A 230,686-nucleotide genomic window follows, 5' to 3' on the forward strand; every position below is an offset into this window, starting at 1 on the left:
CATCGGGCGACTTTCAGGTGTCATGGGCTCTGCGTTTCGATACCCTGACGGCGGTTATGCTGATTGTCGTCAATGGTGTTTCGTCGATGGTGCATGTCTACTCATGCGGATATATGCACCATGATAAATCAGTTCCCCGGTTTATGGCCTATCTGTCGCTATTTACCTTTATGATGTTGATGCTGGTCACGGCTGATAACCTTGTTCAGCTGTTTTTTGGCTGGGAAGGCGTTGGTCTGGCGTCCTATCTTCTGATCGGTTTCTGGTACGAGAAACAGTCGGCCTGCGCCGCCGCCATGAAGGCCTTCATCGTCAACCGTGTTGGCGACTTTGGTTTTGCCCTTGGTATTTTTGGCGTCTACTTCCTGTTTGGATCAGTGGAGTTCAACGCGATTTTTGCTGCTGCACCAGATCATGCCCACAGTACGGTTCGTTTCTTTGGAACGGAATGGCACGCCCTGACCATCATTGGCTTCCTGTTGTTTATTGGTGCCATGGGCAAATCGGCCCAGTTGGGTCTGCATACATGGCTCCCTGATGCCATGGAAGGTCCAACACCAGTTTCGGCCCTGATCCATGCGGCAACGATGGTGACGGCGGGTGTCTTTATGGTCAGCCGTATGTCACCCCTGTTCGAATTGGCTCCTGATGCCTTGGCTATCATTGCTGTTGTGGGTGCAACAACCGCATTCTTTGCGGCGACTGTGGGGTGTGTTCAGAACGATATCAAACGGGTTATTGCCTATTCGACGTGTTCCCAGCTGGGATATATGTTCTTCGCGATTGGTGTTTCCGCTTATCAGGCTGCTATTTTTCACCTGATGACACACGCTTTCTTTAAAGCGCTTCTGTTTTTGGGCGCGGGGTCCGTTATCCATGCCATGTCTGACGAGCAGGACATCCGCAAGATGGGGGGAATCTGGAAGCATATCCCCGTCACGTACGCGATGATGTGGATTGGCTCTCTCGCCTTGGCCGGGATACCGTTCTTTGCCGGCTTCTATTCCAAGGACATGATCCTGGAAACGGCTTTTGCGGCTCACAGTGCCGTTGGTACCTACGCCTTCTGGATGGGGATTGCTGCTGCAGGAATGACCGCTTTCTATTCCTGGCGCTTGCTCATCCTAACGTTCCACGGAAAGCCGCGTGCTGATGACTATGTCATGAGCCATGTTCATGAAAGCCCGGCGATCATGGTGATCCCCCTTCTGGTTCTTTCTGTCGGGGCCGTGTTCTCTGGCTGGATTGGCTATGATCTTTTTGTCGGGGATGCACGTTCCAGCTTCTGGGGGAATGCCATTCTGGTTTTGGAGGGGCATGATACTGTCGGTGCAGCTCACCACGTTCCTTCTTGGGTCAAGCTGATGCCCCTGTATATGAGTGGCGGTGGTATCGTGTTGGCCTACATCCTTTACATGTTTGCTCCCAAGGTACCCGGTGTCATCGCCAAAGCCCTGCGCCCACTGTACCTTTTCCTTCTGAACAAATGGTACTTTGACGAGCTGTTTGACCGCATCTTTGTGCGTCCGGCCTTTGTTCTGGGCCGTGGGTTCTGGAAAGGTGGTGACGGAGCCTTGATCGACGGTGTTGGTCCTGATGGGCTTGCTGCTGCAACACGCAGTATAGCGGCCCGGTTTTCACGGATGCAGTCCGGTTATTTGTATCATTACGCCTTTGCCATGATTCTTGGCGTAGCGGTGTTTGTAACCTGGTATATCATCAGACATGCAGGATAAGCGCCAATGACCGACCTTCCTCTTCTGTCAATCGTCACGTTTCTTCCGCTGGTCGGCGCTGCGTTTGTCTTGTTCGTGCGCGGCAGCGAAAAAGCCGTTGCGCGTAACGCACGTAATGTAGCCCTGCTGACCTCTGTTGCAACCTTTCTGATCTCCCTTGGCTTGTGGGAGGGATTCAACCCGGCCACAGCAGAATTCCAGTTTGTCGAGAAGGTGGAATGGCTGCCCGTATGGGGCATAAGCTACCACATGGGGCTGGATGGTATTTCTCTGTTCTTTGTCTTGCTGTCGACGTTCCTGACCCCTCTTTGCATCCTGTCGGCTTGGGAAGCTGTCGAGAAGCGGGTCAGAGAGTACATGTTGGCCTTCTTGGTTCTGGAAACCCTGATGGTTGGCATGTTCTGTGCCCTTGATTATGTCCTGTTCTACATCTTCTTCGAAGCTGTCCTGATCCCCATGTACATCATGATCGGTGTTTGGGGCGGTCCGCGTCGGGTTTATGCTGCTTTCAAGTTTTTCTTGTACACCTTGGCTGGTTCTGTCCTGATGCTGGTGGCGATTGTCGCCATGCTTTTGGTTGCCGGAACAACCGATATCCCTACCCTTATGGAAACGCATTTTTCGCGGGATATGCAGCTCTGGCTGTGGCTTGCAATGTTTGCCTCCTTTGCGGTCAAGGTGCCGATGTGGCCATTCCACACATGGCTTCCTGATGCGCACGTTGAGGCCCCGACTGCAGGTTCGGTAATTCTTGCCGGTGTCTTGCTGAAGATGGGTGGGTACGGCTTCCTGCGTTTTTCTATCCCGATGCTGCCAGAAGCAACGCAGTATTTCGCACCATTGATGTTCACGCTGTCAGTTGCAGCCATTATTTACACATCATTGGTGGCCTTGGTGCAGGAGGATATGAAGAAGCTGATTGCCTATTCTTCTGTAGCGCATATGGGTTTTGTGACCGTTGGTACCTTTGCGCTGAATCAGCAGGCAATTGAGGGGGCGATCATCCAGATGCTTTCGCATGGGGTTGTCTCCGGTGCTCTCTTTCTGTGTGTTGGCGTTGTTTATGACCGTCTCCATACGCGTGAGATGGCCCGTTATGGTGGCGTGTCTGATGTCATGCCCAAGTATGCGCTGGTTTTCATGTTCTTTACCATGGCGTCTGTCGGCCTGCCGGGTACATCCGGTTTTGTCGGGGAGTTCATGATTCTTCTGGGTGTTTTCCAAACCAGCAGCTGGGTTGGGCTATTTACTGCGACAGGATTGATCCTGGGTGCCACATATGCCTTGCTTCTGTATCGCAGGATTTGCTTTGGAAAGCTCGACAAGGATGACGTGAAGGCCATGTTGGACATGAACCCGCGTGAAGTGGCGATTTTTGTTCCCTTGATCCTTGTTGTGCTGTGGATGGGCATTTATCCATCTTCATTCCTGGAGCCCATGCACGCTTCTGTAATCCACCTTGTTGAAAATTATCATGCTGCCTTGGCAGATGCCGGTTCGGGCACTGCTGTGGCATTTCGCTGAGGCCGGCGACTGGAGAGGTAACTGACACCATGACTGTGATCGCAAACCTTGGGGTCGCCGCCCCTGAACTGATCCTGGCTTGTTCCGGCCTTGCCCTTCTGATGATTGGTGTGTTCCGCCGCGGGGATGCGACAGCGGCAGTGGGCTGGATAGCTGTTCTGGCTCTTTTGGTCACTATGGCGGTTGTATTTGCTGGTGAACCCAGAGTAATGAGTACCTTTAATGGCATGTTTGTCTCTGATGGTTTTTCACGCTACGCAAAGCTTGTGACACTGTTTGCTGCCGCCTTGACGCTAATCCTGACGTTGTCATGGATGGCACGTGAGCAAATGGAGAGATTTGAGGTTCCTGTTGTCATGCTGTTTGCCACGCTTGGCATGCTGATGATGATCTCGGCTAATAATCTGATGTCCCTGTACTTGGGGCTGGAGCTGATGAGCCTTGCATCCTATGTTCTTGCTGCGTTGCGGCGGGATACAGTCAAGTCAACCGAGGCCGGGCTGAAGTACTTTGTGCTGGGCTCTGTGGCTTCGGGCATGTTGCTGTACGGGATGTCGATGGTTTATGGCTTCTCCGGAACAACGTCTTTTGATGTCTTGGCAAAGGTCTTGGGAGAGCATGCTCCGACCGGGGCGATTGTTGGCTTGGTTTTCATGCTGTGTGGCATGGCATTCAAGGTCTCTGCCGTTCCTTTCCATATGTGGACACCCGATGTGTACGAGGGGGCACCAACCCCGGTAACAGCTTTTTTTGCAGCGGCACCCAAAGTTGCCGCAATTGCCTTGTTTATCCGCCTTTTGGTCGGGCCGTTTGCTGACTTGGCTGGTGCTTGGCAGCAAGTGTTGTGGCTTGTGTCTGCCGGTTCGATGATTGTTGGCGCATTTGGTGCTGTAGCCCAGACCAATATAAAAAGGCTGATGGCTTATTCTTCGATTGGCCATATGGGTTATGTGCTGGTGGGTTTGGTAACAGGGACCGAAGTTGGTGTCAGTGCGGCTCTGCTGTATATGGCTCTGTATGTCTTTATGAGCGTTGGCAGTTTTGCGGTTATTCTCTCCATGCGTTCCGGTGGGCAGGCGCTGGAAAAAATAAGCGATCTGTCGGGGCTGCACAAAGCATCACCGGGCTTGGCCGCAGCCTTGGCGATCTTTTTATTCTCTATGGCAGGCATTCCGTTTTTTGCCGGCTTTGTTGCCAAGCTGGGGCTCTTTATCGCAGCCTTGGACGGAGGTCAGTTGGCTTTGGCCATCATTCTGGCGCTGTCCAGTGTCGTTGCGGCCTTCTACTACATACGGGTTATCAAGGTGATGTACTTTGATGAGCCATCGGAGACGTTTGATCCGGTGCCATCATCAAATACGCTGATTCTTTCCGGAACTGCTTTTGTCACGACCTTCTTCCTGGCTTGGCCCGCCCCATTGATTGCCCAGGCTGATCTGGCTGCCAAAGCACTGTTCCCGGGATAATCTGCTGTTGATTTCCATGCCGAATATGATCCGGACACACAGGGACGAGGCGCTACCTAAAGGGTGGCGCCTTGTGTTCCTGCGTGAAACGGATAGTACAAACGAGGAAATAAAGCGCCGACGTAACAGTGATCCAGGAGAGGGGTTTGTCATCGTTGCCGGTTCCCAGACTGCTGGGCGTGGCCGACGTGGCCGTTCATGGGAAAGCCCGGAAGGAAATCTGTTTCTGTCCATCCGCTTACGGCAGTCTGCGCAAGGGGTGGCTGATAGCGCATCATTATCCTTTATTGCAGCATTGGCTCTTTTGGACGCTTTTTCCAGTATGGCCCCAGCACTGGATGTTGCCCTGAAATGGCCAAATGATGTGCTTGTTTCCGGGGCGAAGGTGTCGGGTATCCTTCTGGAAACAGATACGCCATGGATTATTGTGGGGGTTGGGGTGAACGTGTTGCATCGACCGCAGGTTACTCCCACAAACTACCCTGTCACGAGTCTTGCCGAACAAGGCATCTCTTTTTCTGCTCTTGATGTTGCTTCTTTTTTCTGCCATGCCCTGTACGGCAGACTTCGGCAATGGAGAGAGGAAGGGTTTGTTCCCATCCGCCAGGCATGGAAATCCAAGGCATGTGGCTTGGGCGGTAGTATGGTAGCAAATCTTCCGGATGGCTCATCAGTTTGCGGTATTTTTTCTGATCTCGATGCAGACGGTGCCCTTGTGCTGCATAATGAGGCAGGACAGCATCGTATTTTGGCTGCTGATGTCTTCTTCGGTTGATATCTGGCGCAGAATTCTTTGAATTTGGGATCTGTACGGAATGCTTCTGGTTATCGACTCCGGCAATACCAACATTGTTTTTGCTGTTTATGACGGTGAGAAAGCCATGGGAGAATGGCGCTCTTCTACCCGCTCTGACTGTACAGCCGATGAGTACGGGGTCTGGTTGACCCAGCTTATGCAACTGAAGGGGTTAAAGCCCCAAGATATTTCTGCCGCTGTTATGGCATCGGTTGTTCCAGCAAATGTCTTTGCACTGAAGACGCTGTGTCGTACCTATTTCCATACAGAGCCTTTAGTTGTTGGCGAACCCGGGGTCCAGCTTGATCTGCAAATCCTGCTCGATCGACCGGAAGAAGTGGGGGCAGACCGTCTGGTCAATGCCGTGGCGGCGCACACCAGATACAGTGGATCCCTTGTTGTCATTGACTTTGGAACAGCAACCACCTTTGATGTTGTCGATCGCCAGGGAAACTATCACGGCGGCTGTATTTGCCCAGGTATCAACCTGTCTCTGGAAGCATTGCACATGGCGGCCGCCCAACTCCCGCGAGTGGCTGTTGGCCGCCCCTTGTCTGTTATTGGCAAGGCAACTGTTCCTGCCATGAAGTCAGGAGTATACTGGGGCTACATAGGCTTGATCGAAGGCTTGGTCAGCAGGATATCCAAGGAATTTGGCGAACCAATGACGGTTGTTGCGACTGGTGGGCTTGCTCCCCTGTTCGCAGAAGCGACCGATGTTATTCATCATCTTGACAGTGATTTAACCCTGCGAGGGCTTGTCGAGATTTATCGACGCAACATTACGGAAGAAAAATTGAAACGCGCATGACTGCTGTTGATACTGCAACGCTGCCCCGCCTTACAAAAGCCCCGAAAGATCGGCTTGTCTTCGTTCCTTTGGGGGGAACCGGTGAAATAGGTATGAATCTGAATGTCTACGGCTGCCAAGGGCGGTGGTTGGCCGTAGACATGGGCGTTACTTTTGGCGACGACCAAATACCCGGTGTCGATGTTGTCATGCCGGATCATTCTTTTTTGGAAGAGAATGCCGCTGATCTTGCCGGTATCGTGATCACCCATGCACACGAAGATCACATAGGCGCAGTTGCCTATTTGTGGCCCGATTTGCGGTGCCCGGTTTATGCAACGCCGTTTGCTGCGGAATTTCTCAGGCATAAACTGAAGGAAGAGGGCTTGGATGGCGAAGTGCCGGTTCACGTTGTACCCCTTGGCGGGCGGGTAGACATTGGCCCGTTCAATGTTGAGTTTGTGTCGTTTACCCACTCCATTCCTGAACCGAATGGCCTTGTCATTCGTACGGTGCATGGCAATATCTACCATACCGGGGACTGGAAGATGGACCCCGAGCCAATGGTTGGCGGTACGGTTGATTATGAACGGCTTCAGGCCATTGGTGATGAGGGTATTACAGCCTGTATCAGCGACAGCACCAATATTCTGAACAAGGGTCGCTCAGGCTCGGAAGGAGATGTTCGTCGCAGTCTTGTTGATATGCTGGGGCGTTTTGACGGGCGTGTGGCCGTGTGCTGCTTTGCCTCCAACATTGCCCGCGTTGAAAGTATCGTGAAGGCAGCCCGTGCTAACGGACGGCAGGTGTGCCTTGTGGGGCGTTCCCTGTGGCGCATGGTGGATACAGCCCGTTCCACAGGCTATATCGGCGATATTGGCCCGCTTCTTGAGGCTGATGATGCAGCGGATCTGCCGGCACGCCAGGTCTTGTATCTCTGCACAGGATCCCAAGGTGAATCCCGGGCCGCTATGGCGCGTATTGCCTGGGGTCATCATCCTCACGTTACATTGGGACGGGGTGATGTAGTTCTGTTCTCATCTCGGGTTATTCCCGGCAACGAGAAAGCTATTTTCCGTCTACAGAACCGCCTTGTACGCTCCGGGGTCGATGTTCTGACGGATCGGGACGCCTTTATTCATGTGTCCGGCCACCCATCCCAGGATGAGGTCGGTGAACTTTACCGTCTGCTTCGGCCAACGGTTGTTGTGCCCGTTCACGGGGAGCGTCGCCACCTTCAGGTTCATGCGGATTTTGCCCTTGATCATGGGGCACGGAAGGCTGTTGTCCTCGATAATGGACAGGTTCTTGATCTGACATCGTCAGATAATCCTCATGTTTTTGCTTCGGTGCCTGTGGGGCGTCTTACCTTGGAGGGGGATCGCATTGTTCCCATGGACAGCCCGGTGTTGCGGGACCGCAAGAAAATGATGGTCAATGGGGCCGCTGTCATTACTTTGGTCCTTGATCACAAGGGGCAGGTTCTGGCACCACCGCTTGTCACAACGCATGGCCTGTTTACTCCCGATGACGATGACGAGCCACAGGGGATCGGTCTTGCCGATGCGGTAACGGATGCTGTTGGTGACCTCGATCCGCGTGATCGCAGAAATGATGACACGGTTAGGGAAGCGGTCCGACGGGCTGTGCGCCGTGTCATGAATCAAGATCAAGGGCGGAAACCTTTGACTGACGTGCATCTCGTCAGGCTCTAGGATCTGTGCAAGCGGAAGCGGGGGGAGGAGAGATGGCATGATCGGGCGCCTTAACCATGTTGCTCTTGTCGTGCCGGATCTGGAAAAAGCCTCTCGCTTTTATCAGGATACAATGGGTGCCCCTGTTTCTGCGCCGCTTCATTTGCCTGACCACGGGGTGAGTGTTATTTTTGTCGAACTTCCCAATACCCGGGTCGAGCTTTTGCACCCTTTGGGGGATGACAGCCCTATCAGAAGCTTTTTGACTGACCATCCCGGGGGAGGCATGCACCATATGTGTTATGAAGTCCGGGACCTGTTGGCTGCAAGCAGGCATCTGAAAGCACAGGGGATGCGTATTCTTGGAAGTGGTGAACCAAAAACAGGCGCTCACGGGAAGCCAGTTTTGTTTCTCCACCCCAAGGATGCATTTGGTACCTTGATCGAGCTTGAACAGGCCTGATTTCGACGGAGAACAGGACACGGTGAGCTGGTACTGCGACTTGGCTCCGGAGCATCCGGTGCATCACGCTTATCACGAAAGCGAATATGGATTCCCCTTGCGGGATGATAAAGCGTTGCTGGAGCGATTGTCCTTGGAGATCTTTCAGGCTGGCTTGTCATGGGAGTTGATCCTCAAACGCCGCACATCCCTGAGGGAAGCATTTGCCGGTTTTGACCCGCACATCTTGGCCGGCTGGAATGACGAAGCTGTGCCATTTCTTCTTCAAAATCCCGGCATTATACGCAACAGACGGAAAGTAGAGGCTATACTTGGGAATGCTCGCATTCTGATGCGTTTAAAAGCCGAATATGGCAGCTTTGCCAATTGGATAGATGCTCACCACCCCTTGGTTCATAAGGATTGGGTCCGGGTTTTTCGACGAACATTCCGCTTTACCGGGCCGGAAATCGTCAAGGAGTTTCTGATGTCAACGGGGTGGCTCCCTGGCGCACACCACGTGCAATGTCCCGTTTATACTCGCATTCTTGCTGCGAACCCCCCATGGAGAAAAGCCATGGAACATGGATTTTCTTACGACTGATGCCCGCCGAGAGTCCGCAACGCGGCCATAATCTCTCCCAGATCACCGGGAGAAACCTCGCTCCACATATTATGGCCGACAATGCGGACATTAGGTCCGTAGACACAGCGCCCCATACAAGGAGAGCCATTTACCTCTACACAGTCAACAAGAACAGGGTCATTCTCAATGGCGTCTTTCAGGGCAGAGAGGACAAGCTCCGCACCACTTGCTGAACAGCTTTTCTGCATTTCTCCGTAACGGCGGTTCAGGCATACCAGTACTTCTATTGTGGTTGGATCCTCATCATTCATGGTGACGGTATCTCCCTCCTGCCACAGTTATCCAGACTGCAATGTCCTTACGGCGGCATCCCTTTCAAAAAGATACAGCAAGATACGAAGGGCCTCACCACGTGGCGTTGCCAGCTCCGGGTCCATTTCCATGACATGACGGGCATCATCGCGGGCTGTAGCCAGAAGTTCACCGTGTACAGCAAGGTCTGCAGTACGAAATTCCGGCATTCCGCTTTGGCGAAGACCCAGGATTTCTCCACCGCCCCGCAAGCGGAGGTCTTCTTCGGCAATAACAAATCCGTCTTCGGTGGAACGCATAGTCTCAAGGCGCATGCGTGCTGTTTCCGACAAGGGATGGCCATACAACAACAGGCAGACCGATGCCCTGTCCCCCCGTCCGATCCGTCCCCGGAGCTGGTGCAACTGTGCAAGACCAAAGCGTTCTGCTTGCTCGATAATCATTAGTGTGGCAGTGGGAACATTGACACCGACCTCTATCACCGTGGTTGCAACCAGAATGTCATGGCGATCAGAGGCAAATCCCTCCATGACAGCATCCTTGTCCGGGCCCTTCATGCGCCCATGCACCAAGGCAACCCTGTGCCCGAAATGCTCTTGCAGCTGTGCATAGCGTTCTTCTGCCGCAGACAGATCCGAGGTTTCGGATTCTTCCACCAGCGGACACACCCAATAAGCCTTGGCGCCTGTATTCAACACACGCTCAAGCCCGGCAATCACCTCCTCCAGACGGTTTCGTCCTATAATACGTGTGTCGACGGGCTTCCGCCCCGGCGGTTTTCCCTCCAGCCGGGAGACATCCATGTCTCCATAAAGGGTCAGCGTCAGAGTGCGTGGAATGGGGGTAGCCGTCATGACAAGTACATCAGCGGCTTTTCCTTTTCCCGTCAACATCAGGCGCTGTTGCACGCCAAAGCGATGCTGTTCATCAATCACGGCGAGGCCAAGATCGCGGAACACAACATCATCCTGAAACAGGGCGTGGGTGCCGATAATGATATCAATGGCACCATCCTTGAGATCCTGCAGCAGAGCTTCACGCGGTTTTCCCTTGTCGCGGCCTGTCAGGAGGGCAACCCGTATGCCACAGGCCTTGGCCAAGGGAGCCAGGGTTTCAAGATGCTGGCGGGCCAGAATCTCGGTCGGGGCCATCAAGGCAGCCTGAGTGCCACACTCCACGGCATTCAGCATGGCCATAAGGCCGACAACTGTCTTTCCACTTCCGACATCGCCTTGAAGCAACCTCAACATACGATCCGGCGCCTGCATGTCGGCAAATATCTCATCCAAAGCGCATTGCTGGGCCTGGGTCAGCGAAAAGGGCAGGGCGGCTGCAACAGCCCGGCGCAAGCTTCCGTTTCCATGCAGGACACGCCCGGTCCGCTTGCGATTGGCGCGGCGTACAAGCAACAGAGCCAGCTGGTTTGCCAGAAGCTCATCATAAGCAAGCCTCTGTCGCGCCGGTCCGATGGCCGACAGGTCGTCCTCTGTTTGCGGGTGGTGGACAGTGCCCAGCGCATCCTTCCAGTGCGGCCATCCCTTCTGGCTGATCAGGTGGGGATTGATCCACTCCGGCAGTTCTGGCGTACGCTCCAGTGCCGTTCGGGCAACTTTGGTGGCTGTCTTGTTCACAATTCCGGCAGAGAGAGGATACACCGGCTCTACAATGCGGATGCTGTCTGCCTGTGACGGAGGCACCACATGATCCGGGTGGGCCATCTGGCGCTCATCATGAAATACATCCACTTTCCCCGATACGACAACGCGCTGCCCGACGGGGAAGGATTTCTCCAGCCATTCCTTGCGGGGATGAAACCAGGTGATGGATATATAGCCACTCTGGTCCCGACAGCGTATGCGCCAAGGGGCACGGCTTCCCCTTGCCGGTGGAATGTGACTGTCAACAATGAGATCAAGGGTCGCAATGCTGCCGTTGGTCGCCTGCATGATCGTTGGTGATGCCTGGCGGTCAATAATACCGGTCGGGAAATGCCACAGGGCGTCAACAAGGTGCCCGCCACCACCGGTCAATCGATCATAAAGCGGGGCCAGCCGCTTTCCCAGGCCGGGCAGAGAGTCCAGGGGGCAGAACAGGGGATTGAGGATCGACGGGCGCATAGGGGACCGTTATTCTCCGTGTAGCAGAAAATGTTCTTGTTCTGTCCGCAGAATGTCTTTGCGCAACAGGGGAAAGGATCTATACCAGATCCCCTGTTCTTTTCTCATAAAATGCGGGGAAGGTGCACCTATCATGGATGAGCGTCGCAGGAAAATCCTTTACAGGGCTTCCCACCGAGGCATGAAAGAGGCTGATCTTATGATTGGTGGCTTTGTTGCCGCTCGCATCAGTGAGCTGGATGCGCCCCAGCTCGATCGGCTTGAAAGCCTGTTGGATGAGCTGGATATGGACATCATGGACTGGGTGATTGGCCGCAAGCCAGTTCCTTCACAGCATGATCATGATGTTTTCCATATGCTAACCGCCTTCAAACTCTATGACGGATTCGTGTAGACAGTGACTGATTTCTCCTTTGCCCTTCAACGGATAGAAACCCTTGGTACCGGTCATCAGGTAACAGTCCACGGTCTGCCCGAGGGATACGATGCCCTTTTTCTGTCAAACCTTGCACGCGGCAACGCATACAGCGATGTCTTGCACATTTGCCGCGATGATGTGAGGTTGGCAACCCTTGCCGCCGAGGTTCGTTTTTTCGCCCCCGATCTTGATGTTCTGGTCTTCCCGGCCTGGGATTGCGTGCCATATGACCGCGTTTCACCCAGCGCAGACCTTGCCGCACAACGCACGGACACCTTGACCCGCCTGGCCGGGCCACATCCGGGCAAACCGCGTCTGGTTATCACAACCGTTGCTGCCGTCACCCAGCGCGTGCCGGGCAAGCGTGTTTTTAATGGTGCAGTCTTCCGTATTCTGGCCGGTAAACGGCTGAATGTCGATGCCCTGATGGGGTATCTGGCACGCAATGGGTACACCCGCTCCGGACAGGTCATGGAGCCCAGGGAATATGCTGTACGGGGTGGTATTATTGACCTTTACCCTTCCGGCACAGGGGAACCCCTGCGTCTTGATCTGTTCGGGGACGATGTTGATACCATCAGAACTTTTGATCCCCTGACACAGCGCAGTACGGGCAATCTGGATGAGGTTCTCCTCAAGCCCATGTCCGAGGTTATCCTGACCGAAGACAGCATTGCCCGCTTCCGGACCCGGTACCGGGAATTGTTTGGAGCGCCGGGCAAGGATGACCTGTTGTACGAGGCTGTTTCAGCTGGGCGGACCATGCAGGGAATAGAGCATTGGATGCCCCTGTTTCACGATGGGTTGGACACTCTTTTTGCCTATCTCCCCCAAGCTCTCGTGACCTGCGATCACCAGTTTGAACAGGCGTGGGAAGCAAGGACTACACTGATCCGGGAATATTTTGAAGCACGCATCAGCCTGAACAACCTGTCAAACAGCGGGAACGGAACAGTCTATCACCCGATACAGCCAGAATGGCTGTTTATGGAACCGGACGAGTTTCCGCGACTGCTGAAAACAGTGCCGTCGCTTTTGTTCTCACCCTTTGCCGCACCAGATATCGGAAGTGACTGTGTGGATGCTGGCGGACGACCGGGGCGTGATTTTGCCGATGTTCGTGCCCGTCATGGCGAAAATGTCTATGACGCCGTACGAGCACATATTGACCTGGAGCAAGGAAAAGAGAGACGCGTTGTTATTGCCGCCCTGTCCCATGGATCACGAGACCGTCTGTCAGGTGTTTTACGTGATCACGGTGTCAAGAATCTGTCATGTCCTGATGACTGGAAAACAGCCTGTAAACAGACTGTTTCCTCTGTTCCGGTCATTGTCCTAGGCCTTGAGCACGGTTTTTTTGGTCCCGGTTTTGTCTTGGTAGCCGAGCAGGATATTATGGGTGATCGTCTGGCGCGTCCCTCAACCCGCAAGCGACATGGGAAGGCCGATGCCTTTATACGGGATGCTTCAGCCCTGGCAGAGGGGGATCTGGTTGTCCATGCCGAGCACGGCATTGGACGTTACACAGGACTGGAAAATCTGGATATTGGTGGCGCTGCGCACGACTGTCTTTGCCTGGTTTATGATGGTGGTGACAAGCTTTTTGTACCGGTAGAGAACATTGATGTCCTGACCCGCTATGGGTCAGAGCAGGGTGGCGTTTCCTTGGACCGGTTGGGAAGTCCGGCGTGGCAGTCCCGTAAGGCACAGCTGAAACAGCGTATCCGTGACATGGCGGATCAGCTGATACAGGTTGCAGCCCAGCGTCAGCTACGTGACGCTGATGTTCTGACTGTGCCCGAGGGTCTTTTTGACGAATTCTGCGCCCGGTTCCCATACGCAGAAACGGACGACCAGCTAAAAGCCATAGCCGATACCTTGGATGATATGGCCAAGGGACGGCCCATGGACCGTCTGGTGTGTGGTGATGTTGGTTTCGGTAAAACCGAGGTTGCGCTTCGGGCAGCGTTTGTTGCAGCCATGAGCGGTACGCAGGTTGCCGTTGTTGTGCCAACAACACTTCTGGCGCGCCAGCATTACCAGAATTTTATAGAGCGTTTCCGGGACATGCCTGTGCGTATTGCCCAGCTATCGCGTCTTGTTTCAGCAAAGGATGCGGCCCGTGTACGGGAAGAGCTGGAGAAGGGTACACTTGATATCGTAATCGGCACGCATGCCGTTGTTTCCAAGTCTGTCAAGTTCCAGCGCCTTGGCCTCCTTATTGTCGATGAGGAACAGCATTTTGGCGTTGCCCACAAGGAACAGCTGAAGCAGCTCAAGGCCGACGTGCACGTTCTGACCCTGTCTGCAACGCCTATTCCCCGGACATTGCAGCTGGCACTGACAGGCGTTCGTGAGTTGTCGCTGATTGCCACACCACCGGTTGATCGATTGACTGTCCGTACTTTTGTCATGCCGTTTGATGGCGTTGTGATCCGCGAGGCAATCCTGCGTGAACGCTACAGGGGAGGGCAGAGTTTCTTTGTCTGTCCCCGCTTGGCTGACATTGACAGGGCTGTCGAGCACTTAAATGTTCTTGTCCCTGAGGTGCGGACTGTTGTTGCCCATGGGCAGATGTCAGCCAGCCGCCTAGAAGAGGTTATGAAATCTTTTGCTGACGGTGATTATGATGTCCTTGTAGCAACCAATATTATTGAAAGCGGGCTTGATATGCCCCGGGTCAATACCATTATTATTCATCGTGCTGACATGTTCGGACTTTCACAGTTGTATCAGCTGCGCGGTCGCGTGGGGCGCGGAAAGCAGCGTGGTTATGCTTATCTGACCCTGCCGCCTGGCCGCATACTGGCGCCAGCAGCAGAAAAGAGGCTGACCGTCATGCAGACCCTAGATACCCTGGGGGCTGGTTTCTCCCTAGCCTCACATGACATGGATATCCGTGGTGCAGGTAACCTGCTGGGTGACGAGCAATCGGGGCACATCAAGGAAGTTGGGATCGAACTCTACCAGAGTCTTTTGCAGGAAGCTGTGGCTACGGCCAGAAAAGGAGGAGGAAGCCCTGGAGAAGAAAGTTGCGATAGCGGGTGGTCCCCACAAATCAGCCTTGGCATCCCTGTTCTGCTTCCAGAGACCTATATCAAGGATTTGTCGGTACGACTTGGGTTATATCGTCGTATTGGTGAACTACAGACACCGGATGAGATTGAAAACCTGATATCAGAGCTGGTGGACCGTTTCGGTCCCCTGCCATCTGAGGCACGTAATCTCTTGTCTGTCGTCGGCATCCGACAACTTTGCCTGCGTGCTCATATCGAGAAAGTTGATGCAGGTCCAAAGGGCGCTGTGTTGACGCTGCGTGGCAACACCTTCCCCAACCCTGAAGGCTTGGTGCGCTTCATCAGCCAGAATATTGCCTTGGTCAAGGTCAGACCTGATCACAAGATTGTCTACATGCGCCACTGGCCGATACCAGAGGATCGCATGGCCGGTCTTTATCAGCTTATGGAAAACTTGGCCAAGGTGGCCGAAGAGGCCACGGCCTGTTTATAGGCTAAAACAAAACAGACCAAGGCACACATTCTTTGCCTTGGTCTTTATTTTGCTTTACCCGCCGCAAACATTTGACTTGCGTAACGCGCATTCCGGAATTTCCCGGTGTTTCTCCCTAAACTTGGGCCGTCCCGCGAAACAGGACGTCCCTTGCACGCAGAAAGATATGCGCTTGCGGTAGAGTTGTCACGTGTAAAACGCATGGCTATAAAGAAAAGTATGCATTTTTCCGGGATAAAAACGGCTTTTCCTGCTACTATTTTAGCTAGTTTGCGTAACAATAAGATTGTGAAAGATCAGGCATAATGTGGCGTACGGTTTTATATGGTGGTTGCTCACTTATGGTCGCAAGCCTTCTTGCGGCCGCCTCAGCAAAGGAAGTACGTCGATCTTGGACGCTGGATGTTGACCCCGCAGCCTGCCGTTTACAGGCCGACTTATCCTCCGGGGGCAGTGCCAATTATGTTGCAGGTGTTGATGTGCATGGGCAACCCGTCGTTACAGTCGACGGTGATGAAGCACAAACTCTAAATCCTGATCTGACCGGGAAGTATATTGCTATTGAACTGGAAACAAGCCTTGCGCGTCGTCTCTCGCTTACCCCTCTTGCTGAGGCAAAGGGTTATATTGGGACGATAACCATAAAGAACCAAACCATTCTTCTGAATGGAGAGCCATTAAGTTATGGGGGCAAAGATGCTCTTCGTGAGGCGTGTCAGTATAATGAACATCTGTACCACGGGGCATCATCACCTAAGCCGGCCCGTTAAGTATGGAATAACCTGAAAAAATGACTGCGCTCATCATTCTGTGATTGCGTTTGTGATAAAGGGCCGATATATTCCGCCTCCCGTACTGATGTTGTTTCGGTACGGGTGTTTGGCTTCGGAGCGTAGCGCAGCCTGGTAGCGCACTTGACTGGGGGTCAAGGGGTCGTGGGTTCGAATCCCGCCGCTCCGACCATAAAGCCAAAAGTAATAAAGCGTGCTGTAGTAATTGCGCGCACATTTTCTGAAAAATGAAATATGCCCACTGTTGCACATTTACAAATGTGCGTACCGCTTCACGTAATTCCATCTTTTCTTTGGTTCATTGCGGTCCTATAATCAATACGCTCCGTTAACGTCATTGTTTCGGATGCGTTTGGCAGCGCTTTGTTGCAGTGGGGTCGCGTGATTGAGTTTCTAATTTTTGCCCTTGTGCTTACGGTGCCCTTCGATCTAGTCAGGCGTCGCACAGTCCGCCAGCAGCGTCGCTTGGAGGCCGCTTTTCTGCGCGCCCGATCCATGGAGCCGCCGTATGGCCGGTTCTATTGGTTGTGCTGTCACTGAAGGCGCGCTCTCCTCTTTGTTCCAGCCCAGCTCCGAAGCATCAGAAATGCCGGCGAGGTAGCTTTTACACCAAGGTCGTAATGCGTATCGAACCTGTCCGTCCCGTTCGCTTCCGTCAATCTCCGTCAAGGGATAATGCACGTTTAGCTATGGCTGGTGTTTGCCATGCCTTTGATGACAGCTTGGTGCTTGACGGTTTGTCCTTGAGCATTGGAGCGGGTGAGGTTATGTGCCTGCTTGGCGCAAGCGGTTGTGGCAAAACAACAACCCTACGCATTGCTGCAGGTCTCGAGAAACCGTCAAGTGGAGAGGTTTGGATTAATGGGCACACTATGCTGTCCCGTGAGGGACGCATGATCCCACCAGAAAAAAGGGGCGTTGGGTTTTTGTTCCAAGACTATGCCCTGTTTCCTCATCTCAAGGTTCTCGATAACGTTACCTTTGGGCTTCGTCATATCTCCGAACCCGATAGAACACGGTGCGCTCATGAAGCCTTGGAGCACGTGGGCATGGCGTCTTATGCCAGTTCTTGGCCGCATACGTTATCAGGGGGACAGCAACAGCGCATTGCCCTTGCCCGTGCTCTTGCCCCCAATCCGGCCCTTTTATTGCTAGATGAGCCATTTTCGGGCTTGGACCGCTACCTGCGTGACCAAATCCGTGTCGAAACGCTGACGATTCTGAAAGATCGCGGTATTTCGGCTCTGATGGTCACACATGATCCGGAGGAGGCCATGTTTATGGCTGATGTACTCGCCTTGATGGATAAGGGACGGATTATACAGTCAGGGACCCCGGCAGAGCTTTATAATCACCCATCTTCTGCCTTTGTTGCCCGCTTCTTCTGCGACTTTAATCTTGTAAAAGGGCATGTTTTACGGGGTTCTGTTGAAACGCCGTTCGGTCTGGTTGACGCCCCGTACGGGGTAGAGGAGGGCTCCTCTGTCGAGGTATTGATTCGCCCGGAAGCTATCAGGCTTACGTCGGTTGCCGATGGCGAGTACCCCGCTTTCGTTGCCACTGTAACAGATAGCCGGATGCTTGGCAGAACCAGTTTGGTGTATATAAAGGCAGGGCCAGCCGCTTCTGCCAAACGGATAGCTGCGCATGTGCGTACCCCGGGCTCTTTTCTGCCACCGGCAGGGGAGGTGCTGTCCATATCCCTTGATCGATCCCAGACTTTTGTGTTTCCCTCCGTCTGATCATGGCCAAATCAGGGATGTTTCATTGCGGTACCGCAGGCTTTCTGCGATGATCCGCCATGTTGTATTGCCCGATGGTGGGCACGTGTCTCCTGGAGAGTGGTAGTTATGGGTACTTTCAGTATCTGGCACTGGCTGGTTGTGCTGGCCATTGTTGTCGTTTTATTTGGTGGTTCGGGTAAGATTTCACGTTTAATGGGTGACTTTGCCAAGGGAATCAATGCATTCAAGAAGGGACTGGAAGAAGGCAAGTCCGTTCCCGCAGCAGATATGCAGGATGCGACAAGCTCGGATTCAATGCAGATCCAGAAGACTGAAGGGGAGTCAGTTTCACAGGCCGGACATGTCAATCGAGAGAAAAACCATTCTAGTAGCATGTAGTGGGTAAATACTCATGTTTGATCTAGCTTGGTCAGAGATCCTTCTTGTCGGAGTTGTCGCAGCGCTTGTTCTTGGGCCAAGGGAAATCCCTGGTGCCATGCGTGCTTTTGCTCATCTCATGAAAAAATTCCGAGCGGTCAGCCGTGACGTTCGTCGCCACGTAGACGACATGATATACAATGCCGAAATTGCTGACATGCAGGAGAAGGCAAGACAGATGCGTCGGCAGGTTCTTGATCCGGAAGAAAAAAACAGTACATCACCCGGAAAGAAAAGTACTCCTTCCGGGGAAGCAGAGACATAAGATACGCAGGACACGATGTACTCTTCTCCTTCACCAGATGAGTTTCGCATGCCCCTATTAGGGCATCTGATTGAACTGCGGCGCCGTATTTTACTGTGTGGTGCTGTTTTTATCCTGTCTTTTGCCACATGTTACAGCATTGCAGATAACATATATGGCTTCTTGATCCGCCCGTTGGCCGCAGTCATGGCTGAACTGGGAGGCTCGCAACGCATGATCTACACGGCCCTGACAGAAGCGTTTTTTACATACATAAAAGTCGCAATGTTTGGTGCTGTCGTTCTCTCGTTTCCCTTCACCGCTTTTCAGCTTTGGCGCTTTGTTGCTCCGGGTCTTTATCGCCGTGAGAAACGAGCGTTTTTGCCCAGCCTGATTGCTTCGCCTCTACTTTTTGCAGGCGGTGCAGCCCTTGTTTACTATTTTGTCATGCCCGTTGCCTGGCGCTTCCTGCTTGGTTTCCAGACCAGTGTAGAGCAAACCGTGCTGCCGGTGCAGCTTGAGGCCAAGATTGGAGAGTACCTAGATCTGGTCATGAAGCTGATTCTGGCGTTTGGCTTCTGCTTCCAACTTCCCGTTGTTCTTACGCTTTTGGCAAGGGCCGGAATAGTCTCGTCATCAGCTCTGGTCGCAAAAAGGCGTTATGCCATTGTGGCTGTTTTTGTTGTTGCCGGTATTGTTACACCACCCGATGTAATCAGTCAGATTGGCTTGGCCTTGCCCTTGCTGCTGCTTTACGAATGTTCGATCTGGTCAGCGCGCTTGGTTGAAAGGAATGCCGTGAATGACGATGAAAGTGATCCTGATCATTCGGATGCCATGCCAACCGGGAAGGGACCTGATGAGACCGATTTTAATGGCTGAAGTAGCTTAATTCCTGTATCTCTGCCAATTATTCGATACTGAAAACCATGCCTTGAGGTGTGCTGTATGCTTGACCTGAAATGGATCCGCGAAAATCCCGATGATTTTGACCGAGGGTTGCTCCGTCGCGGCAAAGTTACCTTGTCGTCCGATATTCTGGAGGCAGACAGGCAGCTGCGTTCCCTCATGACATCGTTACAGGCTTTGCAGGCACGTCGGAATGAAGCTTCCCGCGAAATAGGAACCATCCGCAAGGCTGGTGGCGATGCGGCGGCTCTCAGCGATGAGGTCGCTGATATCAAGAAGCGCATGACCGATATGGAAGCTGAGCAGCAATCTCTGCAGGCTACCCTTGATGATCTTCTGTACAGCCTGCCTAACCTGCCGGATCCAGATGTGCCCGATGGGCGTGATGAAAATGATAATGTCGAGGTGCGTCGCTGGGGTACGCCTCGTAGCATGGACTTCACACCTCTGGAACACGATGCCGTGGGAACATCTCTCGGGTTGATGGATTTCGAGTCTGCAGCCCGACTGTCTGGTGCTCGTTTCGTCGTACTGAAGGGTGCCTTGTCGCGTTTGTCCCGTGCGCTGGCCCAGTTCATGCTGGATACACATACCACTGAGCATGGCTATACCGAACTGAATACGCCCGTCATGGTTCTGGATAATGCCCTGTATGGAACAGGTCAGCTTCCCAAGTTTGCCGAAGATTTGTTCCGTACAGAACAAGGGCACTGGCTTATTCCGACGGCTGAAGTCACCTTGACCAACATGGTTGCTGATCAGATTGTCGATCCGGCTACGCTGCCCCGAAGAATGACGGCACACACACTGTGCTTCCGTTCCGAGGCTGGTGCAGCCGGCAAGGACACGCGGGGAATGATCCGCCAGCACCAGTTTGAAAAGGTTGAAATGGTGTCCATTACCCGGCCCGAGGATTCAGCTGATGAATTGGAACGGATGACCGGCTGTGCAGAGAAAATTCTTCAGCGCCTTGGCTTGCCGTACCGGGTTGTTCTGCTCTGTGCCGGGGACATGGGGGCGGCCGCCCGCAAAACATATGACCTTGAGGTCTGGCTGCCAGGGCAGGGCCGTTACCGCGAAATCTCTTCGTGCTCGAATGTAGGGGATTTCCAGGCACGACGCATGAAGGCCCGCTATAAGCCGTCTGGTGACAAGGGTACGGAGTTTCTCCACACCCTGAATGGGTCGGGCTTGGCTGTTGGACGCACACTGGTTGCCGTTCTTGAAAACTATCAACAGGCAGACGGGAGTGTTATCGTCCCGGAAGCCTTGCGTCCTTATATGGGCGGCTTGGAGGTTATTTCCACTCATGCATGATTCTGTTTTTGATCTTTGCGGGAAGCGCATTCTTGTTTCAAACGATGATGGTATTCATGGCCTTGGCCTTCAGGTTCTGATCCGCATTGCGCGCTCTTTGTCCGATGATGTCTGGGTGGTTGTTCCTGATCAGGAACAAAGCGGTTCAGCCCATAGTCTGACATTGCACCATCCACTGCGCATCCAGTCTGTATCGACCAATGTATGGACTGTGAATGGAACGCCAACAGATTGTGTGCTGCTTGCCGTTAATCATTTGATGAAGGACAGGATGCCCGACTTGGTTCTGTCTGGCGTAAACCGGGGAGCCAATCTGGGCGAGGATGTGACATATTCAGGAACTGTCGCCGCTGCAATGGAAGGAACACTTCTTGGTATCCCCTCCATAGCTCTGTCACAGGTCTTCAAGGACCCAGAGAATATTCATTGGGCAACGGCCGAAGCGTTTGGCCCCGGAATCATTGGACGTTTGATGGCAAAGGGATGGCCGAAGAATGTCCTGATGAATGTAAACTTTCCTGATACTTCCCCTGCCGGGGTAACGGGTGTCGAAGCCGTACGACAAGGAATACATAAGCTGGGAGATGATCTGGTTGAACGCCTTGATCCACGAGGAAGGCCCTATGTTTGGGTAGGCGCCCAAAGACCTGTCGATCAGCCCGTACCCGGAACAGATGTGGAAGCCATCAGTCGTGGCGCCATAACGGTATCACCGCTGCGTGTTGATTTTACAGATTATCATACACTTGAAGAACTGAGTGCACAGGTTCTCTCATGAGGGATGCGCGTGCTGCCCGTTTGATCATGGATCTTCGGCAGGCTGGTATTACGGATACCCGCCTGCTGAAAGCTATCGAACTGGTACCGCGTAACCTTTTTGTTGATAACGCCTTGGAAACAGAGGCATGGGAAGACCGGGCACTTCCTATCGGCTGTGGGCAAACCATTAGTCAGCCCCTTGTGGTTGCGGCAATGACCCAAGCCCTTGATACAAAAGAAGGGCATAAAGTCTTGGAAATCGGGACAGGTTCCGGGTATCAAGCTGCTGTTCTTGCCCGCCTGTGCCGGCGTGTTTATAGCTTGGAGCGGCACAGGGACCTTTATCTGGCCGCTGAAAAGCGGTTTGTATCTCTTGGGCTTTCAAACGTAACACCTCGTATAGGGGATGGTTGGCGCGGGTGGCCCGAACAAGCTCCTTTTGATCGTATCATTGTGACAGCAGCAGCAGCGGAGGTCCCCAGTGTCTTGGCTGAACAGCTCGCTCCATCGGGAATTCTTGTCATTCCTGTTGGCCCAGAGTTTGGTATCCAGCAACTGTGGCGTTACATGAAAGATCCTGTTACGGGTTGCTTGAGTGGAGAGATTTTGTTCCCTGTTCGTTTCGTCCCCATGCTCCAGGGAATTGGTAATCCTAGCCGCGTTCAAGCTTGACGGTGCCAAAAGGCATTTCTTTAGATTGTCGTGGAGGCATGAGTAGGCGTATTGTTCCTTTTATGAAACGCCCCGGTTCATTGCAAGCATTTTACATTATCTTGCTTCTGCTGCTTCCTGCCATGACAGGCTGCGGCGGTGCCGAGCGTTTCAAGGCACCTTGGGTGTCATCTTCAAGTAAAGAGACAACAGGCCGCCTTGGTCGTACAGATACAGACAAGACGGTTATTGTCTTGCGTGGGGATACCTTGTATTCGCTTTCTCGACGTCACAAGATCCCCGTTCGTGTTCTAATTACTGAAAATGATCTTAAGCCACCTTATGCCCTTATCACCGGACAAAAGCTGCACGTACCAGCCTCCCGGTGGTATACTGTTGCTCCCGGCGAAACCTTGAGCGCAATTGCAAACCGCTATCACGTTGGCGTAGATGATGTGGCGCAGAAAAATAACCTTTCCCCGCCATACATCATTCGCGCCGGGCAGGTTCTTGTCCTTCCACCTGATGTGAAATCCCGGAAATCCACACCGATTCAGGTAGAGAAAGCAGCAGAGCATACACCCAATAGTTCACCTCAGCCCACAAAAAAAGCAGCTATACGCCCTGCTTCTGCAGAGAAAGGTATGTCGCCAGACACAAAAGCATCTTCCCATGGCAAACAAGCTTTTGTATGGCCTGTTCAAGGCAGGATAGTTGGTAGTTTTGGACCTGCGGGCAAGGGCTTCAGGAATGATGGTATCAATATTGCCGCCCCGGCAGGCACGCCTGTTCGTGCTGCAAACAAAGGGACTGTTGCTTATGCCGGAAATGGCATCAAAGGGTTTGGCAATCTTATTCTTGTAAAACACGAGGGAGGCTGGATGACAGCCTACGCTCATAGTTCTGATATTCTGGTACGTCGTGGCGATATTGTGCAGCGGGGGCAGGCCATCGCCCGCATCGGGTCTACAGGCAATGTAAAACATCCGCAGCTGCACTTTGAAATCCGGAGGGGGTCTCAAGCACTCGACCCCCAAGTCTACCTCCCAAAAATGGTCGCAGTCCGATAAGCAGGGACAACTTATTACTTCATCTTACCTTTGATGAGATACGGAGCAAGATATTGCCCTGTATAGCTTTTTCTTGTTTCTGCTATCTTTTCTGGTGTTCCTGCTGCAACGACATGGCCTCCTCCTGAACCGCCCTCTGGACCCATATCGATAATCCAGTCCGCAGTTTTGATGACTTCGAGATTATGTTCGATTACAACAACCGTATTGCCTTGGTTCACCAGTTCCTGCAGAACATGAAGAAGCTTCCTTACATCCTCAAAATGCAGACCTGTTGTTGGTTCATCCAGGATATACAGCGTTCGTCCGGTCGCGCGACGGGAAAGCTCCTTTGACAGCTTGACGCGTTGGGCTTCACCACCGGACAGCGTGGTTGCCTGTTGCCCAATATGGATATACCCCAGCCCAACCCGGGACAGGAGTTTCATTTTGTCACGGATGGATGGAACGGCCTGAAAAAAGTCAACAGCCTCCTCAACAGTCATCTCAAGAACATCTGCTATTGACTTGTTCTTGTAGGTTACTTCCAAGGTCTCACGGTTGTATCGCTTTCCTTTGCATACATCACACGTGACATAGACATCGGGCAGAAAATGCATCTCTATCTTGATCAACCCGTCTCCTTGGCATGCCTCGCATCGTCCCCCCTTGACGTTGAAGCTGAAACGGCCGGGCTTATAGCCACGAGCTTTTGCCTCGGGAAGGTTGGCGAACCAATCGCGAATAGGCGTAAAGGCGCCGGTGTATGTAGCAGGGTTTGATCGGGGAGTTCTTCCAATTGGGGACTGGTCTATATCAACAATCTTATCAATATGAGCTATCCCGTCGATGCTCTCATGAGGGCCGGGTATCTCCCGCGATCCATGAAGAGAACGGGCCAGTGCCTTGTAAAGCGTTTCAATGACAAGAGATGACTTACCTCCTCCGGAAACACCGGTGACGCACGTAAATGTCCCTAGTGGGATTGTTACGTCAATGTTCTGAAGATTGTGGGTTCTAGCCCCTATGATTGTCAGTGCGTTTCCATTGCCGGGGCGACGTGTATCCGGGATCGCGATGGATCTGGTTCCGGAAAGATAGTGCCCTGTCAAACTATCGGGGTGTCTCATTACCTCATCCGGCGTACCGGCAGCAACAACCATTCCGCCGTTCACTCCCGCTCCCGGACCCATATCGACCAGGTAGTCAGCGGTTCGTATGGCATCCTCGTCATGTTCCACGACCAAGACGGTATTACCCAGATCCCTCAGTCGGCGCAGGGTTTCTAGAAGGCGATCATTATCTCTCTGATGAAGACCAATTGATGGTTCATCCAGAACATACAAGACACCAGTCAAGCCTGAACCAATCTGGGAAGCCAATCGAATACGCTGGCTCTCGCCACCGGATAGAGTTCCCGACATCCTGGACAAGGTCAAATACCCAAGCCCAACATTCCCTAGAAATGTGAGACGCTCGACAATTTCCTTCAGGATACGTGCGGCAATCTCCCGGTCCTTTGCCGTCAAGTGCTGATCAAGGCCAGAGAACCAGGCCAGCGATTCAGCAATAGAAAGATCGCTGATAGCAGCAATATCAGACCCATGGACCCGCACAGCCAAGGCTTCAGGCTTAAGGCGGCGTCCACCACATGTTTCGCAAGGAGATGACGCCTGATAACGAGACAGATCATCACGGACCTGCTGGCTCTCTGTTTCCCGCCACCGCCGCTCTATGCTTGGCACAATGCCCTCAAACGGACGCTCCACGCTATAGCGCCGTCGTCCGTCATGATAGGTCATGGCGACAGATGTACGACCGGACCCATACAAAAGCACAGCCCGTGCTGTTTCAGGGATTTTTTGCCAAGGTGTTTTCATGTCTGTGCCACAATGGGCAGCGACACTTTCAAGTGCCTGGGCATAGTAAGGTGATGGCTCTCCGCCAGCGGACCAAGGGACAACAGCTCCTTCTGCCAAGGACAGCAGGGGGTCCGGAACAATCAGCTCGGGATCAAAGTAGAGCTTGATTCCCAAGCCATCACACGCCGGGCAGGCACCAAACGGATTGTTGAAAGAAAAAAGCCTTGGCTCGATCTCATCAATTGTAAAGCCGGAAACCGGGCAGGCAAATTTTGCAGAAAACGTCACTCTCTCGGCACTTTCTGCATCTTCGACCCATACAAGACCGTCTGACAACTGGAGGGCCTGCTCCAGCGAGTCCGCAAGGCGTGTCTCTATCCCTTCGCGGATAACCAGCCGGTCAATGACAACATCGATGTCATGCTTGATTTTCTTGTTCAGGGAAGGGGCTTCATCAATCAGGTACAGGGATCCATCAATTTTTACCCGCTGGTACCCCTTTTTCTGAAGCTCCAGAAGCTCTTTTTTGTACTCGCCCTTGCGTCCTCGTACAATTGGCGCCAGAAGCAGGATCTTCTGTCCTTGGGGCATAGCCAAGATACGATCGACCATTTGGCTGACAGTCTGGGATTCAATTGGCAGACCTGTGGCTGGTGACCAAGGAACGCCGATGCGCGCCCATAAAAGGCGCATATAATCATAGATCTCGGTTACGGTCCCCACTGTTGAACGTGGATTGCGCGAAGTTGTCTTCTGTTCGATAGAGATGGCAGGCGACAAACCTTCAATGGAATCGACATCCGGTTTCTGCATCAATTCAAGGAACTGCCGGGCGTAGGCAGACAGGGATTCCACGTAGCGCCGTTGTCCTTCAGCATAAATCGTATCAAAAGCCAACGATGACTTCCCCGATCCGGACAGCCCGGTGATCACAACAAGCTTGTCACGGGGCAGGGTTACATCAAGATTCTTCAGATTGTGTTCACGGGCTCCGCGGATGCGTATTTCATGCATGATATCAAGAACCTGACAGTCAACCGGGGGATGTTTCTGGACGAAAAAACATTCTTTGTTTCGCATATTTTGTACGGCTGTCAAAAACAAAAAGCGAACATCGGGCCGTCTTTGGGTAAAAGCAGTCTTTTCCTTCTGGTCAGGGGGGGGTAGAGTTCGGCCACGTTACAAACAGGAGTACCCTTGCCATGGCAGGCAGTGTCAACAAAGTGATTCTGGTCGGCAACCTTGGTCGTGACCCCGAGGTTCGGAGCACACAAAACGGCCAGAAGATCGTCAACATGACTGTTGCAACGTCCGAAAGCTGGAAAGATCGCCAGACCGGAGAGCGACGGGAAAAGACAGAATGGCACCGCGTTGTGATTTTTAACCCGAATCTGGGTGAAATTGCAGAGCGTTATCTGCGAAAAGGGTCCAAGGTATACTTGGAGGGGCAGCTGCAAACCCGCAAGTGGACAGACCAGAATGGTCAGGAGCGTTATTCCACAGAGATTGTCCTGCAGGCCTACAGGGGTGAGCTCACCCTGCTCGACAGTCGTTCCGGCGTTGGACAGGGTGGCGATATGCCTGTCATGGAAACAGCAGGCTTTGCCGGGCCCGACAGCGCGCCGACATACGGGGCATCGCCCAGGTTTGGTGGAAGCCCCGAGTCTGGAGGCCAGTCCGGGGGTGGTGGTTGGGATGCGGCACCCCGCAATGATCTGGATGATGAAATTCCGTTCTGATCTTTTGGCACCCCTTCCTGGCTGGTTGATGATATCCGTCGGTGCCTTTTGTGCCGGCCCCGGTTGTCGGTCGGGAGCACCCTGTGCTACAGTCCCCTTCCTGTAGTTTCAGTTCATTGTCCCAATCTGCGGAACGGTAACTTTTGCCCCCTGTAGGGCCGGAACTATTTACCCGTTCGCTGTCTATCGAGTTTGTGCCTTGACCGAAAACGCCATCCCGACACCGTTTGATCGTGACATTGCGCCTGTAACTATCGAAGACGAGATGAAACGCTCGTATCTCGATTATGCAATGAGCGTGATTGTATCCCGTGCCCTGCCAGATGTTCGGGACGGCTTGAAGCCAGTGCACCGTCGTATTCTCTTCGCCATGAAAGAAGGCGGATACGACTATAATCGCCCTTACAAGAAGTCGGCCCGCATCGTCGGGGATGTTATGGGTAAATATCACCCACACGGTGACAGCGCCATCTATGATGCCATGGTGCGTATGGCCCAAGACTTTTCCATGCGTCTTCCCTTGGTCGATGGTCAGGGAAACTTTGGATCGATGGACGGGGATCCCCCGGCTGCCATGCGCTATACCGAGGCACGCATGGCTCGTTCCGCACACTCCCTGCTGGATGACATTGACAAGGAAACTGTCGATTTTCATCCTAACTATGACGAAAGCACATCAGAGCCTTCCGTTCTTCCTGCCCGCTTCCCCAATCTGTTGGTCAACGGAGCCGGGGGCATCGCGGTTGGTATGGCAACCAATATCCCCCCTCATAATCTTGGGGAAATCCTGGATGCCTGCATTGCTCTGATCGATACGCCCGACCTTCCGGACGATGCCATCCTGGATATCGTACCCGGCCCGGATTTTCCGACTGGCGGAAGTATTCTTGGTCGTTCGGGCATCCGTTCCGCCTACATGACCGGGCGTGGCTCGATCGTCATGCGGGCAAAATGCGCGATAGAAGAAACACGGAATGGTCGTGAAGCCATTGTTGTGACCGAGATCCCCTATCAGGTTAACAAAGCCTCGATGATCGAGAAAATGGCCGAGCTGGTCCGTGACAAGAAGATCGAGGGCATTTCGGATCTGCGTGATGAGTCCGACCACCAAGGGGTTCGCGTTGTCATCGAAGTCAAGCGTGATGCCGTTGCTGAAATTGTCCTGAACCAGCTGTACCGGTTTACTCCCCTTCAGACATCGTTCGGGGCCAACATGTTGGCCATCAACGGCGGCCGTCCTGAACTGATGGGTATTCGTGAGATTCTGACGGCCTTTGTCAGGTTCCGGGAAGAAGTTGTGCGTCGTCGTACAATGTTCGAGCTTGGAAAGGCGCGGGACAGGGCGCATGTGTTGGTTGGACTGGGAATAGCCGTTGCCAACCTTGACCCTGTGATCAAGCTGATTCGGGCGGCCTCTGACCCGCAGGTTGCCAAACAAGAGCTGATGTCACGCGACTGGGATGCTGCGGATGTTGCTCCCCTTATTGAACTGATCGCCGATCCTGAGCATGTTGTTGTGGATGGTCGGTACAGGCTTTCCGAAGTTCAGGCAAAATCCATTCTGGACCTTAGACTGCATCGCCTGACTGGGCTGGAGCGTGACAAGATCCACGGAGAGCTGCGGGAAATAGGCGGCCAGATTGAAGAGTATTTATCCATTCTGGGTAGCCGCGAGAGGCTGTACACTATCATCCGGGAGGAACTGGTAGATATTCGTGCGGCTTACGCTACGCCTCGTCGGACAGTTATAGAGGAATCTGAGTTTGAGCATGATATCGAAGACCTGATCCAGAAAGAGGACATGGTCGTCACTATCACCAATACAGGCTATATCAAGCGTGTACCGCTTTCGACCTACCGTGCACAGCGTCGTGGTGGGAAGGGGCGCTCCGGAATGGCAACCAAAGAAGAAGATTTTGTGACCAATCTGTTTGTTGCCAATACCCATACGCCGGTCCTGTTCTTCTCGACCTCGGGCATGGCGTACAAGATGAAAGTGTATCGTCTCCCCGAAGGTAGCCCACAAAGCAAGGGCAAGGCTCTGGTCAATCTTCTGCCCATACAGGAAGGAGAGCGTATTGCTACGGTTATGCCTCTTCCCGAAGATGAGAACCAATGGTCTGATCTGACAGTTATGTTTGCCACGTCAACCGGGAACGTACGCCGTAACAGCTTGTCTGACTTCACCAATGTCAAGTCCAACGGCAAGATAGCCATGAAGCTGGAAGAGGGCGGGGAACGCTTGGTTTCGGTTGTCCCGTGTACAGAACAGCAGGATATTCTTCTGTCCACCCGTCTTGGCAAATGCATTCGCTTCCATGTCGGTGATGTCCGCGTGTTCAGTGGCCGGACCTCGACAGGGGTGCGTGGTATACGCCTTGCCACACAAGACGAAGTCATGTCGATGACAGTCTTGCAGCATGTTGACTTTGAAACAGCTGAGCGTGATGCATACTTGAGAATGGCAGCCCAGATCCGGCGGTCATCCGGAGAAGGTGACGAGGAAGAGTATGTCGTATCCGAGGGTGATGACACGACCATGACTCCGGACAACTTCCAGAGACTGCAGGATGCCGAAGAGTTCATCTTGACCATTACCGAGAATGGGTTTGGAAAGAGAACGTCTGCATATGAATATCGCGTGACAGGCCGGGGCGGACAGGGATTTGCCAATATTGAAATGAAAGAGCGTAACGGGGCTGTCGTTGCCTCGTTCCCAATTGGTACTGATGATCAGATCATGCTTATTTCCGATGGGGGACAGCTGATCCGTATGCCTGTTCACGATGTGCGAATCGCGGGGCGTAAAACGCAAGGCGTTACGCTCTTCCGTACAGCCGCAGAAGAAAAAGTGGTTTCTGTTGCACGGCTGCCGGATGTCGGTGAAGGAAATGGTGATGGAGCACAGGATCAGGACAGTGATGGCATAGCGTCTCTTCCAGATGAGGGATGATCCCTGATGGAAAAGTGCAGAACCGGCGTTTATCCCGGAACATTCGATCCTGTCACTAATGGACACTTGGACATTATCAGCCGGGCTGCCAAGGTTCTGGACCGGTTGATTGTCGGCGTAGCCCAGAATGTTGGAAAAGGGCCCCTTTTTACGCTGGAACAACGCGTCGAGTTGACACGGGAAGCTGTGGACGCTCTAAACCTTGAAGGTACTATCATAGAGATCAGGCCTTTTAACGGTCTTCTCATGAATTTTGCTTTACAGCAGGGGGCGTCAGTTATTGTTCGTGGACTCCGGGCTGTTTCAGATTTTGAATATGAGTTCCAGATGGCGGGCATGAATGCCCGCTTGGATTCACGCGTTGAAACCATCTTTCTGATGGCTTCAGAGGGAAGCCAGTTTATCTCTTCTCGGTTTGTAAAAGAGATCAGCTTCTTGGAAGGAAAGATCGATAGTTTTGTGCCCGCTGTTGTACGCAAAGCCCTGAAAGAACGTTTTGCCGAGGGCGAGCGTCCATGGTAGCCCCGCTAGCTTGGAGGAACCCTGTGCTGATCCGCTCATTTATACTTTTTCTTGCTGGAGTAATGTTTCTTATGACTGTCAATACGGTAGAAGCCCGGGAAACGGCCACGGATCCGGAAAATACCCTGTATATGGATCTGGACTACGGTCGGGTTGTCATCAAGATGCGCCCTGATCTGGCACCAAATCATGTTACAAGAATCAAGGAATTGGTGCGGCAGGGTTACTACGACGGCACCCCCTTTCATCGGGTTATCGACGGTTTCATGGCTCAAGGTGGTGACCCCACGGGAACAGGAACAGGCGGTTCCGGGCAGAACATAAAGGCCGAATTCTCCAAGGAACCTCATGTAAGAGGAACCGTCTCCATGGCTCGTGCAGCAAGCCCGAATTCAGCTGACAGCCAGTTCTTCATTTGTTTTGATAGGTCTTCATTCTTGGACAAGAAGTACACGATCTGGGGGCAGGTTGTTGAGGGCATGGAGTATGTTGACCAAATCAAGAAGGGGGATCAAGCCCTGAACGGTAAGGTTGCCTACCCTGACCGCATTGTAACGATGAAGCTGGCTGCTGACGTTGATTGAAATCGACTTTCTACAAAAAATACCCGATTTCTCCATTTTAGGTGTTGACCACACAGAGGCATACGAATATGTTGCGGGCCTCGTCACTTGTGGCGATGAAAAAACAACACCTTAAGTGCCCGTAGCTCAGTCGGTAGAGCATTCGACTTTTAATCGAATGGCCGAAGGTTCGAATCCTTCCGGGCACACCAAAACAGAAAATCCAGCGCCATTTTTATAGGGTGCTGGATTTTTAGTTGCGAGAGATAACCCTATGAAAATCTAACGGCGCGGGTCCTCGTGAGAAATATCGTACCTGTGCAAGCAGCTATCGATGGTCTGGCTTGTAATTGTTCGCCAAAAGTCTTGTGCCTGCTGCTGCGTAAAGGGACCATATACTTCCAAGAAATGCCCCGATGCTATCGTTGCAAAGGTTGTGTCAGCATATTCCCCCCCGACGACGTAGTAGCTCTTATCATCTAGCTGGGAGTGATTTTCCTCCACGACATAGCGGACCATCGCATTGTCAACCGTACGCCCCGTTATATCGCGCCAGAAAGCATGAGCCTCAGCCTCAGTGTACGGCCCATATTTTTCCAAGCTCTTGCCTGCAGCGATTTTTGAGAATGCGCTATCGGAATACTCTCCCCCGATGACATAAAATCTTTTTTCGGACATAGCTTTCCGTCTTTTGCTAAAAGTGCAGATCCCGTGCCCTGTTATACGCTTCTGTTATAAGGAAGTGAACTCTTCGACAGGTGGCACGAGATGTTTGTTTCTGATATCACACACTTGGCCTTACTGCATTTGGAGTCTTTAATGTCAAAAACTGCTTCCCAAGGCCCAGTGAAGGATGATCTTACACCTATTGACAGGCTTCTTGCTATCATGCAACGCCTGAGGGATCCGGGGCAGGGCTGCCCTTGGGATCTGGAGCAAAACTGGGAGTCCCTGACACGCTATACTCTGGAAGAGGCCTATGAAGTTGTTGATGCGGTAGAGCGTAAAGACGCTGCATCTTTGCGGGATGAGCTTGGAGATCTTCTTCTACAGGTTGTATTCTACAGCCAAATTGCCGCAGAAAATAAAGTTTTCTGCTTCGATGATGTTGCAACAGGATGCGCTGACAAGATGTTGCGACGCCATCCTCATGTTTTTTCGTCGGATAGTCGGATTTCTTCAGCAGCTGAGCAGATGGGCGTATGGGAAGATATAAAAGCAAAGGAGCGCGCGCGCTTGCAGTCTGATAAGGTCGAAGAGAGTGCTTTGGACGGTATTTCTCGGGCACTTCCTGCTGTTACTAAGGCCCTTAAGCTGCAGGGTAGGGCTGCACGGGAGGGTTTTGACTGGACCGATATTCACGATGTGCTTGATAAGATTATGGAAGAAATTGGAGAGGTGAGGGATGAGCTTGATACATCTCCTATGATCCATAGTCGTTTGTCTGATGAAATAGGCGATTTACTCTTTTCTGTTATTAATTTGGCCCGTAAGGTCGATGTTGATCCAGAAACAGCCTTGCGTCAGGCTAATGCAAAATTTGACAGGCGATTCCGACATATGGAGGCTTTGCTTCGCAATGCAGGGAAAACGCCGGAAAATTCAGAGCTTGAGGTTATGGAAGCATTCTGGGCGCAGGTAAAAAGTCAGGAAAAGTAGACACCTTGCAATGATTAGATCTTTTTTCAGTGCAATGTTTCGTTTTGTCCGTCCACCTGTGTGGGCGGCCATCCTTGCTTTTCCTCTTGTATCAAGCTGTTATGTCCCAGATGACTTCCTTATGGAAATTCGCGTCGGAAAGAACGGTGATTACGGAATAATCTATCGAGGTCTTCTTATATGGGCGCCTCTATTCAAGGAGATGAAAGAGGCCAAGTTGAAACCAGAAGATATAGCAGCCAAAGAGCTTGCCATTAAAGAAGATCTAGGCCGTGATACCGGGTTCTCGGAAATAACCTCTGTGGGACTGGGGCGGTTCAGAGTCGTCTATGAAAAGACAGGACGCCTGAGCGGCACGTCCCAAATTAGCTTCCCGAGAAGAGGCGCCGACATTGTTCGTCTTGAAGTTCGTACCAGTGGCATTTTGTATGTTGCATCGGCTCCAACAGCAAAGCCAGGGGCAAAAGAACAGCTGGAAGCTTTAGGCTTAAGGCCAAGCGGGAAGATTCGTGTTATCACAAATTCTGCCGTTATTAAACATAATGCCCAGCACATATCGCATGGCTTTGATGATGGGAGCTTTCGTGACTGGAGCGTATATGACTGGAGTGTAAACGGACCCAACCAACCCGCACCATCAATGCAAATTCAGTTCATGGCACCAACCAAAAAGCCGTGAAGAGCGGCATGGCTTTGTCGCATAATGTTTCATATGCTAATAATGTATTCATAATTTTCATTATGCGACAATTTGGCCCGCACAAAATCCATATCTTTTCCTCTCTTCTGTATAGAAAATTACAATGCCTGCAACCAAAAAACTGTCATCCGCATCCTCAGAATTCTTGCTGGAGTTTCTTGTTAAGCGTCTTGGGCGGCATGGCGACGGTGTTGCGCTCTATAATGGCAAGAACATCTTTATTGACGGTGCATTACCAGGCGAAAGAGTGCTAGCTCAAGTCGAAGGTGAGCGAGGATATGTTCACCGTATCCTGAGCCCTTCTCCAGAGCGCATTCAACCTCCCTGCCCTGTTGCGTCTTCGTGTGGTGGATGCTCCTTGCAACATGCCTCGGTAACTGCCGAACTAACTTGGAAACGGGATCTGGTTGCTGAAGCTCTGGCCAAATCCGGTATAGCCACAAGCGTGGTAGAGCCTGTTGTATCTATTCCATACGGAACACGGCGTAGAGCAACGTTCTCTTGGAAGAAATCAAAATCGCAATTTGTGATGGGGTATAATGCTCGCAGAACCCACTACATTGTTACAACACACGAATGCATGCTGTTGACTAAGGCAATATCTGATGCCCTAGCCGTATTACATGAATCCATAAAAGATTTGGTCCCGCTTGGTAAAGGATCTATTTCTATCTGTGATAGCGATTCCGGCATTGATGTTGTGCTCGACTGGATTGGAATGCCTGACCTTCAAGCCTTGGAGGTTCTTGCCGCCTTGGTCCATGAACATGACTGGGCGCGTTTGTCTCTTAGGATTGGAACCGTTATCGAACCGATAGCGGTACAACGTGAGCCCATCATCTATATGGGTGAAAACCCTGTTCGCTTGCCGCCGGGGGCATTCCTGCAGCCAAGCCGTGAGGGGCAAAAATTATTGGTTGATCTGGTGCTGAAAGAGTTAAATGCGTTAAGCGGCCCCGTATTGGATCTTTTTTGTGGCTTGGGAACATTTGCGCTTCCCCTTGCAGCCAACCTTTACCATCCTGTTACGGCTATCGACTCGGATCAGAAATCCGTGGAATGCTTGGCGGCAACAGGTATGGTTAAAGCTCTTGCCAGAGACTTGTTCCGTAATCCCCTTCTGCCAAACGAACTGGAAGGCTATGAGGCTGTTGTTCTCGATCCCCCTCGCGCCGGAGGGGCCGCACAGGTTCTACAGATAACGCAATGTGCTCCAAAGAAAGGGCCAAAAAAGATTGTTATGGTATCCTGCAACCCCTTCACATGTGCCAGAGATGCGCGCACACTGACTAATGCTGGATTTGTCATTGAGAAAATAATCCCCGTTAATCAGTTCCATCGCAGCATGCACGTTGAATTAGTGGCGGTATTCTCGCGGGTCTGAACGGACACGAGATGCACTGCCTGCTTGTTCAGTAAAAATAAGGACCTTACTGTGGAGGGGGAAAGCTAGCCAGATTGGGCAGCATGATGTGTGACAGGGGCAATGGGAGATGATCCATCTGGCCACAGCAGTAGTTGCTGTCCGTGACCCACAAGATGCGGCGTCCCTTGAGAGACATCTCATGGCTGACAGCTACGACTGCCAGCACGTGGTGGCCCCAGCCGATCTTATCGGGGTTCTGAAGAAATTCCAGCCTGACGTTCTGGTTCTTGATTCCGCATTTTGCGGCGGAAATCCGGAACAAATTGTCCGAACTGTGCGGGCAGACCCTTCTTTTGTCCATCTTTCCATTTTTTATCTGACATCAGCTCCCGTCGCAGAGCAGATCGATGTACTCCTGAAGTCAGGCATAGACGACGCTGTTCATTGGCCAACAAGCCCTGAACTCATTCAGTCGCATATTCGGCCCATGATACGCGTCTCGACCATGCGAGCTGAGTTGCTGCATCGGATACACGTTCTGGAGCATATCGGCAAACGTGCCGTCAATGCCTCGCTGTTTGCGCCAGAGGATATTTCTGTGTCTGCGCCCTCCATCCTTCTGACCGGGGCGGATGATACGCGTGAGAAAATCTTGTCAGCCTTTCCAGATGCGGAAATTCTTGTTGCCAAAGACCTTGCAACAGCCACTCGTATTCTTGAGGATCGCTTCCTTGATGCAATGGTGATGGCGCCATCAGACACAGTGCAGCCTTGGCTTGATCTATGTCTTCAAATGCGAAGAAATGTACGATTGTTCAATCTGCCTGTTCTTTTCATAAACCGCACACCCCATCCTGTAGATCCGCAAACACCTCTTTCCATGGGTGCCAGCAGGGTTATTGATGGTGTCCCTATTATCCAGGACTTACGATTCTCGCTGCACGTCTTAATTCGTCGGCAAAGAATGCGATGGGCATTACGGCGCAGTCTGGGAGAAACTCTGACGACAGGCAGTGATGCCGACAGCAACATGCCGGAAGTATACAGCCGTAGCTTCTTGATGCAGTCATTGGAATCGAGAATCAAAGAAGCTGCAGCATCCAGTCTGCGCAATCGCAGTCATCGTTTTTCCCTTGTTACTTTTGCTTTTGCCGGTTTGGATGCCATGCGGCATGATTTTGGTGAGAAAGCCGAGCATGATTTGCTGAGGCAAATTGGGCAGTGGCTTACTCTTCTTGTCAGAGCCGAAGATATGGTTGCCCGTCTAACGCCCGTTAATTTTGCTGTCATATTGGCTGACACGCCGTTGGATGAAGCCGATGTCGTCATGCAACGTATAGCAGGCGTTATCGGCAACACGGAATTTGCCGTTGAGGACGTGTTCCGCCCTGTCTCGGTATCCCCTTTTGTTGGTGCCTCTGAAGTCCAGAGCGGTGATACTGTGCAATCATTAATGGAACGCGCACGCCCTGTCTTTGACGAAAGGTCTATAATCTGATTCGGTGCTGTGGGGACCTCCATATGATTGTCGAGATTATTTTTGATACGGTATGTCCATGGTGTTACATAGGAAGCCGTCGTCTCTCGAAAGCATTGTCCAACCGTACAGCAACCGACGTCAGGGTGCGGTGGCGTCCCTTTATTCTCAATCCAGAGATCGCAAAGACAGGCATGCTGCGTTCTGCTTACCTGGAACGCAAGTTTGGGAGCCTGGCCCGCGCAAACAGGATCTTGGCTGGGCAGGTTGAGGCCGGCGCAAGAGAAGGTATCCATTTCAATTTCGCTTCTATTGAAACAGCACCCAACTCCACAGCATCTCATCAACTTATGCTGCTGGCAGGATCACACGGAGTTGCCAGTGATTTTCTTGAAGTGATTTTTTCGGCTTATTTCGAAAAAGGCCTTGATATAGGAAATAATGACACTCTTTATGAGCTTGCTACACAGTTCGGTTTGGCATCCGATGATGTGCTGCACAGCTTGCAGGATGAGACCTCACTTGCCACTGTCATGGCAGAAAATGCCGCGACACATCGCATGAATATTACCGGAGTTCCCTGTTTCATATTCAATCATGATTACGCCATCGCCGGAGCGCAGGAGTCAGAAATTCTGGCCCGCATGCTTGACATTGCATCAGAGGGATCCGTTGCTGAGCCCATGACCATGCCAGCCCAGAAAGAGACAGAGACAGATCCCAACCATTTTCTTGTCAGTCGGCCATCATAAAAAAGATCTCGGCAACAGCACGGACGATACGCGTGACAAGAGACGAAAGAAAGTTCAGATCTACGCCAATCTTCTGACCAATCAAGGGAAGAATGATCAGGAGTCCAATCAGGACTCCAAAGCCAATCCGTTCCATTCTCATGAATCGTATTGCCAGGGCTTCGGGCAGAATACCGACAACAACCCTGCCCCCATCAAGGGGCAGGAGGGGAAGCATGTTGAAAACAGCCAGTACAATATTGAAGTAGAAAGAGTTCCAGAGCATCGAAGACCACCACCCTGAACCATCAATAAACCACAGCAACATAAACGATACAAAAGCCAAGACAACATTCATGGCAGGTCCGGCAAGAGCCACCAAGGCCATACCTTGTCGTGGACGGGAAAAATTACCGGCATTAACAGGCACAGGACGCGCCCAGCCGAACAGGAATGGAGATGAGAAAGCAAGCAAAAGCCCGGGCAGAATAACTGTTCCAACAGGATCAATGTGCTTGACGGGATTCAGGGTCAACCGCCCTGCCAAACGGGCTGTGCGGTCACCAAGGGCATCAGCCATCAAACCATGGGCAAGTTCATGAAGAACAACAGCGGACAGAACGGGAATAACCCACACAGATGCCGCGTGGAGGATATTGGCAATCAAGGAAAACATATACTCTTTTATATTTCAGTGACAGCAGGCGTAACGCTGGACATAACCGGAGCAGCAAGTGCCGCCTGCCAACGCAACAAGCTCTCGGGACGTAGCAAAGAGCTTCCCTTAACTACGGCACGCATCTCTTCCATATCGCCGTTGCAGTGAAGAATGGTATCACATCCCGCATTCAAAGAGCGATAGGCCCGGCTCTCATAAGAACCACTCAAGGCATTCATGGAAATGTCATCCGACAGAAGGACGCCTTTAAACCCAATGACCTCCCTTATGGTCGCAAAAGATTTCCCGGAGAGAGACGCCGGGTTCTCGGGGTCAATGGCAGTATAAACAATATGCGCCACCATCCCGACCGGAGCATTTGCCACAGCTTGGAAAGGAACAAAATCAAAGGACTCAAGGGTTTTGAGATCCGAATCAACAACCGGGAGATCAAAATGGGAATCAACCCGGGCACGACCGTGACCGGGAAGATGTTTTACAACGGGCACAACCCCGTTTCTGATAAAAGCGCCGACAGCAACCGAAGCAAGACGGGATACAACATCACATTCCGTGCTAAAGGCACGCAAACCAATGACACCTGATGCATCAGGCTGGGGTATATCCAGAACAGGAGCGCAATTTACGTTGATGCCAACATCAACAAGATCGCGTGACATGCGTGCAATTGTGTCCTGCAACATCCTTTCTGCCCCGGCAGGATCAGATTTCCATGCATCACCAAATGTCCGCATTGCCGGATAAGCCGGCCAGTGCGGCGGCCCCATACGCTGCACTCTCCCTCCCTCCTGATCAATCAAGATGGGAGCATCAGGACGACCAACACAGCGGCGAAGAGCATCTGTCAGTGCGCGTACTTGGTCTGGATCCCCAATATTGCGGGCAAACAGAATAAAGCCGACAGGATTGACAGAGGCAAAGAACTCCTCCTCCTCAGGGGTTAGAATTAACCCTGAACATCCGAATATAACGGCACGACATGTTTCTGAAACGCTCATAGCACTTACCTTCCTACAAAAAGACAACCCACCTTGTGCTTTGACAACTCTGCACACAGCCGGCGCGCATCAGCTTCGCTCGATAGCCCCGTTGCACGCAAACGGTAATAAATACCCTTCTGCCCCAGATCAGCTCGCTCTATGGACATGGACAACGAGGCCAGCTGTTGGGGATGCTTCGCTTTCAAATTTTCCCACGTTTTACGAACAGATGCTTCATCCCGTAACGCGGCAAGCTGCACAGCGTAAGATCCCCCGGTTACCCCCGGGCGGACAGGTGCTGATTTATCCATAAGCTCACGATCGTTTGACGGGGCAACGAGCTTCTTCTCTACAGGAGCCTTCTCACCCATAACAGGCGCGCTCACAGTGGCCGGGGGTGTTTCCACGACAGGCGCTTGCTGTACGGGCGGAACCGGCGTGGGCACATCAGCAACAATTTTTCCTGCCGGAACATCGGGAAGCGGTATCAACTGCTTTGTATTTGCTGCATTCGACTTAATCGCTGACGGAGGTGAGATATCAGGTGTTGTTGCAGGAACAGACGAGCTGTTATTGGCACCGCCAAGAATTGAAGGCATGCGCTCCACCTGTGACGGAGACACAGGCTCAACAGGTTCTGGCAATAGCCTCTCCACACCAGACGAGCGTACCGTACCAGAAGAAAGGCGATCGTAGACAAGCTTGTCCTGGTTTGGAACCTGCAAGCCCCCTGGGTCGGCAGGACGCACCTTATAGGGATTTGTTTCCGCCAAGATGGTCGGCGCCGTTATCCGGCCATCGGTTCCGGATGTATTGCTACGCGCCATATACACTCCGGCAGATCCGACAATCGCAATACCGATAAGAAAAGCCGCCAACAGCAGTCCACGGCCACGCCTTGAATCATCGGTATCCTTTGTAACACCTGTACCAGCAATACGATCCGGCACAACAGAGAAGTAGTCATGCGGCTCACCACGCTGACCAGCAACACGCCCTGCTGCCAGCTTGGCTGCTGCGGCAACGCGTGCAGCATCAACCGGAGGCGCAAGATCAAAATCCTCTGCCGATGAGCCATGACCAGAAGATGGCGTACTATCTCGCTCGAATGTACGGGCGAACATCTCATCAAGAGCGATATCATCTCCTGAAGGATGGCCTCCCCCTCCTGCGGCACGGTGCGGACCAACATTGCGGTCTCCGCCTCTGGGGCCATAGCCTCTGGGATCGGCCATAGCTACATCTCCTCTGCCGGTTCAACACCAATAACAGCCAAACCAGACGCTAACACTGTCATTACACCTTGCACAAGGGCAAGGCGTGCCACAGACAGAGGCTGATTATCCGGATCAAGAAATCTGAGATGTGTGTGTTCACGTCCTTTATTCCACAAGGCGTGAAAGCCTGCGGCGACATCGCCCAGGAAATAGGTAATACGATGCGGCTCTCCGGCCTCGGCCGCACTTTCCACCACGCGAGGCCAACCGCCGATCAAGCGAATAACAGCCATTTCATCAGGATCGGAAAGCTGTGAAAGGTCTGCCTCAGCCAGGGCAGTAGCAGACACGTCAACACCGGAAAAGACCGTTGCAAAGTGGCGCCTGACAGAGCTTGCCCGTGCATGCGCATATTGCACATAGAAAACCGGATTGTCGCGTGATTGTTCCGTCACTTTGGCATAGTCAAAATCCAGCGGCACATCGTTTTTGCGTGACAGCATGATAAAGCGCACAACATCTTTTCCAACACGCTCTATCAGATCGCGCAGGGTTACAAAAGTCCCTGCCCGCTTTGACATTTTGACAGGTTCCCCTTTGTCCATCAGCTTGACCAACTGACAAATCTTGACGTCAAGGGATGCTTTCCCGTCCGACATGGCGTGCACAGCGGCCTGCATTCTCTTGACATACCCGCCGTGATCCGCCCCGAAAACGTCAATCATTTTCAGGAAACCGCGCTGATACTTGTCATAGTGATAGGCAATGTCACCAGCGAAATACGTCCATGATCCATCGCTCTTTTTCAGCGGCCTGTCGACATCATCGCCATAGGTTGTCGAACGGAAGAGTGTCTGCGGGCGGGGTTCCCAGTCATCAGGAGTTTTCCCTTTCGGGGGTTCCAAAACGCCAACGTAAACAAGATCGCGAGCTGCCAAGTCCTTCTCCGCAGCCTCGACACGCCGGGCTTCGACAATGGTCTTCTCGGAAGAAAAGACATCGGGATGAACACCAAGCGCCGCCAAATCACCGCGGATCATCTGCATCATGGATTCGATGCCAAAATCCCGCAGGATAGGCCGCCACTCTGTCTCGGGAACATCGACCCACCGTGTTCCGTCCCGCTCCTTGAGAGCCTGCGCCGTTTCTATCAGATACCCACCACCATACTGTATTTCCTTGGTAGCAAGACGCTGGTCAAACTCCGCCTGATCAACGGCACCGCAAGCAACCAGGTAGCGCCAGTACAACGCAGTCGCCAGAACATCAATCTGGGCACCGGCGTCATTGACATAATATTCCTTGGCAACATTGTAGCCAGCCTTCTTCAACAGATTGGCCAAGGCATCACCAACGCAAGCGCCACGGGCATGTCCGACATGCATGGGACCTGTGGGATTGGCCGAAACATATTCAACGTTAACAGCATGACCACCGCCAATCCGGGAGTCTCCAAAAGCAGTCCCTTCTCGCAGGGCACACCGCAAAACATCGTGCCACAGCGCTGGTTCAATACGGATATTGATGAAGCCGGGACCAGCAATCGATACATGCCCGACAGCTTCTACAGCAGAAAGCCTGTCGGCAATGACAGCAGCCAAATCCAGAGGCTTCATACCGGCCGCTTTAGCCAAAACCATTGCCGCATTGGTGGACACATCACCATGCGATGGATCACGTGGAGGTTCGGCTGTGACAGCATTAAACGACACACCACCAGGAAGCGTACCCTCTGCAGTCAACTTATCAAGAACAGAGACGATACGGTCCCTGAAAACACTGAACACATTCATGGTTTCACCGTAGGATCAAGAAGGCGGCTATGCTCGTCCAGAGCAAATCGGTCAGTCATTCCGGCAATATAGTCAGCAACGCGCCGCGCCGTACGGGGGGTGCTGGCTCCATCACAGCCATGCTGCCAGTCCGGGGGCAGAAGCCCCGGTTCATGTACAAGAACATCGAATAAATCGTGCACCACCTGACGCGCTTTTGACGTCATGCGGTTGACACGAAAATGACGATACATATTAGGAAAAAGAAACCCTTTCAGGGCGCTGTCATGGGCCTGCATCTCTGCAGAAAATGAAATCAGGGAAGCCTTGGCCAAGCGGATATCCTGAACCGCTTTCGGCTTTGCTTCAGCCAAGCGTTGGCGGCTTTCTTGCAAAAGATCCAGAACCATGGAAGTTATCAACCGTCGGCCGGACTCATAAATCAGACGCACAGGCTCCAGATCCGGATACTGGTTTGATGTTGCTGCCAGAATGGGGCCAATCAAAGGTACATCCTGCAAGTCCTGCGGCGTAAAGAGACCGGCCCGCAGTCCATCATCAATATCATGGGCGTTATAGGCAATGTCGTCTGACAAGGCCGCAACCTGAGCCTCGGGGCCGGCAAAAGAATCAAGCTCGAGATCGTGAAGGGCAGCATACTCAAGAATTGCAGCAGGCAACTCCCGCCCCTCACCTCTCCGTTCCGCTTTTGATCCAACAAGAGGACCGTTATGCTTGACGAGCCCTTCCAAAGTCTCCCAGGTCAGATTCAACCCGTCCCAGCGGGGGTAACGCCGCTCCAGCTTTGTCAGGATTCTGAGGGACTGGGCATTGTGATCAAAACCATCCCAAGGCTCCATACAGGCTTTCAGGGCATCCTCACCGGCATGGCCGAATGGCGTATGCCCAAGATCATGGGCTAAAGCCAGAGCCTCTGCCAAATCTTCGTTCAAGCACAACGATCGGGCGATTGATCTGGCGATTTGGGCAACCTCAAGGCTATGCGTCAGGCGGGTCCGGTAGTTTTCCCCCTCATGATAGACAAAGACTTGAGTTTTATACTGCAGACGGCGAAAAGCCCCACAGTGAATAATCCGGTCGCGGTCGCGCTGAAAGGCGTCGCGCTCAACCGCCTGCTCGCCTTCATCGTACAGGCGACCGCGGGAACGCAACGGGTCCGAGGCATAAGGTGCAAGATCAACTGGTTGGAACAAAGTCATGGGGCGAACAGTAACGCGCCGCAAAAGGCAAGGCAACCGGGAACACCCCTTGCGAAGCATATATTCTTCAGCATACATTAAAATGATCCGATGAAGCATGTAAGCAAGGACGGTACATCATGAGTTCGCGTGCGCTGGACCCAGCCGATCTTTCGCTGTCACAGGCCGCTGTGGCGCGTGTTCGTGCGCTTGTCGAAGCAGAAGGCAAACCCGGGCTGATGCTTCGCGTGTCCGTCTCCGGCGGTGGATGTTCCGGATTCCAGTACGGCTTTGATCTGGATGCCGAAACAAGCAGTGATGACCTGGTTCTGGACCAAGATGGTGTCGTGCTGGTTGTTGACGAGGCGTCGCTTGATATCCTCAAGGGGTCCCGTATTGATTTCACCGAAACACTGATGGCCTCGGCCTTTGTGGTGAACAACCCCAACGCAAGCTCTACCTGCGGCTGCGGCACCTCCTTTTCCCTCTGATAGCCGGGAAAGACCGTGCTATACCCGGGCGCTCTGCGGGACAGCCCGGATACTTCAAGGAATAAGGACGTTACCTGTGAAAATTGCCACCTGGAATGTCAATTCTGTCAGGGCTCGCCTTGATAACATCACGGCTTGGCTGACAGAGCGGGCGCCTGACGTTGTTTTTCTGCAGGAAATCAAATGCCAGACGGATGACTTTCCGGGGCATGCATTTACCGAGCTTGGCTACACGTCCCTTGTGTGGGGACAGAAAGCCTATAATGGTGTTGCCATTCTCTCCCGCCTGCCCGTCTCCCATGTTTGCAGCGGCCTGCCCGGGGATGATACAGACCAGCAGGCACGCTACATTGAGGCTGACATAAACGGGAAAGTCCGCGTTGCCAGCCTGTATCTCCCCAATGGAAACCCTGCCCCCGGAGACAAATACGCGTACAAACTGCAGTGGATGGATCACCTGTATAAACGGGCCGAGTCCCTGCTTGGGCTTGGCTGTCCGGTTGTGCTGGGCGGGGACTATAACATCTGCCCTACAGATGATGATGTCTATGCACCTGAAAAATGGGCAGAGGACGCGCTGTGCCGACCAGAAAGCCGGGCACGCTTCAGAAGCTTGCTTCACCTTGGCTACAGGGATGCGTTCAGGGTGGTAAACCGTGAACCCCATCGCTACACATTCTGGGATTATCAGGCCGGTGCATGGCCCAAGGACCATGGCCTGCGTATTGACCACTTTCTGCTGTCTCCACAGGCAACGGATGCCTTGCTTTCCGTTGAAATTGACCGCGCCCCCAGGGGCTGCGAAAAGGCATCAGACCACACGCCTGTCATGTGCGCGTTCGGATTCGGCAATCACGAGTTATAATTGTACACATCTTGCCTTCTGCCATGACCTGACTGTGCAGATATGCTATCATCCACGGTATAGACCTCTGTATGGAGAGGAATGCCGTGAATCAATCACGCTGGACACGACTGATCCGGTTTGCCGAGCCCGGCGTTCCCATAGATCGGGGCGAGCTTGCAGATGCTGTCTCCTCTCTCTGTACGGAAGGGGATGATGCCCTCAGCCCATCGGAAATTGCGATGGCCTATGAAATCTTGGGGCGCCTCTACCCCAGGATAGAATTGGCTGTTCGCCGTCGCTTGGCTGGAACCATTGCCGGGCGGGCCGATGTTCCCGGAAATCTGGCAACACTCATGGCCAGCGATGCAATCGAAATTGCGCACCCCGTGCTTTTGTCCAGCCCTGTTCTGGACGATGAGGGTCTTGAAAACATCATCACCAACCAAAGCAACGCCCATCGCCTGGCCATATGCCAGCGCCCCGAAGTGTCGGTCCGGATCAGCGATGTTCTGCTGACGTTTGACGACGATACAATCTGCTTGGCCCTGGTTCGAAATCCCGGGGCTCGTTTTTCCGAAAACGGGGCATTGAAGCTTCTGGAGCGGGCAGAGCACTTGGCCGCGCTGCGTCTGCCGCTTGTATCCCGACATATCCTGCCTGCCCGCTTGATCGCAGTCATGGTGCACTGGGCTGATGATGCCGTACGGTCTGCCTTGGCAGAAACCTATGGCGACGAACTTCCCCCGGATGTCAAAGATGCCCTGAAGCAAGCCGTGCGGGACGTACGCAAGGAGACAGAAGCATCAGAGACACATACCATCGAGGCATTCCTGTCAAGCGGCGTTGAGGCAATGGTCAGCGCTGTCCGTAATGGCAGGATGCCGCAGGCTGAAGCCGAGGTCGCACGCCTATCACGCCTGCCTGCCTTTGCCGTTTCGCGGGTCCTGTACGGAGCTGATGGGGAGGGACTGGCTGTCCTGTGTCGCTCCCACGGTGTTTCCATGCCCCTTTTCAAGGAACTGTATTCGCGCCTCAATGGAATCGTTCCTTTCGGACATTGCCAACCCTCCAGGCTTTTCTCGTCGGCCCTGGATTTCTTTTCTCGCCTGTCTGCCAAGGAGGCTGATGCCATTCTTGACCGGTGGCGTCGCAATCCCGAGCATGTTCGCACATCCCAGCCCGGTCCGTGCCGGCAGCAAGGATTACCACCGGCCTCGTAGGACGCGCCATGTCATCCCCAGAGCCCGGTTATCCGGACGGTGCAGGTCTGGATCGATCAGATTGCCACCATTTCTCTCCAGTATCGAGAACGTGCGCTCGGCGATCATGGCCTCCAGAAAAACCGCCAACACATCGCGTTGCGGACGCGGGGCATTATGCCGGGCTGCACCAAGTATGGCACGCCCCATCCGGCACAAATCCAAGCTCCATGGGGCAAGCTTTGCCACAGCATCGGGATCACTAAGCTGTCCCGGATCAAGCCTCAAGGCATCCAGAACACAGGACGGAACGGGGCAATGCCCCGCAGCAAGAGAAGCCGGAACCCGAAGCATGGTTCGGGCAACAACAGCGGCCTGCCCAACCTGACGAGCCGCACTGACAACAACCTCGTCATGAACGCCACCAATCCTGCATACGGCTTCTGCCAAAGCACCACCATAGCCGTCACAATACTGTTCCAGGGCGTGTTCCGTTTCGAAAGGAAGGCTCTCTACTTCTGCAGATCGGGCATCCACAATATGGCATAACAAAGAAACGGGAACATTATACGTATGGACCAAGGGTGCTAGGTCTTGCACAACAGGAGACTTGGCAACAACACCGGCCTCCAGATTCCCCAATGTGTCACGCCACCATTGAAAGCGAATCTGCCCAAGAATCTGTTCCGTAACAGCATCCCGTATACGTCCCAGCTCGGCATTAAAGGCATACAAAGCCCAAAAGGCCGGACGGACCCTGTCCGGTACAAACAGGGTTGTCAGGAAACGGACAGGATCATGACGCTTCACATCCTTGGCCACCTGGGAAAACGGCTGATGAATATCCATGTGGGGATGACATCCATAAAGAAGAGCTGATATGTCGCCAGCCGCCGGGTATATAAAAGGAAAGACTGCAAAAAGGAACATTTCCCTGTGACACGGATGGTGACATATGCTGCAAAAACACCATCGGACGAGAATTTTCCGGTCGCCCGCTTTCTTGACTCCTCCTTACGTCGGCGTGTGCTGACCTTTTATCATTATGTACGGAAAGCTGACGATATCGCTGATAACCCTGTCCTGTCGACAAAAGACAAGATCGCCAAGCTTATGGCCTTGGAGGACAACCTGCCAAGGGAAGTCAAAGCTCCGCAGGACCAGGCTCATGCCCGGACGATGATGAAGGCTTTTCTACAGGATGCAAGGGGAACCCATATTGAAACCTTCGATAACCTGATCCGGTACTGCACATATTCAGCGGTTCCTGTTGGTCATTTCCTGCTGGATATACACGAAGAATCGTACCACGACAGACGCCCGGCTGACGCCCTGTGCTGTGCACACCAAATCTTGAATCATGTGCAGGATATACGCCATGACATTCTTGTCCTGCAACGTGTCTACATGCCCGCAACATGGTTGCGTGAGGCTGGACTGAATCCGGCCGATCTTTCCGGTTCGCTTGAGTCTTCGCGCATGCAAAGTGTTCTGGAACGTTGCCTGCAACAGGTGGAAAGCCTGCTCGAGATTGCATCTTTTCTTCCCGCATCAATCCGAAACAGACGTCTGCGGTACCAAGCTTCTGTAGCCTTGGGCATGGCAGAAATCCTGCTCCGCAGGTTGCAAAAGGTATCTCCGCGCCTGAAAATGAACCAAGGAAAGCTTAGCCTGTTTACCGTGCTGTCTGCATGCCTGCTGGCTTTTTTTCCCAACAGATCAGCCCGCAAAGTTCTGCAAGAAAGGTTGTTACAAACTGGCAGCAGCTTCCGGTTTGTCATCAGGCTTCTTCCGTCCCGGAAACGGGATCTTATGACAATATTTTATCTGTTCTGCAGGGCTGTTGATGACTGCGCTGACAGCGATCAGCCACGGGCATACAGACAAGCAGAGCTTGATGACTGGGGGCACTTTCTGTGTAATCCTGGCAATTTCCCATGCCCTGATCCTGTTCTTGCCATTCCACTTGCAGAATCATTGCTCCGTGGCGATCTACCCCGACATGAACTGCAAGCTGTCTTGGCAGGATGCTGCATGGACCTTGATCCAGCGTTCTATCCTCCTCCGGATCAGGCCAGCTTGGACCACTATTGCCAGTGTGTTGCCGGTGCTGTCGGACGGGTTATTCTTTTCATCCTTGGCATGGGCAATACCCCTCTGGTTCAAAACTTTGCAGATCAGGCCGGACGGGCCTTGCAATATACAAATATCCTGCGGGATCTGGATGAAGACACCAGCCGGGGGCGTTTTTATCTTCCCTCCAGTCTTCTGGATGCAGCACGTGAACAGCCGGACCCGGTTGCTTTCTCCAGGCAAGCTTTTGCTCACGCTACAGAACAGCAGTTTGACCGTGCCAGAGGAGCCCTTGAGAAACTGCCCTGGACCACTCGTATACGTATGTGGCCTGCCCTTCTGATGTTGGCAACATATTGGGGCTTGTTCTGTCATATAACAGGGCGAGTACATCCTTCCCGTTTTGCCCGGATCAAGGGAATTCTGGCCGGGTGCTTCCGATGAAAGAATGGCCGACAGTCCATATTATAGGGGGAGGACTGGCCGGCCTGTCTGCGGCACTGGAAGTATGCAGAAACAACGCACGACCCATTGTATACGAGGCCACCTCACAACTTGGTGGGCGCTGCCGGTCTTTTAACGATCCTGCCCTGGGACAGGATATTGACTGTGGGACTCACCTTGTTCTATCCGCAAATCAAACCGTGCGAACACTGATCACACAGTGTAACGCCCAAGACCAATGGATCCAGTATCCTGCCCGCTTTGATTTCTTTGACCTCGCTTCCAACAAAGCATGGTGCCTTCAACCCACTCGCGGGCGGATTCCCTGGTGGTTATGTCATCCGGGACGCCGCGTTGCCGGGGCTTCTTTTCTCGAGCATATAAGGCTTTTGCACCTGCTGAACCGCAGTCTGAATCCGGAGCAGATGGAACACCACATTGGGCACCCTATCTACACGCATCTTGTGCAGCCTCTGGCGCTTGCTGTCACCAATACGCCGGTTCCTGTTGTATCCTGGAACCCCCTCAGGGATGTTCTCCGCAAAACATTTTTCCGTGGTGCGCAGGCCATGGAGCCACTGGTGCCCCGAACAGGTTACACCCGTGACCTGATCCTTCCCCTGATACATACGATTGAAGCGCAAGGTGGCCGGTTCTGCCTTGAAAGCCCGGTTCAGCAGGTATTTCTGTCTGGTTCCATAATGACAGGCTTTCGGACCAGGAATGGCACGCTGACAATTCAAGAATCTGACAAAATCATTCTCGCCGTACCGGCCTGCGCAGCACACAGGTTACTGCCAAACATTCCGGAACTTCCCATGAGCCCGATCATCACAGCCCATTTCCGTATCCCCGAGCATCGGGATCATCAGTTGGTCGGCGTTATCGGTGGGCTGTGCGATTGGATACAGACCAAGGGTTCCCTTGTCAGCGCCAATATTGGCGCATCCCGGATGCTGCTCTCGATCAGTGCGGAGCGTCTTTTATCCCTGCTGTGGGAAGAGGTTAAAGATGTTCTGAGCCTGGCAGGCCATATCCCCCCTGCCCGCCTGATCAAGGAACGCGCTGCAACCCTTATGCTGACACAGGAAACGGACCTCCTGCGTCCGCCAACACAAACCTGTTGGAATAACGTGTGGCTTGCCGGAGACTGGACGGCAACCGGACTCCCCTGTACCTTGGAAGGTGCGGCGGTGTCAGGTATAGCAGCGGCACAAGCAGCGCTGTCGCGTTAGTATATGCCACATCAGGCACATTCCCTTCTTGCTGGGGGCTTTTCTTTTTTTCATGGCCTTCTTATGTTCTGCGCAGGGAAAGTTTGCCCTGCACCGGATACAGTCCGCACCATCATGTTCGAGAGGACCGTTATGACCTTTGAACTTCCGCCCCTGCCCTATGACAAGACCGCGCTGGAGCCACACATGTCGGTCCAGACGTTTGACTTTCACTATGGCAAGCACCACAACGCCTATGTTGTAAACCTGAATAATCTCCTGAAAGACTCACCACTGTCAGGTAAAGCTCTGGAGGAGATTGTCCTGGAATCCTGGAAGACGGGTAATACGCCTGTTTTCAACAATGCCGCCCAGGTCTGGAATCACACATTCTTCTGGCATTGTATGAAGCCCAACGGGGGCGGTGCACCTGTTGGCATCATTGCAGAGAAGATTACCGCCACATTCGGATCTTACGAAAAGTTCCGTGAAGACTTCAAGGCGGCCGCTGTCGGACAGTTTGGTTCGGGCTGGGCTTGGCTGGTTCTGGACAATGGCACCCTGAAGATCGTCAAGACACCAAATGCAGAAACACCGATGGTGCACGGCCAGAATGCACTGCTGACGGTGGATGTCTGGGAGCATGCCTACTACCTCGACTTCCAGAACCGTCGCCCTGATTTTGTTGACACCTTCCTGAACCACTTGGTCAACTGGGAATTTGTCAACGCCAACCTTGCTCGTTCGTGCTGAGAAACACTGCGCAGTGAACCTGCAGATTCATGAAACAGGCGCCGCCTTACCCAAAAGGTGGCGCTTTTTCATTGTCCGGGATATCCAGAACCATACCATCCCACGCCGGCTCCACACCCGCTGGCAATGAGTTCTTAAGAACATCATAGTCCAGTCTGTTGCCCATATGCGTAAACACAGCGCGCCGGGGACGGACGCGTTCAATCCAGCTTAGGGCAAGATCAACATGGGCATGCGTTGGATGCGCCTGATCTGAGAAAACACCGACAATCCAGGTATCAACACCCTCAAGGATAGAAAATGCTTGATCAGAAAGGCGCACAACATCAGTAGAGTAGGCAAAGGATCCAATCCGTACGCCTTGGCTCAGGCTATAGCCATGATCCTGCACAAAGCTGCGAACCAATAGCGGGCCAGCCATAAATTGGTCCTGTAACGGATGACGCTGCAACCAAGGGCGAAAAATCGGTTGCCTTGGTGGAATGCCTTCAAAGGCATAAGCAAAACAAGATTGGATATGCGTAAAGGTTGCATCATCCGCCCATGTGGGAAGCGGTCCACCAATATTTCTGTTAATGCCCCTCAGATCATCAATACCATGCGTATGGTCCGCATGGGCATGAGTATAGAGCACACCGTCCAGACGGGTAACGCCTGCATCCAGCAGCTGACAACGCAAATCAGGCGACGTATCGACCAGAAGGCGGTATCCCTTCTCTTCGATCAAGATAGAGGCCCGTGAACGACGGTTACGGGGATGAGTGGGGTCACACGCCCCCCACCCGGATTCTAAGGAAGGAACACCACTTGAAACACCGCATCCCAGAACCGTTACTTTCACAGCCTATCCCTTTATATCAAACAGATCCCGGATGCTTTACCTTTGAAAAAAGACGGAAAAAATTCTCTGTTGTGATCCGGGCAACCTCATCTTCTGAAATCCCCTTGATCTCGGCCAGTTTGCGCGCCGTCAGGACCGTAAAGGATGGCTCATTGCACTGACCACGCATGGGAACCGGGGCAAGGTAAGGAGAATCCGTTTCAACCAGCATACGATCCAGCGGCAGCGCACGAACTGCTTCCCTCAATGCGTCAGCCTTGCGGAACGTAATAATACCCGACAGGGAAATATAGAGCCCCAGATCAACCGCTATCTTTCCCAATTCATAGGATGAACTGAAGCAATGCAGAACACCCGGGAATGGACCGGCATCCATTTCATGACGCAAAAGCGTTGCAGTATCCTCTTCAGCATCACGGGTATGAATAATAACAGGCAGCCCTGATTGCCGCGCTGCCTTCATATGTAAACGAAAGGCCTTTTTCTGGTCGTCGCGCGGGCTATGCTCGTAATGATAGTCAAGCCCGGTTTCCCCGAAAGCCACGACCTTGGGATGATCGGCAAGACGCAACAACGTCTCTGCATCCTCAAGGCATTCATGGCCGGACTCATGCGGGTGAATGCCCACACTGCACCACACAGAATCAAAACGCTCTGCAACAGCCCGCACACCGTCAAAGCGTGAAAGATGCGTGCAAATCGTCAACAGGGTTGAGACGCCAGCAGAACGGGCACGCGAAACAACGTCGGGCAAGGTGTCCGAAAAGTCCGGGAAATCAAGATGGCAGTGACTGTCAACAAGCATCACGAACGCACAACCTCTTCCTCGGCATAGCGGGGGAAGATACCCTGCGGCGCAGGCAATTCCGATCCTGTAACAAGGGCAAACCGGGGACCAAATGTGTCAAAACCACGCTGCTCCTGCCCCAGACCCAACTGATCAAGAATCCGCCCGGCCCCATCCGGAACAAACGCCTGCATCAGCAAGGCAACCTGACGAATTGACTCTGCCAACACCCAGAGAACGGTTTCCATCCGCTTGGGATCCGTCTTGCGCAAGGACCACGGTGCCTGGTGATCAACATAGGCGTTGGCGGCCCGTACAATAACCCAAATACTCTCCAAAGCCTCATGGAACGCCTGACGATCCAGCTGCTCCCTCAAGACATCAAGCAGGCCATAAGCAGAATCCAGCATGTGGCGGTCGCTGTCTTCCAGAACGCCAACCTCCGGAACCTTTCCGCCGCAGTTCTTGGCAATCATGGACAAAGTTCTCTGCACCAGGTTCCCAAGGTCATTGGCCAGTTCAGTATTCATCCGCCGGACAAAGGCCTGACGCGAAAAAACACCGTCATTGCCGAAAGGAACTTCCCTCAGCAAAAAGTAGCGGGTCTGATCAAGACCGAACGTTCCAACCAGTTCGTAGGGGTCAATGACATTGCCCAGAGACTTGGAAATCTTTTGCCCTTCATTCGTCCACCAGCCATGAGCAAAGATCCTCTTTGGCAGGGGCAGATCGGCTGCCATCAGGAAGGCTGGCCAGTAAACAGCGTGAAAGCGCAGGATATCCTTGCCAACCATATGCAAATCTGCGGGCCAGAACGCCTTGTATCGTTCATGCCCCGTATCCGGATAACCTGTCGCCGTCAGATAATTGGTCAAGGCGTCCAGCCAGACGTACATGATATGCTCGCTGTCGCCCGGAACGGGAACCCCCCACCGGAACGTGGTGCGGGATACCGACAAATCCTGCAACCCGCCTTCAACGAAACTGATCACCTCATTCCGACGGCTTTCCGGCGCAATAAAGTCAGGATGCTCGTCATAAAACCGCAGCAGCTTGTCCTGCCAAGCCGAAAGACGGAAAAAGTAGCTTGGCTCTTCCACCCACTCCACAGGAGCACCTGTTGGAGCCATGCGCGTGCCGTCGGGCGCCGTTTGCAACTCACTTTCTGCATAAAATGCTTCATCACGTACGGCATACCAGCCTGCATATTTTCCAGCATAAATATCGCCCCTGTCGACAAGCCGCTTCCACAACGCAGCACAAGCAGCCTTGTGACGCGGCTCGGTCGTACGAATAAAGTCGTCATGGCTGTATTTCATGACCGACGCAAGATCCCGGAAATTGCGGGAAACCTCATCCGTAAAGGCCTGAGGATCTATCCCTTTTGCATGAGCCGATTTCTCAACCTTTTGCCCGTGTTCATCGGTTCCGGTCAGAAACATCACCCGATACCCGTCCAGCCGCTTGAAGCGGGCCAGCACATCGCATGCCAAGGTGGTATAGGCATGACCGATATGCGGCCGGTCATTCACATAATAAATCGGGGTTGTAACGTAATAAGACCTTGACCCGGTCATCACGGGTATCTCCTGAAAATAGGCCGTCAGCGAACAGAAGAAGCTGTTTGCGGAACGGAACGGACCAGCGCCTGAAGAGACAGTACGGCACTGATAAAAACCTGTTTTCTATCAAGATGCACAGCCTCGGCTCGCTCGAACAAAGCCCTGATCTTTTCCCATACTTCGATCAGTTGATCAAGGGGAGCTGCCGCAAGAACTATCCTTGCAAGAGAGGCATCATCCTGAACAATCACCGGGCATTCCATCTCACGCCCGGCATAGCGGATCGCGCGTCCCAACCACCACAGCATCAAATCAGTTGCGAGGCGAAAGACATCCTCTGTTCGGCTGACCGTATCAGCAAAGGTATACAATGCAGGTAGATCAGGGGGGCCTTCCAATACATTGCGCAGAATCCCCATCAAGGACTGATAATGTTCTACCCCCCCTTGGCTGGCAAGATCGAGGGCTTGGCCAATACTGCCCTCGCCCAGCTGCACAAGGATGCGACGGGACACAACATCCAGAGAGGAGGCCGCATAACGCTCCATCAATTCCTGACACTGCGCTTCAGGAAGCGGACGCATAGGAACATGACGGCAGCGGCTGCGCAACGTCGGCAGTAAACGCCCCGGGCAATGCGACAGCACCAAGAACAGGGTCCGCTGCGGCGGTTCCTCCAGAATTTTCAGCAGCGCATTGGCGCTGTTCCTGTTCATGTCATCGGCTGTATCGATCAGTACAACGCGCCATCCGCCGCGAGAGGATGTCATCGACAACCACTCGCCGAGGGATCGTATGTCATCGACAGGGATATCGCCCTTCAAACGCTTGCGCTTTTCGTCCCACGTCCGCTCCAGAACACGAAAATCACCGTGCGTGTCTTGGGCGATGTGGGAGCAAACCGGATCATCTTCTGAAACAGCAAGGGTGGTTGTCCCGACTACGGCACGATCAGAAAGTACAAACCGGGCAATCCGCATGGCAAGCGTTGCCTTGCCAATGCCGCGCATTCCTGAAAAAAGCCAGGCATGGTGCACGCGCCCCTGGTTCCAAGCTTGTAGAAAAGCCTGCTCGGCATCGCTGTGTCCCACAAAGGCTGTATGCTGACGCGGCGGCAAGAGCAGAGGCAAAGCAGTCATAGCGTAAAAGCCTCACCAAGAGCTCTGGCAATATCCTGATGAACCTGATCAACAGGACGTGTGGCATCAATAACGCGGAAACGCTCCTGATCCTTGGCTGCAAGGGACAGAAATCCTTCGCGCAATCGCACATGAAAAGACAGATCCATGGACTCAAAGCGGTTTTCCGCATCACCACGACGTTCAGCCCTGTTCAGACCGATGGAGGGATCGATATCCAGCAGAAAGGTCAGATCAGGCCGTGTGTCCTCGACAGACACCTGGAACAGGATGTCAAGAAATGCAGGATCCAAACCATGACCCACTCCCTGATAGGCCAGCGTTGAATCATTGAAACGATCACACAAGACCCACTGCCCAGCCATCAAGGCCGGACGTATGGTTTGCAGAACATGATTCCGACGTGCTGCATACAATAAAAGTGTTTCAGACACAGGATCCCAGCGGCTGGCTTCCCCGCGAACCAGGAGAGATCTTATCTCCTCGGCCCCGGGCGCCCCGCCGGGTTCCCGGGTCATGGCAACACCAATCCCCCTCTGGCGCAGAAAATCCGCAAGCAGGCGAATTTGGGTAGACTTTCCGGATCCTTCTCCGCCCTCAAAGGTAATAAACTGTGCAGATGTCATTGCCCGCTCAGCTTCTGACAGAAACAGTCAGCACCGTCTCTCCATCATCTTTATGAGCAGAACCAAACAGCATATGATTGATTGCAGCCCCTATACGACCAAAGAGCCCCAGCTTTTGCACATCAGCGGCTGCGACCAGTGGAATCTCGATCGCCTGCGCCATATCCGTGCCGCTGATACGCAACGTTCCGATAGACTGCCCCTTCTGGACCGGAGCCGGCACCGGACCTGTGAAAACAGCTTTCATCTCCAGGTTTCGTGACGCGCGGCGAGGAAGTGTCAGGCGGACATCCTGGGCAACAGCCAAGGGCACAACCTCTTGCTCGCCCAGCCAGACATCGGCCGATGAAACGGCATCTCCAGCAACAAACAAGGTTCTGTTCTCGAAGTTGGCAAAGCCCCAATCCATCAGGCGATTGGCCTCATCAGCCCGCTCCTGCATACTTTTCAAGCCATTGATAACCAAGATCAACCGACGATCGCCCCGCTGTGCAGAAGCAGTCAGACCATATCCCGCAGCAGATGTATGGCCTGTTTTCAGGCCATCCGCGCCCGTCATGGTATACAGAAGGGGATTGCGGTTCTGCTGCCTGATCTTGTTATGTGTAAATTCCTTCTCCGCATACATTGAATAGTATTCAGGAAAATACCGGATAAGGTACTTGGCCAGAACAGCCAAATCGCGAGGGGTCATCACATGTCCCTCGTCGGGCAGCCCTGTCGAGTTCATGAAATAACTACCCGTAAGGCCAATTTCCTTTGCCTTTTTGTTCATGGCGCTGGCAAAGGCTTCCTCAGTCCCCATCAGGTTCTCGGCAAGTGCTATGCAGGCATCATTGCCAGACTGAATAATCACGCCCCTCAGCAGATCCTCTACCCTTACTTCGGAATTGGGGGCCAGGAACATTGTCGATCCACCGGACGCCGCACCACCCTTGCGCCAAGCGGTCTGGGAAACCCGGAACACATCATCAAAGGAGAGTGACCCTTCCTTCAGCCGCTCAAAAACCATGGCTGTCGTCATCAGCTTGCTCATTGACGAGGGAGGCATCGGAACGTCGCCATTCTTGTCGTACAAAACCGTCCCGGTTTCATAGTCGACGAGGTAGGCCTCGCGTGCCCTGGTATCCACAGGAAAGGCAAAAGCCGAGGGCGCTACAGCGGCAAAACCTGCAACAAGCGCAAGACGAAATGCCAGTCTGTAAACAGATGACAACAAATTCCCTGCTTTCATATTACGCGCAACGCACATAGCTTTTCCCAGATAGTCTGCATTCAGGACAAGGAAACGAAATAAGCAGGTAATGCGGCCACATCAAGGTTAAAGCTTGGCCGGATCACAATACTGTCTCTACTCTGTTAACAGACGCGGTTTGTCAACACCAAGCTTCTTCAGGCGGGGAAGAACTTTTCGAGCCTCATCCTGGCTTGCAAAAGGTCCAAGACGAACCCTGAACATGGTGCGCCCCTTGGACTTCACAGAGCTGATTTCGCCACTATGAACAGAACCCAAACGCTTGCGCAGGGATTCCGCACTGCTGCGGCTTGAGAAAGCCCCCACCTGCACCCACGTTTTGCCGGTTGCAGCCACCTTCGCTGGCTTCTCCGCAGGAACCGGTTTTTTCCTTGCGTCCTGCACAGGAACCATTCCATGCGGCTTTACCGGAGGCGGGACATCACGCTGCAGCTGATGCCCCGTATCGGCAGGAGAATCAAGAAGCTCCGCCTTGACCACATGCGGCCGGGGGACGGCTGCCACCTCGGGCATGGAATCACCGCCACCCGCAATGGCCTTGGCTTTCAGGATACGGCTTTCTTTCTCCAGAATTTCAACTCGTACCCGGGCCATACCTGCATCCTTGAAACCAAGAAGCTGCGCACCCCGGCGTGACATGTCAATCAGCCGATCTCCCACAAACGGCCCACGGTCATTGATACGCACGACAAGGGCCCGGCCATTTTCAAGATTGGTTACTCTTACCAAGGTGGGGAGAGGCAGCGTCTTGTGTGCCGCTGTCAAGGCATTGGGATCAAAAACTTCCCCGTTGGCCGTTTCACGCCCGCCAAATTCCCCTCCATACCACGAGGCGACACCCTCTTGACGGTAACTCCAGTCTTCCGCCGGATAGTACCACTGCCCATTAATCTGGTACGGCTTGCCGATTTTCCAAGCTCCGACGCGCTGCCCCTTGCCAAAGTCTGTTGCAAGACGCGTTTCAGCACACCCCGTAACAAGGCTTGCCCCCATCAGAAGAAAAAATACCCGGACAACAAAGAAGCGCATGCCGCTACGGATCCGTTCCCAAAGGGGCGCCAGACGGTTTTCCTCGAAGGATCGCCGCAGCTTTTTCCCACTATAATAACAATGCTAAAAACCGAGAGGTAGGGTAAAGGGATTGCAACAAAGGCGCAATACATGCCTTATGGATCGCTCGGAATATGTCCCGCTGTATTGCCAGCCCGCAAGGCATCAAGCACAGGCCGTCCGGGATAAGCATCGGGCACCAGCCCGGTCTTGTTCTGGAACGCCCTGACCGCGTTGCGTGTCTTGTATCCCGGCACTCCATCAGGCATTCCTGCATCGTAACCGGCCTTGTTCAGCAAGTTCTGCATATCCGCTATATCAGCGCGCGACAAAGGAGGAGCCAATACCTTGCCCAGCAAGAAAGGCTGTGCACCGACCAACCGGTCTGCAAGGTGTCCAACAGCCACTGCATAAAGAACAGAACGATTCCAGTCCATTATACTGCGGAAATTATCGTATACCAGAAATGCCGGGCCGTTAACTCCTTCCGGTACAATCACACTGCCCTGCATGCCGCCAGGCCCTTTTGGCAAAGGCTGGCCACCGATCTGGGTTACCCCCAGACGTGACCACTCATGCAACGATTTGCTGACAGAGAAATCGGCAAGGTTGAAATTGAATGACTTCGGGAGAGTGACCTGACGGCCCCACGTTTGCCCCCTCTTCCATCCGGTCGCAGCAAGGTAGCGAGCAGCAGAGGCAAAAGCATCCGGCTGGCTTCTCCAGATATCAATACGTCCATCACGATCATGATCGACAGCATGCGCACGGAATGTAGAAGGCATAAACTGAAAATGCCCCATGGCACCGGCCCACGACCCATACATCTGCGCTGGCTCTATGTGGCCCTCTTCCAAGATGGACAGTGCCTGTAAAAGCTGGGCTTTGAAGAAATCTGGCCTCCGCTGGTCCCAAGCCAAGGTTGCCAGTGCCTCAGGGACAAAGAACCCCCCAAAATTCTGCCCGTAATGAGTCTCCATTCCCCAGAACGCAACAATAAACCTAGGCTGAACACCATACGCTTGTTCAATCTGAGCCAAAAGGCGTGCATGTTTTTTCAGAAGCGCTTGGCCTTCCATAACACGCTTCTTGTCAACGGCACTTCCGACGTAGGATCGCAGTGTTCGCACAAATTCCGGCTGCCGACGATCAAGATCCAGAACACTGGCATTTGGCTGCACATTTCGCAAGGAATCCAAAGAACGTCTGCTCAGTCCCCCTGCCTCGGCCTCTGCCACAAAAGAGTCAAGCCACCGTGAAAAATCCTCTTTCTCCTGTGTAGAAAGAGACAGCACCGACGGCGCACCCTTTACCCCAGTATCCTGTTTCTGACTGGCCGCACAGCCGACAAGCACCAAGGCAAACGCAGTAACAAGAACCGCACAACGGGATGAAAGAGGATTGGTCATGCCTGTCTCCAACGACCACCTGACACAGAAACACTTATCTGAGGCAGTTGTTGTCTCATGGAGCATGTAGAACGAGCAATATGGCAAAGAAGCGGTCTGTAAAACAAAATAGAGTCTGGACGAAATGGATAAGGTCGGATAGTTACTGTGCCCTGCTTGCTGAAGGGTCCGATTGTGGGCCCTGAAATGGTAACAGAGACAAAACTACGCCAATTTTTTTGGCGTATTGAGCAGGAAGGGTGGCCGAGCGGTTTAAGGCACCGGTCTTGAAAACCGGCGTGCGGAAACGCACCGTGGGTTCGAATCCCACCCCTTCCGCCATATTCGTTCTCTAACGCATTGATTTATAAGAAGTTTACAGAGCGCCTGTTGCGTTTGACCACACTTTGACCACACTTCTGCCGATAATAATCGGCGCTCTCTGTCAAAAACCAATGGTCCTCACCTCTCGTCGGTCAGCCATCTTTGCATAATAAAAAAGAGCCCCATCAAGAAAACAGACGAGGCTCTTTATTCAGGCATCTCAGGCCAGTAAACAGCCCAGAGCCTCCTGCATTTTTGCCTTGGTGGTTTGCAAGTCCCTGATCCGGGCCTTTTGCTCATCAACAACTTCTACCGGCGCCTTGGCAACAAATGCCTGATTATCCAACCGACCTGCCAGCTTCCTGATTTCAAGGTCCAGCTTGTCCAGCTCCTTTGTCAGACGGGCCTTTTCCGCAGAAAGGTCGATGATACCTTCCAGCGGAATAATGACGGTTATCTCACCAATAACGACCCGTGCTGCTCCGGAGACATCATCTCGGTCCACCAGTTTCACATCCTCAAGACGGGCGAGAGCCTGGATTAATGCCTGATGCGTCTTCAGGCGTTCTTGCGTGGCAAGAGAGGCATCCTTGACGAAGATTGGCAATCTGGCAGAGGGGGGCACGTTCATTTCAGAGCGAACAGACCGTATGGCGGAAATGCAATCCACAACCCAGTCCATTTCCTCACGGGCATCCTGTTGGTCCAAGCCACTCAGACCGGACCATTGGGCCAAGGCCAGCATGCCTGATCGCTCGGCTGTTTCAGCCCACAGGGTTTCTGTAATGAAGGGCATAAAGGGATGGAGAATGACCAAAATCTGGTCCAGAACCCACGCTGTAACCGCACGAATTTCTGCTTGGGTAGCCGGGTCATCCCCATTGAAAATAGGCTTGGCAAACTCCAGATACCAGTCACAGAACGTACCCCACGTGAACTGGTAAGCCGCATTGGCGGCGTCATTGAAACGGTAGGCAGACAAGGCCGCAGAAACTTTTTCCGACGTTTCGGCCAGTTTGCCGACGATCCAGCGTGCCAACGTATGCTTGACGGTGGATGGATCAAAGCCTTCAACGCCATGACATGCGTTCATTTGACAGAAACGTGCGGCGTTCCACAGCTTGGTTGCAAAGTTGCGATATCCTGCTATGCGCTGTTCGCTCATCTTGATATCGCGCCCCTGAGCCGCCATGGCAGCCAAGGTAAAGCGCAGGGCATCCGTTCCATACCGGTCAATCAGGTCCAGGGGGTCCATAACGTTCCCCTTGGACTTGGACATCTTCTGCCCTTTTTCATCACGCACAAGGGCATGGATATAAACGTCACGGAAAGGCACGTCGTCCATGATGTACATGCCGAACATCATCATCCGGGCAACCCAGAAGAAGATGATGTCAAACCCTGTGACCAACACATCACCGGGATAGTACCGAGCCAGTTCAGGGGTCTTTTCGGGCCAGCCCAACGTGGAAAACGGCCACAGGGCTGAACTGAACCACGTGTCAAGAACATCAGGATCGCGCACCAGCTCAACAGGGTGGCCGTAATGATTTTCTGCAGCTGAACGCGCTTCTTCTTCACTCATTTCAACAAAAGGCGTGCCATCCGGACCAAACCAGGCCGGGATCTGGTGGCCCCACCACAGCTGCCTGGACACGCACCATGGCTGAATATTGCGCATCCACTCAAAGAACGTATTTTCCCACTGGCGGGGGGCAAAAACAGTGCGCCCCGTTTCCACAGCCTCAATGGGGCCCTTGGCCAGCTTGGGTGCATCAACAAACCACTGGTCCGTCAACCATGGCTCAATCACAACACCGGATCGGTCACCATACGGGACCGTCATTGGATTTTCCTCGACACGCTCCAGGAGTCCTTGTGCCTCAAGGATCTCAAGAATTTTATCGCGCGCCACAAAACGATCCAACCCATGGAATGCGGCAGGCAAAGTGACCAAAACAGGTGAGTCATCAGGATTCAAGACGGCCTGCGCCTGTCCGTTGACAAAGTGCAAAAGCGGTGTTGGCTCTGCCAGTATACGGGCATCCCGATCAAAAACATTGACGAGGTCCAAGGAGGACCGCTTGCCGACATCAAAGTCGTTGAAATCATGGGCCGGTGTTATCTTGACCGCGCCGGTTCCCTTTTCCGGATCAGCATGCTCATCCGCAATGATGGGGATAAGACGCCCGGTTACCGGCAGACGTATCTGCTTGCCTATCAGATGGGCGTAACGCGTGTCGTCGGGATGAACCGCCACACCGGTATCGCCGAGCATTGTCTCCGGCCTGGTAGTGGCGACCGTGATGAACGTACCATCCATGCCATCAACAGGATAGCGCAGGTACCACATCTTCCCTTTGATCTCGCGCTGCTCTACCTCAAGATCCGAGATGGCTGTATGGAGCTTTGGATCCCAGTTGACCAAGCGCTTGGCACGGTAGATCAAACCATCTTTGTGCAGCTTGACGAAAATGGTGCGTACAGCCTCTGAAAGGCCGGCATCCATGGTAAAGCGCTCACGACTCCAGTCAGGCGAAGCACCAAGGCGGCGCAGCTGTCGTACGATTGTACCGCCGGACTGTTCCTTCCATTCCCAGACTTTCTCCAGAAATCCCTGCCGCCCCAGATCGTGCCGGGAAATACCCTCCTTCTCCAGATTACGCTCGACAACCATCTGTGTAGCAATGCCCGCATGGTCGGTTCCCGGCTGCCAAAGGACATCACGTCCGGTCATCCGATGGTAACGGGTCAGGATGTCTTGAAGGGTAAAGGTCAGGGCATGCCCGATATGCAGGCTTCCTGTCACATTGGGGGGGGGCATCATGATGGTATAGGGCACCCGGCCCGACCCGACATGTGCGCGAAATACTCCGCCCTCTTCCCACTGCTTGTAAAGTTTCTCCTCAACACCAGCCGGATTATAGGTTTTGTCGAGCATATCTCTATTGTTCCACTTCACGTAGTAACACCCGGATGCCCCTAAAACGGGGACGCGCCAACCCTCTTACAGGGGCTGACGCGCACATCCCTTCGATCAAATCGCTTTTTATTGCTTTTCGGTCCCGGAAACCAGCTTTTCAATTTCCTTGCGTACAAGACGCTCGACCATATCGGGCAAATGCTGATCCAGCCAGCTTGCCAACATGGGCTTCAGCATGTCACGCACCATCCCCTCCAGCGTGACGTCACTGTGACCCATACCAATAGCCCTAACCCGGGCAATGGTCGCAAGCTCGGAAAAAGCCGCAGCCGATTGAGCCGCGGCAGGTGGAGACAGCAAGGCACTGCCATCATCAGCTGTCATTGTCGGGGGGGGAGAAACTCTCACGGGCTCTGGTTCCAGTTCACCTTCATCTTCCTCGACAGCCCAAGGTTCCTGCGATGGTGGCAGAGGGGGCGGCTCAGGCGCTGCCCCCAGGACCAAGGGCTCCTCACCATCCTCAACCATGGCAGGAGTCAACTCAAGAACATCGTCACCATCAGCCTCCGGAGCAGATGCCGGCTCGGAAGGTTGAACCGGAGCCGGCTGGGGCGGCTGCTGCATCTCTGCCTCTTCGTCCTCCGACAGGATTTTCCTGATGGAGGCGAGGATATCCTCCATCGATGGTTCCTGACCTTTGCCGTCCATGACGATCTCCAAGCCCCTAACGCGCTTTCCTGCCCGTACGCCCACCGTCCGGGGAACCGATATATCATTGCCGCCTAAGATTTTGCAAACAACAGGATATCGCTGTTTCTATCTGATTGCGGCAAAAAAAATGCTGCCACGACGCGAGCGACAAGGCAACCCTTGGAGCAGAAACAGGAAATCGGGCCAAGAACGCCTTTTTCTGCCATTCCAAGCAGGGCAGCCCTAGCTTGGCTGCGGTATCCCAAGATTGGTCCTGTCAGCCAAAACAGGGGCATCACAGCCTTGTCAGGACCCGAACCATGCTCCTTCCACATCATTATAATGCTCGACGGGGTCATAAATACCAACATCCAGACCAAGAGTTTTGGCATCCAGACGCCCCACAGCAGAGAGGAGAGAATGCGCTGCAACCCGTTCATCCCGCTGGGCCGTAACAAGGCTGACCCTTGCGTTCAGCAGCTCCTGTTCAGCATCCAGAACATCCAGAACAGTTCTTGATCCGACCTGAGCCTCCCTCTGCACACCTTCCAGTGCAACAGTAGCAGCCTCTATCTGAGCTTGGATTGATTCAATCTGCGCCCTTGAGGCAACAAGACTTTCCCAAGCCCGGACAGCAAGCTCACGCGATTTGTCCCTTGCATCATCAACCTGAAGTCGTGCCTGTCCGGCTTTCTGCTTGGCTTCCCTCAAACGGGACCAAGTTCCGCCTGCCTCGTACAGGGGAACATCGACAACAGCCATAACCCTATATCCTTTGGTCCGGGCACCATCAATTGACTGGTCATAGGTTTTGGTCTGATCGGCCTGGAGCTTCACCGCAGGCATCAACTCACCACCCGTGGCATCAACCGTATTCTGGGCCGCCTCCGCAGAAAACTTCGCAGCCAGAACATTGGGATGCATGGCCTGTGACGCTTCCACCGCTTCATCGAGTGAAACAGGCAAGTGTGGAGGTTCGGACGGATACCGCATGTCGTCTGCAGGAAGACCAACCAACCGTTCAAAATTGGCACAGCTTGCTTTAAGCCGGGCTTCAGCATTAATACGATCCGCCGTTGCCTTGGCCAAACGCGCTTCGGATTGACTGACATCAGTACGTGTCAATTCGCCAACCCGGAACCGGTCTTGCGTGGCCTCAAGCTGACGGGCCAGCACTTGTTCATTATTCCGGTTCAGATCGACAACCGCCTGATCCCGCACAACATTAAGATAAGCCTCGGCAACAGATTGCAGAACGGTCTGTTCTGTAAAAGCCAGCTGGGCTCTGGCCGCCCTCACGGTATTCTCAGCCGCTTTTGTGTTGTTGATGGTCCTGAAGCCAGAAAAAATCTCCTGCTCAAGTTTTACCCCAACCGTGCGTGGGTTCGAGCTTTGGTATCCATCGCGGCTTTGACGGGTGTTGGATTGGTCGCGCGCATAACCAGACGTTCCGGAAAGCTGGACACGTGGCCTCCATCCGGACAAAGCCTGCGGCACCTTTTCATCGACAGCACGAACCCGTGCCCGATCGGCCTGCAGCTCCGGATTACCGGCATACGCAGCAGCCAGTGCATCTTCCAGCGACATAGCTTGCGTACAAACGGGAAAAACAAGACTGGGAAAGAATGCGGCAGCAGCAAAAACTGAAAGCGTTTTTTTCATCCGTCGTGTCCACCCGCAACGTCCCGCCAAATACGGGAGCAACAAAACCACCGTGCCCGTAATTTAGACCGGACACGCAAAAATACATAAAGCGGGTAAGACTATAGAGTGTTGGAAGCGTAACGCAACCCACGACTGCTGGCTACGCTACCAAATCTGCAACAGAAACTAGAACTGGAAGCGTCGCGGCGCACGAAACCCGGGGAGCAACGGGATATTCGCATCAAAAAGACGCCGGTGGCCAACAGCATTCCCGGAACGGGTGTACAGCACGGCGGTTCCCTGCCCGCCCTTGTCAAGAACAGCAACCAGACGGCCACCCGGGGCAATCTGTTCCAGCAGGGAATCCGGGATAAACTCAACAGCCCCATTCACCAATATCACGTTATAGGGTGCCTGGGCCGGATACCCGCTGACCAAGGGGGCAGATACGATAGCAGCGTTATCGACACCCAGCGAGGTCAAGGTCGCGCTTGCTCCCTTGACCAGTTCAAGGTCGGATTCAACAGAAACCACTGTCGATACCATACGCGACAAAACAGCCGTCGCATAACCGCTGCCGGTGCCAATCTCAAGGGCCACATCGGACGGATCAATCTCGGCTGCCTGCAAAAGACGGGCCAGAACCATGGGTTCCATCAGAATACGACCGTTCCCTATTTCCAGATCATCGTCAGCATAGGCAACAGAACGCAGATGGCGCGGGGCAAAAGCCTCGCGGGGGACCGCGGCCATTGCCTCGATGACAGCCGGATCGGTCACCCCGTTGGGACGAATCTGGCCTTCGACCATATTGTGGCGGGCAATGGCGTAATCCATGCGGCAACCCCTTGCAAACGTGATGCTTCAATGTGGACAGGTTGTGTGCAGACACAACACTCCCTGTTTATAGCCTTCTGTCGTAGCCTTGACAATGGACACACTCGGATTGGTCCGATCCCGGAAATAATTGGTGCTTCGGGGCTATTTTCTCTGTTGACCGGATGATAGGTCATCGATATAAACCGCTTCCTCAGTTGCAGTTCTGCTTTTTGTACGGGTTTGCAGCGAGTCGCGAGGCTGGGTGGCAGAGTGGTGATGCAGAGGACTGCAAATCCTTGTATACCGGTTCGATTCCGGTCCCGGCCTCCAACGTTTTTGTGTTCCGGCGTAGCTCAGCGGTAGAGCCCCCGACTGTTAATCGGGTTGTCGTAGGTTCGAATCCTACCGCCGGAGCCATATTTCCAAAACATACCCCCTGAAATATGCCGCCTGATCGTCAGACACACGGGTCTTTGTGATGTGTGCAGAAATGCGCCATGTGGTGTATCCTTGCCGGTGCAATTTTTGTTCTTGTTGACCTGCTCTTCCCGAAGGTCGGAAACCATGGGCGTACGCCATCTTGAAAAATTACTGCGTCCAAGTTCACTGGCAGTCATCGGTGCATCCCATGCACAGGGCAGCGTCGGTACCGTTGTTATGCGGAATCTTCTGCACGGGGCTTTCAAGGGACCCGTCTTACCGGTCAATCCAAAGTACACGTCGGTCCAGGGCGTACTGGCCTATCCTGATATTGCATCCATTCCCATTGTGCCGGACCTTGCGATTCTGGCTGTCCCGCCGGAGGAATCCGTTGTCGCACTTGAAAGCCTTGGGCAACGAGGAACCAAGGCAGCGATATCCGTTACGTCCGGACTGGGGCGCGTCTCCGACAACCCGGCACTGACCGGACAGCTGCTGAATATAGCCCTGCGCTACGACATCCGCCTTCTTGGACCCAACAGCCTTGGTCTCCAGGTACCCGCCCTTGGCCTGAATGCCAGCATGGCCCCTCAGGCCGCACATCCGGGAAAAATTGCCTTCGTCTCGCAATCCGGAGCCCTGTGCACAGCCGTTCTGGACTGGGCCTGGCCACGCGGCATTGGCTTCTCTCACTTTATTTCGCTTGGCGGCATGATGAATACAGGATTCGGCGATATCCTGGATTACTTGGGCGGTGATCCCGACACGCGCGCCATCCTCTTGTACATGGAAAGCATTCCCGAACGCCGCAACTTCATGTCCGCCGCCCGCTCGGCCGCGCGCAACAAACCTGTTCTGGTCATAAAAGCAGGGCGTCACCCTGCAGTACAAAGCGCCACGGTCAGCCATACCGGTGCCCTGGCCGGCAATGATGACGTGTATGAAGCGGCCATACGGCGCGCGGGCATGTTGAGGGTTTACGACATCGAGGAACTTTTTTCAGCAACCGAAACGCTTGCCATCATCAACCGCCCGAAAGGACCACGCCTTGCCATTCTGACAAATGGCGGGGGCATAGGCATACTTGCGGTCGATGATCTTCTGGATGAGGGTGGAACGCTGGCAGAGCTATCGGACGAAACCCTGGAAAGCCTGTCAAAAGCATTGAATGCCACGTGGTCGCATGGCAATCCGGTGCAAATCCACGGCGACTCAAACGGAGCCAGGTACGCTGCGGCACTTGGTGCCTTGGCGCAAGCCCGTGAGGTGGATGGCATCCTCGTCATGCACGCCCCCACATGTCAAAGCGACCCCTTGGAAGTTGCCGAAAAGATTGTGGCCACAGCCCGTCAGAACAAGCGCACAAGCGTCATGGCCTGCTGGGTTGGGGACGATCGCGTGGAGAAAGCAAGAGCCCTGTTCCATCAGTCCGGAATACCAAATTTCCAGACCCCGCACCAAGCTGTCAGAGCTTTTTTGCATATGATCAAATACAGGCAGGTCCAAGATCTGCTGATGGAAACCCCGGCAAGCCTGCCAACAGAATTCACGGCCAATACAAAAATGGCACGTCGGATTATCTCTGAAGCCCTGGAAGCTGGACACAGCACCCTCTCCGAACCCGAAGCAAAAGCCCTTTTATCGGCATATGGCATTCCTGTTGTGGAAACACGGGTAGCCCATTCGCCCGAGGAAGTTCGTAGCATCGCGGAAGAAATGGCTGGCCCCTTGGCTCTGAAAATCCTGTCACCGGACATTCACCACAAGAGCGACAAGGGTGGTGTTCGTCTCGGCCTCTTCGGGGCTGATGATACAGAAACAGCCGCCCGGCGTATGCTCGCTCGTATCAAAGATAATTTTCCCGATGCTGAAATACGTGGTTTCACCGTTCAGCGGATGGAAAAAAGGCAAAATGCGCACGAAATTATTATTGGTCTGCACGTTGATCCTGTCTTTGGCCCGGTCATCCTTTTTGGTCATGGCGGAACGGCAACAGAAATTATCAATGATCACGCAATTGCCCTACCACCCTTGAACATGACCCTGGCACGGGATCTGGTAGAGAGAACCAGGGTATCTCGCCTTCTGCAAGGGTTCCGGCATCAGGAGCCAGCCGACATGGAAGCCTTGTGCCTGGCATTGGTGCAGGTTGCCCAGATGGCCATAGATCTTCCGGAAATACAGTGGCTTGATATAAACCCCCTGTTCTGCAACCACCAAGGTGTTATTGCCTTGGATGCCAAGGTGGAGATCGCACCATGGAGAGGGGGATCACTCGTTGATCGCCTGGCGATCAGGCCATACCCCAAGGAGCTGGAAGAGGTTTATACCATGCGCACCGGGCAGGATGTCATCCTGCGTCCCATTCGTCCGGAGGATGAGCCAAATCATCACATTTTTGTATCAAGGCTCGATCCGGAAGATATCCGCTTCCGCTTTTTTGGCGTGATCCAGGAATTGCCACGCAGCCAGATGGCGCGGATGACCCAGATCGACTACGATCGTGAGATGGCTTTCATTGCCGTAGGATACAACGCAGAGGGTCAGAGCGAGACACTGGGCGTGGTTCGGGTTGTCAATGATCCGGACCATGAAGAGGCTGAGTTCTCGATCGTCGTACGCTCCGACCTGAAGGGAACCGGCCTGGGGAACGCCTTGATGAATAAAATGATCCGCTACTGTCGCAGTACGGAAGTACGGAAAATGACCGGGCAGATCCTTATAGAAAACAAAAGGATGCTGGCTTTTGTTGAACAACTTGGTTTCCGGCGTGTACGTAATGTTGATGTTGACGTTGCCGAGGTTGAACTGGATCTTCTGGAAACGCATTGAACTCTTTTATAACGTCCCCCTGATATCCCGTGCCGGAGCCTTCTGTTCATGGTGTTTCCTTCTGTGCCTACCCCCAAAAAAGTCTATGCTGTCATTGTTGCCGCAGGGCGCAGCAACCGCTTTGGCAGCTCTGTTCCCAAGCAATATGCCATGGTCAATGGTCAACCCGTTATTCGGCAATCTGTATGTTCCTTTCTGAATCATCCCGATATTGCTGGCATACAGGTTGTTATTCACCCCGATGATGAAGCCCTGTACCAAGAATCTGTTGGTGATCTTCCCTTGTGTACGCCCGTTTTTGGTGGGCAAGAGCGACAGGACAGTGTCCGGAACGGCCTGGAGGCCCTCTGCAAACATGCTCCTGATTTTGTCCTGATCCACGATGCAGCACGCCCCTTTGCAGGGCGGAATGTGATTGACGCTGTTCTGCAAGCCCTACAGTCCGCTCCCGCCGCAATACCGGGGACGGAGGTCGCAGACACGCTCAAAAGCGTTAATAGCGATTGCGTCGTCCTCCACTCTGTCAGTCGGAAAGGGTTGTGGCGCGCACAAACACCCCAAGGATTTTGCTTCAAGACAATCCTCGACGCACACAGACAGTGTGCCGGTATGTCACTGACAGATGATGCTGCCCTTCTGGAGCACTTGGGCAAAGGCCCGGTACAAATGGTCGCCGGGTCAGCTGAAAACTATAAAATTACCTGGTCAGATGATTTGGACAAAAGCAATCCGCCACCTCGCGTCAACATGGAAACGCGAACGGGTATTGGTTTTGATGTTCATGCCTTCACGACAGGAAACACCCTGACCCTCTGTGGCATCAGCATTCCCTTTTCCAGAAAGCTATCTGGTCATTCTGATGCCGATGTTGCCATGCACGCTCTAACCGATGCCCTGTATGGCTGCATCGGAGCTGGCGACATCGGTGTGCATTTTCCCCCCGGAAACGCACGCTGGAAAGACGCACCGTCACGAATCTTTCTGGAACACGCCTGTAACCTGATCCTCCAACGTGCTGGCCGCATTATCCACATCGACGTTACCATAATCTGTGAAGAGCCAAAGCTCAGTCCCTATCGTCGGGACATGGTCCTGTCCCTTGCACAGATTATGAATATCCCGGAGTCCCGTATCAGCATCAAAGCGACGACGACAGAACGTCTTGGATTTACAGGACGGAAAGAGGGCATAGCCGTACAGGCTATTGCAACCGTGTCCTTGCCCGCGGAATAATACTATTTCTCAAACAGGGAAAAGGGCCGCCGCGACACGGCGGTCCTCGGCCAGCAGCACATTAAAAGTACGGCAAGCAGCCCCGGTATCCATAATGTCGCAGGACGCAAACATCTCGCATAGCATTTGACGCAGAGAATTTGGAAGGAAGGGAGAGCTCCGCCCTCCCCCAATCAGTACAATCTCAATACCGGGCTTATACTCCTGCACGGGCTGGAAGGACTCTACGGTCAAACTTTCCGGTGATGAAACATCCCACAAGCACGAAAAAGTCGGAAACACAAGAACAGGAGAGCTCCAGACAGTACCGGCAATACGAAAGTTACCGTCGCCATAGGCAGATATAATCTGCCTACCTGCGGGAACGACCGGCGTAATGTCCATTGCGCTCTCCATCATCACGCGATCAGACTAGACACTTTCCTTGGTGTCTTCCTTTTCCTTTACAGGCTTGGACGGTTCGGTCTTTGCATTAACAGAAGCCAGCATTTCACGGGCAACCTTGACCTTTACCCCTTCTGCAATCTCAACCTGAAGCTCGGCATCCATAACCTTTGTAACGGTACCAATAATCCCGCCCGACGTCACGACGACATCACCACGGCGCACGTTGGTCAGCATTTCGCGATGAGCCTTCATGCGTTTCTGCTGGGGGCGAATCAGCAAAAAGTAAAAAACAACAAAAATCAGTGCCAGTGGCAAAAGCTGCAGAAGACCAGACTGCATGCCTCCGGCCGCAGCATCAACAGCCTGGGCATGGGCGGGGGAAATCAACATCAGCAATTCTCCTGAAGAACGGGCATCGGATAACATTCCGGGCGGCGAATATACTGCTGCATAACCCCATTGCAAATGCAATCCGTAGCACAAAGGGGAAATTTCATACCTGACAAACGACGGTCACAAACACAATCGCACCATGGCTTCAAAGCTTCATCGCCCATGAAACGAGAGCTGAGGATACAGGCATCCGAAGACAGGTCAATCTCTTGAGATACATAAGAATATTTGGAAGAAAGTTGTTCTATAACAAGGACCTGACCAAGACTTTCAGACGATACACCATAACCTTGGAACGGATTCGCATACAACACGATATCCGTAGAAAAAGACGAAAAAACCACTTCCAACTTTTTGCGAAAGGCGCGCAGGTCCTTACACTTCTTATATAATAAGCCATACCTGAAATGACGGCGCATATTCAGGAAACCCGCCCAAAGCCACCTTGGCCTTAACCCGGTCTTAAGGAACATGACTCCAGCCACTTCCCTTCCCCTTGAACACGTTTTCATCAGAAGAGTGGATATGAGGGAAAAATACCTCAAAAGTCAAACGGAAACTTCCGTGATGACAGGCGCGGCTCCATAAGGGATATTTCACGCTCCGGTTCGTTAGAATCAGGCCAATGCCATGACCAGTAAAAGCATCGTGGCCAGGGCGATGCTCCTGGCTTCTGAACGAGGAATCAAGTCACAGCGGGCCCTGTGCCTTGCCGCAGGACTAAAGCCTGACTTCTTGAGGGATATCAGGTCAGGACGCACAAAATCACCACGCGCTGATAACCTGGCCAAGCTTGGTGAATTTCTTGGCGTTTCGTCCGATTGGCTTCTTCACGGCGAAGTCCCGGGTTGCAATGAGGGAAATAACTCTCATAAATCCAGTACCCTTCCCTCACAAGTCATTGTTCGAGGAGAAGTTTGTCCGGGGAAGTGGGTGAATTTTCCCGAATGGCCACCAGAAAAACACCGGATCTGCCCCCTGCCCCCCGGGAACCCTTGGCCAACTGCATACGGGTTACAGGTTGGTTCGGGGGGCATATACGATATCTTCCAGGCAGGCAGCGTTCTCATATGCGTTCCTGTTGCAGATGTCCCTGTCTCTGTAACAGATGGTATGTGGGTGATTGTACGACGCTTCATGCCGTCCCCAGATCGGTACGAATTGACAGCAAGGCGTCTCAAGGTTCAGAAAGATGGCTCGCACGTACTAACGGTGCCATCACCAGACCCAATATTACCGCCCATTCCCTGGCCTGCTCCTGATGCACCTCATGCATCTGTAATTGCCATTGTTATTGGTGCTTATCAGGCACTGCTGCCCTTGGGATCCTCTACCCCCCCTGCTTTCCATTCGGGATAATCGTCAGGCGTTGGCAGCAGACGAAGTATTCCGTACTTCCAGAGGATAGAGCTGCGCCAGATCGGCGCTCCGAAATAATTATTCTGATCGAACCCGGTATCTGAAACAGACTTTCCATCACAACCCCGGCTTTTTTCGCACATAGAAAAACACCCCATGTTATGCCGTCTCCTGTCCATGCGCATGGACCGGGCGGCGGCAGGTCAATCCTGGCCAGTTTGATTTGCCGGGGGGTGTGCAAGACCCTCTGGGCACCGGGTTACAGCCCGGTGGCCTCTCCGCCCGCCAGCCACATGCTGAAGGCGAAGAACCAGGATCATATTCGCCTCTATTGATGAGATCAAGAACGTCGAAATACATAATTATCTCTATCTATCAAATAGATAGATGGAAAAAACACGCATAGATCTATATACTGCAAGCAACAGATCTTAAAATCCATGCTGCGCGCATCTATAGAAAATTGCCGCTTGAGGTTTTTGTACCACCGGGATAGGAGAGCATCCTCTGGAACAGTGCAGGAAAAGGGATGCTATTTCCATGGCTACACATAACAACACAGCCCGGCACGTTCATATTATCGGCGGTGGACTGGCTGGATGCGAAGCCGCCTGGCAGCTGGCCAATGCCGGTGTTTCAGTTGTTATCCATGAAATGCGTCCACAAACTACAACCAACGCTCACCAAACAGATCAGCTTGCCGAGCTGGTCTGCTCGAACTCTTTTCGCTCTGATGATGCCCTGTACAATGCCGTAGGTCTTTTGCACGAAGAAATGCGGCGCTGCTCATCCCTGATCATGGAAGCAGCAGATCACACAAAAGTACCAGCTGGTGGCGCCTTGGCTGTCGACAGGGAAGCCTTCTCCACATTCATTACCAAACGTGTACAGGCTCATCCGGATATACGTGTCGAGCGTACCGAACTACGTACACTTCCTCCGGAAACGTGGGGCCAAACAATCATTGCAACAGGCCCCCTGACCTCATCACCCTTGGCAGAAGCAATTCGCACCGCCACGGGTGAGGAATCCTTGTCCTTCTTTGATGCCATTGCTCCAATTGTGCATAAGGATTCTATTGATCTATCAAAGGCATGGTTCCAGTCACGCTATGACAAGGGCACCGGAACAGATTATATAAACTGCCCCATGACGCGCGAAGAATATGAAGCATTTCTGGATGCTCTTCTGGCAGCCGAAAAAACAGAATTCAAGTATTGGGAAAAAGACACACCGTATTTTGAAGGCTGCCTGCCCATTGAAGTTATGGCTGAACGCGGACGACAAACGCTTCTTTACGGCCCTATGAAACCCGTTGGACTGACCAACCCCCACACACCCGGACAGAAGCCTTACGCTGTTGTGCAGCTGAGGCAAGATAATGCCTTGGGCACAATCTACAACATCGTCGGTTTCCAGACCAAACTGAAGTACGGAGAACAAAGCCGTGTCTTCAGGATGATACCCGGGCTTGAAAACGCCGAATTCGCACGGCTGGGCGGCATTCATCGAAACACATTCTTGAACAGCCCCCGCCTTCTGGACCATAAACTGCGCCTGAGAAATAGGCCGGACATCCGCTTTGCCGGACAAATTACAGGCTGCGAAGGCTATGTCGAGAGCGCTGCTGTTGGGCTAATGGCAGGGCTTTTTGCCGCTGCCGATGCCTTGGGCAAACACCTTGACTCCCCCCCCATCACAACCGCGATGGGGTCCATGCTTGCCCATATCACCGGGGGCGCTGTTTCAGATACCTATCAGCCCATGAATATCAACTTCGGTCTTTTCCCGGAGCTGACCGATGATCGCGATGCGAGAGGCAAGAAAATCAAGGGACGGGAACGCAAGCCCCTGTATGCACAACGCGCACTGGCCGATCTTGACGCATGGCGGAAAGGTGACCTCTTTTCATAAAGTCTCTACGGCGTCGCAGAGCGAAAAGCTTCGGCAATTTCGTTCCAGAGCATACGGCTCTGGGCTGCTATCAGGAACCCCTGATGGATACTCGGACTATACGGACTGCCATCCATGAACCTGCTAATACCCCCAGCCTCTTCATACAGCAGAACCCCGGCTGCATGATCCCATGGGGCAAGCCTTCGGAAAGCAGCAAACTCTATACGCCCCGAGATCAGCGCCATATAATCATGGGCGGCACTTCCATGACGAATGTTATGAGCAAAGCGCCCCTGAAGGGACTTGGGCGTATTGGCCCCCGGTGATCCCGTGCGTTCCAACAAGGGACGATCATGCGGCTCTAACCGAACCCTGACGCCATTACGGATCACGCCATTGCCACGATACCCACACAGGGTGACATCGTTAACAGGATCGTGCAGCCATCCCGCCATGGTTACACCATCACGGACCAAGGCAACAACCGTTGCAAAAACAGGATTTCCACTAACAAAATTGGCCGTACCATCCAAAGGGTCAACAACCCACACAAGCGGTGCCGTTCCAATAGCCCGTATCAAATCGGGATCGGCATGACAGCCTTCCTCACCAACAACCATAGATTCCGGCATAATTTCCGTCAGCAAGACCGAGAGCCTCTGCTCGGCCAAGATATCAGCTTCCGTTACCAGATCATTAGCTGATGTCTTGCTTTGCACCTGATTTGCGGACAGCGCACGGAAACGGGGCAGGATTTCTGTCTTAGCAGTGTCCCGGATAATATCTGATACGAGGGCCAGAAAAGCATCGTCCATTTCATAGGTATACCCCATAGATCAAGGAGTAACCAGCACAATGGGACCTGCCCGGATGCCCATGTCAATCGGGAAGACTTGTTGTCCTGGTCGCCAAACGTCCAGCATCAGCAGGATCAAGCCGTACGATAAGACGCACTCCCTCTTCATGGTCTTCGCGGCTCAGAACCTCTCCCCTTCGATAGATCCACGCTAGTATTTTTCCATCAGAAGGCGGAACAACAAGCTCTACAGCCACACGTGCCAAGGCAAGACAATCGTCAATACGGCGCAGAACATTGTCCACACCATCCCCGGACAAGGCTGACAAAAGAAGTGCGCCTGTGTCCGGATCAATGGAGGATTCCACAAGAAGATCCGCCTTGTTAAGAACCTCAACAACGCTATCCCCGACAGCGGGATCCAGACCCAGTTCATCACGCAGAACCTTCTCAACATCCAGTTTCTGGGATTCACTGTCTGGATGCGCATAATCGCGGACATGCAGGATCAGGTCAGCCTCAAGAACCTCTTCCAGCGTGGCATGGAACGCAGCGACCAACTCATGCGGAAGATCAGAGACAAAACCAACTGTGTCCGACAAAATCACTGTCCGCCCAGATGGCAACTGCAAAGCCCGCATGGTTGGATCCAGCGTTGCAAACAGCTGGTTTTCTGCCATAACGGCAGCATGGGTCATCTGGTTAAAAAGCGTGGACTTTCCCGCATTTGTATACCCGACAAGGGCAATGATGGGAAAAGGTGTCCTCTTCCGCGCTTTACGATGAAGAGCCCGGGTCCTCTTGACAGACTCAAGATCTTTCTTCAGGCGGACAATACGGTCGCCGATAAGACGACGATCAATCTCGATCTGACTTTCCCCCGGCCCCCCCATAAAACCAAAGCCGCCCCTTTGCCGCTCCAGGTGCGTCCAAGAACGGACAAGGCGCGATTTCTGATACTCCAGATGGGCCAGCTCAACCTGTAACTGACCTTCACGAGTTCGTGCACGGGCACCAAAGATCTCCAGAATAAGTCCAGTACGATCAATGACCTTGGTTCCCCACGCCTTCTCAAGATTTCGCTGCTGAACAGGAGACAGACGCGCATCAACAATGACGATATCCACGTCCAGATCAGCGAGGACAGGGGCAAGACGCTCGACCAATCCCCCCCCTATATAGGTGGCTGGCCTGATGGCACTGACCAAGGCGACCTCGGACAGGACAATATCCAGATCAATAGCCTTGGCGAGGCCAACAGCCTCGGCCAGCCGGGCCTCTGGAGTGCGCACACCACTCGCTGTCTTTTTTAAAAACGGACACAGAACAGCTGATTTACTACGCCAGGAAACAGCAGGATGATCAGAATCCATAGCGTACGAAGCGCAAGACTGGCTCACTCTTGTTCATCTTCAGGCTTAGGCTCGAAAAGCTGCACGGGACCACCCGGCATTACGGTGGAAACAGCGTGCTTGTATATCAGCTGGGTATGGCCATCCCGGCGAAGCAGAAGGCAGAAATTGTCAAAGCAGCTTACAATACCTTGCAACTTCACTCCGTTAACGAGGTAAACAGTAACCGGAACTTTTGCCTTGCGGATATGGTTCAGGAAAACATCCTGTATATTCTGGGATTTTTCGCTGGGCATGACAGTCATGACCTTTCCACTTTTTGTTGCCCCTTCATCAGGGGGGACCGTCCTTCGGTCGGGTCTCCTTCGTTATCATCTATTTTCGTTGCTGGGAACAGCAAGAGTACGCAAGGCATCAAGAAATTCCCCGCAGCTACCATAAATGCCCTGCGGTGCCCACGACAAAAGATCACCAACCAAAGGTCCGTGGTGGTGAAGAAGAAAGGGCGTACAGCCTGATTCCCTGGCACATTGCATATCGATAGCATGATCACCAACAAACCAGATATCCTGTCCGGGTTTCAGGCCCGATCCCTGCAGGGCATGCAAAATGTGTTCAATATTAGGCTTGTCGGCTTTTGCATCACCCGCCCCGGCCACCTGATGGAACAAGCCCCCCCATCCCAAATGCTCTACCTCGATCCGTAACAGATCCCCAGTCTTGTTACTGACAATACCAACCCATACTCCCATGCCGCATATATGTCGCACCAAGGCTTCCGCATGGGGAAGAGGCGTCAGCATATCCAAATGGCATGACCGGAAAGATTCATAAAAGACACTTTCGGCCTCCCTCCATCGCTTTCCAAAAAGGCCGGGGAAACTTTCGCGCAGCGAACGGGAAATGCGTGTCATACCCTCTTCACGGGTCCAAGCATCGTGCTCCATATGGACCAAGGTCATATTCATGGCCTTCAGGATGCACGGCCACGTATCAACCAACGTGTTATCCCAGTCAAAGAGTACAGCCCGCGGCGGGGATACAACAGGCAAAGGATCCATCATGACCTTCATCTCATGGCACAGAGCTGCGAATACTCAGAAATATTCCAAGCGAACAGAGAACATCTTCTCAACCTTCTTGACGGCATCCGCAACAGCAAACAGCACCACCCTGTCACCACCCTGAACAACGGTATTGCCACGGGGCATGATAACCTGTTCTCCTCGTACGACAGCCCCGAGCATAACCCCTGGAGGCAGCTTGAAATCGCGCAAGGATTTGCCCACCAAGGGGGATGTATCGACGGCAACAGCTTCAATGACCTCTCCAAACCCTTCCTGAAGGGAATGGACGGCATGGATCCGCCCCCGACGGACATGAAGCAGAATGCTTGAAACCGTAATACCACGCGGATTGACAACAACATCAACACCCAAAGGCCCCGCCAAACCGCCGTATGTCGTTTTATTGAGCAGAGCGATGGTTCTCTCCGCGCCATAGCGCTTGGCAAGCATAGCCGAAAGAATATTTGTTTCATCATCGTTGGTCAGCGCAATAACGGTTTCAACGCGACTGACACCGGCTTCTTTCAGAATTTCAGGATCCAGGACATCCCCATTGATAACGGTTGCCCGGCTCAGGGTTCTGGCAATGTATTCCGCCCTGTCCTTGTGCAATTCAACCATACGCAAGGATATGTCCGGGTGATCCTGCTCAATCTGCTGGGCCAGAAACAGGGCAATATTCCCGCCACCCAGTATCAGAATGCGGCGGGCCTGCGGTGCTTCTTGGCCAAAGGCGGCCAAGGCGCGACCCACATGCTCGGTCGCCACGACAAAATAGACAATATCCCCTTCAAGCATTTGATCTTCTGCAGAAGGTACAATCGGGCGATCATTGCGGACGATGCCAACAATAACCAGATGCAAATCCGGGAACAGTGCCGAAAGCTGGCGCAAGGGCGTATGCAGAACCGGGGTATCCGGTGTACAACGCACCCCCAGAAGCTGAACCTTGTTGTCAACAAGCGGGATAATGTCTGTCGTTCCCGGCACCTGCAACCGACGGGCAATCGCACGGGCGACCTCAATCTCCGGGCTGATAATCACATCGATAGGCAAATCATTGTGATTAAACAAATTGCCCCACATGGGATCCAGATAGGACTGGCTCCGTACACGGGCAATCTTGGTCGGAACAGAAAACAGGGAATGCGCAACCTGGCAAGCAACCATGTTCACTTCATCAACAGCCGTTACCGCAATCAGCAGACTGGCATCACGGGCACCCGCCTGTTCGAGGATCTCGGGATAAGAGGCGTGACCAACCACGGCCTTTACGTCCAGTGTGTCCTGTATTTTGCGTATCAATTCCGGTCGCTGGTCAACAACGGTAATATCGTTGTCCTTCTCGGCAGCCAGATAATGCGCAATGTTGTGACCCACTTGGCCAGCGCCGCAAATAATAACCTTCATGGTCAACAGTCTCCGCCGTCCTGGACAAGCCAACTGATAAGGGCTACAGGGCCCTTACCTTCTCCTCGCTGGACACCCCGAGATTCTTCAACTTCCGATGAAGAGCAGAACGTTCCATGCCAACGAATTCAGCCGTTCGCGAGATATTGCCGTTAAAACGGGTAACCTGGGCCAGCAGGTACTCCCGCTCAAACATCTCACGGGCGTCACGCAGAGGCAATGACATGATTTCAGCCGATCCTTCAAGCCGTAACAAGACCTCCGGCACAATCAGGCTAATTTCAGCCGGCAACATATCAGCACGAATCACCTCCTCGTTATCTCCGGGAGCCATGATCAACAGCCAATCAATCACATTGCGCAGTTGCCTGACATTGCCTGGCCAATCATAGGATTGCAGCACAGCCATGGCATCATCACCGATACACCTAGGTAGAGCACCAGTGCTACGGGCAGCCTGCTCCATGATAACACGTGACAGAACCGGAATGTCCTCCCGCCTGTCCTGCAGGGCTGGAACATGTATTGGCACAACACTCAGACGATAATACAGATCTTCACGGAATTCGCCTTGCGCAATGGACAGGCGCAAATCACGGGTGGTCGTGGCAATAACCCGAACATCGACCGCTACCTTCTTGGTTCCACCCACGCGTTCGAATGTCTGCTCTTGCAAAACACGGACAATCTTTCCCTGTGTTTCCAATGGCATGTCACCAATCTCATCCAGAAGCAGGGTGCCCCCGTCTGCCTGCTCGAACACGCCAATCTTTCGGGATGCTTGCTCTCCCTCATACCCTCTTTCGGTCCCGAAAAGCTCTATCTCCATTCGGTCCGGGTGCATGGTTGCACAGTTTACGCAGACAAATGGAGCATCTGCACGGCGGGAATGAGCATGTATCAGCCGGGCCACCACTTCCTTGCCGGATCCAGCTTGTCCAACGATCAGAACCCTTGACCCCGATGGAGCAACGCGGGCAATCGCCTGTCGAACATGCATAATAGCCATCGACGTCCCATGCAAATCAGATGGAACAGAAATAGCACTCTTCAGCTGCTGATTTTCCATCCGCAGGCGGGCAGCCTCAAAGGCCCGCTCGACAACCAGCAAAAGCCGGTCTGTCTTGAATGGTTTCTCGATAAAGTCATAGGCACCGTTACGAATGGCAGAAACAGCTGTTTCTATTGTCCCGTGGCCTGAAATCATAACAACGGGAACCAAAGGATAATCACGGCGCAGAACATCAAGAAGCTGGAGACCATCCATTCCGGAGCCTTCCAGCCATATATCGAGGATAATCAACCCCGGAGCCTTATCGGCCACAGACAGCAGAGCTTCGTCGGTGCTGCCGGCACCTCGGGTCACATACCCCTCATCCTCCAGAATTCCTGACAGAACTGTCCGAATATCAGCTTCATCATCAACGATCAGGATATCACGTGCCATGAAACCAACGTGCTGCCTTATGCCTGAAAATCTGAAATGTGCTCCGGATCAAACAGAAACACCATCCTGTACTACAGCAGACTGCACTGCAAACAGCATCGAAATCTGTGCTCCTCCGTCAGAAGCATCTTCAAGTAACAGATCACCACCGTGATCTTCCAGAATTTTTTTGACAATAGCCAAACCAAGCCCCGTTCCTTTGGATCGCGTCGTGACATAGGGCTCAACCAAACGCTCCCGGTTGGCCTTGGGCAACCCACGCCCATTGTCTGTAACCGATGCCCTGATGACGCCACCCTGCTCCCGAAGAGAGACGATTATACAGCCAGGATCCGTTGGATTATCCCGTGATTCAATAGCTTCAACCGCATTCTTTATAATATTTGTCAATGCTTGCCCAACCTGACGCGTGTCACACAAAACAACAACCTCTTCTTCCGGAATATCCAGCACAAAACGAATAGAAGGATAAGCCGTTTGTTGAAGAAAACTATACTGCCTTATGATTTCACAAAGATTTTCATCCTTCATAACAGGATGAGGCATCCGTGCAAAGGCCGAGAATTCATCAACCATCTGTCCTATATCACCCACATGGCGAATAATGGTATCTGTGCACTGCACAAAGACATCCTGCCCCTCTTCTATCTGTTTGAGATAACGCCGTTTCAGGCGCTCTGCAGAGAGCTGTATAGGAGTCAGGGGATTTTTGATTTCATGCGCTATACGACGAGCAATATCCGCCCAGGCTGCAGTCCGCTGTGCCGCTTGCAAAAGCGTAATGTCATCAAAGGTAATGACATTACCAATAACCCTGGAATCAACATACTCGGCGCTGACCCTGACCAAAAAGGTCAAATCCTTTCCCCCACGGCTCAGAACCATTTCGCGCTGGATTGACTGCCCCTCGCACAGAATCTCCTTTTCGGGAAGAAGAGGAGAAAACTCAGGAATAACAATAGAAATATGCTGGCCTTCCAACGAAGAAACAGCCGGAAGATCCAGAAGAGTCTGCGCCGAACGATTGACCAGAGTCACGAAACCATCGGGAGACGTTGATATAACGCCGGCTGAAACCCCCTCCAGAACAGTCTCGGTAAACCGTTTCCGCTCATCCAGGGTTCTGTTCGCCTCCAGAAGTTCTTTCTGCTGGGCTGTGATACGAGCGGTCATCCTGTTAAAGGCACGGGACAAGGCCGCAACTTCATCAGAAGCATCAATCTCCGAAACACGTACGGCCATATCACCAACAGATACACGCTCGCTGGCATTAATCAGTTCCACTATGGGCATGGCCCACCGATTGGCCAAGTTCAAGCCAACCCAAACGGCAGCCAACAGGAGCAAAAGTGATACCACGATGAAAACCAAGGAAAAACGCAACTCAAGCTCAGCCCGACCGGACTGCATCCGTTGGTACTGCTGCACGGCATTGTCTGTATTGTCGATGTGCCGAATGACATCGGTATCAACAAAACGACCAACGTACAGAAATATCTCGGGCAGGGTATCAAGACGCACCAAGGCACGAACCCTGTCTTCATTCTCACCTGTCAGGACCGCAACTTCACCCTGATCTGCTTTCTCCAGCGCCCAGAGGGGAACATCCTCGAACTGAAGGGAAAACGTATACCCCGCCCGCGCACCAACTTTACCGCTGCGCTCAAACAAGACAGCCTCTGTCAATCCACGCACATAAACCTGGGTCTGCAGATAGCGCGACTGGTCATCGGGATTTTGTAGAAGCCTTTCCCAGTTGCGCTGGATATCACCAGCAACAACCAATGCCTGACCAGCTATGGCTTGGCGATGCTCGTCCAGATAAGCCTGCGCAACAGCCTGGCTCTCGGACAGGACCGTCTGAACCCGTTCCCCAAACCAGAACTGAACCCCAAGGTTAAAAAACAGGGCTGAAAAGACAGCGACCAGAATTGTCGGGGTAATCGCTACGGCACCAAAAAGCCCAACCAGACGCAGATGAAGTCTTGATCCTGCTCCTCCGGTTCGGCGTGCAAGCCATAACGCAACGATGCTGCGAATAACCAGCGCTGACAGCACCAGAAGAAGAATAAGGTCAAGATTCAACAAGACGGATAAGGCGTGCCCCCCATCTGGAACCGGTTCCCAGAATCCGGCAAGAACAGCCCATGTTGCCGCACCAAAGACCAAGGCTGCCGCACCAAGAAGAACGGCAAGCCTTCTTGCCACACCCCCCTGGCGCAACCAGGCATAAAAACGCATGACGGAACCATCTTGTACAGGCTGATTCATACAGATCCCCTGACTGGACTGATGGACAAGGCCCTGATTTTCTTGCGCAGTGTATTGCGATTCAGCCCCAGCAAGGCAGCAGCCCGGATTTGGTTACCACCTGTGACATCCAGAGCAAGCGTCAACAAGGGACGCTCGAACTCAGAGAGCAAGCGGTTGTATAAACCGGCTGGGGGCAACCCGTCCTTATGCACGGCAAAGTAGGCTGCCAAACTCCGCTGTACGGCTTCGGCCAGTCCTTCAACCTGAACAGCAGCACGCTCTTCCGCCCCATGGCAGGAAGGCAAGACCGAAGCGCTTTCTTCAGAAGAATCCCTATTGGGCATACCGCTTGCAGCGTCGGACGAAGACAATCCATCTACAGGGCAAGCACGTGAAACCACCGAGATACTATCCTCTCATATCAAGAGACCAACGGAATAAACTTTCTACACCTTCCGGATACGGGCAAGGCTCGGATATCAAGCTGCCAATGGCGCTTTGTCAATAACCTGCTCAAAAAAGAGCGATATGGACAGCAAAGCTTCCCGAACCTCTGTCAAAGCATTAAAGGACTCCCGGAAGGCAGAAGCACCGGGAAGGCCTGCCACCCCCCACGCGACGTGCTTGCGGGCAATACGCAAGCCAACATCCAGACCATAATGGGCAATAATATCGCTATAGTGCTCAAGCAAAAGATCCCGACGCTCGGAAAGAGAAGGGGAAACAACCGGACTCCCGCCCTGTAAGGCACGTGCCAGCTCCCCTGGTAGCCATGGCCTGCCCTGCGCCCCTCGCCCAACCATAATGGCCGCAGCGCCCGATTGAGCCAAAGCGGCCTGTGCAGTGCCCAAGTCAATAATGTCACCATTCACCACGACGGGTAGATCTACTGCCTCGACCACAGGACGAATGGCAGACCAATCAGCCTTTCCCGTGTACATCTGACACCGGGTTCGTCCATGCACTGTGATCATCGCAATACCGCTTTCGCGCGCTATCTGCGCCATACGAACCACGTTCTGCGTCCCGGAATCCCAGCCAAGGCGCATTTTAACCGACACCGGCGTCGCAACTGCGCGGACAACAGCCTCCATGATAGCCCCAGCCAAGGCTTCATCACGCATCAGGGCAGACCCCGCGTGCCCTTTGACAACCTTCTTCACCGGGCACCCCATGTTGATGTCAATCAGGGCAGCCCCCCTGTCTTCGTTCATTCTGGCAGCCTCTGCCATAACCGCAGGCTCATTTCCTGCAAGTTGCACAGCCATAGGGTGCTCACCCTGACAGGCCGTGCTCATACGCAAGGTATCCCGATGAGCACGGATCATCTGGGCGCTGGCAATCATCTCCGAAAAAACAAGGCCAGCCCCGTACCGTTTGACCAGACGCCTGAAAGGCTGATCAGTTACCCCTGACATAGGGGCAAGAAGAACCGGCGACACCGCATCAAGACGGCCAATCCGCAAAGGATCGAGGGTATTGTTCATGAATTCAGGCTTTTTCCGTATTGCCCTGTAATGTACCGACAAGACCCGGCCCAAGATCAGAGCAAAGCTTGGGACACAAACTTGACCCCAGGCCAGGCCAAAGTCAAAAAAAGCCACGCCAACAACACAAGACGCGCAGCGACCCGCCCTCTTGTACCACTGACAAAACGGGCCACAATCAGGGTCATAACCGTTACAAATGTCAGGATACTCAAGATGCTCTTGTGATTGAAATCAAGCAGCGTCCTGTGTCCAAGCCAATTTACAGCAAGTCCTGAACATAAGCCAAGGCCAAGAACAAGCCCACCCTGAAGCAGCATGGCCAAGGACAGCGACTCGCTCTCGGCAACGGAAGGCAGCTTCCGGGTCAACATGTTTGGTGACTTATGCTTTAGTGCCCGCTCCTGCAAAAAGGCCGACAAGGCCGCAACCGCCGCAAATGTAAGAAGAGCGTAAGATAGAATGCCAACAAATACATGCAGAAAAAACCATGCCCCTTCGCCATCCGTCGCAGACACAACAGGAAAGGAAACATGTTTTTCCCCAAACAGAAGGTGGAACAAGGTTGCCGCCCCACCCAGCAATAGAAGGTAGGGGGCCAGAAGAAACAGCAAGCGCCACCCTTGCCGCAAGACCAAGGCCCCAAAAATAAACAAGACCAAGGTCGCCGTAATTGTCACCCAGAGGGAGAAAGAAAATCCCTCGCCAAGGCCATACTGATAAAATTCAACGGCCTGGGCACCTGACCCAAATACAGCAAGCCCTAAAGCTCCCCAGAATGCAGAATCACGCCCTCCCCCATGCCGGAAGACCAGAAGAGCGGCAGGGACAAGGGTAAAAAGAGCCGGAAGTCCATAGAGAGGTATTGCTGACATGGCCGTGATCATACCTGCTTCAGTGCAGAACTCAATCCCGGCAACACGGATAAAGATCTAAAGGAACGTTGACAACTCCTGGCGATGGTCCAGAAGGTTGCGCGCACTCAGCCAAAGATCAAGAGCCCTGCTGGCTTCAACCCACAGCGCCTCTCCTTCTGCAGCCATTGCACGCGCCTGCGCAACATCACCACCCAAGGCAAGATCTTCTATATCCCGCCCCAGTTTCATAAGCCTGGAAAAACCGAAGTTGCTGGCGGCCCCGGCAAGCTTGTGCCCTGAACGCGCAAGCAGATCTGGATCGGACACCCCCAAAGCAACAGAAAGCTCGGATACCGCATTATCCATACTCCGTCGCCCCAGCCCCAGAATAGCCTTGAAGCTTTCCGTACCCAAGGCAGACAGCCTGTCTGCAATGAATCCTTCATCCAGGGAAGGCGAAGCCGTGGATGAAAAAACTCCCCCGGCAGAAACAGTGTCATCTGTGGAACCCGATGACTGTATGGAGCACAACGCCTGTCGGAATGATTCTATGCGTATAGGCTTGGCTACAACACCATTCATGCCAGCAGCCCTGTAGCGCTTCACATCATCTTCAAAGACGTTTGCCGTCAACGCCAGGACAGGAATTTGCGCCCGCACGGGATCATCAAGGGCACGAATGCGACGTACAGCCTCAACGCCATCAATATCAGGAAGACGAATGTCCATGAGCACAAGGTCGAAGCATCCCTGCGATACGGCATCAACGCCATCCTTACCTGTAGAAGCAACGGATACGCGGTGGCCTTCACGCTCCAGAAACATAACCGCAACCCTTTGGTTTACCTCGACATCCTCAACCAAAAGAATATCAAGAGGCTCCCCTCGCCCCGGTTGGGGGGCCATTGTATCCGGACCAGCTGATACATCCATACTGCCCATGACATAGGTTTCCCGTTCTGTAGGCTTCCCTGCCGTCATAAAAGACAAGGGTGCGATACTTTGCTCGTATAACCGGCGAGCTATACCAGTTTCACGGACAATGGTACCGTCTGCGGCGCGTTCACGAACCAGTGAGAGTTCGATTGTGGCCACCCTGACATCATCAATCTGAACGCGTACTGTATGGCGGGTTTCGTCCCATGATGGATCATCAAGAGAATGAATGAGTTGCGGACGATCTTCTTCGGTAACTCTAAAGACAAAATCCCTCAGTCCTGCAGGCTTTGCACCATCACGGAATCCCCAGATTGTCTCCAGTCCTGCTGACCAACGGGTTTTCCCGGTAGCCGAGGATGTTTCATACCATCCCGTTGCCGTACACTCCTCCATATGCCGCAACCGGTCCTGTAGCTCAGAGACAAGGGCCTTTTGTGCGGAAAGATCCATTTGCGCCTTTTTCTCTGCTTCTGTGCTGCGCAATAAGACCTGAAAGAGCTTGGCTCCCTCCTCGTGTACAACCGATATAGAACAGTTTGCTGGCACAACACGCCCATCACGATTACGCAGATGGATCTCGAAACGGCGCGTACCACCCCACTCAACCTCTTCGTCATGCTCCAGATGTCTCAAGGCATGCAGGAAGCGCTCTGCCCACTCTCCCGAAAGAAGGGAAATGGCTGAACGCCCAACAACTTCCGGCGCACTCCAACCGAAGAGAACCTCGGCACCCCCCTCGTAACGAAGAATCCTGGCCTCAGAGTCCAAGGTCAGAACAGCTTCCGGTATATGTTTAAGAAAATTGTCAATACGGATATGCAAACTATTGATTTTAGAGGATGTATCCTTGATACGCTGTTCAAGAATTGCACGCAGGTCAAGAAGGTGTCGCAGCTCCAGTTTTCGACTGCGACGGCTTCGTCTCATGTCACGCGCCGAAAGAGCACCACACACCAGAGCACTTCCCCCCAGCGACAAAGCCAGAAGCGAGGTATCGCGGCCACCGCTCCATCCGGAAACCAAATCATTGACAAGGGAGAGAATAACGCTGGCTCCACACAGGATAACCAAGGCCGGACGAAGCCTCTCCCCTCCCCGACCCAGACCGACCTCCAGAATACCGATGGCAAAGCCAGCAAGGCAGAAGACACTGACAATGGTGTGCAAGATCAGAAGGTGATTATAGGGAAGGAAAAAAGCAGACAGAAAAATTGCCAACACAAGGGCAAAAACAAAAGGAACGATACGATACAAAACGCGGCTGACCACCTGATCGCGGACCAGAAGAAGAAAAAATGCCGGCGCCATGGGCAATAAAGCCAAAGTAAGCCGATCCATAGCCTCCAAGTGGATAAGCAGATGAGGAAAAAACAGGCTGATGTCAGCGAGGTTGATTCCCTGCACCGCAGCAAGAACTGCAAGACCACCAGCATAATGAGAACGACCATAGCGCCCGGATGGTCCAGCCAGCCACAAGGCGAAGCCGAGGCCAAGGCAAAGTCCGGGCACAACAAGTGAAAACAAGGAAAGATCAACGATATACGGGCGCCCCATTGGTACCCTGAATGCCAAAGCAGGAGCAGAATGCACAAGCAGAAGCCCGCCGATGGAACCACAGATCACAAAAAGCAGACGCCTTTTGCTCATGGATGCTTTCCCTCCCGGACAGGCAGCGTAAAACAGCGGTTACGGCAGGCTACAACAAAGTATAGCTGTGCGCGAGCCTGACTATCGGTACCTATCCCTGCCCCCGGCCACTAATTGCTTCCGGGTCAGCCAGAATACCTCCCCGAAACTGCTTTCGGTCTCAACCCACAAGAAGTCAAGATCGGGATACTCCGCCTCAAGAATCTCCCGTCCGGTACCGAACTCGCACAGGATACCGCCTTTTTCAGTCAGATAGTGCGGGCTTTCACGCAAAATCCGGCGAACAAGATCGAGCCCATCTTCACCGGATGCCAAAGCCACAGAGGGCTCGTGCCGAAATTCTGGCGGCAGGGTCTCCATAGAGGAAGCATCAACATACGGCGGGTTCGTCAGTATTACGTCGTATCTTCGTCCTTTTAAGGGAGAGAAGAGATCGCCTTCAAACAGACGAATACGCTCCTCGAAAGCATAGTCTTTTACATTACGCCGGGCGACAGACAAGGCATCAGGAGACAGATCCACCGCATCAATGTCTGCTTCAGGAAAAACATGGGCAGCAAGAATTGCCAGGCAGCCTGAGCCGGTACACAAATCAAGAACATGGACTGGTTCAGTCGGATCATCAACCAAGGCCAGCCCTTCCCCGGAAAAAATGCCCGAAAACAGGATTTCACCAATGTAGGAGCGCGGAACAATCACACGTTCATCAACATAAAAGGGAAAACCCTGAATATAAGCGCGATTAAGAAGATAGGACGCCGGCTTTCTGGTCTTTACCCGGGCCTCTATCAAACCGGCAAGGCGGGTTCTTTCTGGTGTGGCCAGCCTGGCATCAAGATAAGGTTCAAGCTGGTCAACAGGCAGCCGCAGGGCCTCCAGAACCATAAAAACAGCCTCGTCCCACGCTGAAGTGGTTCCGTGGCCATAGCTGAGGTCTGCAGTATTGAACTGGCTGACAGCATGGCGGATAAAATCACGGACTGTCCTGAAATCAGCAACGGCGGTCACGGTGTCGATGCCAGTCATACGATAAAAACTCCCACAAACCCTGAAAATCCAGACAAGAGCACTCTATCTACCAAGGGCGGCAAAGCAATACAATGCGTCCCCGAGCAGTTTACGTCTCTTGCCATATGACAGAAAACAGGATACGGCACAAAAAGACGTATGCACCCGCTCTGGATCAAGAATGATACTCTCTCCCCTTGTCATGTCCGAAATACCCACTGCCCTGGGTGCATTCTTGGCTTCTCTGGAAGGTACCGGCACGGCACAGGCTGCTGTTGAGCGTATTGGCTTTACCTTGGCGTATGTGGATTCCGGGGACAACATCACACTTTCACAATGCCCCGAACAACGTCAGGAAGCCATTGAGCTTGCCCAGTCCTTTGGAATGTCTGTCTCATCACAACCGCCTGAAGATGGCTTTACATGGGATGGACAGGTTCTGAGCGGAAGCATGGAGCCATCTGTTATCATTCACGATGTTGCCCACTGGCAGGTTTGCGCACCTGAACGCCGCCACATTCCTGACTTTGGACTTGGTGCAGGGCCTGAAACAGGGCTTAAAAAGCAGGCAGATCAGTGGATGAGTGTTCATGGCATACAACGTGAAATGGAAGAAGCCATGGCTTCATTACTCGGCATTCTGTGGGAAGTTGAACTGGGACACCCAGCGATCCTGGCGTTCCTGGAACAGAATTGGCTGGAAGGCGGCGCCTCTCTTCACAATCGCCAGCACTTTCTGAAAGTATTCAACCATCTACAGCATTATGGCTTGCTGGATACGACGGGACGCCCGACCAAGATCTTGCGGGCAGCACCGGATACAGAGTTTCTCGACATTTTTATTACTCCAAACGTGTCGTAAGCAAAGCAGTTTCAGAACGCTCTGACCGACCAACAGAAACAGAACCACAGCAACCCTTGCAGAAAATGGCATTTTCCAGTCATCGTGTGTAAGCGGTACCTAGACATCATGTCGGGTATTGCTGTTTTGCCAGTTGGGCAGGCGGGGCAAACCATGTCATTCGCAACGGTTTTCGGTGCCATTCTGGGGTTTGGGTTGTTTGTCGGTGCTATTCTGCTCAGCACCGATAACTTCATGCTGTTTATCGATGTTCCCAGTTTGATCATGGTGGTGGGTGGCACATTCTCCGCGACCTTTGTGTCGTATGAGCCACGCTATGTCATACAGTCCATGCTGAGCCTGCAATCCATTCTCTTCACAAACAAGGTGGGGCAAGGCATCTTGACCCACGAGGTTGGACGGATTATCCGCTGGGGCTACATCATTCAGAAGAACGGATTGGCCGGACTGGAATCAGATTCCGGAAAGGTACGAAAATCCGACCGCTTCCTGGGCTTTGGCATTGATCTTGTAGTTGCCGGTTATACAGGGCCAGAACTCCGCGAGATTCTTGCGGCTACGGTTGAAAGTACATTCCAGAGAAATACGGTACAAGCTGATATCCTGCGTAATATGGGCGGTATTGCCCCCGCTTTCGGCATGATCGGAACCTTGGTCGGATTGATCATCATGCTGGACTCCATGGGGGGTGATCCATCCTCCATCGGTCCGGGTATGGCCGTTGCACTGGTCACAACGCTATACGGTGTCATGTTTGCACGTATGATCTTGTTACCTGCGGCTTCAAAGGTGCAACAACGTGAAGAAATCATACGCTTCCGGAACTACCTTCTTGCAGAGGGGCTTGCCCTTCTGGCAGAACGCAAAAGCCCGCGCTACATTCAGGACAAGATGAACGCCTTCCTGGATCCAGCAGCACACTTCAGCATAGATCGGTCACGCTCCAACGCCTGAGCCAGCACGCCAGAAGGAAGACGACCATCATGATGGGCAATGGCAACAACCAATTTTCCCGTCCCTCACCACCCGCAGACGATGAAAGCTGGATTGCAACTTTTGCCGATATGGCGACCTTGTTGCTGGCTTTCTTTATTCTGCTGGCTGCCATTTCGAAAATCGATGCTGTTGCCTTCGAGCAGGTCAGCGCCGGGATGGCCAAAGGGGTCGGAAAACGGGAAATAAAAACCCCGACCGAGGACCTGAAGCAGCAAGTGCAGAAATCTGTCACCTCTCTTAAAATGCAGGATGTTGTTGCCATTTCGACAGACAGTCAGGGCATTGTCATGGAAATGGGATCCGGGTCGTTCTTTGCCCCGGACAGTGCCGAGCTGGATGAGTCTGCACGGGAAATATTAGCCAAAATCGCTGCAACAATTGGCGCAGAACAATTTAAAAGCTTTCAGATTGAAGTTCAGGGGCATACCGATGACAGCCCAACTGAAACCCCTCAGTACCCATCAAACTGGGAACTGTCCGGTGCCCGTGCCGGAACTGTAGTGCGGTATTTCGAGGAAGCCGGGATTCCCCGGGCACGTATGAAAACAGTGGGAATGGCTGATACGGCGCCCAAGGTTGCAAACCGGGGACCCTACGGCGATGTCCTTCCCCAAAACCAAGCCATAAACCGGCGTGTTGTGGTCCGGGTCTATCCACGGTGATGTCCTGATGATCAGGATAAAATAAGTTCCATTGTATCACGCGCAACCAAGGTCCCGCTCCAGAGCCGTTTGGCCCGCTCCTCAATCTGGGACATGATCAGGTCATCGTGGTCTGGGTCATGATGGAAAAGCGCCATATTTCTGGCACCTGCTTTCTGGCACAGGCGCACGCCTTCCTCCCATGTGGAATGGCCCCAACCGACCTTGGCAGGAAACTCCTCATCTGTGTAAGTTGAATCATAGATAACAAGGTCTGCCCCTTCGATCAGAGACAAGATTACGGAATCAGGCTCACCCGGCTTATGCTCCGTATCCGTCACATAACAAATCGACAGGCCATCAGCTTCTACACGGTATCCTACGGCACCATCTGGGTGATTCAAAGGTGCAGTACGCACCAGAACGCTGTCGGAGAATGCCAGTGGATTACCTGCGTCATAATCTACAAACTCGAGACGAGCCTTGAGAGCCGAAAGGGGGACTGGAAACAAGGGGCTTGCCATTTGGGTCGAAAGAACCTGTTTAATCCCCCCATAATCGTGCAAATGGCCTGCATAAATGCGCATGGAGAAATCGGCACGAAACAAAGGTGCAAAAAATGGAAAGCCGCTGATATGGTCCCAGTGCGTATGAGACAACAGCATGTTGGACTGCGAAATACCCCTGCGGAGCATATCATTGCCCAGACCACGCATGCCTGTTCCCGCATCAAGAATCAGGTGTTGATCGTTGGCCGTGATTTCTACACAGCTGGTATTCCCGCCATAGATCACATGAGAGGGGGAAGAGCACGGAATGCTACCCCGAACGCCCCAGAATTTAACGCGCAGGCTCATGACAGACCTGACCTGACAAAAACAGGCATTCCGGGCACGATCCCAAAAGCCGAGGCTATAGATCCGTTGCGTACAGCAAGCTCCACCAACCCGTTAGAATTGATATACCAGAACGGCACCCCGCTTTCCCCCATCCCGAATGTGCGTTGTCTGCGCAACAGATATCCGCCAACCTCTAAAGTATCTTGATTATCTATCTCCCCACCACGCATACCTGTCATGGCATTACCATAATGGTCAATATAAACCACCTTCTGCCATACGGCTTGCCCCATGCCTGCAGAACACCGAATTATGTCATCAGAACCAACAATAGTGGCGACAAGCGGTGCTCTACATGTGGGACCGGGGGTATATCCGCAGGCCAAGGCCGCCGCCGCGGGAGCAAAAATATCCCGGGCATGAAACGTCGCACTTGCCGTTTCAGGAAACCAATCAAGACTCCAAATCTGTGCTTGCGGATCATCGTCAACAATCCGGCTAAGCAACCCATTATCCGGCCCTACGTACCAGAAACCACGTGAAGACATGACCAATGCCTGGCGACTGGTGCCAACTCCAGGATCGACAACACACAGGAAAACTGCCCCCTTTGGAAAAGGGGATTCACAATAAGACGGTATCAAAGCTGCGGCAAGAACCGGTTCAAAAACAGGAAGATCATGAAACAGATCAATGACAGGAACAGACGGCGCCCTTTGAGCCAGAACAGCCTTGACTTGACCAATATAAGGTCCACTCACCCCAAAATCAGTCAATAATACCAGCACAGCCACCCCCATGGCACGCGCGGATCACCATGATCAGGCAAATTCGGGAATACCGAGAAAAGCGCGAACATCCTCCAACTCAGCAAGCACAGACTCAAGCTCCCGCCTTTGCTCACCGGTCAACCCCTGTGAGATAGATACCTCGTCCTGAGAATCAATATCCTGTCCTGATGTAGGTGTCACACGGCATTCAAGGGCATTCTGTTTCGTACATAGCAATTTCTGCACGCCGCGAATTGTATAGCCTTGATCATAAAGACATGAGCGAATATCCACCAGCAAAGCAATGTCTTCAGGACGATAGTAACGCCGTCCACCACCACGCTTCAAAGGCTTGATCTGGGAAAACTGTGTTTCCCAGAAACGCAGAACGTGCTGGGGGACACCAAGATCCTCCGATACTTCACCAATAGTACGGAATGCATTCTCGGATTTTACGGGTTGTTTTTCTTTTCTAGACTGCACTGTTCTTACATCCTGAACTCGCCTGCACCGACACAGACGCTACAGGCTAAAACACTGGTGTATCCCTACATGACTATACAGATAAGGCACAAAGAAAACATAGCGCCACAAACTCTTTCTGGCGCCAGAACGGAAAAACAAAGAAACAGGGAGCCCGTATTAACGAGCTTTTCCTGCTTTCTTGGCCAAGCCATCATTAATCTGGTCCTTCAGCAACTGCGAAGGCCGGAAAGTCAGAACCCTGCGCGGGAGGATAGGAACTTCCTGCCCGGTCTTGGGATTCCGGCCAATCCTCTGCCCTTTCTGCCGCACAGAAAAGGTGCCGAACGAAGAGATCTTGACAATCTCCCCCTTGGCAAGAGCTTGGGAAATCTCGGCAAGGACCATTTCCAGCAAGTCTGCAGACTCGTTACGGGAAAGTCCCACCTCCTGATAGACAGACTCACTGAGATGGGCCCGTGTAATGGTGCGTTCCGACATGGAGACCTCGCTAAACCAATACCGCACATGACGGTATATGCACCGGGTAACAGCGTCAATATCAAAGACTTGAAGATGTCCAGAACAAGAGACATCCCGCACATATTGTCAACCGCTGGGCTTTACATCCTGACCAGAGCTGAACCCCACGTAAAACCGCCCCCCATAGCCTCCATCAAAACAAGATGACCCGGACGAATACGGCCATCACGCACAGCCACATCCAAGGCCAAGGGAATAGACGCTGCCGATGTATTGGCATGCTGATCAACCGTTACAACGACTTTCTCGGCAGAGACACCAAGCTTACGAGCTGTTGAGTCCAAGATCCGCTGATTAGCCTGATGCGGCACAAGCCAGTCAATAGCTGCAATGTCAAGCTGAACAGAATCCAAAGCTTCCTGCACAACAGAAGACAAATTATTGACGGCATGCCGGAAAACATCTCGCCCCGCCATTCGCAGGGATCCCACTGTTTTTGTAGAAGACGGACCACCATCTACATACAAAAGGTCATGATGCGTTCCATCTGCATGCAGGTGGGTGGTGAGAATGCCACGATCCTTGCAATCCCCCTGTCCTTGCTCAGCTTTCAGGACAACCGCACCTGCACCGTCACCAAATAAAACACAAGTGCCACGATCAGACCAATCCAGAATACGAGAAAAGGTTTCTGCACCAATAACAAGCGCCGTTTTAACCTGACCTGCTTTTATAAAATTATCCGCAACGGCAAGGGCATAAACAAAGCCTGAACATACCGCCTGGACATCAAATGCCGGACCACCGGCACACCCCAAACGGGCCTGAACACGCGTTGCAGTTGAAGGAAAAGTCTTGTCTGGAGTCGCCGTCGCCAGAATAACAAGATCAACGTCAGAACAATGAACGCCGGCAGAATGCAGCGCCCTTTCTGCTGCCGCAAAGGCCAGATCCGACGTCAACTGATCATCAGCTGCGATATGACGCTGCCGAATACCTGTTCTCTCAACAATCCACTCATCAGATGTATCAACGACTGACGCCATCTCGGCGTTGGTCATAACACGCTCGGGAAGAAATGATCCCGTACCACACACAACAGATCGCCAAACCATCACGTTTCCATAATCTTCCCGGAACTGCTGTCCGGCGTGGCAACAAATGTAGCATCGATGCCTTTATCAACTGCATCCGGGCTTACAGCAGCAATATCAGACTGGACATCCTGACAACCCAGCTTGATCTTGTCATTCAAGTTATCTGACACAAGATCAATCGCTACGCCAATCGCATTGGCAAAGCCAACATGATCTGTACCCCCGTGGCTTTTGACGCAAATACCGTTCAAGCCAAGGAACAAGGCCCCGTTATACCGCCGTGGATCCGTTCTCTTCCGAACATGCGCAAGGGCACCACGCGCAAGCAAATAGCCCAAGCGTGACAACAAACTGGATCGGAAAGCTTCTTTCAGGAAAGATCCATACAGCTTTGCCGTCCCTTCTGCGGTCTTCAGGGCAACATTGCCGGTAAACCCATCAGTCACGACGACATCAACGGTGCCCGCACCAATATCATCACCCTCCACAAAACCTTTGAATGCCATGAAATCACCGGGAAAACCCCTCAAAATAGTGGCAGCTTCACGAAGGCTTTCAGTCCCCTTTTGATCTTCCGAACCAATGTTGAGAAGCCCGACCGAAGGTTGCCTAACGTGAATCAAGGTACGGGCAAAAACACTGCCCATCACAGCAAACTGGACCAAATTACGGGCACAGCATTCTGCATTGGCACCAAGATCCAGCATAACGCTTTCGCCACGGCACGTGGGGATCAAGGTCGCTATTGCCGGACGATCGATGCCAGGCAATGTTCGCAAAATGAGCTTGGCCATTGCCATCAGGGCACCGGTATTGCCGGCAGAGACAACGCCAGCGGCTTCACCGTCTTTTACGGCTTTTATGGCTAACCACATGCTTGAATTGCGACCCTGCCGAACAGCAAGAGACGGCTTGTCTCCACTGGCAACAGCATCGGGCGTATGACGGACAGAGCAAAAAGGACGAATATCGTTAGAAAGAAGAGGATCGATTTTTGCGGAATCGCCAAAAACCAAGAAATGAACATGGGGGTAACGCAGGCGCGCTACCTTAATACCCTCGAGAACCATACGGGGGGCCTGGTCGCCCCCCATAGCATCAAGCGCGAGAATGAGCCGACTGCTCAAAACATCACCTCAAACCCTGGTTTCAGCCCACAGATAAACGGCTCAAGCCGCTTCGGAAGCAACAACCTCGCGGCCATCATAATGACCACAGCTTCCACAGACATGATGAGGACGCCTCATCTCGCCGCAGTTAGAGCATTCATTATGGGCACCCGCAGAGACAGAATCGTGAGAACGACGCATGTTGCGACGGGACTTGGAAGTTTTTTTCTTGGGAACGGCCATTTTTCGCTACTTTCAATCCTGTTCGGGCCTGCATGGAAGCCAGCCTTAATATACAAAAAGCACAAAAACCGCAAGCATCATACCACAGGAAAACGCATCCTTAATCCTTGCGGAGTTTACCAAGGGCCGAGAAAGGACTTTCTCTCTCGGGCTCATTCACGCTGACCCCCGGCGGAACAGCCAACAAGGCTCCCTCGGAGCGAGCAAACGGGTTGATTGACAATCCCAAGTACTCGGCCGAGATCTCCCCCAGATCGACCATCCCATTGACAATTGGTTCGGGTGGATCTTCGCCCTCGGGATCAAAAGCTATTTCGGTAGAGTCTGCCCCATCCGGAGAGAAGGCATAGGAAAGACTGAAACGTTCGGTAAGAGAAGTTGCAAACTTCTGCAGGGAGACGCCACAAACCTGTATAATGTCTGCCGAAAATTCACCTTCAGCCCGTATAACGTCGCCAGAGGCAACGGCCTTGAGATGGATCCTCGCCTCAAACGATGAAAGCGTGACCAGTCCAAACCGGGCGGCCAATGCCTGACATTCCTCTGCCGAGGCAGACAGCACAAACCAGCGCCCCCCGGCAGGCAGGCGCTCAACATTGACTGGTCGCGAAAACTCAGGTTCCACACAAAGCTCTGGTACACTTGCCATCAGGCATCAATCCTTGCTCGTTCATCGGTAGATGGCGTCCACCATACCAGTCTGTTGCCCATAACATCATCAAAAGGCTGCTTGGTCATATGCTCAACGATCTGCAGGACACAGACGGCCATGCTCCTGACCTGTTCTGCTGCGGGGCCTGGCGCTGGAGCCGAACGGTATAGATTCCGCAACAGGGCTGCCTCAAGCGTCTGGATATCGCCAGATTCAACAGGGGGCTCATAAGCCGCAACACGACCATAATAAGCTTTTGCCATCCCTTTGATATGTTTGCCAACGCTCAGATCTCCAACGCCCATTTCGCGTAAATTACGGTCCATATCGCGAAACATGGCATCAAATATTTCTTGGGCAAAGGCAGATGATTCTTGGGTTTTCTCAGCTCTGACCCGATGAATCAACAAAAAAACATAAAGCGCTATCATATCAAAGCGGCCGTCCACTGTATCAGGGACACCGCAACATTCAAAAAAGAACGGGGCACGCGCCTGAGACACAGCGGAAACGTACAGGTCTTCGGCAGCACGGCGCCGACGCCGCTGGGACAGGAAAGCTGAAAACATGGTTACGCTCTCTTTTAAAAGCCGGATCAAAGCAGATGCATCTGGTGTAACGTGGCCGCCCCAAGTGGACAATGCCTGAAATATAAAGCACCGTGCATCAGCAACGGGTAGGCTGGACCTGATCCAGGTTTCAGTCTATGTATGGGGCTTGGCGCAGCAGTGTGCAGCCGACCAATGAACGGATACCCATACCTGACGGATATGCCAATGCCAAGGATCGATCATTCATCACTCTCTGCGTTATTGCGTCGCAGCACAGTCACGGCCTTGGCGCTTGTCCTGCCTGCCGTCACGTTGCTCTCTGCCTGTTCTCCGGATATCAAGGCTCACGGCGCGTTGCCAACAGCTGCCCAGATGGAAGATATACAGGAGGGGCGAAGCTCAAAAGCTGATGTTGCTGCCGCGCTGGGCTCTCCTTCGACCACCTCACTCTTCGATGGAGAGGAAACGTGGTACTACATCGGCTCCAAGCAGGAGCAGTTTGCTTTTTACCCGAACGAGGAGCTGGAGCGCTCGGTTATCGCCATACGCTTCGACCGTTCAGAGACAATCCAGAGCATTCAGCGCAATGGCCTGAAAGATGGTACCGATGTGACCTTGGTCGCCCGCGAGACACCAACTGCAGGGAATAAAATGAACATTTTTGAGCAACTTCTTGGCAACATCGGGAAGTTTAACAAAGATTCTACAAGTACATTTGACGGGAAATCAAATATACCCGGCCAATAACAGACAGATAATCCTGGCATAAAAGAAAAGGAGGGAGACGTCTTATAGTCTCCCTCCTTTTGTGATTTATCCCGCGACAATCGCTAGCAACAGTATCGCAACGATATTGGTAATCTTGATCATGGGATTTATTGCGGGGCCGGCTGTATCCTTGTATGGGTCACCGACAGTATCACCGGTAACTGCAGCCTTGTGAGCATCGGAGCCCTTCCCTCCATGATGCCCCTCTTCGATAAACTTTTTCGCATTATCCCATGCGCCACCACCCGACGTCATGGATATTGCCACAAACAACCCCGTCACAATCGTTCCCAGCAACATAGCCCCCAAAGCTGTAAATGCTGGCACAGGCCCACCTATAGCCCAAACTAGGGCGGTAAGAAGAATCGGCGCCAGAACCGGCAGCAGGGAAGGAAAGATCATTTCGCGGATAGCCGCCTTGGTTAACATGTCAACACATGTTCCATACTCTGGCTTGGATGTACCCGCCATAATACCGGGCATCTCGCGGAATTGGCGTCGCACCTCGACCACAACAGCTCCAGCAGCGCGTCCCACAGCCTGCATACCAAGAGCTGCAAACAGGTACGGCAGAAGACCACCAATAAAAAGCCCCACCACCACATAAGGATCGTGCAGCACAAAGGCAATCTCCATATCAGGAAAGTAATACTGGAGATCTTCAGTATACGCGGCAAAAAGCACCAAGGCCGCCAAACCAGCAGAGCCAATAGCATAGCCCTTTGTCACGGCTTTCGTTGTATTTCCAACGGCATCCAAGGCATCTGTGACCTTGCGTACATCCGGCGCAAGGTTAGCCATTTCAGCAATACCACCCGCGTTGTCTGTTACCGGGCCATAAGCATCCAGGGCAACAACCATACCCGCCAAAGCCAGCATCGTTGTTGCTGCAATCGCAATACCGTACAACCCAGCTGCGATATAGGAAACGATAATACCAACGCAAATGCACAAGACAGGCAAGGCTGTCGCTTCCATGGAAACAGCCAGCCCTTGGATGACATTGGTACCATGCCCAGTAACAGATGCATCAGCGACAGAATGGACCGGACGGTGATTGGTTCCCGTATAGTACTCTGTAACCCAAACGATAAGACCTGTTACCGCCAGACCCGTCAGGGCACAGATCACGAGAGGCCCGGGTGCGACCCCTGCAAGCCCAACCCCTTGGCCAAAAGTAGCATCATCGAAAAGCCAGAAGGTAATGGCGACAATCAATATACCCGAGAAAACAGCGGAACCGATGAAGCCCTTGTAAAGGGCATTCATGATATTACCGTCCGCCCCCAGTCGCACCAGATAGGTTGCAAGAACTGACCCTATAATGCACACAGCACCAATCAGCAGCGGATAGAGCATCATGAGTGGTGCCAAGCTTTCGGGAAAGAAGATAGCCCCAAGGAGCATGGTTGCGACCATCGTTACAACGTAAGTTTCAAACAAGTCGGCCGCCATACCGGCACAATCCCCGACATTGTCGCCAACATTATCGGCAATCACAGCCGGATTGCGGGGGTCATCTTCGGGAATGCCAGCCTCGACCTTTCCAACCAGATCAGCACCAACATCAGCTCCCTTTGTAAAAATGCCACCACCAAGCCGGGCGAAGATGGAAATCAAGGAAGCGCCAAAGCTAAGCGCAACCAAGGCTTCCAGCACATTGCGCCGGGGAATATCCATCGTATTCAGGAAGAAGTAATAACCGGCAACTCCGATAAGCCCAAGCCCGACGACCAAGAAACCAGTCACAGCTCCCGAGCGGAAAGCCACGGACAAGGCAGCTTTCATGCCACCACTGCGCGCCGCTTCAGCCGTACGAACATTGGCCCTGACAGAAACATTCATACCGATGAAGCCGGCAATACCGGACAGAACCGCACCAATCACAAAGCCAACAGCAACTGCCAGTCCGAGACGCCATCCCAAGAACAAGCATATTACAGCACCAACAATAGCAATAGTTGTATACTGACGCCGAAGATAGGCCGACGCACCTTCTTGAACGGCATCTGCAATGCGCCTCATATCTTCCGTCCCCACCCCGGTGGCAAGAACAGAGCGCGTAACAAGAATGCCGTACAATATGGCAAGAGATCCACAGGCAAAGATAAAGACATAAGAGGCTGTCATCATTTACCCTCCAGTCCGAAGACGACGGGTGAGCGTGACAGAAGCATGTCCAGACCGCAACAATTGGTTGCTACCCAAGGAAAAGTAAAAGGAAAGAACAAAGCCCTCTATTCCATACCTCAAGGACAGAAGTATGGAGTTAGCGATCAAAAACGGAGATCACCATCACCTCGCGCACAGCACCAGGCCCGGCAATACGATCCGTTATTCCCTGAAGGCGCTGTTTGAGGGCACGAACATCCAAAGTAACACGCGCATGAATTTGCTCGGGAACAACAACATAAAGCATCTGCAAATATGCCGCCTGTAATTTGGACATATGCCGGTTCACAACCTCCTCCTGCCCAGGCTCGACATCCAGACGCAGGGTAATAGTAAAATTCTTCTGAACCTCACGATCACGCACAACCGGCACAACAAAGGGCGGAAGATCAACGAAAACAGGATCAACCTGAGGATGCGCCACAGGTGCTGGAGTCTCTGGTTCCTCGACACGCGCCTCCATCGGGGTGATCATCCCGGTAAAATCGGGAATAACGCCGAATCGGACCAAGCCGACAGCTCCAAGAGCAATAATAACAACCAGAGCAACCACCAACAGCATGAGGCGGAGCATCGACCCTGTCCCCATTTTCATATTGCCGAGATGCCTGACGATACCATCAGAAGTGCTTGAAACCAGTTTTTTTAGGTTGCCATGTCCCCCCGGAAATCCCCGCTACATGGCAACCATTGCCTTCTGTAAAACGACCAATAACACTGAGGGGAACCCCACCCACCTCTGATGGAAGATCAAAGGAAGGGTCAACAGCCATAAGAAGCTCATAATCATCACCGCCAGCCATGACAGCCTCATAGAGCGATGAATTGCTCGTCACACAACAGCGTACTGGCCCAGAAAGAGGGACGTCGGCCAACGCAATGTCAGCCCGCAGACCAGAAAGCTGACACATGTGACCAAGATCCTGAACAAGACCGTCCGATATATCCATCGCCGCCCGTATACCGCCAGACAGAGCAGCCGGCACAGAAAGTCTTGGACGGGGTATACGATACCGATCGACAAGAAAATCTTTCCCTGCCTGATCACAAGACAGCCCCACCACCCCCTGAGCTGACATCAAGCCAAGTGCACCATCGCCGATGGTTCCCGTAACCACGACCAGATCTCCCGGCATGGCAAACCCACGACGCAATGCTGTCCCGGAATCAACGGTACCCATGGCGGTAATAGTAAAACTGGCTGGTCCCGGCGTAGCAACAGTATCCCCTCCCAGTAAGGGGATGCCAAAAAAGGCTACATCGTCTGCCAGACCACGGGCAAAGTCCACCAGCCAATGATCAGGAGTCTCCACTGGAAAGGCACAGGTCAGCAGGAAGCCATAGGGATCTGCCCCCATGGCCGCCAAATCAGATAAATTCACCCTAAGCACTTTGCGTGCAATGGAGCCAGAAGGGTCATCAGGCAAGAAATGAACCCCGGACACCAAGGCATCTACCGTGACAACCAACTCTCGCCCGGCTGGTATATCAATGACAGCAGCATCATCCAGAAGGCCATAGGCTCCGGGACAAGAACGGGCCAAAGGCGCAAACAAATCTGCAATAATCTGGAATTCAGACCGTGCCGTCATTATTGCCGTCAGAACGCGGTTTGTGCACGGCGTTCATCTCCTCGGGACGCAACTGGCGAGCCAACTTGTCCATCATGGCATTGACCATCCCAGGTTCAGATCCATCAAAGAATGAGCGTGCAATATCGACATACTCCGAGATACAGGCCCTCGCAGGCATATCCGGACGGTCAGAAAGCTCGTAAATACCGCAGCGCAGTACAGCACGAAGAAGCGGCTGCAAGCGTGCAGGATCCCAGCTGGCTCCCAAAGAACCATCTATAATGGCATCAAGGCGAGTGGCCGATGCATGAACTCCACGAACCAGAACGGCAAAGATCTCCGCATGTAACTCTATCAAGGGCACAACGTCTTCGGTTTCCAGATCCAGATCTTCTTTAATCACTTCACCACCAATGGCACCGGTCATGAAGTCACTAATGACGGCATCCACGGAGGCGGATGTCAGAATCATCTGATAAGTTGCCTGAATAGCTGCCAGACGGGCTGCACTACGACGAAGAGCGGTATCAGAATTCTTGTGTTTTGTCATGTTTGGTACGAGCTCTCAGAGCCCTATTTCCTTTTTTATCTGCATCATGGACAGGCACGCTGCTGCCGCCTGCCCACCTATATTTTTCTGGTCAAACCGGGCGCGCTCCACGGCTTGTTCCCGGGTGCCACAGGTCAGGATACCGTTTCCAACAGCCAAGGAGTATTCAAGGATCAAGTCTTGAATTCCACGCATTGCCTCTCTGCAAACATGCTCATAGTGGTCGGTCTCACCACGTATGGCGCACCCAAGGACAACGTATCCCGCATAGCGTTCCTCTATGGCACGCAGCTCCATAGCACGGATCGCAAAACGAATGACAGCAGGAAGTTCAAGAATACCGGGGGCAATAATTCGCTTGTATCCTATGCCATGCTCGGTCAGTTCCTGAATGGCCCCCTTCACCAAGTGATCTGTAATATCGTCATAGAAACGCGCTTCAACAATCAAAACGCGTGGCGCTGCAGAAACCATGGCTTCAGTCCCCCATATCTTCATCGATTGGCCGCCACCCACTGACGCGAAGGCCGTACCCATCCAGTCCGATAATATTCTTTTCCGAGTTGGACAACAGGATCATATCCTTCACACCCAGGTCCAGAAGGATCTGCGCCCCGACACCATAATCGACAAGCCTGCCACGATCATTGCCGCCCCTTATTCTCTCCCTGAGATGATCGGTCAATGTCGAGCGGTTTGGCTCTCGCAGCAACACAACAACACCACGATCGTAACGGCCAATCATATCCATTGCAGCCTGCAGCTGCCCTGCCTTGCCGCCGTGGACATCACCCAGTACATCATCCAGAACATGCAGAGCATGCATCCGGACAAGCACCGGCCCTGGAAGGGACAGATCACCTTTTGCAAGCACAATATGTTCAGCGTAGTTCAAAGTATTTGTGTAGACAGACATCGTCCAGTCCCCTCCCCACTTCGAGGTAAACGGGCTTTCAAGGACTTTCTCCACCAGCTTTTCTGTACGACGGCGCCAAGCAATAAGATCAGCAATGGTCGAAATCTTCAGCCCGTGCCTCTGGGAAAATGCCACCAGATCCGGCATCCGGGCCATGCTGCCATCATGGTTCATGATCTCGCAGATAACCCCCGCAGGGTTCAATCCAGCCAAACGGGCAATATCCACCGCAGCTTCAGTATGCCCGGCACGAACGAGAACCCCGCCATCACGGGCCATCAAAGGGAAAACATGCCCGGGGGTCGCAAGATCATTCCTGGTCTTCCCGGGATCAATGGCCACTGCAATCGTCCGGGCCCGGTCCGATGCCGAGATACCGGTCGTAACACCTTCGCGCGCTTCAATTGATACGGTAAAAGCTGTTCCCAAACGTGACTGGTTGTGGCTGTCCATCATCGGCAACTGCAACGTATTACAACGGTCAGCCGTCAGGGCCAGGCAAATAAGGCCACGACCGTGCGTTGCCATAAAGTTCACAGCTTCCGGCGTTGCAAACTGCGCCGGAATAACCAGATCACCCTCGTTCTCACGATCCTCATCGTCAACCAAGATAAACATACGCCCATTGCGGGCTTCTTCGATAATCTCTTGGGCGGGAGACAAACACTCAGAAAAATCAGAAGACACAGACAAAGCTCCGGATCTGGGAAACAGTGCGGTCAGGCCAAGCCAGAACCCGTCAATCTGTCAACATAACGCGCAAGAAGATCAATTTCAAAATTATGCCTGGTACCTATACCGGCCCTTCCCAGCGCTGTCACCTTTCTGGTGTGGGGAATGACCGAAACCTCGAAATCTGCATCAGACACAGCATTGACGGTCAGTGAAACCCCATCCACGGTCACGGATCCCTTGACCGCAACAAAGCGAGACAGCTGCGGTTCAAACTGAAAAACTATCCGGACCGCATCATGGTCGGGGAGCAGGCTGGTCACCGTTGCAACTCCATCAACATGGCCCGAAACAATATGCCCCCCGAATTCATCCCCCATACGCATGGCCCTCTCCAGATTGACCGGCGTCCCGGGAGTCCATTCACCCAAAGTCGTGACGGCCAATGTTTCGGGAGACACATCAGCAGCAAACCATCCGTCACCCTTGTCAACAACAGTCAGGCAACAGCCATTACAGGCAATAGAGGCACCAAAAGGAATATCCCCGGTCGGATAGGATGTCGAAAAAAAGAACCGGGTCCCCTGGTTCCTTTCAATATGCTTGACCGCCCCCAAGTCTGTGACAATGCCGGTGAACATTCAGGCTAACTCCTTGCCAACACGTCGGTCCGCAGAAGCATTCTCAGCCTCCAAGACCGTAACAGTATCACTGCCACAGGGATAAGAATATTTGTACAGAAACCTATTTACTCCTGAAAGGCGGGATAGCGCCAATGCACCAACGCCGTCGATACCATCGGCACCAATAACTATTGGGGCATGAAACCAGACAACACGGTCAATCAGACCAGCCTTCAGAAATGAAGCGGCTACAGCCCCCCCACCTTCCAGAAAAACACGTGTAAAACCACGTGATCCCAGCTCGTTGGCAACATGAAAAGGCTCAAGATAATCCAGACAAAGAACCTCAGCCCCACGATGCCGGAGGGAGGCAACACGCATCGAGTCAGAAGATGACGATGTTATAACCAGAACCGGCGCTTCCCGCGATGAAGATAGAAGCTGCGCGTGATCGGGCAACCGCAGGCGCCCATCAAGCACAATGCGCACAACCGGGCGCCGGTCAAAACCAGGAAGACGGCAGCGCAAATCAGGATCATCAGCCAAAACTGTACCTGAACCAACCAAGACCGCATCATGCTCTGCCCGCATACAATGGACAAGATGCCTTGCCTGCTCTCCCGTGATCCAGCGGCTTTCACCGGAAGCTGTCGCTATTTTCCCATCCATACTGGTTGCCAGCTTCAACGTAAAAAGCGGGCGACTACGCTTTATACGAGAGAAGAATCCCTGGTTCAGATCAATTGCGGCATCAGAGAGAAGGCCAGTCAACACCCCTACCCCGCCCATGCGGAGCATATCGAGGCCGCGACCACTCACACGCGGATCCGGATCAGAGGATGCCACAACACACCGGGCAATTCCGGCTTCAATCAGAGCCGTGGCACAAGGAGGAGTCTGTCCAAAGTGACTACAAGGCTCCAAGGTCACGTAAGCTGTAGAACCGCGTGCCCGGTCTCCTGCCTGCAAAAGGGCAACGGTTTCAGCATGAGGCCTGCCGCCGGGTTTCGTCCACCCCCGCCCCACAACAACACCCTGAGGCGAAACAAGAACGCAGCCAACAGCAGGATTGGGCCACGTATTACCCAACCCCCTCCTTGCCAAGCCAAGAGCCAGCTCCATAAAGCCAAGATCGGCGTCAGAGAAATCCCCGTATACGGTGCCTGCATCCACAATCAGTGTTCCGCTGTTGGCTCGGCACCACCAAGGGTTTCAACGAATTCCTCAAAATCACGGGCTTCGCGGAAATCCTTGTAAACAGAAGCGTAACGCACATAGGCGACAGGATCCAATGCTTGAAGAGCTTCCATAACCATTTCACCAATTGTGGCCGAAGGAATCTCCGTATCGCCTGAACTTTCAAGCCGCCGCTGAATGCCATTGACGACACGCTCCAAACGCTCTTCGTCAACACGGCGTTTACGACAAGCAATGTGGATAGACCGGGACAGCTTGTCCCGGTCAAAGGAAACGCGCTGTCCGTTATTCTTGATAACAATCAAATCACGCAGCTGCACTCTCTCGAAGGTCGTAAACCGGGACGAGCATGCCAAACAGAAACGACGACGACGAATGGCTGAATTATCCTCTGTCGGTCGCGAATCTTTAACCTGCGTATCATCATTGCCACAAAACGGACAGCGCATAGTAATCCCCTGCGATACTTCACATTCTCGCCGGAGCTTACAACATTTTATCCCCATGAGGATAGATGGGGAACTGGCGGCACAACGCGCCGACTTCGGCCCGCACAGCCGCTTCGACCACGCCATTGTCCTCTCGGCTGGCAGACAATCCATCCAGGACCCGAATAATCAGACGACCAACAGTCCGGAATTCCTGTTCACCAAAACCGCGTGTAGTTCCAGCTGGCGTACCCAAGCGAATACCGGATGTTACCGTCGGCTTCTCCGGATCAAATGGAATGCCGTTCTTATTACAGGTAATGCCGGCGCGCTCCAGAGAAGCTTCCGTGATATTACCCGTCAAACCCTTGGGACGCAGGTCCACAAGCATCAAATGCGTATCGGTGCCACCCGTTACAATATCAAGCCCTCCCTTGACGAGTTCATCGGCAAGGGCACGGGCATTGGTGACAATCTGGGCCGCATAGTCACGGAACTCCGGACGCAACGCCTCTCCAAAAGCAACGGCCTTGGCTGCAATAATATGCATCAGCGGCCCACCCTGAAGACCAGGGAACACGGCTGTATTGATTTTTTTTGCCAACTCCGGATTGTTGGTCATGATCATACCACCACGCGGGCCTCGCAAGGTCTTGTGCGTTGTGGTCGTGACGATGTCAGCAAACGGTACAGGGCTGGGATGAACACCACCAGCTACCAACCCTGCAAAGTGAGCCATATCCACGAGAAGCAAAGCCCCAACCTTGTCGGCAATAGCCCGGAAACGGGCAAAGTCAATATGACGCGGAATAGCAGAACCACCCGCGATAATTAACTTTGGTTTATGTTCCGTTGCCAAACGGTCCACCTGGTCATAGTCGACGCCAGAGTCTTCGCGCCGCACGCCGTACTGGATGGCATTGAACCACTTGCCGGACTGGGCCGGAGGAGCACCATGAGTAAGATGACCGCCAGCAGCCAAGCTCATACCCAGTATGGTATCGCCAGGCTGAAGAAGGGCCTGGAACACAGCACCGTTTGCCTGGGCTCCGGAATGTGGTTGGACGTTGACAAACTCAACACCAAAAAGATTCTTGGCCCGTTCTATTGCCAAGGATTCCGCAACGTCCACGCACTCACAGCCACCGTAGTACCGTTTCCCTGGATATCCTTCCGCATACTTGTTCGTCAGCACCGATCCTGCGGCCTGTAGCACAGCCCTGGAAACAATATTCTCTGACGCAATCAGCTCTATCTGATCCTGCTGGCGACGCAGCTCTGCGGATAATGAGGCCATTACCTCAGGATCGGCAGCAGAGATATCCTGCGTAAAGTAGGCGGGAGAAACGGCGTAGGTCATCAACAAGCATCCTCTGTGACAGGGCATTATGCACCCGGGCCAAAAACAACTGATAGAACAGCAGGCGTCAGCTTATCTTCTCAATACGAGCACAATGGCGCCCACCCTCAAATGCGGTACTCATAAATACACTCAAACAATCAATTGCTGTCTCCACGCCGGTTGTGCGCCCCCCCAGCACAATGACATTGGCATCGTTGTGCTGGCGCGCCAACCGTGCGCCAAGGGCATCATGCACAAGTGCAGCGCGAACGTGACGATAACGATTGGCCGCCATGGAAATACCAATACCGGACCCACACAGCAAAATCCCAACATCAGCAGCACCTGCCGCCAAGGATTCCGCCATTTTCCCAGCGTAATCAGGGTAGTCTACAGAATCAGGGCTGTTCGTTCCAAGATCGAGAAGAGCACAGCCCGCCGAAACCAAGTGTCCAACCAAGGCTTTCTTGAGATCAAGCGCTGCATGATCATTGGCAATAGCCACAGATTTTGGCGTCATTTACAGAACTGCCGCAATAAGAAGAACGGATGGTAATCTTATATACACGTTTGTTTACCTGCGCCATTCAAAAGAGGCAGAGACAATACATTCACGGTTTCTTTGAGCGATTCAGGACCCAAAGCAGCCGGCGCAGGGCTGCCTTTTGCATAAGGGTCGTCGGCAAGGCAGCCGGACAAATAACCTTTACTTCCGTATTTGTGGGCACATGTATCGCAGAAACTTGTGCTGAATTCCCAAGAATTCTTATTTCAAACAGCACCTCATCTGATGATGGCGCAGCCATGCATGCCTTCCCCACAACAAGCTCTACACGAGACAACCTGCCAAACCGCACGCAAGTGGTGTGGTTTTCTGCACTCATATATTTTGGCATTAGGGACGATTCCAAGCCCACATCGCAACTATACAGCACGTCGAGTGGTTGTCAGCGACTTTGTGTATGGCGTCCCCACGGGGATTCGAACCCCGGTCGCCGCCGTGAAAGGGCGGTGTCCTAGGCCTCTAGACGATGGGGACGCAGGCTCAGGAAGGCGCACGTTGTAATTCTTGTTTCCCAACCCCGTCAAGATCTTTTTCTTCAAAAGAATATACTCTCTCAACAGAACACAAGCTCCCCTTCCTCTGCGGGCCTGAAATAGGCATCGACCTCAGCAGGAGAAATGCTGTCGATATTTTTCGGTACCCAGACAGGGTTCCTGTCCTTGTCAATCAGAGCTGCCCGTACACCTTCAAGGAAATCATGTCCCAACGCCATTCTTGGCGCCAACCTATATTCCAAGGACATCGCCGTATCAAAATCCAGCTCTGCACCGCTCTGCATCTGGTTAAACGTAACAAGAAGTGACAGCGGGGATTTCCTGAGCAACTCTTCACGTTGCTGACACGCCCACCGCGTTCCCTCTGCCGCCAGATCCTTAAGGATCATCGCCACGGAGCACCCAGAAAAACACCGCCGTATTTCCTCTTGCAAAGCTTGCAATGGCGCCGGCCCCGCGTCTTCAGAAAACTGGTTCAGAACGCCATCTATTGTGTCAAGGACGCGTGATGCATCGCAGCCTTCAAGAGCACAGGCCAACGCATCAAGAAAATCATCCCGACGATTGCTGGGCATGAAATGCGTAGCGGCACCGGTAAATACCGTGTCAGCCGCTGCCATCCTGGCACCTGTCAAAGCCAGATATAAACCGGTACGACCCGGCATACGCGGCAGGAAGAAAGTTCCCCCGACATCGGGAAAGAGGCCAATTCCGGTCTCGGGCATGGCAAAAACAGTACGCTCCGTTGCAATGCGACGCGTTCCATGTACAGACAAACCAACACCGCCCCCCATGGTGATGCCATCCATAAAAGCCAGAAACGGTTTTGGATAAACCTTTATCAAGCGGTTCAGGCGATATTCAGAAGAAAAAAACTGCCGCAGCGCTATGACATCGCCACATCGACCCGCATCAGCCATGGCACGGATATCACCACCGGCACAAAAAGCACGATTCCCTGCCCCCTCGATCAAAACAGCCTTGATTGCATCATCGTGCATCCACGCCTGGAGCTGCTGCGTAAGAAGAATAACCTGCTCCAGAGACAGGGCATTCAACGCCTCCGGCCTGTTCAACAAAACCAGACCCAAGCCATTTCGGGCAGAAAATACAACCTCATCAGAGACTGCATGAATCTCGGAGATACACACCATAACCCCCCCCCCTCGAACCCACAAAGAACACGAACAATCTGAATTCCTGGAGAGCATACACTACAGCAAGACTAACCGCCTCAGGAGTACATAATGCCTATCCCCCAACACCACCGCAGTATACTCATTCACTCAAACAAAGGCACTCCCCCAAGGAATGGGACACATAAAACGTTCACGCTTCTTTATTTCTGATATTGGCGAACATGACTGTCCTGGGCCATTATTGCGGCGCTCACTCTGCATCACCAAAGGTCTCCCCCCGTCATGACTGCTGCCTCTTTGTCCGGATCCTTCCCTCGCCTGCGCATGCGCCGCAACCGTCAACACGAATGGTCCCGGCGCCTGATGGCTGAGAAGAGCGTAACAGTCAATGACCTGATATGGCCTGTTTTTATTGTTGAAGGCAAGGAAAGGCAGGAACCCGTTGCATCAATGCCTGGCGTCTTTCGCTATAGCACCGACTGCTTGGTTGACGTATCACGCGAGGCTTACTCTCTTGGCATTCCAGCACTTGCTCTTTTTCCATGTATTGAAGACCCGTTGAAGAACAGTACGGCAACCGAAGCCCATAATCCCGATAACCTAGTCAACCGCACCATCCGTACACTGAAGGCCGCATGCCCCGAACTAGGGATTATATGCGATGTCGCTTTGGATCCCTATACAGATACAGGGCACGATGGCTTGGTCCATAATGGGCATGTTATCAATGATGAAACTGTTGCTGTCCTGGTACAACAAGCCCTGCAACAGGCTAAATCAGGGGCTGATGCTGTCGCGCCTTCTGACATGATGGATGGCCGGGTGGGCGCTGTGCGCGATGCCTTGGATTCGGCTGGATTCAGCAACGTACAAATCATCGCCTATGCGGCCAAATATGCTTCAGCGTTCTATGGCCCTTTCAGAGATGCAATAGGTTCTGCCCAGTCCCTCAAAAGTGGAAATAAGAAAAGCTACCAGATGGACCCATCCAACAGTGACGAAGCCATGCGGGAGGTTGCCTTGGACATTCAGGAAGGGGCCGACGCCATCATTATAAAACCGGGGATGCCTTATCTTGATATCCTGTCCAAAGTAAAAAATTCTTTCAAGATACCAACTTGGGCCTATCAGGTAAGTGGGGAATACGCCATGCTACAGGCTGCGTCCCAGAACGGGTGGCTGGACCGTGACCGCGCGATGATGGAAAGTTTGCTGTGCTTCAAGAGGGCCGGAGCCGATGCCATCATGACCTACTACGCCCTTGAAGCAGCCAGAAAAATCGTCAAGGCCCGTTAAACTCAGGCACCGACGACTGTATCCAGAACATCTTCTTCCTGACTTGCCGTAGCGCTGCGACTGCTGTCCGTAAGGCGCAAGCCGGCACCACGGGCCTTGTCAGACACATCAAGGGCTGCCCCACCACAGTCCGACGACATACGACGACAATGCCCCTCCAAGAACGCCCCGGGCTCTATAGCCAAGCTTTCATGGGTTACATCACCAACCATGCGCGAGGTCGAAGCCAGAAAAACATTCCGGGCATGGATTTGCCCCATCAGCTGGCCATGCAGACGTACCGTTTCGGCCCTTACATGGCCCGACACCGTCCCGCTGACCCCAATTGTCAACGTTTGGCAGTCGATATCACCTTCAACAGCCCCATCAATTTGCATCTCACCCGTTCCGACAAAATTGCCCGTTACAGACAGATCGCCGGCAACAATAGAAGGTACTGAGGCGGAACCTTTTGAACGGTGATCGCCGCGAGTCTTGCTATCCTTTGAAAACATGTGCACCCGCCCTGATAAACTTCTGGGGATTGCGCGGAACATCGTTGACAAGAACTTCATAGTGCAAATGAGCACCAGTTGAACGACCGCTGTTCCCCAACAGCCCGACAACAACAGACCGGTCAACCCGGTCGCCCTTTTTCACAACGATCTTCGACAAATGGCCGTAACGTGTTTTCAAGCCGTTACCATGCTCGACCTCGACCATGCGACCATAGCGCCCGCGCCAACCGGCAAACGCAACCGTGCCTTGGCCTGTTGCATAAACCGAAGACCTCCAAGGAGCGCGAATATCGAGCCCTTGATGCACAGCCTTGACACCATTGATCGGATCCGAGCGAACACCGAATGGACTACTAAGGCTCCACTTGACTTTGACCGGGAATCCCAGGGGCAAGGTATCGACAAGGCCCTGATACGCATTCCAGCGCTCGACATGCGTGTTCAACGAGACCAGAGAATTCTTCAGCTCCTGAGTATCTGTATCAGCCGGATCGAATGGCACAAATGGACCGCCCTGCCCACTATTGTTACGGGGCAATGACATCAGCTTGTTGATATCAATACCTGTACCCGCCATGGCCTCATGCAGCTCCTCGGCACGATCCCCTGCAATGCCCGAGAACCGACGAAGTAAAGCAACTTGGTTCTCGGCCATTTCGGCCATACGATATTCAAGATCATCAACCCGGCCACGGAGAACTTCACTCTCAGAGACGGCATCGTCTCGTTCACGTTCTGTCTGGCGGAGCTGAATCTCCACATCTTCCAGCGAGAAAACAGAAGATGGCACATGATCTGGCAACGAAGCCAGACTCTGTTCTACAGCACCCAACGCTTCACGGAGCGAGTCATATTCCCGACGGACATCATCCAGCTCCCGTCCCTTCTTGCCTGCTGACTTGGTAGTTTCGCCCGCAAGCTGAACAGCACGGCCATGGCTCCGGTCAAGACCAGCGGCCACATCCATAAGCCTCCGTCTCTGGTCAGCAATTTCGTCGAGCAAGGCATGATGGGCAGCCTTGGAATACTGTATCTCCTGGTGACGCTGTTCCAGCTCGTCACTATAGACGCGCACACCCCACGTCGCGTAAACAGACCACCCCAAAGCAGTGACCGATAGAAGGACAGAGGCCGCTTGGAATGCTGTCGTCAGCCGGAATGAACGCAGCGATCGCCCTTCTTGGCACAAGACAAGGCGCCGCTCGGGAAACACGCGCTCCACCGCCCGCAACAGTTTTGCCTGCTTGTACTTTCTTGGGTCGTAGAGCGACATGGTCTTCCTGAGCAAGATGGGTCTGGCATAGAAACTCTACGCATACTGTCGAAAAAATTCAGCAGATGGTACCTTCACCTCATAACCACCACGAAAAGAACCTTTTCCACATAATGAAAGCTACATTTGGTTGCCGCCATAACGCAAGAAAAACAGTTACATTATCTCTGTCTTTACCTGATACGGCAAAAATATGGACCTGCATCTCTCCATGAAACAAGAGCCCACAACCGAAGAACAGCACCAAGCACGCAAACCTTCCTGCCTTGTCTTGATAATTGCTACGTGGTTTGGCAGCGGCTTGTCACCTGTCATGCCGGGAACAGCGGGATCAATGGCCGCGCTCCCCTTTGCCGCAATCATCATGTGGCCATGCGGACCAGAGATTGGTCGCTGGTTACTGTTTGGCGCGGCATCAGGGCTTTTTCTTGCTGGCTGGTACTACAGCAATATTTATATGCGTGCAGCGTCGCAACATGATCCAAAAGAGGTTGTTGTTGACGAGGTTGTGGGGCAATGGCTTGTCCTGTGCGCTGTACCAGCAACCCCAATCAATTGGCTTCTGTCTTTTATCCTCTTCCGGATTACGGATATTGTGAAACCCTTCCCTATTTCTTACATCGACAAACATGTCAAAGGAGGCTTGGGTGTCATGCTGGATGACATTGCAGCATCTCTATATGCCATCATCGTCGCACTGCTCTGCCTGAACTACGAGATCATCATAAAGTGAAAAGGGTATAATGCATGTTCTCAGATCAAATGATAGCCGAGGCAGAACGTACACTGGATATGTGTCGTGATAAAGATGTACGATTGGTTACGGCTGAATCCTGCACTGGTGGGCTGATTGCAGCGTGTCTCACCGCTATTCCGGGCAGCTCTGATATTCTTGAGGCGGGGTTTGTGGCCTATGCCAATGTAGCAAAAGAAACAATGCTGGGAGTGCCTCCTTCATTGATCAGGATCAAGGGAGCCGTCAGCGAAGATGTTGCCCTGGCAATGGCACGAGGCGCACTCCGGGCTTCATCCGCAGATCTGGCTGTTGCCGTAACGGGTATCGCTGGCCCTGGCGGCGGAAGCCCGGACAAACCTGTCGGGCTGGTCCACATTGCTGTCGCAACAAGCTTGGGGGGCATAGCGCATAGCGCAGACATCATCAAGGGAACACGCCACGAAGTCAGGGAAGAAACAGTTCTTCGCGCACTCAGGCTTATAAGAACAACTATAAGCCAATAGGCTATAGTTTATTAAAATTCATTTCATCAATGGCAGAATGAATAAATCTATTGTGAGGAAAGAAAAAGCCAAGAAAACGTATAAAAACCATGCTACAGCCCTGAGATAGAAAATCTATCGCTGAGAGTTTTCTGATCCATAAAGAATTTCAGCGCGTGCCTCAAACGCGGAAACCATCTTCGCAACAGCCTCACCAAAAAGAAAACCTATGATCTTTTGCAGGAGGGGAGAGCGAAACTCAAAATCGACATAAAAATCGATCCAAGTTCCATGGTCATCTGGATCTTCGACAAAAATCCAATGCGTGTTCATATGCTTGAAGGGTCCTTCCGAATAGGAAACATCTACACGATCGGGAGATGTCAGCTCAACCTTGGACGTGAACCGCTCCTTCACCATCTTGAAGCCAATAACCAAGTCCGCCCAGAACACATCTCCTTCCCGCCTGTTAATTCTGGCAGCAAGGCACCAAGGCAAGAACTCAGGGTACTTCTCGACATCCGCAACCAAGGCAAAAAGCTGCTCTTTTGTATACGGCAGCTTTCTCTTTTCAGCATGTGTCGGCATATCTCAGCAACTGTCTTTCACAGAACGAGGTGACAACGCCGCTGCCCGGAGTTGCTCATCCCTGGCACGCCGCAGGGCATAAAAGTCACGATCTGCATGATACGAAGAGCGCGTGAGCGGAGAAGAAGCAACCAGCAAAAAGCCTTTTGCACGTCCCATACGGGCGTAATCCTCAAACTCGTCCAGGGGAACAAAGCGTTCCACCTTCGCATGGCGGGGTGTCGGCTGAAGATACTGGCCAATGGTCATAAAATCAACATCAGCGGCACGCAGATCATCCATGAGGTTCAGAACCTCCTGTCGATCCTCACCAAGACCAACCATAATGCCTGATTTTGTGAAAATAGACGGATCAAGCTCCTTGACACGGGACAGAAGCTGCAAAGACCCAAAGTAACGCGCACCGGGCCTTATAGCATTATACAGCCGTGGCACTGTTTCAAGGTTGTGGTTGAAAACATCCGGCTTGGCCTCGACAACAACTTCCAAGGCACCCTGCTTGTGACGAAAGTCGGGCGTCAACACTTCAATTGTGGAAAAGGGAGCCGTATCACGAATAGCCCGGATAACCTTGGCAAAATGGGCAGCACCCCCGTCTTCCAGATCATCACGGTCAACCGAGGTAATCACAACATGGTTCAGACCCATGCTTGCAACAGCATCCGCAACATTCTGCGGCTCGTTGGGATCAAGCCGGTTTGGCTTGCCCGTTTTTACATTACAGAAACGGCATGCACGCGTGCAGATTTCGCCCATGATCATCATGGTCGCGTGCTTCTTCTTCCAACACTCCCCTATATTGGGGCACGCTGCTTCCTCACACACCGTAACCAAAGACTTGGATCGCATAAGCGCACGGGTTTCTTCAAACTCCTGTGACGTTGGAGCTTTGACACGAATCCAGTCCGGCTTGCGCAAAGGTGCTGCTTCCTTGTCGTGAAAAGATTCCATTGTGCTCATGCGATCCTCGTTTGTTCACGGATTACCGTGAATACAGCACCAAGCTATCAGAAGTGAATAGCCCGACCCCATGCATCCAGGACAGATTCATGCATCATCTCGGAAAGGGTCGGATGCGGGAATACAGTATGCATCAGATCTGCTTCTGTGGTTTCCAGCGTTTTGGCAATACCAAAGCCTTGGATCATCTCTGTCACCTCGGCCCCGATCATGTGAGCACCCAACAACTCGCCCGTTTTGGCGTCAAACACCGTTTTGACAAGCCCTTCCGGCTCTCCCATGGCGATCGCCTTGCCGTTACCAACAAATGGGAACCGACCAACCTTGACCTCGTGACCGGCTTCTTTTGCCTTGGCTTCGGTAAGGCCCACAGAAGCGACCTGAGGATGGCAATACGTACATCCAGGTATCGTGGAGCGATTGATGGGATGAACATCCTTCACGCCTGCAATCTTCTCGACACACACGATGCCTTCATGGCTGGCCTTGTGCGCAAGCCACGGACCAAAAGTGATATCGCCAATAGCATAAACGCCGGCCTCACCTGTCCGACACCATTCATCAACTTGGACGATGCCACGTTCAACCTTTACAGCCGTCCCCTCCAGCCCAATATTTTCGATATTGGCCTGAATACCGACGGCAAGAATCACGCGGTCCACCACAAGATCCTGGCTCTTGCCATCTTTCTCGACAGTCACAACAGCATTCGTTGCCGAGGTCTTGATGCCCTTTACCGAGGCCTTGGTCATGATCTTCATGCCCTGTTTCTCAAGGGACTTCTGCAGAAGCCCTGATATTTCAGCGTCTTCAGCCGGAACGATTCGGTCCATCACCTCGACAACAGTAACATCAGCACCAAACGCATTAAAGAAACTGGCGAATTCAATGCCTATAGCACCAGACCCAACTACCAGAAGAGACTTGGGCATTGTATCAGGGACCAAGGCATTCTTGTAGGTCCACACAATCTTGCCATCGGGCTCGATGCCCGGCAACGTACGCGCTCTGGCCCCTGTTGCCAGGATAATGTGGGGGGCAAACAAGCTGGCGATAACCTTGCCGTTGTTTTCGACAGAAACCTTGCCTTTTCCGGCAAGGCGGCCGAAACCATCAAAAACTTGGACCTTGTTTTTCTTGAGCAAATGTTTAACGCCAGAGGAAAGCTGGGAAGCAACCCCTCTCGACCGCTTCACAATGGCCTGCAGATCAAACGTAGCCCCTTGCACCGCAAGGCCGTATTCCTTGGCGTGCCGGAAAGTACGATAAACATCAGCAGAGCGCAAAAGTGCTTTGGTAGGGATACAGCCCCAGTTCAGGCAAATACCACCCAGATGTTCACGCTCGACAACAGCTGTTTTAAGGCCCAGCTGGGCGGCCCTGATGGCCGCCACATAACCGCCGGGACCACCCCCGACAACCACAACGTCAAAGGACGTATCGGACATTACATTTCTCCGTTTCGGTCAGATCAGGGCAATCACAGCATAAGCTGGACAGGGTCTTCCAAGAGCGGCTTCAAGGCCGCGAGGAACTGGGCCCCAACTGCTCCATCAACAGACCGGTGATCAACAGAAAGGGTCACGGTCATCATCGTTCGCACGGCAACAGCCCCGTCACGAACAACAACGCGCTCTTCACCCGCGCCAACAGCCAAGATGCAGCTTTGTGGCGGGTTTATAATGGCAGAGAATGACTTGATGCCATACATCCCCAAATTGGAAATGCTGAATCCGCCACCTTGGAATTCTTCAGGGCGCAGCTTGCCATCCCTTGCCTTCTTCGCAAGAGCCTTCATCTCCGTAGAGATTGTTGCCAGCCCCTTACGGTCTGCATTGCGGATAACCGGTGTAATAAGACCGCCCTCTGTCGCCACCGCAACGGAGATATCAATCTCATCAAACCGCAAAATGGCTTCATCCGTCCACATGGCATTGGCAGCCGGCACTTTCTGGAGGGCCAGTGCACATGCCTTGATGACAAAATCATTGACAGACAGCTTGTGCCCCGCATCGGGAACATTGTTAAGCTGTTTGCGCAGGGCCATCAGGGCATCCAGCTCCACATCAACGGTCAGATAGAAATGAGGAACTGTCTGCTTGGCTTCCGACAGACGTCGGGCAATGGTCTTGCGGATCCCGGTATTGGGTTCAGCTGTATAAGCCTGCCATGGCATGGGCTGCAACTGCGGAGACGAAGATGCTTTAGGGGCCGGAGCAACCGGAGCAGAAGAAGCAGGAGCCACGCGCGCTGTCACGCCGGATGCCAAGACTTCCTGAATATCATGGCGCACAATGCGACCACGTGGACCGCTTCCTTTGAGCACGGAAAGGTCCAACCCGGCTTCTTTTGCCAAACGACGCGCCAAGGGACTAGCGAATACACGCGTAGCCCCACCGGATGCAGAAGCCGACCGAGACACCGAAACCGAAGAGGCCGGAGAAGATGACACAGCGGCAGGAGCTGCAGTCTTTGCTTCAACCTTAGGCGAAGAAGCCGTCATCAGCGCATCAAGAGCGGCATGATCGTCACCTTCTTCCAGCAAAAGAGCGATCGGCTCATTCACCGCAACGCCCTGCGTGCCCGCAGGAATCAAGACACGCGCCAGAATACCCTCGTCGACAGCCTCAAATTCCATGGTTGCCTTGTCCGTTTCGATCTCGGCAATCACATCACCAGCTGAAATTGCATCACCTTCTTTTTTCAGCCACTTGGCCAGCGTGCCTTCCGTCATGGTCGGAGACAGGGCCGGCATCAGAATCTTTTGAGCCATAACAATATTCCCCTCACCGAATCAGGACTTGTAGCAAACAGACTTGGCCACATCGACAATCTGGGCAACATCTGGCAACGCCAGCTTTTCCAGATTTGCCGCATATGGCATCGGCACATCGGCGCCGGTCACACGGCGAACAGGGGCATCCAGCCAGTCAAACGCCAGCTCGGTCACAACAGCCGAAATTTCCGATCCTATGCCTGCGACAGGCCATCCCTCTTCGACAGATACAATTCGATTGGTTTTCTTGACCGATTCCAGGATCGTAGCAACATCAAGAGGACGGATAGACCTCAGATTGATCACTTCCGCCGAAATTCCCTGCGCAGCAAGAACATCGGCAGCTTCCAGCGCGACACCAACCATTCTGGAATAGGCTGTCAGCGTGACGTCTGTACCAACCCGCTCGACTTTGGCCTTCCCGATCGGAATGACGAAATCAGGATCATCGGGAACATCAAAAGACTGCCCGTAAAGAATCTCGTTCTCCAGGAACACAACGGGGTTCGGATCACGAATGGCAGCCTTGAGAAGGCCCTTTGCATCAGCAGCAGACCAAGGCGCTACTACTTTCAATCCCGGCACATGGGCATACCAGGATGCGTAGCATTGGGAATGCTGGGCACCAACGCGAGCCGCAGCACCGTTAGGACCGCGAAACACAATGGGGCAACCAAGCTGCCCGCCGGCCATGTACAGGGTCTTCGCTGCAGAATTGATGATGTGGTCAATCGCCTGCATGGAGAAGTTGAACGTCATGAACTCGACAATTGGACGCAAGCCTTTGAAAGCTGCACCCGTTGCAAGCCCGGCAAAGCCCATCTCCGTAATCGGCGTATCAATAACCCGGCGGGGACCAAATTCATCCAGAAGCCCCTGGGATACCTTGTATGCACCCTGATACTGGGCAACTTCCTCACCCATCAGAAATACATTGTCATCACGACGCATTTCTTCGGCCATAGCATCGCGCAGGGCCTCACGAACCGTCTGGCGAATAAATCGTCCGGAAGTCTTTTCGCTTGCCATTGGCGGGGAATAAGCCGTGGTTGTCGGCACAGCCGGCTCAAACACTTCGCCATCGCTGGACGAACCAGCCATCTGAACAGGACGGGGCGCAGATGCAGCCTGAGACGGTGAAGAAGCCTCTGCCACACGGGGGGTAATCTGTGGCGCCTGGCTTACCTGAACCGTATCGGCGCTTTCGCCTTCCTCAAGCAAAAGAGCAATCGGTGTATTCACCGCCACACCTTCTGTTCCCTCAGGAATGAGGATCTTGCCCAGAGTTCCCTCGTCAGCAGATTCAAACTCCATGGTTGCCTTGTCCGTTTCGATCTCGGCAATCACATCGCCGGACGCAACAACATCCCCTTCCTTCTTGAGCCACTTTGCCAGCTTTCCCTCTGTCATTGTCGGCGACAGGGCGGGCATCAGAACGGTAATCGACATAATAGAACTTCCTCCGCTCGCTCAGGCGCCAACCAGAATATCGGTATACAATTCCGAAGGATCCGGCTCGGGGCTGCTTTGCGAGAACTCCGCCGCCTCGGTAACGATCTGCTTGACCTCCCGGTCAAGTTCTTTCAGGCCCGCCTCATCAATGGCACCCATTTCAAGAAGCTGAACCTTGAGCAAGTCAATCGGGTCACGCTCGGTGCGCATCTTGGTCACTTCGTCTTTGCTCCGGTATTTTCCCGGATCCGACATGGAGTGACCACGGTAACGATACGTCTTGGCTTCAAGGATATAAGGCCCCTTGCCCGAGCGTGCATGGCCCGCAGCACGCAGGGCAGCATCGCGTACAGCAAGGACATCCATACCATCAACAGCCTCACCCGGTATGCCATAGGCATAACCACGCTGGAACAACTCGGTCGAGGCAGAGGCACGTTCAACACTGGTGCCCATACCATACTTGTTGTTCTCGATGACATAGACTACCGGCAGCTTCCACAAAGCAGCCATATTGAAGCTTTCATATACCTGACCTTGGTTGACAGCCCCATCGCCCATGTAGGCAAAGTTAACGCCATTGTCGCCCTTGTACTGGTGAGCAAAAGCAAGACCTGTCCCGATTGGGATCTGTGCCCCAACGATACCGTGACCGCCGTAAAACCCCTTTTCTTCGGAGAACATATGCATGGAGCCGCCCTTGCCACGGGAATATCCCCCTTCACGGCCGGTCAGCTCTGCCATTACTCCACGCGCATCCATGCCACACGCCAACATATGACCATGATCACGATAACTGGTTACAACCGTATCAACTCCTTCAAGCGCTGCGGCCTGCATGCCAACAACAACGGCCTCTTGGCCGATGTAAAGATGACAGAAACCACCGATCAGACCCATGCCATACAGCTGGCCGGCTTTCTCTTCAAAGCGGCGTATCAAAAGCATGTCGCGATAGTAGGTCTTCAACTGAGCAAGGTCCGGCGCATCGGAGCGCAGTTTACGGCGAGATGTGGATGCCATGATCCCTCCGGATTTGGGGGCAAACGAGACGCGGTCCCGACAAAAAGCACGACGAGCCGTGGCTCTGCACCGGCTGCCGGGAACCTCTGTTTATTTCCGGCAAAGGTATCCAAAGATCACGCAGTTGCAAGCACGAATCTACAACCAACCCTCTGTTTTGCAACGCACAACGAGATTTAAACCATTTACCAGTTAATCATTTGTATAGAATGTATATCGCAACTGATCATCAAGGAATGAAGGAATTTTATATCGCGTTATGATTCTAAAACGAATTTATTGTCCGATAAAAATACCCTTATAATAACAATATGCTAGATAGGCCAGCACAGAAGGGGCCAATCCCTCCCGGAAAATTGTAATAAAGCTCCCCTATCAATTGGCTTCAAGTGCCTATCCGGACATAAAAAAGCCGGGGAGCATCATACTCCCCAGCCAGAAAAGCAGGACTTCAAAGAAAGGACGAATCCTCAGGCGCTGCCCAATTCCTCGGAACGAGGCCTCTCGGAATAAATGACCAAGGGCTTGGCTCTCAACTCAGCAGCTTCTTTGTTGACCACGACCTCCTCAATACCTTCATTGCCCGGAAGATCAAACATCGTATCAAGCAGGATACCTTCCATGATCGAACGCAAGCCACGCGCCCCGGTCTTCCGAGCGATTGCCTTCTGCGCAATCGTGGAAAGAGCATCTTCCTGGAAGGTCAAGTGAGCATTTTCCATCTCAAAAAGCTTCTGGTACTGCTTGACCAATGCATTCTTTGGCTCTGTCAGAATCTGAATCAAAGCAGCCTCGTCCAGATCGTCCAGCGTAGCAATGACCGGCAAACGCCCGACAAACTCTGGTATAAGGCCGTACTTCAGCAAATCTTCTGGCTCAATCTCACGCAACAGCTCGCCGGTTTTTCTTTGCTCGGGATCACGGACATCCGCACCGAAACCAATCGATGTTCCCTTGCCCCTCTGGCTGATAATACGATCCAGACCGGCAAAAGCGCCACCGCAGATAAAGAGTATGTTCGTTGTATCAACCTGCAAAAATTCTTGCTGAGGGTGCTTGCGACCACCTTGGGGAGGTACCGATGCAACAGTACCTTCCATAATCTTCAGCAAGGCTTGCTGAACACCCTCACCGGAAACATCACGGGTTATCGAGGGATTATCAGACTTTCGACTGATCTTGTCGATTTCATCAATATAAACAATGCCCCTCTGCGCACGCTCGACATTATAGTCAGCAGCTTGCAACAGCTTGAGGATAATGTTTTCCACATCCTCCCCAACATATCCGGCTTCCGTCAGCGTCGTGGCATCGGCCATGGTAAAGGGAACATCAAGAATACGAGCCAGCGTCTGAGCCAGAAGGGTCTTGCCACAACCAGTCGGGCCAATCAGCAAAATATTGGACTTGGCAATCTCGATATCATTGCCTTTCCCAACAACTGACAGTCTCTTGTAGTGATTGTGCACAGCGACGGACAGAACGCGTTTCGCATGCGCCTGCCCTATAACATAATCATCCAAAACCTTCATGATGTCACGCGGCGAAGGAACGCCATCACGGGTCTTCACCATGTGAGTTTTATGCTCTTCACGGATAATATCCATGCAAAGCTCAATACACTCATCGCAAATGAAAACGGTTGGACCGGCAATAAGCTTGCGTACTTCGTGCTGGCTTTTCCCGCAGAACGAGCAGTACAAGGTATTTTTTGAATCGCCGCCCGGGGACTTGCTCATTGTATCTCCACTCCATGCGGCAAGAAGCGCCGGATCGGGAAACGACCCTGATCTCACCGCGAAGACTATACTCGGCCAACAGGCCCTTGCTCCAAGCTCTTATGTTAGCCGTTACAGCAAGGCACGCACAATCTCAAAATGCCTGCTACCGGAAAAACCAACGGCTTGGGAACGACCACACCCCTCACCCGGAAAACGGACAAGGAACCCTTATTGTTCCGATATAATATGTATACCGGAACAATAAGGGACACTCAAAACCAATCTGCAACAAACGCCTCAGTCACCAGGTTTTGATCCTGTATCAACAGATTTTGGGCGCTCCTGTACGACCTCATCAATCAGCCCAAATTCCTTGGCTTCCTCCGCTGGCATAAACTTGTCGCGCTCCATCGCCTGCTCAATTTCCTCAATTGGCTTACCGGTATGCTTTGCATACATGGAATTCAGGCGAGAACGAAGACTCAGGATCTCCCTAGCATGAATTTCTATATCAGTGGCCTGCCCCTGAAATCCGCCCGATGGCTGATGGATCATGATCCTTGAATTTGGCAGGGAGAACCGCTTGCCCTTTGCACCAGCCGTCAACAACAGTGACCCCATGGAAGCAGCCTGACCGATACACAGCGTGGCTACATCACAGCGGATATACTGCATGGTGTCGTACATGGCCAGACCGGACGTCACCACACCACCAGGTGAGTTGATATAAAAGGCAATATCCTTGGAGGGATTCTCAGACTCAAGAAACAAAAGCTGCGCACAAACCAGACTGGACACAACATCATTGACCGGCCCGGTCAGGAAGATAATGCGTTCTTTCAGCAAACGGGAATAAATATCATAGCTGCGCTCTCCACGGTTGGTCTGCTCGACAACCATCGGCACCAGCGTGTTCATATAAACGTCAAAAGGATCCCGCTCGCGCATCATTCTACTCTTCCTTGCTCATTACACGGAAACACCTGCCGGTGGCCACTGTAGGCTACTGACTGGGCAATGAAAAGTCCTGTTATACGGCAGAGGGCAGCAGACAACCAATTAAAAAGGCGCCCAGTCCAGACAGGGCGCCTTCTCTTGGTATAACAAAAGCAGGGCTACTTACTCAGCAGCAGCGCCGGATTTCTTGGATACCTTCTTTCTTGCAGCTTTCTTTGGGGCCGCAGAAGCTTCTCCGGTCTCCATCAGCCCAGCAGGCGACATTTTCTGGTCCGTGCACGTAACCTTTCCAAGGATAAGGTCAACAACTTTATCCTCATAAATAGGCGCCCTCAACTGATCCAGTGCCTGCTTATTACTCTGGAAGTACTGGAAAACAGCACGCTCCTGACCGGGATAGCGCATGGCCTCACGCATCACGGCATGGTTAAGGTCTTCCTGGGTAACTTGAACCTCGCCACGACGCCCGGTATCGGCCAGCAAAAGCCCCAAGCGCACGCGACGCTCGGCTATTGCGGTATATTCAGCACGCAGATCATTTTCAGACTTGCCCTTGTCTTCCTCTTCCAAGGCATCGTTCTTCATCGCAGCCTCAATTTCGGGCCAGATCCCTGAAAATTCAGCGTCGATCATGCCTTGAGGGACCGGGAAGCTGACCATCTCGGACAGCTTGTCCAGAAGCTCACGCTTCATGCGTCCGCGCACCAAATTGTCATAATCCGACTGGATCTGCTCACGCACAGCGGTACGCAAAGCCGCCATGTCATCGAATCCAGCAGACTTCGCGAACGCATCATCAAGCTCGGGCACCTTGGCTTGCTTGAGAGCCTTCACATTGACCTCAAACGCAGCCTCTTTACCGGCAAGATCCTTGGCATGGTAGGACTCGGGGAAGGTTACGGTCACCGTAACGCTGTCACCGGGCTTGGCACCGACAAGCTGATCCTCAAAGCCGGGGATGAAAGATCCCGATCCAAGCTCCAGGTCATAAGACTCACCCTTGCCGCCGGGGAACTCTTCGCCATCGATACGTCCAACGAAATCAATCTCAAGGATATCGCCAGTTTTAGCCTTACGCGCTTCCTCGACAACCTCATTCACCTTGCGGCTTTGCGCAATACGGGCCAAGGCTTCCTCAACCTCGGCATCCTCGAATTCCACAACAGGCTTGACCAGCTGAACGGCCGCAAAGTCTGTCTCACCGATTTCAGGGAGAGCCTCGAATTCCATGGTGAATTCAAGATCCTTGCCCTCATCGAAGGACACAACCTCAATCTTGGGCTGCGCTGCCGGTGTCAGCTTCTTTTGCTCCAAGGTCGAACGCACACCGCCCTGGACGGCATCTTCCAGAACTTCACCCATGATAGAGGCCGCATAGCGCTTGCGAACAATGGACATCGGCACTTTCCCCGGACGAAAGCCGGCGATAGAAACCCGGGTCGCAACCTCCTTGAGACGGCTTTCAACCTTGTTGCCAATGTCTCCGGCCGGAACGACAATCTTGAAAGCATGCTTCAGACCGTCAGCATTCGTTTGAGTAACCTGCATGGAATATCCCGAAGTTCTTGGGTACCGAACGGACCGCGACAATCTTGGCCCTGCTTCCCCTTATGACAAACCGAAAACCCTTTTTTACCCGGGTCCTGTCCTTGCCCGGATATACAGGCACAGTGACAATCCTCGCGGATAATGTGGTGCGGGCGGAGGGACTTGAACCCCCACGACACAAGGCCACCGGAACCTAAATCCGGCGCGTATACCAATTTCGCCACGCCCGCCAGCGCTGCCACACCTTATCTACAGCCAAGCTCAACTTTGCGGTCAACAAAGCAGTTTTTGCCACTGCCTGCACCACGCAGAACACCGGCTGCCGACCAAGATCGGCTGCACGAAGCCACACACATAGACAATTCAAGATACAAATGGCAACAAAAGAATGCATGAACAGCCGACTCAGTGAGCAAACAGCCTACCCCTTCAGCCACCCTTTAAGGGCTGAAGACAGGGCTGCGGTCCCCCGAGAGCTATAGCCCTCGTGGTTTTTCTCGATATCCTGTAACCGGTAAAGGTAGTTGACCATAAGTCCGGCAGACTGCCTGATACCCCGCCCGGAGCGGTCCCCCATCCAGTTCAGGCGTTCAATGCGGGCACCATTGCTCAGATGGAAATGGGCCACAGGATCAATGGCTACAGGAACATTTCCTTTTTCGGGAAAACGGCGGGCAGAAACCAGATAAATCGTGGCAAGACGCAAAAGAATGGGACGCATAACATCAGCTGTGTCCTTGTCACTTTGCCACAGCTCCGCAGACAAAAGACGACCGAATAATCCCAATGCAGGAGGACGGGCTCCATTTCCCTTGCGCCGAACCAAGGCTGTAACAGCCTTGGTTTCAGTAGGAAGAAGAAGGTCATCGCCGTCTTTCTCCACCTGCTGCTCTAACCAGACGCGAAAACCGGGAAGAGGCGAAAGCGTGGCAAAAGCCTTGAGGGAAGGAAACTCGGCTGACAGCGTGGATACAACCTTCTTGATCAGGAAATTCCCGAAACTGATACCGGAAAGCCCCTTCTGGGCGTTGGAAATAGAATAGAAGACGGCCGTATCAGCCAAGGCGGGATCCCCCACCGGGGCATTAACATCCAGCAGATCGTGAATATTATCTGCTATCCCATTGAGAAGTGCGACCTGAACAAAGATAAGGGGCTCATCCGGCATCCGGGGATGAAAAAAACCGTACAGTCTACGGTCAGAGTCCAGACGATTTTTCAAATCATCCCAGCTTCTGATTTCATGAACTGCTTCATAAGAAATAATTTTCTCAAGGACTGCTGCTGGGCTGGCGTCCCATGTGATGCGGCGCAATTCCAGAAAACCTATATCAAACCAACCTGTCAGAATTTCCATCAGGTCACGCTCAAGACCATCAAGCTCAGGATGCCCGGAACGAAACTTGAGCAGCTCTGCCCTCATATCAACAAGAAACTTCACACCATCAGGCAATATATTGAATTGCTTCAATAAACTTATCCTGGGTGGCTGCAGAGCCTGATAGACATGAAAGGCAGCCTGCTCACGCTCGGTGTCATCCGCACCTTCAAGTTCTGCAATGGCTCTGTCCACGGCATCACGATCAGGGCTGAACTCTGTTGCCATAAGGGTCAGAAAGCGTCGCCGCCCCAGCTCACTCAAACCAAGATACACATGCCCCAAGGCCGCAGCACGGGTACGAGCTGAAACATCCCCACCACGCGCATCCAGACACGCCTGCATCTGCTCGCGCAGGTGCAAAAGCTGCTCATCCGGTAGATCCGGATCGAGATGAGCCAGCGCTCCCCCTCCTTGGGGAGCAACAAATTCCCGCCACAGGGTACCCAAACGATCCAGCAAACCAGGAACCTGATGCCGCGCCATTATCCATCTCCTCCGGGGCAGACCCCGGGTACATTGGGTCACGTCAATTGTGCAAGAATATGCGGCAAGGCCAAAGAAATATCCTCTGCTACCATTCCCTTTCCAAGATGACGCCCTGCCTCGGCATGCAGCCATACCCCGGCACATGCAGCGGAAAATCCGTCCATACCACCGGCAAGGTTGGCTGCGATAATACCGGCAAGAACATCACCACTTCCAGCCGTCGCCAACCATGGAACCGCATGCGTTGTGACCGCAGCCATACCGTCAGGGGCTGCAATAATGGTGTCGGCTCCCTTCAGCACCATGAAGACTCCCAAATCCCTGGCAGCCTGACGCGCTTTCACCAGACGGGGTAAAGTCCCCATTTCTGGAAATAAACGCCCGAATTCGCCTTCATGAGGCGTCATGACAATGGGCGCAGCAGCCGTACGCACAATTGCGCGTAGCTCATCGACTCGTCCCGCGAAAGTATTGATGGCATCCGCATCGAGAACAATGGCCAGTCGCCGAGATACAATGTCTCTGATCATCTCTGGCAATAACGGAACACGACCCAGTCCGGGTCCAATAACAACGGCATTGGCACAGATATTCTGCGGTAAGGTCAGAAACCCATCGTTATCATCTTGAGGAACAACGATAAGTCCTGGATCAAGGGCACACAGGAAAGCAGTATCCCGTGGGGCCACAACTGTGACAAGGCCCGCCCCTGCCCGACGGGCAGCCATAGCGGCCAAACGGGCGGCCCCACTCATGTGCACACCCGAAAAGACAATTACGTGACCACGGGAGTATTTGTGGTCTCTCCAGTTCAGGACAGGCAAAGACCACAGACGAGGATCATTGACAAAGGTTCGGGGCGAAACACGCTCCAGTACCAAGGCTGGTATACCAATATCAGCGACCGTCAAGCGACCAATGTAATCCCTGCCCGGGTACAGCACATGCCCAGGCTTGGGGCGGAAGAATGCAACGGTTGCCACGCAAACAGGCGCAGGGCCATCAAGAGAGCCATCGTGCCCATTGATACCAGACGGAATATCCACCGCCAGACAGGGAATCGAATCCTTGTTGATTTTAGCGACAACAGCCGCAGCATCCCCATCCAGAGGACGATCCAGACCTGCCCCGAACAAGGCATCCACAACCATGGCAGCCCCGTCCACACTATGCGAGGACAATTGCTCCACAGGCCCTTTCCAGCGCTGTGCATTGATTGCGGCATCACCCTTCAAGGCATCGGACTTGCAGGACAAGGCCACACGGACAGGCCAGCCACGCCGCGTCAGCATGCGGGCCGCTACAAAGCCATCGCCGCCATTGTTGCCAGGACCACACAGCACCACAACTCGCTTTTTCCGGCCACACAGGCGAACAACCTCGCGGGCAACCGAAAAACCAGCAGCTTCCATCAGATACAAAGATGAAACCCCGGCTTCCACGGCCAGACGATCGGCTTCTCTCATCTCCATGGGATTCAGCAGGGCTGCTTCCAATTGGCTGGAAGAAGCGGAAAACGACACCACAGAGCGCTTCTCTGCTTCATCCATGTCCGATCCCCCCTTTTCTTCCGCCCACTACCTTTCTATAAAGCCGGGAGAAGGGTCACGGCTACAGGAGAGTTTTCCGTGAAGGTCCTCGTTCTGGGTGCCGGCGTGGTTGGAACCTGTACAGCCTGGTGGCTTTCACAGGATGGGCACGAAGTGCATGTACTGGACCGACAGCCCGCCGTTGCGCGGGAAACCAGCTTTGCCAACGGCGGACAGGTTTCGGTCAGCCATGCAACCCCGTGGGCTTCCTTCCATACCCTGCGCAAGGCGGTCGGATGGCTGGGGAACAAGGATGCTCCGTTGGTCATGCCCTTGCTGCGCTATGATCCCGCCCTGTGGCGATGGATCCTGCGTTTTCTCGCCAACTGCCCCAGACAAGCCGTTGAAAACAATACACGCAAAACCGTGCATCTTGCCCTTTACAGTCGAGAGACTCTCAGGCAGATGCGCGAAAATCTTTCGCTTGAATACTCTTGCCTTTCCAAGGGGATATTGCATATTTTTCGTAATCAACGTGAATATGATTTCCAGTGTCGATCTGCGGAAGTCATGACATCGGCAGGTTTGCCACAGCATGTTGTCAACAGACATAACCTGACAGACATTGAGCCTGCCCTGACCGCCAAAGCCCATGAACTGGTCGGCGGGATCTACAGCCCGGATGATGAAAGTGGCGATGCCCGCACCTTCACAGAATCCTTGGCCGCTATTGCGCAGCAAAACGGTGCAACCTTTCATACCGGAGTTCAGATTAATCACCTCTTGTATGACGGCCCAGCCATTTCTGGTGTTTCAACAAACATGGGAACCTACAAGGCCGATGCCTTTGTCATTGCCCTCGGCAGCTATAGCCCAAAGCTGCTGGCTCCCTTGGGAATTCACCTGCCTGTGTACCCGGCCAAGGGTTATTCCATCACAGTGCCATTGGCCGATCATGCACCGGGTGCGCCCTCTGTTTCGGTGACCGATGATGAAAACAAAATGGTTTTCTCACGCTTGGGGAATCGGTTACGCGCGGCAGGCACGGCCCAAATGACCGGATGGGATACCAAGCTGGACCAGAAACGGGCCGATGTCATTCGCAAACACGCGATGTCCTTGTTTCCAGATGCAGGAAACTATGCAGCCAGCGAGATCTGGTGCGGCCTACGCCCGAAAACGCCGGACTCCGTGCCGTACATATGCCAGACACCTTACCGTGGCCTCTTTCTCAACACGGGCCACGGCACGCTGGGCTGGACCATGTCTGCTGGATCAGGACGCCTGATGGCAGATCTTGTATCCGGACGAACACCAGACATTGACCCCACCGGCTACGGGCTGGAAAAGCGTGTATACTAGACGGCATCCCCTATCCGGCTGTAATCACCACGGAAATAGAGAAGCGGCAGCTTTGCGTCATCGCTTTCAAGATGTTCGACCTGACCAATAACAATCTTGTGGTCTCCGCCATCAACAACCTGAACAACCTTACACTCCAAGCACGCCACACATCCCTCTATAAGAGGAATGCCCGTTACACCGCGACGCTGCGAAATACCTTGCCACTTGTCACCGCTGCGGCGGGCAAAAGCAACCGAAACAGCTTTTTGGTCCTGTGAGAGAATATTCACGCCAAAGTGACCGTCCAGAAACGCGTCAAGGCAAGATGTCTTTTTGTCCAAGCAGAATAATACAAGAGGGGGCGACAACGACAGCGAACTAAAGGCGCTGATCGTGACGCCAATGGCAACACCATCCTTCCCCAGAGTGGTCATGACTGTCACACCGGTCGGGAAGCATCCAAGAGTCTTACGAAAGCTATGATCGTCAGGCAGCATAAACCCTCACCTGTCTGGCCTGTTTCAGGCGGTACACACCAGTGTGCCCCAGTACTACGAAATTGTATAACCTACAAACAAGGATTTTCCCGCATGACATGACCGGACATGGCACAATCATGACAGAATTGCCAACAGGGGCAGCAAATTCCCGACCTGTGTTGCAGTTTCTGTCCCGGTTGGCTAAAACCAGAGGGTCTGGTTCCTTTGGTCAGGAAGCGGCCGCACGGAATCCGCATGGGACAGAGGGCACATGCTCGTAATCATAGGCACGGTTATCGTTATTGCCTGCGTCATCGGTGGTTATGCCATGGGTGGTGGCCACTTGGACGTTCTTTGGCAACCGCTGGAGTTCCTGATTATTTTCGGGGCAGCCGGTGGCAGCATGGTAATCGGAAGCCCGACAAGCGTGCTGAAGGGAATCGGGCACGCCATGGGTCCTATGATGAAGGGGCCACGCCACCATAAGGACAGCTATCTTGAAGTGCTGAGTATGCTCTACTCGGTATTTCGCCTTGCCAAGACCAAAGGCGATCTGGCACTCGAAAGCCACGTGGAACGACCGGAAGAAAGCCCGTTGTTCCAGAAATTTCCCAACTTTTCCGCTGATCATCATACACTGGTGTTTCTATGTGATTATCTACGTCTCCTGACACTGGGCACGAACAATGCCCACGAGGTAGAGACCATCATCACAGAGGAAATAGAGGCCCACCACCACGAGCATCACTTGGTCGTAAAGGCCGTGGGCGACATGGCCGATGGTATGCCTGCATTGGGCATCGTCGCCGCCGTGCTTGGCGTCATCCATACCATGGGATCGATTACAGAACCGCCAGAAGTTCTTGGGCACCTGATTGGCGCTGCCCTGGTCGGAACGTTCTCTGGAGTTCTGCTGTCCTATGGCTTTTTCGCTCCGTTCTCGCGGGCAATTGATGCCGCGTACACATCAGAGACGGAATATCTGAACTGCATCAAGGCGGGCCTCCTCGCACACATGCAGGGCTATGCTCCACAGGTTTCCATCGAATTTGCCCGGAAAATTGTCCCCCCTCATGTACGTCCAACGTTCCAGGAACTGGAAGAAACGGTCACCAACCTTTCGCACGACTGATGTAAAACCAGGGAAATCCGGTCCGGAATGAAAGGCAGCGCGGGATAAATGGCCGAGGAAGAAGGCAAAAATGCAATAATCATCAAGCGGATCAAGAAGGGTGGTCACGCGGCCCATGGTGGTGCCTGGAAAGTGGCCTACGCCGACTTTGTGACCGCGATGATGGCCTTCTTTCTTCTTCTGTGGCTCCTTAATTCTGTAACGGAAGAACAGCTGCAAGGGATTTCAAACTACTTTGCACCCACGGCTGTTTCGCAAAGCCCAAGCGGAGCAGGTGGTATGCTCGGTGGCTTGGTTGTTGGCGAAGGGGCATCCCAGTCCAATTCAGCTCCACCTGCGACTAATATCAACCTTCCCCCTTCTACAGTCGGCTCTGGCGGACAGGATTTTACCGATCCACAGGAAGGGCGTTCTGAAAAAGATCAGGACAGCTCTGCAGAGCAGAAACAACAACAAAGCAAGGAAGAAGATGCCCGCAGACAACGCGAGCAACTACAGCTTGACACCATCTCACGCGAAATCAGGCAAGCCCTGAATGCGTTGCCACAAATGAAGGCTCTGCAAGACAGCCTGATCATTGACAACACTCCCGAGGGGTTGCGCATCCAACTAATTGACCAGGACAGGCTTCCTATGTTCCCGGCCGGGTCCAGTGCCCTGTATGAGCATACCCAGAAACTGCTCCTTCTGGTCAGCCGCGTTGTCAAACTGATGCCACAGAAGATTGCAGTCTCCGGCCATGCCGACTCGGGGGGCTTCACAGACCCGTCCGGCTATGGAAGCTGGGAGCTCTCAGCCGACAGGGCCTTGGCGGCCCGGCGTGTCCTGTTACAGGGTGGCGTGCCAGATGACCGGTTTGCCCGGATCGCAGGCGTTGGCCCCAATGATCCCTTGGAACCATCCAATCCGGATAGCCCGCGCAACCGGCGGATCAGCATTGTTCTCCTCCGTGATGATTCTGCTATCCCAGCCGACAGCGGCAATCCGGGTTCACCGGGCAGCGGCCCCCTGCCCAGTATCCTCGATACCCGATGAAACAAGGGGATGCCCCTTTTCTGGGGGGACTCCTGGTCCGGAAGGCTGTGTTTACAGGGAACACGCTTCACCATCATAGTGGCGGCAGGACAACATCGGTAATGAACGATGGAAAACTCTCCGGTACGGCGACCGCACTTCTTTTTCACAACCGCCCCCATGCCGTGCCCCTATATGGAAGGACGGATGGAGCGGAAGATTGTGACCGAGCTTGCCGGACCGGATGCCGGGGCTTTGCACGATACGCTGTCACGATCCGGCTTTCGCCGGAGCCACTCCATCGCCTATGCCCCCGCATGCCCCAGTTGCGCGGCCTGCACACCGGTGCGGGTTGTGGTCCGTAACTTTGCAAAAAACCGCAGCTTTCGTCGCACCTGGAACAGCAATGCAGATCTTTATGGGCGGATGGTGCCACCAAGAGCAACAGCCGAACAATACCGGCTTTTCAGCGCCTACCAAGCGTGCCGTCACAGCGGCAGTGATATGGCCTTGATGAGCTTCTACGACTACAGAGCCATGGTTGAAGACAGTCCGATCGAAACGCACTTGGTTGAGTTCCGTGATCACCAAGGAAAGCTGACAGCGGTCTGCCTTATGGACAAGATGGACGACGGCGTTTCCGGGGTTTACAGCTTCTTCGACACCTCCAGGAGCCGGAGGGGACTTGGTACCTTCATCATCCTGTGGATGATCGAGACGGCCCGGACCCTTGAACTGCCCTATGTCTATCTGGGTTACTGGATCGCAGAAAGCCCGAAAATGAGCTACAAGAAACGGTTCACCCCGCTCGAAGTTTTTACGGGGAATGGATGGCATCTTCTGGATGAGAAAACGGGGGCACCGCGTCCGCCCGTTCTCCAGCCTTTCTCGCCCTAAAAACGATTGCTGCGGGGGAAGCCTGTCGGAGGCAGCTTGCCCTGCCCGGCACGCGCCCCCCGCCACGGCACCAAGTTCATCTCGGTGCGAATACGCTCCCCGGAACGGAATGTCAAACCATCCTCGGCACTGAAAACCTTGACGTCCGAGGTTCCACCATCCTTGTATTTCTGGAGAATAACACCCCGCCCCTTTGCCATCAGGGGAACCTCCTCTATCGAGAAGACCAATAGCTTCCTGTTCTGCCCGATGATTGCAACCGTATCGCCATCCGCCGGCATGCAGAATGCGGCTATTTCGCCTTCTCCCGGGACAAGAATCTGCTTACCGGCACGAGTCTGGGCAACAACATCACCTTCCGCAACACGGAAACCACGCCCACCGGAAGAAGCCAGAAGAAGCTCTCTCCCCGCCTCGTGAACCATAAGAGCGGCCACTTCTGCATCATTGGGCAGATCAACCATCAACCGCAGCGGTTCGCCGAAACCACGTCCCCGTGGTATCCGATCGGCTGCCAGGGTATAAAACCGCCCCGTGGTGGCAAAGATCAGAATTTTGTCTGTTGTGTAGGCATGCAGGGCAATCCAGAGCTGATCACCCTCCTTGAACCGGGTCTCCGTTACATCTTCCGCATGGCCCTTCAGGGCACGGATCCAACCTTTCTCCGACAACAGAAGTGTAACAGGCTCCCTCTCAATCACCGCCTCAATCGGAACAACCACAGCAGACGGTGGCCCTGCAATCTCTGTCTTTCTGGTTCCAAGGCGGGTCTTCTGACCAAATTTTTTTTTCGTCTCTGTCAGCTGCCGTGAAATTTCAGCCCACCGTAGGGAAGGATCAGCCAGCAATGCTTCCAGGCCGGCTTTTTCTGAAGACAGACGGTCATACTCGCTGCGGATTTCAACTTCCTCAAGCCGCCGCAAGGACCGCAGCCGCATATTCAGAATGGCTTCAGCCTGCATATCCGACAGACCAAAAGCCTTCATCAAAGCTGCTTTTGCCTCATCTTCCTCACGAATGATACGGATGACTTCATCCAGGTTAAGATAGGCAATCAGATAGCCTGCCAAGATCTCCAGCCTGTGGTCAATCTTCCCCAGGCGGTAGCGCGACCTCCGCTCCAGCACTTCGATCCGGTGTTCCAGAAAAGCCTCAAGAACATCCTTCAAGGGCATCACGCGGGGCGTTCCATCCGCAGACAGAACATTCATGTTAAGGCTGAAACGTATTTCCAGATCTGTCTGTCGGAACAGGTGCTCCATCAACAGTTCCGGGTCAACCGTCCGGTTACGAGGCTCCAGAACAACGCGCACGTCCTCGGCAGACTCATCGCGGATATCAGCCAGAAGGGGCAGCTTTTTTGCGTTCAGAAGCTCCGCTATCTTCTCGATCACCCTTGATTTCTGGACCTGATAGGGAATCTCGGTGACGATAATCTGGAACAAGCCGTGCGAGAGTTTCTCTATCTCCCAGCGGGCGCGCAAACGGAACGTTCCGCGCCCGGTTGCATAAGCTTCGCGCACAGAGTCCGGACTGTCTACCAGAACACCACCAGTGGGGAAATCAGGTCCCTTGATGCAGGTCAGCAATCCATCCACGGACAGATCCGGCTTCTTGATCAGCGCCAAAAGAGCATCACACAACTCCCCGATATTATGAGGGGGAATATTGGTTGCCATACCGACGGCAATGCCAGAAGACCCATTGGCCAAGACATTGGGGAAGGCTGCCGGCATGACTACCGGCTCTGACTCCTCCCCATCATAGGTCTCGCGGAAATCGACAGCATCTTCGTCCAGCCCATCCATCAAGGCCGTTGCCACCTCTGTCAGACGGGATTCGGTATAACGCATGGCCGCAGCGCCATCGCCGTCGATGTTACCAAAGTTGCCTTGTCCCTCCACCAATGGGTACCGGGCAGCAAACTCCTGGGCCAGACGCACCAAGGCATCATAAACGGCACCATCACCGTGAGGATGGTATTTACCGATGACATCCCCGACCACGCGGGCACACTTCTTGAAACCACCGGCGGGATCCAGTTTGAGAAGCCGCATGGCGTACAACAAGCGGCGATGGACCGGCTTCAATCCATCCCGCACATCGGGAAGTGAACGGGACACAATGGTCGAAAGAGCATAAGCGAGATAGCGCTCCGACAGTGCTTCGGCCAATGGCTGGTGACGTATGATCTCGGCAGATTTTGACGCGCTCATGCAAAAAACCCCGAAGGAAAAGCCGCTACAGATGGCAGGACAGCAAAGGCCGCACTATACCTTGCCATCCCCCCTGCAGGTCAAGGCCGGGACAAGAAGCGCTGTGCAAGGCGCTGGCGAACAGACGGTAGACACGCGCGGGAAGGAACAAGGAGATGCTTCTCCAAGAAATATCCTGTCAGGTTTAATCCCTGAAGCAGGTCTGATGGATCGGCATCTTCGTCCGGATCGACCAGAAACGACGGCAAGGCCAGAAGGCGATCACGATAAGGCTCCCCGGCCGACGCACTGACAGCACGGCCTGTTTTGGGAGAAACATAAATCAGATTGCTGGTAGAACCCGTCGCAGCACAACAGGACAAATCTAGTCCATACCCCAAGCCAGCCAGAACCTTGACTTCCCACCGCACGTAAACATCTATGCGCCTGCATTCCCGCAGGGCTGCAAGAAGAGCCAACAGCGCTGCCCAGATATCGGGATACGGATGTCTTTCAGGCACGACCGTATCCAGAACAGCACAGGCCGATGCCAAAGCTTCCAAGGCGATTGGCTGATCAAAAAAATGCGGGGCTATGCTTTCAAGAAGCTCGACCTCGAATATTCCCAGCTGCTCCCCCAGACGCGCCTTCCAGGACAGCTGCACAATATTGCTTGGCTGGAGAACCCCCACCCCCCCTTTCCGGACCAGACGGGATGACATGACAAGACCATTCCACCGCCCATGCATAGCCGTCAGGACAGAAAGGCGAACGCGCCCCTCACCAACAGGATGGATAGACAGAACGACCCCGATATCCTGCCACGCCACAGCCATGTCAACATCCTCTGCTATGCGCCTTAGACGTTATAGTCCAGCCCCCAGGCATTGTAACGCGACGGATCTTCAGCCCACTGTTCGCGTACAGTCACATGCAGGAAAAGATGTATCCGACGTTCCAGAAGGGACTCCAGTTCCTTGCGGGCACTGGCACCGATTGAACGGATCTTGCTCCCCCCCTTACCAAGAACAATCATGCGCTGGCTGTCACGCATCACATAAATTGTCTGATCAATACGCACAGAGCCATCCGGACGCTCATCCCAGCGTTCTGTCTCCACTGTAATGCTGTAGGGCAACTCCTCGTGCAGATTCAGGAAGACCTTCTCCCGCGTCAATTCGGCAGCCAAAAGGCGTTGCGGCACATCCGACACCTCATCTTCGGGGAACATCCATGGTCCCTCAGGGGCAGATTCCACCAAACAGGCCAGAAGATCGGCGATGCCATCACCTGATTTTGCCGAAATCATGAAAACGCGCTCAAAAATCCCCTCGTTGAACAGGCTTTCGGTTAACGCCAGAAGCTTTGAACGCTCAACAAGATCGATTTTGTTGAGAACCAGAATAACGCCTGTGCTTGATGCAGACTTCAACGTGTCGATGATCACACGGGTATCATCATCAATGCCCCGCGCGGCATCAATGGTCAGCATCAGGCGATCCGCATCAGCCGCACCACCCCATGCAGCCGCAACCATGGCACGCTCCAACCGACGCTTGGCTGTACGAAAAATACCCGGTGTATCAATGAATACAATCTGGGCATTTCCCGACATGGCAACCCCGCGAACCCGCGTGCGCGTTGTCTGGACCTTCGGGGATACAATGCTGACTTTGGTACCAACAAACGCATTGACCAACGTTGACTTGCCTGCATTGGGCGCCCCGAGAACAGCCACAAAAGCACAGCGGGTCGGCTCAGAAACTGTCATTAACCTAATTTCTCCAGAAGAATACGGGCCGCCATTTGCGCGGCAATCCGCTTGGATGGGCCGGATGCCACTGCAGGCGGCACACCTTGCACCATGACCCGGATTGTAAATAAGGGATTATGATCCGGTCCATCAGCGGCAACGGTTTCATAAACCGGAAGAGGAAGGCCCCTCTTCTGCGCCCATTCCTGAAGGCCTGTCTTGGGGTCCTTGGGCGGCTCTGTCACCTTGTCCATCAGCGGTATCCAGAAACGCCGGATAAAACCAGAAGCCGCATCCAGCCCGCCATCCAGATAGATCGCCCCGATAACGGCCTCACAGGCATCTGCAAGAAGAGCGGGATTAGTTCTTCCTCCCAAATCCTCATCACCCTTGGCAAGGATCAGAAAGTCCCCAAGATTGAGCGCTGACGCCACATCGGCCAAGGCTTCCCGGCGGACAAGGGCAGCATGGCGGCGCGCCAGAGCCCCCTCGTTCTCAGCAGGAAAACGATGATACAGCATGTCCGCAACGACCAGCCCAAGAACGCGGTCTCCAAGAAACTCCAGGCGTTCATTGGTTCCGGCATTATGGCCCCTGGAAAGACCCCGGCTGCGATGGGTCATCGCAAGTTCAAGTAAACCCTCATCGCGAAACGCATAGTCCAGCGCCACAGCCAGACCGATAAACAGACTACACAAAGCAGATTCCTGTAACTATTACGACACGTTGTCACCAGAAGATGATGCCCTGAGATCACGGAAGAGACGCCCCCAGCGGGTCGCTACAGGCCACTTCCAGAATTCCCAGAAACGGGCGGTCCCATTTGTTGAAAAGAAGAGCATTTCGGCTCGTCCAACCAAATTCTCGGAAGGAACGAAACCGACATCTGCACGACTATCCGCCGAACGGTCACGGTTATCGCCCATCATGAAGTAATGCCCTTCGGGCACAACATATTCCGGGGTATCATCATACCTAGCCGCATCACTGGCCTCCAGTATCGGATAATGCGTTCCGTTAGGCAAGCTCTCGATGTACCGTGCTGATCGCATAACATGACCGTCTGTATCAATATAAACGTAGTCTTCCACCCTCTCACGCATCATCATCGTACCGTTTATATAAAGACGCCCCCCACGCATCTGAATGCGGTCACCTGGTAACCCGATGACACGCTTGATGTAATCAACGGAGACATCACGGGGGTACTTGAATACAGCAATATCGCCACGCTTTGGCTCTGAGAACAACACACGACCGGAAAATAAAGGGGGCGCCAGCGGCATCGAAAACTGACTGTATCCATAAGAATATTTTGAAACAAAAAGGTAATCCCCAACCAGAAGATTGGGAATCATGGATCCTGAAGGGATATTGAAGGGCTCGAAGGCAACCGTTCTTACAAGGAGAGCAACAAAGACAGCGGCGGCAACTGTTCTGACAGTCTCTCCCGTCCCCCCAGCTTTTCTGTGCGGCATCAGACTATAACTTCCTTTTGGATGAAAGGACAAAGGCGCAGAGCAGACAGGCTGTCTCTGGCCGAGGAGTGAAACCGGCCAAGGGTTATCCTGTCAAGCCAAGATATTAACGGGGAAAACTTGGCTCTGCCATTGCGGTTTCAAGCAACACAAAAGCCGATGCATAGGGATACTCGTCTGCCATGCTGAGATAAACGCGAACTATCCTGCCTTCCGGCGTAATATTCTGAAGGTAACAGGCAGCCCCGTCATGGAGCACCATACCGGGCACACCTTGCTCCGAAATAATGACCTCCAAGGAACGAAATAAAACCCCATATCGCCCAACCCCTGTCCCCAAAGCCTTTGCAAGAGCCTCTTTTGCAGCAAAACGCTTTGCCAAGGTACCGGAATAAACAGCAGGATCCGCACTGCGCTGCGCCGCAAGCGCCTGCTCGGCTGGGGTGAAAATACGGTCAAGGAAACGGGAGCCATAACGCAAAACAGCTCTTTCTATCCTGCGAATATCTACCATGTCATGACCAATACCGATAATCATGACGAGGCCCTGCGCGCTGTCTCCATACAATCCCGCATACGCTTTACAGCTGCTTCAAGTCCGGTAAAGATGGCTTCCCCAATCAGGAAATGACCGATATTCAGCTCGGACACCGTAGGAATAGCGGCGATCGGACCAACGGTCCCGTAACTCAGACCATGACCGGCATGACACTCAAGCCCCAAGGCATCTGCGCAAAGCGCCGCCTTTTTTATAAGCTGCAATTCATGCTCTCGTTCTTCACCATTCGCCTCACAATAGCGGCCCGTATGCAGCTCAACAACACGTGCGCCAACACTCCGGGCAGCTTGTATCTGTTCAACATCAGGTGCAACAAACAAGGATACCCGGATACCCGCCGCTGAAAGTTCTGCAACACAGGGGAGCAAGGTGTCAAACAGGGCCACAACATCAAGCCCACCCTCTGTTGTTCTTTCCTCACGCCGCTCTGGCACAAGGCAGCATGCGGCAGGCTGACAGCGCAGCGCTATGTCAACCATTTCGGGCACGGCTGCGATTTCAAGATTGAGAGGAAGGGCAATTTGCTCCTTCAGACGAAAAATATCGTCGTCACGAATATGACGCCGGTCCTCCCGCAAATGGGCTGTAATACCATCAGCACCCACACGTGCTACAGCATGTGCCGCAGCGACAGGATCCGGATGCATACCACCGCGCGCATTACGCAACGTGGCAACGTGATCGATATTCACACCAAGACGAAGAATGGACACAGGCTTATCTCAAGGTATACAATAGGCGAACATTGATGGTGCTGTTCATCACACACCATAGACAGGAAAGCAAGACAAAGAAAATACGTAAACATACATATTGTTAAAAAAGAATTCAGACACAGCAATGACACAAGCTGTGACCTGATCGCAACACTCACAAGAAATACAATACTATTATCAGTGAAGTGCTTGCATAGAACGCACTAAACACTATCATGGTGCTCTATTTTCTGCCTTGGCATTTTGGGAGGACCGTGGAATGCGCGTTATTCATGCGCTTGTAGCAGCTGGCATCGCCGCAGCTTTACCTTCTGCTTCGCAGGCACAATGGTATGTCGGCGCTGATGCCGGAATGGGCTTCAACCAGAAAGCTGACGTTGAAAAGAACGGCACCAACCTGGAAACAAGCTATAAGTGGGGTCCTGCCGTACTTGGGCATGTAGGATATTCCTTCGGCCACCTCAAGCTGGAGGGCGAGCTGGGGTGGCGGCGCAATAGCGTCAAGGATGTACTCCACACCAATGGTAGCGGCCATACCAGCGCCTATAGCACCATGATCAACGGCGTTGTCGACTTTGTACCGGAAGGCAAGTTCCATCCCTTCGTCGGGGTCGGGATCGGGGCTGCCAAGATTGATACCAGCATGGTTCGCTCCGGAGGCACCGACCGCTACAAGGGCGATAGCTGGAAGTTTGCCTACCAGGCATTCGGGGGCGCAGCCTACGATGTCAGCCATAACTGGGCCATCAGTGCACAGTATCGCTACTTCGGCACCATGGACTACGAAGTCAAGACTCCCGCAGGCGCAAAATTGGATGCCGAGTATAACAATCACGCGGTGCTCGTTGGCCTGAGCTATAGTTTTGGCAAGGCATCTGCCATGCCACCGGCACCAACAGCAGCCGATCCCGCTGCCATGCACAAGAACTACATTGTTTTCTTTGACTTCAACAAGTCAGAGCTGACAAAAGAAGCGACAGCCATCCTCAATCAGGCCGCTGCCGCCATCAAGAAGGGCCACATGGCACGCGTATCCGTAACAGGCCACACGGATCTTTCCGGCAGTGCGGACTATAACATGAAACTGTCCAAGCGCCGCGCGGAAGCCGTGAAGCATTATCTGGTTCGTCAGGGTCTCAAGTCTTCGGAAATTTCCGTCGTGGCAAAGGGTGAGTCCAATCCCTTGGTGCCCACGGCCGATGGTGTTCGCGAGCCGCAGAACCGTCGGGCAGAGATTGTCATTCCTTAAATACGGCTTGTTTATGCATAGCAAGGCCCCGTTTTTCGGGGCCTTCGCTTTTGTCAAAATGCATTCCAATACTTGAAAAAAGCACATGAATGTGCACTATCCAGGTACACGGTCTATTTGCTGACACTCGTGGAAAGAGGTATGAGCGCGCGTCTTCTTCAGAGATCCATCCTTGCCTTGACCCTGCTTGTATTTGTATGCCTTGCGCAACAAGCCCTTGCTGCTTGGAGCTGCGTACCCTACGCACGATCAATATCCGATATTCATCTACAGGGCGACGCGTGGCGATGGTGGGATGCCTCAGTCGGTGTTTATCAGCGGGGCAAGAAACCTACCGTCGGATCCGTTCTGGTGTTTAAAAGAAGTCCCATCATGCGGCGTGGGCATGTTGCTGTTGTGCGCTCTGTTGAAGGAACACGGAAGATCCTTGTTGATCATGCCAACTGGAGCCGTAGCGGCCGTATCGAGACGCAGGTTGCCGTTGTTGACATTTCACCCGGTAATGACTGGAGCCAGACAAGAGTCTGGCACTCGCCATCAAGGACTTTGGGCTCCACAATCTACCAAACCGCAGGCTTTATCTATCCAGAACATGCCAGCAGCGCGTCGCTGGACAAAAAGCCTGGAAACGCACATCCCCTTTGATCTTCGACAAGATGCAGAGCTATGGAGCACCAACAAGACGGTCCCGTCACGGTCCATGTCGATAGTGAGCCTGAAGACAGAAAAGTCGAACAGCTGCGTGCAAACCTGAGGTCATTCAATCAAGCCTGTATTGGCCCATATGATGCACATCACCTTTTGGTGACAGCAAAGTCTCTGAACGGGGAAATGATCGGCGGCATCCATGGGTATATACAATTTAGCTGGCTGCACGTCCACTTGCTCTGGGTTGCCCCTGCATGGCGCAGGCAGGGCATAGGGTCGCGCCTGTTGTCTGGTATCGAGAAAAAAGCCCAGTCTATGGGAATATCAAGATCCAGGTTGTCAACGGCTGATTTTCAGGATGGACTACACCTCTACACAAAGCATGGGTATACAATATTCGCCACCCTACCCTTCTCTTCTACCGGCGGAGAGGATCAGCACATAGAATACCTGATGCAGAAACAATTCTCATGACAGAGCAAAAAACCTAATTGCCACCGAGAGAAGCATCCAGCTCGTCAATACGGGTTAGAGCCAAGTCATTCAAGCACGTCAGACGCATCAAATCGTCGGCTTTCCCGGTTTCAGGATCCAGCGCATTCCAAGCGCACTCGGCCTCGCGGTATCGATTCCAAGCTGACTGGGCATTCTGCAAGGCCTCGTGAATCGAGGCCGGCACGGTACGCATAACGCGCCGCATCATCCCATCCAAGGCAGACTCCGTCCGCTTGAGCTCATCCTTGGCGCACGAAACAAGTTCTGCCTCCAACTCTGTCGTCTCACAGTTAACAGCCGACTTCGCAGCTGCACATGGCACCGCAACAGCCAAGCAGACAAGAAGACATGCAACCGACCAAGCTGGGAAAGTCATCCCTGATCCACCTGCCACATAACGGGTTCCTGCCATGATAGCGACATCAAGCTCACACGCTCAAGTAGATTGCACAATGATTACACAGAAAAACACCGGTTACACCGCCATTTCATCTCGCTCATCGGCCATGGCAATCACAGGAGGTTCTTGGGCACCTACCACAGGCGGAATTTGGTTACCCACACTCTTCTTTTCAATCCACCGCATAATAACAGCCGACAAGAACGGAATGGCCTGAACAGCAACGGTTGCTGCAAAAACATCCTGCTCCATAATATCAAGCGGATTCATGATAAAAAGAACAGATGCCGCAACAAGCAGAGAGCACCCAAGAATGCTTTCACCAAAAACCGGACTGTCACGAAAGCGGGACTGGCTCTGCACAGATCCCTGAGCGCTGTTCCGCCCCTTTTCCGTACGAATAAAGGGCAAGTTGTCCTTAACGAGACCGGTATATACGGCACGCCCGACAACAAGCTGCAAGCTCATAGCGGCGATAGCGGCTCCAAAAATTTCTGGCACAGCCGCTCTTACACGCTTTCTGTAAAGAAGAAAGCAATGAAGGATATTAATCGCAAAACTGGTCAGGATAGGAATCGTCAAGGACATCATGGGAAGAACCATACCGACAAAAACGATCATCGGAACCCAGACCAAATTCAGCATGGCCACCATGACGCCAAGCGCATCAGAAAGCCAAAAGATCCATCCTGCTATAAACTGCCGCCGCTGTTGCGGGGTCAGTGTCTCGGAATTCGGCATCATATGCCGACGATGCTTCTTGATAATCTGTACAGCACCATACGCCCAGCGATGGCGCTGTTTTTTGAAGGCATCAAAGGTATCAGGCAACATTCCCCAGCCGTATCGCCGATTTGTGTATGCCGCTTCGTACCCGGCTTCAAACAAACGGAGACCCAGCTCGGTATCTTCAACAATGGTGTCTGTGGACCAGCCTCCGACCTCGTCAAAAGCCGTACGCCGCACCATCAACATTGTTCCATGCGCAACAATAGCGTTATCCTCATTACGCTGTACCATGCCGATATCAAAAAAACCGGCATACTCCCAATTCATCATCGACTTGAAGAGACTTTCATGGGCATCCCGGTGATCTTGTGGAGCCTGTACCAAGGCAATTTCAGGGTCCTTGAAACAAGGACAAAGATCTCTGAGCCAATGCGGATGAACAGCATAATCAGCATCAATAACTGCAATAACGGAGGCATCGGGTGCTGTAAAGGAATAGGCCATGGTCATGGCACCGGCCTTGTATCCAATAACACGCGGCAAGTAAATAAACTTGAAAATTTCACGGCCCAGTTGGCGATTCAAACATGCGCAATGATCCGCAACCGGCCTCCAATACTCAGATTCCGTTGTGTTGTTCATGATTACCAGAACCTCAAAATCTGGATAATCAAGGTCGGCACACGTAGTCAGGGTATGCATCAGCAAGGCCGGATTCTCGCGATAAGCCGGCACATGAATAGAAACCTTGGGGCAGAACGCATCATCGCCATGCACCTGACCTGCACGAACGAGCCGTTTTGGCTTTAAACCTAGAAGAACCTCGCTGATCTCGTTAACTTTTGCCAATGTCATGATGGCAAGGGGAATAACCATAAGCACCCCCATAAACCACATGATCCCCGTTCCAAAGTTCATGTAGTTCGTGAAAGGATAGGCCCCGGCCAGAGCAATACCAGCCGCAAATCCATTGGCTGCCAAAGCATAAATAAGAGCGTGCAAAAGGGTTGGCTTCTGGCGACGCAAGCCAAGTATCGTAAGGCATGCGCCAATGATCAAGGCGATCACAGCAACCCGGTCATACCGAACCTCAAAACGCCCCTCCAGAGGAAACTTCAGGTTCCGGGCGGAATCAAAAATGCCCCAATACGCCCCGACTGAACCTTCATTGACTTTCCAAGGCTGATCAAAAGCCTCGATGATGTTGTACTCCACACCGCGCCGATGCGCTTCACGAATAAAGCCACGAATAACTTCGGCCTGCACATGACGCCCCGTATCGGCAGCCTTGAAGTTATAACCTTGGCTGGGCCAACCAAATTCGGCAACGATAATGCGTTTGCCAGGGTAGGCTTGCTTCAAGGCATCCAGCCTCTCATACGCAACCTTGACAGCCTGATCCCAAGGCACTCCTTCCCAGTACGGGAGCAAATGCGCCGCGATAAAGTCAACCTCGCGGACAAGCTGCGGATACTTCAGCCACACATCCCATGTTTCCCCGGTCGAAACAGGAACATTCACGCGTCCCCGTGTCTCCCGAAGATAGGCTATGAGCTCGTCAATTGTAATTTCAGCCCGCAGCAGGGCCTCGTTGCCAATATACAGCGAGCGTACATTCCAGTTGCCCGTGGTGAGCCGTATGGCCCGCTCTATCTCGGCCCGGTCTTCGACCAGATCACCGGACAACCATGCCGCTGTTGTAACGTACATGGCATAATTGCGTGCAATCTCGGGAACATTCTCCAACCCGAGACGAGACGAATACAGGCGTACATTCCGCGTATAATGGGATAGCAGTTCCAGATCCTGATTGATGCGGTCTATGCTGACAGATGTTCCTGCAACAGGATCATCTCCCGGACGAAACGGGCTGAAAGACAGGGAATCGATCGGCATGTCAAATCCCTGCTCACCAACGATATCGGGAGGCACAACGGTAACGTTGGCCCCTTGCCAAACAAGGAAGTGTACGAAAGCTGCAACCAGGACGGCAAAGAAAACACGCACCACAGTCCCTTACCCTGAAAAAGCCCCGAAACCAACACGAAGGTTCCGGGGCACTGAAAGCCGAGCACTACTAAAAGAGCACAGTACAGCGTAGCCGGACCGGGCAAAGATCAAACTTAAAGAGGGCTGTTCCAGCAACGGTCAACCCGGGCGGCCATATCCTCCGCATTCAGGGCTCCCGCAGATGCATCAGAAATCACACAACGGAAAGATGGCCCAATATGACTCTCCTTGCAACCAAACAACCGATAAAAATTCATGAATCGGTTGGCCTGATCCACATCATCCCTGGATAAAAGACTTAAGACCCTTTTGCCAATCCATGCGCACTCTCCAGACACAGCGGGAGACGGTGCTTTTTTTGCCGCACGCTGGGACTGCGCTCCCTTTGCCCCATCCTTGCCAGAAGCTGCAACCTGTACCGACGAAGCAGGCACAGCACCATCCCTTGAATCATCCGCATTACGGGCAAGACCAAGGCCGGGAAAACCAAGGGCACAAACAACAACACACACGGCAAAAGCGCACAGGGATTTTTTCATATTTCTGAATTCCTGAACAAGGCAACACCCACTCACACCAGAGGACCAAACGAACATCCCCGCACCGAAGCAGGCGAGGCTGCATGGTAGTCTAAATCCCCAAAAACTCAATACACTATAAATCTCTGTTCCTAATAGGTTTTCCTGTTTCACAACAGAAGCGACACAAAACTGTCAGAGCACTCCCTGCAAACCGGGAAGCACGTCAGACAATGAATCCCCATACCAAGCAGATCGGAAACCATTATGCCCGGCATATCTCTGATGAGAGAGAAAAACGCATAACCAGATATAAATCAGCCTGAACGAGGAGAGGTTGATTATTCGCCGCAAGATAGAATAGATTTCTGCATACAATTAAAAACTATTCGGCTTTGGACGCGCGGATTTCCAAGCGTTACAGGGACGATAAAACGAGGGATGAAATGACCTACAACCCCGGCCCCGAGGTCTGCGCTGGCGGACTGGATCGTGAATACACACTTGAAGATCGCTATAACCGTACGGAAGGGCGCGTTTGGCTGACAGGAACCCAGGCCCTGGTGCGCCTGGTTCTGATGCAAAAAAGACGGGATCTACAGGCCGGCCTGCAAACCGAGGGCTTTATCTCGGGGTATCGCGGCAGCCCATTGGGAGGATACGACCAGGCACTCTGGCAAGCCCGCAATCTGCTTTTGGCCTCAGGCATCCATTTCCAGCCTGCAGTCAACGAAGAACTAGCAGCCACCGCCATTCTTGGAACGCAGCAGGTTGAAAGCAGTGGTGAAAGCCGGGTCAAGGGCGTCTTTTCCCTGTGGTATGGCAAAGGCCCCGGCCTTGACCGGTCCGGCGATGCCATAAGGATAGGATCAGCATATGGCTCATCCCCAAACGGGGGTGTTCTTCTGGTGGTCGGAGATGACCACGGTGCTGTCAGCTCATCCATGCCTTTCCAGTCCGAACAGGCATTTGCCTCATGGAACGTACCGGTCCTTCACCCGGCCAATATAGCAGACTACCTGGAATTTGGCCTGTACGGGTGGGCCCTCTCCCGCTTCAGCGGGACCTGGGTTGGCTTCAAGGCTATTTCCGAAACTGTGGAAAGCGCCTGCTCCATTGAGCTTAGTCCACACAGTCTGCATATCTGCAATCCAGATGATTTTATCGCGCCTCCCGGAGGACTGCACTACCGCTGGCCCGACATGCCAGGCCCCGGCCTGGAAGAAAGACAGTTTGCCAAAAAAGAAGCGGTTCTGGCCTTTGCACGGGCCAATCCTGCCCTGAACCAGTACCTCGGCAATCAGGACCAAGCCGTGTTTGGCATTATCGCAACCGGCAAGGCATTTACGGATCTGAAAGAATCCCTGATGCGCCTGGGACTGGGAATGGTCGATCTTCAACAGCGCGGCATTCGTATTCTGTACCCGGGCCTGACATGGCCACTGGAGCCAGAATCAATACGGCGCTTTGCTCATGGCTTGCGTGAAATTCTTGTTGTTGAAGAAAAGCATAGCTTTGTCGAAGAACAGGTTAAATCAATCCTGTACGGGAACAGAAATGCCCCCCTGATCACAGGAAAAACGGATGGTGCGGGGCAAAACCTTCTCCCCTCATCGGGTGAGTTAAGGCCATCGCGCATTGCTCCGATCCTTGTCCAACGACTTGGCCCTTACGTTCCCGATCTCCTTGAACAGCTTAACAGCAAACTTGCCGCAATCGTTCCGCCGCCAGGCTCGGGCCAATCACCGTCCGAGATCCGTCGAATTCCATACTTTTGCTCTGGCTGCCCGCACAGCTCCTCGACACTGATCCCAGAAGGCGCAAAAGCCTTTGCCGGAATTGGTTGTCACTTCATGGCCAGCTGGATGGACCGGAACACCGGCGGCCTGACCCAGATGGGAGGAGAAGGTGCGAACTGGGTAGGACAAGCTCCGTTCAGCCTGCGCACTCACGTCTTCCAGAATATTGGCGATGGTACCTTTTTTCACTCCGGCAGCTTGGCCCTCAGACAGGCTGTTGCCGCAGGAACAACCCTGACCTACAAAATTCTGTTCAATGATGCTGTTGCCATGACCGGGGGGCAACCTCACGATGGCAATCTAACCGTTGACCAGATCACGCGACTGGTTCATGCCGAAGGCGTGCGGCGCATTGCGGTTGTCACAGATGATCCGGATAAATATCCACGCACCCTGAACTTTGCACCAGGCGTCACCATCCATCATCGCCGCGATATCAACCAGGTACAGCGGGAACTTGCGACACACCGGGGCGTAAGTGTACTGGTCTATGATCAGATGTGTGCGGCAGAAAAACGACGCAAGCGCAAACGGGGGCTTCTGGCCGACCCACCAAGACGACTGATGATCAACGAAGCCGTCTGCGAAGGGTGTGGCGACTGCGGCATGCAATCCAATTGCCTGTCCCTGCAACCTGTAGAAACACCTGCCGGGCGCAAAAGGCAGATCGACCAATCATCCTGTAACAAGGATTTTCTGTGCGTCGATGGATTCTGCCCCAGCTTTGTCAGTATCCGCAGCGCTGAACTGCGCAAACCCAGGGGCGTGGATGATACACCGGATCTGGCCGCAAGGCTGGCAAACCTGCCGATACCCCACCGCCCCTCTGTCCTTGAGAAACCATGGGAAATTCTGGTCACTGGCGTCGGGGGAACAGGCGTTGTAACCATAGGGGCGTTGCTGTGCATGGCAGCTCATCTTGAAGGCAAGGGAGCCAGCGTTCTGGACTTTATGGGCTTTGCGCAAAAGGGGGGGAGCGTTCTCAGCCATGTGCGCATTGCCTCGATACCCGATGCCCTGAATCAGGCACGTATAGACAGGGAGCAAGCCGATGTCCTGCTGGCCTGTGACATGGTTGTGGCAACCAGTCCGGACTCTCTGGGAACCCTGTGTCCCGGGTACAGCCAGGTTATTTGCAATACCTTGGAAATCCAGACCGGATCTTTCACGCGTGATCCGGATTTCAGCGTACAGGGCGACCGTCTTCTGTCCATACTTGAGGCCTGTGTCGGGGCCGATCACGTGCAGCGGCTCAACGCAGGCCAGTTAGCGACAGCACTGACAGGTGACAGCATCATGGCCAATATTTTCCTGCTTGGCTTTGCCGTCCAGAAGGGCCTTGTCCCCGTCAGCCTGGAAGCCTTGGACCGGGCCATCGCGCTTAATGGCGTTGCGATAGATGCCAACCGCCGCGCCTTGGCGTGGGGTCGCCTGGCGGCGGTTGATCCAGACTATGTCCAGTCCATGGCCAACCGGGGAAGAGAACCTCAACAGGATACAGATGACCTGGATACGGTCATAGCTAACGCAACGCGATACCTGACCGATTGGCAGAACGAACAATGGGCAGAAGAGTATTGTTCTTTTGTGAAGCAGGTCGAAGAGAAGGAAGCACGAATTTCAGGCAAGAGGGATCTGACACTGGCTACGGCCCGCAACCTGGCAAAACTGATGAGCTACAAAGATGAGTATGAGGTTGCCAGGCTCTATACGGACCACACATTCCGTGAACGCATTCGCCAGACATTCGGAGACAGCGCCAGAGTATCCGTTCACTTGGCCCCTCCACTCCTGGCTTGGCTGAAACGTCCGGACAGCAAGCCGCGCAAATACGAATTCGGGCCATGGATTTTTGCTGTTTTTAACATCCTTGCCCGCCTCAAGATGCTGCGCGGGTCCTGGCTTGATCCTTTTGGCTACACCAAGGAACGTAGGACAGAAAGATCCCTGATTTCTGAGTACCGTCATCATATCCGTGAGGTCTGTACCTCTCTGCATCCTGACGCCCTTCACCTTGCCGTAAAAATAGCCTCCGTTCCGGAGCAGATACGGGGTTTTGGGCACATCAAGGAAAAAAGCATTGAAAAAGCACGGGAACAGTGGCGATCCCTGATCTGGAAGATCCGGGAAACAGATCAAGGACGATAAGGCAATAACGAAACACCCCAGGGATGTTCGAAGGCCCTTCCAGATGCCTCCTCGAGATCTGGAAGGGCATTAATGCACGGAAATAATGGCCTGTCCCGTATCAAGGATTGCAAAAACTTTGTTAGCCTGCTACACCTCGGCGGCTTGGCAGTGATTGCCAAGGAATTCTTTGCGATTGTGCGCAGATGTGCATACCGCTTCAAAGCGGCGGCCGTCGATATGCCTTGAATTCCCTCTCCTCCCGCTGGTTGCGTGCCCCAGGGGCGCCTTTTTATGTGGCCATTCCCCCTTCTGCCATGAGCATGCGGACAGGGCGCGGCCTGTTTTGAAAGAATTCCGTCGACCATGACCCCATTTTCTGATCTTGGCCTTGACCCGCGACTGCTGAAAGCGCTGGAAGAAGAAGGCTACTCCATACCAACTCCCATTCAGGGAAAAGCCATTCCTCCTGCCTTGGAAGGACGTGATGTTCTGGGCCTTGCGCAAACGGGAACCGGAAAAACTGCTGCCTTTACCCTGCCTATCCTGCATCGCCTGGCTTGCAACCCTATGCGCCCTGCCCCGCGAACAGCCCGGGCACTGATCTTGACCCCAACACGTGAACTGGCCGTGCAGATCGGGGACTCCCTAGCCGCCTATTCGCGCTTCATGCGCCTGAAACGGGCCGTCGTGTTCGGTGGCGTTGGCATGGGCCCCCAAGTACGCTTCATGGCCAATGGCGTTGATGTTCTTGTTGCAACTCCCGGCCGCCTGCTTGACCACGTCAACCAAGGGACAATTCGCCTGAACGGAACGGAAATTGTTGTGCTGGACGAGGCGGACCGCATGCTTGACATGGGCTTCATCCATGATGTCAAGCGCCTGTTCCGGGGACTGCCGCCCAATCGCCAAACACTGCTGTTCTCGGCTACAATGCCGCGCGCTGTCGAAGAACTGACCACGGATTACCTGCGCGAGAGCGTACGCGTTGAAGTGGCACCACAGTCCACGACAGCGGAAAGAATAGAACAGCGCGTCCTGTTCGTGCATCGCGGCGACAAGCGCGATCTTCTTACAGATCTGCTCAACAGCAACGAAGTCAGCCGGGCTATTGTCTTTACACGGACCAAACACGGTGCCAACCGGGTTGTCGAGCATCTGAGCGAACAGGGCATCAGAGCCGATGCCTTGCACGGGGACAAATCCCAAGGTGCACGCCAGAAAGCGCTGAACGGCTTCCGCAAGGGTATTGTTCGTGCGCTGGTCGCAACCGATATTGCAGCCCGCGGCATCGATGTTGATGGAATAACCCACGTCATCAACTATGAACTGCCGAACGAACCGGAAAGCTATGTACACCGGATCGGACGCACAGCCCGTGCAGGCGCTGGCGGCATTGCCTTGTCCTTCTGTGACAACGAGGAAATTGCCTATCTGCGGTCTATCGAAAAGGCTATCCGGATGCAGGTTCCGATGGAACTGGAGCACGCATTCCACAATACAGACATAGCGAGCCTTTATGCCAGCGGACGCTACGTTGCCCCCCCCAAGCGCGGGGGTGGCGGTGGTCGCCCGGGCGGCGGGCGCCATCAAGGAAAACCGGGTGGTGAACGTACACGCCCCGGACGCGACCGCGATGACCGTAGCGCCTCTTTCTCTGGTCGCACACGGAATGACGGGCAGCATTTCTCGTCACGCCGGAATGATCCTGCGCAAGGAGAAGGTGGAAGGAGGCCCCCGCGCGAAGGACAGCAGGCGCAGGACGGACACCGCGCTGGCAAACCCTTCCGGCAGGGCGAAAGACGCAGCTTCCATGCAGATGACCGCTCTGGCGGCGAACGGCGCGGCCCTGACCGCGAGTTCGGCCAGAAGCGAGGATTTGGCGGGCGCAGCAACATGGAGCGTCGCTTCCAGAACCGCAAACCGGCCTGATCATTGAATACAGGGGAGAAGACCGGCAATCCCGGGCTTCTCCTCCTCCATCTTATTCAGACAGAGTCGAATGCTCTTCACGCAGAACAATTTTTCCCAATCGCCGCCCTGAAGACATGTCTATGACGTGCAGGCGATCAGCTCCGCCGCCACCAACACGGACGAGAAGTACGGACTCTTCAAGAATAGCCTGTACAAGAACCGCATCTGGCCCCTCATCCAGACTGACTGTTCCGAAACCAGGCCCTGAGGTCGCAGGGATTTGCAACAGCTCTCCAGCTTTCTCATCGTGCTGCTCCTGTTTTCCAACCCCGGCAAACAACCCGTAAGCCAGCAGGGCAACACCTAACAGAATGAACAGGCCCATTGCTAGGACCAAGGCTTTCAATGCCCTCATAATACTGCTATCTCCAATCATAATTTATGCAAACCCATTGCAGAGCCCAACCGTGACCCAACCACCACGCCACCCCAATTCCCCCGAACCTTCTTCGTATGAAGATGAAGATACGTGCAGCGAAGATCTTGAATCAGGCCCGACAACACTTCTTGTAGCACTGGAAGACGCGGGAGAACGGCTGGACCGCTGGCTGGCTGCATCGCATCTGGACCTGTCGCGCTCCCGGATTAAGTCACTGATTCTGCAAGGACAGATTCAGGTAAACGGCCAGACCATAACGGACCCATCCCTGCGGGTCAAACATGATCAGTCCGTGACCGTGGCAATACCAGAGACTGCACCTGCCATTCCCGTTCCACAGGATATTCCCCTGGCCATAGCATTTGAGGATGACCATCTGGTTGTAATCAACAAAGCCGCAGGAATGGTCGTGCACCCCGGCGCTGGCGTACCAGACGGTACGCTGGTCAACGCCCTGCTGCACCATTCCGGGGAAAGCCTGTCCGGAATCAGTGGCATACGCCGCCCCGGTATTGTACACCGTCTGGACAAGGATACATCCGGCCTCATCGTTGTCGCAAAACACGACCAAGCCCATCATCATCTGGCCAGGCAGTTCTCTTCACGAACCATCGAGCGTACATACCGCGCCATTGTATGGGGCGTCCCAACACCAGCATCAGGTGACATTACCGGCAATATCGGGCGCAGCGGGCACAACCGGCAGAAGATGACTATTGTCCGGCAGGGGGGGAAACCAGCCCTGACACACTATCGGACTCTGACACGTCTGTGCAATGAACGGGCGGCTCTGGTGGAATGCCGCTTGGCCACAGGGCGAACACACCAAATCAGAGTTCATATGAATGCAGTTGGCCACCCCCTGATAGGCGATCCTGTCTATGGGTCACCGCGCTGTATAGGAAAAGATGACGAGAATGCACGGGCAGCTGTTGCCAACTTTCGTCGACAAGCCCTGCATGCCAGAACCTTGGGCTTCGAACACCCGGTAACCGGGGTCTTCATGCGCTTTGAAGCCATACTTCCAGCGGATATGCAGGCATTACTGGTAGCCTTGGGGAGTGGCGCAAACTTCTTTTGAAGTTGCCCACTGCATTTGGAGTCACGATTCAAAAGAGCCAGACCGGCAGAACACACGTAACAGCATCGCAACAAGGCTGCATTATTCTGTCAAAGAATACACGCAATTATATATTGTATACATAATATATAATACGTTTCATAACAAACAAAGAACGAAATTATTACGCACCCATACGTTTTTCATTCCTTTCCATTCTTGACCTGTCATATCCACAATTATTCTTGTCGTTGTGGTGCATTATCCCCATGCTACAATGACTGCGTGCGCACTCGGTAAACGAACAGCGCCATGCAACGCCGTTTTCCCACGGTGCCACAGGGAGCCCAAGATGACCGGCAAGATAATCACCGTCGCACAACAGAAGGGCGGATCCGGGAAGACCACCCTGACAGCCCAGCTTGCCGTCGCATGGCGGCAGAAAGGGCGCAAAGTTGCACTGGTGGATATTGATCCTCAGGGGAGCCTTTCAGCGTGGCACAGCGCACGTGAAGCATCAAACGCGGCAGGGGACTTTACTCTGCTTGCCGTACCTGGCTGGCGCTTGGGCAGCGAGCTGGAAACGCTGTGCCAGACACACGATATTGTCCTGATAGATAGCCCTCCCCATGCAGAATCCGAGGTCCGTATCGTGATCCGAAACGCATCTCTGGTTATTCTGCCCGTACAACCCAGCCCCATGGATCTGTGGGCTATTGAGCCTACCATTGACATTGCAGCCCGCGAGAAAACCCCGGTTCTTCTGGTCCTGAATCGCGTCCCACCAAAAGGCCAGCTGTCCGACAAAATAGCAGACATCCTGAACCGCCTTCCAGTCGTTGTATCGAAGAACCGCTTGGGCAACCGCGTTGCCTTTGCCTCGTCAATGATGGAAGGCAAGGGCGTGATGGAAACAGCCCGACGCAGCCTTGCCGCCCGTGAAATATCGGCTCTGGCCCGGGAAATTTTGTCCCACCTCTCCGCTTCATCCAAAAAAGTATAGCTGAAATAATGGAGTACCAATGTCAGAGTCGTATCCGTCCAAGGTTGAAATACTGGAGAAAGAGCCTCTTCTACGCGCATACAGCAAGGTCAACCGCTACCACTTGCGTCACGAGTTGTTTTCCGGAAAGACAGGGCCTGTTCTGGTCCGCGATGTCATTGAACACAAACATGCTGTCGCTGTTCTTCTCTACGATCCACAGGCTGACGCTGTTGTACTGATCGAGCAATTCCGGGCTCCTCCCCATATTGCCGGCATCAGAAACCCTTGGCTTCTGGAAGTTGTCGCCGGCGTCATTGAGGAAGGGGAGACGCTGGAAAACGTATGCCTGCGTGAATGTGCAGAAGAAACGGGCCTTGAGCCAAAAGGACTCTTTCATATCCAGACATGGTTCACAACGCCGGGTATTTGCACGGAAACCGTCAGCCTTTGGTGCGGTGCTGTGGATTCAACGGAGGCGGGAGGCATACACGGCTTGGCCAATGAAGGCGAAGATATACGGGTCGTTGTGCACCCTGTTGCATCAATACAGAATATGCTGCGCGATAGCACAATCAGCAACGGCACCACACTCATCGCCTTACAGTGGCTGCTGCTGAATCACCAAGCTACGCGCGACAAACTGGCAAGAGCGCAATAGACATAGCCTCGTTATGAGCACACACCCGGAAAAACAGGTCGATGGAAGAAAACGCACCAAGGCTTGTTACGACATGCAGCAGCGGGGTAACGGCATATGCGATCACCATGGCCGCATACTTGCCCGGAAACAAAGACTCTGCCCTATACGACGGATCATGGACAGAACGGGGCAACAACGCGGATAATGCCCTTCCCGTCCACACAGGACCGTTTCCCCTGACAAATCAGCATACAACCTGACGAGGAAGCGGGCTTTCCCGACGCAAGCCAAAAGCACCCGTTGCAACGCACGACCCATCCGGAAAGCGCCACAGCGTGGCATCGTGCGGATCCTGCTCATCATCCACGGAAGCCACCATACCGCCGAAACCAACGGCTATCTCCTCAGCCAAGGCCGCAACGGAGTCTGGCTCCACCAAGCTGCGCCAAGCATTTCCAAAGCGATTCTCCATGGTCAAGGAAAACAGGTTCCACGCATGACTTGCTGTTGGAGTAGCAGACATACAAACCCTCCCTCATAAACAGGCGCTTGGATCACCATAAATCTACACGTAACGCAACGGTACACCCGGCAACATCTCTATCATGCAGCGCACAATTACGATACAGAGCATTTATAACCGTTCCCTTCCAGACAGATGGAGCCTTCACTCCATAATCCGACAGCTGCGATATTGGCATTATTTTGTGCGGTGCACAACAAGAAATAACAGGGCAACGGCGATCAGGGCCTAAAAATGGCTATATCAGGGCATTGCCCCACGATTTTTCTGATTAAAAGGCTTTCCAAGCGATCAGGAATAGGCAGCAGACTACATGCCGAGGAACAAAAAAGGGCCCCCAAGAGGCCCATCCGGATGCCAAACTGTACATCACTCCCCTCGGCCGCCCATTACGGGCGGCCGCGCCCTGTAACTGTATTATTTCCCTGCATTACGCAGCTCGGCAAAAACCGGGCTGGCTTCCATCACCTCATCAACCAACTTCATCGTCTGGAGGTGATTCTGGTAGGAATCCCGCAGACGATCCTGTGCCTTGCGGAATTGCTCCACAACATCACGGAGCACACTTTCAGCTTCTCCCAGACGGCTTTTAACGTGCGAGGCATCAGCGTGCATACGCTCTACTTGGCTGATAATGCCCACATTGGCCTCCTCAATGCTGCGACAAGCCTTCAAAATACGGAACGAGTCATGTGTGACGATCTTGGCCATGGCCTTAACCCCTCGAAAAGAGCAGAAAAGTTCTCCCCCATGGCTTGGCAGCGGGTGGCCGTTCCTCTTCAGCTGGCCCTCTGCTTCCCTCACATTGCACGTCCCCTCTACAGCGCACCAGACAGGCAAAAGGCCCGCAGAACATAAGGACTATGCGTATTCAGCCCGGCCCTGGTACGAAGGAACCGGCGAACATGATCCAAGATTGATTTGCTAACGATGAATATAAAAAAAAATAGACACCCTCCATGCCTTGGAGCGGTGTCTATCTGTCTTGGCGCGCCCTGGAGGATTCGAACCTCCGACCGGCCGCTTAGAAGGCGGCTGCTCTATCCAGCTGAGCTAAGGACGCCCGGTCAGCCAACCTTGCCAAATGCAAAGTTATCCGCATAGGACTTTGGCTTTATATTGCGTTCTCTTGGCTCATCCACCCGCACAACAAAGCCATTCCTGCGGGCATAGGCGATAGCGGAGTCGCGATCATCAAAGCGCAGGCGAACCTGCTTTCGTGTATCGGACGATCCACTCCACCCCATAAGAGCATCGTGAACAACGGGAGCCTCTGACTCAAACTCCAGAATCCAGCCCCGGCTGTTACCGTAACCGGATTGCATTGCATTTTTTGCTGGTCTGTAGATTCGGGCGTTTATCGGCATAACAACCTCACAAACACTGAAACCGTGAACCAAGATCCCGCACCATACGGGCCTTGTTGGTCGGGGCGAGAGGATTCGAACCCCCGGCATCTTGCTCCCAAAGCAAGCACTCTACCAGACTGAGCTACGCCCCGACCTGCCAAGGCAGGCCGGGAAACTAAGGCGAATCGTCCAACAGTGCAAGAACTATCTCCATGCTTTGGGCCGACAACTGACGGAAAGAAAAGAAAACCACCCGACAGGCCCCAAAAGGCAACGTTCCGGCCTAGTCTTTCGTCATCCCGTTGCACCAGTCTGCAAAACCAAAGGGTACACCTGTTCTTGAAACAAACAGCGAAAACAGTCCCTAATTTTCCCGTACAGACGCTTCCGGGTGTACGGGAGCAAGCTTGAAGAGATCATGCGAAAGCTTGTCGCCAACACGGATACCCAACCGCGAACACGTGCCCCCGGCAAGCTCAAGAACGGCAAAAACGGGCACCGAAGGGCCACGGGGAACAAGGGAGCCTGGCTCGGCCATATCCTCAATCCAGAGGATATGGCCTCCCCGATCAGTAAAAACCATATCCAGGGGAACAAGTGTATTCTTCATCCACATACGAACAACACGCCCCGGCGAGAAATCAAACAGCATCCCCCGTGAAGGGGCAAGTTCACGACGAAACATCAAACCGATAGCTTGGCGTGCTGGCGTATCGGCAACCTGCACATCGAACCGGTGCCTCTGGTTCCCGCTTGAAACATACAAGGGAACATAGGGCATCTCTGGATCTCCCCCTGACTGAACACCATCTCCTGAAACACCTGTGGCATGGCATATATCTGCAATCAACATGCTGATAAAACAGAACAAGATCAGCCCATAACGGCGCAAAACCATCCGCCTCGCGGCGCCCCATGATCCAGATCGGAAATACAAACTCGACAACCAAGACCTCCTACTGAAGCAACGGCAATCATTGCCCTTGGTCGAGACGCTTCTTGGGGACCCAAGAGGTTACACTCACTGGCTTTCCTTTATGGGAACGCAGAACCTTGGGACGCACAACCTGATCCAGGGCGGGCGCCCCCCCCCTTTCGTCATGACCGGCTGGTGATGCGCTACGCCCATAATAAGCCACCATGGACTCAAGTGAAATCTCACACCTCTTGCCTATGGCAACAGCATCCTGGAAAGGTGGCTGGGCCATGATCATCCGGGCCAGATAATCGGCACCATGGGACCCGAAACGCCGCCATATGCTGCTCAGGAAGTGCTGAATATCATCCGGCAATGGGTGCGGAGCCAAGGAAGGACGCCCTCCCTCAAAAATACGCCAGCTTGTTGGCTCAACAGGCCCCAGAACCGTTGCCAGGAAAAGGCAGGGGATCAGCCTCTGCCCGCGGGAGAGCACGCCGTAATAGGCTTGGGACAGGTACAGAAGACGCTGCATCTTCTGGGGTTGGAGATACTCCCCGTCCTCCAGGGCTCGATCCAGGAACCAGAAGGCAACATCAAAAACACTGTCACATGCGGGGGGTTTCTGAGACAAGGATGACATAAGACCCCGTTTAACCACTCAGTATCAACAACGCAGGAGGATCCGGAAGTGCCGCACACGGGCACGGCTCCATGAGCATCGCGCCCGCAAAACAACGGACCCGTACCTGTGCTGCAGCAAGAACAATCCCTCTAACGAAAGAGGGTAGCTGATAAGGCAAATGTCACGCAACCGTATCAAGAAGGGTGCGGTCCTGCTCCCCCTCGGAATCCAGCAACGATGCACTTGCCTTATAGGCCGTTTCGGCAGTCTTCAGAGAAAGAATGCTGGAGGTCAGGTCAACATTGGGCGCCGCCTGCGCAACCCCGCCAGCACCCGGAGTCGCAACAAAAGCCGGTGTCACCGGACGCACACCAGCAACAACACCAGATCTAGGCTGACTGGTAAAAACAGCTTCCTGGGCAACATAACCATCGTAGCTTTTCCCGGGCTCTGGCATCGCCGCGCCACTGCGGATATTAACAATATTGGTCGCTTCAACTGCGGCTTTTATGCTGGCCGCTTTCATCCCCGATGCCGCAATACTGCTGATGTCCGACATAGACCAACCCCCAAAAGACAACGCCAAGCCAGTACGCTGGCGCACCACATCATATGCATGACCATGAACATTGCGGTATGGGGAAAAGGGACCAGCCTTCAGTCCTAGAAAAGACGGCTGTAATTGGCTCCAACATGCTGCTGAACGCCACCGGATGACAGGACCTTCACGACTGTGTCGTAGAAAAAAGCCCCATCTTTGGTCGAAACCTTCTGCACCTGCGTATCGTTACGGGAACGCCAGGAAACAAGAAAACCCGATACCGCAGACGTCGTCAGAACACCACCAAAATGAACACCGGACCAGCGCCCAGACCCATCAGACTCCTGCTGTGCAGGCTGGCGACCCTGCAGATCATCCCACGTATCAGCAAAATGAAGAGACTCATCCTCTGGACCGACACCCCGGCCTTGCTGCAGACTGGCAACTTGGCTGAAGCTTTGCGCCGAAGAAACAGGGTAGCCGCCGGCAAGCCTCGACGAAGACGAGACCGGGAGAGCTTGTTGCCCTTGTCCAACTTTGGCGACCATACCAGAGAGATCCTTACGTTCTGCACAAAATGCCCCCGCCCCACCGGGAGGAAGCAAATAAAAATCCCATAGACACACGCGGAAGAAGCAGCCGAGGCACAGGGGAATCGGCACGCCCTGTACACGCTATGTTCTGAGTTCATTCTACATCAAACAAATAATCTGTCAAATTCTCTTGCTGGCACAAGGCTACACCACCTTAATACCATTATTCACGACTGATCGTCAGAATGGGGCATAGAGAACAGAGGCAAAGAATGACCAAAGGTAGATCACGGCGAAAAGGGCCGCCAATCCGATAAAGTCTGCCGCGTAGTGCTGAAATCGCATCTTTCACACCATGTTCACTTTTTGTTCTTATAAATCTGCATATAACAGACCTACCCGTCAAGCTCTGGTGAGCATGGTTGTCGTAACGTCATTTTTCTGCTTTAAACTGGAATATGAGCACACAGCATACATGGCCTGATCTCAGGCTGTCTGTCGCACCGATGATGGACTGGACGGATCGTCACGACCGGGTCTTTTTGCGCGGGATTACGAAGTACACCCGTCTGTACACGGAAATGGTCGTGACAGGAGCCATTTTGCATGGAGACAAACACAGGTTCCTGGACTTTGATCCGCAAGAACACCCCGTGGCCCTTCAGCTTGGCGGCTCTGACCCCGCTGATCTGGCTCGGTGTACAAAAATTGCCGATCAATGGGGGTATGACGAAATCAACCTGAATGTCGGCTGCCCCTCGGATCGGGTTTCATCCGGGCGCTTCGGGGCTTGCCTGATGGCAACCCCGCTTCTGGTCAGGGATTGCCTGAATGCCATGCAAGAAGAAACAGACAAGCCCGTTACGGTCAAGCACCGCATAGGGATTGACCGGACCGACAGCTATGACGAACTGTGCCGCTTCATTGAAACGGTTGCCAGCGGAACATGCCGTACGTTTATCATTCATGCCAGAAAAGCGTGGCTGAATGGTCTTTCGCCGAAACAGAACCGGGAAATCCCTCCGCTGCGGTATGACGTCGTACATCGTATCAAGAAAGAGTTCCCTGAACTCCAGATCGTCTTGAACGGTGGGCTGGGATCCATTGACGAATGCCGCCCCCATCTGGGCGTTGTGGATGGCTGTATGATAGGCCGTGCCGCTTATCAAACGCCGTGGATCCTGTCAGAGGCAGATTCGCTTCTTACCGGCGACACCGCCTTGCAAAGACCTGATCGTATACAGGTGTTGGAGCAGTTCACCCCTCATATCAAAAAACACTTGGCGCGCGGCGTTCCGCTCCACCACATGACCCGGCACGTTCTGGGGCTCTTTCATGGCATGCACGGCGCGCGCACATGGCGCCGCTATCTGAGCGAAAATGCATCAAGCCGTGAGGCAGGGCTGGATGTCTGGGAACGTTCCATAGAGATTATACGCACATCAACTGAAGATGCCGTATCGGAAGCCATCTGACACACTGAATCTTTCAGTGAACAAGACGTGGATTTGCCGACCGAAAGGTGCTCGCTTCTGCCAGTAGCCAGTTCCGGAATGCCATAACCCCTGGTGCCGACGCCGTATCCGGGTTTGAAAGCAAGCACCACGGGCGACCACTACTGACAGAGACATCGAACGGACGCACCAGCGTACCTGTTCGTAGCTCGGAGGCTACAAAGGCACCCCTGGCCAAAGCCACGCCAAGGCCATGCAGGGCAGCATCCATTACAAGCGCCCCATGGTCCATATACTGCTCCCTTGCTCCGCAAAAACCATGCATCCCAACGGCGCGCAACCAAGAACTCCAACCCGCCGCATCAAGCTCACGGGCAGAGCTGTCGTGCAGGATCGTCTGCATCGACAGATTGGCCGGGGCCTTCAAAGACATACGCAGAACCGGAGCACAGACGGGAAAAAGTTGATCCTCAAACAAACGGCCAACACCTTGGCCATCCGGATCTGCCAAGAATACAGCAAGATCAGCATGAGCACTCTCACTGGGTTCCCCCTTCATATCTGGCTGAACCTGAACAGGTATGTCCGGATGACAGGAGAAAAACCCCTCCAGCCGTGGCGCAAGCCACTTGGCGGCGAACGGTGACGCAACAGAAACGGTCACAGGGCTGTCAGGTCGGGGGCGCGCATCATTGACAGCCATCGTAAGGCGATCAAATGCATCGGTCAGCCCCGGCAAAAGCCGGCGTCCAACCGGGGTCAACTCGACAGCCCTGTGATGACGCTGGAACAGCGATGCTCCGAAATGATCCTCAAGGCTACGGATCTGATGACTAACGGCTGCGGGCGTAACAGCAAGCTCCTCGGCGGCACCGACAAAGCTGGAATGACGAGCAGCCGCTTCAAAGGCCCGCAACGCATTCAACGATGGCAGGTCCCGCTTCACCGCGCCCCCCCCGAGATAGATTTTCTATCTCTTCCAGCAGACAGACTGCCAATGCCAGCCTGATAATTCACGGTTTTTTCCTGTCCAGCCCCAAGACCAACGGTAGCAAAAATAACAGGAACCCGGCAAATCGGGAACACAGACAACCGCCACAATTCCACAGGGACAACTAAAGCCCCTGATATTCCAGAGCTTCTTGACACAGGCCACATGCAACAGGCGCAGGATTTTTACTTCAGAAGAGAGGTCAGCTTCATGGCCAGCCCCTTGGATCCCTCTACTTTGATCTTGCCCATGGCAAACGCAACCATAGGATCCATATTCCCATCCATCAGCTTCAACAAGTTATCTGATGAAATCCGTATGGATGTATCAGCTGGACCATCCTCCCGGCTGACAACGGCAGGCGAAGATGTCGCGTCAATACGCAAAACCCCTTCATCCTTCAACTCGAATTTGACAACAGCACCCAGCGTACCAATTGTCCCAAGCAGGGAACCAACACGCTCTTCAACATCATCAATGGACATGCCCGTCCCCCATACAATAAAGAGCCCGCCCGCTACATACGGCGCGAACCACGCCTTGCGGCTTGATATCCAAATGACGACAAGAGGCCAGGAAGATCAGGCATCATCGCCGCACAACGCTTCTGCAAAGATGTCCTCGCCTTTATGGCTTTTCCCATCCCATCAAGGTTACGGTGCAAGAAGTCCCACGTTTTTTCGCATCCGTCACTTGGGTCATCAAGCCAGTACAGAAGCGTAGCCGTATAAATACCCGATATGGAAGCACGCTTGGTATACCAGTTGAAATCATGGGAGGAATCGCCTGCAGCACGCCAGACAGCATCGGCCGTACGAGCTGTTGCCGCCACTGCACGCGGCATATTGGAGGGCAAGGCATAAAGCAGCAACCCCCTGCGCACAGCCTCCCGAAAACTGCTCCATCGTTCAAGACGCATGCGGATAGCACGATGAAGCTTGTCCTGCACCCGGGACTTGTCCTCACATACCCCCTGCATGTCCTCAATCATCAAACGGTCCGCCAAGGACGCAAAATGATCAACGGCATCAATAACGCCCCGCGGAAATAAATACCCCGGCGCATCAGGAGGCAAACCGCAATCGCGCGCCGCCCGCTCCAAGGCAAGATCACTCCACCCATCAAACGGAACATGGGCCAAGGCTGCAAGGACAAGCCTGTCCTGCCGGGAGCGCCTCTCACCCCCGGCACTTTCTTCCTGCGGGTTTGCCCCGGCTTTACCAGCATGCCCTGCCATCACAACCCCTCGATCAAGACCATTAATGCGCTATTATTCATCAGGAGCAGACACTTTCCTGAGCTCTTCCACAAAGCCAAAGGTCGCCATGTTTTTCATTCTCATGGGATAAAGAATCCCATCCAGATGGTCAATTTCGTGCTGAACAACCCTGGCATGAAAACCTTCCACCAACTCATCCAGCCTGTTGCCGGAAAGGTCAAATCCCCTGTACCGGACGCTCTTCCAACGAGGCACTGTCCCAGCAAGTCCGGGAAGAGACAGGCAAGCCTCCACACCCTCTACACATTCGCTGCCGACCGGCTCAAGCTCGGGATTGATCAACACGGTCAATGGAACACCTGCGCTACCCGAACGCTTTTCCGGGACATGAAATATAATGATTCTCAGAGGAATATGAACCTGGGGAGCAGCCAGCCCCACGCCGCCGGCATCCTCCATGGTCTCAATCATGGACTCAACAATCCGAGCGACCTCTTCGCTCTTTGGGTCTTCAACGGCACGCGCCGGCGTCTGCAAGACAGGGTGACCCATGCGGGCTATTTTCAGTATTGGCATGCCCTACTCTTTGAACTTCCCTGCCTTTTCACCGACAGACACACCATATCATGATGCGCAGTGGGGTACTGCAGAATTCTGCCCTATTATTTTGTTTTCCCGCGCACAATAGCATGCTAGAACACCGTGTAGGAACACCTTGTCACAAGCAAGTGTTCCTGTTTCTTTTTCCCTGTCCTACAGGGTAAAACACATGATTTCCTGCGGAAGGAGGTGACGTCAAGTGCAGGTTCTGGTTCGTGACAACAACGTCGATCAGGCTCTCAAGGCTCTGAAGAAAAAGATGCAGCGCGAAGGAGTTTTCCGTGAAATGAAGCTCCGGCGCAGTTTTGAGAAGCGTTCCGAGAGGAAGGCCCGCGAAAAGGCTGAGGCCATCCGCCGTACGCGGAAGCTGGAGCGCAAGCGCCTCGAGCGCGACGGCTTCTAAGCCCAAGGTCGATCCGTTTGTCCCAAACGGCCTCCTTGAGTACCCGAAACCCCGCTTGAACAGTGTTCCGGCGGGGTTTTCCGTGCCTGCAAAGCAAGACGCAAACCCTCGCGCCCCTACATATGGAATAAACAAGGTGGGGTAGATTTATAAACGCCTTGCAGCTACAATGCGGTCGTCCTGCACAAATGGTTTGCACGCGGAGAGAGTGTTGTCCATCTGTACCGCGGGATACATCAGGGGTGCCAAGGAGAGCGCAATGATATTCCGAGTATCCGTAACCAGTCTTGTAGCTGGTCTTCTTTTTGTGTCCGGGTCGGTCATGGCCCAAGATCTTGCCGCTGGCGAGAAAATCGCCAAGAGTCGCTGTGCAGCCTGCCATAACTTTGATAAGGGCGGTGCACACAAGGTTGGCCCTAACCTGTTTGGCATAACAACCCGGGGGCCTGCAAAAGCTGCAGGCTATGCCTATTCAACAGGTCTGACTGATGCCGCAACAAAAGGCTTTGCGTGGGACAAGACCGAGCTCGATACCTATCTCACGGATCCTTCCAAATTTCTGGAACAAAAAACCGGGGATGCCAAGGTTCGCTCCAAGATGACCTTCAAGCTGCCCAAAGCCGATGAGCGGGCTGCTGTGATCATGTATCTGGAAAGCCTCAAGTAGGACTATCTCGTAACACGCCCCAAGCCCCCCACCATCGGGGGGCTTTTTGTTGCCACAAACAGATTACAAATCATTTTCGGGGACAGCTGGTTCAAGTCCCGCCGAGCGATCTCTCTCGGAAGCGTACTTATGCTTCTCGCGGTGATCATCTCCCAGAAAGCTATAGACGACAGGAAGAACAAAAAGCGTAAAGAGAGTCCCGATCAAGAGACCGGAAACAATCACAACACCAATAGAATGGCGGCTTCCTGCACCGGCACCGGAAGCAAGTGTCAAAGGGAAAGCACCCGCAACCATGGCCGCCGTGGTCATCAAAATAGGGCGCAACCGTAAAGATGCAGCATGCGCAACAGCTTCCCTACGGTCTTTCCCTCCATAGATCTGCTCTTCACGGGCAACCTCACAAATGAGAATGCCATGCTTCGTGATAAGCCCGATCAATGTAATCAGGCCAACCTGGGTGTAAATATTCAGTGAAACCAGTCCAATAGCCAAAGGCGCCATGGCCCCGACCATGGCCAGCGGAACCGTCACCATGATAACCAAAGGATCCCTGAAGCTTTCGTACTGGGCGGCAAGAACAAGGTAAATAATGACAAGTGCAAACGCGAACGTTAGCATAAGGGCGCTACCCTCAGTCACAAACTGGCGTGTCGGGCCAGCATAATCAAAGGTATAGCCGGAAGGCAACAGGCGCTGGGCCGTATCGCGAAGAAAACTGACGATATCACCCATAGCCGCACCGGGCATGGGTACAGCTTGGAAAGTGGCAGAGTTCAACTGATTAAACTGCCTGAGTACGTTGGGCTCCGTCACAATTTCTGTACGCACAAGGCTGGATAACGGGATCAACTGGCCAGATGCACCACGCACATACACTGTTCCAATAGCGGCGGGATCAAGACGGAACTGTCGCTCTGACTTAGGAATGACTTTATAGGCCTTGCCCTCTATATCAATGCGGTTGACATAATTGCCACCATAAACACCACCCAAGGCCATACCGATATCCTGCATGGATACACCATAAAGCCCTGCCCGATCACGATCCACCGTTACCTTGACTTCGGGTCTGTCATACTGAAGGTCAAACTTCTGGAAGATAAAATAACCACTTTTACGTGCTGCATCGCCGAACTCCTGCAACACACCCATCAGGGCATTATAGTCTGCCGTTGTTGATATGACAAACTGCACCGGCATTCCTCCAAAACCAGGCAAAGGTGGCAAGGAAAACGCAGATCCTCTCAAACCAACAACCTGCTTCAGATTCCGGCCAACCTCCTCAACAACCTGCTTCTCGGAACGCTGACGCTCACCCCAAGGTTTGAGTATAACGCCGGCAAAACCATCAGACACAGCCTCTGCGCCAACAATGAAGAAATAGGTATCTTTCTCTCGAACAGAATCAAAAATCTCACCAACCTGTTCAGCATAGACATCCATATACTCCGGATTGGCATCCGTAGGACCTGTCAGCTCAACCAAGGCAATACCCTGATCCTCAGGCGGGGCAAGCTCGGAACTTGCCAGCTTGAACAAAAAGGGAAGGCTGAGAAGAACAACCGTCGCCACAATCAAGACATAACGCCAATGACGGATAGACTCCGAAAGCAAGTGCTCATAACGCGCTGAAAGACGGGAAAACCAAGCATCAACCACCTGCGCAATCCGGCTGCCATCATGGGCCTTCAGCAAATGAGCGCACATCATTGGCGACAGTGTCAGCGCAATAACACCAGACACCAAGACAGACCCTGCCAATGTCAACGCGAACTCCTTGAACAGGGCACCCGTCAATCCCCCCAGAAATGCCATTGGCGCGTAAACAGCTGCCAATGTAATCGTCATGGAAATAACGGGCACCGCAATCTCACGAGCACCGACAATGGCAGCATGAAAAGGTGATTTGCCCTCCTCTATGTGCCGATGCACGTTCTCCACCACAACAATGGCGTCATCCACAACCAACCCAATAGCCAGAACAAATGCCAGAAGCGTCATCAGATTGATGGAAAAATCCATTGCCAGCATCAGCGTACAGACGCCGATCAGAGACAGGGGAATGGTCACAATCGGTATGACAACCGAACGCGGAGATCCCATAAACACAAAGATAACGCAGATAACAATGATCACAGCCTCAACAAGGGTCTTCAGAACCTCTCGTATGGACTCCTGTATAAAAATTGTTGAATCGTAATTCACATCAAGGTGAATGGAGGCTGGAAGATTCTCCCGTATACGCGGCAAAGCCGCACGGACATCCCGAACGACTGTCAAAGGATTGGCATCTGGCGTAGCATCAATTGATACAAACAGCGCCTTCTGGCCATTGGACAGAACAGTCACGTCTGACTGTTCTGGACCAATCGTGACCTTGGCGAGGTCTGCCAAACGTACAACACCACTATCTGTCGTTTTGATAACCAGGTTTTCGACAGCATTCACATCGCTGACGCTGGTTTCGGCGCGGATGGTCATGGAATCAGTATATCCACGCAGGGAACCGGCTGCGACTTGCAGGTTATTGCGCTTCAGAACATCGTAAACTTGCTCGGCCGTCAGTTGGTTCAGCGCCATCAACTGAGGATTCAACCAAATCCGAACCGATATCTTCTGGGCACCCAGCAAGGTAACCGATGCAACGCCTGGAATAATAGACAACTGCGGCCTGACAACCCGGCTGACATAATCGGTAATCTGGGCACGATTCAGTACAGTGCTGGAAAACGCCATATACAGGCTGGACACACCGGAGCCAGCCTTCTTCTTGACAACTGGCTCCTCTGCTTCGGAAGGAAGCTCGGAACGTGCGGCCGAGACTTGGGCCATGGCTTCGGTCATTGCTGCATTCGGGTCATGGTTCAGGCGGATATACGCTGTTACAAGGCTGGAACCAGCAGAACTGCTGGACGTGATGTAATCAACCCCATCAACACGAGCCAAGGCAGCCTGAATAGGATCACCGATGAAACCTTGCATCAGGCGGGCATCAGCACCCGGGTATACAGTCGTGACCTCGATGACCGTATTGGACAGCTCCGGATACTGCCTCACCTGCATACTGTCCAAGGAACGAATGCCAAGAAGAAGAATAATGAAGCTGACCACGATTGATAAAACAGGCCTGCGAAGAAAAATATCGGTGAACCGCATGGTGGCCTCCAATCAATCCAAGCCCAGAACGGGCGGAGAGGACAGGCGGCCATCATCAACAATCTTGATCCGCGCCCCACGAGAAAGTTTAAACCCACCAACGGCAACAACACGGTCGCCGGCCTTGATCCCTTCCAAAATCCGGACGCGGCCGTCACGACGCTCCCCTATACGCACAACGGTTGGAACAGAGCGAAGAACCCCGCTTCCATCATCTTCAACTTTATAGACTGTTTCTCCGTACAGAGAGTACGTCACGGCTGTAAGCGGCAGCGTAACCACAGCCTCGCTCTGACCACGGGATATTTCAATTCTTGCAAACATGCCCGGGCGCAGCTTCCGGTCAACATTGGCAAAACTTGCCTGTATACGAACTAAACCACTACCATCAACAGATGGCTCCATGGCGCTGAGTATTCCCTCAAATACTTGACCTGGATAAGCGACAACTGATGCATGCACGGCCTGACCAATCTTCAACAAGGGCAGAATATCTTGTTCCACACCTGCATTCAGACGCATTGCTGAAAGATTCTGTAGATTTACAAGGGCATCACCGGGCTGGACATACTGCCCAAGATCTGGACGCACAAGCCCGAGATCACCATCAAAGGGGGCACGTATAACCTTGCGCTCAATTGTGGCTCGCAGGGACTCAGCATCTGCCGTAACGGAATTGAGATTGGCCTCTGCCTCATCAAGATTGGCCTGAGAGGCCGCATCCACTTTGCGCAGACTCCGCAAACGCTGAACCGTGAGCCGCTGTAGCGTAACCTTGGCTTCTGCCGATCGTAGATTCGCTTTCTCAACGTCTGCATCCAGCTCAACCAAGGTATCATCGGCCTTGACAGAGGCCCCCGAAGAAACCCTGATAGCCTTCACAAGACCGCCAACCGCACTGGAAACCAGAACACCCTGCTCTGCCTCCAGGGTACCAATGGCTGGAATGTTTTGATCCCAATGGTCTTCGGTCGCAACTGTTACAGCTACGGCATGCTCCGGCTCCGGTAGGTTTGCCAGAAATCTGGCAATCGCTATCTCCCGGAAAAGGCCAAACCCTATAACCAACGCCAAAGCCAGACCTACCCCAATCGTGATCAAGACAGGCTTGCGCGCAACCGATTCCAGCTTAAACAAATTCATCCCCAAATCATCGGAAGAGAGAAGGATCTGAGACCCGGCCCAGATTGTAGCACCTAAACATATAAAGAATGATCAATTATGCTGTTCCTTTCTTGGGCAGACACAGAACAGCATAAGCACAGTTGATGCTACGTCTTCTGAATCAACTCTATTTTATACCCATCAGGATCTTCGATGAATGCGATCAACGTCTTGCCATGCTTCATCGGACCTGGCTCACGTGTGATACGCACACCCTCGGCTCTCAGGGATTCACAGGTTGCATAAACATCCTGGACACCCAAGGCAAGGTGGCCAAAACCAGTCCCAATCTCATACGGCTCAGTCTGATCCCAATTGTGGGTTAACTCCAGGACAGTATGGTCATCTTCTTCGCCGTAGCCAACGAACACCAGCGTAAAGCGCCCTTCAGGATAATCACGACGACGCAGCAGCTGCATACCAAGGTGGCGAGTATAAAAATCAACCGAGGCTTCCAGATTCAGGATACGGATCATAGTATGCAGAAATTGAAACGTCATACTCCGTCTCCCCTTGAAAATTACGGAACAGGATGCTGAACACCAGAAAACTCCAAGACGGCAGCAGCGGCACGATCCGCAGGATCACCATCTCCACCGGCCAAGTAGCGCAAGGATTGGGCAAATTCAAGGCGCTGCGCTTCTCTTTGCGGCGAATCATATAAAAGAGCCTGAACAACAGGCGCAATACGCTCTGATACACACTTCTCCTGCAGAAGCTCGGGCACAATCTCGCAATCACGTACAATATTGATCAAATTAACAAAGCGAAGCCGGGTCAGGCGCCTGAAGATCCACGCTGTCAGGGGAGCAACGCGATAGATAACACAATGCGGAACGTTGGCCATTGCCAACTCCAGCGTCACCGTACCCGAGGCAGCAACAGCCGCAGTTGAAGCTGCAAATGCGGCATAGCGATCCTGCTCCCCCCGTACAAGTACAACCCTTGCCGGCCAATCCGTTACAGCCTCTGCAACCATGGCCGAAACGGTTGCCACCGTTGGCACAACAACAACCAGATCGGGGCTTTTGGCCACCAAGGACGTTACAACATCCTTCAGAATAGGCAACAGACGCGACGTTTCGCTATGGCGGCTGCCAGGCAAAACACAAAGCAAAGGACTATTCGGGTCTATATTATGCCGTGCACGAAAAAGATCACCATCTCCCTTGTCCGCCCCGCTTCCAACAACAGGATGCCCAACGTGACAGCACTCCAAGCCATAAGGGCGGAACCAAGCAGGTTCATTGGGAAGAAGACACAAAAGCGCTTGTACCGTACGGGCAACTGTTTTGGCACGAGTTTCTTTCCACGCCCATACCATGGGAGCAACATAATGAATACGCCGCACAGACGGAGATGCTTTGGCAACCGAGCGCTGCAAACGGCCCGTAAACCCCCATGAGTCAACTGTAATCAGCGCAACAGGTGACTCTTGCACGATGCGATCTGTGAGACTGCGAATGATAGCAAGAACACGCGGGATACGGGGAATAACCTCGACCAGCCCCATAACGGCCAACTCAGACTGATCAACAAGACTTTCCAGCCCCTCGGCAGCCATACTTTCACCGCCAACCCCCATAAAACGAATACGTCCCCCCGTCGCCTGCTTCAGGGCAGCCATCAGGCGCGCGCCCAAGACATCGCCCGAAGGTTCGCCGGTGACAATAAAAAACAGGGGGATATCAGACGTCATGCCAGCACGTGCCCTGCTTCATCAACCCCAACAACAAATAATCCCAGCCGATCTGCTTCAGAAATGGCTTCACTACGATGAACAAGCAGGCCAGCTCCGCTCTGAACGGCCACACCGCGCAAACCGGCAGCAAAGGCAGCCCGAACGGTTTCCGGACCAATTGTAGGGAGATCTGTACGCTGCTCCTGGCCGGGTTTACGCATTTTGACAAGAATGCCTCCGTTCCCGTCCCTGCGCAAATCCAAGCAACGGGACAGCATCACATCTGTCCCTTCGACCGCCTCGACAGCCAACACAATGCCTTGCTGAACCACGACACCTTGTCCGACATCAAGAAGACCAAGGCCCCGCGCCACCTCAGCTCCCCTTATGATATCCTGCCGGGCTTGGTTATCAGGAGAATAACGGCCTAGAACCCCGCGTGGCATCACGACATCACGCAACACATCATCGATGCCGATAACCCTGAACCCCTCTGCTTCAAACTCGGCAATCACAGCCCGAAGCAAACCGTCATCGCCCAGTGCCCGTAGACCAATCCGGGCAAAAAGCCGGGCAGCACGCCAATCCGGACACAAGTCAAAAAACCCCGGACGCCGAACTGCGCCAATCATCACAACATCTGTAACGCCAGCCTTTTTCAGTGCCGCAAAACCCTCTGCGGCTGCCCCCAAGCGAACCCACGCATGAGGATGGGTGCCAACCCAAGACGGCTCAGCATAACCCTTGAGAGCCAGTACAAAATAGGGGCGGCCACCCTGACGGCACACATCTGCTGCTTGGGCAGGGAGATCACCGCTTCCCGCTACAATCCCCAGAACCACAGTATACTCACCCATGGTCCATCGGCCGACAAAACGACCGGGAGGAATCTGTATCCAGGAAACGGACAACAACCTGAACAGGCTCGCAATCCGGCCAACGAGAGCGGACATCCTCTATGCGTTCAGACAATACCCCTGTGCTGTCACCAGCCTGAAATAATATCTTGAACGCACTTCTCAGGCTATGAATATCAGCTCGCCCAAAACCCCGACGTTTGAGACCAACAAGATTCAGGCCTTCCAAACGGGCACGATTTCCCATAACCGTCCCATAGGGAATAATGTCACCTTCCACACCTGATAACCCACCAACCATGGCATGGCATCCTATGCGGACAAACTGATGAACGGCAGCGCCACCACCAATAACGGCAAAATCATCGATCTCGACATGTCCACCCAACAGCACGTGATTCATAACCAGAACACCACGGCCAATCCGGCAATCGTGAGCCACGTGGCATCCCACAGCCAACATGACCTGATCACCAACAGAAGTCAGCATTCCCCCACCTTCTGTGCCAATGTTCACGGTTACATGTTCACGGACAAGGCAATCGCGCCCAATCTCAAGCCGGGACGGCTCACCCTTGTACTTGAGATCCTGGGGAGCCAGCCCTATTGAAGCAAAGGGAAAAATACGGGTACCGGACCCGATGCTGGTTCTTCCACCGATAACAACGTGCGAAGAGACAGAAACACCCTCCCCCAGTTCGACATCGGGACCTATGACAGAAAACGCTCCAACAGAAACGCCCTCTGCAAGGCGGGCAGCAGGATCAATGATTGCGGTGGGGTGTATCAAGGGCATAGTGGCATCAACTATCCATAATCATGGCCGCATATGTTGCCTCGGCAACAACGGTATTGCCAACACGTCCCTCCGCCCGGAACTTCCACACATTCTTGCGGGCATGCTCCTTGAAGACATGCAGTTCCAGACGATCACCGGGAACAACAGGCCGGCGGAACTTTGCATTCTCCACACTCATGAAGTACACCAGCTTGCCCTCTGCGGCCTCGCCCAAGGTAGCAACAACAAGAACAGCCGATGTCTGGGCCATGGCTTCAACAATCAGCACGCCGGGCATAACGGGACGCCCGGGAAAATGCCCCTGAAAAAACGGCTCGTTAACCGAAACATTCTTCACACCGACAGCCGAAAGCCCAAGACATACATTCTCAAGACAATCCACCATCAACATGGGGTAACGGTGCGGGATCATCTCCATGATCCGTTCCACATCGATCCGCTCAAAATCAACGGACGACGCTGGCATCTCTTTGGCTAAATTATTTGTCATCTCTATCTGCCCATCTATCTCAAAAACACGGCGCTAGGAGGACCGACGGGAAATCAACTTGCCCAAAGCAGCAACCTCGCGCCAGAACTCCTTGATCGGCCTGGCGGGATACCCCATCACCACCGTGCGCGCATCAACATCGCGCATCACGCCAGACTGCGCCGCAATCTGAGCACCGTCACCAATCACCAGATGACCGGCAATGCCACCCTGACCACCAATAACAACACCTTTGCCAAGCTTTGTGCTGCCCGATATTCCAACTTGGGAAACGATGACAGAACCAGCCCCTACCTCAACGTTATGGGCAATCTGGACAAGATTATCAATCCGGCAACCAGACCCAATAACCGTATCGGGGCCAGAGCCACGGTCAATTGTTGCATTCGCACCAATTTCCACATCGTCCCCAATAACAACACGACCCAGCTGGGGAACCTTCAAATGCCCGGCTGCACCCATCGCAAAGCCAAAACCATCCTGACCAATACGGCAGCCCGGATAGATAATAACCTTGTCCCCCGCAACCGTGTGCGTAACGGACGCATTGGCGCCAACCACGCATCCCCTGCCCAGAACAACCCCCGTACCAATAACAGCATTGGGCCCGATGACTGTCCCCGCTCCAATAGAAACACGAGCACCAACAACAGCGCCGGCTTCAATAACAACGCCGTCGCCGAGGCTGGCTGAAGAATCAAGGACAGCTGACGGGTGGACACTCGGCCCTAGGTGGGAACCAGGGTAAAAAAGCGAGGCTATCTTGGCATAAGCCCGATATGGATCATTGCTGAATAACAGGGCAACCCCCGGAGGCGCTGCATCACGGTGCGATGGGTGCACAACACAGGCCGCCGCCTTGGTAGAGCGAAACTGAGGCAAATAAGCCCGGTTATCCAGAAAAGAAAGATGACCGGCCCCGGCCGTTGACAAAGGGGCAACATCATGTATCACCAGCTCCTTGCTCTGGTCAGAGATCTCTGCATCTGCGGCCGCAGCAAGATCAACCAGACGAAAAGGGCCAGCCTTGTTGAAGAAACGTGGGTCAGCCAACGAACTACCTCTCTCCTTCCAGCATCCCGCCGTCTTCTTCCCGATCCGCCAGCATCGAAGGATCCAACATTGAAAGACGCGGAAGATCTCTGTTCAAACGCTCCAGAACTTCATCTGTAATATCAACCCGTGGGTCAAAAAGAAAAACTTGGGACCGGTAAAAAATAACGCCCATGCCCTTTTCCTGCGCCACACCATGCACAATCTTTATTAAGGCAGACTGCACCTCAGCCATCGCCTTGGCAAAAGCACGCTCCAAAGCAGCACGCTTGGCCTGAACCTGCTTCTGGAAACGCGTCACACGCGCCTGGAACGCTTGTTGGCGGCGAGCAAACTCCTCCGGAGAAAGCGTGGTACGAAGTTTCAAGAGGGACTCATCCTCAGCCCTCAGTTTCTTCTCCTGCTTTGCAGTTTCACCTTGATAGACCTCTTGGTACCTGTCCCGGTCAGCAAAAACCATACGAGCCGCCGAGGACTCCGCCATGATCTTTTGCTGATCCAGAACACCGAAAGCATACTCCTCACGCCCTGCATAAGCCAAAGAGACCTGAAGCAGCAAGGCAAAGCAGGAAAGAGAAACCCGGACAAAATACCGCAAACACATCAGAAACGGGTTCCGAAGTTAAAGCGGAAGAACTCTGTCTTATCATAATTTTCTTTTACCAGCGCTTGGGCAAGATCGATACTGACTGGCCCCATCGGAGATTTCCAGACCAACCCCACACCAGCAGAAACGCGCGCCTTACTGGATTTATTGATCTCAGATGCAAGCACACCGTCTGGTTCGCCTGAAATACCATAGTCGATGAATGACTTGGCAGATATGCCTAACTCCTCAGGCAAACCAAGAGGAAAACGAAGCTCTGTCGTACCGGCAGCAATCCACTTGGCACCAAAGGAGTCACCCGTCAACTTATCACGGGGACCTGCACCTCCGTACTTGAAGCCACGCAGATTGTCACCGCCCAAGTAGTAATTTCTTACGAAACGAACATCCTGCCCAAGTCCTTCAACAGCACCAATCATACCCTGCTGCATCAAAACAGTATCGTCGGTAACCGAAATATACTGCTGCGCGTCGAGCGCACCCCTGACAAACTTTTCGCTGCCGCCAGCACCGGCAACATCCGTACTCAGACGCACGATATAGCCTTCCTTCGGCTCTATCACATTGTCGCGACGGTCATAGGAAAGGGTCTGCCCGACCATGGACAAAACGCTCTTTCCTTCATTAATCCGACTGGCAGATCCGGATTGACGAGCCCCACGCAAATAACGCGAAGCCGTGGCCTTGACCTTGGTAATTTCAGTTTCACTGATCGTGTAGCGAAGCCCTTGGCGCCAGTGTTCGTCGTAATCAAATCCCAAGCGTAAACCAACACCCATTTCCTTGATGTCATAAGATGACTCGCGCTGCCGATCACGCTCACGAACAAAGACATCAAAGCCAGCAGCCAAAGGACGGTCGAGGAAGTAAGGTTCTGTGAAACCAAGTTCAACTTCCTGCTTGCGCTCGGCAGCCGTTAACGAGAGCCGAACATCTTGTCCCTTGCCGAGCAGGTTACGCTCACTTAGGGATGTATTGAACAGGGCGCCATCACTACTGGACCATCCGACGCCAAACATCAGGCTTCCAGTTGAACGTTCGCGTACGTCAACCTTGACCGTTGTTTGGTCCGGCGCAGTCTCGGAAGGAACATTGGTCACTTCAACTTTTTCAAAAAAGCCAAGATTGCGGATCTTCTCGCGGGAACGCCGCAAACGCGCCGAATTAAAGGCATCGCCTTCAACAAGCTGCATCTCACGACGCACAACACTGTCAAGAGTCCGCATGTTGCCTGAGATATCGATACGATCAACGTAGACCCGCGGACCTTCCTGAATCTCGTAAACAATATCGATAACACGGGATTTGCGGTCACGTTTCACGCGTGGGCGCACATCAACAAAGGCATATCCCAAAGCACCAACAGCATCAGTCAGCGCCTGAACGGTTTCCTCGACATAATCCGCATTATACCAATCGCCCTGCTGCCCGACGATCACAGAAGACAAATCAACAGCATCCATATCCGGAAGCGCAATCTCTATCTTTTGCTCTCCGAACGTATAGCGCTCACCTTCATCGATCGTAAAGGTCATGAAAAAACCGGAACGATCGGGGGTCAACTCTGCAACTGAAGAAATGACCCGGAAATCAGAGTATCCCTGACGCAGATAGAACCGACGCAGCAGTTCGCGGTCATAGTTCATACGATCGGGATCGTATGTATCGGAAGAAGACAGGAAACGATACCAACGCTCTTCCTTGGTCGCAATCATCTCCTTCAGAAGATCATCAGAGTATTTCTTGTTTCCGACAAAATTAATCCTCTGAACGTATGTGGACGGTCCCTCATTGACCTCAAAGACCAAGTCAACGCGATTTTGCTCAAGCTCTATGACCTTGGGTTCGACTGTAACAGCAAAACGCCCGCTGCGCCGATAGACATCCAGAACGCGCTTCACATCTTCCTGAACCTTGGTTCTGGTATAAACGTGGCGGGGCCGCAGCTGCAATTCTGCCTGAAGCTTCTTCTCATCAATCCGTCTGTTACCTTCGAAAACAACGCGATTAATGATCGGATTTTCCACAACCTTCACAAGAAGGGCAGAACCACTACGAGTGATTGAAACATCGGCAAAAAGACCAGTTGCAAACAAACTCTTCAAAGACCCATCAAGACTGTCGGACCCCAGTTTGTCACCGGGACGAAGCGTCATATAGGCCTTGACTGTTTCAGCCTCAATTCTCTGATTCCCCTCGACCCGGATCTCAGAAAGGGCAACAGCAGCAGAATCCTGAATCGAAGCAGGGCGGGCATGGGCCTCGGACAGGACCAAACCGGGAGAAAAAGCGAAAGCAAGTGCCCCGACAGCTGTCAGCGTCAGCACAGGAGCCACAAGGGCGGGATAAGAACGACCAGACAAGGAAACCCCCGCACAGGAGAATGACAAAAGCAGGACAAAACAAAAATAGCCGGAGTGCTACCCCGCGATCAATCGCAGAATATCATTCCAAGTCGTGAAGATCATTAGCCCGAAGAGAAGGATAAGTCCAATCCTCAAACCAATCTCCTGAGCTTTCTCTCCCAAGGGACGACCACAAACAGCCTCCCACGCGTAAAGAACAAGGTGCCCCCCATCAAGTGCAGGGACAGGAAACAGGTTAATCAGACCCAAATTAACGGACAAGACAGCGACAAACATAATCATGCTGAGAAACCCGAGCTGCGCCGCATTGCCGGAATACTCAGCGATACGCACAGGGCCACCAAGATCCTCTACGCCCCTGGTTCCGACAACAATCTGACCAAGGGCTGCCAGTGTACTGACACTCACAGACCATGTCCGGTTCACAGCCTCAACAACAGAATCAAGCGGCCCCAGACGCTCAATACGGAACGCTGAACCAGAGGAGTACACACCCAAAACAGGAATTTTCTGTGTCTTCCCAAATCCATCGGGCATCTCCCGCCATTCTGGGACAGTATGGAGAAGCAGATACTGCCCATTGCGCAGAACCGTTACACGCATGGGAGCCGCACCGTAAACAGGCACCAGCATACGAAGATCCTCGAACTGACGAACAGCCCGCCCCTCTATGGCAACAATTTCGTCTCCAGGCTGGATACCAGCCGCAGCCGCCGGACTTCCTTCGCTGACACGATCAACCACAGCCGGCGTAAATGGTTTGCCGACAAACATGAAAACCAGAAAAAATACAACAAGGGCAAACAGGAAATTTGCTGCAGGACCCGCAAAAACAATAGCTGCTCTTTGCCATACCCGTTTAGCTGCAAAAGAACGCTCACGATCTTCAACTGCCACATCGGCAGCAACCGAACTGGAGGCATCGGCATCGCCCAGAAACCGGACATAGCCCCCTAATGGAATCAGCGATATTTTCCAGCGTGTTCCGCGCGCATCGTCAAGCCCGATGATTTCAGGACCGAAGCCAATGGAAAAGACCTCCACATGCACACCATTCCAGCGGGCAACAAGAAAGTGCCCAAGCTCATGGACAAAAACCACGACGGTCAGCGTCAGAAGGAACGGAACGAGGTAGGTGGAAAAAAATGAAAGAACATCCATGACGCAACGTATCCGTATCCTTCAGGAATTTATGAAGACCGCAATAACACCATCAACCGGGACCAGAAGCCACTCCGGATAATCGGGTCCGACACATCTGCACTGCAATCTCGCGGGCCTGACGGTCAACGTCCAGAACATCAGAAAGATGCTCTGGCTCCGGGCAGCCCGAAAAACGGGCCAGCGTTTCCTCGACCGCAGCGGCAATATCGGTAAAGCGCAAGGAACCATCAAGAAAACGGGCAACCGCAATCTCGTTGGCTGCATTAAGAACAGTCGGAGCACCACCACCCTGACACAGGGCAAGACGAGCAAGACGAAGAGCAGGAAAACGGTTCTCGTCAGGAGGCTCAAATGTCAGGGAACCCAAGGTACGCCAGTCCAGTCTGTCCGTCCGGGCCTCCATACGGCCAGGCCATCCAAGAGCAAAGGCAATCGGGATACGCATATCCGGCGCACCCATCTGCGCAAGGATAGATCCATCCTTATAAGATACCATAGAATGAATAACAGACTGCGGATGCACAACAATATCGATACAGTCTTCATTGACACCAAACAGGTGGCTGGCCTCAATCAGCTCCAGCCCCTTGTTCATCATCGAGGCAGAATCAACTGAAATCTTCGCCCCCATAGACCAAACAGGGTGAGAAACAGCCTCATCCGGAGTTACATCGCGCATCTGCTCGAGGGAGAATTGGCGGAAAGGACCACCAGAAGCCGTCAGCGTCAATTTTTCAACCTGATCCGCCACGGACTGGTCAAGAACCTGGAAAATAGCAGAGTGTTCTGAATCAACCGGCAAAAGAGTCGCACCGCAACGTACCACCTCAGACATAACAAGGCGACCAGCACAAACAAGCGATTCCTTGTTGGCCAAGGCAACAACAGTTCCTTGCCGAACAGCAGCCAAGGTCGGGGCAAGACCAGCAGCCCCCACAACAGACGACATGATCCAGTCAGCAGGCTTGGACGCAGCATCAACAACAGCATCCAATCCCGCAGCAACCTCAACACCTGTACCAGCCACCGCCATTTTAAGGTCAGAATAAAGAGCCGGATCCGCAGTCACGACAATTTCAGGATGAAAGGCACGAGCCTGCCGCGCCAAAAGATCAATGTTACGATTACCAACCAAGGCAACGACATGCCACTTTTCCGGCTTGGCAGACAGCAAATCAAGGGTGCTTGTACCAACTGAACCCGTCGAGCCAAGAATAGAGACACGACGGACATCAGCAGGCTCTGCACGGTGAACCGGGTATCGCATCACCAAGATCCCAAGCCTCCACCCAAGGCGAGAACAACCAAGACAACAACGGGTGCCGCCGCAACAAGACCATCAAGACGATCCAGGATACCACCGTGCCCCGGTATAATCCCACTGCTGTCCTTGACCCTGAAGCGTCTTTTCACAGAAGACTCAAAAAGATCGCCAACTTGGGCCACAACGGCAAGAAGAGCAGCAAGAACCGACGCAAACAGCCAGCCCGCCATATCCAGCATGAATGGCAATGCAGCACCCGTTACAGAAGCACACACCGCACCACCCAACAAACCAGCCCAAGTCTTGTTGGGGCTGATCCGCGGAGCAAGCTTGGGGCCGCCGATGGCGCGCCCAAAAACGTAAGCCCCCGTATCGGTTGCCCACACAACAAACAAGAGCCACATGAGCGTCCAGACATCCGTCTCGCCACGCAGCCAAGAAAGAGCAAGGCACGGAAGGCCAATATAAAGCACACCCATGGCAAGCCAACCTGACCGGCTGAATGCAGCAACGATCAGCGTCCCGATCCATACAAGCCCCAAGGCAACAAAGGACGAATGAGATACCAACAGGGCAGACACAAACGTAGTTCCGGCAGCAAGCATCCCGCAACCACCAAAACGCCCCCTGCACATCCTGTCCCACTCCCAGACCATCAAGGCAGACGCAAGAGCAACAGCGGATGAAAAGGCAATATCACCAAACCAGACAGCCAAAAGAACAACAGGAGCAAGAAACAACGCCGAACAGACTCTGGCTCCTAACACGGATACCCCCACACATAATAAAACAGTCAGCCCGTCAAGGCACCAAAGCGTCGATCACGACCCGCAAAAGCCTGTAAACATTTCGCAAGTTCAGCCTTGTTGAAGTCAGGCCACAAGACATCTGTAAAAACAAGCTCTGTATAGGCACACTGCCACAGAAGAAAATTACTAATCCTTTGCTCACCGCTAGTCCGAATCAAAAGATCAGGATCGGGCAGGCCGGGAATCATCAAAGAAGAGGAAAACAGATCCTCGGAAATTGAACCTGCATCCAGCAATCCATCCCGGACCATTCCGGCTAACTTCTGAACCGCCGAAACAATCTCTGCCCGGCTGCCGTAGTTAATTGCAATTACAAGATCAAGCAAACTGTTACCGGCAGTCTTTTCTTCTGCATCGGCCATCAAGGCAGCAATGTCGTCTGCCAACCCACAGCGATCACCCATAAATCTCAGGCGCACATCTTCAGAGTTCAGACGTGACACCTCAGACTGTAAATAAAGACGAAGCAGCCCCATCAAGGCAGACACCTCGGACTGCGGTCGCTTCCAGTTCTCAGATGAAAAACCATACAAGGTCAGTTGATTAATACCGAGAGAGGGCGCAGCTTCGACCACAGCCCTTACAGCATCGGCACCACGTTTGTGGCCGGCCACCCGGGGCAGTCCTCTTTTCTGCGCCCAGCGACCATTACCATCCATGATGATTGCCACATGCAAGGTTATGCACCCTTCAGCTTGTTAGAAAGCTAGTAAAACAGATGTTACACAACAACACTACACCTGCATGATTTCTTTCTGCTTGTGATCAAGAACCTCATCCAGGGACTTGATTGTATCATCAGTCATTTTCTGTATTTCAGCGGTATAAGTATGAAGCTCATCCTGTGAGATCAGCCCATCCTTCTCCATTTTCTTCAGGTTGTCATTCCCGTCACGGCGGACATTACGCACGGCAATCCGTGTTGTCTCTGCATACTTGGCGGCAACCTTTGTCAGTTCCTGGCGCCGCTCCTCTGTCAAGGGAGGGACCGGAATGCGAATGGTCTGACCATCCGCCATTGGGTTAAGTCCAAGACCGGCATCACGAATAGCCTTCTCAGCTGCCTTGACCATTCCCTTGTCCCAAACGCTGACCGTCAACATCCTGGGCTCAGGAGAACCAACCGTACCCACTTGGTTCAATGGCATGCTCTGGCCATAAGCCTCAACCTGCACAGGATCAAGAAGGCTGATGTGCGCACGCCCTGTACGCAAACCGGCAAACTCTTTTCTCATCACCTCGACAGCCTGCTCCATACGGTGCCGGATATCTTTCTTCAACGAGGCATAGTCACCAGCCACGATCAATTCTCCTCGGAAATAACAGTATAGCGCCCCTCACCACGCATAACAGCGGCAAAAGCACCATTCCCATGCATGTTAAAAACAACAACAGGCAAGCGGTTTTCACGCGCCAACGCAATAGCCGACGCATCCATGACACGCAAATCCTTGGTCAGAACCTCTGTGTAGCTCAGAGTCTCATAACGCTTGGCATTACAGTCTTTCCTTGGATCAGCAGAATAGACACCGTCAACTTGGGTAGCTTTCAGCAAAGCGTCACAATTAACCTCAACAGCACGCAAGGCAGCGCCTGTATCTGTTGTAAAAAAAGGGTTACCTGTACCTGCCGCAAAAATGACGACACGCCCCTTTTCCATGTGACGCACAGCCTTGCGCCGAATATAAGGCTCGCAAACAGCAGACATGGGAATAGCGGACTGGACCCGGGTATCAACGCCCATCTGCTCCAGCGCATTCTGCACGGCCAGTGCATTCATGACCGTGGCAAGCATTCCCATATAGTCAGCACTGGCCCGGTCCATTCCTTGCGCTGCACCAGAAACACCGCGGAATATATTACCACCGCCAATCACCAGGCAAACCTGCACACCGCCTTGCACAACAGACCGTACATCACGGGCAATAGCCTCTATAACAGCACGGTCCATGCCGTATTCACGATCCCCCATCAATCCTTCGCCAGATAGCTTGAGCATAACACGGCGACAGGTTGACAGGACAAACATGATTAGAACTCCAGAAGGCACAGCGGGGGAAAGAATGACACGAAGATATCAAGACCCAAGCGGGAGGCGGCAACACTCGCAAGATTGCACAACGTTGCTGCCTCCCACATCAACACAAGCAATACAGACCCAAGAAAAGATCAAGCATGCCCCGCCGCAGCTGCAACCTCAGCAGCGAAGTCGGATTCTTGCTTCTCGATCCCCTCACCCAGAGCAAACCGCACAAAGCCTTTCAGCACCACAGGCTTCCCGAGTTCCTTGGACAGATCGGCAACGACGGCAGAAATTCTGCTCTCACCATCGATAACAAAAATCTGCTCGACCAAGCATACTTCCTCGTAAAACTTCCGCAGCCTACCATCAACCATCTTGGAAATGATGTCCTCGGACTTTCCGGAGGCACGGGCCTGATCGGCCAATACATCACGCTCCCGGTCCAAAGCAGCTGTGTCCACCAGATCCTTGTCAAGATACTGCGGATTGGCAGCCGCGACGTGCATAGCGATCTGCTTGCCAACTTCCTCAAGACGGGTCACATCACCTTCGGATTCCAGCGCAACAAGAACACCGATCTTGCCAAGGCCGGGCTTGACTGCCGTATGGACATAGGAGGCGACAACACCGGAAGACACCGACAGCGCCTGATAGCGGCGCAGGTTCATATTTTCACCGATGGACGCAATGGCTGCAGTCACCTCATCAGCAACACTGCGACCGGATCCCGGGAAAGCCGCAGCCTTCAAGGCATCAACATCGCCATCCACACCAAGGGCCACCTGGGCAATACCCTGAGCGAGGGACTGGAACTGATCATTCCGGGCCACAAAGTCTGTTTCGGCATTGAGCTCCACAACTGCGGCACGTGCGCTGATGGCAGCAACAGCGACCAGCCCCTCGGCTGCCACACGCCCTGCTTTCTTGGCAGCCGCAGCAAGACCCTTCTTCCTCAACCAATCAACCGCGGCCTCAAGATCCCCACCGGTCTCGGACAGCGCTTTCTTGCAATCCATCATGCCCGCGCCGGATGTTTCACGCAGTTCTTTTACCAGTGCAGCAGTAATTTCAGCCATTAGTGTAACACCTTCTTCTTCAGGACACCGAGACCGACCAACAACAGAGAAAAAATAGCCGGACAGCCCGATAGTTCAGTTATCTCGAAGAGCCTCACGCGCAGTGGGGCTCTCAGGAAAACGGCGGCAACTGCTGTCGCCGCCGCACCTCTTCAACCGCGAACGCCTCAGGCCTCTGCCTGGGCGCTGTCACTCTCGGCGACAAGGACCGGCTCAACAGGAGCCATTTCCGATGCGCCAACATCAACACCAGCAGCTGTCATCTCTGCCTGGATACCCGAAAGAACAGATCCCGCGATCAGATCGCAATACGTGGTGATGGCACGAATGGCATCATCATTGCCTGGAACAGGGAAATCAACACCTTCCGGGCTGGCATTGGAGTCAACGATGGCAACCACGGGAATGCCGAGCTTGCGGGCTTCAGCAACGGCTAGATCTTCTTTTGTCACATCGACAATGAAGAGAATGTTGGGCAGGCCGCCCATATCCTTGATCCCGCCCAAGGCACGATCAAGCTTTTCCATCTCGCGGGTCAGGCTGAGCTGCTCGCGCTTGGTGAAGCTGTTGACAGCGCCGCTCTCGAACATCCCCTCCAACTCACGCAGACGATTGATGGAATTGGATATTGTCTTCCAATTGGTCAGCATCCCGCCAAGCCAGCGGTGATTGACGTAGTACTGTCCGCAGCGACGAGCTGTTTCAGCAACGATATCCTGCGCTTGACGTTTGGTGCCAACGAACAGCACACGACCACCTGAAGACGTGACTTCACGCACTTTCTCCATGGCGCGCTGCAACATCGGAACGGTCTGCTGCAGATCAATGATGTGCACTCCGTCACGAACCCCGTACAGGTAGGGCTTCATGCGGGGATTCCAGCGACGGGTGTTGTGACCGAAGTGGCAGCCAGCTTCGACCAGTTGGCGCAGTGTAAATGTCGGAAGAGCCATTATTTCCTCTTTTCCGGTTGATACCTCCACAGGGCAAGTGGCCGAATAAACGGCACCGGATGGACCATAGTCCCCTTGGAAGAGGACCTCGGGCCCGTGCACCCGTGTGTGTAGTTTTGCACAAGGCTGGTTGTTTATCGCGCCAGACCATGAATTGCAAGCCTGGATATCAGACTTGGGCAGCGCAAGCCTAGATTTCCCGCACCTCCAAGACTCCGGGAACATCCTTCAGGGCACCAATAGTATGGCCGGACAAGGCAAACCCTTGACGAAGAGGCATCTCAACCTCCTGAAATCGCGTTCTGGCCACCAGAACAACCCGGCCGTGCCCCTTGGCGTCAGCATCAATTATCTGACGCACCTTGCAAAGGCAGGATGGAACATCAAAAACAATCATGATTTTCTTGGTTGCCCTGGAAACGGCATTATCCAGGCTTTCAACGTGCTGGACGGACAACCTGACCTGATCGCCATCCAGCCGGGCATCAACACTCAGGAGGAGCGGCTTGCCGGAGTCCAGAAGATCCCGGCTGGATGATAGAATCTCGGAAAAAAACATGGCTTCGTACCCGCCACCCGCATCCGACAGGCTGACAAAGGCATAGCGGGAACCATTACGCCCGGTTTTTTCCTTACGCCCCCCGACAATGGCAGCCATACGTACCGGCGTTTGCCCTCCATTCCGCAAATACATCACTAGGTCAGAAGAAGGAACAGCATCAAGCCGCTCCAAGGTTGTCTTGTAGGCATCCAAGGGATGCGCCGACAGGAAAAAGCCGATGGCGGCCCGCTCTTCATTCAGAATATCTGTCCTGGACCACTCTTCGCCTGTAGGCAAATCAAAGCGTGGAACCGTATCTGCAGGACCAAACAGGCTGACCTGGGACGAGGCACGAGCCTCTGCAGCTGCTTGGGCATGCCTCAAGAGAAGCTCTATACCGGCAAAAAGCCGCGCACGGGACGGCTCCAGGCAATCAAAAGCCCCTGCCCTGACCAAACTCTCAAGCAGCCTCTTGTTGATAGCGCGGCTGTCCACACGCCCGGCAAAATCCTGTACGGAACGAAAAGCACCGCGACTTCTGCGTTCCGTCACCAACCCCTGCATGGCAGCCTCGCCCACATTGCGGACCGCAGCCAGTGCATAACGTACCGCCCCCTGTGGGCTTGCATCGCCAAATTCAACACTGAACTGAACATCAGAGGCATTGATATCAGGCGGTAGAAGCGGAATACCCAAACGTTGCAGCTCCCCCCTGAAAGAGGCCAGCTTGTCTGTATTATGCATATCATACGTCATGATCGCAGCCATGAATTCAACGGGATAGTTGGCTTTCATGTACGCTGTCTGATAGGCTACATAGGCATAGGCTGCGGCATGGGACTTGTTGAACCCATAACCGGCAAACTTGGCGATGGTATCGAAAATACCGGAAGCCTGACCGGAGGCAATGCCACGCTCCGCGCAGCCCTGCACAAACATGGCGCGCTGCTGGTCCATTTCCTCCTTGATCTTTTTCCCCATGGCCCGACGCAACAAGTCCGCAGTACCAAGGGAATAGCCTGCCAGAACCTGAGCTGCCTGCATGACCTGCTCTTGGTAGATCATGATCCCGTACGTTTCCTTCAGGATCGGCTCCAGGCTGGGATGCATATAGTCAATTGGCTCGGTACCCTGCTTGCGGGCAATGTAAGAAGGAATATTATCCATCGGACCCGGTCGATACAGGGCAACAACCGCGATAATGTCTTCCAGGCAGTCAGGTTTCATCCGCGTCAGGACATCCCGCATTCCTTGGGATTCCAGCTGGAACACGCCTGCTGCCTCTCCACGACCAAGCATGTCATAGGTTTTCGGATCATCCAGAGGCAGGGAAGACAGATCGATCTGTATCCCTCTCTCCCGCAACAGGTTGACAGCCTTCTGCAGTACAGTCAGCGTTTTCAGGCCAAGAAAGTCAAACTTCACAAGCCCTGCGGATTCAACCCACTTCATATTGAACTGGGTCACCGGCATGTCTGACCCGGGATCGCGGTACATCGGAACCAGCTGGTCCAAAGGACGATCGCCAATCACCACGCCGGCCGCATGGGTTGATGCGTGGGAATAAAGCCCCTCCAGGCGCTGACCAATAGACAGCAGCTGGGCAACCTGGGGATCACTGTCACGCAGCGCCTGTAACTGCGGTTCCTGAACAATGGCTTCCTGCAAGCTGACAGGGTTGGCCGGATTGTTGGGCACCAGCTTGCAGATACGGTCAACATAACCCAGGGGCATTTCCAGAACACGACCAACAGACCGCAACACAGCCCTGGCCTGCAACTTTCCAAAAGTTATAATTTGTGCAACACGGTCACGTCCGTATGTCTTCTGCACATAGTCAATGACTTCCCCTCGCCGCTCCTGACAAAAATCGATATCGAAGTCCGGCATTGAAACGCGCTCCGGATTCAGGAACCGCTCAAAGAGAAGCTGGAAGCGCAGGGGATCAAGGTCGGTGATGGTCAGCGCCCATGCGACCAAGGAACCAGCACCGGAACCACGCCCCGGACCAACGGGTACGTCGTTGTCTTTCGCCCACTGGATGAAATCAGCAACAATGATAAAGTAACCGGGAAAGCCCATCTGGATGATCACATCCAGTTCGAACGCAAGCCTTTGATAGTAGGGTGCAGCGACCTTCTCTTTCTCATCCTCTGTCATGCCCGGCATGTAAACATGAACAGGCAGGCGCCTTTCCAACCCTTCGCGGGCCATCTGGCGTAACACATCTTCTTCTGAACTGTCCACGGCACGCGCTGAACGCGGCAGGATTGGCTTGCGCTTCTCCACCATCACTGCACAGCGGCGGGCAATCGTCAGGGTATTATCAATGGCCTCCGGCAGATCCTGAAAAAGCTCCCGCATTTCAGCGGCCGATTTCAGATAATGCTCCGGCGTCAACCGCCGCCGCTCGGTCGCAGAAACCGTCAGCTTTTGCGACATACAAATCAGGACATCATGAGCCTCGAATAACTCGCGATCCGGGAAATAACAATCGTTCGTAGCGACAAGAGGAAGCCCGTGCTTGTAAGCAAGATCGAGAAAAACAGGCTCGGTTCTGTTTTCTTCCGGGGTATCATGGCGCTGTATTTCCATATACAGCCGCCCGGGGAAAACCGATCCAAGCCACTGCAACTCAGCCTCAGCAGGCTGTGAGCCACCATTCAGTATCCGATAACCAACCGGCCCGGAAACCCCACCCGTCAGACACAACAATCCTTCACTTCGAGATTCCAGATCAGGGCGGCGTATCTTTGGTATCTCACCACTCTCTGCCGCCATAAATGCATGAGAAATCAGCGCAATAAGATTGCTGTAACCAACAGCATTCTGACACAACAGAACAAGATCATCAAATTGGTCTGGCACCATATCCGGCCGACCCCGTGGGGGGTCAGTATCCCCGCCGCGTTCCACGGCAACCTGGCATCCGATAATCGGTTGCACACCATCTGCGGCCAAGGTTACCGAAAACTCCAGCCCACCGAACAGGTTGCGGGTATCAGTAATGGCAACAGCCGGCATACCGCGTTCGCGACATGTCTTGCCAAGCGTCTTGATCGGTATCGCCCCTTCGGACATTGAATAGGGCGTGTGAAGGCGGAGGTGAACAAAGGCATTCTGCATAGTCCGCCCAAGATGCCAGAACACGTCAAAAATCACCAGACCTGACGGAGGTCTGGACAGAGCCGAGGCCACACACACAATTTCCCATAAATAAATTGCGGAAAAAGGATGATGGTATTAGCGTACATTCATTATTTCTCGACATAATGATGAAATGACTGACAGGGTTTGCGAGGCATAGATGCTTGTTTTCTGGATGGAATTTGCTCTGGTTCTGGGTGCAATCCTGATCGGTATCCGGCGGGGCGGAGTCTCCTTGGGGTTGATCGGCGGCTTGGGGGTTGCCGTTCTGTGCTTCGGATTTGGCGCTGTTCCAGCCAAACCACCTGTGACCGTCATGCTGATCATTCTTGCCGTTGTTACGGCATCAGCAACCCTGCAGGCCGCCGGTGGACTGGACTGGCTGGTCCAACAGGCTGAACGGCTGCTCAGGGCTCACCCGAAGCATGTCACACTTATTGCCCCTTTTTGCTCGTTTGCCTTGACGGTCTGCGTTGGCAGTGGGCATGCCATCTATTCGCTACTGCCCGTTATTGCTGACGTCTCCCTGAGAACGGGGGTAAGGCCGGAGCGTCCCATGGCTATATCCAGTGTTGCATCGCAAATGGGCATTACCGCCAGTCCGGTTGCCGCAGCTGTAACCACTTTTCTTGCGATTACCCATGACGCACCCGGGGCCATAGGACTTGTCGATCTGCTGATCGTGACTGTCCCCGCAGGACTGTTCGGCCTTGGACTCGCCTGCCTGTGGAGCCTCAATCGTGGTTTGGACCTGAATAAGGATCCGGAGTATCAGGCACGGCTGACCGACACTGAATTCAGGGAACGCCTTGGAACCAGCATAACAACTCTCGACAAAACACTACCAGCTTCCGCGAAAATATCTGTTGTCCTCTTCTTCAGCGGGATTCTGACCATCGTCATGCTGGCCCTGAATCCGCAATGGGTTCCTGTAGCCAACGGCAAAGCGGTACCCATGACAACCATCGTACAGATTGTCATGTTGGCCTACGGGGCCTTGATCATGCTTTACAGTAACGTCAAGGCTACTGATATTGCCCGAAGCGGGGTCTTTAATGCGGGAATGATTGCCGTCGTGTCCATATTTGGCATTGCGTGGATGAGCGACACCTTTGTAAGTGACAACGAAGAGCTGCTTATCAACACAGTCCGCCAAATGGTGGAGTATGCCCCCCTGACCTTTGCTTTTGCCTTGTTCGCCGTTTCCATGTTCGTAAAAAGCCAAGCAGCAACACTGGCGATCATGATTCCCTTTGGCCTGACCTTGGGCGTGCCCATGCCTGTTCTGGTTGGCGTCATTCCCGCATGTTACGCTTATTTCTTTTTTGCGTTCTACCCCAGTGATTTGGCCGCCATCAACATGGATCGTACCGGCACCACCCGTGTTGGAAAGTATCTTCTCAACCACAGTTTCATGATGCCGGGACTGATCGGTGTATGGGGGGCCACCCTTGCTGGGTGGATACTAGCTTCCCTTACACTCTAGAAAGAGCTCCAGCACCTCACGGATTCTAAGAGCAGGATGCCATATTGGGATCCGGTGAGGCATCAGGATACAAAGTTACAACAGACTGAGCACGTGAAACAAACACCAGACGGAACGCCTGCCCTCCGGCATCGGTCAAGCAGGCTACGTTGTCTTTTTTACCCTGTACACGAGGCAGAACGTGCTTTAGTGCCATAGTTCCTTCTTTCAGAATGTCCCGCGCATGCTGCCCAAGCCCATAGCCCTTGGGACATGCACGACCAACAGAGCCATCAGGACGAATATAAGAAACGCCCACCGTATACACAGGCGGCTTTATATCCTGCTTGGAACACTGTGTTGCTCCGTCAGCAAGGCCAGCCCACCCCGCTTTTTGAGCTTGAAGATAGCGCCCTTCAAAATGGAAACCACCCAAAGTACGGGAACCCGGCTCACCACAGAAAACATGGGTGAATCCATTCTGGCGGAACCATACGTCTGTCAGTTCATTCACAAATCCAGCCACGTCAGCATGGCGGGTCAGAATGGTACCATCGAGCGCGGTGTACAAGGCATTGGCTTCCTCAGGAAAAACCGAAAGAAGCGTAACAGCAAAGTTTTCCGCCCTTGGTTTCGAACCCCAGTTGCCACACAAGGCCAGAACCCCACGATCAAAGGCATCCAGCTCTGGGGCCAAAGGAGCAGGATCATTCACAGAATCAGTCTGCTCATCAAAGAACGGTAGAAAGTCAGACCGCCCAAAAACCGCTGTACGCATCTGGCCACAATCAGCACGAACCCACCGGTCTTTGGGCGATGCACTATTAATCCGGACCTGGATCCACGCATCTTCACCCTGTTCGTAAGAATTGGCCGGATACTCACGGGAAGGAACCAAGCGCACATTATCAGGATTGGACAAGGTCTTCTTGCTGACATAGGCCTCGCATGGACCGGATGCTGTCAGAACACCCGAGGGGGCAGCAACAGACTGACAAGAAAAGACACACCACAAACAGAAAACCAGAAACGATACTGGCGATACACGGTTCATATGGATCCTCACAGGAATAAAATCCGATACAATAACCCGTCACCAATAGATTATTATCAAATTATAATCTATCTATAATTATTATAGGGAGCAAATAGACGTCTGGCTGCGCACTGTAATAGTCCGATCCATACGCGCGGCCAGATCAGTGTTATGTGTGGCAATCAAGGCTGAAAGCCTCTCTTCACGTACCAACGTCAACAGCTGGGAAAAAACCTTCTCTGCGGTCTCCGGATCAAGGTTCCCCGTTGGCTCGTCGGCCAGAAGCAATGCCGGGGCATTAGCCAACGCCCTGCAAATCGCAACACGCTGCTGCTCACCACCTGATAACTGCCCTGGTCGATGCTGGGCACGCACTTGCAACCCCATGGACGTCAGAAGATCCATAGCCCGAACGCGAGCCCGTTGACGCGATGCTCCGGCTATCATCTGGGGAATAATAATATTCTCGACAGCTGAAAATTCCGGAAGAAGGTGATGATACTGATACACAAACCCCAAGTGCCGACGCCTTAACGCCGTACGCCTGTCATCATCAAGCCCGTCGGTATTCAAACCACCAATGGAAACAACGCCTTGATCGGGGCGCTCCAGAAGACCGGCGATCTGCAACAGTGTCGACTTTCCTGCACCTGATGGTCCGACCAGAGCAACGATCTCACCTGCCGCAACTTCAAGATTGATATCAGACAGCACGTCCAGACGCTCCCCGCCCTGCACAAAACAGCGCGACACCCCAGACAGCGCAAGTGCTGGCTTTTGCTTGTCCAGATTCTCACTCATAGCGCAGGGCCTCTACAGGATCCAAGCGGGCTGCCCGCCAACTGGGATAGAGCGTCGCACCAAGAGACAAGGCAATCGCCATGGCCGTAACACGGATAACTTCCGACCATTCCATCTTTGCCGGCATTTTTGAAAGGAAGTAAACTTCAGCAGAGAAAAGGTCTGTTCCTGTCAAAGATTGCAGTCCCTGACGAATGGATTCTATGTTTTCACAGAACAAAACACCAAGAACCAATCCAGATACCGTACCGCACATGCCAACACTGGCCCCCGCCAGAAAAAATATTCTCATGACTGAACCACGCGTCGCGCCCATCGTTCGCAATATCGCAATATCGCGCCCTTTGTCTTTGACCAGCATGATCAGACCAGAAATAATGTTGAAGGCCGCAACAACGATAATAAGGGTCAGAATAAGAAACATTACGTTTCTCTCGACCTGCAAGGCGTTAAACAGGCTGGCATTGCTGCGGGTCCAGTCGGCAACATAGTAGCCACGCCCAAGGGTCTGATAGACTTCATCAATAATCGTATCCAGATTATCCGGATCAACCGTCATGATCTCGATCTGGCTGACCTGCTCCGGCATCTGGAAATAAGCCTGCGCAGCAGCCATTGGCATATAAATGAAGGCGCTGTCATACTCGTGCATGCCAACATCAAAGATCGCTGCAATACGATAGGCACGCATACGCGGCACTGTCCCGAATGCAGTAACGGCACCCTTGGGAGAAACAAGGGTTAAACTATCACCAACCTCCACACCGAAATGGCGCGCCATACGTGACCCAATCACAATCACGCTGGACTCATCAAAATGATCCAGATTCCCGTCAATCAGGCTTCCGGACAAAACCGGCCGCTTGCCGAGATCAGCCTGCGTCATGCCACGCACCATAGCCCCCCTGCTCGCCCCCTTGGCGCTAACCATAACCTGCCCCTCTACAACCGGGCTGGCCAAAGTCACGCCAGAAAGAGTGCGCAAACGCTCTACATACGAACTGTACGCATCAAGATTTCCGTGGGAGGACGTGATAACAACATGACCGTTCAGACCAAGAATGCGCCCCAGCAACTCGTGCCGGAAACCATTCATGACGGCCATGACGATAATCAAGGTTGCAACGCCAAGGGCAATACCAAGCAGGGAGAAGCCGGCGATGACAGAGACGAAACCCTCTTTCCGCCGCGCTCTCAGGTAACGCAGGGCAACCATTCGCTCGAAGGCATCAAAGATCATACTGCAAACCTATCACCTGCATGGCGTCACAACAGACAGCGGCTGCGCTTCAGACAGACGTCAAATGTGACAGCACGGACTCTACAGACACATCCCTCTTTTCGCCGATACGGCGGCATTTCAGCTCGACATAACCGGCAGCAACGCCTTTGGGACCGATGGTCACGTGCCACGGCAAACCAATTAGGTCAGCCGTGGCAAACTTGGCACCGGCACGTTCATCGGCCCGATCATCATACAACACATCGACCCCGGCATTCCGCAAGTCAGCGTACAGACCATCGGCCACAGCATCAACAGAAGGATCACCGGGCTTGATATTGATCAGGGCAACACGGAAAGGCGCAACACTCTCTGGCCAGATGATGCCATTTTCATCGTGGCTGGCTTCTATGATAGCACCGACAAGGCGGGAAACACCGATACCATAGGACCCCATGTGCAGAACAATATCTTGCCCATCCGGCCCGGCAACCCGGCACCCCATGGGGGCGGAATACTTGGTACCAAAGTAGAAGATATGCCCGACCTCTATGCCACGTGCCGAAACCAGGTTCTCACCCAAGCCGGCTTCCAGCGCCGGGTCATGCATTTCATCTGTTGCAGCATAAGGACCTGTCCAGCTGTCGACCAAAGGCTGGAGATCACCATCAAAGTCAACCGTATCCGGGATCGGCATATTCAATAGATCCCTGTGCACAAAAACACCGCTTTCGCCTGTATTGGCCAAAATCAGGAATTCATGACTGAGATTGCCGCCAATTGGCCCCGTAGCGGCCCGCATGGGTATAGCGCGAACACCCAGCCGGGCGAATGTCTTTAGGTAGGCAACAAACATGCGGTTATAGGCACGGCGGGCAGCCGCTTCATCAAGATCGAAAGAATAGGCATCTTTCATCAGGAATTCACGGCCGCGCATGACGCCGAAACGCGGACGAACCTCGTCACGGAACTTCCACTGGATTTGATACAGGGTTTTCGGCAAATCCTTGTAGGAACGGACCATGGAGCGGAAAACATCCGTGATCACTTCCTCATGCGTTGGACCATACAGCATTTCCCGATCATGGCGATCAACAATGCGCAGCATTTCGCGCCCATAGTCGTCATAGCGGCCAGATTCCCGCCACACATCCGCCGTCTGTATGGTTGGCATCAGCATCTCGACCGCACCAGCACGATCCTGTTCCTCGCGAACAATCTGTTCCACTTTCCGCAAAACACGATGCCCCAAAGGAAGCCAGTTATATATCCCGGCAGCGTGCTGACGAATCAACCCGGCGCGCAACATCAAACGATGGGAAATGATCTGGGCTTCTGCAGGAGTTTCCTTGAGGACAGGAAGAAAATAGCGAGACAGACGCATAAGCGGAGAATTCCTGAGGACAAGACGGTAAACAAGGTCATTTGGCTGACTTTATGACAGGGGTATGTGCTTTTTCCAATGACGTTTTGCATAAATAAAGGGACTTTTAACGTCATAACTCCAAAGCGGTAACGCGGAACGGGACAGTTAAAGTAGAAAGAACACGCACAGGTTCCTGAAAATCAGGCAAAACATCCGGCAGATCACGCCCAAAAGGACCTGCATCCTTTTCTTTAAGGCCTTGTTATAGAAAAAGAACACATGAGAGGAAGCGTTTGTCCGCAATAAACTTGCCATAACCCTTGGTGTTTTCTGTTGCCATTTTGCGGCAGGCCCGGCAGGATCCGCGCACCTCCACGCCCTTCTGAGACAAGGTCATGTCCCGCATCTCTCCTGAATTTATTCGCCTTGCGTGCCTGTATGGGGCCATTTTTATCGTCAATGGCATTCAGCTGCCCTTCTGGCCCGTCTGGCTTGAGAGCCGGGGCATGGGGCCGTGGGAAATCGGTATCCTGTCCGGCGCCCTTTACTGGGCCAAAGCTGTCACCAACCCAACAATCGGCACAATCATAGACACACGCGGCAATCGTATTGGCATGATGCGGTTCTTGGCTGCCACCTCCTTGATTATCTCGCTCTTCTACTTGGGCTTTGATGGTTTCTGGGGACTGTTGATCATCGGTATACTGGGCGGATCCCTGTTTTCTGGAATTACGCCAGTTGCAGAAACAATCAGCATGGGGCATGCCACGCGCGGCAAGATCGACTATGGCCGCGTTCGCCTTTGGGGATCAATCAGCTTTATGGTTGCGGCCTATCTAGTTGGGAAGATACTGGATTATACTCCCAATAACGAAATTATCCTCTGGCTGTTCTTGGGTGGCCTTGGCATTACCCTTGCCGCAACGTGGTTCTCCCCCGACTCGCCCAGCACCAACAGCAATACGGAGCGGGAGCCATGGAGCGGCCTTCTGAGGGACCGCCGCTTCCTTGTCTTCCTTGTTTTCGCTGCGTGTGCGCAGGGAAGCCATGCTGTTTACTATGCTTTCGGCACACTGCACTGGACAAGCCAAGGCGTGGAAAGCGGGGTGATCGGTGGGCTGTGGGCCGTAGGCGTCTTGGCCGAGATTGTCCTTTTTGCTGCATCCGCACGCTTTGTACGCCGGATGGACCCTGCCATTTTGATGGTATCTGCCGGTATTGCCGGGGTTATTCGCTGGCCACTGATGGCCTTTACGACGGCACTGCCCGTTCTCGTCCTGCTGCAAGTGCTCCATGCCTTTACCTTTGGCGCCGCGCACTTGGCAGCAATGCACTATATTACCGCAAACACGCGATCAGGATTGATTGCTCGCGCACAGACCGTGTACTCGGCCGTTGCTGTTGGGCTGGGGTCCGGGATTCTTATGATTGTCGCCGGACGACTCTATGAACTCCTGGAGGGATGGGCTTATTTGGCAATGGCTGGCTTGTCGGCTTTCGCGCTTGTCTCTGCAGCATTTCTTGCCTTCACACGGCATCAGCCAGAGACCATGGAACAAAAGAAACAAGAACTTAGGGAAGAAGCTGCCTAAGCAAATTGCCCGATGAAAAAAGCCCCCAGATCGGGGGCTTTTTTATTTCTATGCTAGGTACAATCAAGCGGCACTCTCATCCCTGGACGATGAAGACTTCCCACCCGAGCTAACGTAGGCAACAGAGGCATGCTCGGCACAGTATGGCTTATTCGGAAGTGATGGTGCACCACAGAAATGGAAACCAGGCTCACGGGGATCACCAATAGGCCAACGGCATGTATGAACAGATAGATCAACAACCGAGCGAATCTTGGGATCCGTCTCTTTTTTCCTGGAAGCAGGAGCATCTTGGCGCGGCTTCTGCTCCCTTTTTATAGGGGAAGGTCGCCCTTGCAAACCCAACCGGTGCGCTTTACCAACGACGGCGTTCTTGGACACGCCCAACCGCTTGCCAATTTCCCCCGTTGTCAGACCCTCAGCCCAAAGAGCCTTCAGCTCCTCGATCCGTTCATCAGTCCAGACCATATACCCCTTGCTCCCAAATAACCGATGACAAGCAGCCGTCAATTCTCTGAACAACAGCCGAGGCTCTCATTGTAGCAGCAAATGAAGGCCAGATAATCCCGAAAAAAAAGGCCGCACACGAAGCACGGCCCAAGTTTAGGGAGGAAACGTCCAAGAAAGACAACATAGCCTCACAAAAAGGAGGGACACGCCATGTTGCATCGCGGATACATCTCACGCCAAGCGTTTCATGTAAAGTCGAAAAAATCCGAACACAGAAAGAAAGACATAAAGAAACACGAACTTAGGGGATCCTGCAATTATCAGTACCATCATAAGCTTTTTAATTCCCGATAAGCACTGCATGAGAGCGAATCCAAATCGCAAAAATACGATACTATAGGGAGAATAGAGCTCGGTATAAAGCAATCAAAAGAACAAGGGCCAAACCCACAGAAACCAATATGTCTGAAATATTCCAATTTCCGTCCCCTTCCCTGCTCATAGCTGACGCGGAAAACCTTACATGGCAAAATTTTCACAGATCTAACATAAATGGAATTCCATGACGTGCTTGAGTGGACTGAAAAAATGAGCGTAGGCTCCGAGGCTCTGGATGAAGACCACAAGCGCCTCATAAGCATGCTGAAAGAACTGAATACGGCTCTGAAAGCAGGGAGCCCAGCAGAAACAATACGGGACATTATGGTCGAGCTGGCTGCCTACACAGATTACCATTTTGCTGCTGAAGAGAGAGTGCTGCGCATGGCCCGCTATGAAGGGCTGGACGAGCACATAGAGGCTCACAACAAGTGGCGTGAACGTCTTTCTGAACTACAAACAACCTTGGAAGGCAAGGCAGATCGCCGTTCAGCTCTTAAACTGTCTGACTTTTTGTCTGATTGGCTGATACGCCACATTCTGGGTGATGACCAGAAATTCAAGCCTGCAATCGAGGCCTTGGTCAATCGACGGAAGGCGGGCTCTGGAAATGATGGAAATCAATCCACCCCGGAATCATGATTATAAAAGCACTTCATCAATCAAGGGATGCCATCCGTTACGGTCTTCCACCTCAATAACCCACAAATCATCGTCATAGCCCCGTTGACGCGCAATATAGGCATCAGCTTCCTGCTCGGTAACGGCTCGCTCACCCGTGCCACGCATCCAGGCAGGACGACCATCAGGAAGGCGGACCTGTGACAGAACCCAGCACCCGCTTCCCAACGTGTTCACTTTGACCAGAACAGCACCGGCATCCGGATCACCGGATACGACAACCGCAGCAAAAACGCCCCGGGATTGACAGTGACGCAGCAAAGCTTGGACCCGTATACGGGTCCGAAGGCGAACATCCCTGTCCATCAAGCCGTGCGTAAAATCAGATGATACCCAAACGCTGTTTCAACCACGTCGGACATGTCACCAACGGACAACGCAAAGACAGCCTTGTCAAATTCCGGAACCATCATACCGGGAGAGAAGGACCCAAGATCACCACCCTCTTCTGACGAAGGGCACTCTGAAACAATTCTGGCAGCCTCCGCGAACTGCACATCTCCACTGCGGATCTTGTCGCGCAAACGGACTACTGCTTCCAGGGCAGCGGCTTTTGATCTTTTTGAGGCTGTATCCGGGGCATCTGCGTGCATTAACAAAATATGGGAAGCGCGAACAGATGTGCTCATGTGAATCAAGACCTCTCTATTGCAAGAAGGGGAAGAGACAACACATCCAAGCCCATGTCAAGATAAGGGGGCAACGGGACCTCAGTCTTGAACACAGGCCCGACAAGATATCTTGACAATAACAAAAAGCCCCACCGGATGAACCGGCAGGGCCACGAAAGATGGGCGTTATCATCTCGCACAAGACAACAACCCCAAGCCACAATACGGGATTAGTGCAAGTGCGCTGCCATTCGCGCGATCTCATCCTTCAGGCGCAACTTCCTGCGCTTTATATCACTGACAAATTCGGGATCCGGGACCGGCCTTCGGCTCTCCACCTGCAGGACAGCTTCAAGTTCCGCATGCTTCATCCGGAGGGACTCAACCCGGGCATCGACACTCATCGTAGCTTCTCCCTTTTCCTGCTGGTAAGAAACACGCTAGATTTTACGCCTGCCCGGCCACAAAGACCATAGAAATTCACAACGCCTTGTTACACCAAAAGTTTTTATCACTTTCTCTTGAACTGCCCATTCAACAGATTCCCGGAGATCAAAATGACGGACAAACCTCGCATGGTGGTTGGCATCAGTGGTGCTACCGGGGTCATATACGGTGTCAAACTGCTGCATATGTTGAAAACTATCGGCATAGAGACCCATCTGGTCATGAGCCGGACGGCTGAAATTACACTGGCATACGAATCGAGCCTGAAAGTTACGGACGTTCAAAATCTGGCAACCGTGCACTACCGAATTGATGACCTGGCAGCGGCTGTATCGTCAGGCTCCTTCCGAACCATGGGAATGATCGTTGCGCCCTGCTCAGCCCGTTGCCTAGCAGAAATCGCCACGTGCGCCGGAAACAACCTGCTGACAAGAGCAGCGGATGTCACCCTCAAGGAACGACGGCGCCTGGTTCTGATGCTCCGCGAAACCCCCCTGCACCTTGGGCACATCCGTAACATGGCCACTGTGACCGAGATGGGTGGGATTATCGCGCCCCCCGCCCCGGCTTTCTACACAAGACCGCAGAGTCTGGAAGATATGGTGGAGCAGAGCGTAGGTCGTGTCCTGGATCTTTTTGACCTCGACATAGGAACGATCCCACGCTGGGGAAAAGATGTAGGACCGGAGCCACGCTCTACAATGCCGCAGACGACACCTTGAGAAGAGGCGCGGATCCGCCCGTATATATTCCCAATGCCTTTGCAGTACACACAAGGACATCATCGGCAGCAAGTAACCGAGCTCCGGTTGTCACATCTTCCAATGGAACGGATGTAACAGTCCCATTCTTCCAGGCCACCATACGACCCCAAGCCCCCTCTGCGACAAGATCGACCGCCGCGGTGCCGAAAGCAGAAGCAATAAGGCGATCACGGGCGGAAGGGATACCGCCACGCTGCAAATGGCCCAAGACGATGGGGCGAGTTTCAATGCCGGCCATACCGGCAATCCGGTCGGCAAGATAATGCCCTATGCCACCATAGCGCTTTTCCCCGCCGGAGTAGGTTATAATGGCACTCTGACCGTCTTCACGTCGCACACCCTCGGCAACAACGATGACGACGTGGCTTCTCCCGGTGTCCAGAACAGCACGGATCTTGCGCGATACCTCTTCCAGGGTATAAGGCAACTCAGGGACTAGGATAATATCAGCACCACCGGCGATCCCTGCTGTCATGGCTATATAGCCGGCGTCACGTCCCATAACCTCCAGAATCATGGCGCGGTGATGGGATGCTGCTGTGGAGTGCAGCCGGTCCAATGCTTCTGTAGCAACATCTACAGCTGTGGCAAAGCCAACAGCATAGTCTGTACCGTGCACATCGTTATCGATTGTTTTCGGGATTCCGACCATCCCCAGCCCGGCACGACGACAGAGTTCCGACGTAATGCGCATGGACCCATCGCCACCCACCACAACAACGGCATCCAGCCCGAGCATTCTTGCACCCTCGGCAAACTCTGGCGAGAAATCGCGGTATGATCCATCCGACATCGGGAATTGCAGGGGATCTCCTTTGCTGGTAGTGCCCAGAAAGGTACCACCAGACCTCAGGCAGGATGCATCCATGGCACCGCCACCAAGCTCGATATACTGCAAAGGACGCGTAATCAGGCCCGAAGTTCCATCAAGAATGCCGTATACCTTCCAGCCGTACATTTCATGCGCTGCACAAGCAACGGCACGCACCACAGCGTTGAGACCGGCACAATCACCGCCGCTTGTCATAATGCCGATTGCACGATTGACAGACATAATACACCTACCTCTTAACTCTATCGGTATACTACACAAAAGCAGCCATACCCCTTTCACAAATTTTCTGCTAGTATCAAATTAATCCAGCATTTTATGGTGTCCTGCCGACGATGATTGATGATGAAGAGAGGGAACAGGTTCTGTCCCGCCTCGCCGAGCTCCGGGTTGAGCATCGCGATCTTGACGAAATTATAAGTCGACTTGGCGATGATGGCCAGAGCAATCAGCTTCAGATTGTTCGCCTGAAGAAACGGAAGCTTCTTCTCAAGGATGAGATATCCCGGGTGGAAAGTATCTTGGTACCCGACATCATTGCCTGAGCAGAATTTTTTATGCCCTCTTGGTGCCGCGCAGCGCCATACGCACCCTCAGTCCTGAATCTGTCTCCCGCAGGATTGCCTCCGGCTCATCCCCCGGAAAGACGGGGTGCATACCCGAGCAAACCCGCAAGGGAAAATGACTACCTCCGCGTGGAACATCCATTCCGTCAAGCCTTGCTTCAATGGCGGCAATGGCCCGTGATGCTTCCGGCTCACGAGCCGGAAAGGAAAGGAGCCCAAGCCCAGCACCGCCAACTGTCGTCACCACATCCGTTTCCTGAACAAGATCGGATACAGACTGGGCCATGGCCTCCATCGCCAAGTGCAAACCATCCAGCCCATAGTTTTCATGAATCCAGTCATGGTTCTCAAGCCAGAAAAGCGCAAAAACCCCACCAACATGGCTCTCGGGTGGCAATGACAAGATATGCTCCATAGCCCTGTGCAGGGCACGCATGTTGTCAATGCCCGTCCATGGGTCCTGAAAGATCCTTGTCTCCAGCCACTCCTGACGTCTGCGCCCTTTCTCGAGGTCTCCACGCAGAACGGCGATTTCCGCGACAGCACGCTCCAGAGCATCACGGGCAGAAGGATGGACATGGGCAAGATCAATACCCAAAACATCCACGGGATCTATAACCGGTGAATGGGGTCCCCCTCCCTCTTCGTAGGCCAGAAGGGGATTTTTCCCGTGCCGGAAATGACGGCCACCGCCTGCACCTTTCCTCCAATGCGAAGGATCGACGGATCCCGTCCCTTTAACTCCAGCCATACACGCCCCCGCACCATACCGAAGATGTCCCCATTCTATCAGTAAAAAGCCCTTGGTTCAGCACCGACACGCTTTCCCGACAACACCGACAGAATTTATCCTGCCGCATTCGCTTGCAAGCTCCTGTTACCTCCCTATAATGCCGCCTCTTCCCGGCTGAAAGCCCCGCACAGATGCAAAGAGGCCATGATGAACGGCACACAGGGTACTCCTCTCTCGAATCCGGTTGCAGGGATTATCATGGGAAGCCAGTCCGACTGGGAAACCATGCGCCATGCAGCTGACCTGTTGCAGGATCTTGGTATTGCCGCAGAGACGCGGATTGTGTCAGCCCACCGAACGCCAGACAGGCTCTATCATTACGCAACGTCGGCCCGGAACCGTGGCCTGCGTGTGATTATTGCAGGAGCAGGTGGAGCCGCCCATCTTCCCGGTATGTGCGCTGCATTGACCCCGCTGCCTGTTTTCGGGGTCCCCATTGAAAGCAAAAACCTCAAGGGAATGGACAGCCTGCTTTCGATTGTACAAATGCCGGCCGGTATTCCGGTCGGGACATTGGCTATCGGGAAGGCCGGTGCCATCAACGCGGCTCTTCTGGCCGCATCTGTCCTTGCCCTCAATGATCCGACCATAGCAAGCGCCCTGGACACATTCCGGGAGCGTCAAAGCTCTGCGGTACAAGAGCATCCGACCAACCAGGAAACCTGACATGCCCCCGATACCATCGACCACGGCAAGAGAAAGAGATAGCACCCCTCCTGTCCCTCCTGGCTCTGTCATTGGTATCCTTGGAGGTGGTCAACTGGGGCGCATGCTGTCCCTGGCAGCAGCCCGCATGGGGTATACATGCCACATCTATACACCGGATCATGACAGCCCGGCTTCGATGGTCAGCGCTAAAACCACGGTTGCTCCGTGGGACAGCCGGGATCACCTGGCCGCATTTGCGGACCGGGTTGATGTCATTACCCTAGAATTTGAAAATATACCCCTTGATTGCCTTGACTTTCTGTCCCAACGCACACGGGTCCATCCTGCCCGTCCTGTCCTTGAAACCGCACAGGACAGAATAAAGGAGAAGACGTTCTTTTCCGCTTTTGCCCGAACTGCGCCGTGGGCGCCTGTCTTTTCTGAAAATGATCTGATGCATGCCGTTGAGGTAACAGGAACCCCGGCCATCCTTAAAACCAACCGCCTGGGTTACGACGGGAAGGGACAGGTCCGGATTGAAACACAAGCTGACCTGCTCAAGGCGTGGGATGCATTGAAAACAGACTGCGCCATCCTTGAAGGCTTTGTCGCATTCAGGGGAGAGGCATCCATCCTGATTGCACGGGGCAGAAATGGAGAAACCGCCTCGTGGGAGCTTGCCTGGAACGAGCATCGTAACCATATTCTCGATACGTCTTCTGTCCCCGCACCCGTGTCCCCAGCCGTTGCCGACGAAGCCCTGCGCATTGCATGTGAGGCCGCGAACAGGCTGGATCTGACAGGCTTGCTGGCTCTTGAATTTTTTATAGCGCATGACGACAGAGTTCTGGTCAATGAAATGGCACCTCGCCCCCATAACTCCGGACACTGGACTATGGACGGCAGCTACACGGACCAGTTTGAGCAGGCCATACGTGCCGTATGCGGTCTCCCCTTGGGAGATACGCGCAGACGCTGCGCCGTTACGATGAAGAATCTGCTTGGCCACGATGTGACCAACTGGCCGATGATTCTTGAAAACCCCCTCGCCCGCCTCCACCTTTATGGAAAGGCGTCGCCACGTCCCGGTCGCAAGATGGGACACATCAATTTTCTGGAAGGATGAGAACGTGCCCGCAACAACCAGGTCTGGACGTATGGCCCTGCAAGGGGGATGCAGGTTGTGATAGAGGAGTTGCTGAGAGAATGGGGGTATCTGGCCATTCTTGTTGTAACCTTTCTGGAAGGTGAGAGCATTGTCATTCTTGCCGGTGCAGCAGCCCAACAAGGAATCATGAACGCGGAGCTGGTTGCCCTGACCGCCTTGTGCGGTAGCTTCCTCGGGGATCAATTCTACTATACGATAGGCCGTTATTACGGTACGCCACTCCTGGACCGGCGACCATCTCTGCGCGGCAAGACAGAATGGGCTTTTCGGCTTGTACGCAAACATGAAACTCTTTTCATTCTCAGTTTCCGCTTCATCTATGGCGTAAGAAACGTCAGTCCGTTTGTTATTGCCATGGCCGGTATCCCCCGCATCCGCTTCATGTGCCTGAACTTCATTGCCGCATTGATATGGGCCATAGCTTTCACGTCGATTGGCTATTTCTCCAGCAAAGCTCTTGAGCGGTTTTTCGGGGAACACCAGATGAAGGTTCTGATCGGCCTTGCAGCGGTTGCCCTTGTCTTTGGGGTGTGTTCATTCCTGCGTGGCTTGATCAACAAAAAGAAAGCTCAAGCTTCCACGGATGTAGTCGAAGAGCCGGAACTGACGGAAACAGACGGCTCCAACACACCACGGACAGGATGAAACAATGTTTTCCAGCGATGAAAAACAAACCTGTCCACGTGAGGGGTGGAACGCGGAAACAGATCATGGCGATCTTCTCAAACTTGTATCCCAGTTGGATGATGCACTTGGCCGCTCCGATACAGCACGCTTTACCCACCCATCGGAATCTATCGTTGATCGATTGATCTCACACATGCGCGAAGAGGGAAGCGCACTGCTGTACCAGTCATACCAAGCAGCACGTGAATATCAAAAAATCAACAGAGCCATAGAATTACAGGGACTGACTATCCTTTCCATACTGGAGCGCAACACATTACCCGGGGTTCTTCGACAATGCGCCGATGGATTCCGGAATATTATCGAGAAAGAAATCTCGGTAAGCAAACCACTTCATAAAGAAGTAGAGCCAAAACAAGTCGCAATGCCTCGAAAATTCTTGACACGAAAAAACCTTAAGGCGAATTATGTTCCATGTGTTTTGTTTTATATAATACAAAAAACAGTGGGGAGGGAACAACGTGGGACGTATTTTATCAGCTGGTGTGATCTTTTCTGTCATCACCTTGTGTTTGCACGGGAATGGTTGGGCTTCGGAAGTCAAATACGTTGCGAGCACAGCCATTGTTGAACACCCTGCCTTAAATGCCATACGGGATGGTTTAAGGGATGGGCTTCGCAATAAGGGCTATGATGACAGCACACTGAAGTTTACATTCGAAAGTGCACAGGGAAGCCCGGCTACTGCGGCCCAGATTGCGCGCAAGCTTGCCGGTGCAGGGCCTGACGTTATTGTCCCCATTACCACACCATCAGCACAGGCTGTTGTCGCCTCTTCCAACCATATTCCCGTTGTATTCTCGGCCATATCAGACCCTGTGGGCGCTAATCTTGTCCAAGACATGGATAAACCCAGCGCCACCGTAACAGGGATTGCTGATATCCCTGATTTTGGGAAAAGCTTGGCGATGGTGAAGGCCATTGTTCCTTCTATGCAGACAATCGGCATACCCCACAATCCAGGTGAACCCAATGTTGTTGATGCCCTTGCAAGAATACGGGCCGCGGCAAACGTAACAGGCATCAAGATCATCGCTACGACAGCGCACCGGTCATCTGATGTACAGTCAGCCGCGCAGGCGTTAGTTGGAAAAGTGGACGCAATCTACATACCACTCGACAATACCGTTGTATCTGCTTTGGAAAGTGTTCTGAAAGTCGGTATTGACAATCATATACCTGTTTTCGCCACCGATACCCACTCTGTCGAGCGTGGATCGGTTGCAGCACTGGGATATGACCAGTACGATATCGGCCTCCAAACAGCTGATATTGTTGATAAGATTCTGAAGGGGGCAAGGGTTTCTGACATTCCGATCGCAATGCCCCGACTTGTACAGCTTTATGTCAATGTAAAAGCTGCTGAACAGATGGGGGTCAAAATCCCTGAGGACATCCTCAAACAGGCTGCTCATGTTGTACGTTAGGAAACTGTCTATCATTTCTTATCCAGATCAATCGTCACCTGAAGAAACGATAGCGCACGTTGAAATTAAAAATATAAGCGAATACTATAACTCCGAGACAGTGGAGTAATTACTAACCTCATTAATTATTAATGTTACAATAAGGGATATTTAATTACATGTCCTTGATATCATTTCTCGGATCTGTGGAGATCGGACTTGTATACGGCCTAGTTGCCCTCGGCGTTTACTTATCATTCAGGGTCCTCAACTTTCCTGACCTGACGGTTGATGGAAGTTTCACGTTGGGCGCTGCTGTTTCTGCAGCCTTGATTGTTCAGGAAGTTGATCCCTACCTTTCGTGCCTTGCTGCTGTTGCCGCAGGTGCCTTGGCTGGCAGCGCAACTGCTTTTCTTAACATTCGCTTCGGTATCCTGCACCTTCTGGCCAGCATTCTGGTCATGACGGCGCTATATACTATTAACTTGAGAATTATGGGGCGCCCGAATATTGCATTAATTATGGAGCCAACCGTCCTTGATCCCCTCGAGAATCTCCGGATTGCTCCGCATTGGATAAAAGTTATGGCTGCAGGTGGTGTAGCCATAGGGGCCGCTGTATGTCTTGCGCGCTTTCTGAACAGCTGCATTGGCATTGCCATGCGCGCAGTCGGCAGTAACGAACGCATGGCGCGGGCAAATGGTATTTCCTGCTCTCGCAAGATATATATGGGTATGGCCATGTCCAATGGATTAGTGGCAATGGCAGGTGCACTATTTGCCCAAATGAATGGCTTTGCCGATTCAACAATGGGGCTTGGAACTATTATTATCGGCCTTGCCGCCGTTATTATTGGGGAAAATCTTTTTCCATCCCGGATCATTCTTGCATCAACTCTAGCATGCTTGGTTGGATCCGTACTCTACCGTATTTCAATCGGAATTGCCCTGCACGCTGACTTCATTGGCCTTACAGCGTCAGACCTTAACCTGATTACTGCCATATTGGTTGGCTTAGCGTTAATTCTTCCCAGACTGAGAAGAGAGTCCGCTGCACGAAGAGCAAGGATACATCAAACCTCCTCAGCTCCAAGCACTTCGCTGTAAGGGAAACAAGACATGATACGCTGCCACAACCTGTGCCTGACATTTAACCACGGTCTTCCAAGTCAGAAAAAGGCATTGGATTACTTATCACTTGATATCCCTGAAGGAGAGTTTGTCACTGTCATTGGATCAAATGGCGCCGGAAAATCGACTCTTCTGAATACATTAGCCGGAGACCATCTTCCCGATCACGGCCACATAACCATTGATGAGCATGACGTTACAACCTGGCCCACACATCAACGTGCCAGCCTTGTGGCCAGGGTTTTCCAAGATCCGGTCGCCGGAACCTGCGGAGACATGACCCTGGAAGAAAACTTGGCGCTTGCCAATGGTCGCGGTGTTTCAGGAACGTTCAGAAAAGCTTTGGATAAAGACCTCAGGGATCGTTTCCGGGAAGCACTGCATCGCCTTGGTCTGGGTCTTGAGAACAGACTTGCAACCCCAATGGAATCACTATCCGGTGGACAGCGCCAATCTGTCAGCTTGTTAATGGCCACACTGCGCCCATCAAAAATTCTGTTGCTGGATGAGCATACGGCAGCCTTGGATCCCCAAACGGCTTCCATGGTCATGGCATTGTCGGATCGTGTCATCCGTGAACATAATCTGACGGCATTAATGGTCACACATTCCATGCGTCACGCACTGGACTACGGAACACGCACTATCATGCTGCATGAAGGACGCATTGTTCTGGACATAACCGGGGATGAACGGCACAGCATGACAATTCACAATCTCCTCGACATGTTCGCAAAGGTTCGTGGTGAAGAATTGGATGATGACAAACTCTTGCTTGAATAAACCTATTTTATAGGAGATCGCAGATCAGGCACCCCTGCGACTGCCATTTTCCAGATTTTCCTTCAAGATTTCGAGTTCAAGCCACTGCTCCTCTGCGCGCTCAAGGAATGCTTTCTTTGTCTCAAGACGCTCAGCCGTTTTTGCAAAAGCTGACGGATCCGCAGCATAGAAATTGGAGCAAGACAGTTTTGCTTCCAGTGCCGCAATCTCTTTCCGTGCTTGCTCTATCTCATTTGGCAGTTCCTTCAAAAGCCGAGCTTGGGCGTATGACAACTTTGTCAGCACACGCGGTACCTCTGAACGCTCGCGACTTACATCCTTTTTCGCAGATGTAATCGGTAGCGCGTCATCAACCTGCTTTCTCTGGCGTTCGTAGTCAGAGTATCCACCGGGGTATTCGCGGATAACCCCCTCACCCTCGAAGACAAGACTGGATGTTACGATACGATCGAGAAAATCACGGTCATGGCTGACCAACAACAGCGTCCCGTCATAGGATGACAGCGCATCCTGCAGCAAATCCAGCGTATCAATATCCAAGTCATTTGTCGGCTCATCAAGGACCAGCAAGTTGGATGGAGCCGCCAGTGTCTTGGCCAGAATCAGCCTGTTACGCTCTCCCCCTGACAAGCTTCCAACCGGACTTCGCGCCTGGCTCTCACTGAACAGGAAATCGCGCATATAGCCAACAACATGACGCATGGTTCCACGAACATTGACAGAATCACCACCGGTATCCGCCAACGTATCCCACACCGTCTTTTCCGGGTCGAGGAGGCTTCGTGTCTGATCAAGGAAAACCGGAGACAAAGCAGTTCCTAACCGGACAGAGCCGGAATCCGGAGCAAGCTCGCCGAGAAGCATTTTCAACAGGGTCGACTTTCCAGCCCCGTTCGGACCGATGATACCAATCCGGTCACCACGCAAGACACGCACCGAAAGCGGCTTGATGACGCACCGCCCTGAGAAAGTCTTTTCTATATCAACAGCCTCGATAACCAGCTTCCCGGAGAGAGCACCGCTATCAATTCCCATCGCCACACGTCCGGCTTGTGAAATCATGCCGGCGCGTTCCTGACGCATATCGTAGAGACGCTGTACACGCCCCATATTCCGCGTTCTTCTGGCTTTAACACCCTGGCGCAGCCACTCTGTTTCCTTGGCAATCAGCTTGTCAAACTTGGCTCTCTCAACGGTTTCCTGTTCCAAAATGGTTTCGGCCCATTCCTCAAAAGCAGAAAAACCTCTGTCCAGTCGCCGGACAATACCACGGTCAAGCCATAGCGTAACGTTTGTCAGGTTATTCAAAAAAGCGCGATCATGAGAAATAACAATGAAGCCACTGCGACAGGAACGCAGCTTTGATTCCAGCCATTGAATGGTGGGGAGATCCAAGTGGTTGGTAGGCTCATCCAGCAGCATAATGTCTGGATCACAAACCAGAAGACGGGCAATGGCTGCCCGACGCTTCTCTCCGCCGGAAAGTAGGCACGGGTCAGCATCAGGATCCAGGCCAAGCTCATCCAGAAGAGGCTTGACCCGATGCAGGACATGGTCCTGATCCCCCTCGAAGCCACCTGCAACATAATCATATACAGAATGGAATCCCGACACATCCGGCTCTTGAGGCAACCAGGACAGCCGGGTCCCGGGCTGCACAAAAACATCGCCATTTTCAGGCTCAACCTGACCGGCAATAATCTTCAGCAGGGTTGACTTTCCTGCCCCATTCCGCCCGACCAAGCAGATACGGTCGCCACGCCCGACGGCCATGTCAACGCCATCAAACAGGGGAAGGCCACCGAACCCGAGCCGGACATCTCGAAGGGAAAGAAGGGGGGGAAGCGCCACGCGGTACAATCCTGATACAAAGAATAAATACATTATAAACAATTAACGCCAGTACCCGATCCGGCATAGACCTGTGGGGTGTAACAGAAATGCCTGATTTGTTCAATCTTCGGCCCGTATATGCTTGCATACGAAAAACACAGACATCATCATGGGTCACGATTCGTTGACTCTCGGGAGATCATGCACCCCATGGACATTCTGGTCCTGGCGGCCCTTCTTGGTATTGTTGAGGGCCTGACAGAGTTTCTGCCCATTTCATCAACCGGGCATCTGGTGTTGCTGGTGGATGTCCTTGGCTTTCCAGCCCCCCCGGGCAAGACGTTCGAGGTCGCCATCCAGATCGGGGCCATCATGGCGGTCTGCGTTGCATACCGCGTACGCCTGTGGCGGGCTGTCCGAGGCTTTACACAAGACGCTACAGAACAGGCTTTCGTGCGCAATTTGGTGATTGCATTCTTACCTGCCATGCTGGTTGGGGCCATGGCTTACCCTCTGATCAGGCAGGCACTGGACAGCCCGACAGTTATTGCCTGCATGCTTGTAGCGGGCGGCATAGCCATGCTGGTCATTGAACGCCGCAGCATCACACCAACTCTTGCGACCATCGAAAATATGCAAGCTGGTACCGCACTACGCATAGGGGTCTTCCAGTGCATTGCCATGATACCCGGCGTGTCCCGTTCCGGAGCAACAATCATGGGCGCTTTGCTGGTTGGTGTTGAACGTCGCATAGCCGCAGAGTTTTCTTTCTTCCTTGCTATTCCAACCATGATGGGCGCCACGACTTACAGCCTTTACAAGAACTGGAACCTTCTTGAAATGGCTTCTCTGGAACTGCTCATGATTGCAACGATTGCAGCCTTTGTTACGGCTCTCCTCGTTATCAGGGCAGCGCTGGCGCTAATTGGCCGGCACGGCTTCTCCCCGTTTGCTTGGTATCGCATTGTTCTTGGCGTCGCTATTTTAGGCTTCCTTCAATCTGGCTTTTAGCCATGACCCCGCATTTCCTGAAACAGGAACCAGTGAGAACATACCACCTTTTTCGCATAGCATACGAGCGATTGTAGTTGTCATGACCACACCCGAAACTATACGCCAGTATCTGTTCTCGACCCTGCCATTCTCGTCAGAAGCAGACTGCATCCTTCTGGGGTTTGCCCTCTTTCTTCTGTCCCTGCTTGTCTTGCGTCATGAAACAAGGAGCTGGAACGCTCTTTTCCTGCCAAGTCTTCTGGCAATTACGCTTGCTGCAATTGATATTGCTTTGGGAAAGCCCTTGATCGAGCCGATACGGGTTCTGTTCCTGACCTGCTTGCTTCCGTTTGTACTAATTGCAGTTTTCCGACTGAGATGGGTACGCTAAGGCAGTGGTCCTTCCGAGCTTCTGAACAAGCTGGGACACAGCACAGTATGAACGCTAATCCGTATTATAACATATAAATACAACCATAATAAACATGGTCTTGTATTTAAAAAGTACAAAGAGAGATTCAAAAATAAAGACTGAATAAATAGAACCTGCAAAAACAGATCAACCGTAGCATAATAAGCCCCGATTGCATCGTGAGAGCAGAAAGACAGGTGTGTCTTGTTGCCTCTGCCTTGATGCAAAAACGGAGCTTGGTGTCTGACATTATGATCAAAAGTTCAGAAGAAAATACCCAGCAGGTTGCTGAAGCGGTAAGCGCCGCACTCTATAGCCGGGATCATACATCCCATATGCTTGGCATTGTTGTTGAAACTGTAAGCCCGGGATCTGCGCGGTTGAGCATGACCGTACGGCAGGACATGGTCAATGGCCACGGCATTCTGCACGGTGGCCTTTGCTTTACGCTGGCCGACACATGCCTTGCCCATGCCTGCCACTCCAAGAATATCCGCGCTGTGACGCATTCGTGCACAATAACCTACACGGCACCAGGACACCTGGGTGACGAGCTGATCGCAGAAGGGCAGGAAATCTGGACAAAGGAACGGAACAGCATGATCGATGTAACAGTCTCCCGGCGGAGTGACGGTGCTGTGATTGCGCTTCTTCGGGGGAACGTGCGGTACATAGGTGGCGTTGTCACGGAACAACCTCCCCAATAGGAGCATGACACACACTGTCGACAGAGGAGTCCTACTTGTTTTGGTGACGCCGTCACAGCAGACCAAGACCAAGCATTATGCCCACAGACGGCTTAAAGAAAGCGCCACACCATGATAACCTGTCATCCATCAAAGCCGCTTTATCTGCTGGATCCGATGGAATGGGCCGATCCCGAGCAATTATCTGCACTCCAGCTACAACGCCTGCGTCACACACTCTATAATGCATGGGACAGGATTCTCCCTTTCCAGAAAGCCTGTCAAAGAGCCGCCATACACCCTGATGATCTACAAACACTTCCCGATTTGGCGCATTTTCCTTTCATATCTAAAAACGATCTACGTCTCCATTATCCGAATGGCCTGTTTGCCGTACCCATGGAACGTATTCTTCGCCTGCATACCTCATCAGGGCAAACCGGTACACCAACCATCACCGGATATACACGGACTGATCTGGAAATATGGACACGCCTTATGGCACGGTCCCTCAGAACAGCAGGCGTACGTCAGGGCATGCGTGTACAGGTTTCCTTTGGGTACGGGCCATTTACGGGTGGCCTAGGGGCGCACTATGGTGCCGAAGCACTGGGGTGCACGGTTATTCCCGCTTCAGGCGGGAACACACGGCGACAGATACACTTCATACAAGATCTGAAACCTGACATTATCATGGCTACCCCAAGCTACATGCTTGTTATCGCCGACGAGATGGAACGGCAAGGCATCAATCCCCGGAAAAGCTCCATGAAAATGGGTATCTTGGGGGCGGAACCATGGACAGAAGAAATGCGCTGCGCAATAGAGGAGCGTTTCGACCTGAAGGCCATTGACATATACGGCCTCTCGGAAATCATGGGACCCGGCGTAGCGATAGAAAGCCCGAACAGCAGGGGCAGCCTACACATATGGGAAGACTATTTTTATCCGGAAATCATCGATCCGGATACGGGGGCCGTCTTGCCCGACGGGAGTTTTGGTGAACTGGTACTGACCACGCTAACCCGGGAAGCCATGCCACTGATACGCTATCGTACGCATGACCTGACCCGTCTTCTTCCCGGCACCGGGCGAGGCTTGAGGCGTATGGAACGGACAGCAGGCCGTTCCGATGCCATGCTCACAATACAGGGGGTCAAGGTGCTCCCCACGCAAGTCGAGGCCATTATTCTGCGTGACCCTCGACTAGCTCCTGTTTATCAGCTTGTTATACGTCGCAAAGGGCACAAAGATTATTTGGAGATAAAGACAGAGTTACGCTCCGGCCTTCATGATAAGGACGTGCAAACTGCGGCCAGAACCGATCTGGCCCATTGCATAAAGCGCACTCTGGGGGTACCCGCAAAAATTACAATTGCCCACGAGAACACGATCGAGCGCTCCTCCGGGAAGGCAAGGCGCATTATTGACCTAAGACCTACACAACACTGAAAGAAAAAGGCCGGACTCCACACATCCGGCCTTCAGCCCTCATACATGCATGACGTACATTAGTTCAGCGCGCTGACAACCTCTTCTGTTACCTTTTTGGCATCACCAAAAAGCATCATCGTGTTATCGCGGAAGAAGAGATCGTTCTCGACCCCAGCATAGCCCGAAGCCATGGAGCGCTTGACGAACAGGACGGTCCGCGCTTTCTCCACATCCAGAATAGGCATGCCATAGATCGGGCTGGATGGATCCGTATGCGCCGCCGGATTGGTAACATCGTTGGCACCAATCACATAGGCAACATCGGCTGTCTGGAAATCATTGTTAATGGTCTCCAGCTCAAAAACCTCATCGTAGGGGACATTGGCTTCGGCGAGCAGCACATTCATATGCCCCGGCATACGACCCGCGACAGGATGAATGGCATACTTGACCTCAACTCCCTCTGCCTTCAAGGCATCGGCCATTTCACGAAGGGCATGCTGGGCCTGAGCAACCGCCATTCCATAGCCCGGAACGATGATAACCTTGGAAGCATTTTTCATGATGAACGCCGCATCATCTGCTGAACCCGCCTTGACGGCACGATCTGTGCCGGAACCAGCAGCAGCCCCTTGCGCAGCCTCACCGCCAAAACCACCCAGGATCACATTGAAGATAGAGCGGTTCATGCCCTTGCACATGATATAGGACAGAATAGCCCCGGAAGCCCCCACCAGGGCCCCGGCAATAATCAGCAAGGCATTGCCAAGGGTAAAGCCTATACCACAGGCCGCCCATCCAGAGTAGGAGTTCAGCATGGAGATAACGACAGGCATATCAGCCCCGCCAATGGGCAGGATCAACAAAAACCCCAGGACAAAAGCCATGATCATCAGCAGAAAGAAGATGCTGTGGCTTTCAGACAAGGCAAACACAATAATCAGGAAAACAAGCGCTCCGCCCAGCAAAGCGTTCAGTTTATGCTGCATCGGAAACTGTAGGGGCTTCCCGGCAATCAGCCCCTGAAGCTTGCCAAAGGCAATAACGGAACCCGAAAATGTTATAGCCCCGATCACAACCCCCAGGCTCATCTCGACAAGCGACCCTGCCTGAATACGACCGACCGTACCGATCCCATAGCTCTCCGGCGACAGAAGCGCCGCCGTAGCAACCAGAACGGCTGCCATACCAACCAGGGAATGGAAGGCAGCGACCAGCTGCGGCAAGGCCGTCATCTTGACTTTCAGAGCAACAACTGTTCCGACAGCACCACCAATGACGATAGCCAGAACAATCAGTCCATAACTATGAACTGCAGGAGAAATCAGCGTTGTCAACACGGCAATCGCCATGCCGGCCATCCCGAGCTGATTTCCCTGCCGGGCACTGACCGGGCTGGAGAGTCCACGCAAAGCCAAAATAAAACAGATAGCCGCCACCCCATAGGCCATCATGGTCAAACCTGTCACATTCATCATGGCGTGGCGCTCCCTATTTATCCTTTTTACGGAACATCTGAAGCATTCTCTGCGTCACGATGAACCCACCAAAAATATTGACTGCAGCCAGCATGACCGCAAAGAACCCCAGAACACCCGATGCGGACATATCCAAAGGACCGGCAGCAATCAACGCCCCGACGATAATGACGGAACTGATGGCATTGGTGACGCCCATCAAAGGGGAATGCAGGGCCGGTGTCACAGACCAAACCACATAAAATCCGACAAAACAGGCCAGAACAAAAATGATCATCAGGTACCAGAAATCATGACCCTGCCCTGCTGCAGCCGCATGGGCGGCCGAAGATGCCTGAGTAGCAAGCAGGGATGCTTTTTCAGCCAAATCGGCGGCCGAAGAAGACAGGGCCTTGGCTGCTTCCTGAATAGATTGGGTATCCATTGTCTCCCTTCCTTTTGTCAAACAGCGGTCAGCTGCGGGTGCACCACTGCACCATTGCGGGTGACACATGTCCCCTTGACCAAGGCCTCATCCGGATTGATTTCCAGTTTCTTCGCCTCGCGGTCGGTCAGAAACTGAATGAAGTTGAACAGATTGCGCGAGAAAAGGGCAGAGCTGTCGCCCGCCAGCCGACTGGCAACATCACGATTGCCAACAATCTTGACCCCGTTATGAAGAACCGTCTGACCGGGGACTGTCAGGGCACAGTTCCCCCCTTGCTCTGCGGCCAGATCAACGATGACCGAACCCGGCTTCATGTCTCCCACCTGATCCGCAGAGATGAGAACAGGTGCCTTACGCCCGGGAACCAGGGCCGTGGTAATCGCAATGTCGGCCTTGCGCAGGAAATCGCCGACAACCTTCTTCTGGCGCTCAAAATATTCCGGCGGCATTTCCTTGGCATAGCCTCCGGCTGTTTCCGCCTCTTTTTCCATCGCCTCATCGACGACAACAAACTTGCCACCCAAGGACTCAACCTGCTCACGCGTAGCTGGGCGTACATCGGTAGCATGGACAATTGCCCCAAGCCGTTTCGCTGTTGCGACAGCCTGAAGGCCGGCAACACCGGCGCCAAAAACCAGAACGCGGGCCGGAGCCACAGTACCTGCCGCCGTCATCATCATCGGGAAAGCACGGCCATATTCAGCCGCAGCATCAATCACAGCCCGATAGCCAGCCAGATTGTTTTGCGATGACAGAATATCCATCGATTGCGCACGTGTGATGCGGGGCATCAGTTCCATTGCAAACGCATCAACGCCACGCTCAGCCAAAGCCTTGATCAAGGCTGGCTCTGACAGGGCATTCAGATGACAAAACAGACGGCTGCCCCTTGGCAGAAGAGCAACCTCGTCAAACCCGTCACCTGCCATCATCGGGCGCGAGACTTTCAGGACAATATCAGCGTCAGAAAGCGTGGAGGCCGCATCGGCACCAATTTCAGCACCAGCCTCGGCATACTGGGCATCTGCAACAGACGAATGAAGCCCAGCGCCCGTTTCAACAGAAACCCTGTATCCAAGGCCGATCAGCTTTTTCACAGTTTCCGGAGTAGCCGCCACCCGGAGTTCTCCGTCACGCCGCTCCTTCGGTATGGCAATTTTCATCAGCTCTTCCTCACATCAAAAACAGACCAGCAACGGCGCACCGCAAGGCAATCACAATGCCCCGAAACAGGAAGCCTTGTGAAGTCAAAACACGGACCGGAAAGGCCGGCGCAGACCCGCAGCCGGCGGCCAACATATAGCTGTGAATGCCGTGATTGAAACAAGAAAAAGAATGAGCACAAACAGAAGCCCAGACCGCTGTGCAGATCTGGGCCAACCGAAACCTACAAAACAGCAAACGCACTAATCGGTCGCAACCGATTTATCAACGCTGAAACTTTCACCACAACCGCAACGGCCTGTTTCGTTGGGATTGTCAAAAACAAACCCCGATGAAAATTTGTCGACGCGATAATCCATCGTGGCGCCAAGAACAAACATCAAGGCCATGGGGTCCACCAGAATGGTTACCCCCTTGTCCTCGATCACTTCTTCGAAAGGCTTCTTCTCTTCCGCATACTCAACAACATAAGACATGCCGGAGCAGCCACGGGTCTTGATCCCAACCCGCAGACCGATCATAGGCTTCTCGGAGCGGGCCACAAGGTCCCGCACCCTCTGCGCAGCAGCATCTGTCAGCTGCAGGATCTTCTTGCCGGGTTCAGCAAACATCGTCTGTCTCTCCACACAAGCAGGCTTCAGAACATATCCAGGGCAACACGGGCCACTTCGGTCATCCGGTCGGGAGTCCAGGGTGGATCCCACGTCAGCGACACCGACACGCGGCCAACGCCCTCTACCCGTGCAACCGCGTGAGCGACCTCCTCGGGCATCTCCCCGGCGACAGGACAAGCCGGAGCCGTCAACGTCATGACAATCCGTGTATCTCCGGTATCTCCGATCTCAAGGGTATAGATCAAACCCAGATCGTAAATATTCACGGGGATTTCCGGGTCGTGAACCGTTCTCAACGCGGCAATAACCTCGTCCTCGCTGGCAACCGGTGTTCCAGGCTCCAGAGGTGTTCCAATCTCGATGGCCTCTCCATCTTCAGCCGGAGGAGGAGGATCATACGCATACATAGGCGGTCTCATGGTCATGGCAGGCGCCCTATTCAAAAAGATCGCGTGCCAAACGCAATGCCTTGATAAAGGCATCAATATCGGCACGGTTTGTGTAAAGTCCGAAGCTGGCCCGTGTTGTGGATGAAACGCCAAGGCGCGCCATCAAGGGCTGGGCACAGTGATGCCCTGCCCGCACGCATACACCCTGCCGATCCAGAACGGTTGCCAGATCATGGGGATGGGCCCATGTGGTGGAAAAAGCCACAAGACCAGCTTTCCCTGCCGTGGTGCCATGGACAGTCAGCCCCCCCAGATCAGACAGGGCTTCCATCGTAAAGGACAGAAGATCCATTTCGTGATCAAGGACAGCCCCTCTGTCTATTCCTGCGACATAATCAATCGCGGCACCAAGACCAATGGCCTGAACAATGGGCGGTGTTCCGGCCTCAAACTTCGCAGGCAGGGACGCCCACTCACTTTTCTCGAACGTGACCGAGGAAATCATGTCTCCCCCGCCCATCCATGGCGGCATTCTGTCAAGAAGCGTCTCCCGCCCCCACAAAACTCCAACACCGGTCGGCCCGTATAGCTTATGCGCAGAGAAGACGTAGAAATCGCAGCCCAGCTCCTGAACGTCGACACCCTGATGCACCACACCCTGGCATCCATCCACCAGCACAACGGCACCAACCGCATGGGCCCGGCTGCATATGTCGCGGACAGGCAGGACAGTCCCCAGCACATTGGACACATGGGCAACGGCAACCAAACGGGTACGAGGGGTCAGAAGATCAGAGAAGGCATCAAGATCCAGGGAACCGTCGTCGCAGACAGGTGCCACCTTCAGAACCAGCCCCAACTGATCACGCAGCATCTGCCACGGTACAATATTGGAGTGGTGTTCCAGCTCGGTCAGAACAATCTCGTCTCCGGGTTTCAGAAAGGCACGACCATAGCTGTTGGCAACCAGGTTAATCGCCTCTGTCGCACCACGGGTCAGGACAATCTCCCGTTCCGAAGCTGCATTCAGAAACCCCTGAACCTTGCGACGCGCGGCCTCATAAGCCAGCGTAGAACGCTCGGACAGCCAATAGGCGCCACGGTGGACATTGGCATACTCTTCCTCATAAGCCCGCCGCATGACATCGAGAACCACAGCCGGCTTCTGGGCAGAAGCCCCCGTATCCAGATAGGCAAGGGGCTTGCCATGCACCGTACGGGACAAAATAGGAAAATCAGCCCTGATGGCCTCAACATCAAAAGGCCGTACAATCGCACTTGTTGGGGTTACAGCCACCGTCATTGGCTTCGTGCCCCCAACCACGCATGAATGTGCTTCAGAATGGCTGCCTGCAGTGCTGGATGACGGACCATAACAGCAGCCTCGTCCAAGAAGCCCTCAATCAGAAGTGAACGCGCCACATCATCCGGAATACCCCGGGCACGCAGATAAAAGAGTGCGTCCTCGTCCAGTGCACCTGCTGCCGCACCATGGCTGCATTTGACATCATCAGCGTAAATCATCAGTTCCGGCTTGGTATCCACTTCGGCGCCACGCGACAACATCAATGCCTTGTGCAACTGCTGGCCATCGGTCTGCTGTGCATCACGACGAACCAGTACACGCCCCTGAAAAACACCACGCCCATTGCTGTCCAGGACACCCTTCCAGACCTGGTTCGAGGTACAGCCGGCCACAGCATGATCCATAAAGGTTGTTGTATCAACGTGCTGATCATGCCCCACAGCATAGACCCCGTTGACCAGGGCACTGGCACCTTGGCCTGCAAGCTCGACGCAGAGATCGGAGCGGGACAGGCGTGCCCCTGTCAGAACAGAGAAGCTGTCAAGGGAGGCTGATTCGGCCAAGGTAGACTGTCCGGCCATAAACCATGTGCTGGCACCGTTCATGTTCTGGAGCACCACATGATCCAGGGAAGAGCCTTCGGCCATCCGTATTTCACGAACCCAATTGGCAAAGACAGGGTGCTCGTCCGCAGAGACATGGCTCTCTGCCATGACAAGACGGGCATTCCGCCCAAGATCCAGCACAAGACGGGGCTGCACGCTGCGTGCCTGTCTTTCACCGGTGTAAATGGCTACCACATGAACAGACACATCAATAACGACGTTGTCCGGCACTCTGACGAACAGGCCATCAGCCAGCACACTGGTATTCAGCGCCGCAAAGGGATGTTCGTGATAGGGCAGAAGTTGCCCCAGAAGCCCCTCCAAGGCTGCCGGCTCCTGTGCCATAACCTGCCCCAGGGGACGCAGGTCAAGCCCATCAGGGCGCTCACATGCTGACAAAAGATTAACCGAACGGGTCAGGGCTTCGTCGTAGCAGCCATTCACCAGAACAACGGTCCAGGCTTGTTCAAGAGCCAAGGCATGGTTCGTGATAACAGAATCCACGCTCTCAACAGCCCCGCCACGTATCAAGGCCCAGTCAAGACGGGTCAGGTCACGAACCTGCGTGTACTTCCACCGTTCACTCCGGCGCCCGGGAAGCCCTTGCTTCTCGTAAGCCTCCATACCAAGGCGACGCAAGTCAGACAACCAGGCAGCCTGACCCGGCACATCCACGTCATGGTCACACCCGAACAAAGGCAGTGCGGCATTCTTCATCATGACAGAACCTTCCGTTCAAGCCGCAGCATCACGATATCCGGCATAGCCATTTGCCTCCAGATCCTCCGCCAGCTCCGGACCACCGGTGCGAACGACCTTGCCGCCGACAAAGACATGGACCACATCAGGCACGATATAGCGCAGGAGCCGTTGATAATGGGTAATCACCAGGAAAGAACGCTGGTTCCCCCGCAGGGCGTTGATCCCTTCGGACACGATCTTCAGTGCATCAATATCCAGACCGGAGTCCGTTTCATCCAGAATGGCAAACCGGGGATCAAGCACCGACATTTGCAGGATCTCGGCCCGCTTTTTCTCACCACCAGAGAAACCGACGTTGACAGGGCGCTTGAGCATGTCATCGCTGACACCAAGTTCGCGCGCCTTGTCCTTGACCAACTTCAGGAACGCCACAGGGTCGATCTCGGGTTCCCCGCGTGTCTTGCGACAGGCATTCAGCGCAGCCTTGAGAAAGGTTGACATGGCCACACCCGGAATTTCCACCGGATACTGGAATGACAGAAACACCCCGGCACGGGCGCGCTCGTCTGCCGAAAGTTCCAGAAGGTTTTGGCCATCAAACAGCACCTCGCCTTGTGTGACATCGTATCCATCACGCCCGGCAATGATGTTGGACAGGGTGGACTTGCCAGTTCCATTGGGCCCCATCAGGGCATGAACCGTGCCCGGCTCAATGACCAGATCAACACCCTTTAGAATTTCCCGCCCGTCAACAGAGGCATGAAGATTACGAATTTCAATCAGTGACATCTTGTTATTCCTTCTGTCGCAGGCTCAACCAACGCTGCCTTCAAGCGAAATGGAAACCAGCTTCTGGGCCTCGACGGCAAACTCCATCGGCAGGGTCTGCAAAACTTCCTTGCAGAACCCATTGACGATCAGACCAACCGCTTCTTCCGGATTAAGCCCGCGCTGCAGACAGTAAAACATTTGCTCCTCGGAGATACGGCTTGCCGTTGCTTCATGTTCAGTCCGGGCCGAGGGATTGCGGTTCTCGATATAGGGAATGGTATGCGCACCGCACTGATCGCCGATCAGAAGACTGTCACACTGCGTAAAATTCCGCGCCCCTTCTGCACCCGGCATAATGCGCACCAGTCCACGATAGGTCTGATCCGACTTGCCTGCAGCAATACCCTTGGCAATGATCTTGGACGTCGTGTTACGGCCAATATGGATCATCTTTGTGCCCGTATCGGCCTGCTGAAAATTATTGGTGATGGCAACCGAATAAAACTCCCCTGACGAATTATCGCCCTGGAGAATACAGGAGGGATACTTCCACGTTACGGCCGACCCGGTTTCAACCTGGGTCCACATAACCTTGGCATTCCGCCCGCGACAGGCTGCACGCTTGGTCACAAAGTTGTAGATCCCACCCCGTCCTTCGGCATCACCGGGGTACCAGTTCTGAACCGTGGAATACTTGATCTCGGCATCATCCAGGATAACAAGCTCAACCACCGCAGCGTGCAGCTGGTTCTCGTCACGCTGCGGGGCCGTACAGCCTTCCAGATAGGAAACGTACGCCCCTTCATCGGCGATAATCAGGGTCCGCTCGAACTGCCCGGTATTCTTTTCGTTGATACGGAAATAGGTCGACAGCTCCATCGGGCACCGCAGCCCCTTTGGGATGTACACAAAGGAGCCATCCGTAAAGACCGCCGAGTTCAGACAGGCATAGAAGTTGTCAGCCACCGGCACGACAGATCCAAGGTACTGCCGCACCAAGTCCGGGAACCGTTGGACTGCCTCGGAAATGGAGCAGAAAATAACACCCATGTCCTCCAGGCGCTTTTTATAGGTTGTTGCAACGGATACCGAATCAAAGACGGCATCAACGGCAACACCGGCCAGGACTTCCTGCTCTTTCAGCGGAATGCCAAGCTTCTCGTATGTCTTCAGAAGCTCCGGGTCCACTTCATCCAGACTGGCTGGACCCACTTTCTGACGGGGCGCCGCATAGTAATAGGCATCCTGGAAATCCGGGGTTGGATAATTCAGGTTTGCCCAGTCAGGCTCCTCCATCGTCAGCCACAAGCGGTAGGCCTTAAGGCGCCATTCCAGCAGCCATTCCGGCTCCCCCTTCTTTGCGGAAATGAAGCGGACAATATCCTCGTTCAAGCCTTTAGGAGCCCGATCGCTTTCGATATCGGTTTCAAAACCGTATCGGTAATGTTCCAGTTCCTTTACGGTTCTGGCTGTGCTGTCTGTTGCCGCCATGCTCCGTCCTGCTCCCTTTGAAACTCTGTGCTGCTCAGGCCACGGTCACGGTCCGGGGCACAAACGGCAGCGGATCTGATGCCATATCGGCCAGGGTCACGTCTGAAAGCGCACGGTATACAGCGCCATTCACCCGATTCCAATGGCCGTTCATCGGACACAGGTTCCCGATCCCGCATCCATCCGGCGATTCGTCTACACATGATGTCAGGGCAATAGGACCCTCGACAGCCTGCACGATATCGGCAACCGTGATCTGCTCGGCTCCACGCCCCAGACCATAGCCGCCGGACACACCCCGGGCCGAAACAACCAGCCCTTCCCGTGTCAAGGTCTTTAAAATCTTGGCGACCGTCGGCATGGGAATGCCGGTCTCACCGGCAACCTGTTGAGCAGAGTGCCGCCCACCAACTTTTACCATGTATACCAACAGAACAACGGCATAGTCGGTCAACTTGTTAATGCGAAGCATACAAACACCCCTGACATTTGCCTACCATCAGCCACGGAAACAGGACCTTTTCAGTCCTTCTTTAATAAGACTGAAAAGGTCCTGTTTCAAGAGCAAGTTTACCTTGCTGACACAAGAAAAAGACCTATAGGGTGCAGGTTGCACATATATAAGTTGGGTAGGACACGCCATGACACGCGGTTACATTGCGCCCCTGACTGCAGCTCTCCTGCTGTCGATGATGATCCATCAAGCTCATTGCGCTCAACCCCTTGAAGGAACTCCGTGGCTTGGCGCTGCGTTTTCAGGCGACAAAAGCAATCTGGAAGCCTTTGCCAAGAATGGCGGGAAATTCATTCGCCTTTACGGTGAGGAAGATGCGTGGGTTCTGGATGAAGCCGCCAAACTGGGGCTGAAAGTGATTATGGGGGTATGGCTTGAGCATCCACGCCGGGGCTTCAATCTTGACGACCCAAAAGCTGTAGAAGAACAAAACGCCAAGATCCGCGATTTTGTAACCCAACACCGCGATCACCCGGCTCTTCTCGCATGGGGCATTGGCAATGAAGTCGAGCTTCTTCAAAGCGATCCCAGACCGGCATGGCGGCTTGTAAACAAAACAGCAGCCATGGTCAAGGCCATAGACCAGGAACACCCCACCATCATGATTGTAGCCAACATGGGGGATGACCGCCTGAGAATCTTGGCAGATCATAGCCAGCATGCCGATATTATTGGCATCAACACCTATGGTGACGGATTGTATGGACTTCCGGATCGCTTGCAAAAGGCAGGTATCCGCAAACCCGTTGCCATCACCGAATTTGGCCCCTTGGGACAGTGGGATGCAACCAGGAAGGCATGGGGTGCTCCGCTGGAGCTGACAGGCAGCCAGAAGGCCAAATTTTTCAGGGATGCAATGGCCTTCATAAAGGAAAGCCCGCAACTTGTCGGTGGATTTGCTTTCGTGTGGGGAGCCAAACAGGAACAAACCGAAACATGGCACGGCCTTCTACTCAAAGACGGCAGCCTGACCCCAATGACCGACGCCCTGATTGAGTCCTGGGGGAAGACCGTGACGAACAAGGCCCCGGAAATACGCCATGCCCGTATCAATACTGATGTACACCATTCCGGTGACGATATCATTGCCCACGTTGATGCCATTGACCCGGAAGGACAGGCCCTTGTCACGGAATGGATTGTAAGAAAGGAATCAACGGATCTGAGAAAGGGTGGAGATATTGAATCGATTCCGGAACAGATACCTGTGCACATCCGACACAACAGCGTACAGCAATTGACGTTTATCAGTCCGGCACCCGGGGCCTATCGCCTCTTCATTACGGTACGGGATCCATCCGGGAAGGCCGATACAGCAAACCTACCGTTTCTGGTTTCCGACCATGAAACAAACTGAAGGTAGTTTTTGTACATATAGCCTTGGCCACAAGGCCCTGCCGCGCAATTGACGCGGCAGGGCAACAGCATGACGATATACGGGCGATTCTCTTACGGGAACACTGTCATGCAGCTGGCCACCGCACAGGACCAAACCATTCTCCAGGAATCAGACATTGCTCCCGTGGTCCGATCCCCTCTTCTGCCGGAGCATTTGAGAACAGGTCATTGGTACTGCGATATCCATCACGGCATGTTCCTGATCCTGCTGACTCGTGGGGCCCATGCGGCCAACCATGAGAACGAGAAACTGACACACTACTTCGTTGATACCATCACCATCTATTGGCTTGTTCACTGCCTGATGGAAGAGGAAGACATGGCCGGCGCTCTGATGAAGGGTATAGCCGATCCATCCGTTGTGCGTCAGCACTGCCGTGCCCATACGGCCCTGACGCAATGGTGGGATAACCGGGTCTTTTCACCGCTGAAAATCTCCGCCGCAAGCTGTAAAAGCATAGCCAGGACAATGACGGAGTTTCTGGAGCAGGTTGTCCATCACATCAACGAAATGGACCAGAGCACTTATGGAAAAACATCCCCATCGACTGAAGAAAGTCTAATACAGGCGATGGAAGCTCTCTCGCGCACCCATCTGCCACTGTCACCACAAATGGCTGGATGCCAGCAGGTCGCCGAATGCCTGGCACCACGCATGTCAACCTTTGTACGGCCCGACTCACTCAGCCCCTTGGCGATGGAGCAGGTCAAGTCGTTCTTTCTCGCACCACGCCGGGAACCTCTCCTTGACGAGGAACACGGGGGATTCCGGGATCTGTTTTTTGCTCACTATGGAGCCGGACGACGGAACAATAGCAACACCGAAATGCCCGTCGCCCGATTTTAGAGCAATCCCTAAGTGATATCAGGGGGCGATTTCAAAGACCCCGTCAACTTCCACAGCAGCACCCAGCGGCAGGGATGGACACCCAACGGCAGCGCGGGCATGACGTCCTGCATCACCAAATACCTGGACCATCAAATCAGAAGCCCCGTTGATCACCTTGGGATGGTCGGTAAAGTCAGGTGTGCACGCAACAAAACCACCCAGGCGAACCACACGCTGAACCCGGTCAAGATTACCACCACACGCTGCCTTCAACTGCGTCAGCAGATTAAGCGCACACTGACGTGCTGCAGCGGCACCATCGTCCACGCTGACCTCGCGCCCCAGAAGACCGGTTGTCATCAGGCTTCCATCACGCATGGGAAGCTGCCCGGAAATCACGACCTGCGTCCCAAGAACAACCCACGGCACATAATTGGCAACGGGGGCCACAGCAGGGGGCAGAACAAGCCCTAGCTTCTCCAGACACGCATCAATACGACCATTTTGCATCACACATGCTCCTGAATTCTTACAACAGAACAAACATCACCTAGGGAAGATTATTACGGATAAATTCCCGCTCTACACACAATACGGGGATGCCCAAAGACGTGTGTGTGTGATAAACCCTGGCCACATATTCGGCAATCCAAAAGGGAACTGGCGCCACGCCTGTCGTCCCTATCCAGATTCAAGGGGATATCTGTGAGCAAGCTCTCTCTTCCGAAAGACAAAATAAAAATTGTGCTTCTGGAGAATATCCACAGCAGCGCCGTCACCTACCTTACCGCTCAAGGCTATACAACGGTGGAATGTCATGGGGGCGCCCTGGATGGAGCTGAGCTTCAACAAGCCATTGCCGATGCTCACATGGTCGGAATTCGCTCACGTACAAAACTGACATCTGATGTTCTGGCTGCAGCCAACAAACTTATTGCCGTCGGGTGCTTCTGCATCGGAACCAATCAGGTCAATCTGGATGCAGCGCGGACCATGGGGATACCGGTCTTCAACGCACCCTACTCCAATACACGCTCCGTTGCCGAGCTGGTTCTGGGGGAAATCATCATGCTGGCACGGCGTATCCCGGAAAAGAACTGGAACACCCACGGCGGAAGCTGGCTGAAAAGCACAGACGGGGCCTGTGAAGTCAGGGGAAAGACCTTGGGCATCATCGGTTATGGCCATATCGGCACCCAGCTGTCTATCCTGGCTGAGAATATTGGGCTGCGGGTCCTGTTCTATGACATCGTTGAAAAGCTGGCGCTTGGCAATGCCTGCTCGTGCGCCAGCCTGGATGAGATGCTGGCTGCATCCGATTTCGTCAGCCTGCATGTTCCATCAACCCCCGAAACCAGAAACATGATTGGCGCGGAGCAACTGGCCGTGATGAAGCCCGGTGCAGCACTGATCAATGCGGCCCGGGGGCAGGTTGTAGACATTGATGCTTTAGCCAACGCCCTGAGAAAAAAACATCTTTCCGGTGCAGCCATTGACGTGTTTCCACAGGAACCTGCTGATTCAAAGGAAGAATTCATCAGTCCTCTTCGCGGTCTGCACAACGTTATCCTGACCCCTCACATCGGAGGCTCCACCCTGGAAGCACAGGTCAATATCGGCACCGAGGTTGCAGAGAAGCTGGTCAAGTACTCTGATAACGGTTCAACTTTAGGCGCTGTCAACTTCCCCGAAGTACAGCTCCCCATGCATCAGGGTGGATCACGCTTTATGCATATACACAAGAATGTCCCGGGGGTTTTGGCCCGAATCAACGAAGTTCTCTCGGCACACACAGTCAATATTACAGGCCAATATTTACAAACATCATCCAATATTGGCTATGTTGTTGTTGACGTCGACACCCGGGAAGGAGACATGGACGCCATCCGCGCGGCGCTGGAAACAATTCCCGGCACAATACGAACACGCTTCCTGCTGTGACATAAAGAAAGGAGGCAGGGGCAATACCCCTGCCTCCGGTTCAAGGAATAACTAGGGCAACAGGTAGAGTGGATCGGACAATACAAGATTAGGCGCACCTTCGGGTGCCCCTTCGCAAAGGTTTATCATCATATCCGCCAAGGCATCACCATCAACATCAACATGAATTTTGATGTTGCGCCCTGCAATCATACCCCCCAACTGATTGACCTCTCCACACTCCTCGTACCAAACCCCATTGGGATGAGGAAGCGTTCCGCCAAAACGCAACGGTTGGAATCCATCGGCAAAACGGTCTCCATCAATGGCCGAAAGATCAACGCGATCTCCCTCTGCGCTGTTGAAGTCAACAATGTAGTCGGGCGTATCTACCAGCGAATCCTCAAAGGAAATATAGACAAATGTATCGGCACCTTTATCGCCAATCAGAAGATCCCTGCCACCATTCCCCTGCAGGGTGTCATTCCCGTCCCCACCGGCAAGCCAGTTGAGAGAGCTGTTTCCGATCAAACGATCGTCGCCTGATCCCCCCACGACAATCTCTATATTCTTGATCGTATCTTCGGGAACACCCCCGACAAAGGCCACACTTTCCATCCCCTTCTCGGCCAAGGTCAGATGTACCGGCTGCATCTTGTCAAGGAAGTCAACCGTATCCATACCGGCACCGCCGTCAATGTAGTCGCGTCCGCCAGCACCATGGAAGGTGTTACCCTCGTCGTCCCCGATCAGACGATCATCACCGGAACCACCAATGATCTGCTCGATATTCCGTATCGTATCCTCCGGCTCTCCCCCAACGTAAACTGTGACTTCGTGCTTCCCATTGAGGGTAACGTGAACCGGCAAATCCTTGTCCAGATAATCTGCGCAATCCGTACTGTCACCACCATCAATGTAGTCTTTCCCCGGCCCTCCCCGGAATACATTCAGGCCATCATCACCAATCAGCCTGTCATCACCCGAACCCCCGATGACATTTTCAATATTGATGAGAACATCTTCGGCTACACCGCCGACAAAAACATTGGCAGGCAAGGATCGTTTCAAGGTAACAACAACAGAATCAAGCTTGTCAGAATAATCCGCCGTATCCTGACAACCAGAGCCATCCAGGATATCGCGACCACCTCTTCCACGAAAAATGTTACCTTCATCGTTTCCTATGAAAAGATCATTTTGATTTGTCCCGACGATCGACAGCTTTGGGTCCATGTCGTATGGTTTCATGATCAAGACCTCCCACTTTATTCATTTCATATTTCATATCAATAGTATCATAAAATTATCAATGTATTCGATATATAGTATTATATCGCCCCCATGCATTAACATGAGGGCGACTTTCTTATAATTATCATTGCGCTGCAGAACCGTGTACCCTCTCTTCCAAGCAACACACCATACTGCCAGAAAACATCAGGAAAAGAGCTCCACATCAGAGCTGATATGCCCCCCGGAAGGACTCACTTCAACAACACTTAATGGAGCAGAACCGGTTATAAAATCTTCCACCGGATCCGGCTCTGTAACGAGATCTTGGGCACTGACAGGCACCGTAGACTCCTCAATAGGGTTCACGCTACCAGACCCATAGGGTTTGTACGCAGGCGGAGTAAGAGCAGCGGTGGCATCAGAAGACCCCGGGAGCAAAACCTTGGGCGTTTCTTCAGAGAATAACCCCAAGAGCGTAACCGTAAAATCAGGGACGGTATCACCATTGGTATCTGCAAGAACAAGAGCCGGGTTCCCCGGACTACCCGGCACACACCACACAGCATGTGCTTTCGGACCATCTGAAGAGAAATGGAGAAGAGACGCGACTGGTGTCAGACCGAAATCCAAGACGTCGCCTTCAGCGATACTGAAGTCAAGGATTGTATCCCCACCATCAAGCGAAGCATTATAAACGAAACGATCAGAACCTGATCCTCCGGTCAGGATATCCTGACCCTCTCCACCAAAAAGGACATCATCACCAGCCCCACCAACGATGACATTGTTAAGGGAATCCCCTTTTATGACATCATTCCCGGCCCCTGACTTTATTCCTTCAATATTACGAACAATGTCATCCGAGAAGCCATCAACAAAAACTGTGCTGTCCTGTGATCCGGATAGCTCTACATACAGAGACTTCTTGCTCTCCGAAAGATCAAGAAAATCAAACCCGGCGAGACCATCGACAAGATCCCGCCCCGGCGTTGCCACAAGCATATCATCACCATCCGTGCCAAGGACTTCATGCCTTAACACCACATTGATTTTTCCTTGCCGGGCTGACATTTCCCACACTCCGATCGTAATATCCGGTTCCAGGTCACCATTGACATCTGCAACAACTTTTCCTGCTCCCCACCCCACATCCATATCACCCTGATACCAGATAGAATGAACACGCGGGACATCACCCGAGAACGCAAGAGGCTGGAAGCCCTCACGCATCACGTTCCCATCAAAGTCTGAAAGATCAATCCGATCTCCAGACAAGCTGTTCAGATCTGCGATAAAGTCCTGATACTGCGGACTGGAATCAGAGACGTGGCGATAAACAAAGATATCGGCCCCGGCTCCCCCCATCAGCAAATCACCTTGGCCGGCACCTTCAATAAGATCGTCGCCACCATTTCCGATCAAGACATTGACACCGTCATCACCACGCAACTCATCAGCCAAGGACGTACCGACAACACCCTCGATGTTGCGCAAAACATCCTGACAGATGCCGTCAACATAGACGTATGCATCGTTTTTCCCGGCAAGCGAAACGCGTATACCCGCAGAGGATCTGGAGTAATCGACTACATCGACCCCACCATGCCCATCAATCACTTCTGCTGCAGGCGCATCTATAAAAAGGTTAGCCTCGCCGTTACCAGTACGGTCAGCGGCCAAAGACTCTTCTTGATCAGGGAGCTGCACATCTACCTCTGTTGTGGGGATAGCAGAGGGAAGCTGAACCAGTTCGGACGATTCCTGCTCTGAATAATCAACAAGATCTGTTCCATCCAAGCCATCAATCAATTCTGGTCCAGGTTCGGCACGGATCGTGTCATCTCCGGAGCTCCCAATACGATGCGTCAGGGCTTCAGAAGGAAGCACACGCGTACTATCACCGGCAAGAAGGCGCTTTGTTGGAAAGAAACACTCAGAAACACGGAAGACAGCGCTGTTCCCCAGGAAACTGTCTTGTTCCACCCTGCGAGTCATTGACCCCCCCTACACAAGTTGCTGGAAGCAAAAGCGCGCGAAGGGTAGCTTGCCTGCCCCTAATATTCAAGCACAGGTAGTTTATGTTAAAAAATACAATCAATAGGGGCGTTGTCAAGCATACAAGCCCACTGTAGAACAACAATATTCCCCAGATGGATCACACCCTGAGCTCCTGGAGGCAGGCATCGCTCAGAAAAACATCGGCCTTAATGTGCTGCCCGATGAACCTGAAGAGTATGATTATGATTGAGAGGTCCGTGCCCGTGCCCAAATCCGGGTGCCGTTTCAATGGCAACACGCACATAATCACGGGCACGCGTCACAGAAGCCAAAGGCGAAAGCCCTTGAGCAAGACCCGTAGCAACAGCAGAAGCCAGCGTACACCCTGTCCCGTGCGTGTGACGGGTCAACATTCTCTCACCTTGGAAACGATCCACGCCATCGGCATGAATCAGCAAGTCAACCAACAGATCACCATCCAGATGCCCACCCTTCAACAGAACAGCCGAAGAACCAAGCGCACGCAGGGCATCTATCGCATGAACCATGGAAGACTCATCGAGGATATCCTGACCAACCAAGGCCCCCGCCTCGGGAAGATTGGGCGTGATCAAGAATGATTTCGGGATGAGTATCTCTTTCATGGCCTGAACCGCATCGGGTTCAAGCAGGGCATGTCCCCCTTTTGCGTACATGACCGGGTCAAGAACAACCGGCACATCCGCTGCAAAGTCGTCAAGCGCCTGCGAGACAGCACGAATGATGCCTGTTGTTGCCAACATCCCGATCTTGATACAGTCAGCCCCAATATCTTCCATGACGACTGCAATCTGGTCGCGTACAAAAGACTCTGGGACAGGGTGTATACCAAACACACCCTTTGTATTCTGGGCCGTCAATGCTGTAATCGCCGTTGCGGCAAAACCACCCAGACATGTCACTGTCTTGATATCAGCCTGAATACCGGCACCACCGCCAGAATCAGAGCCGGCAATAATCAACACACGCCCACGGGATAAAGAGACCATCATAACACGCCTCCATCCGCACTGGACTCAATAGCCCGGCATAAATCCAGCGCGACATCTTCGACCAAGCCGGCATCCTCTGCCTCCACCATAACGCGGATCAAAGGCTCTGTACCGGATTTCCGTAAAAGAACGCGCCCGGTCACGCCCAGCCGCTTTTCCCAGTGACCAACACAGCCTTTTACCGTATCGGAAGCCAAAGCATGATCTGCCTGGCTACGGCCAGCGACACGCACATTCCGCAACACTTGGGGATATGGGTGAAAAACACGCAGCAGCTCACTCGCACTACGACCAGACTGCACAAGCTCTGCCAAAACCTGCAGAGCCGCAACAAGCCCATCACCCGTTGTTGCATGATCGCCCAGAATGATGTGACCAGACTGCTCGCCGCCAAGCGCAAGACCGCTGGCACGCATCTGTTCCATCACATAGCGATCCCCGACTGCAGTCCGAAGCAACTGGATGCGCTCTGACCGCAGAAATGCCTCCAGCCCCAGGTTGGACATCACGGTCGCAACAACGGTGTCGCCCGGCAACTCATCCCTGTTTCGGAGAGCGCGGGCAATCAGGCCCAGAATCTGGTCGCCATCAACCAAATGTCCGTGCTCATCACACAACACCAAGCGATCGGCATCGCCATCAAGAGCAATACCAATATCAGCCCCATGGCTGATAACGGCAGCCTGCATGGCATCTGGATGCTGAGAGCCGCATCGATCATTGATATTGACCCCGTTCGGATCAACGCCAAGGGGAATCACCTCTGCCCCCAGTTCCCACAGAACAGAGGGCGCTGTGCGATAGGCAGCCCCATTGGCACAGTCCACAACAACCTTCAACCCGTCAAGACGAAGCCCCCGGGGGAATGTCTGCTTGACGGATTCAATATACCGGCCACCGGCATCATCCAGACGCCTGGCCCGACCCAGGCCTGTTGGCGAGGACAAGGTTACGGCTTGATGCTCCGGTGCATCCAGCTCCTGCATCAGGGTTTCGATCGAAGCCTCGACCTCATCGGACAGTTTGTAACCATCGGGCCCGAACAGCTTGATCCCATTATCCTGGTAAGGATTATGGGACGCAGAAATCATTACGCCCAGATCAGCGCGCAGCGACCGGGTCAGCATGGCAACTGCCGGCGTTGGCATTGGTCCCACCAACAGAACATCCATCCCCACCGAGATAAAACCGGCAGTCAGGGCAGGTTCGAGCATATAGCCTGACAGCCGGGTATCCTTGCCAATAACAACAGCATGTCGATGAGGACCACGGGTAAAAATACGCCCGGCAGCCATTCCGACCCGCAACGCAGTTTCGGCCGTCATGGGTTCTACATTGGCTGTCCCACGTATACCGTCTGTACCGAAGTACTTTCTTGTTCCCATAAACTGCCTCGGTCTCTCTATTGTGCGGCAGAGCGCACAGCTTGCCATACATTACGCGCTTGCACTGTTGCAGCCACATCATGCGCACGCACAATATTGATGCCCTGCTCCCACCCAAGGGTCGCAAGAGCCAATGAACCGGGAAGCCGCTGAAGAGGATCAGCAACACCCGCAACCTGACCAATAAAACTCTTGCGTGACACACCCAGGGCCACAGGACAGCCCAGCCCGCGATACAGACCAAGATGCCCCAGAATATCTGCATTATGTGATGCCAGCTTGCCAAAGCCTATACC

Annotated in this window: 222 protein-coding genes and 9 tRNA genes (2 of these 231 cut by a window edge); 84 read left to right on the forward strand and 147 right to left on the reverse strand. The window is 53.3% G+C overall.

All coding sequences use genetic code 11. From position 1 onward, the window contains the following. The 8 genes in view from nuoL to HEQ72_RS01305 are tightly spaced (at most 40 nt apart) and all read left to right on the forward strand, a layout consistent with a single transcriptional unit that may run on beyond the window. On the forward strand, positions 1–1,736 hold the 3' portion of the coding sequence (gene nuoL, locus HEQ72_RS01270) for an NADH-quinone oxidoreductase subunit L (protein ID WP_168022361.1). Its footprint begins 196 nt before the window's first position; the window shows 1,736 of its 1,932 coding nt (coding positions 197–1,932); its start codon lies beyond the left edge, outside the window; its stop codon occupies positions 1,734–1,736. 6 nt (positions 1,737–1,742) lie between these two features. Further along, on the forward strand, positions 1,743–3,260 hold the full coding sequence (locus tag HEQ72_RS01275) for an NADH-quinone oxidoreductase subunit M (RefSeq protein ID WP_168018931.1): 1,518 nt from the start codon (positions 1,743–1,745) through the stop codon (positions 3,258–3,260). 29 nt (positions 3,261–3,289) lie between these two features. Then, on the forward strand, positions 3,290–4,726 hold the full coding sequence (nuoN, locus tag HEQ72_RS01280) for an NADH-quinone oxidoreductase subunit NuoN (RefSeq protein ID WP_168018930.1): 1,437 nt from the start codon (positions 3,290–3,292) through the stop codon (positions 4,724–4,726). Positions 4,727–4,742: 16 nt separating this feature from the next. Beyond that, on the forward strand, positions 4,743–5,501 hold the full coding sequence (locus tag HEQ72_RS01285) for a biotin--[acetyl-CoA-carboxylase] ligase (RefSeq protein ID WP_245183076.1): 759 nt from the start codon (positions 4,743–4,745) through the stop codon (positions 5,499–5,501). A 40-nt stretch (positions 5,502–5,541) separates the two neighbouring features. After that, positions 5,542–6,333, forward strand: a complete 792-nt coding sequence (locus tag HEQ72_RS01290; protein ID WP_168022362.1) for a type III pantothenate kinase — start codon at positions 5,542–5,544, stop codon at positions 6,331–6,333. Further along, positions 6,330–8,027 carry a ribonuclease J gene (locus HEQ72_RS01295; protein WP_168018927.1) on the forward strand — a complete coding sequence of 566 codons (1,698 nt, stop codon included), beginning with the start codon at positions 6,330–6,332 and terminating at the stop codon, positions 8,025–8,027. The genes HEQ72_RS01290 and HEQ72_RS01295 overlap by 4 nt, the downstream gene beginning before the upstream one ends. A 37-nt stretch (positions 8,028–8,064) precedes the next feature. Further along, the gene (gene mce, locus HEQ72_RS01300) at positions 8,065–8,469 is read left to right on the forward strand and encodes a methylmalonyl-CoA epimerase (protein ID WP_168018926.1); all 405 of its coding nucleotides are present in this window, start codon (positions 8,065–8,067) and stop codon (positions 8,467–8,469) included. Between the two features lie 22 nt (positions 8,470–8,491). Further along, positions 8,492–9,052 (forward strand): DNA-3-methyladenine glycosylase I, encoded by a 561-nt coding sequence (locus HEQ72_RS01305; protein WP_168018925.1) that lies wholly within the window; start codon positions 8,492–8,494, stop codon positions 9,050–9,052. On the opposite strand, the gene HEQ72_RS01310 is transcribed toward HEQ72_RS01305, so the two are convergent. After that, entirely contained in the window at positions 9,043–9,345 is a 303-nt protein-coding gene (locus HEQ72_RS01310) for a (2Fe-2S) ferredoxin domain-containing protein (RefSeq protein ID WP_168018924.1), read from the reverse strand. The genes HEQ72_RS01305 and HEQ72_RS01310 overlap by 10 nt on opposite strands. Positions 9,346–9,372: 27 nt before the next feature. Continuing rightward, positions 9,373–11,463 carry an ATP-dependent DNA helicase RecG gene (recG, locus tag HEQ72_RS01315; RefSeq protein ID WP_168022363.1) on the reverse strand — a complete coding sequence of 697 codons (2,091 nt, stop codon included), beginning with the start codon at positions 11,461–11,463 and terminating at the stop codon, positions 9,373–9,375. A 133-nt stretch (positions 11,464–11,596) separates the two neighbouring features. Between recG and HEQ72_RS01320 the strand changes: the two genes are divergently transcribed. From HEQ72_RS01320 to HEQ72_RS01375, 12 genes are all read left to right on the forward strand, one after another. Then, the gene (locus HEQ72_RS01320; RefSeq protein ID WP_168022364.1) at positions 11,597–11,857 is read left to right on the forward strand and encodes a succinate dehydrogenase assembly factor 2; all 261 of its coding nucleotides are present in this window, start codon (positions 11,597–11,599) and stop codon (positions 11,855–11,857) included. A 3-nt stretch (positions 11,858–11,860) separates the two neighbouring features. Beyond that, positions 11,861–15,391, forward strand: coding sequence for a transcription-repair coupling factor (gene mfd, locus HEQ72_RS01325; protein WP_322099459.1), 3,531 nt, complete (start codon positions 11,861–11,863; stop codon positions 15,389–15,391). Positions 15,392–15,732: 341 nt separating this feature from the next. Then, on the forward strand, positions 15,733–16,161 hold the full coding sequence (locus HEQ72_RS01330; protein WP_168018921.1) for a hypothetical protein: 429 nt from the start codon (positions 15,733–15,735) through the stop codon (positions 16,159–16,161). Positions 16,162–16,277: 116 nt separating this feature from the next. Then, positions 16,278–16,354, forward strand: a tRNA-Pro gene (locus HEQ72_RS01335). Between the two features lie 448 nt (positions 16,355–16,802). Beyond that, positions 16,803–17,924 carry an ABC transporter ATP-binding protein gene (locus tag HEQ72_RS01340; protein ID WP_245184046.1) on the forward strand — a complete coding sequence of 374 codons (1,122 nt, stop codon included), beginning with the start codon at positions 16,803–16,805 and terminating at the stop codon, positions 17,922–17,924. Positions 17,925–18,032: 108 nt separating this feature from the next. Next, a complete protein-coding gene (locus HEQ72_RS01345; RefSeq protein ID WP_168018920.1) occupies positions 18,033–18,305 on the forward strand; it encodes a twin-arginine translocase TatA/TatE family subunit in 273 nt (90 codons plus the stop codon). 13 nt (positions 18,306–18,318) lie between these two features. After that, positions 18,319–18,609, forward strand: a complete 291-nt coding sequence (gene tatB / locus HEQ72_RS01350; protein ID WP_168018919.1) for a Sec-independent protein translocase protein TatB — start codon at positions 18,319–18,321, stop codon at positions 18,607–18,609. A gap of 48 nt (positions 18,610–18,657) precedes the next feature. Beyond that, positions 18,658–19,470 carry a twin-arginine translocase subunit TatC gene (gene tatC / locus HEQ72_RS01355; RefSeq protein WP_168018918.1) on the forward strand — a complete coding sequence of 271 codons (813 nt, stop codon included), beginning with the start codon at positions 18,658–18,660 and terminating at the stop codon, positions 19,468–19,470. Positions 19,471–19,536: 66 nt separating this feature from the next. Further along, a complete protein-coding gene (serS, locus tag HEQ72_RS01360; RefSeq protein WP_168018917.1) occupies positions 19,537–20,814 on the forward strand; it encodes a serine--tRNA ligase in 1,278 nt (425 codons plus the stop codon). Then, a complete protein-coding gene (gene surE / locus HEQ72_RS01365) occupies positions 20,807–21,592 on the forward strand; it encodes a 5'/3'-nucleotidase SurE (protein ID WP_168018916.1) in 786 nt (261 codons plus the stop codon). The genes serS and surE overlap by 8 nt, the downstream gene beginning before the upstream one ends. Next, positions 21,589–22,245 carry a protein-L-isoaspartate(D-aspartate) O-methyltransferase gene (locus tag HEQ72_RS01370; protein WP_168022365.1) on the forward strand — a complete coding sequence of 219 codons (657 nt, stop codon included), beginning with the start codon at positions 21,589–21,591 and terminating at the stop codon, positions 22,243–22,245. Before surE ends, HEQ72_RS01370 begins: the two co-directional genes overlap by 4 nt. Before the next feature lie 38 nt (positions 22,246–22,283). Next, positions 22,284–23,294, forward strand: a complete 1,011-nt coding sequence (locus tag HEQ72_RS01375) for a M23 family metallopeptidase (protein ID WP_168022366.1) — start codon at positions 22,284–22,286, stop codon at positions 23,292–23,294. 14 nt (positions 23,295–23,308) lie between these two features. Here the strand turns inward: HEQ72_RS01375 and uvrA are convergent, their stop codons facing one another. After that, positions 23,309–26,149 carry an excinuclease ABC subunit UvrA gene (uvrA, locus tag HEQ72_RS01380; RefSeq protein ID WP_168018913.1) on the reverse strand — a complete coding sequence of 947 codons (2,841 nt, stop codon included), beginning with the start codon at positions 26,147–26,149 and terminating at the stop codon, positions 23,309–23,311. A gap of 188 nt (positions 26,150–26,337) precedes the next feature. Here uvrA and ssb point away from each other — a divergent pair, with 188 nt between their 5' ends. The 5 genes from ssb to HEQ72_RS01405 all read left to right on the forward strand — a co-directional run bounded on the left by ssb (position 26,338) and on the right by HEQ72_RS01405 (position 31,124). Beyond that, the gene (gene ssb, locus HEQ72_RS01385) at positions 26,338–26,874 is read left to right on the forward strand and encodes a single-stranded DNA-binding protein (RefSeq protein ID WP_168022367.1); all 537 of its coding nucleotides are present in this window, start codon (positions 26,338–26,340) and stop codon (positions 26,872–26,874) included. 265 nt (positions 26,875–27,139) lie between these two features. Continuing rightward, positions 27,140–29,827 carry a DNA gyrase subunit A gene (gene gyrA, locus HEQ72_RS01390; protein ID WP_245184081.1) on the forward strand — a complete coding sequence of 896 codons (2,688 nt, stop codon included), beginning with the start codon at positions 27,140–27,142 and terminating at the stop codon, positions 29,825–29,827. Positions 29,828–29,833: 6 nt separating this feature from the next. Next, on the forward strand, positions 29,834–30,349 hold the full coding sequence (coaD, locus tag HEQ72_RS01395) for a pantetheine-phosphate adenylyltransferase (RefSeq protein WP_168022369.1): 516 nt from the start codon (positions 29,834–29,836) through the stop codon (positions 30,347–30,349). A 71-nt stretch (positions 30,350–30,420) separates the two neighbouring features. Continuing rightward, positions 30,421–30,933, forward strand: coding sequence for a peptidylprolyl isomerase (locus tag HEQ72_RS01400; protein WP_245184047.1), 513 nt, complete (start codon positions 30,421–30,423; stop codon positions 30,931–30,933). 115 nt (positions 30,934–31,048) lie between these two features. After that, a tRNA-Lys gene (locus tag HEQ72_RS01405) sits at positions 31,049–31,124 on the forward strand. Between the two features lie 70 nt (positions 31,125–31,194). Here the strand turns inward: HEQ72_RS01405 and HEQ72_RS01410 are convergent. Beyond that, positions 31,195–31,590: a DUF4170 domain-containing protein gene (locus HEQ72_RS01410; RefSeq protein ID WP_168022371.1), complete on the reverse strand. Its 396-nt coding sequence runs from the start codon at positions 31,588–31,590 to the stop codon at positions 31,195–31,197. Positions 31,591–31,680: 90 nt separating this feature from the next. On the opposite strand from HEQ72_RS01410, the gene mazG reads away from it, so the two are divergent. The 5 genes from mazG to HEQ72_RS01435 all read left to right on the forward strand — a co-directional run bounded on the left by mazG (position 31,681) and on the right by HEQ72_RS01435 (position 36,866). Continuing rightward, complete coding sequence (mazG, locus tag HEQ72_RS01415; RefSeq protein WP_322099163.1) at positions 31,681–32,571, forward strand: nucleoside triphosphate pyrophosphohydrolase; 891 nt, start codon at positions 31,681–31,683, stop codon at positions 32,569–32,571. 121 nt (positions 32,572–32,692) lie between these two features. Beyond that, positions 32,693–33,250 carry a hypothetical protein gene (locus HEQ72_RS01420; protein ID WP_168018907.1) on the forward strand — a complete coding sequence of 186 codons (558 nt, stop codon included), beginning with the start codon at positions 32,693–32,695 and terminating at the stop codon, positions 33,248–33,250. A gap of 124 nt (positions 33,251–33,374) precedes the next feature. Then, the gene (locus HEQ72_RS01425; protein ID WP_168022372.1) at positions 33,375–34,655 is read left to right on the forward strand and encodes a class I SAM-dependent RNA methyltransferase; all 1,281 of its coding nucleotides are present in this window, start codon (positions 33,375–33,377) and stop codon (positions 34,653–34,655) included. Between the two features lie 109 nt (positions 34,656–34,764). Continuing rightward, the gene (locus HEQ72_RS01430) at positions 34,765–36,135 is read left to right on the forward strand and encodes a diguanylate cyclase domain-containing protein (RefSeq protein ID WP_168018905.1); all 1,371 of its coding nucleotides are present in this window, start codon (positions 34,765–34,767) and stop codon (positions 36,133–36,135) included. A gap of 23 nt (positions 36,136–36,158) precedes the next feature. After that, on the forward strand, positions 36,159–36,866 hold the full coding sequence (locus tag HEQ72_RS01435) for a DsbA family oxidoreductase (RefSeq protein WP_168018904.1): 708 nt from the start codon (positions 36,159–36,161) through the stop codon (positions 36,864–36,866). Here the strand turns inward: HEQ72_RS01435 and HEQ72_RS01440 are convergent. The 5 genes from HEQ72_RS01440 to HEQ72_RS01460 are packed head-to-tail and all read right to left on the reverse strand — an operon-like array spanning position 36,850 to position 42,713. Beyond that, the gene (locus tag HEQ72_RS01440; RefSeq protein ID WP_209315579.1) at positions 36,850–37,521 is read right to left on the reverse strand and encodes a site-2 protease family protein; all 672 of its coding nucleotides are present in this window, start codon (positions 37,519–37,521) and stop codon (positions 36,850–36,852) included. The two genes, HEQ72_RS01435 and HEQ72_RS01440, sit on opposite strands and share 17 nt — an antisense overlap. Positions 37,522–37,529: 8 nt before the next feature. Then, a complete protein-coding gene (nagZ, locus tag HEQ72_RS01445) occupies positions 37,530–38,522 on the reverse strand; it encodes a beta-N-acetylhexosaminidase (protein WP_168022373.1) in 993 nt (330 codons plus the stop codon). Positions 38,523–38,527: 5 nt separating this feature from the next. Beyond that, positions 38,528–39,739, reverse strand: coding sequence for an SPOR domain-containing protein (locus HEQ72_RS01450; protein ID WP_168022374.1), 1,212 nt, complete (start codon positions 39,737–39,739; stop codon positions 38,528–38,530). A 2-nt stretch (positions 39,740–39,741) separates the two neighbouring features. Then, positions 39,742–41,514 (reverse strand): arginine--tRNA ligase, encoded by a 1,773-nt coding sequence (argS, locus tag HEQ72_RS01455; protein WP_168022375.1) that lies wholly within the window; start codon positions 41,512–41,514, stop codon positions 39,742–39,744. Further along, positions 41,511–42,713 carry a deoxyguanosinetriphosphate triphosphohydrolase gene (locus HEQ72_RS01460; protein WP_168022376.1) on the reverse strand — a complete coding sequence of 401 codons (1,203 nt, stop codon included), beginning with the start codon at positions 42,711–42,713 and terminating at the stop codon, positions 41,511–41,513. The genes argS and HEQ72_RS01460 overlap by 4 nt, the downstream gene beginning before the upstream one ends. 119 nt (positions 42,714–42,832) lie before the next feature. Here HEQ72_RS01460 and erpA point away from each other — a divergent pair, with 119 nt between their 5' ends. The 3 genes from erpA (at position 42,833) to HEQ72_RS01475 (ending at position 45,250) form a co-directional block, all read left to right on the forward strand. Further along, complete coding sequence (erpA, locus tag HEQ72_RS01465) at positions 42,833–43,183, forward strand: iron-sulfur cluster insertion protein ErpA (protein WP_168018898.1); 351 nt, start codon at positions 42,833–42,835, stop codon at positions 43,181–43,183. Positions 43,184–43,259: 76 nt separating this feature from the next. Further along, positions 43,260–44,048, forward strand: a complete 789-nt coding sequence (locus tag HEQ72_RS01470; protein WP_168022377.1) for an exodeoxyribonuclease III — start codon at positions 43,260–43,262, stop codon at positions 44,046–44,048. 86 nt (positions 44,049–44,134) lie between these two features. Then, positions 44,135–45,250, forward strand: coding sequence for a DUF2336 domain-containing protein (locus HEQ72_RS01475; protein WP_168018896.1), 1,116 nt, complete (start codon positions 44,135–44,137; stop codon positions 45,248–45,250). On the opposite strand, the gene HEQ72_RS01480 is transcribed toward HEQ72_RS01475, so the two are convergent. Beyond that, entirely contained in the window at positions 45,233–46,078 is an 846-nt protein-coding gene (locus tag HEQ72_RS01480) for a phytoene/squalene synthase family protein (RefSeq protein WP_168018895.1), read from the reverse strand. The two genes, HEQ72_RS01475 and HEQ72_RS01480, sit on opposite strands and share 18 nt — an antisense overlap. 96 nt (positions 46,079–46,174) lie before the next feature. On the opposite strand from HEQ72_RS01480, the gene HEQ72_RS01485 reads away from it, so the two are divergent. From HEQ72_RS01485 to HEQ72_RS01495, 3 genes are all read left to right on the forward strand, one after another. After that, complete coding sequence (locus HEQ72_RS01485) at positions 46,175–47,746, forward strand: squalene/phytoene synthase family protein (RefSeq protein ID WP_245184083.1); 1,572 nt, start codon at positions 46,175–46,177, stop codon at positions 47,744–47,746. Then, the gene (gene hpnE / locus HEQ72_RS01490) at positions 47,743–48,981 is read left to right on the forward strand and encodes a hydroxysqualene dehydroxylase HpnE (RefSeq protein ID WP_168022379.1); all 1,239 of its coding nucleotides are present in this window, start codon (positions 47,743–47,745) and stop codon (positions 48,979–48,981) included. Before HEQ72_RS01485 ends, hpnE begins: the two co-directional genes overlap by 4 nt. Positions 48,982–49,113: 132 nt before the next feature. Next, positions 49,114–49,713 (forward strand): superoxide dismutase, encoded by a 600-nt coding sequence (locus tag HEQ72_RS01495; RefSeq protein ID WP_168018892.1) that lies wholly within the window; start codon positions 49,114–49,116, stop codon positions 49,711–49,713. 46 nt (positions 49,714–49,759) lie between these two features. Here HEQ72_RS01495 and HEQ72_RS01500 read toward each other — a convergent pair whose 3' ends face one another. From HEQ72_RS01500 to HEQ72_RS01535, 8 genes are all read right to left on the reverse strand, one after another. Beyond that, positions 49,760–50,554, reverse strand: a complete 795-nt coding sequence (locus HEQ72_RS01500; RefSeq protein WP_168022380.1) for an MBL fold metallo-hydrolase — start codon at positions 50,552–50,554, stop codon at positions 49,760–49,762. A 16-nt stretch (positions 50,555–50,570) separates the two neighbouring features. Beyond that, positions 50,571–51,359, reverse strand: a complete 789-nt coding sequence (locus HEQ72_RS01505; protein ID WP_168022505.1) for a TatD family hydrolase — start codon at positions 51,357–51,359, stop codon at positions 50,571–50,573. Further along, complete coding sequence (gene metG / locus HEQ72_RS01510; protein ID WP_168022381.1) at positions 51,359–52,918, reverse strand: methionine--tRNA ligase; 1,560 nt, start codon at positions 52,916–52,918, stop codon at positions 51,359–51,361. Before metG ends, HEQ72_RS01505 begins: the two co-directional genes overlap by 1 nt. Positions 52,919–52,944: 26 nt before the next feature. Then, complete coding sequence (locus HEQ72_RS01515; RefSeq protein WP_168022382.1) at positions 52,945–54,042, reverse strand: DNA polymerase III subunit delta'; 1,098 nt, start codon at positions 54,040–54,042, stop codon at positions 52,945–52,947. Then, on the reverse strand, positions 54,039–54,668 hold the full coding sequence (gene tmk / locus HEQ72_RS01520) for a dTMP kinase (protein WP_168022383.1): 630 nt from the start codon (positions 54,666–54,668) through the stop codon (positions 54,039–54,041). Before tmk ends, HEQ72_RS01515 begins: the two co-directional genes overlap by 4 nt. A gap of 7 nt (positions 54,669–54,675) precedes the next feature. Then, positions 54,676–55,884 (reverse strand): D-alanyl-D-alanine carboxypeptidase family protein, encoded by a 1,209-nt coding sequence (locus tag HEQ72_RS01525; protein WP_245183046.1) that lies wholly within the window; start codon positions 55,882–55,884, stop codon positions 54,676–54,678. A gap of 135 nt (positions 55,885–56,019) precedes the next feature. Beyond that, complete coding sequence (locus tag HEQ72_RS01530) at positions 56,020–56,952, reverse strand: septal ring lytic transglycosylase RlpA family protein (RefSeq protein WP_168018884.1); 933 nt, start codon at positions 56,950–56,952, stop codon at positions 56,020–56,022. A 137-nt stretch (positions 56,953–57,089) separates the two neighbouring features. Then, positions 57,090–58,382 carry a lytic murein transglycosylase gene (locus tag HEQ72_RS01535; protein ID WP_168022384.1) on the reverse strand — a complete coding sequence of 431 codons (1,293 nt, stop codon included), beginning with the start codon at positions 58,380–58,382 and terminating at the stop codon, positions 57,090–57,092. 233 nt (positions 58,383–58,615) lie between these two features. Here HEQ72_RS01535 and HEQ72_RS01540 point away from each other — a divergent pair. Further along, positions 58,616–58,703: transfer RNA gene (locus tag HEQ72_RS01540), tRNA-Ser, on the forward strand. 202 nt (positions 58,704–58,905) lie between these two features. Here the strand turns inward: HEQ72_RS01540 and HEQ72_RS01545 are convergent. The 4 genes from HEQ72_RS01545 to HEQ72_RS01560 all read right to left on the reverse strand — a co-directional run bounded on the left by HEQ72_RS01545 (position 58,906) and on the right by HEQ72_RS01560 (position 64,779). Continuing rightward, entirely contained in the window at positions 58,906–61,626 is a 2,721-nt protein-coding gene (locus HEQ72_RS01545) for a valine--tRNA ligase (protein ID WP_168018882.1), read from the reverse strand. A gap of 108 nt (positions 61,627–61,734) precedes the next feature. Next, positions 61,735–62,316 carry a DUF2497 domain-containing protein gene (locus HEQ72_RS01550; RefSeq protein WP_245183045.1) on the reverse strand — a complete coding sequence of 194 codons (582 nt, stop codon included), beginning with the start codon at positions 62,314–62,316 and terminating at the stop codon, positions 61,735–61,737. A 288-nt stretch (positions 62,317–62,604) separates the two neighbouring features. Further along, positions 62,605–63,960, reverse strand: a complete 1,356-nt coding sequence (locus tag HEQ72_RS01555; RefSeq protein ID WP_168022385.1) for a TolC family outer membrane protein — start codon at positions 63,958–63,960, stop codon at positions 62,605–62,607. 168 nt (positions 63,961–64,128) lie between these two features. After that, entirely contained in the window at positions 64,129–64,779 is a 651-nt protein-coding gene (locus tag HEQ72_RS01560) for a protein-L-isoaspartate O-methyltransferase family protein (protein ID WP_168022386.1), read from the reverse strand. Positions 64,780–65,017: 238 nt separating this feature from the next. On the opposite strand from HEQ72_RS01560, the gene HEQ72_RS01565 reads away from it, so the two are divergent. The 4 genes from HEQ72_RS01565 to HEQ72_RS01580 all read left to right on the forward strand — a co-directional run bounded on the left by HEQ72_RS01565 (position 65,018) and on the right by HEQ72_RS01580 (position 69,246). Beyond that, a tRNA-Cys gene (locus HEQ72_RS01565) sits at positions 65,018–65,091 on the forward strand. A 12-nt stretch (positions 65,092–65,103) separates the two neighbouring features. Further along, positions 65,104–65,178: transfer RNA gene (locus HEQ72_RS01570), tRNA-Asn, on the forward strand. A gap of 147 nt (positions 65,179–65,325) precedes the next feature. Then, positions 65,326–68,013: a bifunctional acetate--CoA ligase family protein/GNAT family N-acetyltransferase gene (locus tag HEQ72_RS01575; protein ID WP_168022387.1), complete on the forward strand. Its 2,688-nt coding sequence runs from the start codon at positions 65,326–65,328 to the stop codon at positions 68,011–68,013. Positions 68,014–68,061: 48 nt separating this feature from the next. Continuing rightward, complete coding sequence (locus HEQ72_RS01580) at positions 68,062–69,246, forward strand: bifunctional 2-C-methyl-D-erythritol 4-phosphate cytidylyltransferase/2-C-methyl-D-erythritol 2,4-cyclodiphosphate synthase (protein ID WP_168022388.1); 1,185 nt, start codon at positions 68,062–68,064, stop codon at positions 69,244–69,246. Between the two features lie 9 nt (positions 69,247–69,255). On the opposite strand, the gene HEQ72_RS01585 is transcribed toward HEQ72_RS01580, so the two are convergent. The 4 genes from HEQ72_RS01585 to HEQ72_RS01600 form a co-directional block, all read right to left on the reverse strand. After that, a complete protein-coding gene (locus tag HEQ72_RS01585; RefSeq protein ID WP_245183044.1) occupies positions 69,256–69,630 on the reverse strand; it encodes an Mth938-like domain-containing protein in 375 nt (124 codons plus the stop codon). A 27-nt stretch (positions 69,631–69,657) separates the two neighbouring features. Next, a complete protein-coding gene (gene yajC, locus HEQ72_RS01590) occupies positions 69,658–70,023 on the reverse strand; it encodes a preprotein translocase subunit YajC (protein ID WP_168022389.1) in 366 nt (121 codons plus the stop codon). Next, positions 70,023–70,511: a hypothetical protein gene (locus tag HEQ72_RS01595; RefSeq protein WP_168022390.1), complete on the reverse strand. Its 489-nt coding sequence runs from the start codon at positions 70,509–70,511 to the stop codon at positions 70,023–70,025. Before HEQ72_RS01595 ends, yajC begins: the two co-directional genes overlap by 1 nt. A gap of 132 nt (positions 70,512–70,643) precedes the next feature. After that, positions 70,644–70,817: a hypothetical protein gene (locus tag HEQ72_RS01600; RefSeq protein ID WP_168018874.1), complete on the reverse strand. Its 174-nt coding sequence runs from the start codon at positions 70,815–70,817 to the stop codon at positions 70,644–70,646. Between HEQ72_RS01600 and HEQ72_RS11785 the strand changes: the two genes are divergently transcribed. Further along, complete coding sequence (locus HEQ72_RS11785; RefSeq protein ID WP_416046649.1) at positions 70,762–71,385, forward strand: hypothetical protein; 624 nt, start codon at positions 70,762–70,764, stop codon at positions 71,383–71,385. The genes HEQ72_RS01600 and HEQ72_RS11785 overlap by 56 nt on opposite strands. On the opposite strand, the gene HEQ72_RS01605 is transcribed toward HEQ72_RS11785, so the two are convergent. After that, a complete protein-coding gene (locus HEQ72_RS01605) occupies positions 71,331–71,543 on the reverse strand; it encodes a hypothetical protein (protein WP_168018873.1) in 213 nt (70 codons plus the stop codon). The genes HEQ72_RS11785 and HEQ72_RS01605 overlap by 55 nt on opposite strands. Before the next feature lie 382 nt (positions 71,544–71,925). Here HEQ72_RS01605 and trmFO point away from each other — a divergent pair, with 382 nt between their 5' ends. Then, positions 71,926–73,299: a methylenetetrahydrofolate--tRNA-(uracil(54)-C(5))-methyltransferase (FADH(2)-oxidizing) TrmFO gene (trmFO, locus tag HEQ72_RS01610; protein ID WP_168018872.1), complete on the forward strand. Its 1,374-nt coding sequence runs from the start codon at positions 71,926–71,928 to the stop codon at positions 73,297–73,299. Between the two features lie 5 nt (positions 73,300–73,304). Here trmFO and HEQ72_RS01615 read toward each other — a convergent pair whose 3' ends face one another. From HEQ72_RS01615 to prmB, 12 genes are all read right to left on the reverse strand, one after another. Then, complete coding sequence (locus tag HEQ72_RS01615; protein WP_168022391.1) at positions 73,305–74,114, reverse strand: inositol monophosphatase family protein; 810 nt, start codon at positions 74,112–74,114, stop codon at positions 73,305–73,307. 46 nt (positions 74,115–74,160) lie between these two features. Continuing rightward, complete coding sequence (gene hflX / locus HEQ72_RS01620; RefSeq protein ID WP_168019241.1) at positions 74,161–75,450, reverse strand: GTPase HflX; 1,290 nt, start codon at positions 75,448–75,450, stop codon at positions 74,161–74,163. Between the two features lie 23 nt (positions 75,451–75,473). Next, complete coding sequence (gene hfq, locus HEQ72_RS01625; RefSeq protein ID WP_168019239.1) at positions 75,474–75,725, reverse strand: RNA chaperone Hfq; 252 nt, start codon at positions 75,723–75,725, stop codon at positions 75,474–75,476. Positions 75,726–75,800: 75 nt separating this feature from the next. Further along, positions 75,801–76,493 carry an HAD family hydrolase gene (locus HEQ72_RS01630; RefSeq protein ID WP_245183043.1) on the reverse strand — a complete coding sequence of 231 codons (693 nt, stop codon included), beginning with the start codon at positions 76,491–76,493 and terminating at the stop codon, positions 75,801–75,803. A gap of 33 nt (positions 76,494–76,526) precedes the next feature. Next, complete coding sequence (gene trkA, locus HEQ72_RS01635) at positions 76,527–77,906, reverse strand: Trk system potassium transporter TrkA (protein WP_168022392.1); 1,380 nt, start codon at positions 77,904–77,906, stop codon at positions 76,527–76,529. Positions 77,907–77,949: 43 nt separating this feature from the next. Further along, positions 77,950–79,353, reverse strand: coding sequence for a sigma-54-dependent transcriptional regulator (locus tag HEQ72_RS01640; protein ID WP_168018868.1), 1,404 nt, complete (start codon positions 79,351–79,353; stop codon positions 77,950–77,952). A gap of 48 nt (positions 79,354–79,401) precedes the next feature. Continuing rightward, positions 79,402–81,624: a sensor histidine kinase NtrY-like gene (locus tag HEQ72_RS01645; RefSeq protein ID WP_168018867.1), complete on the reverse strand. Its 2,223-nt coding sequence runs from the start codon at positions 81,622–81,624 to the stop codon at positions 79,402–79,404. Beyond that, positions 81,621–82,007: a helix-turn-helix domain-containing protein gene (locus tag HEQ72_RS01650; protein ID WP_415877243.1), complete on the reverse strand. Its 387-nt coding sequence runs from the start codon at positions 82,005–82,007 to the stop codon at positions 81,621–81,623. Before HEQ72_RS01650 ends, HEQ72_RS01645 begins: the two co-directional genes overlap by 4 nt. 78 nt (positions 82,008–82,085) lie before the next feature. Then, entirely contained in the window at positions 82,086–83,093 is a 1,008-nt protein-coding gene (gene dusB, locus HEQ72_RS01655; protein WP_168018866.1) for a tRNA dihydrouridine synthase DusB, read from the reverse strand. Positions 83,094–83,149: 56 nt separating this feature from the next. Continuing rightward, positions 83,150–83,968, reverse strand: coding sequence for a cytochrome c biogenesis protein CcsA (gene ccsA, locus HEQ72_RS01660; RefSeq protein ID WP_168018865.1), 819 nt, complete (start codon positions 83,966–83,968; stop codon positions 83,150–83,152). Positions 83,969–84,025: 57 nt separating this feature from the next. Then, entirely contained in the window at positions 84,026–86,536 is a 2,511-nt protein-coding gene (locus HEQ72_RS01665) for a response regulator (protein WP_168018864.1), read from the reverse strand. 81 nt (positions 86,537–86,617) lie between these two features. Beyond that, a complete protein-coding gene (prmB, locus tag HEQ72_RS01670; RefSeq protein WP_209315578.1) occupies positions 86,618–87,562 on the reverse strand; it encodes a 50S ribosomal protein L3 N(5)-glutamine methyltransferase in 945 nt (314 codons plus the stop codon). A gap of 163 nt (positions 87,563–87,725) precedes the next feature. Here prmB and HEQ72_RS01675 point away from each other — a divergent pair, with 163 nt between their 5' ends. The 3 genes from HEQ72_RS01675 (at position 87,726) to HEQ72_RS01685 (ending at position 90,064) form a co-directional block, all read left to right on the forward strand. Beyond that, a complete protein-coding gene (locus HEQ72_RS01675) occupies positions 87,726–88,406 on the forward strand; it encodes a hypothetical protein (RefSeq protein ID WP_168022393.1) in 681 nt (226 codons plus the stop codon). A 153-nt stretch (positions 88,407–88,559) separates the two neighbouring features. Continuing rightward, positions 88,560–89,360 carry a motility protein A gene (locus HEQ72_RS01680; RefSeq protein ID WP_066135509.1) on the forward strand — a complete coding sequence of 267 codons (801 nt, stop codon included), beginning with the start codon at positions 88,560–88,562 and terminating at the stop codon, positions 89,358–89,360. 29 nt (positions 89,361–89,389) lie between these two features. Beyond that, entirely contained in the window at positions 89,390–90,064 is a 675-nt protein-coding gene (locus HEQ72_RS01685) for a flagellar motor protein MotB (RefSeq protein WP_168018862.1), read from the forward strand. Between the two features lie 11 nt (positions 90,065–90,075). On the opposite strand, the gene HEQ72_RS01690 is transcribed toward HEQ72_RS01685, so the two are convergent. From HEQ72_RS01690 to HEQ72_RS01730, 9 genes are all read right to left on the reverse strand, one after another. Next, positions 90,076–90,900: an MBL fold metallo-hydrolase gene (locus HEQ72_RS01690; protein ID WP_066135505.1), complete on the reverse strand. Its 825-nt coding sequence runs from the start codon at positions 90,898–90,900 to the stop codon at positions 90,076–90,078. After that, positions 90,897–91,682, reverse strand: a complete 786-nt coding sequence (locus HEQ72_RS01695; RefSeq protein WP_209316154.1) for an S-adenosyl-l-methionine hydroxide adenosyltransferase family protein — start codon at positions 91,680–91,682, stop codon at positions 90,897–90,899. Before HEQ72_RS01695 ends, HEQ72_RS01690 begins: the two co-directional genes overlap by 4 nt. 21 nt (positions 91,683–91,703) lie before the next feature. After that, positions 91,704–92,135: a MerR family transcriptional regulator gene (locus HEQ72_RS01700; RefSeq protein ID WP_168022395.1), complete on the reverse strand. Its 432-nt coding sequence runs from the start codon at positions 92,133–92,135 to the stop codon at positions 91,704–91,706. 159 nt (positions 92,136–92,294) lie between these two features. Beyond that, a complete protein-coding gene (locus tag HEQ72_RS01705) occupies positions 92,295–92,615 on the reverse strand; it encodes an integration host factor subunit alpha (protein WP_066135498.1) in 321 nt (106 codons plus the stop codon). Between the two features lie 122 nt (positions 92,616–92,737). Continuing rightward, the gene (locus HEQ72_RS01710) at positions 92,738–93,712 is read right to left on the reverse strand and encodes a beta-ketoacyl-ACP synthase III (RefSeq protein WP_168018860.1); all 975 of its coding nucleotides are present in this window, start codon (positions 93,710–93,712) and stop codon (positions 92,738–92,740) included. Further along, positions 93,712–94,821, reverse strand: coding sequence for a phosphate acyltransferase PlsX (gene plsX / locus HEQ72_RS01715; protein ID WP_168022396.1), 1,110 nt, complete (start codon positions 94,819–94,821; stop codon positions 93,712–93,714). The genes HEQ72_RS01710 and plsX overlap by 1 nt, the downstream gene beginning before the upstream one ends. 42 nt (positions 94,822–94,863) lie before the next feature. Continuing rightward, positions 94,864–95,046 (reverse strand): 50S ribosomal protein L32, encoded by a 183-nt coding sequence (gene rpmF, locus HEQ72_RS01720; RefSeq protein WP_082811943.1) that lies wholly within the window; start codon positions 95,044–95,046, stop codon positions 94,864–94,866. A gap of 100 nt (positions 95,047–95,146) precedes the next feature. Further along, complete coding sequence (locus tag HEQ72_RS01725; protein ID WP_168018858.1) at positions 95,147–95,695, reverse strand: YceD family protein; 549 nt, start codon at positions 95,693–95,695, stop codon at positions 95,147–95,149. Continuing rightward, entirely contained in the window at positions 95,695–96,267 is a 573-nt protein-coding gene (locus HEQ72_RS01730) for a ubiquinol-cytochrome C chaperone family protein (RefSeq protein ID WP_168022397.1), read from the reverse strand. Before HEQ72_RS01730 ends, HEQ72_RS01725 begins: the two co-directional genes overlap by 1 nt. A gap of 207 nt (positions 96,268–96,474) precedes the next feature. Between HEQ72_RS01730 and HEQ72_RS01735 the strand changes: the two genes are divergently transcribed. Further along, positions 96,475–96,996: an outer membrane protein assembly factor BamE gene (locus HEQ72_RS01735; protein ID WP_168018856.1), complete on the forward strand. Its 522-nt coding sequence runs from the start codon at positions 96,475–96,477 to the stop codon at positions 96,994–96,996. 66 nt (positions 96,997–97,062) lie between these two features. Here the strand turns inward: HEQ72_RS01735 and HEQ72_RS01740 are convergent, their stop codons facing one another. The 14 genes from HEQ72_RS01740 to HEQ72_RS01800 all read right to left on the reverse strand — a co-directional run bounded on the left by HEQ72_RS01740 (position 97,063) and on the right by HEQ72_RS01800 (position 108,704). Beyond that, positions 97,063–99,147, reverse strand: coding sequence for a sodium-translocating pyrophosphatase (locus HEQ72_RS01740; RefSeq protein WP_168019233.1), 2,085 nt, complete (start codon positions 99,145–99,147; stop codon positions 97,063–97,065). Positions 99,148–99,286: 139 nt separating this feature from the next. Further along, positions 99,287–99,763 (reverse strand): hypothetical protein, encoded by a 477-nt coding sequence (locus HEQ72_RS01745; protein WP_168018855.1) that lies wholly within the window; start codon positions 99,761–99,763, stop codon positions 99,287–99,289. 46 nt (positions 99,764–99,809) lie between these two features. Next, positions 99,810–100,781: a thiamine-phosphate kinase gene (gene thiL / locus HEQ72_RS01750; protein WP_168018854.1), complete on the reverse strand. Its 972-nt coding sequence runs from the start codon at positions 100,779–100,781 to the stop codon at positions 99,810–99,812. After that, a complete protein-coding gene (gene nusB, locus HEQ72_RS01755; protein WP_168018852.1) occupies positions 100,765–101,313 on the reverse strand; it encodes a transcription antitermination factor NusB in 549 nt (182 codons plus the stop codon). The genes thiL and nusB overlap by 17 nt, the downstream gene beginning before the upstream one ends. Before the next feature lie 15 nt (positions 101,314–101,328). Further along, positions 101,329–101,811 carry a 6,7-dimethyl-8-ribityllumazine synthase gene (ribH, locus tag HEQ72_RS01760; RefSeq protein WP_245184048.1) on the reverse strand — a complete coding sequence of 161 codons (483 nt, stop codon included), beginning with the start codon at positions 101,809–101,811 and terminating at the stop codon, positions 101,329–101,331. Then, positions 101,792–102,916 (reverse strand): 3,4-dihydroxy-2-butanone-4-phosphate synthase, encoded by a 1,125-nt coding sequence (gene ribB, locus HEQ72_RS01765; RefSeq protein WP_168022398.1) that lies wholly within the window; start codon positions 102,914–102,916, stop codon positions 101,792–101,794. The genes ribH and ribB overlap by 20 nt, the downstream gene beginning before the upstream one ends. Positions 102,917–102,948: 32 nt before the next feature. After that, positions 102,949–103,542: a riboflavin synthase gene (locus HEQ72_RS01770; protein WP_168018846.1), complete on the reverse strand. Its 594-nt coding sequence runs from the start codon at positions 103,540–103,542 to the stop codon at positions 102,949–102,951. Then, positions 103,543–104,697, reverse strand: coding sequence for a bifunctional diaminohydroxyphosphoribosylaminopyrimidine deaminase/5-amino-6-(5-phosphoribosylamino)uracil reductase RibD (gene ribD, locus HEQ72_RS01775; RefSeq protein ID WP_322099161.1), 1,155 nt, complete (start codon positions 104,695–104,697; stop codon positions 103,543–103,545). 2 nt (positions 104,698–104,699) lie between these two features. Next, on the reverse strand, positions 104,700–105,170 hold the full coding sequence (gene nrdR, locus HEQ72_RS01780) for a transcriptional regulator NrdR (RefSeq protein WP_168018845.1): 471 nt from the start codon (positions 105,168–105,170) through the stop codon (positions 104,700–104,702). 37 nt (positions 105,171–105,207) lie between these two features. Then, positions 105,208–106,509 carry a serine hydroxymethyltransferase gene (glyA, locus tag HEQ72_RS01785; protein ID WP_168022399.1) on the reverse strand — a complete coding sequence of 434 codons (1,302 nt, stop codon included), beginning with the start codon at positions 106,507–106,509 and terminating at the stop codon, positions 105,208–105,210. A gap of 67 nt (positions 106,510–106,576) precedes the next feature. Further along, the gene (gene rpiB / locus HEQ72_RS01790) at positions 106,577–107,011 is read right to left on the reverse strand and encodes a ribose 5-phosphate isomerase B (protein ID WP_168018843.1); all 435 of its coding nucleotides are present in this window, start codon (positions 107,009–107,011) and stop codon (positions 106,577–106,579) included. Between the two features lie 91 nt (positions 107,012–107,102). After that, positions 107,103–107,387, reverse strand: a complete 285-nt coding sequence (locus tag HEQ72_RS11790) for a DUF6898 family protein (protein ID WP_416046648.1) — start codon at positions 107,385–107,387, stop codon at positions 107,103–107,105. Positions 107,388–107,454: 67 nt separating this feature from the next. Continuing rightward, a tRNA-Glu gene (locus HEQ72_RS01795) sits at positions 107,455–107,530 on the reverse strand. Positions 107,531–107,609: 79 nt separating this feature from the next. Beyond that, positions 107,610–108,704 (reverse strand): enoyl-CoA hydratase/isomerase family protein, encoded by a 1,095-nt coding sequence (locus tag HEQ72_RS01800; RefSeq protein ID WP_168022400.1) that lies wholly within the window; start codon positions 108,702–108,704, stop codon positions 107,610–107,612. A 267-nt stretch (positions 108,705–108,971) separates the two neighbouring features. Here HEQ72_RS01800 and hemB point away from each other — a divergent pair, with 267 nt between their 5' ends. After that, the gene (hemB, locus tag HEQ72_RS01805; RefSeq protein ID WP_245183040.1) at positions 108,972–109,985 is read left to right on the forward strand and encodes a porphobilinogen synthase; all 1,014 of its coding nucleotides are present in this window, start codon (positions 108,972–108,974) and stop codon (positions 109,983–109,985) included. Positions 109,986–109,987: 2 nt separating this feature from the next. Here hemB and HEQ72_RS01810 read toward each other — a convergent pair whose 3' ends face one another. After that, positions 109,988–110,479 (reverse strand): bactofilin family protein, encoded by a 492-nt coding sequence (locus tag HEQ72_RS01810; protein ID WP_168018841.1) that lies wholly within the window; start codon positions 110,477–110,479, stop codon positions 109,988–109,990. Further along, positions 110,463–111,755, reverse strand: a complete 1,293-nt coding sequence (locus HEQ72_RS11340; protein ID WP_168018840.1) for a peptidoglycan DD-metalloendopeptidase family protein — start codon at positions 111,753–111,755, stop codon at positions 110,463–110,465. Before HEQ72_RS11340 ends, HEQ72_RS01810 begins: the two co-directional genes overlap by 17 nt. A gap of 211 nt (positions 111,756–111,966) precedes the next feature. Here HEQ72_RS11340 and HEQ72_RS01820 point away from each other — a divergent pair, with 211 nt between their 5' ends. Further along, positions 111,967–112,488, forward strand: a complete 522-nt coding sequence (locus tag HEQ72_RS01820) for a phosphatidylglycerophosphatase A (protein ID WP_168018838.1) — start codon at positions 111,967–111,969, stop codon at positions 112,486–112,488. A 14-nt stretch (positions 112,489–112,502) separates the two neighbouring features. Further along, positions 112,503–112,994 (forward strand): CinA family protein, encoded by a 492-nt coding sequence (locus HEQ72_RS01825; protein WP_066135465.1) that lies wholly within the window; start codon positions 112,503–112,505, stop codon positions 112,992–112,994. Positions 112,995–113,108: 114 nt separating this feature from the next. Here HEQ72_RS01825 and HEQ72_RS01830 read toward each other — a convergent pair whose 3' ends face one another. From HEQ72_RS01830 to HEQ72_RS01885, 12 genes are all read right to left on the reverse strand, one after another. After that, entirely contained in the window at positions 113,109–113,561 is a 453-nt protein-coding gene (locus HEQ72_RS01830; RefSeq protein ID WP_168022401.1) for a type II toxin-antitoxin system RatA family toxin, read from the reverse strand. Positions 113,562–113,564: 3 nt separating this feature from the next. Beyond that, positions 113,565–114,521 carry a lipoyl synthase gene (gene lipA, locus HEQ72_RS01835; protein ID WP_168022402.1) on the reverse strand — a complete coding sequence of 319 codons (957 nt, stop codon included), beginning with the start codon at positions 114,519–114,521 and terminating at the stop codon, positions 113,565–113,567. A 47-nt stretch (positions 114,522–114,568) separates the two neighbouring features. Further along, positions 114,569–115,969: a dihydrolipoyl dehydrogenase gene (gene lpdA, locus HEQ72_RS01840; RefSeq protein ID WP_168018832.1), complete on the reverse strand. Its 1,401-nt coding sequence runs from the start codon at positions 115,967–115,969 to the stop codon at positions 114,569–114,571. Between the two features lie 32 nt (positions 115,970–116,001). Then, entirely contained in the window at positions 116,002–117,294 is a 1,293-nt protein-coding gene (locus HEQ72_RS01845; protein WP_168018830.1) for a pyruvate dehydrogenase complex dihydrolipoamide acetyltransferase, read from the reverse strand. Positions 117,295–117,315: 21 nt separating this feature from the next. Further along, positions 117,316–118,746, reverse strand: coding sequence for a pyruvate dehydrogenase complex E1 component subunit beta (locus HEQ72_RS01850; protein ID WP_168018828.1), 1,431 nt, complete (start codon positions 118,744–118,746; stop codon positions 117,316–117,318). Positions 118,747–118,767: 21 nt separating this feature from the next. Beyond that, positions 118,768–119,772 carry a pyruvate dehydrogenase (acetyl-transferring) E1 component subunit alpha gene (pdhA, locus tag HEQ72_RS01855; RefSeq protein WP_168018826.1) on the reverse strand — a complete coding sequence of 335 codons (1,005 nt, stop codon included), beginning with the start codon at positions 119,770–119,772 and terminating at the stop codon, positions 118,768–118,770. Between the two features lie 470 nt (positions 119,773–120,242). Beyond that, positions 120,243–121,511, reverse strand: coding sequence for an ATP-dependent Clp protease ATP-binding subunit ClpX (clpX, locus tag HEQ72_RS01860; RefSeq protein WP_168018824.1), 1,269 nt, complete (start codon positions 121,509–121,511; stop codon positions 120,243–120,245). A 279-nt stretch (positions 121,512–121,790) separates the two neighbouring features. Further along, positions 121,791–122,441: an ATP-dependent Clp endopeptidase proteolytic subunit ClpP gene (clpP, locus tag HEQ72_RS01865; protein ID WP_168022506.1), complete on the reverse strand. Its 651-nt coding sequence runs from the start codon at positions 122,439–122,441 to the stop codon at positions 121,791–121,793. 171 nt (positions 122,442–122,612) lie between these two features. Further along, entirely contained in the window at positions 122,613–123,998 is a 1,386-nt protein-coding gene (gene tig, locus HEQ72_RS01870; protein WP_168018822.1) for a trigger factor, read from the reverse strand. A gap of 144 nt (positions 123,999–124,142) precedes the next feature. After that, a tRNA-Leu gene (locus tag HEQ72_RS01875) sits at positions 124,143–124,228 on the reverse strand. Positions 124,229–124,419: 191 nt separating this feature from the next. Further along, the gene (locus HEQ72_RS01880; protein WP_168022403.1) at positions 124,420–125,862 is read right to left on the reverse strand and encodes a malonyl-CoA decarboxylase; all 1,443 of its coding nucleotides are present in this window, start codon (positions 125,860–125,862) and stop codon (positions 124,420–124,422) included. Between the two features lie 38 nt (positions 125,863–125,900). Beyond that, complete coding sequence (locus HEQ72_RS01885; protein ID WP_168022404.1) at positions 125,901–127,415, reverse strand: NAD(P)H-hydrate dehydratase; 1,515 nt, start codon at positions 127,413–127,415, stop codon at positions 125,901–125,903. Between HEQ72_RS01885 and HEQ72_RS01890 the strand changes: the two genes are divergently transcribed. Continuing rightward, positions 127,362–128,756: a D-amino acid dehydrogenase gene (locus tag HEQ72_RS01890; protein ID WP_209315577.1), complete on the forward strand. Its 1,395-nt coding sequence runs from the start codon at positions 127,362–127,364 to the stop codon at positions 128,754–128,756. The two genes, HEQ72_RS01885 and HEQ72_RS01890, sit on opposite strands and share 54 nt — an antisense overlap. Here HEQ72_RS01890 and HEQ72_RS01895 read toward each other — a convergent pair. After that, positions 128,753–129,235, reverse strand: coding sequence for a flavin reductase family protein (locus HEQ72_RS01895; RefSeq protein ID WP_168022405.1), 483 nt, complete (start codon positions 129,233–129,235; stop codon positions 128,753–128,755). The two genes, HEQ72_RS01890 and HEQ72_RS01895, sit on opposite strands and share 4 nt — an antisense overlap. A 253-nt stretch (positions 129,236–129,488) precedes the next feature. Between HEQ72_RS01895 and motA the strand changes: the two genes are divergently transcribed. The 3 genes from motA (at position 129,489) to HEQ72_RS01910 (ending at position 132,260) form a co-directional block, all read left to right on the forward strand. After that, complete coding sequence (gene motA, locus HEQ72_RS01900) at positions 129,489–130,349, forward strand: flagellar motor stator protein MotA (RefSeq protein WP_066135441.1); 861 nt, start codon at positions 129,489–129,491, stop codon at positions 130,347–130,349. Positions 130,350–130,397: 48 nt separating this feature from the next. Further along, on the forward strand, positions 130,398–131,384 hold the full coding sequence (locus HEQ72_RS01905) for a flagellar motor protein MotB (protein WP_168018815.1): 987 nt from the start codon (positions 130,398–130,400) through the stop codon (positions 131,382–131,384). 108 nt (positions 131,385–131,492) lie between these two features. Beyond that, entirely contained in the window at positions 131,493–132,260 is a 768-nt protein-coding gene (locus HEQ72_RS01910; RefSeq protein WP_168018813.1) for an arginyltransferase, read from the forward strand. On the opposite strand, the gene parC is transcribed toward HEQ72_RS01910, so the two are convergent. From parC to HEQ72_RS01945, 7 genes are all read right to left on the reverse strand, one after another. Further along, on the reverse strand, positions 132,257–134,476 hold the full coding sequence (parC, locus tag HEQ72_RS01915) for a DNA topoisomerase IV subunit A (protein WP_168022406.1): 2,220 nt from the start codon (positions 134,474–134,476) through the stop codon (positions 132,257–132,259). The genes HEQ72_RS01910 and parC overlap by 4 nt on opposite strands. Before the next feature lie 80 nt (positions 134,477–134,556). Beyond that, entirely contained in the window at positions 134,557–135,291 is a 735-nt protein-coding gene (recO, locus tag HEQ72_RS01920; RefSeq protein WP_168022407.1) for a DNA repair protein RecO, read from the reverse strand. A 23-nt stretch (positions 135,292–135,314) separates the two neighbouring features. Next, a complete protein-coding gene (era, locus tag HEQ72_RS01925) occupies positions 135,315–136,226 on the reverse strand; it encodes a GTPase Era (RefSeq protein WP_168018807.1) in 912 nt (303 codons plus the stop codon). Beyond that, a complete protein-coding gene (gene rnc / locus HEQ72_RS01930; RefSeq protein ID WP_245184050.1) occupies positions 136,226–136,906 on the reverse strand; it encodes a ribonuclease III in 681 nt (226 codons plus the stop codon). The genes era and rnc overlap by 1 nt, the downstream gene beginning before the upstream one ends. Positions 136,907–136,924: 18 nt before the next feature. Then, positions 136,925–137,686: a signal peptidase I gene (lepB, locus tag HEQ72_RS01935; protein WP_168018805.1), complete on the reverse strand. Its 762-nt coding sequence runs from the start codon at positions 137,684–137,686 to the stop codon at positions 136,925–136,927. A 106-nt stretch (positions 137,687–137,792) separates the two neighbouring features. Further along, positions 137,793–138,224: a holo-ACP synthase gene (gene acpS / locus HEQ72_RS01940; RefSeq protein WP_168018803.1), complete on the reverse strand. Its 432-nt coding sequence runs from the start codon at positions 138,222–138,224 to the stop codon at positions 137,793–137,795. Further along, positions 138,221–138,958, reverse strand: coding sequence for a pyridoxine 5'-phosphate synthase (locus tag HEQ72_RS01945; RefSeq protein WP_168018801.1), 738 nt, complete (start codon positions 138,956–138,958; stop codon positions 138,221–138,223). The genes acpS and HEQ72_RS01945 overlap by 4 nt, the downstream gene beginning before the upstream one ends. 262 nt (positions 138,959–139,220) lie before the next feature. On the opposite strand from HEQ72_RS01945, the gene HEQ72_RS01950 reads away from it, so the two are divergent. The 3 genes from HEQ72_RS01950 to HEQ72_RS01960 all read left to right on the forward strand — a co-directional run bounded on the left by HEQ72_RS01950 (position 139,221) and on the right by HEQ72_RS01960 (position 141,332). After that, positions 139,221–140,210, forward strand: a complete 990-nt coding sequence (locus HEQ72_RS01950) for an OmpA family protein (RefSeq protein WP_168018799.1) — start codon at positions 139,221–139,223, stop codon at positions 140,208–140,210. 141 nt (positions 140,211–140,351) lie between these two features. After that, on the forward strand, positions 140,352–140,855 hold the full coding sequence (locus HEQ72_RS01955) for a CHAP domain-containing protein (RefSeq protein WP_168022408.1): 504 nt from the start codon (positions 140,352–140,354) through the stop codon (positions 140,853–140,855). Between the two features lie 21 nt (positions 140,856–140,876). Beyond that, the gene (locus tag HEQ72_RS01960) at positions 140,877–141,332 is read left to right on the forward strand and encodes a GNAT family N-acetyltransferase (protein WP_066135419.1); all 456 of its coding nucleotides are present in this window, start codon (positions 140,877–140,879) and stop codon (positions 141,330–141,332) included. A 13-nt stretch (positions 141,333–141,345) separates the two neighbouring features. On the opposite strand, the gene HEQ72_RS01965 is transcribed toward HEQ72_RS01960, so the two are convergent. The 3 genes from HEQ72_RS01965 to HEQ72_RS01975 all read right to left on the reverse strand — a co-directional run bounded on the left by HEQ72_RS01965 (position 141,346) and on the right by HEQ72_RS01975 (position 145,031). Next, on the reverse strand, positions 141,346–141,729 hold the full coding sequence (locus HEQ72_RS01965) for a lysozyme inhibitor LprI family protein (RefSeq protein ID WP_168018797.1): 384 nt from the start codon (positions 141,727–141,729) through the stop codon (positions 141,346–141,348). Positions 141,730–141,828: 99 nt separating this feature from the next. Beyond that, complete coding sequence (locus tag HEQ72_RS11680; RefSeq protein ID WP_168018795.1) at positions 141,829–144,492, reverse strand: glycosyltransferase family 2 protein; 2,664 nt, start codon at positions 144,490–144,492, stop codon at positions 141,829–141,831. Between the two features lie 113 nt (positions 144,493–144,605). After that, positions 144,606–145,031, reverse strand: a complete 426-nt coding sequence (locus HEQ72_RS01975) for a hypothetical protein (protein ID WP_168022409.1) — start codon at positions 145,029–145,031, stop codon at positions 144,606–144,608. A gap of 425 nt (positions 145,032–145,456) precedes the next feature. Between HEQ72_RS01975 and HEQ72_RS01980 the strand changes: the two genes are divergently transcribed. Both HEQ72_RS01980 and HEQ72_RS01985 read left to right on the forward strand, forming a co-directional pair. Next, on the forward strand, positions 145,457–148,957 hold the full coding sequence (locus tag HEQ72_RS01980; RefSeq protein ID WP_168022410.1) for an indolepyruvate ferredoxin oxidoreductase family protein: 3,501 nt from the start codon (positions 145,457–145,459) through the stop codon (positions 148,955–148,957). A 345-nt stretch (positions 148,958–149,302) separates the two neighbouring features. Continuing rightward, positions 149,303–150,868 carry a DEAD/DEAH box helicase gene (locus HEQ72_RS01985; protein WP_168022411.1) on the forward strand — a complete coding sequence of 522 codons (1,566 nt, stop codon included), beginning with the start codon at positions 149,303–149,305 and terminating at the stop codon, positions 150,866–150,868. 52 nt (positions 150,869–150,920) lie between these two features. Here the strand turns inward: HEQ72_RS01985 and HEQ72_RS01990 are convergent, their stop codons facing one another. Then, positions 150,921–151,265, reverse strand: coding sequence for a hypothetical protein (locus HEQ72_RS01990; RefSeq protein WP_168018790.1), 345 nt, complete (start codon positions 151,263–151,265; stop codon positions 150,921–150,923). A 52-nt stretch (positions 151,266–151,317) separates the two neighbouring features. On the opposite strand from HEQ72_RS01990, the gene HEQ72_RS01995 reads away from it, so the two are divergent. From HEQ72_RS01995 to HEQ72_RS02005, 3 genes are all read left to right on the forward strand, one after another. Beyond that, the gene (locus HEQ72_RS01995; protein WP_322099160.1) at positions 151,318–152,370 is read left to right on the forward strand and encodes an RluA family pseudouridine synthase; all 1,053 of its coding nucleotides are present in this window, start codon (positions 151,318–151,320) and stop codon (positions 152,368–152,370) included. A 331-nt stretch (positions 152,371–152,701) separates the two neighbouring features. After that, a complete protein-coding gene (gene parA, locus HEQ72_RS02000; RefSeq protein ID WP_168018788.1) occupies positions 152,702–153,352 on the forward strand; it encodes a ParA family partition ATPase in 651 nt (216 codons plus the stop codon). A gap of 19 nt (positions 153,353–153,371) precedes the next feature. Next, positions 153,372–153,992 (forward strand): NUDIX domain-containing protein, encoded by a 621-nt coding sequence (locus HEQ72_RS02005; protein WP_168018787.1) that lies wholly within the window; start codon positions 153,372–153,374, stop codon positions 153,990–153,992. 226 nt (positions 153,993–154,218) lie between these two features. Here the strand turns inward: HEQ72_RS02005 and HEQ72_RS02010 are convergent, their stop codons facing one another. The 9 genes from HEQ72_RS02010 to HEQ72_RS02050 form a co-directional block, all read right to left on the reverse strand. Beyond that, positions 154,219–154,497, reverse strand: coding sequence for a hypothetical protein (locus tag HEQ72_RS02010; protein WP_168018786.1), 279 nt, complete (start codon positions 154,495–154,497; stop codon positions 154,219–154,221). A gap of 417 nt (positions 154,498–154,914) precedes the next feature. Further along, positions 154,915–155,208: a hypothetical protein gene (locus HEQ72_RS02015; RefSeq protein ID WP_168018784.1), complete on the reverse strand. Its 294-nt coding sequence runs from the start codon at positions 155,206–155,208 to the stop codon at positions 154,915–154,917. A gap of 275 nt (positions 155,209–155,483) precedes the next feature. Next, a tRNA-Arg gene (locus HEQ72_RS02020) sits at positions 155,484–155,560 on the reverse strand. Between the two features lie 4 nt (positions 155,561–155,564). Continuing rightward, positions 155,565–155,864, reverse strand: a complete 300-nt coding sequence (locus HEQ72_RS02025; RefSeq protein ID WP_209315576.1) for an ETC complex I subunit — start codon at positions 155,862–155,864, stop codon at positions 155,565–155,567. Between the two features lie 57 nt (positions 155,865–155,921). Further along, a tRNA-Pro gene (locus HEQ72_RS02030) sits at positions 155,922–155,998 on the reverse strand. Positions 155,999–156,210: 212 nt separating this feature from the next. After that, a complete protein-coding gene (locus HEQ72_RS02035) occupies positions 156,211–156,627 on the reverse strand; it encodes a DUF192 domain-containing protein (RefSeq protein ID WP_168022412.1) in 417 nt (138 codons plus the stop codon). A 193-nt stretch (positions 156,628–156,820) separates the two neighbouring features. Beyond that, complete coding sequence (locus HEQ72_RS02040) at positions 156,821–157,405, reverse strand: Panacea domain-containing protein (protein ID WP_168018782.1); 585 nt, start codon at positions 157,403–157,405, stop codon at positions 156,821–156,823. Between the two features lie 163 nt (positions 157,406–157,568). Continuing rightward, on the reverse strand, positions 157,569–157,946 hold the full coding sequence (locus HEQ72_RS02045) for a hypothetical protein (RefSeq protein WP_168022413.1): 378 nt from the start codon (positions 157,944–157,946) through the stop codon (positions 157,569–157,571). A 104-nt stretch (positions 157,947–158,050) separates the two neighbouring features. Next, positions 158,051–158,476, reverse strand: a complete 426-nt coding sequence (locus HEQ72_RS02050; protein WP_168018780.1) for a hypothetical protein — start codon at positions 158,474–158,476, stop codon at positions 158,051–158,053. Between the two features lie 443 nt (positions 158,477–158,919). Here HEQ72_RS02050 and dusA point away from each other — a divergent pair, with 443 nt between their 5' ends. Further along, a complete protein-coding gene (gene dusA, locus HEQ72_RS02055; RefSeq protein WP_168018779.1) occupies positions 158,920–159,936 on the forward strand; it encodes a tRNA dihydrouridine(20/20a) synthase DusA in 1,017 nt (338 codons plus the stop codon). Positions 159,937–159,949: 13 nt separating this feature from the next. On the opposite strand, the gene HEQ72_RS02060 is transcribed toward dusA, so the two are convergent. From HEQ72_RS02060 to def, 4 genes are all read right to left on the reverse strand, one after another. Continuing rightward, on the reverse strand, positions 159,950–160,861 hold the full coding sequence (locus tag HEQ72_RS02060; protein WP_168018778.1) for a LysR family transcriptional regulator: 912 nt from the start codon (positions 160,859–160,861) through the stop codon (positions 159,950–159,952). A 230-nt stretch (positions 160,862–161,091) separates the two neighbouring features. Then, the gene (locus tag HEQ72_RS02065; RefSeq protein ID WP_168018777.1) at positions 161,092–161,391 is read right to left on the reverse strand and encodes an SCP2 sterol-binding domain-containing protein; all 300 of its coding nucleotides are present in this window, start codon (positions 161,389–161,391) and stop codon (positions 161,092–161,094) included. 32 nt (positions 161,392–161,423) lie between these two features. Continuing rightward, complete coding sequence (locus HEQ72_RS02070) at positions 161,424–162,143, reverse strand: COQ9 family protein (protein ID WP_168018776.1); 720 nt, start codon at positions 162,141–162,143, stop codon at positions 161,424–161,426. 33 nt (positions 162,144–162,176) lie between these two features. Continuing rightward, positions 162,177–162,701: a peptide deformylase gene (gene def / locus HEQ72_RS02075; RefSeq protein WP_168022414.1), complete on the reverse strand. Its 525-nt coding sequence runs from the start codon at positions 162,699–162,701 to the stop codon at positions 162,177–162,179. Between the two features lie 223 nt (positions 162,702–162,924). Here def and rpsU point away from each other — a divergent pair, with 223 nt between their 5' ends. Beyond that, positions 162,925–163,128, forward strand: coding sequence for a 30S ribosomal protein S21 (gene rpsU, locus HEQ72_RS02080; protein WP_066135377.1), 204 nt, complete (start codon positions 162,925–162,927; stop codon positions 163,126–163,128). Between the two features lie 259 nt (positions 163,129–163,387). After that, a complete protein-coding gene (locus tag HEQ72_RS02085; protein WP_168018773.1) occupies positions 163,388–163,795 on the forward strand; it encodes a c-type cytochrome in 408 nt (135 codons plus the stop codon). Positions 163,796–163,858: 63 nt separating this feature from the next. On the opposite strand, the gene HEQ72_RS02090 is transcribed toward HEQ72_RS02085, so the two are convergent. The 19 genes from HEQ72_RS02090 to dnaE form a co-directional block, all read right to left on the reverse strand. Continuing rightward, a complete protein-coding gene (locus tag HEQ72_RS02090; RefSeq protein WP_168022415.1) occupies positions 163,859–166,954 on the reverse strand; it encodes an efflux RND transporter permease subunit in 3,096 nt (1,031 codons plus the stop codon). A 12-nt stretch (positions 166,955–166,966) separates the two neighbouring features. Next, entirely contained in the window at positions 166,967–168,097 is a 1,131-nt protein-coding gene (locus tag HEQ72_RS02095) for an efflux RND transporter periplasmic adaptor subunit (protein WP_168018771.1), read from the reverse strand. 128 nt (positions 168,098–168,225) lie between these two features. Next, a complete protein-coding gene (gene gloA, locus HEQ72_RS02100; RefSeq protein ID WP_168018770.1) occupies positions 168,226–168,618 on the reverse strand; it encodes a lactoylglutathione lyase in 393 nt (130 codons plus the stop codon). A gap of 20 nt (positions 168,619–168,638) precedes the next feature. Beyond that, positions 168,639–169,817 carry a lipid-A-disaccharide synthase gene (gene lpxB, locus HEQ72_RS02105; RefSeq protein WP_168018769.1) on the reverse strand — a complete coding sequence of 393 codons (1,179 nt, stop codon included), beginning with the start codon at positions 169,815–169,817 and terminating at the stop codon, positions 168,639–168,641. After that, a complete protein-coding gene (locus HEQ72_RS02110; RefSeq protein WP_168018768.1) occupies positions 169,814–170,656 on the reverse strand; it encodes an LpxI family protein in 843 nt (280 codons plus the stop codon). Before HEQ72_RS02110 ends, lpxB begins: the two co-directional genes overlap by 4 nt. Beyond that, positions 170,649–171,452 (reverse strand): acyl-ACP--UDP-N-acetylglucosamine O-acyltransferase, encoded by an 804-nt coding sequence (gene lpxA / locus HEQ72_RS02115; RefSeq protein ID WP_168018767.1) that lies wholly within the window; start codon positions 171,450–171,452, stop codon positions 170,649–170,651. The genes HEQ72_RS02110 and lpxA overlap by 8 nt, the downstream gene beginning before the upstream one ends. Positions 171,453–171,459: 7 nt before the next feature. After that, positions 171,460–171,921, reverse strand: a complete 462-nt coding sequence (gene fabZ, locus HEQ72_RS02120; protein ID WP_168018766.1) for a 3-hydroxyacyl-ACP dehydratase FabZ — start codon at positions 171,919–171,921, stop codon at positions 171,460–171,462. A 57-nt stretch (positions 171,922–171,978) separates the two neighbouring features. Beyond that, positions 171,979–172,998: a UDP-3-O-(3-hydroxymyristoyl)glucosamine N-acyltransferase gene (lpxD, locus tag HEQ72_RS02125; protein WP_168018765.1), complete on the reverse strand. Its 1,020-nt coding sequence runs from the start codon at positions 172,996–172,998 to the stop codon at positions 171,979–171,981. 4 nt (positions 172,999–173,002) lie between these two features. Then, positions 173,003–173,602, reverse strand: a complete 600-nt coding sequence (locus tag HEQ72_RS02130; RefSeq protein WP_168018764.1) for an OmpH family outer membrane protein — start codon at positions 173,600–173,602, stop codon at positions 173,003–173,005. Next, on the reverse strand, positions 173,602–175,968 hold the full coding sequence (gene bamA / locus HEQ72_RS02135; RefSeq protein ID WP_245183037.1) for an outer membrane protein assembly factor BamA: 2,367 nt from the start codon (positions 175,966–175,968) through the stop codon (positions 173,602–173,604). The genes HEQ72_RS02130 and bamA overlap by 1 nt, the downstream gene beginning before the upstream one ends. Before the next feature lie 57 nt (positions 175,969–176,025). Beyond that, entirely contained in the window at positions 176,026–177,132 is a 1,107-nt protein-coding gene (gene rseP / locus HEQ72_RS02140; protein WP_168022416.1) for an RIP metalloprotease RseP, read from the reverse strand. A 52-nt stretch (positions 177,133–177,184) separates the two neighbouring features. Beyond that, positions 177,185–178,402 (reverse strand): 1-deoxy-D-xylulose-5-phosphate reductoisomerase, encoded by a 1,218-nt coding sequence (locus tag HEQ72_RS02145; RefSeq protein ID WP_168022417.1) that lies wholly within the window; start codon positions 178,400–178,402, stop codon positions 177,185–177,187. Continuing rightward, positions 178,402–179,166, reverse strand: a complete 765-nt coding sequence (locus HEQ72_RS02150; protein ID WP_168022418.1) for a phosphatidate cytidylyltransferase — start codon at positions 179,164–179,166, stop codon at positions 178,402–178,404. Before HEQ72_RS02150 ends, HEQ72_RS02145 begins: the two co-directional genes overlap by 1 nt. A 26-nt stretch (positions 179,167–179,192) precedes the next feature. Further along, on the reverse strand, positions 179,193–179,885 hold the full coding sequence (locus HEQ72_RS02155) for an isoprenyl transferase (RefSeq protein WP_272487505.1): 693 nt from the start codon (positions 179,883–179,885) through the stop codon (positions 179,193–179,195). Between the two features lie 57 nt (positions 179,886–179,942). After that, complete coding sequence (gene frr / locus HEQ72_RS02160) at positions 179,943–180,464, reverse strand: ribosome recycling factor (protein WP_245183067.1); 522 nt, start codon at positions 180,462–180,464, stop codon at positions 179,943–179,945. Positions 180,465–180,511: 47 nt separating this feature from the next. Next, positions 180,512–181,237 (reverse strand): UMP kinase, encoded by a 726-nt coding sequence (gene pyrH / locus HEQ72_RS02165; RefSeq protein ID WP_168018760.1) that lies wholly within the window; start codon positions 181,235–181,237, stop codon positions 180,512–180,514. A gap of 140 nt (positions 181,238–181,377) precedes the next feature. Beyond that, the gene (tsf, locus tag HEQ72_RS02170; protein ID WP_168022419.1) at positions 181,378–182,307 is read right to left on the reverse strand and encodes a translation elongation factor Ts; all 930 of its coding nucleotides are present in this window, start codon (positions 182,305–182,307) and stop codon (positions 181,378–181,380) included. A gap of 167 nt (positions 182,308–182,474) precedes the next feature. Further along, the gene (gene rpsB, locus HEQ72_RS02175) at positions 182,475–183,260 is read right to left on the reverse strand and encodes a 30S ribosomal protein S2 (protein WP_168018758.1); all 786 of its coding nucleotides are present in this window, start codon (positions 183,258–183,260) and stop codon (positions 182,475–182,477) included. Between the two features lie 190 nt (positions 183,261–183,450). Then, positions 183,451–186,927 (reverse strand): DNA polymerase III subunit alpha, encoded by a 3,477-nt coding sequence (gene dnaE / locus HEQ72_RS02180; protein ID WP_168022508.1) that lies wholly within the window; start codon positions 186,925–186,927, stop codon positions 183,451–183,453. 181 nt (positions 186,928–187,108) lie between these two features. On the opposite strand from dnaE, the gene HEQ72_RS02185 reads away from it, so the two are divergent. Then, entirely contained in the window at positions 187,109–188,434 is a 1,326-nt protein-coding gene (locus HEQ72_RS02185; RefSeq protein ID WP_168022420.1) for an anaerobic C4-dicarboxylate transporter, read from the forward strand. A gap of 25 nt (positions 188,435–188,459) precedes the next feature. Here HEQ72_RS02185 and HEQ72_RS02190 read toward each other — a convergent pair whose 3' ends face one another. The 4 genes from HEQ72_RS02190 to proS all read right to left on the reverse strand — a co-directional run bounded on the left by HEQ72_RS02190 (position 188,460) and on the right by proS (position 192,856). Beyond that, positions 188,460–189,467, reverse strand: coding sequence for an EndoU domain-containing protein (locus tag HEQ72_RS02190; protein ID WP_168018756.1), 1,008 nt, complete (start codon positions 189,465–189,467; stop codon positions 188,460–188,462). Between the two features lie 81 nt (positions 189,468–189,548). Then, the gene (locus HEQ72_RS02195; protein ID WP_168018755.1) at positions 189,549–190,250 is read right to left on the reverse strand and encodes an ABC transporter ATP-binding protein; all 702 of its coding nucleotides are present in this window, start codon (positions 190,248–190,250) and stop codon (positions 189,549–189,551) included. Beyond that, a complete protein-coding gene (locus tag HEQ72_RS02200; protein WP_168022421.1) occupies positions 190,243–191,490 on the reverse strand; it encodes a lipoprotein-releasing ABC transporter permease subunit in 1,248 nt (415 codons plus the stop codon). Before HEQ72_RS02200 ends, HEQ72_RS02195 begins: the two co-directional genes overlap by 8 nt. A gap of 49 nt (positions 191,491–191,539) precedes the next feature. Further along, positions 191,540–192,856, reverse strand: a complete 1,317-nt coding sequence (gene proS / locus HEQ72_RS02205; RefSeq protein ID WP_168022422.1) for a proline--tRNA ligase — start codon at positions 192,854–192,856, stop codon at positions 191,540–191,542. 377 nt (positions 192,857–193,233) lie between these two features. On the opposite strand from proS, the gene HEQ72_RS02210 reads away from it, so the two are divergent. Then, positions 193,234–194,430 carry a 3-phenylpropionate MFS transporter gene (locus tag HEQ72_RS02210; RefSeq protein ID WP_168022423.1) on the forward strand — a complete coding sequence of 399 codons (1,197 nt, stop codon included), beginning with the start codon at positions 193,234–193,236 and terminating at the stop codon, positions 194,428–194,430. A gap of 63 nt (positions 194,431–194,493) precedes the next feature. On the opposite strand, the gene HEQ72_RS02215 is transcribed toward HEQ72_RS02210, so the two are convergent. Then, entirely contained in the window at positions 194,494–194,898 is a 405-nt protein-coding gene (locus HEQ72_RS02215; RefSeq protein ID WP_168022424.1) for a GcrA family cell cycle regulator, read from the reverse strand. 534 nt (positions 194,899–195,432) lie between these two features. Between HEQ72_RS02215 and HEQ72_RS02220 the strand changes: the two genes are divergently transcribed. Further along, complete coding sequence (locus HEQ72_RS02220) at positions 195,433–195,900, forward strand: bacteriohemerythrin (protein WP_168018747.1); 468 nt, start codon at positions 195,433–195,435, stop codon at positions 195,898–195,900. Here HEQ72_RS02220 and HEQ72_RS02225 read toward each other — a convergent pair whose 3' ends face one another. The 3 genes from HEQ72_RS02225 to HEQ72_RS02235 form a co-directional block, all read right to left on the reverse strand. Then, a complete protein-coding gene (locus tag HEQ72_RS02225; RefSeq protein ID WP_168022425.1) occupies positions 195,901–196,245 on the reverse strand; it encodes a DUF1491 family protein in 345 nt (114 codons plus the stop codon). Beyond that, positions 196,245–196,568, reverse strand: a complete 324-nt coding sequence (locus HEQ72_RS02230) for a peptidylprolyl isomerase (RefSeq protein WP_168018744.1) — start codon at positions 196,566–196,568, stop codon at positions 196,245–196,247. Before HEQ72_RS02230 ends, HEQ72_RS02225 begins: the two co-directional genes overlap by 1 nt. A 212-nt stretch (positions 196,569–196,780) precedes the next feature. After that, positions 196,781–196,954 carry a YdcH family protein gene (locus HEQ72_RS02235; protein ID WP_082811929.1) on the reverse strand — a complete coding sequence of 58 codons (174 nt, stop codon included), beginning with the start codon at positions 196,952–196,954 and terminating at the stop codon, positions 196,781–196,783. 153 nt (positions 196,955–197,107) lie between these two features. Here HEQ72_RS02235 and HEQ72_RS02240 point away from each other — a divergent pair, with 153 nt between their 5' ends. Continuing rightward, positions 197,108–197,719 carry a UbiX family flavin prenyltransferase gene (locus HEQ72_RS02240; RefSeq protein WP_168018742.1) on the forward strand — a complete coding sequence of 204 codons (612 nt, stop codon included), beginning with the start codon at positions 197,108–197,110 and terminating at the stop codon, positions 197,717–197,719. On the opposite strand, the gene HEQ72_RS02245 is transcribed toward HEQ72_RS02240, so the two are convergent. Further along, complete coding sequence (locus HEQ72_RS02245; RefSeq protein ID WP_168022426.1) at positions 197,694–198,815, reverse strand: ATP-dependent 6-phosphofructokinase; 1,122 nt, start codon at positions 198,813–198,815, stop codon at positions 197,694–197,696. The two genes, HEQ72_RS02240 and HEQ72_RS02245, sit on opposite strands and share 26 nt — an antisense overlap. A gap of 113 nt (positions 198,816–198,928) precedes the next feature. Here HEQ72_RS02245 and HEQ72_RS02250 point away from each other — a divergent pair, with 113 nt between their 5' ends. Continuing rightward, on the forward strand, positions 198,929–199,138 hold the full coding sequence (locus HEQ72_RS02250) for a YdcH family protein (protein WP_168018738.1): 210 nt from the start codon (positions 198,929–198,931) through the stop codon (positions 199,136–199,138). Between the two features lie 10 nt (positions 199,139–199,148). Here the strand turns inward: HEQ72_RS02250 and HEQ72_RS02255 are convergent, their stop codons facing one another. After that, positions 199,149–199,910: a diguanylate cyclase domain-containing protein gene (locus tag HEQ72_RS02255; RefSeq protein WP_168022427.1), complete on the reverse strand. Its 762-nt coding sequence runs from the start codon at positions 199,908–199,910 to the stop codon at positions 199,149–199,151. A gap of 186 nt (positions 199,911–200,096) precedes the next feature. On the opposite strand from HEQ72_RS02255, the gene purE reads away from it, so the two are divergent. The 7 genes from purE to HEQ72_RS02290 all read left to right on the forward strand — a co-directional run bounded on the left by purE (position 200,097) and on the right by HEQ72_RS02290 (position 205,774). Beyond that, positions 200,097–200,618 carry a 5-(carboxyamino)imidazole ribonucleotide mutase gene (gene purE, locus HEQ72_RS02260; protein WP_168022428.1) on the forward strand — a complete coding sequence of 174 codons (522 nt, stop codon included), beginning with the start codon at positions 200,097–200,099 and terminating at the stop codon, positions 200,616–200,618. 1 nt (position 200,619) lies between these two features. Beyond that, entirely contained in the window at positions 200,620–201,726 is a 1,107-nt protein-coding gene (locus HEQ72_RS02265; RefSeq protein ID WP_168022429.1) for a 5-(carboxyamino)imidazole ribonucleotide synthase, read from the forward strand. Between the two features lie 48 nt (positions 201,727–201,774). Next, positions 201,775–202,413 (forward strand): DedA family protein, encoded by a 639-nt coding sequence (locus HEQ72_RS02270; RefSeq protein ID WP_272487506.1) that lies wholly within the window; start codon positions 201,775–201,777, stop codon positions 202,411–202,413. A 4-nt stretch (positions 202,414–202,417) separates the two neighbouring features. Beyond that, on the forward strand, positions 202,418–203,026 hold the full coding sequence (locus tag HEQ72_RS02275; protein WP_168018728.1) for a hypothetical protein: 609 nt from the start codon (positions 202,418–202,420) through the stop codon (positions 203,024–203,026). After that, positions 202,917–203,882, forward strand: coding sequence for an ABC transporter substrate-binding protein (locus tag HEQ72_RS02280; RefSeq protein WP_209315574.1), 966 nt, complete (start codon positions 202,917–202,919; stop codon positions 203,880–203,882). Before HEQ72_RS02275 ends, HEQ72_RS02280 begins: the two co-directional genes overlap by 110 nt. A gap of 158 nt (positions 203,883–204,040) precedes the next feature. After that, on the forward strand, positions 204,041–204,967 hold the full coding sequence (locus tag HEQ72_RS02285; RefSeq protein WP_168018726.1) for an ABC transporter permease: 927 nt from the start codon (positions 204,041–204,043) through the stop codon (positions 204,965–204,967). Between the two features lie 12 nt (positions 204,968–204,979). Next, on the forward strand, positions 204,980–205,774 hold the full coding sequence (locus tag HEQ72_RS02290) for an ABC transporter ATP-binding protein (RefSeq protein ID WP_168022430.1): 795 nt from the start codon (positions 204,980–204,982) through the stop codon (positions 205,772–205,774). A 24-nt stretch (positions 205,775–205,798) separates the two neighbouring features. Here the strand turns inward: HEQ72_RS02290 and HEQ72_RS02295 are convergent, their stop codons facing one another. Next, positions 205,799–207,625 carry an ABC-F family ATP-binding cassette domain-containing protein gene (locus HEQ72_RS02295; protein ID WP_322099159.1) on the reverse strand — a complete coding sequence of 609 codons (1,827 nt, stop codon included), beginning with the start codon at positions 207,623–207,625 and terminating at the stop codon, positions 205,799–205,801. A gap of 192 nt (positions 207,626–207,817) precedes the next feature. On the opposite strand from HEQ72_RS02295, the gene HEQ72_RS02300 reads away from it, so the two are divergent. From HEQ72_RS02300 to HEQ72_RS02315, 4 genes are all read left to right on the forward strand, one after another. Further along, the gene (locus tag HEQ72_RS02300; protein ID WP_168022431.1) at positions 207,818–208,618 is read left to right on the forward strand and encodes an undecaprenyl-diphosphate phosphatase; all 801 of its coding nucleotides are present in this window, start codon (positions 207,818–207,820) and stop codon (positions 208,616–208,618) included. An 82-nt stretch (positions 208,619–208,700) separates the two neighbouring features. After that, positions 208,701–208,991, forward strand: coding sequence for a hypothetical protein (locus tag HEQ72_RS02305; RefSeq protein WP_168018718.1), 291 nt, complete (start codon positions 208,701–208,703; stop codon positions 208,989–208,991). A gap of 260 nt (positions 208,992–209,251) precedes the next feature. Next, positions 209,252–209,719, forward strand: a complete 468-nt coding sequence (locus HEQ72_RS02310) for a hotdog fold thioesterase (RefSeq protein WP_322099460.1) — start codon at positions 209,252–209,254, stop codon at positions 209,717–209,719. Between the two features lie 111 nt (positions 209,720–209,830). Beyond that, on the forward strand, positions 209,831–211,150 hold the full coding sequence (locus tag HEQ72_RS02315) for a phenylacetate--CoA ligase family protein (protein ID WP_168022432.1): 1,320 nt from the start codon (positions 209,831–209,833) through the stop codon (positions 211,148–211,150). A 59-nt stretch (positions 211,151–211,209) separates the two neighbouring features. On the opposite strand, the gene HEQ72_RS02320 is transcribed toward HEQ72_RS02315, so the two are convergent. From HEQ72_RS02320 to HEQ72_RS02365, 10 genes are all read right to left on the reverse strand, one after another. Further along, positions 211,210–212,607: an NAD(P)(+) transhydrogenase (Re/Si-specific) subunit beta gene (locus HEQ72_RS02320; RefSeq protein ID WP_168019205.1), complete on the reverse strand. Its 1,398-nt coding sequence runs from the start codon at positions 212,605–212,607 to the stop codon at positions 211,210–211,212. A 16-nt stretch (positions 212,608–212,623) separates the two neighbouring features. Then, positions 212,624–213,034: an NAD(P) transhydrogenase subunit alpha gene (locus HEQ72_RS02325; RefSeq protein ID WP_168018714.1), complete on the reverse strand. Its 411-nt coding sequence runs from the start codon at positions 213,032–213,034 to the stop codon at positions 212,624–212,626. Positions 213,035–213,051: 17 nt separating this feature from the next. Next, positions 213,052–214,200, reverse strand: a complete 1,149-nt coding sequence (locus HEQ72_RS02330; protein ID WP_168022433.1) for a Re/Si-specific NAD(P)(+) transhydrogenase subunit alpha — start codon at positions 214,198–214,200, stop codon at positions 213,052–213,054. 243 nt (positions 214,201–214,443) lie between these two features. Next, the gene (locus HEQ72_RS02335; RefSeq protein ID WP_168018710.1) at positions 214,444–214,812 is read right to left on the reverse strand and encodes a HesB/IscA family protein; all 369 of its coding nucleotides are present in this window, start codon (positions 214,810–214,812) and stop codon (positions 214,444–214,446) included. Positions 214,813–214,838: 26 nt separating this feature from the next. After that, positions 214,839–215,222, reverse strand: a complete 384-nt coding sequence (locus tag HEQ72_RS02340) for an SUF system Fe-S cluster assembly protein (RefSeq protein ID WP_168018708.1) — start codon at positions 215,220–215,222, stop codon at positions 214,839–214,841. Positions 215,223–215,250: 28 nt separating this feature from the next. After that, the gene (locus tag HEQ72_RS02345) at positions 215,251–216,507 is read right to left on the reverse strand and encodes an aminotransferase class V-fold PLP-dependent enzyme (RefSeq protein ID WP_168022434.1); all 1,257 of its coding nucleotides are present in this window, start codon (positions 216,505–216,507) and stop codon (positions 215,251–215,253) included. Next, positions 216,504–217,835, reverse strand: a complete 1,332-nt coding sequence (gene sufD / locus HEQ72_RS02350; RefSeq protein WP_168018704.1) for a Fe-S cluster assembly protein SufD — start codon at positions 217,833–217,835, stop codon at positions 216,504–216,506. The genes HEQ72_RS02345 and sufD overlap by 4 nt, the downstream gene beginning before the upstream one ends. Positions 217,836–217,850: 15 nt before the next feature. Continuing rightward, a complete protein-coding gene (sufC, locus tag HEQ72_RS02355) occupies positions 217,851–218,606 on the reverse strand; it encodes a Fe-S cluster assembly ATPase SufC (RefSeq protein WP_168018702.1) in 756 nt (251 codons plus the stop codon). A 24-nt stretch (positions 218,607–218,630) separates the two neighbouring features. Next, a complete protein-coding gene (gene sufB, locus HEQ72_RS02360) occupies positions 218,631–220,079 on the reverse strand; it encodes a Fe-S cluster assembly protein SufB (protein WP_168022435.1) in 1,449 nt (482 codons plus the stop codon). 34 nt (positions 220,080–220,113) lie between these two features. Beyond that, positions 220,114–220,551: an SUF system Fe-S cluster assembly regulator gene (locus tag HEQ72_RS02365; RefSeq protein ID WP_168018698.1), complete on the reverse strand. Its 438-nt coding sequence runs from the start codon at positions 220,549–220,551 to the stop codon at positions 220,114–220,116. A gap of 169 nt (positions 220,552–220,720) precedes the next feature. Between HEQ72_RS02365 and HEQ72_RS02370 the strand changes: the two genes are divergently transcribed. After that, positions 220,721–221,950: a glycoside hydrolase family 2 TIM barrel-domain containing protein gene (locus tag HEQ72_RS02370; protein WP_209316155.1), complete on the forward strand. Its 1,230-nt coding sequence runs from the start codon at positions 220,721–220,723 to the stop codon at positions 221,948–221,950. 108 nt (positions 221,951–222,058) lie between these two features. After that, positions 222,059–222,838 (forward strand): hypothetical protein, encoded by a 780-nt coding sequence (locus HEQ72_RS02375; RefSeq protein ID WP_168018694.1) that lies wholly within the window; start codon positions 222,059–222,061, stop codon positions 222,836–222,838. An 18-nt stretch (positions 222,839–222,856) separates the two neighbouring features. Here the strand turns inward: HEQ72_RS02375 and HEQ72_RS02380 are convergent, their stop codons facing one another. Continuing rightward, positions 222,857–223,330, reverse strand: coding sequence for a RidA family protein (locus HEQ72_RS02380; protein WP_168019204.1), 474 nt, complete (start codon positions 223,328–223,330; stop codon positions 222,857–222,859). Positions 223,331–223,525: 195 nt separating this feature from the next. Here HEQ72_RS02380 and serA point away from each other — a divergent pair, with 195 nt between their 5' ends. Then, a complete protein-coding gene (serA, locus tag HEQ72_RS02385) occupies positions 223,526–224,761 on the forward strand; it encodes a phosphoglycerate dehydrogenase (protein ID WP_168022436.1) in 1,236 nt (411 codons plus the stop codon). Between the two features lie 51 nt (positions 224,762–224,812). On the opposite strand, the gene HEQ72_RS02390 is transcribed toward serA, so the two are convergent. From HEQ72_RS02390 to folP, 5 genes are all read right to left on the reverse strand, one after another. Then, positions 224,813–225,991 carry a M10 family metallopeptidase C-terminal domain-containing protein gene (locus HEQ72_RS02390; protein WP_168022437.1) on the reverse strand — a complete coding sequence of 393 codons (1,179 nt, stop codon included), beginning with the start codon at positions 225,989–225,991 and terminating at the stop codon, positions 224,813–224,815. Between the two features lie 189 nt (positions 225,992–226,180). Beyond that, a complete protein-coding gene (locus HEQ72_RS02395; RefSeq protein ID WP_168022438.1) occupies positions 226,181–227,971 on the reverse strand; it encodes a M10 family metallopeptidase C-terminal domain-containing protein in 1,791 nt (596 codons plus the stop codon). A gap of 209 nt (positions 227,972–228,180) precedes the next feature. Continuing rightward, positions 228,181–229,002, reverse strand: a complete 822-nt coding sequence (gene thiD / locus HEQ72_RS02400) for a bifunctional hydroxymethylpyrimidine kinase/phosphomethylpyrimidine kinase (protein WP_168019203.1) — start codon at positions 229,000–229,002, stop codon at positions 228,181–228,183. Beyond that, the gene (gene glmM, locus HEQ72_RS02405) at positions 229,002–230,390 is read right to left on the reverse strand and encodes a phosphoglucosamine mutase (RefSeq protein ID WP_168018686.1); all 1,389 of its coding nucleotides are present in this window, start codon (positions 230,388–230,390) and stop codon (positions 229,002–229,004) included. Before glmM ends, thiD begins: the two co-directional genes overlap by 1 nt. Before the next feature lie 17 nt (positions 230,391–230,407). Then, a protein-coding gene (gene folP / locus HEQ72_RS02410) for a dihydropteroate synthase (RefSeq protein WP_245184051.1) crosses the window boundary here: on the reverse strand, positions 230,408–230,686 show its final stretch. The gene runs 849 nt beyond the window's last position; 279 of the gene's 1,128 nt are visible here — the last part of the coding sequence; its start codon lies off the right edge, out of view — the gene reads right to left on this strand; it ends in the stop codon at positions 230,408–230,410.

It is taken from the genome of Haematospirillum sp. 15-248, from assembly GCF_012102665.1.
Lineage (GTDB): Bacteria > Pseudomonadota > Alphaproteobacteria > Rhodospirillales > Rhodospirillaceae > Haematospirillum.

Coding starts and splice junctions, on each gene's coding strand:
- def (WP_168022414.1), bottom strand. CDS start 162,701: ATGCCAATACTGAAAATAGCCCGCATGGGTCACCCTGTCTTGCAGACG.
- HEQ72_RS02285 (WP_168018726.1), top strand. CDS start 204,041: ATGTCCTTGATATCATTTCTCGGATCTGTGGAGATCGGACTTGTATAC.
- HEQ72_RS11790 (WP_416046648.1), bottom strand. CDS start 107,387: ATGCCAAAATATATGAGTGCAGAAAACCACACCACTTGCGTGCGGTTT.
- HEQ72_RS01675 (WP_168022393.1), top strand. CDS start 87,726: ATGATACTCTCTCCCCTTGTCATGTCCGAAATACCCACTGCCCTGGGT.
- HEQ72_RS01545 (WP_168018882.1), bottom strand. CDS start 61,626: ATGCTCGACAAAACCTATAATCCGGCTGGTGTTGAGGAGAAACTTTAC.
- tig (WP_168018822.1), bottom strand. CDS start 123,998: ATGCAGGTTACTCAAACGAATGCTGACGGTCTGAAGCATGCTTTCAAG.
- HEQ72_RS01435 (WP_168018904.1), top strand. CDS start 36,159: ATGATTGTCGAGATTATTTTTGATACGGTATGTCCATGGTGTTACATA.
- HEQ72_RS01480 (WP_168018895.1), bottom strand. CDS start 46,078: ATGGATATTCATCAGCCGTTTTCCCAGGTGGCCAAGGATGTGAAGCGT.
- HEQ72_RS02200 (WP_168022421.1), bottom strand. CDS start 191,490: ATGATCTTTGATGCCTTCGAGCGAATGGTTGCCCTGCGTTACCTGAGA.
- HEQ72_RS02240 (WP_168018742.1), top strand. CDS start 197,108: ATGACGGACAAACCTCGCATGGTGGTTGGCATCAGTGGTGCTACCGGG.
- HEQ72_RS01965 (WP_168018797.1), bottom strand. CDS start 141,729: ATGACTTTCCCAGCTTGGTCGGTTGCATGTCTTCTTGTCTGCTTGGCT.
- HEQ72_RS01850 (WP_168018828.1), bottom strand. CDS start 118,746: ATGTCGATTACCGTTCTGATGCCCGCCCTGTCGCCGACAATGACAGAG.
- HEQ72_RS02095 (WP_168018771.1), bottom strand. CDS start 168,097: ATGAATTTGTTTAAGCTGGAATCGGTTGCGCGCAAGCCTGTCTTGATC.
- motA (WP_066135441.1), top strand. CDS start 129,489: ATGCTCGTAATCATAGGCACGGTTATCGTTATTGCCTGCGTCATCGGT.
- HEQ72_RS01345 (WP_168018920.1), top strand. CDS start 18,033: ATGGGTACTTTCAGTATCTGGCACTGGCTGGTTGTGCTGGCCATTGTT.
- HEQ72_RS02010 (WP_168018786.1), bottom strand. CDS start 154,497: ATGTCTGCTACTCCAACAGCAAGTCATGCGTGGAACCTGTTTTCCTTG.
- HEQ72_RS02300 (WP_168022431.1), top strand. CDS start 207,818: ATGGACATTCTGGTCCTGGCGGCCCTTCTTGGTATTGTTGAGGGCCTG.
- trmFO (WP_168018872.1), top strand. CDS start 71,926: ATGGCTACACATAACAACACAGCCCGGCACGTTCATATTATCGGCGGT.
- HEQ72_RS01695 (WP_209316154.1), bottom strand. CDS start 91,682: ATGGGGGTGGCTGTGCTGGTATTATTGACTGATTTTGGGGTGAGTGGA.
- HEQ72_RS01330 (WP_168018921.1), top strand. CDS start 15,733: ATGGTCGCAAGCCTTCTTGCGGCCGCCTCAGCAAAGGAAGTACGTCGA.
- HEQ72_RS01985 (WP_168022411.1), top strand. CDS start 149,303: ATGACCCCATTTTCTGATCTTGGCCTTGACCCGCGACTGCTGAAAGCG.
- HEQ72_RS02110 (WP_168018768.1), bottom strand. CDS start 170,656: ATGGGTGAGTATACTGTGGTTCTGGGGATTGTAGCGGGAAGCGGTGAT.
- hflX (WP_168019241.1), bottom strand. CDS start 75,450: ATGGATTCTGATCATCCTGCTGTTTCCTGGCGTAGTAAATCAGCTGTT.
- HEQ72_RS02270 (WP_272487506.1), top strand. CDS start 201,775: ATGCAGGTTGTGATAGAGGAGTTGCTGAGAGAATGGGGGTATCTGGCC.
- HEQ72_RS01340 (WP_245184046.1), top strand. CDS start 16,803: ATGCGTATCGAACCTGTCCGTCCCGTTCGCTTCCGTCAATCTCCGTCA.
- rpmF (WP_082811943.1), bottom strand. CDS start 95,046: ATGGCCGTTCCCAAGAAAAAAACTTCCAAGTCCCGTCGCAACATGCGT.
- HEQ72_RS02255 (WP_168022427.1), bottom strand. CDS start 199,910: ATGGCTGGAGTTAAAGGGACGGGATCCGTCGATCCTTCGCATTGGAGG.
- HEQ72_RS01605 (WP_168018873.1), bottom strand. CDS start 71,543: ATGGGGTGTTTTTCTATGTGCGAAAAAAGCCGGGGTTGTGATGGAAAG.
- HEQ72_RS02380 (WP_168019204.1), bottom strand. CDS start 223,330: ATGCAAAATGGTCGTATTGATGCGTGTCTGGAGAAGCTAGGGCTTGTT.
- rpiB (WP_168018843.1), bottom strand. CDS start 107,011: ATGACGCCAAAATCTGTGGCTATTGCCAATGATCATGCAGCGCTTGAT.
- nusB (WP_168018852.1), bottom strand. CDS start 101,313: ATGACAAAACACAAGAATTCTGATACCGCTCTTCGTCGTAGTGCAGCC.
- HEQ72_RS02245 (WP_168022426.1), bottom strand. CDS start 198,815: ATGTCTGTCAATCGTGCAATCGGCATTATGACAAGCGGCGGTGATTGT.
- HEQ72_RS02290 (WP_168022430.1), top strand. CDS start 204,980: ATGATACGCTGCCACAACCTGTGCCTGACATTTAACCACGGTCTTCCA.
- HEQ72_RS01375 (WP_168022366.1), top strand. CDS start 22,284: ATGAGTAGGCGTATTGTTCCTTTTATGAAACGCCCCGGTTCATTGCAA.
- HEQ72_RS02320 (WP_168019205.1), bottom strand. CDS start 212,607: ATGAATGTGACAGGTTTGACCATGATGGCCTATGGGGTGGCGGCTATC.
- HEQ72_RS02395 (WP_168022438.1), bottom strand. CDS start 227,971: ATGACTCGCAGGGTGGAACAAGACAGTTTCCTGGGGAACAGCGCTGTC.
- gloA (WP_168018770.1), bottom strand. CDS start 168,618: ATGACGTTTCAATTTCTGCATACTATGATCCGTATCCTGAATCTGGAA.
- HEQ72_RS02220 (WP_168018747.1), top strand. CDS start 195,433: ATGGAATTCCATGACGTGCTTGAGTGGACTGAAAAAATGAGCGTAGGC.
- HEQ72_RS02315 (WP_168022432.1), top strand. CDS start 209,831: ATGATAACCTGTCATCCATCAAAGCCGCTTTATCTGCTGGATCCGATG.
- prmB (WP_209315578.1), bottom strand. CDS start 87,562: ATGACTGGCATCGACACCGTGACCGCCGTTGCTGATTTCAGGACAGTC.
- HEQ72_RS02050 (WP_168018780.1), bottom strand. CDS start 158,476: ATGGTCGCCAAAGTTGGACAAGGGCAACAAGCTCTCCCGGTCTCGTCT.
- HEQ72_RS02090 (WP_168022415.1), bottom strand. CDS start 166,954: ATGCGGTTCACCGATATTTTTCTTCGCAGGCCTGTTTTATCAATCGTG.
- HEQ72_RS02390 (WP_168022437.1), bottom strand. CDS start 225,991: ATGAAACCATACGACATGGACCCAAAGCTGTCGATCGTCGGGACAAAT.
- surE (WP_168018916.1), top strand. CDS start 20,807: ATGCATGATTCTGTTTTTGATCTTTGCGGGAAGCGCATTCTTGTTTCA.
- HEQ72_RS01830 (WP_168022401.1), bottom strand. CDS start 113,561: ATGCCGACACATGCTGAAAAGAGAAAGCTGCCGTATACAAAAGAGCAG.
- ccsA (WP_168018865.1), bottom strand. CDS start 83,968: ATGTCAGCAATACCTCTCTATGGACTTCCGGCTCTTTTTACCCTTGTC.
- HEQ72_RS02345 (WP_168022434.1), bottom strand. CDS start 216,507: ATGACGGTGGCTGTAACCCCAACAAGTGCGATTGTACGGCCTTTTGAT.
- HEQ72_RS01615 (WP_168022391.1), bottom strand. CDS start 74,114: ATGGGGTATACCTATGAAATGGACGATGCTTTTCTGGCCCTCGTATCA.
- HEQ72_RS01980 (WP_168022410.1), top strand. CDS start 145,457: ATGACCTACAACCCCGGCCCCGAGGTCTGCGCTGGCGGACTGGATCGT.
- HEQ72_RS02070 (WP_168018776.1), bottom strand. CDS start 162,143: ATGGCAGGGCATGCTGGTAAAGCCGGGGCAAACCCGCAGGAAGAAAGT.
- glmM (WP_168018686.1), bottom strand. CDS start 230,390: ATGGGAACAAGAAAGTACTTCGGTACAGACGGTATACGTGGGACAGCC.
- HEQ72_RS01955 (WP_168022408.1), top strand. CDS start 140,352: ATGAGCGCGCGTCTTCTTCAGAGATCCATCCTTGCCTTGACCCTGCTT.
- HEQ72_RS02305 (WP_168018718.1), top strand. CDS start 208,701: ATGACCACACCCGAAACTATACGCCAGTATCTGTTCTCGACCCTGCCA.
- HEQ72_RS01810 (WP_168018841.1), bottom strand. CDS start 110,479: ATGTTTTCAAAGGATAGCAAGACTCGCGGCGATCACCGTTCAAAAGGT.
- HEQ72_RS01665 (WP_168018864.1), bottom strand. CDS start 86,536: ATGAGCAAAAGGCGTCTGCTTTTTGTGATCTGTGGTTCCATCGGCGGG.
- hfq (WP_168019239.1), bottom strand. CDS start 75,725: ATGCCCAGCGAAAAATCCCAGAATATACAGGATGTTTTCCTGAACCAT.
- uvrA (WP_168018913.1), bottom strand. CDS start 26,149: ATGCATGAAATACGCATCCGCGGAGCCCGTGAACACAATCTGAAGAAT.
- lipA (WP_168022402.1), bottom strand. CDS start 114,521: ATGAGCACAATGGAATCTTTTCACGACAAGGAAGCAGCACCTTTGCGC.
- dusB (WP_168018866.1), bottom strand. CDS start 83,093: ATGAACAATACCCTCGATCCTTTGCGGATTGGCCGTCTTGATGCGGTG.
- HEQ72_RS02195 (WP_168018755.1), bottom strand. CDS start 190,250: ATGAGTGAGAATCTGGACAAGCAAAAGCCAGCACTTGCGCTGTCTGGG.
- lpxB (WP_168018769.1), bottom strand. CDS start 169,817: ATGACGTCTGATATCCCCCTGTTTTTTATTGTCACCGGCGAACCTTCG.
- HEQ72_RS01560 (WP_168022386.1), bottom strand. CDS start 64,779: ATGGATTACGCCATTGCCCGCCACAATATGGTCGAAGGCCAGATTCGT.
- HEQ72_RS01990 (WP_168018790.1), bottom strand. CDS start 151,265: ATGAGGGCATTGAAAGCCTTGGTCCTAGCAATGGGCCTGTTCATTCTG.
- nagZ (WP_168022373.1), bottom strand. CDS start 38,522: ATGAGCGTTTCAGAAACATGTCGTGCCGTTATATTCGGATGTTCAGGG.
- lepB (WP_168018805.1), bottom strand. CDS start 137,686: ATGCCGCACAGAAAAGCTGGGGGGACGGGAGAGACTGTCAGAACAGTT.
- HEQ72_RS01825 (WP_066135465.1), top strand. CDS start 112,503: ATGTTCTCAGATCAAATGATAGCCGAGGCAGAACGTACACTGGATATG.
- proS (WP_168022422.1), bottom strand. CDS start 192,856: ATGCGTCTGTCTCGCTATTTTCTTCCTGTCCTCAAGGAAACTCCTGCA.
- HEQ72_RS01745 (WP_168018855.1), bottom strand. CDS start 99,763: ATGCTCCGCCTCATGCTGTTGGTGGTTGCTCTGGTTGTTATTATTGCT.
- HEQ72_RS02190 (WP_168018756.1), bottom strand. CDS start 189,467: ATGAACCGTGTATCGCCAGTATCGTTTCTGGTTTTCTGTTTGTGGTGT.
- HEQ72_RS01555 (WP_168022385.1), bottom strand. CDS start 63,960: ATGAAAAAAACGCTTTCAGTTTTTGCTGCTGCCGCATTCTTTCCCAGT.
- HEQ72_RS02325 (WP_168018714.1), bottom strand. CDS start 213,034: ATGGATACCCAATCTATTCAGGAAGCAGCCAAGGCCCTGTCTTCTTCG.
- HEQ72_RS01645 (WP_168018867.1), bottom strand. CDS start 81,624: ATGAATCAGCCTGTACAAGATGGTTCCGTCATGCGTTTTTATGCCTGG.
- HEQ72_RS01800 (WP_168022400.1), bottom strand. CDS start 108,704: ATGGTGTGTATCTCCGAGATTCATGCAGTCTCTGATGAGGTTGTATTT.
- tatC (WP_168018918.1), top strand. CDS start 18,658: ATGCCCCTATTAGGGCATCTGATTGAACTGCGGCGCCGTATTTTACTG.
- recO (WP_168022407.1), bottom strand. CDS start 135,291: ATGGCTGTGGCGTGGCAGGATATCGGGGTCGTTCTGTCTATCCATCCT.
- HEQ72_RS01735 (WP_168018856.1), top strand. CDS start 96,475: ATGCCAAGGATCGATCATTCATCACTCTCTGCGTTATTGCGTCGCAGC.
- HEQ72_RS01440 (WP_209315579.1), bottom strand. CDS start 37,521: ATGTTTTCCTTGATTGCCAATATCCTCCACGCGGCATCTGTGTGGGTT.
- HEQ72_RS01910 (WP_168018813.1), top strand. CDS start 131,493: ATGGAAAACTCTCCGGTACGGCGACCGCACTTCTTTTTCACAACCGCC.
- rseP (WP_168022416.1), bottom strand. CDS start 177,132: ATGGATGTTCTTTCATTTTTTTCCACCTACCTCGTTCCGTTCCTTCTG.
- era (WP_168018807.1), bottom strand. CDS start 136,226: ATGACAGTTTCTGAGCCGACCCGCTGTGCTTTTGTGGCTGTTCTCGGG.
- tatB (WP_168018919.1), top strand. CDS start 18,319: ATGTTTGATCTAGCTTGGTCAGAGATCCTTCTTGTCGGAGTTGTCGCA.
- HEQ72_RS01505 (WP_168022505.1), bottom strand. CDS start 51,359: ATGCTTGTTGACAGTCACTGCCATCTTGATTTCCCGGACTTTTCGGAC.
- HEQ72_RS01845 (WP_168018830.1), bottom strand. CDS start 117,294: ATGGCTCAAAAGATTCTGATGCCGGCCCTGTCTCCGACCATGACGGAA.
- HEQ72_RS01310 (WP_168018924.1), bottom strand. CDS start 9,345: ATGAATGATGAGGATCCAACCACAATAGAAGTACTGGTATGCCTGAAC.
- HEQ72_RS02005 (WP_168018787.1), top strand. CDS start 153,372: ATGTCAGAGTCGTATCCGTCCAAGGTTGAAATACTGGAGAAAGAGCCT.
- hemB (WP_245183040.1), top strand. CDS start 108,972: ATGACTGCTGCCTCTTTGTCCGGATCCTTCCCTCGCCTGCGCATGCGC.
- HEQ72_RS11340 (WP_168018840.1), bottom strand. CDS start 111,755: ATGTCGCTCTACGACCCAAGAAAGTACAAGCAGGCAAAACTGTTGCGG.
- frr (WP_245183067.1), bottom strand. CDS start 180,464: ATGGAGCAGGCTGTCGAGGTGATGAGAAAAGAGTTTGCCGGTTTGCGT.
- HEQ72_RS02265 (WP_168022429.1), top strand. CDS start 200,620: ATGCCCCCGATACCATCGACCACGGCAAGAGAAAGAGATAGCACCCCT.
- HEQ72_RS01630 (WP_245183043.1), bottom strand. CDS start 76,493: ATGATGGATCCTTTGCCTGTTGTATCCCCGCCGCGGGCTGTACTCTTT.
- HEQ72_RS02025 (WP_209315576.1), bottom strand. CDS start 155,864: ATGCCGATAAACGCCCGAATCTACAGACCAGCAAAAAATGCAATGCAA.
- HEQ72_RS02225 (WP_168022425.1), bottom strand. CDS start 196,245: ATGGACAGGGATGTTCGCCTTCGGACCCGTATACGGGTCCAAGCTTTG.
- recG (WP_168022363.1), bottom strand. CDS start 11,463: ATGCGCCCGTCGATCCTCAATCCCCTGTTCTGCCCCCTGGACTCTCTG.
- HEQ72_RS01320 (WP_168022364.1), top strand. CDS start 11,597: ATGGATGAGCGTCGCAGGAAAATCCTTTACAGGGCTTCCCACCGAGGC.
- HEQ72_RS01460 (WP_168022376.1), bottom strand. CDS start 42,713: ATGACTTTGTTCCAACCAGTTGATCTTGCACCTTATGCCTCGGACCCG.
- coaD (WP_168022369.1), top strand. CDS start 29,834: ATGGAAAAGTGCAGAACCGGCGTTTATCCCGGAACATTCGATCCTGTC.
- HEQ72_RS01975 (WP_168022409.1), bottom strand. CDS start 145,031: ATGAAAAAATCCCTGTGCGCTTTTGCCGTGTGTGTTGTTGTTTGTGCC.
- HEQ72_RS01685 (WP_168018862.1), top strand. CDS start 89,390: ATGATGGGCAATGGCAACAACCAATTTTCCCGTCCCTCACCACCCGCA.
- HEQ72_RS01485 (WP_245184083.1), top strand. CDS start 46,175: ATGGTGACATATGCTGCAAAAACACCATCGGACGAGAATTTTCCGGTC.
- nrdR (WP_168018845.1), bottom strand. CDS start 105,170: ATGCGCTGTCCGTTTTGTGGCAATGATGATACGCAGGTTAAAGATTCG.
- purE (WP_168022428.1), top strand. CDS start 200,097: ATGATGAACGGCACACAGGGTACTCCTCTCTCGAATCCGGTTGCAGGG.
- HEQ72_RS01550 (WP_245183045.1), bottom strand. CDS start 62,316: ATGGACGGCAAAGGTCAGGAACCATCGATGGAGGATATCCTCGCCTCC.
- HEQ72_RS02065 (WP_168018777.1), bottom strand. CDS start 161,391: ATGTCCATTGATGATGTTGAAGAGCGTGTTGGTTCCCTGCTTGGGACA.
- trkA (WP_168022392.1), bottom strand. CDS start 77,906: ATGAAGGTTATTATTTGCGGCGCTGGCCAAGTGGGTCACAACATTGCG.
- HEQ72_RS01585 (WP_245183044.1), bottom strand. CDS start 69,630: ATGGACATTACGCCGGTCGTTCCCGCAGGTAGGCAGATTATATCTGCC.
- sufB (WP_168022435.1), bottom strand. CDS start 220,079: ATGGCGGCAACAGACAGCACAGCCAGAACCGTAAAGGAACTGGAACAT.
- HEQ72_RS02210 (WP_168022423.1), top strand. CDS start 193,234: ATGTCCCGCATCTCTCCTGAATTTATTCGCCTTGCGTGCCTGTATGGG.
- HEQ72_RS01820 (WP_168018838.1), top strand. CDS start 111,967: ATGAAACAAGAGCCCACAACCGAAGAACAGCACCAAGCACGCAAACCT.
- HEQ72_RS02340 (WP_168018708.1), bottom strand. CDS start 215,222: ATGTATGCGTATGATCCTCCTCCTCCGGCTGAAGATGGAGAGGCCATC.
- lpdA (WP_168018832.1), bottom strand. CDS start 115,969: ATGTCCGATACGTCCTTTGACGTTGTGGTTGTCGGGGGTGGTCCCGGC.
- HEQ72_RS01770 (WP_168018846.1), bottom strand. CDS start 103,542: ATGTTCACCGGCATTGTCACAGACTTGGGGGCGGTCAAGCATATTGAA.
- HEQ72_RS02330 (WP_168022433.1), bottom strand. CDS start 214,200: ATGAAAATTGCCATACCGAAGGAGCGGCGTGACGGAGAACTCCGGGTG.
- HEQ72_RS01450 (WP_168022374.1), bottom strand. CDS start 39,739: ATGGCCGATCCCAGAGGCTATGGCCCCAGAGGCGGAGACCGCAATGTT.
- HEQ72_RS01730 (WP_168022397.1), bottom strand. CDS start 96,267: ATGTTTTCAGCTTTCCTGTCCCAGCGGCGTCGGCGCCGTGCTGCCGAA.
- fabZ (WP_168018766.1), bottom strand. CDS start 171,921: ATGCCAGCGTCGTCCGTTGATTTTGAGCGGATCGATGTGGAACGGATC.
- HEQ72_RS02045 (WP_168022413.1), bottom strand. CDS start 157,946: ATGTCGGACATCAGCAGTATTGCGGCATCGGGGATGAAAGCGGCCAGC.
- HEQ72_RS02235 (WP_082811929.1), bottom strand. CDS start 196,954: ATGAGTGTCGATGCCCGGGTTGAGTCCCTCCGGATGAAGCATGCGGAA.
- HEQ72_RS01960 (WP_066135419.1), top strand. CDS start 140,877: ATGGAGCACCAACAAGACGGTCCCGTCACGGTCCATGTCGATAGTGAG.
- HEQ72_RS01430 (WP_168018905.1), top strand. CDS start 34,765: ATGATCCATCTGGCCACAGCAGTAGTTGCTGTCCGTGACCCACAAGAT.
- HEQ72_RS01950 (WP_168018799.1), top strand. CDS start 139,221: ATGCGCGTTATTCATGCGCTTGTAGCAGCTGGCATCGCCGCAGCTTTA.
- clpX (WP_168018824.1), bottom strand. CDS start 121,511: ATGAGCAAGTCCCCGGGCGGCGATTCAAAAAATACCTTGTACTGCTCG.
- HEQ72_RS01530 (WP_168018884.1), bottom strand. CDS start 56,952: ATGCGCTTCTTTGTTGTCCGGGTATTTTTTCTTCTGATGGGGGCAAGC.
- argS (WP_168022375.1), bottom strand. CDS start 41,514: ATGAATGTGTTCAGTGTTTTCAGGGACCGTATCGTCTCTGTTCTTGAT.
- HEQ72_RS01370 (WP_168022365.1), top strand. CDS start 21,589: ATGAGGGATGCGCGTGCTGCCCGTTTGATCATGGATCTTCGGCAGGCT.
- HEQ72_RS01885 (WP_168022404.1), bottom strand. CDS start 127,415: ATGGATGAAGCAGAGAAGCGCTCTGTGGTGTCGTTTTCCGCTTCTTCC.
- lpxA (WP_168018767.1), bottom strand. CDS start 171,452: ATGCCCTTGATACACCCCACCGCAATCATTGATCCTGCTGCCCGCCTT.
- dnaE (WP_168022508.1), bottom strand. CDS start 186,927: ATGCAGAATGCCTTTGTTCACCTCCGCCTTCACACGCCCTATTCAATG.
- dusA (WP_168018779.1), top strand. CDS start 158,920: ATGAGCACACAGCATACATGGCCTGATCTCAGGCTGTCTGTCGCACCG.
- serS (WP_168018917.1), top strand. CDS start 19,537: ATGCTTGACCTGAAATGGATCCGCGAAAATCCCGATGATTTTGACCGA.
- thiL (WP_168018854.1), bottom strand. CDS start 100,781: ATGACGGCACGGTCTGAATTCCAGATTATTGCAGATTTGTTTGCGCCT.
- thiD (WP_168019203.1), bottom strand. CDS start 229,002: ATGGTCTCTTTATCCCGTGGGCGTGTGTTGATTATTGCCGGCTCTGAT.
- clpP (WP_168022506.1), bottom strand. CDS start 122,441: ATGCGCGAGCGGGATCCTTTTGACGTTTATATGAACACGCTGGTGCCG.
- HEQ72_RS01725 (WP_168018858.1), bottom strand. CDS start 95,695: ATGGCAAGTGTACCAGAGCTTTGTGTGGAACCTGAGTTTTCGCGACCA.
- parA (WP_168018788.1), top strand. CDS start 152,702: ATGACCGGCAAGATAATCACCGTCGCACAACAGAAGGGCGGATCCGGG.
- sufC (WP_168018702.1), bottom strand. CDS start 218,606: ATGTCACTGATTGAAATTCGTAATCTTCATGCCTCTGTTGACGGGCGG.
- HEQ72_RS02215 (WP_168022424.1), bottom strand. CDS start 194,898: ATGGTCTGGACTGATGAACGGATCGAGGAGCTGAAGGCTCTTTGGGCT.
- HEQ72_RS02230 (WP_168018744.1), bottom strand. CDS start 196,568: ATGAGCACATCTGTTCGCGCTTCCCATATTTTGTTAATGCACGCAGAT.
- HEQ72_RS01400 (WP_245184047.1), top strand. CDS start 30,421: ATGACTGTCAATACGGTAGAAGCCCGGGAAACGGCCACGGATCCGGAA.
- HEQ72_RS01705 (WP_066135498.1), bottom strand. CDS start 92,615: ATGTCGGAACGCACCATTACACGGGCCCATCTCAGTGAGTCTGTCTAT.
- HEQ72_RS02085 (WP_168018773.1), top strand. CDS start 163,388: ATGATATTCCGAGTATCCGTAACCAGTCTTGTAGCTGGTCTTCTTTTT.
- HEQ72_RS02375 (WP_168018694.1), top strand. CDS start 222,059: ATGCAGCTGGCCACCGCACAGGACCAAACCATTCTCCAGGAATCAGAC.
- HEQ72_RS01425 (WP_168022372.1), top strand. CDS start 33,375: ATGCCTGCAACCAAAAAACTGTCATCCGCATCCTCAGAATTCTTGCTG.
- HEQ72_RS02275 (WP_168018728.1), top strand. CDS start 202,418: ATGTTTTCCAGCGATGAAAAACAAACCTGTCCACGTGAGGGGTGGAAC.
- HEQ72_RS01290 (WP_168022362.1), top strand. CDS start 5,542: ATGCTTCTGGTTATCGACTCCGGCAATACCAACATTGTTTTTGCTGTT.
- HEQ72_RS01575 (WP_168022387.1), top strand. CDS start 65,326: ATGGGCGTACGCCATCTTGAAAAATTACTGCGTCCAAGTTCACTGGCA.
- tmk (WP_168022383.1), bottom strand. CDS start 54,668: ATGACATCTGCACAGTTTATTACCTTTGAGGGCGGAGAAGGATCCGGA.
- glyA (WP_168022399.1), bottom strand. CDS start 106,509: ATGACCTACGCCGTTTCTCCCGCCTACTTTACGCAGGATATCTCTGCT.
- HEQ72_RS02035 (WP_168022412.1), bottom strand. CDS start 156,627: ATGCCCTATGTTCCCTTGTATGTTTCAAGCGGGAACCAGAGGCACCGG.
- HEQ72_RS02365 (WP_168018698.1), bottom strand. CDS start 220,551: ATGCTTCGCATTAACAAGTTGACCGACTATGCCGTTGTTCTGTTGGTA.
- HEQ72_RS01285 (WP_245183076.1), top strand. CDS start 4,743: ATGCCGAATATGATCCGGACACACAGGGACGAGGCGCTACCTAAAGGG.
- metG (WP_168022381.1), bottom strand. CDS start 52,918: ATGACCGGGTCAAGGTCTTATTACGTTACAACCCCGATTTATTATGTG.
- mce (WP_168018926.1), top strand. CDS start 8,065: ATGATCGGGCGCCTTAACCATGTTGCTCTTGTCGTGCCGGATCTGGAA.
- HEQ72_RS02130 (WP_168018764.1), bottom strand. CDS start 173,602: ATGTGTTTGCGGTATTTTGTCCGGGTTTCTCTTTCCTGCTTTGCCTTG.
- pyrH (WP_168018760.1), bottom strand. CDS start 181,237: ATGTTTGTCCTGTCAACCTGTCGCCGTGTTATGCTCAAGCTATCTGGC.
- HEQ72_RS01420 (WP_168018907.1), top strand. CDS start 32,693: ATGGAAATTCGCGTCGGAAAGAACGGTGATTACGGAATAATCTATCGA.
- HEQ72_RS01410 (WP_168022371.1), bottom strand. CDS start 31,590: ATGTCCGAAAAAAGATTTTATGTCATCGGGGGAGAGTATTCCGATAGC.
- HEQ72_RS02250 (WP_168018738.1), top strand. CDS start 198,929: ATGATTGATGATGAAGAGAGGGAACAGGTTCTGTCCCGCCTCGCCGAG.
- HEQ72_RS02015 (WP_168018784.1), bottom strand. CDS start 155,208: ATGGCCAAGATCGTCACACATGACTCGTTCCGTATTTTGAAGGCTTGT.
- erpA (WP_168018898.1), top strand. CDS start 42,833: ATGAGTTCGCGTGCGCTGGACCCAGCCGATCTTTCGCTGTCACAGGCC.
- HEQ72_RS01880 (WP_168022403.1), bottom strand. CDS start 125,862: ATGGCGCGGCATCAGGTTCCTGGTTTGCTGGATCGTTTGGGTACCCTG.
- HEQ72_RS01690 (WP_066135505.1), bottom strand. CDS start 90,900: ATGAGCCTGCGCGTTAAATTCTGGGGCGTTCGGGGTAGCATTCCGTGC.
- HEQ72_RS01580 (WP_168022388.1), top strand. CDS start 68,062: ATGGTGTTTCCTTCTGTGCCTACCCCCAAAAAAGTCTATGCTGTCATT.
- ssb (WP_168022367.1), top strand. CDS start 26,338: ATGGCAGGCAGTGTCAACAAAGTGATTCTGGTCGGCAACCTTGGTCGT.
- HEQ72_RS01295 (WP_168018927.1), top strand. CDS start 6,330: ATGACTGCTGTTGATACTGCAACGCTGCCCCGCCTTACAAAAGCCCCG.
- rpsB (WP_168018758.1), bottom strand. CDS start 183,260: ATGGCTCTTCCGACATTTACACTGCGCCAACTGGTCGAAGCTGGCTGC.
- gyrA (WP_245184081.1), top strand. CDS start 27,140: ATGAAACGCTCGTATCTCGATTATGCAATGAGCGTGATTGTATCCCGT.
- HEQ72_RS01680 (WP_066135509.1), top strand. CDS start 88,560: ATGTCATTCGCAACGGTTTTCGGTGCCATTCTGGGGTTTGGGTTGTTT.
- HEQ72_RS02040 (WP_168018782.1), bottom strand. CDS start 157,405: ATGTCATCCTTGTCTCAGAAACCCCCCGCATGTGACAGTGTTTTTGAT.
- acpS (WP_168018803.1), bottom strand. CDS start 138,224: ATGATTATCGGTATTGGTCATGACATGGTAGATATTCGCAGGATAGAA.
- HEQ72_RS01640 (WP_168018868.1), bottom strand. CDS start 79,353: ATGGCACGTGATATCCTGATCGTTGATGATGAAGCTGATATTCGGACA.
- sufD (WP_168018704.1), bottom strand. CDS start 217,835: ATGATGAAGAATGCCGCACTGCCTTTGTTCGGGTGTGACCATGACGTG.
- HEQ72_RS01535 (WP_168022384.1), bottom strand. CDS start 58,382: ATGACCAATCCTCTTTCATCCCGTTGTGCGGTTCTTGTTACTGCGTTT.
- HEQ72_RS01905 (WP_168018815.1), top strand. CDS start 130,398: ATGGCCGAGGAAGAAGGCAAAAATGCAATAATCATCAAGCGGATCAAG.
- HEQ72_RS01515 (WP_168022382.1), bottom strand. CDS start 54,042: ATGACTGCTTTGCCTCTGCTCTTGCCGCCGCGTCAGCATACAGCCTTT.
- pdhA (WP_168018826.1), bottom strand. CDS start 119,772: ATGGCATCCACATCTCGCCGTAAACTGCGCTCCGATGCGCCGGACCTT.
- tsf (WP_168022419.1), bottom strand. CDS start 182,307: ATGGCTGAAATTACTGCTGCACTGGTAAAAGAACTGCGTGAAACATCC.
- HEQ72_RS01895 (WP_168022405.1), bottom strand. CDS start 129,235: ATGCTGCCTGACGATCATAGCTTTCGTAAGACTCTTGGATGCTTCCCG.
- HEQ72_RS01495 (WP_168018892.1), top strand. CDS start 49,114: ATGACCTTTGAACTTCCGCCCCTGCCCTATGACAAGACCGCGCTGGAG.
- parC (WP_168022406.1), bottom strand. CDS start 134,476: ATGAGCGCGTCAAAATCTGCCGAGATCATACGTCACCAGCCATTGGCC.
- nuoN (WP_168018930.1), top strand. CDS start 3,290: ATGACTGTGATCGCAAACCTTGGGGTCGCCGCCCCTGAACTGATCCTG.
- HEQ72_RS02185 (WP_168022420.1), top strand. CDS start 187,109: ATGCTTGTTTTCTGGATGGAATTTGCTCTGGTTCTGGGTGCAATCCTG.
- HEQ72_RS01710 (WP_168018860.1), bottom strand. CDS start 93,712: ATGGTTTGGCGATCTGTTGTGTGTGGTACGGGATCATTTCTTCCCGAG.
- ribH (WP_245184048.1), bottom strand. CDS start 101,811: ATGAAGATATGGGGGACTGAAGCCATGGTTTCTGCAGCGCCACGCGTT.
- hpnE (WP_168022379.1), top strand. CDS start 47,743: ATGAAAGAATGGCCGACAGTCCATATTATAGGGGGAGGACTGGCCGGC.
- HEQ72_RS02335 (WP_168018710.1), bottom strand. CDS start 214,812: ATGTTTGCTGAACCCGGCAAGAAGATCCTGCAGCTGACAGATGCTGCT.
- HEQ72_RS01275 (WP_168018931.1), top strand. CDS start 1,743: ATGACCGACCTTCCTCTTCTGTCAATCGTCACGTTTCTTCCGCTGGTC.
- HEQ72_RS02145 (WP_168022417.1), bottom strand. CDS start 178,402: ATGCGATACCCGGTTCACCGTGCAGAGCCTGCTGATGTCCGTCGTGTC.
- HEQ72_RS02370 (WP_209316155.1), top strand. CDS start 220,721: ATGACACGCGGTTACATTGCGCCCCTGACTGCAGCTCTCCTGCTGTCG.
- mazG (WP_322099163.1), top strand. CDS start 31,681: ATGTTTGTTTCTGATATCACACACTTGGCCTTACTGCATTTGGAGTCT.
- HEQ72_RS01740 (WP_168019233.1), bottom strand. CDS start 99,147: ATGACAGCCTCTTATGTCTTTATCTTTGCCTGTGGATCTCTTGCCATA.
- yajC (WP_168022389.1), bottom strand. CDS start 70,023: ATGTTGATTTCCCCCGCCCATGCCCAGGCTGTTGATGCTGCGGCCGGA.